Raw genomic sequence first — 230,686 nt, 5'->3', positions numbered from 1 at the left:
CAGCACGTCCCATACGGGGGGCGTTTTCGCGAAAATTGATGAATGCGGTATCGGCCATGGGAACCTTCTTTAACCGAGTTTGCGAATGTCAGTCAGGTGACCGGTGATTGCAGCAGCTGCTGCCATGGCCGGGCTGACGAGGTGGGTACGACCACCACGACCCTGACGGCCTTCGAAGTTACGGTTCGAAGTCGAAGCGCAACGCTCGCCCGGGGCCAGACGGTCCGGGTTCATTGCCAGACACATCGAGCAGCCCGGCTCGCGCCAGTCAAAGCCTGCTTCGATGAAGATTTCATGCAGGCCTTCTGCTTCGGCCTGTTCCTTGACCAGACCGGAACCCGGAACGATCATGGCATTGACCGACGGTGAAACCTTGCGGCCCTTGGCGACTTCGGCAACGGCACGCAGATCTTCGATACGACCGTTGGTGCACGAACCGATGAACACGCGGTCGATCTTGATTTCTTCGATCGGGGTGCCAGCCGTCAGACCCATATATTCGAGGGAACGGGCGATTGCCTTTTGCTTGCCGGCGTCCTTGCCGTCGCTTGGCGACGGAACAACACCGGTAACCGGTACGACGTCTTCCGGGCTGGTGCCCCAGGTAACCTGCGGGACGATGTCGGCGGCATCAATTTCGACAATCTTGTCGTAATGGGCACCTTCGTCAGACGGCAGGGTTTTCCAGTATTCAACAGCCTGTTCGAATGCGGCACCTTTGGGGGCCATCGGCCGGCCTTTGATATATTCAAAGGTTTTCTCGTCCGGTGCGATCAGGCCGGCACGGGCGCCACCTTCGATCGACATGTTACAGACGGTCATGCGGCCTTCGACCGACAACGAACGGATTGCCGAGCCGGCATATTCGATGACATAGCCGGTACCGCCAGCCGTACCGATGCGACCGATGATCGCAAGGGTGATGTCCTTGGCGGTAACGCCCGGATGCAGGTCGCCTTCAACCTTGACCAGCATGTTTTTGGCCGGTTTCTGAACCAGGGTCTGGGTTGCCAGAACATGTTCGACTTCGGACGTGCCAATACCGAATGCCAGGGCACCGAACGCGCCGTGGGTCGAGGTGTGGCTGTCACCACAAACCATGGTCACGCCAGGAAGGGTAAAGCCTTCTTCCGGGCCGACAATGTGAACGATACCCTGACGCAGGTCGTTCATCGGGAAATAATGAATGCCGGTTTCGCGCGCGTTCTGGTCAAGGGTTTCGACCTGAATGCGGCTGTCTTCTTCCTTGATGCCCTGGGACCGGTCAGACGTCGGAACGTTGTGGTCGGGCACAGCAAGGGTCAATTCGGGATGGCGCACTTTGCGGCCGGAATTGCGAAGACCTTCGAATGCCTGCGGGCTGGTAACTTCGTGGACGAGATGACGGTCAATATACAGCAGGCAGGTGCCATCATCCTGCGTATCGACCACATGACTTTCCCAAATCTTGTCAAAAAGGGTTTTAGGTTGACCCATCTCGACCTCCTCATAAAACATCGATCTTTTGAGCAGCAACAACCGCCCCGTCTGTGTGGCCCGGAATGTCTCGAAAAATACGCAAGGTGATCCTGCCCAAGGCAGCAGATCGGTTATGGCGTTTTCTCCGGCGCAACCGGCTTAATCCGGTTTGCGAAATTTTATTATCCAGAACCACGCGGGTTTGATTGTTTTTGCCGCGGGAGTGCCTTTATACACCGCGGCCTTTAAATCGCAAGGTGCGGTGCGCGTGTTTTACCGTCATTTGCATCCAGAAATAGAATCACGAAAATTACAGCATCCCAGAGTAGCCAAATCCTGTGAAATCGATATAGGTTATGGATAACTGATATAAAAAAAGCTGATCAAATAATGGTATGGTTTCTGCGGGTCTGGTCATATCAGGCAGAAATCGGGCGATTCGCTATGATGCAACTTTAAGATGCATTTTTGCATTTGTTTCGCCCCCGGTTGGCGCGAAGGTGTAATGCTGGCGTCAACGAAGGGGCAAAAGAAAACGGGCCCACCCGAAGGTGAGCCCGTCTTTTCGTCTGACATAGCCAAACGGCGGAGAATTACTTCTTCGCGCGTTCTGCTGCGGTCAGTTTACCTTTGTGGCCGGTGGTCTGCTCGGCGATACGTGCAGATTTACCGGTACGACCACGCAGGTAGTACAGTTTCGCGCGACGTACATCACCGCGGCGAACGACTTCGATTTTGTCGATGGCCGGGGAGTACGACTGGAAGATACGCTCAACGCCTTCGCCCGATGCGATTTTACGCACGGTGAAGGAAGAGTTGAGGCCGCGGTTCTTCTTGGCGATGCAAACGCCTTCGAACTGCTGGATACGCTCACGGGTACCTTCAACGACTTTCAGGTGTACACGAACGGTATCACCTGCGTCGAATTCCGGAACTTCGCGCTGCGCAACGATTTTGTCGAGCTGCTCATTCTCGAGCTGCTGGATGATGTTGGTCATGGTTTAACCCTCTTTGATGTTCCCGTTTGCGACATACTGGTCCCAAAGGTCCGGGCGTCGCTCACGAGTAATTTCTTCTGCCTGTGCATGCCGCCAGGCTTGTACCTTGGCATGATGTCCGGAAAGCAAGATCTCCGGCACGTCACGCCCGTTCCAATTGGCCGGGCGCGTGTAATGCGGATATTCAAGCAACCCGGTTTCAAAGCTTTCCTCGTCGACGGATTCGGTCTTGTTGACCGTTCCCTCGATGAGGCGAATGCACGATTCAATCAGGACCATGGCCGGCAGTTCGCCGCCCATGAGGATGTAATCGCCGATGCTGATCTCTTCGGCCTGGTGTTCATCAAGTACGCGCTGGTCGATACCTTCGTAACGACCGCACAACAGGATGGCACCCGGGCCCGCTGCCAGTTCGCGGCAACGTTTCTGGTTCAGCACTTTTCCCCGCGGGCTGAGATAAATCAGCGGCAATTGCGGTGCGTCGGCACGCAATTCACGCAGGGCAGCGTCGACAATATCCGGGCGCATGACCATGCCGGCCCCGCCCCCGAAAGGATTGTCGTCAACAGTGCGGTGGCGGTCGGTTGCATGATCGCGGATGTCTTTGACATCAAGCGACCAGATCCCGTTCTCAAGCGCCTTGCCAGCCAAAGACTGACCAAGCACACCCGGGAACATTTCCGGGAACAGGGTTGCAACTTTTGCCTGCCACACAGACATCGATCAGGCCTCCTTTCCGCTGCCGGTCGCGGTTTCCGCGCCTACTGCATCGGCAGTGACGGCATCAGAATCGCGGTCGGCCTGAGAGTCCTTGCGGGATTTGTTGGGACGGCGGCTGCGATTGCCGGGTCCGTCTTCATCCTGCAGGAGCCCCTCGGGCGGATTTACCACCAGCTTGCGTTCCGAAAGCACCACATCGGGAACCACTTCCTTGGTAAACGGAAGAACGACAACCTTGCCTCGGACTTCTTCAAGCGCGACTTCGATTACGTCGCCAGCGCCAAAATCAGCCACGCCCCGTACGGTCCCGAACAGCGATCCATCAACGTGGAAGGCCTTCAGACCGACAAGGTCGGCAAGATAGAATTCGTCTTCATCTTCCGTCTCGGGCAGTGCTGCCCGTGGTACATGAAGCTTGGTACCCCGCAGCCGTTCGGCGGCGTCCCGGTCGTCCACACCTTCGATCTTGGCGATCAGCTGGTCGCGGACATGTCCGACAGGAGACAGCTTGTATTTCACGCGTCCCTTGGCGTCGAACAACGGGCCGTAACCGACAAGGTTATCCGGGTCGACGGTATAGCTTTTGACGCGCACGGCACCACGCACCCCGTGCGGGGCGGTGATCATGCCGACGCAGACATAAGCTTCGTCGTTCTTGGATTTGCGGGTATCAGCCATTTCGGTTCACAAGTTTCCGGTATCTGATCAAAGCGTGCGTTCAGCGATTACTCGCCTGCAGCTTCTTCAGCAGGTGCTGCTGCTTCGGCAGCGGCTTCCGCAGCGGCGGCAGCAGCAGCTTCAGCTTTTTCAGCTTTCTCACGAAGACGTTCCTGGGCTTTCGCTTTCGGAGCCGACTTCTGCGGCTGTTCGGTCGGTTTGAACGCGTCAGCAAGGCCAGCCTTGCCAAGGAAACGTGCAACACGATCGGTCGGCTGTGCACCAACAGACAGCCAGTATTTGATGCGCTCTTCTTTGAAGGTCACGCGGTTGTCAGCATCCTTCGGGAGCATCGGATCATAGGTACCGACTTTCTCGATGAAGCTGCCGTCACGCGGAGCACGAACGTCAGCAACTACGATACGGTAGTACGGACGCTTCTTGGCACCGCCACGGGAAAGACGAATCTTGACAGCCATTCGGATAAGTTCCTTTCAGCTTGGGTTTGTAGTCTTCTAAATCAGGGCCCCGAGGGGCCTATTTGCTAGTCTTGTAGTCTGCGGTCTTGCGACCGTTTCGGTTCCTAAGAGGCATTCTTGAGAACCTGTTTAAGAACCTGGGGTCTGGCTATTTCTTTTTGCCAAATCCCGGGAATCCCGGAGGAAGGCCACCGCCGCCCCCCAATCCCGGCAGGCCGGGCGGCAAACCGCCCCCGGCACCGGGGAAACCTTTTGGCAGATTGCCGAGGTCGGGCATTTCGCCGCCCTCAAGCATTGCCGGATCCATTTTCGGCATGCCGCCAAACAGACCCTTTTTGCCCATCTTGCCCATCTTTTTGATCATGGTGGACATGGTCTGATATTGCTTGAGCAGCTTGTTCACGTCCTGAACCGTCAGGCCACAGCCCGCGGCAATACGCTTTTTGCGCGATGCCTTGATCAGGGCCGGGTTTTCACGTTCTTTGGGCGTCATCGACAGGATGATCGCTTCCTGATGGGTCAGAAGTTTCGGATCAAGCTTGGTCTGCGACATCTGTTTTTTCAGCGCGCCCATGCCCGGCAGCATCCCCATGATGCCGGAAAGATCACCCATCTTCTGAAGCTGCTTGAGCTGTGCGAGAAGGTCGTTCAGGTCAAACTGACCCTTGCGCAGCTTCTTCGCCATTTTCTCGGCGTCTTCGGCCTTGATCGTTTCAGCGGCTTTTTCAACCAGGCTGACAACGTCGCCCATGCCAAGAATACGGTTGGCGATACGATCGGGGTGGAAGGCTTCCATCTCGTCGATTTTTTCGCCGACACCGATCATCTTGATCGGGCAGCCGGTAATCTGACGCATCGAAAGGGCCGCACCGCCGCGCGCATCACCGTCAACACGGGTCAGAACGATACCGGTGATGCCGACCTTTTCGGCAAATTCCTTGGCCACATTGACCGAGTCCTGACCGGTCATCGCATCGGTGACCAGAAGGGTTTCGACCGGGTTGACCGCATCACGGACCTGGGCGACTTCGCTCATCAGTTCCATGTCGATATGCAGGCGGCCGGCGGTATCAAGGATGACGGCGTCATAGCCTTCCTTGCGGCCGGTATCCATGGCGCGTTTTGCAATCGAAACCGGCTTTTCGCCAAGAACGATCGGCAGAACACCCAGACCATTATCGTCGGCAAGGACCTTCAGCTGCTGCTGGGCGGCCGGACGATAGATATCGAGCGATGCCAGAAGAACTTTCTTGTTGCGCTTCTTGGTCAGGTGCAGCGCGATCTTGGCAGAACTGGTGGTCTTACCCGAACCCTGAAGACCAACCATCAGGATCGGCACCGGCGGGGTCGAGGCAAGATTGATGTCTTCGCCTTCGCCCAGCATGTTTTTCAGTTCGTCATGGACGATCTTGACAACCATCTGGCCCGGGGTGACCGAGCGCAGAACGTCCTGACCAACCGCACGTTCGGTGGCGTTGGTGATAAAGGTTTTGACGACCGGCAGCGCAACGTCAGCCTCAAGCAGGGCGACGCGTACTTCGCGCATGGCTTCCTTGACGTCGGATTCCTTCAGCGCGCCACGTTTGCGCAGCTTATCGAGAACTCCGCCAAGGCGATCGCTTAGTCCTTCAAACATTCCAAATCCCGTCTGTGTTGCCGATGTTTCCACCGCGTACGCACAAAAAACTAAAACCCAGTGCTCGAAAACTCGAGGACTGGGGGAGTCACCCCTTGGGCGACCTTTGGTGAGGAGGGTTTATTTGATCGGGGGTGGGGAGTCAAGCGCAATCGGGCGCAAAAGCGCGATGTTCTGCGCTTTTCGAGTCATTTCGAACCCAATCCCCGATTCTGATGGTGCCCGGGGGCATCCAACCGGATGTTCAAACCGCCGGGCTGACCGGATCAATCGCGTGATTGTCAATCAGGCGGGCCTTGCCAAGACGCGCAGCAACAAAGATTCGCGCCGGTCTGGTGACGGTTTGGCTGACCAGTTCAAGCGTTTGCGCATCGCGAACTTCAAGATAGTCGATCGGATTGAACCCGGCGGCCAGAATATCTTCGCGCCCCTTGGCCAAAAGTGGTCCAAGTTCGGCACCCTTGGCGGCCCTTGCGGTGATATCGGCGAGAACCCGGTTCAGAACCGGCGCGGTTTCGCGTTCCTGTGGCGACAGATACCGGTTGCGTGACGACATGGCCAGACCGTCTTCTTCGCGCAGGATCTTGGCCCCGATAATGTCGACCGGAATGTTGAGATCGGCACTGAAACGGCGAATGACCATCAGCTGTTGATAGTCCTTTTGGCCGAAAATCGCGCAATCGGGCAGTGCTTGAAGCAGCAATTTGGTGACGATCTGGGCCACCCCATCGAAATGCCCCGGGCGGGCCGCCCCGCACAAAACATTGGTCATTGCGCCATCGACACTGACCTTGGTGGCAAAGCCGTCGGGATACATTTCCTCGACCGAGGGGGCAAAACACAGTTCCACCCCGGCAGCATCAAGAAGTTTCTGATCATCGGGCAGAGTGCGGGGATAGGCGCCGAAATCCTCGTTCGGGCCGAACTGGGTCGGATTGACAAAGATCGATACGATCACGCGGTCGGCATGTTCACGGGCAAGACGGGTCAGGCTGATATGGCCGTCATGAAGCGCACCCATGGTCGGCACCAGGGCAACACGCAGGCCCTGCGCGCGCCAGTCGGCAACAGTCGCGCGCAAATCTGCGACGGTGTGAACAGTCGTAAGAGGCATCGTAATCGTCGTATCGAAATTTCAAGAAATCGCGGCGGTCAGAACCATCTGGCATCAGACCGCGCGCAAGTTACCTTTTTTGGTAACGCCAAAGCAATGTTCATCCGCCGGGAACTGACGGTTGCGCACTTCGCTTGCATACTGGCCGACCGCCTCGGAGACGGCATCGCCCAGATTGGCATAGCGTTTGACGAATTTTGGCGTGAAATCCGAAAACAGGCCAAGGATGTCCTCGGTGACGAGAACCTGGCCGTCACAGGCCACCGATGCACCGATCCCGATGGTCGGAATATCGATGGTTTCGGTGATGTGGCGGGCGACCGGTTCAACCGTTCCTTCGACCACGACGGAAAAGGCGCCGGCGTCGGCGACAGCACGGGCATCGGCCAGGACTTTTTCAGCAGCAGCTTCGCCGCGACCCTGACTTTTGAAACCGCCCATGGTGTTGACCTGTTGGGGCATCAGGCCGATATGGCCCATGACGGGCACGCCGCGCTGGGTCAGAAATTCGATGGTTTCGGCCAGTTCGGCCCCGCCTTCGAGCTTGACCGCGGCACAGCCGGTTTCGGCAAGAATATGCGATGCGGTCCGGAAAGCCTGTTCCTTGGATTCCTGATAGCTGCCAAATGGCAGATCAATCACGACACAGGCATTTTTCGAGCCGCGCATGACCGCCTTGCCGTGATTGACCATCATGTCGACGGTCACGGCAAGCGTGCTTTCCATGCCATAGACAACCATGCCCAATGAATCGCCGACCAGCAGAAGGTCGCAATGTTCATCGAGGCGCTGGGCCATTGGCGTTGTGTAAGCAGTCAGGCAGACAATCGGTTCGCCACCCTTGCGGGCGCGAAGCTGTGGGACGGAAACCCGGCCCATCTTTTTTGTGGTGGCACTCATGACGTTTCTCCCCCGGTTCGACCGGATTTGGCTGCCCGATCTGTGTCGGGCGTGCCGTCATGTTTACAATATGATGACGGTATTCGGGAAATATTTTTTCGCAATCGCGAAATAGGCAATTCGGCCAACAGGTTATCAATTGACCGAATTTACGCTTTTTCCTCGCATCATTTCAAAGACGCAGTCAGCATTACTGTGCAGTTGCACAAAAGAATTCAGAGGCCTTCGGCAAGGTCTTCGAGCATATCAAGCCCGACCGCTTCGATATGGCGGTTATCCTTAAGCGAAATCGTTGCTTCCTTGCGCAGTTGCGTCAGGGTGCGCGACACGGTTTCGATGGTCAGACCCAGATAATCGGCAATGTCGGACCGGCTCATCGGGACGTTGATGGTATCGGTATTTTCACCGCGATGTTCCTGTCGGCGGGCCAGCATCAACAGGAAGGATGCGACCTTTTCCTTGGCAGTCTTGCGGCCGAGCAACAGCATCTGGTCCTGTGCGGCGGCAAGTTCGTCCACCGCCATGCCCAGCATGCGTTTTTCAAGATGCGGGAACTGATCAAACAGCTTTTCGAGCTTCTGACGCGGGAAGCGACAGGCCGTGACCGGTTCGATTGCCTCGGCGGTGTAGCTGTAATTGGCGTTCAGGGCCAGTCCCAGAAAGTCGCCTGCAAACAGGAAACCGGTGATCTGACGGCGACCATCACCCAGCAATTTGTATAGTTTGACCGAGCCCGACGTGACGTTGAAGACATAGTCGGCTTCTTCGGCTTCGTGGAAGATGGTGCTGTGCGAATCAAACTGGACGTGAGTCAGCAGTTGGCGCAGCTGATCATGTTCAGCCCCGTGCAAAGACGAGCAGAAGGTCAAGTCCTTGATAGAACAGGCTTCGCAAAGTTGGGGGCGGACTGCCATCGCAGACTCCGATACTGGTGACCCGATACATTGAGTAGCGTTAATTTATGCGAACAGACAGGAGCGTTTCAAGTTATTCTAACTGTCATTGTGGTGGAATTTCTTGGATTTAGGCGCAAACTGGTCGTCATCATCGTCAAACAGGATGCGATTGGCGGCCCCTTCCATGTCGTCGAACTGTCCGGAACGCAGTGACCACAAAAAGGCACCAAGCCCCAAAAGACCCAGAAACAGCGCGATCGGGATCAGGAGAAGAAGGTTGCTCATGCCATTAGGCTCCTGCCTGTTGGGATGTGGGGCGCAGGGGCGCGATATCAAGGTTTGGCGATTGTCCGGATGTTTTGGCATGCAGGCGCAAGGCATTGGCAATAACAATCAGCGATGACGATGACATGGCGATGGCCGCAATCAGGGGGGTGACAAAGCCCGATACCGCAAGGGGAATCGTAATCAGGTTATAGGCAAAGGACAGGGCGAAGTTCTGACGCACCAGCCGGTCGGCCTTGCGGGCGACGTCGATGGCTTCGATGACGGCACCCAGCCTGTCACCCTGAAACACGATATCGGCCGCGTTTTGCGAAATCTCGGCAGCGGTTGCCGGTGACATTGATGCATGGGCACAGGCAAGAGCCGGCGCATCATTGATGCCATCGCCGACCATCAGATCAAACTTGCCGTCATCTGCACGTTTCTGGACAAAGCCGGCCTTGTCGGTCGGGGACATGCGCGCATGCCAGTCACGCAAGCCGATTGTTTCGGCAAGCTGGCGGACCGTGCTGCTGCGGTCCCCCGACAGCAATGTCATATCAAATCCACGCGCACGCAGGGTATCAACGACCGTGACCGCGTCACTGCGCGGTGTGTCGCGGAACACAAACCGGGTCGGTGATTTTCCCGGTTCTGCCAACCACAATTCCGGCCCGGTGACATCAGACGGCAAATCGGCGTTTTCCGCGATATCGCAAAATGTGCGACTGCCAAGCAAAATGGTGCCAAACGGTGTATGCGCCGTCAGGCCAAGGCCCGGCTGTTCGGTGACATTGGCCATGGCCGCAACATTGCCAGCCGCACGCACCAGGGCGCGGGACAATGGATGGTTGCTGTTGGCGGCAATGCGCGCGGCAAGTTCAAGCGTTTCGGCGTCGGTCTGGCTGACCAGTTCGGGTTTTCCGGTGGTGAGTGTTCCGGTTTTGTCAAAGATGATACCGGTAATTTTGGTCAGCCGTTCAAGTGCGGTTGCCGATTTGACAAGAATGCCGGCGCGTAACAACCGGCCGGTGGCAATGACCTGAACGACCGGAACCGCAAGCGCCAGCGCACAGGGGCAGGTAATGATCAGAACCGCAATCGCATTCATCAGCGCATCCTGCCAGGCAAGACCGCCCATCAGCCACCAGCCGACAAAAGTCGCCAGCGACAGGAAATGAACAACCGGGGCATAGGATTTGGCCACCCGGTCGGCAATCGCGACATATTTGGCCCGACCCTGTTCGGCATTTTCCATCAGCCGGACAATTTCCGATAACAGGGTATTGCCGCCGGTTGCCGTCACACGAATGCGCAAAGGCGCGGATATATTGGTCGTGCCGGCAAAGACTGTTTTGCCCGGGCGGGTCAGGACCGGGATGCTTTCGCCGGTGATGACGCTGGTATCAATGTCGGACTGGCCGTCGATGACTTCACCGTCAATGCCGATCCGTTCCCCCGCCGCCGTCAGAACGACCATGCCCGGTTCTGCCTTGTGCGGGGCGATCAGGCGACGGGTTCCGTCATCGTCAATGACGGTGATTGACCGGGCATTCAGCGACAAAAGATGTTCGGCCGCCGACCGTGCCTGCCCACGGGCCCGCCCGTCCAGATAACGACCGATCAGCAGGAAAAACAAAAGCGTGATCGCACTGTCGAAATAGGCATGCGGTTCGCTACGAATGGTTTGGGCAAGGCTCATGCCAAGGGCAAGGATCACACCAAGGCTGATCGGCACATCCATATTGACCCGCCGGTTGCGGATGGCACCCAGTGCGGAGCGATAAAACGGCATCCCGGCATAGGCAGCGGCAGGCAAAGCAATCAACGCCGATAACCAGTGAAACAGATCGCGGGTTGCCCCGCCCATGCCCTGAAAATACCCGGCCCACACAGAAACCGATAACAACATCACATTGCCGGCAGCAAATCCGGCCACGGCCAGACAGCGCAGCAATTCCTTGTTGCGCGACACGGTTGCCTGTTCAAGGGCGGCGGGATCAAACGGGATCAGGCGATAGCCCATCTGCAAAACCGGTGACAGGATGGCACCGATATCGGACGACGCACCCTGCCAGCTTAGACGCAGGCGGCGGGTCGTCATATTGACCCGGGCACGCGTCACGGCATCGTTGCGTTGCAAAAGAGTTTCGATCAACCAGACACAGGCCGCACAATGAATGCCATCAACCATCAGATTAAGATGGTGGGTGCCGGTGTCATCGGTGCTGGCCAGTTCGGTGAAATCAAGACTGCCAAGCGTTTCTTCATCCGGGCGCAGGGCACGGATTTTGGGATCGACCGCGCGGCGTTTGTAATAGGATGAAAGCCCCAATTCGCCCAGCAGCTCATACGCCCCGGCGCATCCCGCACAGCAAAAGTCAGGCCCCGCCGGTGACGAGGCAGTTACCGGTTCCTGGCAGTGACGGCAAAGGGCGGGCTGGGTCATGGATTGATGACGACGTTTTCAAGTGTTTGGTAATCATCACCCATGGCATGGGCGATGGTGCGGACCTGCCAGCGACCATATACCGGGAAAGATGCACTTGCGCGATATTCGCCCGGTGCAACTTCGGCCATCGGGATGGTCTGATCCATGTCGTCGCGGTCAGAACGGGTCAGAACGATCGACATTTTTGCACCACTGATCGGGTTGCTGTCCTTGTCACGGAACAGAACAGTGATAGTGCCCGACTGATTAATGACACCCCCGACCGTCAGTTTGCTGCGCCAGCCAAGTTCGGCCTGACGGGCCGCACCGGAAATTGCAGCATTGTAGTTGTTGCCTTCTTCAAAGGCGTGCTTGGTGACAAGGCCGTTCCAGCTGGTCATGGAAAAAGTGATCAGCGAAATATTGGCAATCAGCATGATGGCAAAACCGCCAACAAAGTACCAAGGGATCCAGCGATCCGATTTGCGCGGGCCGGTTTGATCAGAAGAAGGAGACGTCATATGCGTTGCCATTGCTTGTCTTTCCTGTGCCAAAGCGTTTTCACGATCAGCGGTCGGTCTTGGGACCGGCAAATACTGTATCATATGTTTCGGTGTTTCCGGTTTCCGTATCGGTCACCGTGAATTCGAACGGTGTTGCATCGCCATCAAGTGCCGACGGATCGGCGGCAATGAACACACGGAAACTGCCAACCCGGTCCGGCGCCACTTCAAGATCAAAGGTGCCTTTCTGGTTCGGGGTCTGACCGATGATCTGGAAATCCGAAATCGTCAGGCCGGAAACCGTCAGTTCATAGGTTTTTAGCGACTGTTCCTTGTTGAGCAGCTTGACCGTATAGCCATTGCGGACATCGCCATCAGACAGGGTCACAAATAGCGGGTTGCGGTCACGCAACACATTGAGTTCAAGGACCGAACGGTTCAAAAGACCGAACATCATCACCGATGCCACTACGGTGAGGATGGCCGCATAGAAAATGGTGCGGGGGCGAATGATGCGCACGCGGGTTGCCTTGCCCTGGGCGCGAAGCTGGGTGTTCTGGACCGAGTCAAACCGGACCAGATCACGCGGAAAGCCGACCTTGTCCATGATGTCGTTGCAGGCATCAATACACAGGCCACAGCCAATGCATTCCATCTGCAGGCCGTCGCGGATATCAATGCCGGTCGGGCAGACATTCACACAGGCACGGCAATCGATGCAGTGGCCGGTTTCGGGCACTTCGCCACGGGTCAGGTTTTTGCGTTTAAGCGGCCCGCGGGCTTCCCCACGCCATCCTTCATAGGTGACGATCAGGCTTTCATCATCCAGCATTGCCGACTGAAAACGCGGCCAGGGACACATATAGGTGCAGACCTGTTCGCGGGCCCAGCCAGCCAGAAGATAGGTCGAGAAAGTCAAGAACGCGATGGTGACATAAACAGCCAGCGTCGCATTGCCGGTAAAGACATCGACGATGACAGTCGGGGCATCGTTGAAATACAGAACAAACGCGCCACCGGTTGCCATGGCAATGGCAATCCAGGCCAGATGTGTCGCACCGATTTTCCAGAATTTTTCGAACGTCCATTTTGACTGATCAAGGCGGACACGCGCGTTGCGATCGCCCTGGATATAACGTTCGACCAGCATGAAAAGATCGGTCCAGACCGTCTGCGGGCAGCCATAACCACACCAGATACGCCCAAACAGCGAGGTTGCCAGAAACAGACCAATTGCCGCCATGATCAGGATGCCGGTGATGTAGTAGACTTCCTGGGGCCAGATTTCGATGAAGAAGAAATAGGCGCGGCCAAGATCCATGTCGATCAGAACAGCCTGATCGGGGGCGCTTGGTCCACGATCCCAGCGGATCCATGGCACCAGCCAGTAAATCGACAATAACGCGATCAGTGCGAACCATTTGAGGTTGCGGAACCGGCCGGAAACGCGTTTGGGATAGACCTTGTCACGCGTTTTATAAAGCGGTTGATCGTCATAGTCGCTGCCATCACTGACAAGCGGGCTGGCGGTGTGTTCGGCATCGGGATGCGGCAAGCTGGACATGGCCATTTTCGCTACCTGGTTAGTGCTCCCTACCGTGCTGATGGCGGTGGTTTTGCGGGAAACCGCCAGTCGGAGCAAACGGCCAAGCTGTCAGACAGAAAGTTCAATTTGTCAGCAGCTTTTCGGGGCAGGCTTTCATTATTCAAATCTGAGCCTGAAAATACGAAAGGTCCGCCTCAGTAACCATGATACATGTCAATTTACGACGTGAAGATCATGGGAAAACTGCGACGGACATCTCGTTTCGGACAAAGTGCCCGGAATAAAAAGGGCCGATGATAGATATCACCGGCCCTGGCAGTCTGTTTTACTGGCCGCCACCCAAAGAGTGGACATAGACCGTCAGCATCTTGATGGTTTCTTCGTCAAGACGGCCTTCCCATGCCGGCATCACGCCACGGCGCGAATTGGTCACGGTTTCGGTGATGGTGGCTTTGTCGCCGCCATACAGCCAGATCGCGTCTGTCAGGTTCGGCGCACCGAGTTCCTGAATGCCTTTGGCATTGTCACCATGGCAGGACGCACAGTTTTCTTCGAACACGATCGCACCACGATCAGCCGCGGCCTTGTCGGTTGCGCGGTCGGTGAAGTGCAGGACATATTGCACAACATCGTCGATCTGATCGCGTTCAAGCAAACCGTCACGGCCAAAGGCCGGCATGTCATTCATGCGGGTGTCTTCATTGGCATCCCAGCGGATCCCGACATGCAGGGTTTCGTTGATGGTTTCAAGTGTCCCACCCCAAAGCCATGCATCATCCTGAAGCGACGGGAAGCCCGGATTGCCCGATCCGCCCGTTCCGTGACACGGTGCGCAATTGTCGGCAAAGATCGCCTTGCCACCGGCCATCGAGAAGTTCAGAAGTTCCGGATCGCTGGTGACTTCCGTTACATCGAGTGCCGCAAGGCGTTCCATGAACGGAGCGCGTTCGGCAGCAACATTGTTCAGGGTTTCATGCAGCTGGGTACGGTTGGTCGTCCCGAACATCCCCTTGAGATAGTCATTGGCGGTCGGCCAGGACGGATAAACCACCCAGTAACCGATTGACCAGATAACGGTCACCCAAAAAACATAGACCCACCAGGACGGAAGCGGTGTGTTGAGCTCCTTGATACCGTCCCATTCATGGCCGGTGGTCTCGCGCCCGGATACCTGGTCTTTTTCGACATGTGTCGGCATTACTCTGTTCTCCCCTTAATCCTGATCCCGCAGCGGAATCCGGGCGTGTGCTTCCATGTCCCGATTGCGCTTTTTGCTTGGCCACATGACCCAGGCAATGATCGCGCTGAACAGAAGCATCAGCCACAGTCCCCACAGGGGGCGGAAAAAGTCAGCGAGTTGCGTAAAGAATTCCATGACGTTCCCCTTTGCCCTAGCGCAGGTTCATCTGCGGGTTATAGGTGGTGAAGTCGACCATCCGGCCCAGGACCTGCAGATACGCAATCAGCGCATCCATTTCGGTCAGTTCTTCCGGTTTGCCGTCAAAATCACCTGTTGCCGCATTCGGGTAACGAGCAAGGAAATCATCGTCATAGGCCGCATCCTCGCTGGCCTGCAGGTAAAGGTCTGCCTTGGCCGTCTCGATCATTTCGTCGGTATAGGGAACCCCGACCATACGAAGTGTTTCGAGATGGGCCTGTGCGTCATCGAAGTTCAGTTTGCGTTCAGCAAGGAACGGATAACCCGGCATGATTGATTCCGGCACGACAGAGCGCGGATCCTTCATGTGGGCCACATGCCAGTCATTGGAATATTTCCCGCCGACACGTGCCAGATCCGGACCGGTACGTTTCGATCCCCACTGGAACGGGTGGTCATACATCGATTCCGCGGCAAGGCTGTAATGGCCATACCGTTCGACCTCGTCACGGAACGGACGGATCTGCTGGGAATGGCAGTTATAGCAGCCTTCACGGATATAGATGTTGCGACCGGCCTGTTCGAGCGGCGAATAGGGACGTACCCCTTCGACCTTTTCGATGGTCTGTTCCATCGTGAACAGCGGCACGATTTCCACGATGCCACCAATGATGATGGTCAGGAAAATGCCAAGGATCAGAACGAAGACGTTCTTTTCAACGATATGGTGTTTTTTAAGAAGCATATCTCGTTCCCCCCTTATTCGGCTGCAACAGTGGCAGGTGTGCCGATCGGAGCTTCGTTACGCAGATCGCCCTTGATCGTCTTGTAGACGTTCCAGACCATCAGCAGCGAACCAAGAACAAACAGCAGGCCGCCGGTTGCGCGAATGATGTAGTAGGGATGCATCGCCTCAACGGTTTCGATGAAGGAATATTGCAGGAAGCCCAGTTCGTCATAGGCGCGCCACATCAGGCCCTGCATGATCCCCGAAACCCACATCGAGGTGATGTAAAGAACAATCCCGATGGTCGCCAACCAGAAGTGATGCGACACCAGACGCATCGAATACAGGCGTTCGCGATTCCACAGAACCGGGATCAGGAAGTAGATCGCACCGAACGATACGAAGGCAACCCAGCCAAGCGCACCGGAATGCACGTGACCAATGGTCCAGTCGGTATAGTGCGAAAGTCCGTTAACCGCCTTGATCGACATGACCGGTCCTTCGAAGGTCGACATGCCATAGAAACCGACAGCAGCAACCATGAAACGCAGGACCGGGTCGGTACGCAGCTTGTCCCAGGCACCCGAAAGCGTCATCAGACCGTTGATCATCCCGCCCCAGGACGGCATCCACAACATGATCGAGAAGGTCATGCCAAGGGTCTGCGCCCAATCAGGAAGCGCTGTGTAGTGCAGATGGTGCGGACCAGCCCAGATATAGAGGAAGATCAGCGCCCAGAAGTGAATGATCGACAGGCGATAGGAATAAACCGGACGTTCGGCCCGTTTCGGGATGAAGTAATACATCATGCCAAGGAAGCCGGCCGTCAGGAAGAAGCCAACCGCGTTATGGCCGTACCACCACTGGGTCAGGGCATCCTGAACACCAGAGAACATCGAATAGGACTTGGTGCCGGTCAGCGATACCGGAATGGCAAGGTTGTTGCCAAGATGGAGCATCGCGATCGTGACGATAAATGCCAGATAGAACCAGTTTGCCACATAGATGTGCGGTTCCTGACGTTTCAGCAGGGTACCGACAAACATCGCCAGATAGCAGACCCAAACCAGGGTAAGCCACAGATCAACAAACCATTCCGGTTCGGCATATTCGCGGCCCTGGGTGGTGCCGGTCACGTAACCGATCGCGGCCATCACGATGAAAAGCTGATACCCCCAGAATACAAATGCAGGCAACGCCGTGCCGCCATAAAGCGGGGTGCGGCAGGTGCGTTGAACCACATAGAAGGAAGTCGCCAGCAAAGCGTTACCGCCAAAGGCAAAGATAACTGCCGAGGTGTGCAATGGGCGCAGACGCCCAAAGTTCAGAAATTCATTGTCGAAATTGAGCGCCGGAAATGCGAGCTGCCAGGCGATGACATCACCCACCAGAAATCCGACGACTCCCCAAAATACGGTCGCGAGTGCGGCCCAGCGCACAACGTCCATATTATAATTAACAGCAACCGCAGGCGATGCTGTCTGTGCCATGCTCCCTTGGCCCATGCTTGACTCCCGTTCAAGGTGTTCGGGGCAACTGTCCAGACCCTCTCGGACAGTTTCATCCGTCCCCGTGAATAACCCGATCCGAGGAAGGGTCATTCACCTGCACTTGAAGCCCCACCCACAATGCATCCCGTTTGAAACAGGGACGCATTGAATCTGGCGAGGTTTCCCATTCAGTACAGCGAGTATGCGGGCACATGACCCAAAAGCCATTGATGTACGTCAATACAGGCGCGCAATACCCGCTGGAAATTCAATCATGGGATTCCATGTTGTCGCCGGACGGGGACCTCAAGTGTTGTGGCTGTTTATGCGCCCCAACGCATCCAAACGTGTTGATGCACATCAAGGTTGACCGGATTTATTTGCGGCATGATCGGGTAAATTCCAGAGGACGGTAATCATGTCAGAAGCCTATCAGGCACATCCCCTTACATCGCACACTGCGGATATGACGTATCCGCTGGTGCAGATGATGCAGGTCGATATGTCTTTTGATCGATGGCGTGCCTTTGTCGACCGGTATTGTTTGCCGGTTGGCGACACGGGGGCGGACTCTGGCCTGGCGGGGGCAACCGATGCCGACCAGCTTTTATGGCAACGCCAGCGTGGCATCATCGTTCTGTCCAACGAGCGCGGCTATATCCACGGTCTGTTTTCCTATTATGTGCGTGATGACATGACCGACGGGCTTGTCCTGCATGTCGATAATGTCATGGCGGTGGAAATCGTGGCGGGTGCCTATGTGTTTGATGCCATGCGCGATGCGATGAACCGGCTGGCGCGCGATCATAAATGCGCCAATGTGTATGTTTCGCTTGGCGAATGTGACGGGCGTTTGCGCGATTATTTCGCCAAGGCCGGTTTCGTGCCAAGCAAGGTCCGCTATTGCGCGCCGGCAACCCCGAAACTGTCAGCCTGACAGCATTTCCAAATCCGTAAAAACGCCTGCTTGCGCCGGGGCATATTCGTGCTACATCCGGGTAAGCGATATGTGGACGGGCCCCGGAAACAGGACTATAAGGCGGGTATGAACGGTATTCCTTTTGTCAAAATGCATGGTCTGGGAAATGATTTCGTTGTCTTTGACGGACGACGCGATCCCGCTGTGCTTGATCTTGATAACGCAACCGCTGCCCGGATTGCAGATCGCAAAACCGGTGTGGGGTGCGATCAGTTGATCGTGATCGAACCGGCCCGCGATGATCTTGCCGATGCCTTCATGCGCATCCGCAACAATGATGGCGGCGAGGTCGAGGCATGTGGCAATGCCACGCGCTGTGTTGCCAGCATCGTCATGGACGAGCTTGGCCGCAATGATGCGATCATTGAAACCGTGGTTGGCCTTCTTGATGCCAATGGTTTGGCCGATGGTCAGGTAACCGTGGATATGGGGCAGGTCCGGCTGGACTGGCGTGATATCCCGCTGTCAGAAGCGGTTGATACCAACCATATTCCATTGTCGCTTGGTCCGCTTTCGGACGCAGTCGGGGTCAATGTCGGCAATCCGCATGCGGTCTTTTTCGTCGATGACGCCGAAGCCGTCGATATCGAAAAATTCGGACCGATCCTTGAACATCACGAAATGTTTCCCGAACGCGCCAATATCGAAGTGTGCAGCATCATCGGCGAAAACCAGATCCGGATGCGTGTCTGGGAACGTGGTGTCGGTGTGACGCGTGCATGTGGCACCGGTGCCTGTGCGGTCGGCATTGCGGCGGCCCGTCGCGGACTGACCGGGCGCAAAACCGATGTCATTCTTGACGGGGGCAAGCTTACGATTGAATGGTTGCCCGATGACCATGTCCTGATGACCGGACCGGTCGCAACCAGTTTCCAGGGCTTCCTGCATTCATCCCTGTTGGGTGCGCACTGATCAGAAATATGTAACCGGCCCGCATGGTGATGTTGGCCGGTTATTTTTTTACAGGTACTTTTACGGACCCCTTCGGGCCTTGCGTCGATTGTCGTGATCGGGCAAAACAGGGCCCAACAGGATCAGGTCCGATCCATGTCGGGACGCCCGCCTCCCGTCTTTTGTGAAACTCAAAAGCAGGTTCAGATAATGGCTGACTTTAATACGCTTGACGGTGTCAATGTCGCTGGCAAGCGCGTATTGCTGCGCGCTGATCTTAACGTTCCGATGAAGGATGGTGTTGTTGGTGATACGACACGCATCGACCGTACCGTTCCGGGCCTGATCGAACTGGCTGATGCCGGTGCCAAACTGGTGGTCATCACCCATTTTGGCCGCCCGAAGGGCCAGCGCGTTGCGGAAATGTCGCTCAAACCGGTTGCCGATGCCCTTGCCAAACAGTTGGGCCGCCCGGTGAAATTTGCCGATGATTGCATCGGTGATGCGGCCGCAAGCGTGGTTAACAGCCTTGGAAACGGTGAAATCGCGCTTCTGGAAAACCTGCGTTACCACGCAGAAGAAGAAAAGAACGACCCGGCATTCGTGGCCGAGCTGGCCAAGCTTGGCGATGTTTACGTCAATGACGCGTTTTCCTGTGCGCACCGTGCCCATGCCTCGACCGAAGGTCTGGCGCGCGCACTTCCGGCTTATGCCGGCCGTTTGATGCAGGCTGAACTCGAAGCATTGGGCAATGCGCTTGAAGCCCCGAAACATCCGGTGATGGCAATTGTTGGCGGTGCCAAGATTTCGACTAAGCTTGATCTTCTGGGGAACCTTGTTGCCAAGGTTGACCAACTGGTGATCGGTGGCGGCATGGCCAATACGTTTTTGGCGGCCAAGGGTGTCAATGTTGGCAAATCGCTGTGCGAGCATGATCTTCTTGAAACCGCGCGCGAGATTTTCAAAAAAGCCGACGCTGCCAATTGTGAAATCGTTCTGCCGGTTGATGGTTTGGTTGCCAAGGAATTTGCCGCAAACGCACCGCATGATGTGTCTGACATCAATGACGTTGCCAGCGACGGCATGATCCTGGATGCCGGTCCTGAAACCATCGTCGATCTGAACAAGCGTCTGGAATCTTGCGAAACGCTGGTCTGGAACGGGCCGCTTGGTGCGTTTGAAATCACCCCGTTTGATACGGCGACGGTTTCGGTTGCCCAGCATGCGGCAAAACTGACCAAGGCAGGCAAACTTCTGTCGGTTGCCGGTGGTGGTGACACGGTTGCTGCCCTTCGCCATGCGGATTCCGATCAGGACTTTTCCTATGTCTCGACCGCGGGCGGTGCGTTCCTTGAATGGCTGGAAGGCAAAACCCTTCCGGGTGTTGCGGCCCTTCGCGCCAAGTAAGATTGCCGGTCAAGAATTCACGACAAACCCCGCCATCTGGCGGGGTTTTCTTTTGGGCAGCCTGAAATGGCTTTAGGTCTTTTCGGGATAGAAAATGATGCCGATGCTTTTGATCACGGGCGGGATTGACCGGACGACATGGGCCAGTCCGAGAACCAGAACCCCGTGGGATGTGCCGACATTGCCGGTCATGACATCATCAACCAGGGTATCGCCCGTATCGTTTAAGGCGGTGAATAGCAGGATAAATCCGACCGTCGCATCAACCCACTGATTGCGCACCCAGGTTTCAACCTTTTTAAGCAGCGGAAACATCACTTGACCTCTTTGACGTCGTTAAGTGAGGCCGCAAGCAATTGGCTTTGGCAAGCCGCTGCAAAATGTCCGAATATTTCGCAGCGGGCCTGTTTGCACAGTCCGGTTCGATGCGGCCGATGGTTCTTGTCTTGTCGGGGCATGAAATATGATGCGCGACCCTGGCAGGAAGGTCGAGCATGTTTGCACGATCCGGGGACTTATTGCTGATTGACGTCAGGCAGGCTGTTTTGTGCCGTGCTTTTCATGATCGCATCGCGATCTTTCAGAAAGCTGGCATAACCGTTTTCCATCATGGCACCGCCCAGTTCGATATAGACCGTGAACAGGCGCGATAAAGTATCGGCCTCGTCGGTATCAAGAATCGAAAGAAGCTCGCCCGAGCGCACCTGACCTGTTTCGAAGTGCTCCCAGGCATGTTCAAGCAGGATGCGCCCAAGGTAATCAAGATTTTCGAACTTGGCCTGACCGATGGCGTTGCGGATTTCGCCAAGCGTGATGTCGGCGGCAATCAGCATTTCGGACGGAATGGTGACAAGGCGGTCCGGGCCTTTGATATCTTCGGGAAGATCACGCAGGATGTGAATGATATAGCAGAAAATTGCCATATCGCGCGCGTGATAGATCGGCGGGTTGGTCAAGGGCGACGTATAGCCGATTTCCGGATCGTATCTGGCCGAAAGAAGATAGACAAAGATCGATGCGGGTGCGGCGGTTGCCCCTTCGCAATAGGCGATGAAATCATCCCATTCATCCATCGGTTCTTCGGCAACATCGCGATGCAGCGCATCGGCAAGGGCAACCCATGGTTCGGGCGAAAGATCGCTGCGTCCAAGGGTCAGACGCAATGCGTCATAGACATCACCGCTGAGCGGGCCGGTTTCCGGCAACGGGTTGTCAGCACCGGCTTTGGCGGAAATGATCTGGGCCTGCCACTGATTGATGGTTTCCAGAACGGTTTCACGCTGTGCATGACGTTCGGCATCGGGCAGTTCAAGAAAGCCGTCATCAACAATGTCGTCAATGACCCGCATCGAGGCATAGCTTGCCAGAAAGAAACGCTGGCGTTCCGGGGACAAACGCATGGCCGCACGGTAAAGATTGGCATTTTTGGCCGCAGCAAGTGCATTGCATGCCTCAAACGGGGCGCCAAGTACGGCCTTTGATGGGAGCGAATGGCTCATGCGTGTCTAAATGTCCCTGAATATCCCGGTGGATTATCTTTCCAAGAGTCATACAGGACTGCCCGTCCTGTGCAACAGGGATTTCCCGTGACAGCCCGGAAATGATCACACCGGGGACACACCAAATGATCAGAATTCGATCCGGTAGCTGGCGGTCAATCCCAGCATGGCGTCAATACCGTCAAGGATGCTTTGTTCCGGATGAGGTGGTGCCATATTGCGCGACACACTGCCATGCAACCCGATCCAGATATCTTCAAGCGGCATATAGGACAGAGACGCGGCAAGACCGGCATCGTGAAAGGCATTGTCACTGTCAGAGAACAAAACCTGGCTGCGCCGTTGATCGGGCGCATAGCCACCGGTCTGATAGTTCCCGATATTTTCCGATCGGGTTGAACCCAGTTCGACAAACGGCCCGACAGCAATGCCAAGTTCCGGCACCGGCGCATAGCCCAGGCCGATTTGCGCGCTAAGTGCGTTGGTGCGGGTATTTCGGTTGCTGTCGATTTCAAGCCAGAACTGACTGGCATTTTCGGGATATTGCGCATCCTGTAATGCAGGCCCGATCACGATGCTGTTTTGTGGGCGGCTGGAAAAATAGCGACCGATCCCGTTTGATCCGGCCGGCGGCAAAATGCCCGCGCCAAGATCCGTGCCAAAGGTCAGGCGGGAGGATGCCGGGACCTGTGTGCTGTCTGTCGACTGGGCGAAAACAGCCGAAAACAGACCCGAACCCGCAGTCATCGCGGTGGCCAGAAATGCAGTACAGATCGAGGTTTTAGCCAAATGCGGTTTCATCATCATGCCGCCTGTTCCCACAGGTGATCTAACGGTCACAGCAATCAGCGCACTGGTCTGGGGACCCCCATTACTGGAAGTCAGGCAAGTTTCGGTGTCGGTCCCATACCAACCATGTCGTGTCCGTGCCTCCACATTGACTGCGGCATTGTCACGGCGTGAACTTCATCAGGGGATTTTTTTAAAAGATGGCGTCAACAGACGGTTCGCGTGTGTTACGCGCACCACTGGCTTTAGCGCCCCAAAAAGTCCCTGATAGCGTTGATTTGTGCTTTGTCATTCAAATGGGGTGCATGTCCGCAGTTCGCCACTGCAAAAACCGGCATTTCGGGTTTTTTATTTTTCATTTTCTCGACAATCGCCTTGGGGATGAGGTCGGATTGTTCGCCGCTGATCAGCATGACCGGGCAAGGCAGGGCGTCAAAAACGTCCCAGGCATCAAAGGAATCAATATGTTCGGCAAAGATGCGCATGACTTCGGGGTCGTAATGCATCATGAAATTGCCGTTTGGCAGGCGCCGTACGGAACGGGACGCCAAAAACGCCCATGTTGCATCGTCGGCCACTCCGAACGGAGCATAAACCAGCCGAACCAGTTTTTCGACGTCATCAATGGTTTCAAATTCGGGTGATGCGCCGACATATGATTTGATACGCGCCACTGCGTCCGGATCAAGTTCGGGTCCAATATCGTTAAGAACCAGCTTTTCAATCCGTCCGGCAACTTCGGCGGTGGCATAAAGCCCGATCAGGCCCCCCATGGATGTTCCGATCCAGTCACAGGTTTCTATGCCGAAATGGTCGAGAAGTTCGAACATCTGCGCGACATAAAAGGGCACGGTATATTCACCGTCCGGGTCCTTGGCCCAGCCGGAAAAGCCGCGCCCGATCATGGTCGGACACAGAACATAGTACTGATCGGTGAAATGGGGGGCGACATGATCAAAATCATCAGCCAGCCTGGCCAGACCATGCATCATGATCAATGGCCGCCGGGACGGGTTGCCCCATGCCCGGACATGGACCTCGTACCCGCAGCATTTGACGAAATGTTCGCGAAATTCTGCCATGGTGCGGCTCCTTGTCAGGGAATGGTTCGGTGGGGTTAGCTTGGGCGTTTGCGCGCAACCATGAAAAGACGGTTGAACGGAAACAGCGTGCGGCCATCATCGCGGATCGGATAAACCTGATTAAGGCGTTCCTTGTATTTCGCGGTAAAGGTTGCGCGTGCCGCGTCATCAGGAAGGGCCGCCATCACCGGGCGCAGGATGGTCGAACTGGTCCAGTTATAAACCGCATCCGGCCCGTTCAGGACATGACAATATTGCGTCTGCCACAGATCGATCTCATCGCAAGACGGTGCGAGAACATCGAAATAATCACCCGGACGCATGATACGGGCTGCGTGCATGGCCTGTGCCACTTCCTTGCGCCACTCCATGCCGGCTTCGCCGATCAGCTGATGACTTGGCGCCAGGAAATTGTTGGGAACCTGAATGGCGATCATGCCGCCCGGACGGACAAAGTCCAGAAGGCGGGGAAACAGGGTCGAGTGATCTGGCACCCAATGCAAGGCCGCATTGGAAAACAGAAGATCGACCTGCTCGTCAGGTTGCCAGGTGGCAATATCGGCCTTTTGCCAGTCAATGTTTTCGGATCGTTTGCGCGCGGTGTCCAACATCTCGTCAGATGAATCAACGCCGACAATACGGGGACTGTCATCGTCGTCCGTTGCAAAGGCATCGGCAAGAATTGCGGTCACCGAACCGGGACCGCATCCCAGATCAACGATATGGCGCGGGGAAAAGCCGCTGGCTGCTTTTGGCAGGCGGCCAATCAGATCAATGGCAGGTCGCAGGCGTTCATTGCCAAACAGACCGTAACGGGCAGGATCCCAATGTGTATTGCTCATGGTTAATTCCTAGAGCCTTTTGGGGGAATTTAAAAGCATTGATGCCGGTTACGGCTGTATCAGGCACAGCGCGTGATCAGTGATCGGTTGCATCAAGCTGATCATAATACCCCTTGATCAGGTGGAACATGAACAGCACAGCACCGACAAACAGGGCCAAGCCGACAAAATAGGAATAACCGTCATGCGAGCCTGACGCATAGAACAGTCCGAAAAGACCGACCACAATGGTCAGAACACCAAAGATAAACCGATCCGTACCCATATTGGAGCTCCTCTAAGTCGTAGGTGTCTGATAATTCGTAAAATTTAGCGAAAAGAAAGCAGCGATCAAGCCGCGTTCTGGTCCTTTATGCCTTTTTCATTTTACGAATTCTTTGCGGTACATCACGAAATGCCTCGGCAAGTTGCAAATAAACGGGCCGTTTGAACGGCACGATCATGTCGGGCAGCGTCGCCAGATCGTTCCAGCGCCAGGCATCAAATTCCGGGTTGGGCACATCAATATTGATATGCTTGTCCTTGCCCGTGAATTGCATGGCAAACCATTTCTGCTTTTGGCCGCGATACTTGCCCTTGAACGCCTTGCCAATCAGATGGTCTGGCAGATCATAGGTCAGCCAGTCGGGCGTTTCGGCGATGATTTCAGCCTTGTCGGTGCCGATTTCTTCCTTGAGCTCGCGCAGGGCGGCTTCAATCGGGGTTTCGCCATCGTCAATGCCGCCTTGGGGCAATTGCCATGCGCCTTCAAATCCGAAACGGTTGCCGACCCAGACCAGGCCATCCTTGTTAAAAAGCGCAATACCGACACAGGGGCGATAGGGCAGGTCTTCGGCCCTTACCCTTGTGGTATCGGTTGAGTTCGTATCGGACGGGGATGCGGATTTGTCAGCCATGATTTCTCCTGGGTGATCGGGGCCGGGTGCGTTTGGCGTCCGGTCACTGACTTTCGATGGTGGCGGCGGGTTCGTCTGCGGTATTTTCAGCTGGATTGTTTTCGGCTTCCTGTGCCATGATTTCGCTTTCGCGCTGTTCGGCTTCGCGGCGTGCGGCTTCGGCTTCGGCGGCGGATTGCGGGGTGACCTGCATATTGGCAATCGCACTGACCGGTGCCAGTTCGACGCCCTGTCGTTTCAGGCGCAAAGCCCAGTTGCGCAGGCGCTGAATGGTGACCGGATAGGATTGGGCAAAGCCGACAGCAACACCATTGCGTTTGGCAAGCTGGACCAGATCGGCAAGTCTTGCATCAATCTGGCGGCGGCTGGGAACCTGATCGATCAGAATGTTGCCAACCGCGTTTGGCGTTCCGGCATTTGATGCCAGTTGCGCGCCATAGCTTGCCATGCCGCTGCGCGTACCTTCGAGATACATCAGGCCCGAACGCGATACGAATTCAATGATCGGGCGGATGGCGCTATCAAGGCTTCCGAATTTTGATCCTTCGTGGCTGACCAGTCCGGCATAGCCGGGGAACTGTGCGAGCAACCATTCAAGCCGCACAAGGTTTTCACCCTCTGACAGGGACGTCAAAAGCGCGCGCGGCCCCGGATCGGAAAGCGGGAAATCAGCCGGTTCCATCGGCAATTCAAGAAAGACTTCATGGCCCATTTCGCGGGCCTGTTCGGCAACGGTTTTGATGTCGCGGCTATAAGGGGAAATGCCCAACGAAATATTAAGCGGCAGATCATTGATCGCGGTTTCGGTGCGGGCTTCATTCAGGCCAACCCCGGTCAGAATGATCGCGACATAGGGTTGCCCGTCGGTTTTTTCAAAGGGCCGCTTATAGGCATCAAACGGTGTGGTACCATCATCGGCAATGCGCGGGACACGGCCGAAACTGCCTTCTTCATCCAGACCGGGCAGCGGGGCCTTGCGCAAGGGATCGGGTTCGATCGGATCGTCAATCGATCCTTCTTCGGCGATGATGGCGGCCAGTTCTTCGGGGCTTAGTTCGGTATCGGGGGCAACACCGTCAGCCTGATCGGCCGGCCCGACCAGATCGGAGACACCGGAAAGCTGATTGGTGATGTCTTCGGCGGATTGTGGAGTGCCATCGGGACCGACATCGCCATTATGCTGGGCGCGTTCGCGTTCCTGCATGTCGCGCACACCGCGCGCGATTTCTTCCTGAAGTTCGCGTTCAGACCCCGGGACAGCCACCAGGGCCTCGGGACTGCCAAGATGAAACAGCCGCCAGCCGGTTTCCGGATCAAGGATCGGGATCAGCGCAACCGCTGTCGCCCCGAAGGGCGACAGGAAGACCAGAATGATCAGAATTTTCGACAGCCAGCTGCGCCGTGATTTCGGCCGCTTGGGCAGACGCTTGATCTGAATTTCGATCGGAAGTTCGTTAAAAGGCAGGTCATCAAGATTGACTTCTTCAGCGTCAGTCATCCCGTCGCCAAGGTCGTCGGCCAGCGCGCCGGCCATGTCCTCGTCGAGATCGCCATCCTTCTTCTTTCGGAATGGCAAGGAATTTAGGATTTTCCTGAACACGAACAGCTAGTCTCTCACGATGTCCGGATGGTCCTTACCCTTTCGGGCGCGGACCAAACAGCGAAATGCCCCGGATCATGTCAAGCGCCCGCGAAAGCTGATAATCGTCGATCGCAAGTTGCTCGGCTTCATCCCGGCGGGAATTTGCATCCTTTTCTGCGTCTGTGGTCGCGGCGTCTTCATTGCGAAGCGCACCGTTCAGGGATGCCTCGGACCGGCGGGTATCGCTTTCGATACTTTCAACACGGGCCTGTGGCACGATGATGTCCGGAACGATGCCGACTTCCTGAATGGATTTGCCCGATGGCGTGTAATAACGTGCGGTGGTCAGGCGCAGTGCAACATTGCCCGGCATCGGAAGGATAGTCTGAACCGATCCCTTGCCAAAGCTGCGCGTGCCCATGATGACCGCACGGCGGTGATCCTGAAGGGCGCCGGCAACAATTTCGGATGCCGATGCCGAACCGTCATTGATCAGAACAACAATCGGCAGTCCTTCGGCCAGATCACCGGACCGCGCGTTATAGCGTTCGGTATTCTGGGTATCACGCGGGCGGGTCGAGACGATTTCGCCCTTGTCCAGGAAGGCATCGGATACCGAAATCGCCTGATCAAGCAGGCCACCCGGGTTGTTGCGCAGATCAATCACCAGACCCTTGATTTCCGGGCCGATCTGATCGCGCATGTCGCCAATCGCACGTTGCAGGCCGCTAAAGGTCTGTTCGTTGAATTTGGTGATGCGGATATAGCCGATATCATCCTTGGCTTCGGCGCGGACCGACTGGATCTTGATCACCGCACGGGTCAGGGTGACATCAAACGGAGCCTGTTCGCCCTTACGGATGATGGTCAGGACAATGTCGGTATTGACCTTGCCGCGCATCATTTCGACCGCATCATTAAGCGTCATGCCGCGAATGGCGGTGCCGTCGATATGGGTGATGAAGTCGCCCGGTTGCAGGCCGGCCTTTTCGGCGGGCGTGTCATAGATCGGTGCGATGACTTTGACAAAGCCGTCCTCCATCGTGACTTCGATGCCAAGACCGCCGAATTCGCCACGGGTATCGACCTGCATTTCCTCGAAATTATCCATGTTCAGATAAGAGGAATGCGGATCAAGTGACGTCAGCATGCCGTTGATGGCGGCTTCGATCAGCTGCTTGTCATCGACTTCTTCGACATATTTGGCTTTGACCTGTTCAAACACGTCACCAAACAGGTTCAAAAGACGATATGTCTCAGCCGAGGAGGTTGAAGATTGCGCCAGACTTGGGGACGCAAGGCCGAAAGTCATGCCGGTCGCGAGTGCGAGTACTGCCAATCGAGAGGTTTTCATCCACTTACCTTGCCGTTTTTCGAGGCCAGCCACGGAAGCGGATTGATCGCTTCTCCGTCCTGGCGCATCTCCAGATAGAGTTTAGGCGCTGTTTCACCCATAATACCAACAGGTTCGCCCGCCAACAGATATTGTCCTACCACACTGTCGAGCCGATCAAAACCGGCGATAAGACTATGGTATCCTTCGCCGTGTTCGATAATCAAGAGTCGGCCGTACCCGCGGAAGGGGCCTGCAAAGACAACTTTGCCATCAAAGGGCGAGACAACCTGCGCATTTGCGCGGGTGCTGATCTCAATTCCTTTGGATCTTGTGACGGTCAATCCGTCCGGACCACGCGATTTTTCCCCGAACAGTGTGACGACTTTGCCACTGGCAGGCATGCGCAAATGCCCATGCGCCAGGGTGATCGAACTGCCAACCGCGAATTCTTCGTCGCTTGTGCCATCCTGTTTCGGGGTGGCGGCGGCCGGTTCTTCCTTGCGGGCTGGCGGTTCGGGGGGCGTATTGCGGGCAATCGTGGTTGCGCCCAGCGTATCGGCATCGGGTTCGGTCCGGGTGGCGACATCAATTTCCGGGCGTGATCGCGGTGCAGGGAGACCTTCGGCCCGTTTGCGCAAGGTGCTCAGCAACTCGCCAAGTGATTTGGCCTCGTCAGCCAGCGCATTTACGGCCTTGGCGGCTTCGTGGGCTTCGGCCTCGGTTTCGGTGCGCAGGCGGCGCTTTTCACTCAGCAATGCGGCAAGCGATGTGCGTTCCTGTTGCAGCGCACGGGTGGCTTCGGCTACGTCCGCGCGTTGGGTGCGGATATCTTCGCGCAAACGTGCAATTTCATCGAGTTCCTTACGCAGGTCGCGGGCATGCTGTTCAACGCCGGGCAGTGCGGCCTTGAGCAATACCGCCGAACGCAAGGTATCCTGCGGCGATGTCGGAAGGGCAATGACCGCTTCGGGCGGGGTGGTCGAAAGACGCTGCAAGGCCATCAGGATGCGGGCATATTGACCGGCCTTGTCCTCAAGGCTGGTGGCCGCGACCTTTTCACGGGTTTCAAGCGATTGCAGCTGATCTTCAAGTTCGGTCAGGGTTGTCTCCAGACGCTGGGTACGGCGGGCAACCGAAATGGCTTCGGATTGCAGGGCCTGTTCCTCGGTCCAGAGTTCCCGCGATTTGCGCGACAGGAATTCTTCCTGTTTTTGCTGTTCGGACAGCTGGCTTTCAAGCTGATCAAGTTTCTTGTCAACTTTTTGAAGCGACTGGGCAAAAGAAGGCGCTGCCCCGCCTGCCAGACACAGCGCAAGCGCGGTCACGGCAGGCAGGGCGATCTCATAAGCTGACTTAGCTCGCAAGAAGCGCATCATTCTGTTTCAGGCCCTTAAGCAACGGTTTGCCAGTCATCTCGGCTGGCTGTGGCACGCCAAGGAGTTGCAGCAAAGTCGGTGCAACATCGGCAAGGCGCCCATTCTCCAATGTTACCCCTTCCGGACCGTTAACAAGAATGGTCGGCACCAGATTAAGGGTATGTGCAGTATGGGGTTCACCGGTTTCCGGATCGACCATGACCTCGCAATTGCCGTGGTCGGCGGTGACAAAGGCAACGCCGCCAACCGACTTGATCGCATCAATCACCTTGCCAAGGCAGGTATCAACGGCCTCGGCTGCTTTCATAGCAGCTGACAGAATGCCGCTATGCCCAACCATGTCGGGGTTGGCGAAGTTCAGGATGATCGCGTCATATTTTTCCGATTTGATGGCATCGACCAGTTTTTCGGTGACTTCGGGTGCGGACATTTCCGGCTGAAGGTCATAGGTCGCGACTTTGGGCGATGCGACCAGAATGCGGTCTTCACCTTCGAAAACCTGTTCTTCGCCGCCGTTAAAGAAGAACGACACATGCGGATATTTTTCGGTTTCGGCAATACGAAGCTGCTTCAGCCCGGCCTTGGAAACCACTTCGCCAAAGATGTTGGGAAGGGTTTGCGGCGGATAGATCGCATCCATGTATTTGGCGTGTTCGGACGAATATTCGACCATGCCGGCCTGAACGGCAAATTTCGGCGCGGTACCGCGATCAAACCCGTCAAATTCCGGCGCGCACAGGGCAGCAAGGATTTCGCGCGCACGGTCGGCACGGAAATTGGTCATCAGGATGCCATCGCCATCCTTGATCCCGTCAAAATCGCCAATCACAGTTGGCAGGACAAACTCGTCGGTGGTGTCATTCGCATAGGCATTGGCAATCGCGGCCTCCGCACTTTCGGCAGTGCGACCATCGGCATAGTTTTTGCCCTGAACCATGGTGAAATAGGCCTGGCTGACGCGTTCCCAACGGTTATCACGGTCCATGGCGTAATAACGCCCGGTCACGGTGACAATCTCGACATTGGCATCGCCGATCAGGGCGCGGAATTTCTCAAGGAATTTGGCAGCACTTTTCGGGGCGGTATCACGGCCATCAAGATAGGCGTGAATTTTGACCGGCACACCGGCGCCTGCGATGATTTTGGCAAGGGCGGCCATATGGGCCTGATGGGAATGCACGCCACCTTCGGACAGAAGACCGGCAATGTGGCAGACACCCTTGCTATCGCGCAGCGTTGCGATGATTTTCTTGACCGCATCGGTATCGGCGATGCTTCCGGTTTTGACGGCCTCGTCAATTTTGGGCAGTTCCTGCATGACGACACGACCGGCACCGAGGTTCATGTGACCGACTTCCGAATTGCCCATCTGGCCTTCGGGCAGGCCGACATCCAGACCACAAGCCTTGAGGAATCCGGTCGGATAATTGGCATAAAGCGCATCCCAGACAGGCGTATTGGCCAAGGCAACGGCGTTGTCCTTGGTTTCTTCGCGATACCCCCAGCCATCCAGAATACACAGCACCACAGGGCGCGGGCGCTTTACGGAATTCGATACAGTCACGTTCATAAACCCCACTGATAGAGATAAAGGCTGAATTACCCGTAAATATGGTGACTTACCGGGTAATTCGCCATCAATCCTGTTGCGCGGGCAGGGTGGGTCAACCGTTACTCACAACAGGCAAATGCGTAATTTCGGCAATTTAGCACGAATGTGGCCGCGAAACAGTACCCCGACCTGGAATTTTTTGCAGGTGCAAAGCTGCTTTTTGACAGGGGTATCAGACACAGATAATCTGCCCCCAACGGTGATCCTCAGAGACGGCAGAAATGGCGTCTCGCACCACGACGGGAGAGCCCGGTTACCCGCATAACCGGCGCCGAAGGAGCAATAGCCCCATAAAACTCTCAGGCAGATGGACCGTCGCGGATAGAGGCTCTGGAGAGAGAATTCGGCAAGCATACAGATCAAACATGTATGACCACCGGCTTCCACCGAAGGATGAAAACCTGTGGGTTGATGTTGTTTTCGACCCATGGGCGCACAATCTCAGGTCAAGGGACAGAGGGGGCAAGACACCGGTTCGTAAACGGCGCGATTTTCGCGCGTTCAAGAGCCGTGAAGGAGGCCCTTATGACCACCAATCCCGCCACCGGTCCCCGTTCGGGATCGCAGGACGGTTCTGTGCAAGACGTAAACCTTTCTGTTGTTGATCTTTATACCATCGGGATCGGACCATCGAGTTCGCATACCGTCGGACCAATGCGCGCCGGATACCGGTTTTGTCTTGAACTTGATGCCCGTAATCTTTTGACCAAGGCGGGCAGTGTTGTGGTCGATCTTTACGGATCGCTTGCCCTGACCGGCAAGGGGCACGCCACCGATACGGCCGTGATCATGGGGCTTTCGGGCCATCGACCGCGCAGTGTAGACCCCGATGATGTCGCGCCAACCGTGCAGGCCATCGACAGCAGTGCGCAATTGCAGCTTTATGGCAAGCATCCGGTTGATTTCAATCGTGAAACCAATCTGGTGTTTCACTTTACCGAAACCCTGCCACAGCATCCCAATGGCATGCGGATTACCGCATTTGACCGCGATGGCGTAAAAATTCACGAACAGGAATATTTTTCGGTCGGTGGCGGGTTCATCGTGTCTGGCGATGATCGCGGGGCGGAGTATTCCGGCGACAATATCACGTTGCCCCATCCGTTTTCATCGGCCGATGAATTGATGGCCATTTGCAAACGCGAAGGTGCATCGATTGCCGAAATCATGATGGCCAATGAACAAAGCTGGCGCAGCCCGGACGAAACATACGAATTTGTTGATCGTGTTCATCGCGCAATGATGGATTGCATTGATCGCGGGTGCAAAACCGATGGCATTTTGCCCGGCGGGCTGAATGTCAAACGCCGGGCATCAAAGCTTTATCATGAATTGACCGAAAAACCCGAAGCAGGCCTTCGCGACCCGCTGACCGTGATTGACTGGGTCAATCTTTATGCCCTTGCCGTGAACGAGGAAAATGCCGCCGGCGGACGTGTCGTGACCGCACCGACCAATGGTGCGGCTGGCGTCATTCCGGCCGTGCTTCGGTATTATGAACGGTTCGGATCGAATGTCAGTCAGACCAAAATTCGCGAATTTCTTCTGACCGCGGCGGCGATTGGGTCGATCTATAAAAAACGCGCATCCATCTCGGCGGCCGAAGTCGGTTGCCAGGGCGAGGTCGGTGTAGCCTGTTCAATGGCCGCAGGCGCGCTTTGTGCGGTTCTGGGCGGCACGCCCGAACAGGTTGAAAATGCCGCCGAAATCGGGATGGAGCACAATCTTGGCCTGACATGCGATCCGATTGGCGGTCTGGTGCAGGTCCCATGCATCGAACGCAACACAATGGGCGCGGTCAAGGCAATCAATGCCGCGCGTCTGGCAATGCGCGGTGACGGGCAGCATACCGTGTCGCTGGATCGTGTGATTGAAACCATGCGCCAGACGGGACTCGACATGCAAAGCAAGTACAAGGAAACCAGTCAGGGTGGCCTTGCCGTCAATGTCAACGTGGTTGAATGTTGATGTTACAACATTGATGAAACGCGATTTAAATCAACATCTTGGGTGATACAGTCATTTCACCGCCGGTTGGTGAAATGTGTTTCTTGCGACCTTTGGTTGGGGATCTGTTATGATCTGCGCGAGCAAACAAGGGGCAAAGACCCCACCAAAGGTTGGACCTAGACATGAGCAAAAAGCTGTTCCGCATTTACATCGCGGTCAGTCTGGATGGCTTCATTGCGCGCACCAATGGTGCGGTGGATTGGCTGGATGAATATGATCCGGCCGAATTCGGCTTTGATGATTTTCTGGACTCCGTAGGCACGCTGATCATTGGCAGAAACACCTTTGATCAGGTGATGGAATTTGGCGATTGGCCCTATGAGGCCCGCCGCACCATCGTTCTGACATCACGCGATATTCCGCAAGACCGTCCGGCCAATACCGAGGCCTATGGCGGCAGCATCATCGAACTTGTCGATCAGCTTCGCGACAGCCGCAATGGCGATGGCGATATCTGGGTTGTTGGCGGCGGAAGTGTGGTCACACAGTTCCTGTTTGGCGGTTTTGCCGATCAGCTGGATATCTTTACGATCCCGGAGGTTCTGGGGGACGGCATATCATTGTTCGGGCGTGACGCCGGTGGCATTAAACCACGGTTGCTGGCATCAGAACGCTATAATTCCGGCGTGGTGCGCAGCCAGTATGGATTGCATGATATCTGAACGAAAAACCGCGCCTTCATGGCGCGGTTTTGAGTTTTGCGGAATGACAGTTATCAACGCTTCATTGCGCCGAAAGCTTTTGTAGCTGTTCTGTGATTGTTTCGCGTACCTGCTTTAACGCTTTGATCGCGCTGGCCTGCCAATCACTATCGAGAACCATCTGCATGTTTTCCCTGTAGTGTTCAGTCACTTTAATCGGCTCGGGCGCAATTGCGGCATCTGTCGTGATGGTAATGTCGCTTCGATTGTGGACTGTGACCTGCCAGAAGCCGGGTTCGAACCACGACCAAAACTCGGCAATGTCGACTTTGACATCGGCAGCCTTATCGTAATTGGGGTCGACGGGTGTCAGGACGCGGTATCCGGCTGCCTGGAAGCCATTTTCCACGGTTTTGGCAATGGCATCGGCAACGGTTTTGCCTTCCGGAATCAGCACATCGCCCAATGCCATGCCGTATGTGTTGCGTTTGCGGGCATATGCGCGCGCCGTGATCGCATCGTCATCAATTTCGTCATTGGCAAGTGACGGGATATCAGGTCGCGGCGGATCAATTTCGAATTGCCGTTTGTCATTCACTTCCAGAATTCGGACTTCGACACCCTCCGTCGGGTTCTCGATGGTATCCGGCTCTTCGATTTGTACGACACTTCGCGATGTGGCACAGGCGCCAAGAAATGCGACACATCCCAGAACTGCAATAAGTTTAAGGTGGCGACGTTCCATCATAGATCTCCCCTGAAATTCAGAAATATCTGTATTCAAACGGGAAATCGGATGCAAACTTAAAGTGCATTTCTTGATTGAGCTTCTTGTTTAGATTTTAAATCTCGCCCAAGGCATCAAGCGATTCCGGAAGGATTTGGCCGCCGTCAACGACGATGGATTGCCCGGTGATATAGGCCGCTTCGTCCGAGGCAAAGAACAGGGCCGCATTGGCGATGTCTTCGACGCTGCCCAGACGTTTGAGCGGGATCGAACTGGCCATTGAGTCCAGATAGTCCTGACCAAGGTCGGCAAGGCCTTCGGTCATGATATTGCCCGGCATGACGGCATTGATCGTCGTGTTATAGCGCGACAGTTCCATTGCCGCGGTGCGGATAAAGCCAAGTTGTCCGGCCTTGGACGCTCCGTAATGCGACCAGCCGGGATAACCGGTTACGGGGCCTGTGATCGATGAGGTAATCACAACCCGTCCCTTGCCGGCTTTTTCGAAATAGGGGATGCAGGCTTTAACGCACAGAAAGCTGCTTTTGAGGTTGGTGGCCATGACCTGGTCCCAGTCATCTGCCGTCATATCGATCATTTTGACTTGCGGGAAAATTCCGGCATTGGCGCACAGGATATCAATGCCGCCAAACGTCTTGGCCGTATATTCCGCCATCCCGGCGACCTGATCCCAGTCCGACACATCACACAAAACCATATCGGCCGTCCCGCCAGCACCCGTGATTTCGCCAACTGCGATGGCCGCATCCTTTTCTGTGCGGGCCGCAATCATGACTTTGGCCCCCTGTTTGGCAAAGACGTTGGCGATGCCCTTGCCGATCCCTTTGGAGCCACCCGTGACGATGACAGTTTTTCCCGAAATTGAAGTCAGCATGGTGGATCCTTTCGTGAAGGTGCCAGTGTCCGATACCCCGGCGGGGATGGTGTGGCGCTACCCTGATTGTGCATTGCGTGTGTTTTCTTGATGATTGGGTGATTTTTTCCGTGATGCAACAAAAAATGTTGCAAGTTACACATTTTAAGGCGCACTATTCACAGAACACAGTTTCGGACGGCTTATCAGAAAGCCCGTCAATTCGACGAGAGCCTGCTGCCATGGCCGGTACGGACGACCAAAGGCCAGGGGGCGTCAAAGGCAGGGCGGTGACTTGAAGGGGCATGCCGGGACATGCCGGAACGCGAGGACGCGGTTAAGGGGGTGATGCCGGTGGTCGCGCCGTGGCTGGATGATGGTGCGTTAAAGATTGTTGGATCGGGCACAGGCCAACAGATGAGCCGGAGACCGGAATAGTGCAAAAGGGGAGGCTGCATTGGGCGGAATATATGATGACGAACTGATTGGCCGCCTGCGTGACGGTGCGATTTCGGTTCTGCCGGGGTGGGGCATGGGCGAGGATGCCGATGTCAGGCTTTTGACCGTGTCAGAGAATGCGACGTTTCTGGCGACAGACCCGAAAACCGGCGCACGGCTGATTTTGCGGGTTCATCGCCCCGGATATCATACACGGTCTGAAATCGAGTCTGAGCTGGCCTGGATCAATGCGCTTCGCGCTGCCGAGGTGGTCGATACACCAAAACCGCGCATGCGCAGTGACGGATCACTGGTTGCCGAGTTCGATCAGGAAGGGGTTGGTCGCCATGTTGTTGCTTTTGATTTCATGCAAGGCGATGAACCATCTGCGGATGATGCGCTGGTGGATGGTTTTTTCAAGCTGGGCGCGATCAGTGCGCGCCTGCACGGGCATGCGCGGCAATGGGCACGGTCGGTCAATTTTGTGCGCAAAAGCTGGACCTTTGACACGACCCTTGGCGCGACCCCGCATTGGGGGGACTGGCGTGCTGCACCGGGTCTTGACGGGGCCGGTTTGGCGGTGCTGACGCGCGTTTGCCAGCATCTGGATCAGAAGCTTGTGACGTTTGGTATGGGCAATGACCGGTTTGGTCTGATCCATGCCGATCTGCGACTGGCCAATCTTCTGGTCGATGGGGACCGGCTTGGCGTTATTGATTTTGATGACTGCGGATTTGGCTGGTTTGGCTATGACTTTGCCGCGGCCATCAGCTTTATCGAACTGGACCCGATTGTGCCGGCGCTTAAGGAAGCCTGGATAGAGGGATATCGCACGATTGCGCCGTTTTCCGATGCCGATTGTGCGATGCTCGACAGTTTTGTGATGCTCAGACGGTTGTTGCTGACGGCCTGGATTGCCAGCCATCCCGAAACGCCGACCGCCCGGGAAATGGGAACCGGTTTTACCGACGGCACCATTGCCATGGCGCAAAGCTATCTTGCGGCAGAGGGGGCGTAATGACCAAGGCGCGCCCCATTCTGGATATGAATGCCTTTGACAATCATGGCCCGCAGAAAAAAGACAGCCCCCAAAGCGATCTTTTGGGGCGCCGGTTGCGCAATGTCGGGGCGGCCTCAGTATTGTTTTATCGCGATCCGATCGAAATGGTGTCGGCATCGGGGTGCTGGATGACAGCGGCCGATGGCACCAATTATCTGGATTTTTATAACAATGTGCCGTCGGTCGGGCATTGCCATCCAAAAGTGGTCAGTGCCATGGCCAATCAGGCTGCCCGGCTGAATATCAACAGTCGTTATCTGCATCAGACAGTTGAAGCCTATCTAGATCGCCTTAAGGCGACATTTCCCGCCCATCTGGAAAACATTGTCCTGACCTGTAGCGGTAGCGAGGCCAACGATCTTGCCATCCGGATTGCGCAACGTGCGGCCAAGGCGCGTGGCATCATCGTGACGGAAAGTGCCTATCACGGGAATACGGCGGCTGTGACCGAGATATCGCCATCGGCAATCAAGCGTGGTGGTTTGCCCGATCATGTGATCGCCATCGCGCCACCGGGCAAGCATGCCTATGGCGACAATATTGCCGCCGGGTTTGCAGATGCGGTGCATTCGGCTGCGATCACCTTGAAGGAGCGCGGGCACGGGGTGGCGGCCCTGATTGTCGACAGCATCTTTTCAAGTGACGGGGTCTTTTCCAATCCCAAGGGGTTCTTGCGACTGGCTGTCGCGGTTATTCACCGTGCAGGCGGTGTGTTCATCGCCGATGAGGTCCAGCCCGGATTTGCCCGGACCGGGGACGCGTTTTGGGGATTTGAACGTCATGACGTCGCCCCTGATATTGTCAGTATGGGCAAACCGATGGGCAATGGTTTTCCGATGGCCGGGATCGCGGTAAGGCCCGAAATGCTGGCCGCATTTTGCGAGGATGTCGGCTATTTCAATACCTTTGCCGCAAGCCCGGTTGCCGCGGCCACGGGGCTTGCGGTGCTTGATGTCATCCGTGATGAAAATCTTCAGAACAATGCCGCGGTTTGCGGGGCCTATTTGCGCGAAGGGTTGCAGCATCTGGCCGAACTGGATGGCCGGATCAGTGATATACGCGGGGCGGGGCTGTTTTTGGGGGTGGATCTGTCCGAAGACGGTGACCCGACCCGACCAAGCGGTCAACTGGTGGCCGATGTCATCAATGCCATGCGCCGTCACCGGGTTTTGATCGGGGCGGCGGGAAAATACGGGCAAACCTTGAAAATTCGCCCGCCCCTGTGCCTGAAACGATCAGAAGTCGATTTCTTTATCGAGGCGCTTGGAAAATCCCTGCGTGCTTGTGGTTAGTCGGTTGGGGTGATCGGCCCTCAGCAATCAGCACTTGGCAGTCAGCCGGCCTTGATCAGGCAACCGGTATCGTGGATGGTCTCGCCAAGGGATCCGGGCGGTGTCTGATCACTGATCAGGATATCGACATTTCCCCAGTCGCAATAGCGCGCCGGGAAGGCCTGATTGAATTTGGTATGATCGGCAACGATCATGGACCGTGTCGCCCGTTCCATCATGACGGCATAGACTTCGGATGCTTCGATCAGGGCGTCGCTTGCACCATCTTCATCAAGGCCACTGGCGCCAAGGATCGCCCATTCCACCCGATAATTTTCAAGAAAACGGATGGTTTGCGCGCCATGCATCGCGCCTTCCTGGGCGTGATAAAGGCCCGGTGCCATGATGACCCGGATGGTCGGGTTGATGGCAAGAACCGTTGCCACCCCGAATGAATGGGTGATGACCGTCAGGTCATTCATGGTTACGGCCAACCGTTTGGCGACATGGACCGTGGTCGCACCCGATCCGATCATGATATGGCGGGTCCCGGCCAGTACAGGCATGGCGTGGCGGGCAATCAGTTCACGTTCGGCGATATGAAGTTTGTGGCGTTCATTAAGTCCCGGCTCGCTTGACTGGCGACGCACCGCCCCGCCATAGGTGCGGTTGATCAATCCCTGTTGGGTCAGTTCGTCAAAATCGCGCCGGATGGTTTCTGTCGACACGGAAAGACGGTCTGCCAGATCAATGATCCGCAGGGACGGTTCATGGTCAAGTTCACGCAGAATGCGTTGTTGTCGCAGGGATTTTTTGTTTGTCGCCATGGCGCGATGATAGTGCCGATACCGTCATCGCGCCAGCGTGTTGTATGGGGGGGGCGCCTTATTTCGCCGGGTCGATGTTGAATTTCCGACAATGGGCCTGATAGCTGTTGGCAAGTTCGTCGGCCCCGATCAGATTGCCGGCTTCGTCCTTGTAGGTCAGGTGATGATTGATGGCCTCACCCTGCCACAGCTTTTCAATCGCGGCCCGTTCCGGGGTGGTGTGGAACCGGGCAATGAAATCATTTATAGCGCATAACAGCGTATAGGAAGCCGGGTCGGCCGCGACGGCCGCGACATAGAAAAACGGATGGGGCAGGATCGGTTTGGGCAGGACTTCAAGCCGCCCGTGCCAGGGGCTTTGCGGGTTGCTTGATGCCCAGTGAAAGACCGGATGGTCGCCGGCAAAGGCATCAATCGCACCGGTGGCAACCGCATCATGAACCCGCGAAATATCGCCATAGGCAATCATGTTGGACAGTTTGGCAATGCCGCCGGGCTTGTTTTCATTATCGGCCCAGCGCAATCCGACATCTTCAAGAACCGCAAGGGCGGCCGGGTCATTGACCGTTCCAAGAACCTTGCCTTCGAGGTCGGCGATCGTATTGATCGATGTGTTTTCCGGACGCCGGATCAGTGAAAAGTTCAGATAGGTGTAGGTATCTGAAAACGCGACACCCTTGTAAAAGTCGCTCGGTGGCAATGCACACCAGACAACATCGGCGGGCGGCTGCCCGGCCTTTTTGCCGGCAAACAGCAATTCGGTCAGCAAATCCCAGGGATGTTCGACAAATTCGCAGGCAACACCGATCGATTTGGCAAAGGCGTGGGCATAGTCGATATCAATGCCGTGAAGCGGGCCGTTCTTTTGGGGGCGGAATGATGCGCCGACCAGTGCCGGATCAATCGCAATCCGGATTTTGCCGCGTGACTTGATATCGGCCAGCCGGTCATAGGCCGGGTCATCATGGATATGATTGCTGCGCAAAAACTGCGAAAGCTTGGCGCTGATCGCGGTTTCATCTGTGGTGCAGGCCGATAGGTTGCCAATTTCGCCGGTGGCCCAGGATACCTTGCTGCGGGTGCGTGCCGATGATTCCTTGCTGGCATCAAGCAGTTCAAAAACAACCTGATTGTGGCCGCTGATATGGTCAAGGCGCCCCGACATCGCAGCAAAACGATCCTTAAGCCCGCCAAGGGCTTCTTCGATTTCGCTGCCAAGACTGTCAAGGTCGCTTCCGATATTTGCCATGCTTTCGCGCAAGGACCGGGTTACGTCAGACAGGTCAATCAGATCAACCGCCTCGTTGGTGCGCTGCATGGTGCTTTGGGCCAGATTGCCGACTTCCTTTGCGACGACTGCAAAACCGCGCCCGTGTTCGCCTGCGCGCGCCGCCTCGATCGTCGCATTGAGCGCCAGAAGCTTGATGCCCTTGCCGATATCTTCGATCGCACTCAGCACCTTGGTTGCGCCTTCGGCCTTGGTTTCAAGGTCCTGGCTGATCTTTTCAAGGTCGCTTCGAATGGTATCGGTCTTGGATGAAACGGTGGTGCGGGTGGCATCCTGAACCGTGCTGGCGGTCGCGGTACTTTCGTCAATTTCGCGTTTGGTCTGATCAAGGCCGGTACGAAGGTTATTGGACCGGACATCAATTTCGCGCATCAGGCTGTCCTGACTTTCGCCCGCCGTATTGGCGAATGTCAAAAGATGTTCGATATAATCCAGTGCCGAAGATATCCCGCGCATCAGCGCGGCAAGATCATCCGCACTTGCCGTGGATCTTTCTTCCGTTCCTGCATCCTTTGCCAAGCCGGATGCATCATGTTGCTGGGGTGTCGAAACGTGATCATCTTGAATGATGCTGTCATCACGCGGTGCCAGAATGGTCTCTTCCATACTTCAAGCCTCACCACTACCCGTTGAATTGGGAATAATTATTTCTTTTAGGGAAACACTACCGTCGGGCGAGTTATGTTGCAAGGCAGCATATTATGAATTTGCGAAACAGGATCTGTGACGGTGGTGATCTGTTTTGGGGTTTTTGCGGGTTGATCACGGCATCGTCCGGACTGAACGCCCGACGATGCCGTGATCATATTGCCTTATGCGTCAATCCGGATGCCGTGTTTGCGGCAATGGGCGTGATAAAGCGTTTCAAGTTCGTCCGCGCCGATCAGATTGCCGGCTTCATCCTTGTAGGTCAGATGATGATTGATGGCCTGTCCCTGCCACAGCTTTTCAATGGCGGCCCGTTCCGGTGTGGGGCGGAAACCGGCGATGAATTCATTGATCGCGGCAAGCAGGTTATATGATGACGGATCGGCCGCGACCGCCGCGGTATAATAGTAAGGCAAGGGCAGAATACTGCCCGACAGAACTTCGATCCGACCGTGCCAGGGGCTTTCGGGGTTGTTGGCCGCCCAGTGGAAAATCGGCTGATCCACCGCAAAGGCATCAACGGCCCCGTCGGCCAGGGCATCATGCAGGCGGGTCTGGTCGCTATAGGCGATCAGGTTGGACAATCTGGCAATGCCGCCGGGCTTGTTTTCATTTCCCGCCCAGCGCAGGCCCTGTTCTTCAAGGACGGTAAAGGCCACCGGATCATTGATGATGCCAAGAACCTTGCCATCAAGATCGGCAAGGCGGTTGATGCTGCTATTGCCAGCTCGGCGACATAGCGCAAAATTCAGATAGGTATAAGTATCCGAATAGGCGACACCTTTGTAAAACTCACTCGGTGGCAGGGCGCTCCAGACCACATCGGCGGTGGGGCTGCCCGGTTTGGTGCCGACAAACAGAAGTTCGGTCAGCAAATCCCAAGGATGTTCAACAAATTCACATTCCACACCAAGCCATTTTGCCAGTGCGCGCGCATAGTCCGCATCCAGTCCGCGCAACGGATCCCCGGGTCTAAGGCGGAATGACAACCCGACAAAGGCCGGTTCGATGGCAATGCGGATTTTTCCGCGCGCCTTGATATCAGCCAGCCGGTCAAAGGTCGGGTCATCATGCAGGTGGTTGGTTTTCAAAAAGCCCGCAAGTTTCTGCTGGGCTGTTCCGGCATCGGCCAATGTGGTGGCCAGTGTCCTGGTATCGGTCCGCGCCCAGGTCACCTTGTTGCGGGTGCGGGCCGATGCATCCTTGCTGCCTGACAGCAATTCAAACACCACTTGGTTATGTTCGGAAATGTCCGAAAGCCGTTCGGACATATTGGCAAACCGTTCCTGAAGCGTGGCAAGGGATGCTTCGATCTCGCTGCCCAGACTGTCAAGGTCGCTGCCGATATTGGCCATGCTTTTGCGCAAAGACTGTGTGACTTCCGACAGGTCAATCAGATCGACCGCCTCGTTGGTGCGTTGCATGGTGCTTTGGGCCAGATTGCCGACTTCCTTGGCGACAACGGCAAAGCCCCGCCCGTGATCCCCGGCCCGGGCTGCTTCGATGGCAGCATTGAGTGCCAGAAGTTTGATGCCCTTGCCGATATCCTCGATCGCGCCCAGAACCTTGTTGGCGCCTTCGGCCTTGGTTTCAAGTTCCGCGCTGATGCGTTCAAGATCGGTGCGGATGGCGTCGGTCTTGCTGGCAACGGTTGATCGGGTGGTGTTTTGAACTTCGTGGGCAACGTCGGTGCTGTTGGCAATTTCACGGCGGGTTTCATCAAGCCCGGCCCGCAAATTGTTTGATCGCACGTCAATCTCGCGCATCAGACTGTCTTGGCTTTCGCCGGCCGTATTGGCAAATTCCAGAAGATGCTGAATGTAATCAAGGGCAGCTGAAATGCCGCGCATCAGATCCCGGACCTGTGCTTCGGATGCACCACCATTGCGCGCGCCATCGGCGGTCTGATCTGCCGAAAAGACGGTTTGTTCCATTTTCAAAGCCTCGCCACTACCCAAGAGTATTTTTGATATTGGGAATGTTTTTTTCTTGTGATGAAAATGTTAGCGGGAATGGCGATATGTTGCAAGGCAACATGCACGAAAAACGAGAGAAGCGATTTCTTCACTCGGTCATCCGTTGCGATCTGAACAAAAAGGTCGTCAGGACAGGGGGTGCAGTGCACCCGATATTTTATTCGCGGTGATAGGGATGATTGGTCTGGATGGCATGTGCGCGGAACAGCTGTTCGGCGATCAGTGCGCGCACCAGCATATGCGGCCAGGTCGCCTTGCCCAGTGACCATAGCGTATTGGCGCGGGATTTAAGGGCCGCGCCATGTCCGTCCGCCCCGCCAATGGCAAAGGCGATATTGCCGGCATACTGATCCATCCAGCCTTCGAGTTTTTGGGCAAACTCGATCGAACCATATTCCTTGCCGCGTTCATCAAGGGCAATCAGGAACGCGTTGTCGGGTATGGCGCCAAGCAGCAATTCTGCTTCGCGGTCTTTGAGCTGATTGGGGGGGAGTTTTTTCTTTTCTTCGACTTCGCGTACGGCAAAGGGCCAGCGCAGCCGGGCTGCATAATGGTCAAACAGATCTTTTTCGGGGCCAGCTTTCATCCGCCCGACCGCAGCAAGGGTAATTTGCATGTCTCAGATCCAGACCGTTATGCAGATATCTGTTCAGTGACGCCCGCAACGGGCAGGCGCCAAACAGCGCGGGCTGTTAATACAGCCGCGCTGCCTGCTGTTTCAGAGCCGGGTTTTCAACGCCCCACATCTCTTCGATGTTGTAGAAGGCGCGAACTTCCGGACGGAACAGATGAACGATGACATCGCCGGTATCAACCAGAACCCAGTCACCCTGTTCCTTGCCCTCTGCCTGGGCACGGCCCTGACCGGCATCCTTGATTGCTTCGACAATATGTTCTGCCATGGCTGCCACACGACGTGATGACGAGCCGGTTGCAATGATCATATGATCGGCAAGGGAGGTTTTATCGGTCAGATCAATGGTGACAAGGTCTTCTGCCTTGTCGTCTTCGAGCGATCTCTGGATCAGCGCAAGCATTTCGCCCGGCTTCAGAGTTTGTTTTGCGGTACCTATGGTCGCCACCTTAACTTTCCACGGGATGGTCGGATAACCCGAAACGCACCTCTCCGTGTTGCTTACACCTGCCATCTGCCTTCGGCGCGAATTGCGGTCGAAGAGGCCGGATGGCGCTTGATCGGCAGGTATACCCAGGCCGGAACATCAAGATCGGCCAGCAAACCCGCCCTGTCCATGGGAATACGCCAGCGTTCCATACGGCGCGCGGCGGTTCCGGACAATGCCTTGTTAGAATACCCCTCACGGTCGATAACCGCAATGGGAGCACGTAAAATCAACCTGTCCCACCATTTCCATTTATGGAACTGGGCCAGGTTGTCTGCTCCCATCAGCCAAACGAACCGTGTTTGGGTAAAACGACGTTGCAAGGCTGCAAGAGTGTCGGCCGTATAGCGGGTTCCAAGCTCGGTTTCAATTGCAGAAACAACAATGCGGGGATGCTTTGCCATCATCAGTGCAGAATCAAAGCGATCGGCAAGGTCGGCCATACCGGTTCTGGACTTGAGCGGGTTCTGCGGGGAAACCAGCCACCAAACCGCGTCCAATTGCAGGCGTTTCAACGCTTCGAGCGATATATGAAGGTGCCCTTCATGAGCGGGGTTGAACGACCCGCCCAGCAATCCGACGCGTTTTGGTGCGACATGCGATCTTGGCGCAGGGACGCTCATGGACGGGTCTGACCCTGACCGCGCACGATGTATTTATAGCTGGTCAGCTGTTCGACTCCGACCGGACCGCGTGCATGAAGCTTGCCGGTCGAAATGCCGATTTCTGCCCCCATGCCAAATTCGCCGCCATCGGCAAACTGGGTCGATGCATTGACAATCACGATCCCCGAATCAACCCCGTTGAGGAAGGTCGCGGTGGCGGTGGCGTTTTCGGCAATGATCGCATCGGTATGGTGCGAACCGTATGTGTTGATGTGATTGACGGCTTCGTCAACGCCCGAGACAACCTTGATCGAGACAATCGCATCAAGATATTCGGTGACCCAGTCATCCGCCGTTGCCGGTTTGATGCGGCCATCAATCGCCTGTGCGGTTTCATCACCGCGCAGCTCGCAGCCCTTGGCAACCAGCGCCTCGGCAATACGGGGCAACAGACGCCCGGCAACCGAACTGTCAATCAGGACGGTTTCGGTCGCACCACAGATACCCACACGGCGCATCTTGGCATTGACCACGATATCCACGGCCTTTTGCGGGTCGGCACTGGCATGGACATAGGTGTGGCACAGACCTTCAAGATGTTTGAACAGCGGAATGCGGCTTTCATCGGTAATGCGCGAAATAAGCGACTTGCCCCCGCGCGGAACGATGACATCGATATAGTCCGACAGTTTCAGCATTTCGCCAACCGCGGCACGATCGGTCACCGGGATCATCTGGATTGCATGTTCGGGCAGGCCAGCCTCGATGATGCCGGCTTTCATGCAATCAAAGATCGCACGCGACGAGTTGAAGCTTTCCGACCCGCCGCGCAGGATCGCGGCATTGCCTGATTTGATGCACATCGCACCGGCATCGGCGGTAACGTTCGGGCGGCTTTCATAAATGATGCCAATCACGCCAAGCGGTACCGAAACGCGTGCGATATCAAGCCCGTTATGTTCCGGGCTCCAGCGGGCCAGTTCACGACCAACGGGATCAGGAAGATCTGCGACCGCTTCGACACCCGATGCAATGCCTTCGATCCGGGCTTCGTCAAGGGCAAGACGGTCCAGAAGGGCAGCGGTAAGGCCCTTTGCACGGCCGGCTTCCATATCCTTGGCATTGGCTTCAAGAATGGCGGCGGCATTTTCGCGCAGCTTTGCGGCGGCGGTTTTCAGGGCGGCTACTTTTGGTTCTGACGGGACCTGTGCAAGTTCGAGTGCAGCGGTGCGGGCATTGATGCCCATTTCGCGCATAAGCGTCGCGATGTCCTGACTTTCGATACTGGCAAGCGCCGTCATGGTCCTGGTTCCGTTCCTAGAAAGCGGTTTGATCGCACCTGCGTCAAACCCGCCGTTTTGAGATTTTATCAACAAATTGGCAAAATAGACATCAAACCCGCAGTTCGCAATGATCTTAAGTGGATAAACGTCCATGCGTGCTTGCCAAAGCGGGCATTCCGGTCCATCTGTTTGGGACAGAATGAAAAGACATACCGTGCGCATCCCGCCATGCTGTCCGGTACCTGTTTGGGGATAAGAAATTGAAAAATATGGGTTCCGATCAGCCGACCGCGCGCGCGGAGTTTGGCGTTATCAAAACATTTCTGCCCTATTTGTGGCCACGCGGCGAAGTCGAACTTAAGGCGCGGGTTGTTCTGGCCTTGCTGTTTCTTGTCGGGGCCAAGGTCGCAAACGTTTACATTCCGGTATTATACAAATACGCGGTCGATGCGCTGGGCGGTGGGGAAAAGGCCGGTAATGCCGCACAATCGGCAGCGCAGTCGGGCGGGACGGATGGTACATCACTGATCGTTGTGCCGGTTGCGTTGATTGTCGGTTATGGCCTTGTGCGTATTCTGGTGGCGGCATTTGGCGAGATGCGCGATGCGATCTTTGCCAAGGTGGCCCAGCGGGCCATTCGCACATCGGCCCTTGGTGTTTTTGAACATCTTCATGGATTGTCGCTGCGCTTTCATCTGGATCGTCAGATGGGTGGGCTGTCACGTGCGATTGAACGCGGGGTCAAGGGCATTGAATTCCTGTTGTCCTTCATGCTGTTCAATATCCTGCCGACCCTGCTTGAAATCGTCATGGTCTCGGTGATCCTGTGGGCGCTTTATGATGTCTGGTTTGCGCTGATCACCTTTGTCACCATCGTTATCTATATCGTCTTTACGCTGGTGGTGACCGAATGGCGGATGAAGTTCCGCCGTGAAATGAACAAGCGCGACGATGAAGCCAATACCAAGGCGATCGACAGTCTGATCAATTACGAAACGGTCAAATATTTCAATAACGAAGCCCACGAATCAAAGCGGTATGACGCCGCATTGCGGGGCTATGAGATCGCAGCAGTCCAGTCACAGGTTTCGCTTTCCAAGCTTAATGTCGGGCAGGGTGCGATCATTGCGGTCGGTCTTGTTCTGAACATGTTGCTGGCAGCCCAGGGGGTCAAAGACGGCACCATGACGGTGGGCGACTTTGTGCTGGTGAATACCTATTTGCTGCAACTCTATATGCCGCTGAACTTCCTTGGCTTTGTCTATCGCCAGATCAAACAGTCGCTGACCGATATGGAACGCATGTTCTCGTTGCTTGATGTCGACAAGGAAGTCGAAGACAAGCCGGGCGCAAATGCACTTGCCTGCAAGGATGCAGCGATCCGGTTCGAGGATGTTCATTTTTCCTATAACCCGGATCGAAAAATTCTTAAGGGTGTCAGCTTTGAGGTGCCAGCGGGTAAAACCGTCGCCGTGGTCGGGCCAAGCGGGGCAGGGAAATCGACGCTGACCCGTCTGATGTTCCGGTTCTATGACGTATCGGGCGGGCGGATCACGATTGACGGTCAGGATATCCGCGATGTGACGCAAAATTCACTGCGTCAGGAAATCGGCATCGTGCCCCAGGACACCGTGCTGTTTAACGATACCATCGCCTATAACATTTCCTATGGCCGCCCGGGTGCCGCGCAGGAAGAAATCGAAAATGCTGCCAAACTTGCCAGCATTGACGGTTTTGTTGCCGGTCTTCCCGACGGGTTCAAAACCATGGTGGGTGAACGCGGTCTGAAACTTTCGGGTGGGGAAAAGCAACGCGTGTCGATTGCGCGCATGTTGCTCAAACGTCCGAAAATCATGATCTTTGACGAGGCAACATCGGCCCTTGATACCAGAACGGAAAAGGACATTCAGCAGGCCCTGCGTGATGTATCGCGCGGTCACACGACCCTTGTGATTGCGCACAGGCTTTCCACCGTGATCGATGCCGATGAAATCATTGTCCTGCGCGATGGGCAGGTGGCCGAACGTGGCCGCCATCAGGATTTGCTGGCACAGGACGGGCTGTATTCGGAAATGTGGGCCCAGCAACAGGAAATCCGCGAGGCCGAGGAAATCCTTGCACATGCGGGTGAAATCCCCGGCTAGGGCGGATATATCAGATTTTTCTCTGGAACAGTGTGGCGTTATCCCCAACTATCAGGATGACGCCACATCTGCTTTTGGGGGAAAGTCCGGTGCCGAAACTGACACGAAGCGAACTTCACGCGCAGCAGGATCAGCAATCCGCTCATCACCATCACCAGCATGATCACGCGCCGATGGACGAGGGCAGATATACCGGCGACACACGCAAAGAAGTCGACCGAATGCGGCGCAATCTTCTGGTCGGGCTTGGCATGTTGCCCCTGGCCGGTATGGTCTTGAACCCGTCCCGGCAGGCCTGGGCACTGTCAAACGAAGTCCGCATGCGTGAAGATGGTCGGTATCGATACATCACATCAAACGCCATTCCCGATCATGCCACCGGAAGTTTCCCGAACCGGCGCAACCCCAATGCGATCAAGGCGCAGGCCCTTGAATTCCGTTTGCCCCTGAACCCGGTTCGCACCGGGCGGTTCGCCCCGATTGATCGATTGTCATTCGGTGTTGCGGTAAACGGGGTTCCGTTTGATCCCTATACTGCGGAATTCTGGCAACGCAATCGCCAGTCCGGCTGGCGATACGAAGCAATTTCACCAACCCTTGATCTGGGGCTTGATCAAAACAATGCCCATGTGCAGCCCGATGGCACCTATCATTATCATGGTGTGCCCAAGGGCCTGATAAAAAGCTGGTCACCCGATCAGCATTCCATTCGCATCGGCTTTGCGGCCGACGGTTTCCCGATCTATGCGATGTTTGGCTATGCCGACCCCGATGATCCGGGATCACCGGTGGTAGCGTTGCGCAGTTCATGGCGGGTCAAAACCGGCACGCGTCCCGGTGGTCCGGGCGGGCCATATGACGGAACATATGGCGAGGATTTCGAATATGTGCCCGGTCTTGGTGACCTTGACGAGGCCAATGGCCGTGAAACCGTGACACCGGAATATCCGCAAGGAACCTATGCCTATTTCGTGACAGAGAGTTTCCCCTTCATCCCGCGCCTGTTGGCCGGTATTGGCGATCCCAGCTTCAACAAGGGGCCGGGTGGCATGCCGCCCGGTGGACCCGGTGGAAATGGACCAGGTGGCGGCCCCGGGGGTGGTTCAGGGGGTGGTCCGGGTGGTGGCCCAGGTGGTGCAGGCCCGGATGGTCGCCGTGGTCCTCCGCCGGGTGGCGGTTTCCCCGGACAGCGTCCAAAGTTCGGCCAGCCACCAAGGTGAAATCTTGCGCCGGTGACAGGTAGAGATAGACCGTTAAGTGGCGGCGGATAATGCTGTTTTGGATGTCAGGGCAGCGGACCAAAGACGTGGGTGGTATCGAGAAGCCACAATGCGGTGCTGATGGTGATGAATGACAGGGATGTCGCCATCATCAGTGACGCCGCGCACAATCCTTCATGGCCATAACGTTGGCCGAAAATCGGATAGATGCTGAGCATCGGGGAACAGGCAAAGGCAACGCAGGCGATCCGCAAAGTCGGATCCATATCCGGCAGAAGATAAACCAGAACAAAGACCAGAATCGGGTGCAGCAACAGCTTTGCGCTGACGATGCGTGCCATATCGACGCGAAGCCCCTTAAGCTTCAGCCCGACAAGGCCCCCGCCAATGACAAACAATGCAACCGGCCCCGACGCCGATGCCAGCATGTCAATCACCCGGACAATCGGGCCGGGCAATGTGACGCCCGATAACGAAATCACAAGTCCGATGGCAATGCCGATAATGATCGGGTTGCGCCCCAGATTGACAAACGCCTTGCCAAGTACCTGTACGCGGCTTTGCCCGTTATTTTGTGCACTGTCACCCAGCACCAGAACCAGCGGCATCATCACAAGGTTTTCAATCATGACACACAGCGCAAGTCCGATTGCCGCGGTCGGGCCAAGGATCTGGGAGACGACCGGATATCCGACAAAGCCGCTATTGCACATCGACATGCCAAGGCCTTGCAAGGTGGCGTTGGCCTGACTTTTGCCGGCAACTTTCAGGGCATAGAAATAGCCAAATGCAAACACCAGAAGCGAGCCGATCCCGTACGCCAGAAGATAGACTGGTTCGATAATCTCGGTCAGATCACGCTGCCCCAGTGCCCGGATCAACAGGCATGGCAACGCGAAATTCATTACAAATGCCCCCATGCCGCGCACAATGTTTTGCGGCACGATATTGCGATAGACTGCAAAATAGCCGATCGCGATGATCATGAAGATCGGTGACGTGATCGCCAGAATATCAAGCATGTGACTTACGGGCTTTCTGGTTGGCTGCGCACAGGAACATGCGCAAATGGCTGGCGCAGCACCATCTGATTGGAATGGCTGCGATTATCAGGTATCTCCGCATTGGTCGATCGGGTCAAGAAACGGAATGGTTTTGTCAATGAACCAAACAGTAATGGATTGGCATTGCGGGTGTCGTCGTGATGACTTTCGCGGGCTGGATCGGTTGATGTCGGCATCTTCGCGTGGGCGTCAGGCCGCAGAAATTCTGCAAAAATTCAGGGTCATGGACATCCTTTCGGATTTTGATCCGGTTGTTGCCGGGACTTTGCCGATCGGGATCGATACCACCAGTTCCGATATCGATATTCTGTGTCATGCATCCGATTTGGACCGGTTCAGGAAATTTGTCATGTCGCGATTGAATACGTTCGCGCAGTTTTCCTGTCATGATCGCGCGGCAACGGAAAATGTCGGGGCGGCGGTGGTTGTCCGGTTTGTCTGTGGCGGCTTTCCTGTCGAGATATTTGCAACAAACTGCCCGGTCATGTCGCAATTCGGATTTGTCCATATGCTGGTTGAAGCCCGGATATTGCATTTGATGGGGCCGGATTTCGCAAAAGGTGTTCAGACCCTGAAGATGGCCGGGGTCAAAACCGAACCGGCCTTTGCCCAATTGTTGGGACTGGACGGCGATCCCTATATCTTGCTGGCGGAAATGGCGGATATGACACCGGGCGAAATGCACAACCGGTTGATATCAACGGTTGGGAAATGATGCCCGGAACCAACCGCGTCAAACCGGTTGGTCTGGTGCAGGAAGGGCGCGATAAACAACGTTTTCAAACCCGTCTGCCTTGGCCTGATCCATGGCATTTGCCGCATGTTCAAGGATCCGGTTGGCCTTGAAATGCAGTTTGGTGTCGGGATCGGCCCAGGTGGCGCCGACACTGATGGTGATGCGCACTGGATCGCCTTCCATGTCGGTAAAGCGGCATTGTTCGCGCACCGTATCGCACAGCTTGAAGCCAAGGAAACTTGTCTGTTCCTGACGCACACCGGGCATCAGACAGGCAAAGCCGCATTCATCAACCCGCCCGACAACGTCGCGGTCACGCAACGATGATGTGATAACCGACGCAATTGCCTGAACGATCCGGTTGACGGTGTCCTTGCCATAGGTTTGCAGCAGTCTTTCGTGGTCATCGATTTCAAACCGATAGATCGCAAGACTGTCATGCTTGAGACGGGCATTGATCAATTCGCGGTGCAAGAATTCCTTCATCCCGACGTCATTCCAGGTCCGCGTCATCGGATCGATCAGCAATTCATGTTTGGCCGGATCAAGATCATCAAGAACCTGTTGCGGGGTTCTTGCACCATAGCGCAGGGCAATCGCGGTTTCCGCCCAATGGCCCAGATCTTCAAGAATCTGAAGGTCTTCCTCGCTGAAATGGCGGGTTTGGGTATCGACCACGCACAATGCGCCGATCTTGAAGCCATCCGGATTGGTCAGCGGCACACCGGCATAGGCACGTACATTGGGAATGCCGGTGACAAGCGGGCTGTCATGAAACCGTTCGTCATGTTCGGCATCCTCGACGACAAATGTCTTGTCACCCAGAATGGCATGACCACAGAACGAAATATCGCGCGGGGTTTCCGATGTCGGCTGATTGATGTTGGATTTGAAAAACTGGCGATCATTATCAAGAAGCGATATCGCCACGATTTCCGATCCGAAAATGCGTTGGGCAACACGGGTAATACGATCAAGTTCGGGGTCGGCATCACTGGTCAGAATGCCCATGCTTTCAAGCGACTTCTGACGGGCAGCTTCATTGTCTGGTAATTCAGCTTTTTTCATCTGATCTTCCCCCCGGTTGATCAATAACCTTTGATGTAAATTCTGTTTGCCCGATACCCGATGCCCGAATTCAATTCCTGTGCGGTTGCGACGGTCAGGCCACCGGTATCGTGACCTGATCCCCGATCGCCAGTTCGCCGCTTTCAATTACCCGGCACGTTACCCCGCCGCGCCAGTCGGGCGTCATAGCGTCCTTTAACCCCGGTGCGGCATCATCCATGCGGTGGCAGGGATCGGTTTCCCCGGTAATTTCAAATGTTACGCTGCCGATGACAAGTTTGCTGCCCTTTTCACGGGGCAGATCGATCCCGCGCACAAACAGGTTTGCCCGCCTTGTCGTCCAGGGCAGATCAGGTTTGCCGATTTCGTTGATGGCGGCGTTCCAGCCTTCCTCGGCCAGGATCGTGACCTGCCGACGGCGCAACTTGCCGCGATAATCGCCATCAACGCCAAGTTCGGTGCTGACCTGAACCTGATCCAGTGTCTCCATTGGCGCATGGGACTTTGATTTGCGGGCAATTCCGATCAGTGTGGCGTGCGCGGTCATGGCGGGGTTCCGTTGCAGGCATCAGGGCATGTTTTGGTGTGGATGGATTGGTGTCGTCAGGTGACCGGTCAGGTTTTCCACTGACCGGCAATTACCCAGCGACCGGCAAAGTTTTCAGGCACCAGAATGGTCTGGCGCGGTGATCCGCTTTGATCAAGGTCGGGATAATCGGTGGTATAATGCAAACCACGGCTTTCGCGACGCCACAGGGCCGATTGAATGATCAGCTTGGCCACCACTGACAGGTTGCGCAGTTCCAGAAGGTCATTGGTGACACGGAAATTGCCGTAATATTCGTCAATTTCCGACAACAGCAAATCAACACGGTGCTGGGCGCGCTGCACACGTTTGGTGGTGCGCACGATGCCGACAAAATCCCACATCACGTTGCGCAACTGTTCCCAGTTATGGGCAACAATGACTTCCTCGTCGGAATCGGTGATGCCGGTTTCATCCCAATCGGGGATCGGTTTGAAATGATCTTCGACCGGAAGCGCTTCGATAATGTCATTGGCCGCGGCCTCGCCAAAGACCAGACATTCCAGAAGCGAGTTGGATGCCAGACGGTTCGCACCATGAAGGCCGGTGCCCGCACATTCACCGATCGCATAAAGCCCGGTCAAGTCTGTGCGCCCGCGCAGATCGGTTAGAACCCCGCCACAGGTGTAATGGGCGGCCGGAACAACCGGGATCGGCTGTTTGGTCATGTCGATGCCATAACCAAGGCAGGTTTCATAAATCGTCGGGAAGTGTTCCTTGATGAAATCCTTGCCCTTGTGCGTGATGTCGAGATAGACGCAATCAGCACCCAGACGCTTCATTTCATGGTCAATGGCGCGTGCGACAATATCACGCGGGGCCAGTTCACCACGTTCGTCAAACCGGTCCATGAAACGTGTGCCGTCTGGCAACAGCAACTTGCCGCCTTCGCCGCGCACGGCCTCGGTGATCAGGAATGATTTGGCCTGCGGGTGATAAAGACAGGTCGGGTGGAACTGGCTGAATTCCATGTTCATCACACGGCAACCCGCACGCCATGCCATGGCGATACCATCCCCGGTCGATCCGTCCGGGTTGGATGTGAAACGGTAAACCTTGCTGGCACCACCGGTCGCCAGAACAACCGTGCGGGCATTGAATGATTTTACCTTGCCGGTTTCAAGATCAAGCGCATAGGCACCGATGCAACGCCGGCCTTCGCCGCCGAATTTGCGATCAGTGACCAGATCAATCGCCAGATAATTTTCAAAAATCTTGATGTTCGGATGATTGACCGCCTGGCTTTGCAGGGTGGTCTGAACCGCACGGCCGGTGGCGTCGGCGGCATGGACGATGCGCCGGTGGCTGTGCCCGCCTTCGCGGGTCAGATGGAATGGCTGACTGTTGTCACCATCAGGATCACGGGTCAACTGAATGCCAAGTTCGTCAAGCCAGGCAATCGCACGCGGCGCATTGGCGGCAACGAATTCAACGGTTTCACGTTTGCACAGATCAGCACCGGCAATCAGGGTATCGCGAACATGGTTTTCGATGCTGTCAGTCGCATCAAGAACCGCTGCGATCCCGCCCTGGGCCCAGTTTGTCGATCCGTCATCGATCTTGCCCTTGGACAGGACAGCGACCTTTACATGCGGGGCGAGTTTAAGTGCAGTGGACAGACCGGCAGCACCACTACCGATGACAAGCACATCATAATGGAAAGAATTTTCGGACATTTTATCCCATCACTTTCGGGCGGGGTCAGATGGCAGGGAATGGCGCGGTGGCGTCATCATCTGGCTCCGAACAGAAGCCGCAGAATAGGACTGCTTTTCATCAATCTCAAACATATTTGTCTGAAATGGTGTGATGAATACGGGGTGAACGGAAAGTCTGTGTCACAGTGCTTGCATTATCGGCACACCATGACAGATAAAAAAGGTACCATTCATCACCGATCGGGGGAGGTCGCGGTGAACAAACACTCAGCCGAAAAAACCGGCTATCACGGTGGGTGCCATTGCGGTGCCGTGCGCTATCAAATCAATGGACCGGTCGATGATACGGTCATGTGCCATTGCAATCTGTGTCGCAAACTGCACGGCCATGTCAGTTCCTATGCCCGGTTTGATCGCCATCATCTTGATCTGATCCGCGATGACGGGTTGCGCTGGTATCGTTTGTCGGAAAAAACCGATCGCGGTTTTTGCAAGGAATGCGGCACCGGTTTGTTCTGGCGACCGGTGCGCACCGATCATATGGCGGTGATGCCAGGGACCCTTGATGACAGCGCTAACATGACGACAGCCGGTCAGATTTTCTGTGCGGACAAGGGTGACTATTACCCGCTTGATCCCGCGATCAAACAGCTTGATCAATCCTGATCGGTAACGCCGGGCACCTTCATCCAGGTCAGTTCGTGCTTGTTGTTATACAAATGCACGACCTTTGATCCGGGAATATCGGCAAACTGGGTGATGGCGGAATAATCCGTATCGCCCTGCAATTTGATGGTGCAGATAAAGTTGGTCGCCATGCCGGTTTCCATCCACTGATTGACCAGTGTGAACAGGCGATCCGGATAACAAATCACGTCCGAGCACAGCCAGTCGATATGGCCGATTTCTTGCGGATTGAGGCCAAAGGCACTTTCCTGACGGAAATCAACGCGCGGCAAGTTGGCAATTTTGCTGTCCAGCCGCGCCTTGTCGATGGAAATGACATCGGTGCCAAATTCATGCAGAACCCAGGTCCATCCGCCCGGGCTTCCGCCCAGATCCATGGTGCGTTGTCCGGGCTGCGGATAGGCACCAAGCCGTGTGAAGGCTTCCCACAGTTTCAGGTACGCGCGGTTTGGCGGTGTGACCTTGTCTTCTTCAAATTCGACATCGCCGTTTTTCCAGGGGCTGGAACAATCCGCCGATGCGATGATCGTATCGGGATCAATCAGCGTCCATGAACCAAGCGGCGCGGTCGGGGCCGGTTCGCCAAATACCTGACGTTTTGCCGATACATGGGGCAGGTGCCCTTCGATCAGCTTGGCGCGGGAAAAATGATCAAACTTGAACAGGGCCCAGTTGCGCTGATTGAATTTCAGGATTTTGGCCGCACCCTTGATCGACGGGATGGCGATCCGGACCGGATTGCGCCAGACATTTTGCGCCCAGAAAACGCGGCGTTCCGGGCCGGGTGCGAACATCAACCGGTCATGGCGTTCAATGACATCGCCCAGTTCATTGAACAGCTGATCCTCAAACCCGACAGGGGCGAGGTAGCCGGTTGCATCCATGGGTTCAATAACGGCATCAATGCCGTCCGGGGTGTCGAATGTCTGTGTGTTTGTCATCATGGGCCTGCTTTTACGCCCATTTCAGCCAATAAAAAAGCAGGAAAGCTGCATAACAGCTTTCCTGCCGCGATGTGGCTAGTTGCCAAGGTGGCAACAGATCAAATCAGAATTTGTCGGCCTGAACCAGACCGTCAATCAGGATCACCTTGGTCGGGTCGCCCTTGATGCCGAAATCATTGTCATTGATCATGGCAAGTGCGCCGTCGCCCATGATGGCAAGACCTTCAAGCTTGTTCGGTGCTTCCGGGTAATCGGCACTGTCAAAGCGAAGGGTCTTGTTCACCGCAACCAGATCAATGGTCGACAGATCATTTTGCTGTTCAAGCGACGGGCTGGTGGACATGTCATCCCAGCGGCTTGCAAGGATGTTGGTCGCACCATCAAGCTTGATTTCATGAAGCTTGGTGGTCTTGTCGGTCCGTTCGAGAACCAGAAGACGGTCATTGCCAAGGGCAAGGACTTCGGAAATGCGCGGGGCATTTTGTTTCTTGGACGGATCGTTGCGGAAGGTCTGCGGATCATCAAGCTGATAGATATATTCGCCAGTCAGCTTCTGTGCGACACGGTCATAAACGAACAGACGGGTGTTCTTGGCCGCCTTGTAGGCATCTGCATTCGGATTGGCCAGCGGGTTCTGAACCATGAAATACAGCTTGGTTTCGTCTGGCGATACGGCCATGGATTCAATGCCGCGGTTGGTTTGGCGCGTCACCAGAATGGCCGGAAGACCGCCCGATACCTTATAGGCTGCATCATCGAAATCTTTTTCCGATCCGGCCGGAACGATACGTTCGATCACGGTGCCGTCTGCGGCAACATGCAAAACGGACGGACCGTTTTCTTCCCCAATCCAGTAGGTGCCATCAGACAGGCGAATGATGCCTTCGGCATCGATTGACGATACGGACTGTTCAAGCGGATTGCCGTTGGCATCAACCGGCTTTTCGGTTTTGGCAACGGTCAGCTTGTTGGTAAGGCCGGTCAGCGGAACGCCATTTTGATCCTTGATGGTGATGACATCCTTGATGTCAAAGCTGCCATCGTCATTGAGGAAAATGGTGTAGATTGACGGGGAATAATCCGGGGTCGGATAGATACGGACTTTCTTGCCTTTGCATACGACGTCTTCGGCAACGCCGAGGACGTCCTGAACGTCACCGCAAACAAAGTTCGGACCACGGTCGGAAACGGCATAGAACATGTTGGCCGGATCACCCGGACGACGATATGCACCGGAACCCAGACCAATGGTCAGGTCACGGGCCTTGCCGCCATCAACCATCACGGTCGAAAGATTGTTGATCGCGCTTTTGGTTTCAAAAACCCTGGCGTCCCCTGCCATGGCCGAGCTGGCAAGAAGCAAGGCTGCAAAGCCGGCAACGCCCGCTGCAAACGTCCGTTTCATGGAATAAATCCCCCACAGAAAAATCTGAAAAAAGTGCAAGAACCCACAGCTCAAGCCCGTAAATGTTCGAGCGAACTGTGTTCTTGTTCACATTAGAGATTCTCTGTGACAGTTTGTTTGCGCTTGCGCGTCGTTTTGATGAAACCAATCAACCGGTTAACGGATTTTCTATTTCCAGAAATCCTCGCGGCGGACCGTAAAGGTTTCCGATACGCTGGCATATTCCTGATAGCCAAGCCGGGCCAGCGGTTCAAACAGCGTGATATCGACCATGCCATCGCGAATAATGTCATCATCAATGTGCAAGCCGACCACAGTGCCGATCACCATCGCACAGGGCCGTTTATCGGGAAAGGCACTGGGCAGATCGACAATCTGATAGACCGTGCATTCCATATGGATCGGAACACCCTTGATCAGATGCGGTTTGACGCATTTGGCCGGAAGCTTTTCAAGTCCGGCATATTCAAATTCGTCTTCACCCGGCGGCAGTGGGGACGAGGAAAAATTCAGTTCCTTAAGCATCGCACGCGGGGCAACACCGACAACAAATTCGCCGGTATCACGGGCGTTTTGCAGACTGTCAATCGAACCACCTGACGAAAACATCACCATCGGCGGGGTGCCAAGCACCGCATTGAAAAACGAATAGGGCGCCAGGTTGGGACGCCCGTTCTTATCAAGGGTCGAAACCCAGCCGATCGGACGCGGTGCCACACAGGCCTTGAACGGATCATGGGGCAGGTTATGTGGCGTTTTTCCCGGTTCATAGAACATGGCGGCATCCGTTCAGCAGCAGGTTGTCTTCAAATCTGAACCGGACCAATTACTGGCCCGGCGCATATTCATGTTCACGCACATGATCCGGACGGTCGGCCAGATGCAGGCGGGTCTGGGACATCGGCGTTTCGGCAATGATTTTACCGCGCCGAATGACAAACAGGCGGTTGGCCCGCATCCGGATGGCTTCAATCGTATCGCGGGCTTGCAGGATAACGAAATCGGCATTGTTGCCAACCTCGATGCCATAACCTTCAAGGCCCAAAATCCTGGCCGGTTCCCTGGTCACGGCATCAAAGCAGGCCCGGATATCATCACGTGATGTCATCTGGGCAACATGAAGCCCCATCGATGCGACTTCAAGCATGTCACCCGACCCCATCGAATACCAGGGATCCATCACACAATCATGGCCGAACGCCACGGTCAGGCCCGCCTTGCGCAGTTCCGGCACACGGGTCATGCCACGGCGTTTGGGATAGGTATCATGGCGGCCCTGAAGGGTGATGTTGATCAACGGATTGGCAATGGCGGAAACTTCGGCCTCGGCCATCAGGGCAATCAGTTTGGACACATAGTAATTATCCATCGAATGCATCGATGTCAGATGCGATCCGGCAACGCGCCCCTGAAGCCCGAGGCGCTGGGTTTCATAAGCCAGCATTTCGATATGACGCGACAGCGGATCATCTGATTCATCGCAATGCATATCAACCATCAGGCCGCGATCGGCCGCCATTTCGCAAAGCTCCGCAATGCTTTGCGCACCGTCGGCCATCGTCCGTTCGAAATGCGGTATGCCGCCGACAACATCAACGCCCTTGTTCAGCGCGCGGATGGTGTTTTCCTTGGCGGTTTTGCTGCGCAGATAGCCATCCTGCGGGAAGGCAACCAGTTGCAGATCGATATAGGGTGCGACCTGTTTTTTAACTTCAAGCAACGCATCAACCGCAAGCAACCGGTCATCACAAACATCAACGTGACTGCGAATGGCAAGCAGACCCTTGGATACCGCAAGGTCGCAATATTTAAGGGCGCGTTCAATTACGGCTTCGGGTGTCAGAAGCGGTTTAAGTTCGCCCCAAAGTGCGATGCCTTCCAGCAGGGTGCCAGACTCATTCATGCGCGGCAGACCAAGCGACAGGGTGGCATCCATGTGGAAGTGACTGTCGACAAAAGGCGGACTGACCAGCATGCCGCCACAATCGATTTCCTTGGTCGCGGGGATGTTCAGGTTCTGGCCAATCTCGACAATCTTTCCATTGCTACAAGCGATATCAACGCCCGCCTGTCCATTGGCGATATTGGCATTTTTCAAAATCAGATCGGCTTGCATGGCGTCATCCTTGGTCTTGTGGTGGCGGTCAGAAACGGATTGTTGCGATTAACGCTGGCCCTTGAACCAGGGCACAAGAAGCGCCTTGGGATAATCGGCCTTACGGGCAACAACAATCAGGGCAATGATCGACAGGATATAGGGCATCATCAGGAAGACCTGCGATGGCAGGAATGCACCCACTTCGGTTTGCAGGCGGACCTGAAACGCATCAAAGGCCCCGAATAACAGGGCACCGATCAATGCCTTGCCCGGTCGCCAGCTTGCAAACACGGTCAGCGCAATGCAAACCCAGCCACGGCCATTGATCATGCCAAAGAAGAACGCATCAAAGGCTGACATGGTCAGAAACGCGCCGCCCAAAGCCATCAGGGACGAGCCGACAACAACCGCACCGATACGCAGGCCATAAACCGAAAGTCCCTGTGCCTCGACCGAGGACGGGTTATCACCGACCGCACGGATCGCAAGACCAAGTGGCGTGCGATACAGAACCCAGCCGGTAACAAACACCAGAACAAGCGCCAGCATCGTCATCGCGGTTTGTGAAAACAGCGCCTGACCGATGAATGGCAAGTCTGACAGGAACGGAATATCAAGCGGACGGAACGGTTCGATGCGCGGCGGTGATGACACATCGGGCAGGGCCGTGCGATAGGTGAAATAGGAAAGGCTGGTGGCAAGAAGGGTCACGCCAATACCAGATACATGCTGACTAAGGCCAAGCGGTACGGTCAGGATCGCATGGATCAGGCCAAAGAACGCCCCGGCCATTGCGGCAACAAGCACACCACCCCAAAGCCCGGCGCCAAGCCACACGGCCATCCATCCGGCCATGGCACCGGCGGTAAAGATGCCCTCGATACCAAGGTTAAGCACCCCGGCGCGTTCGCAAACAAGTGCACCCAGAACCCCAAAAATCAGCGGGGTTGCGATACGAATGGCGGCTTCCCAAAAGCTGGCAGCAAGAAGAATGTCGATGATTTCCATATCTGTTCTCCTTACCCGGCTGTCTTGCGATCAAAATGAACCGTAAATCGGGTCAAGAAGCCGCCAATCAAAACACAAAGCAACGCCATCGCCACAATCAGATCGGCCAGATAGCTTGAAACGCCAATCGCGCGGCTCATGGAATCTGCACCGACAAATACCGATGCCACAAACAGGGCCGATGCGATCACCCCGACCGGTGATAAACGCGCCAGCATGGCAACCACGATTCCTGCATAACCATATCCCGGTGACAGGTCGGTTGCGAGATATCCGCGCGTTCCGGCAACTTCGGCAACCCCGGCCAAACCGGCCAGACCACCCGAAAGTGCGGCAACAAGGATCATGGTTTTGGTGACCGAAATACCGGCGAATTTGGCGGCTGCGGCATTTTCGCCGACTGCACGAATTTCAAAGCCCCAAACAGTACGTTTGACAAAGACGGCCAGGGCAATGGCCGACACCAGTGCGATGATCAGGCCGAAATGAACACGCATCCGTTCGATCAGTGGCGGGAAAACCGCACTGTCGATAATCGGCTCGGATTGCGGCCAGCCCATCGACATCGGGTCTTTAAGCGCCCCTTCAAGCATCATCTGAACAAACAGAAGAACAATGAAGTTCAAAAGAAGCGTGGTAACGACTTCATCAACACCCAATCGGGTTTTCATCAAAGTCGGGCCGATCAGCATCAGGGCACCGGCAACCATACCGGCAATCATGACAACCGGGATCATGATCCAGCTTGGACCATCAATCACACCCGATCCGATGGCCACAGCAGCCATGGCCCCCATGTAAAGCTGGCCTTCGGCACCGATATTCCAAAGTTTTGCGCGGAATGCGATGGCTGCTGCCAGACCGGTCAGGATCAGGGGGGTCGCGCGGGTCAACATTTCGGAAATCGAAAAGACCGACCCGAATGCACCACTGATCATAAGGCCGTATGCCTTGATGATCGGGGCATCGGCCAGTGCAAGCGGAATGGCGGCCAGCAAAATGGCAATGGCAGCGGCAATGACCGGAACGCCATAGGTCAGAACAGGGCCGGGATTGGCGCGGGGTTCAAAGCGGATCATGCCGTTTCTCCCGAATGCGTGGTGGTCTTTTGGTTGGTCGGGGCATGATGGGCTTTCTTCTGGCCGGCCATCATCAATCCAAGTTCGGATCGATCAATGGTATCGGTCGCCATTGCCGGTGTGATGTGACCGGCATGGATGACGGCGATCTGATCGGAAATGGTCAGAAGTTCATCAAGGTCTTCTGAAATCAGGATCACGGCCGCCCCGTTTTGACGGGCTTCAAGCAAACGGCGGTGGACCTCGGATTGTGCGCCGACATCAAGGCCGCGGGACGGCTGATTGGCCAAAATCAGTTTCGGTGATTTTTCCAGAACGCGTGCCAGAATAAGTTTCTGGATATTACCGCCCGACAACAGTCGCGCCGGGGCATCCGGGCCGGGGCAACGCACATCATAATCGGTGATCGCGTGTTCGGCGCGTTTGCGGATCGCCTCAAAATCAAGGAAGCCGAATTTCTGATAACCGGCATTGCGGACATCTTCGATGGCGATATTTTCCGCCACCGTCATCGATCCGACCATGCCATCATGATGGCGGTCTTCGGGGATGCGGGCGATGCCGTTTTGCGCAAATTGATGGGCGTCGAATTTTTCGACCTTTTGGCCAAAAATCTCGACCGAACCGTGATCGGGTTTATCAAGGCCCGCGATCAATTGCGCAAGGGCGGCCTGACCGTTGCCAGACACACCGGCAATGCCGAGAATTTCGCCTTCATGGGCCGTGATGGAAACGCCATGCAGGGACCGTCTTGAATCACCGCGATCAATCGTGACGTCGGAAAGTTTAAGGACCGGTTGGCCCGGTTCGCGGGCGATACGGCGACTGACCGGAACTTCGCGCCCGACCATCAATTCGGCGATGGAACGATGATCGGCGTCACTTGTCAGCATTTCACCGACTTTCTTGCCGCCACGCAAAACCGCAATCCGGTGCGACACAGCCAGAACTTCGGCCAGTTTGTGGGCGATGATGATGACTGCCAGACCGTTCTGCGCCAGTTTGCGAAGAACGGCAAACAGGCTGTCGGCTTCTTGCGGGGTCAGAACCGCAGTCGGTTCATCCAGAACCAGAAGCCGGGCATCGCGATAAAGGGCCTTAAGGATTTCAACGCGTTGCTTTTCGCCAACGGTCAGTTTGTGAACCGGTTGATCCAGATCGACATTCAACCCCGATCCGGCCATCAATTCCGCCAGTTTGGCGCGTGCCTTGGTGCGGTCGCGGCGCAGGCGGAAAATCGGTTCGGTCCCCAGCACGATGTTATCAAGGCCGGTCAGGTTTTCGGCCAATGTGAAATGCTGATGAACCATGCCGATCCCGGCATCCAGAGCCGCCTGCGGGGCGCCCGGTTCAAGCTGTTCAAGGTTGCCGTCGCGCGCGGCAACCGTAACCGTGCCTTCATCCGCGACATAGTGACCGAACAAAATATTCATCAATGTGGTTTTGCCCGCGCCATTCTCGCCAAGCAGGGCAACAATTTCGCCCTTGTGGACCGTCAGGTCGATGGCGTCATTGGCAATCAGCGGGCCAAATCGTTTGGTGATGCCTGCCAGCGCAAGCAGCAGGTCTTGGGATGTTTGTTGTGATGTTTGCGCAGCAGATGACATCCGGGCATTCCGTTTTGTTTTTGCGTCACGCTGTGGGGCGAAAGGACGATGGTGCGTGACCGCAACACAAAGCGCAAGTTGATCAAACCGGCCGACTGTGTCCGGTATGCATCAAGCGCCTGAAAAGATGCGGTGACGTTCCCAAATTGTCGCAATCCCGAAATCGGGATCAAACAGATAAGGGGCAGTTCGGCTTCTACACCGAACTGCCCCTGAAATTTAAGGAAATCTTACATCGAAGATTTCGGTTCTTCGTCATTCACGTTAACGGTGAATGACCCGTCAAGGATTTCTGCCTGTTTGGCTTCGACCTTGGCGACCGTGCCTTCGGGAAGGAGGCTTGCGTCAAGAACGACACTGCCGCCACCATATTCCATATAGCTGAACTTGCCGTAATCTTCGGCTTTGAATTCACCGGCTTTGACGGCTTCGATGGCGTGGTCAATGGTTGCTTCCATGTGCCACAGTGCCGAACCAAGGATCGTGCCCGGATAATCAGCCGCAGTGTCGATCACGTTGCCAACGGCAAGAATGCCGCGTTCCTTGGCTGCATCCGAAACGCCGAAACGTTCTGCGTACATGACATCGGCACCCTTATCGATCATGGCAAAGGATGCTTCTTTTGCCTTGGGCGGGTCATACCAGCTGTTGATGAAGGTCACCATGAATTCGACATCCGGATTGACCGATTTTGCACCTTCCATGAAGGCATGCATCAGACGGTTGACTTCCGGGATGGCGAAACCGCCAACCATGCCGATTTTGTTCGATTTGGTTGCCGCACCGGCAGCCATACCGACCAGATAGCTCGGCTCGTGGATGAAGTTGTCAAACACCGAGAAATTGTCACCATCCGGGGCAAAGCTTGACCCCATCAGGAAGGCGGTGTCGGGATATTGTGCGGCAACCTTGCGTGCTGCGCGTTCAACGCCAAAGACTTCGCCAACGATCAGGTCAGAACCATTTTCGGCATATTCGCGCATGACGCGCTCATAGTCGGTGTTGGCGACGTTTTCGGAAAATTCATAGGAAATATCGCCACGTTCCTTGGCGGCGTTCAGCGCCTTGTGAATGCGCGAAACCCACTGCTGTTCGACCGGAACCGTATAGATTGCCGAAACTTTAAGCGGGTCGGCCTGTGCCGGTGTGCCAAAGCCAAAGGAAACCACCGCTACTGCTGCGGCCACGGCCGAAAGCAGTGCACGACGGGAAAGGCTGAAAGTGCCAGACTTCATTTTGTCCCCCTGAAGGTTATTGCCGTTATGCGAAGTTCAACTTTTATGCATAGATTGTGGGCAGATTGTATACACGATCAGAAATGAGGCAAAGCGTGTTCTGTCCGAACGGTCAGTTTTTGTGATTTAAACCGGCCATTTAGCGCGTCCGGGCGGGGAAATACGGCTTGGCGCGTGTATAAGTGATTGTTTCTTCACCTGAAAGGCGATGGAGGACTTTCCGGGCCGGCATTTCAGGATAAGCAGACTGTTTTGGATCTGCGGAGTCCGCCCGGTCTGACCGGGGATTTGACCCTGGCGCGGTGACGGGGATTGCCGGACTGAAATCTTCCGGTTTTTGGAGTAGACCGGTTAAGATTGTCTAAACAGGTGACGCACTTTCTAACACAATGCGAATCCTTGAAAAATTTCGGAGTCGGTTAACTCTTTCATTAACTATTTCGGTTGATGCTTTCCTCAAGATTTCGAGGGGAACCTAGAAGGCATCATGACTAAAAAAACAACTTTACCACTTGATCAGGTTCTAGTCGGCGATTGCATCGAACTGATGAACAGCCTGCCGGAAAAATCCGTTGATCTGATTTTTGCCGATCCGCCCTATAACCTTCAGCTTGGGGGGGATCTGCTGCGCCCGAACAATTCCAAGGTCGATGCAGTTGACGACCATTGGGATCAGTTCGACAGTTTCCGTCATTATGACGAATTCACCCGTGACTGGCTGACCGCCGCACGCCGGGTGTTGAAAGATACCGGTGCGATCTGGGTGATCGGCTCGTATCACAACATTTACCGCGTCGGTAACATGCTTCAGGATATCGGGTACTGGATCCTCAATGACATTGTCTGGCGCAAGACCAACCCGATGCCGAATTTCCGCGGCAAACGTTTCTGCAATGCGCATGAAACGCTTCTGTGGTGTTCCAAAAGCGAAGAACAAAAAGCCATCACCTTTAACTACGAAGCGATGAAGCAGCTTAATGAAGGCTTGCAGATGCGCTCTGACTGGTTGATGCCGATTTGCTCCGGCTCGGAACGTCTCAAGGATGAAAAGGGCAAAAAGGTCCATCCGACCCAGAAACCCGAAGCCCTGCTTCAGCGTGTTCTGATGGCAACCACCCGCCAGGGGGATGTGGTTCTTGACCCGTTCTTTGGCACGGGCACGACCGGTGCTGCTGCGCGCCGTCTGGGCCGTCACTTCATCGGGCTTGAGCGCGAAGAAACCTATGCGGAAGCCGCACGTGATCGCATCGCCAAGGTCCAGATGCTTGATGGTGACAGCCTGGAACTGACCGAATCGAAACGCGCCTTGCCGCGGATTCCGTTCGGTGCGGTCATCGAACGCGGTCTGTTGTCGCCGGGCGACAAAATCTATGACAACCGTGGAAATGTTGCGGCACTGGTACGTGCGGATGGCTCGATCAGCCATAAGGACAATGCCGGCTCGATCCATCAGATCGGCGCACATGTTCAGGGCGCACAGGCTTGTAATGGTTGGACTTATTGGCATTACAAATGTGACGGACGTCTGGTGTCGATCGACAATCTGCGCAGTCAGCTGCGCAAGGAAATGGGACAGGTCCCCGCCTGATCCTGATCGGATTTTCCGATTAAATCTTTGATGCCCAAAGCCGGTGCGATTGAAAAATTGCACCGGTTTTTGCTTTTTACGCGAAAACTTGCTATCAAATGAAGATCAGATGTTATCCGTAAGGATAGATGGAGACCGAAATGCAGGCAGGTGCCGTAGGTGGTGCAGGATATGCACCCAACCCGATCCAGATTCAGCAGGCAGCCGCCCCGATTTCTGAAACGGGTAGCAATGACCTGAATTCGCCGCAGACACAGCGGATCGAGCAAACAGCAGAAACGCAGACCTCGCAGCAGGCTGCACCGGCCCCGACCGGGGGACGTGGACAGGTGATCGATATTTACGCCTGATCGCGCCGTGCAAGGTTATAAAAAGAAAAAGGCCCGTGATGAAAATCACGGGCCTTTTCAATTGTAATCGTGGTCTGTCCGTTCCTGTGGATGTCTGAACCTCTATCGGTATTTCAGCGCATGGCGGACGATCTTTTTCATGATTGTCGGCAGGGCAAAGTCGGACAGGCCGTCAATCGTTGTCCAGCTGCCGTCCATTTCATCGGCCAGACCGGCGGGAATGGTGGTGGCCAGAACACTGACATTGAGATGGAAATGGGTAAATGTATGCCCGACCGTGCCATCAAGTTCCGACCAAGCGGCCTTAACCGGAGCCTCTGACAACATGACATCATCGGGGGCGTCAATCGCGCGCCAGTCACTGCCCGGGACTTCGTAAAGCCCGCCAAGCAATCCCTTTTCCGGGCGGCGGCGGATCAGGATGCGACCATCATCTTCGCGCCGGATCCAGAATGCATAGCCAACCCGGGTTGGTTTCGGCTCCTTTTTGCGTTTTTTGGGAAGATCGGCTGCAATACCTGCCTTGCGACCTTCACAATCGGCCTGCCACGGGCAGATGCCGCAGGCCGGGTTGCGCGGGGTGCAAACGGTTGCCCCCAAATCCATCAGCGCCTGGGCATAATCGCCAGGGCGGTTTGACGGGGTCAGGGCAGCGGACTTTTCCTTGATTTCCGGTTTGACGTCAGGAAGTGGTGTTTCAAGGGCAAACAGTCGCGAAATTACCCGTTCGATATTGCCATCCACGGGACTTGCATGGCGGTCAAAGGCAATGGCAGCAACCGCACAGGCGGTATAGGGACCAATACCGGGCAGTTTCAGCAACCCTTCCTCGGTATCGGGGAAAATACCGTCATATTCGGCTGCGACCACCTTGGCGCATTTGTGCAGATTGCGCGCCCGTGCATAATATCCAAGCCCTTGCCAGGCATGAAGAACATCATCAAGTTCGGCATTGGCCAGATCGGTCACGGTCGGCCAGCGTTTCAGAAACGCAGCAAAATATGGTCCGACGGTCTGGACCGTGGTTTGCTGCAACATGATTTCGCTAAGCCAGACGTGGTACGGGTTGGGTGTTTCGCCCGGCTCGGCACGCCAGGGCAAGGTGCGGTGATGGCGATCATACCATTCCAGCATGGTCTGACCGAGGCGGGATATATCGTCAGTGGTGAAATGCACGGCGGTCCCGTGTTATGTTGTGATTGGAATCTGCGAGTGACCCTACGAAAGAACCGGGCTTGAGCAAGCAAAAAGATATGGCTGTTACGAAAACATCTGCCGGTGCGGATCAGACTTCCGCGTCGGTTGCTGCAAAAAACGCGGTCAAGAAACGTCAGAACATCACCCCGATGGGCAGTTCCGAACGCCGGATGGGCTTGCGCAATGTCGCGCCGCTGGTCGGGAACCTGACCCGGCCGCTGGTTCGGAAACGCGGTTTTTTCCAGACGGAAATCATCCTGCATTGGGCCGAAATCGTCGGGCGGGACCTTGAACAATTCACCATGCCGGTGAAATATTCCCCGCCGCGCGGCGAAAATGCCGGTGGCGGAACGCTGGTGATCCGTGTCACCGGCCCGGTCGCGATCGAACTGCAACATCGCATGCCCCAGATCATTGACCGGGTGAATACCTATTTCGGGTATCGGGCGGTGGACCGCATCAAGATGATGCAGGGCGATATTTCCCGACCCGAACGCACGGTTCATGTGCCAACCAGTGTTCCCGAAGGCAATATCGCAAAAAACAACCAGGCCAGCATCGACAAGATCGAAGACCCGCATCTGCGTGAAGTTCTGACCCGGCTTGGTCGTCATATCGCCGGTGCGACGGGCGGGCTCAAACCCAAAACCGGCAAAAAGTAATCAACCCGGATTGTATATTTCCATAATGGGCGCGGGATGCTTTGCGTGCATGCCGACATGGTTGGGCGGTGTGCTGGATGGCGGGGCTGGCGTGTTGCAAATATCGAATCAGTTTCCTGAAATGAACGAACACGGTCTTGCCGCATTTTCACGCGACCTTGGCGACTCGTTGGTGCAATAGCCGTTTTGTGGCGTGTGTTGACTCCCGCGCTGCAACAGGCTTGTAATCACAAAACTTTGTTTTAACGGAGGTTTCCTTGCTAAAGGCGGTTAAGTTTCTTGCAGGTGCATTTCTGATTGCACTTGGTGTCGTTGGGACCCAGCAGGCACATGCAACAGAATGGAAAGAACATGTACTGGGTGATGAAAATGCCCCGGTAACCATGATTGAATATGCGTCTTTGACCTGCCCGCATTGTGCAGCCTTCCACAATGAGGTTCTGCCCGAGATCAAGGAAAAGCTGATTGATACCGGCAAGCTGAAGCTGGTTTTCCGCGACTATCCGCTTGATGCTGTTGCGTTGCGCGCAGCCGCCGTTGCCCAGTGTGCCGGTGATGATCGTTATTTCGGTGTTCTAAGCATGCTGTTCAAATCGCAGTTGAGCTGGGCGCGTTCGGAAGACCCGATCGAAGGCATCAAACAGGTCGTGCGTTTCGGGGGCATGAACAGCGACGCGGTTGATGCCTGCCTTGCCGATCAGGCAATGATCGATGCCATCGTTGCATCGCGCATGAAAGGCGAACAGGAATTCAACGTTTCTTCGACACCGAGCTTCATCCTTGATGGTGAAACCATTGCCGGTGCCCGTGAAGCAGAATTCTTCATCGAAAAAGTCGAAGATCTTATCGACTAAGCAAAACAATTTCGCCGGATACCGTATTGCGGTGTCCGGCAACAGGGGCAGAGGTCGGACCGGGGGACATGATTGGTCCAGTTTAAATCGCTACGGCTGACGGGGTTCAAATCCTTCGTCGATTCAACAGACTTGCTGGTTGAAGACGGGCTGACAGGTGTTGTCGGCCCGAATGGCTGTGGCAAATCCAATCTTGTTGAAGCACTGCGCTGGGTGATGGGTGAAACATCGGCCAAGCAGATGCGCGGCTCCGACATGTCCGACGTTATCTTCGGCGGGACATCGTCCCGTCCTGCGCGCAATGTGGCCGAAGTTTCCGTGACGCTCGATAACAGCGAACGCAAAGCTCCGGCCATGTTCAATGATTTCGATCTTCTTGAAGTGACCCGGCGCATCGAACGCGGCGGCGGATCGAATTACAAGGTCAATGGCAAGGATGTCCGCGCACGCGACGTGCAGTTGCTGTTTGCCGATGCCGCGACCGGTGCGCGATCAAATGCCATGGTGTCCCAGGGCAAGATCGGTGCGCTTATCGGGGCAAAACCGATCCAGCGGCGCCTGATCCTGGAAGAAGCAGCCGGCATCACCGGTCTTCATTCACGCCGCCACGAAGCCGAATTGCGTCTTAAGAACGCCGAACAGAATATGGAACGTCTTGAAGACGTTCTGGTGCAGCTTGATGGCCAGATTGCCAGTTTGCAAAAGCAGGCCCGTCAGGCCGAACGATATCGCAAACTGTCCGAAAGCATCCGCCAGACAGAGGCATTGCTGTTCCATATCCGCTGGACCGATGCACAGAAACGCCAGAATGATGCGCGTGAATTGCTGGTCGCGGGCGAAAGTGCGGTCCGTGATCTGACCTCGTCAGTGACCGAGGCGACAACGGTGCAGGCCCATATTGCCGCAAGTCTTCCCGATTTGCGCAAAAAGGAAGCCGATGCTGCTGCCGCCCTGCAACGACTTTTGATCGAACGCGAAGGCCTTGATAAAGACAAGGCACAGATCGAAACCCAGATGAGCCAGCTTCGTGCGCGCATTCAGCAAATTGACGCCGACCTTGCCCGCGAAGCCGAACTGGCAAGTGATGCCCAGGGCGCGCTTGAAAAGCTTAAACGTGAACGCGAAGAACTCAGCGAAGCCCAGGGCGGCGAAGATGACGAGCTTGACGAAGCCCGTGAAATTGCCGCTGAAAAGGCCATCCGTGTCGAAGAACTCGAAGGTGCGGTCGAAGCATTGACCAGCAAGGTCGCCGAGGAAGAAGCCCGTCTTAAATCCGTTCAGCAACGCCTGAGCGAACTTAATGCGCGCCGCAACCGTTTGACCGAACGCCATGACGAGGCAGTGGCAAAGCTTGATGATATCCGCATCGAGGCCGACTTTACCGAGGCCCTTGAAGAAGCAAACATGCATCTTGAAGAATGCGAAGAGCTTTGCGAACAGCGCAAGATGGCAGTCGAAGAAGCCGAAATGCGGCTGGCGGAAATGCGCGACCGCGAAGACAGTCTTAAAACGGCCGAAAGCGATGCACGTGATGCCCTGCGCGATGCCGAAAGCCGCAAGGCCCGCCTGATGGCGGAAATCGAAGCGCTGGAAAGTCTGCTTAAGGGCGGCGATGACGACAAATATTCTGGCGTGATCGAAGACATCACCGTGCAAAGCGGTCTTGAACTGGCGATGGCAGCGGCCCTTGGCGAAGATCTTGATGCGCCCGATGCCGCCGATGCGCCGATGCATTGGTCAGCGATTGATCCGGCAACCGATGATCCGGCCTTGCCCGATGGTGTGACCGCACTTGCCAAATTTGTCGAAGCCCCGGCACTTTTGAACCGCCGTCTTTGGCAGATCGGGATTGTTGACGATGATGCCACGGGTAACTTCCTGTCCAAGAATTTGAAAGTCGGGCAGCGGCTGGTGTCGCGCGAAGGGGCGCTTTGGCGTTGGGACGGGTATCGCATTCTGGCCGGGGCCGAATTGCCCGCAGCAGTGCGTTTGCGTCAACGCAACCGGCTTGAAGAATTGCGCGGCGAACTTGAAGAAGCCGATGCCGTGGTCGAAGCCTCACTTGAGCGTTCGGAAATTGCGACTGAAAATGTCGAACGGCTTGATGAAGAAATCGAAGCCGCCCGCACCGACGAACAGGAAGCCCATCGTGCAGTGCGCGAAGCCGAAGGAACGCTGTCGCGTGCACGTGAAGAAATCGCCAATATCAAACGCGACGCCAGCGCCATTGAAAGCCGCCTGCAAAACGCCGAAGAAGCCGAAAAGCGAGCCAAGCAGGACCTTGATGAAGTCATCGCCGAACAGGAAGAGCTGTCAGCACTGCCTGAAGAAAGCAGCGAAGGTCTGATGGAAATCAAGGCCGAGCTGATCGAACAGCGTGCCAATCTTTCCGATGCCCGTGCCGATCAGATGGAAGCGAGAAGCATGCTGGAACGCATGCAAAGTGCAATGTCGGGCCGGCGCAAGCGTCTTGAATTTGTTGAAAACGAAATTGCGACCTGGAACGAACGTGCGTCAGGCGCGGGGGAACGTGTTGCCGAATTGCGCGACCGTCAGGAAGAAGCCCGCATGGAGATCGAGGAGCTTGAACTCAAGCCCGAAGAGATCGAAGAACGCCGTGCGATCCTGTCGGACCGGATCGAACTGGCCGATCAGACCCGCAAGGACGCGGCCGACGAACTGCAAAAGGCCGAAAATGCCCAGCGCGAAGCCGACCATAATCTTAAGGAAGCTGAACAGAAACTGGCCGAAGCCCGAGAGGGCCGCGTGCGCTGTGAGGCATTGCTTGAACAGGCCGAACAACATCGCCGCGATTTGATCGAGCGTATCCGCGAACGCGTCAATGCAACGCCGGACCAGCTGGTTGAACTTGGCCAGATTGATCTGACCAAGGAACTCCCGGCCGAGGCCGATATCGAAGCCCGCCTGCAACGCCAGTCGCGCGAACGCGAAAATCTTGGGGCGGTGAACCTGCGTGCCGAAGTCGAACTGGCAGAATTGCAGGAACAGAAAGACACCATGGTGTCGGAACGCGATGATTTGATTGCTGCCATTGAAAAGTTGCGCAATGGTATCAATCAGCTCAATCGCGAAGCACGTGCACGTCTCAAGACGGCGTTTGACGAAGTCGACAAACATTTCCAGCAATTGTTTGTCCGCCTGTTTGGTGGCGGTGGTGCGCATCTGATGCTGACCGATGCCGACGATCCGCTTGAAGCCGGGCTTGAAATCATGGCATCCCCGCCGGGCAAGAAGCTTCAGCATCTGTCGCTGTTGTCTGGTGGTGAACAGGCCCTGACCGCGGTTGCCTTGCTGTTTGCAGTGTTCCTGACCAACCCGGCCCCGATCTGCGTGCTTGACGAAGTTGACGCACCGCTTGATGACGCCAACGTTGACCGTTTCTGCAAACTGCTCGAAGCAATTGGCCGTCATGCCAATACCCGCTTCCTGGTCATTACGCACCACCGTATGACCATGGCCCGCATGAACCGTCTGTTCGGGGTGACGATGGCCGAACGCGGGGTGTCATCACTGGTATCGGTCGATCTGCATCAGGCCGAAGTCTATTCGAAAAAAGAACAGACCGAGCTTGATTTCACGAGCTGATGATCGTGCCCGTGAACACCATCCAGTGATTAGATTATCGGAAATTAATGAACTGATAGGACCGTCAATGTTACACCGGCATTGAAATTCAATGACGGTGAATAGATTGATGTCCCAGAAAGTGCGCGAACTTTACGAACAGTTTCCCTATCCGCTGCGCGACCCGCAGGAGGAAAAAGACCGTTTGTTGATGCCGCCGCTTGATACCCTGTCGCGCGTCAATCATTACTGCTTTGGCGGGACAAAGGTGATTGATGCATCTTTCCGCGCCCTTGTTGCCGGGGGCGGAACGGGCGATGCGATGATCTGGCTTGCCGAACAGCTGCGCGACGTTGGTGGATCGGTGACCTATCTTGAGCCGTCCGAGGCAAGCACCCGGGTCGCACGCGCCCGTGCCGAGGCCCGCGGCCTTGAAAATGTCATCTATGTCAACGCGACCATTTCCGAATTTGCTGCCTCAAAACCCGACCGGTTTGACTACATCAATTGCGCCGGGGTTCTCCATCATCTTGAAGACCCAAAGGAAGGGCTTCGTGATCTGGCGTCGGTTCTGAAGCCCGATGGTGCGATGGGGGTGATGGTTTATGGCGAACATGGGCGTCTTGCCGTGACCGAATGGCGCAAAATGATCGAACCGCTTCTGAACAACAAGGACCTGTCCGAACAGCTTGCCATGACGTGCAAGCTGCTGGGCAATTTGCCCGAAGACAACATGTTGCTCAAGATGGGGGGCGGTCCGGGCTTTATCAAAGGTTTGCTTGAAAACGATCCCGAAATTGTCGATTTGCTGTTGCATCCTGTTGAATGTGCCTATGACGTGCACGGCGTCTATGACTTTGCCGCATCGGCTGATTTGCATGTTGCGGCCTTTACCGGATTTTTCGGTTTTGGTGGCACGGGAAAGGCGCATTATGCGATCGGCAATCTGGTGCGTGATCCGGCTTTGTTGCGCGAACTGTCGGCCATGCCGCTTCGTGATCAGCAGGCATTTTGCGAACGATACAGCGGTGCGATGCCGCTTCATGCTTTTTACCTGACCCGGGATGATCGCGCCCAGGCGGCTGAAATGCTGCCCGATGGGGATCTTGCGCCTTATTTCTTTGTCAAACCGACCCCGTCCTTCTTTGATGATCTTGTTGCCCTGGCCGGGCAGCCCGTTCTGATCGAAGATGGCAGCGGCAATGCCGTCGACCTGACAGGGGGACCTGATCTGGCGCGGCTTTTGGCGGTCTTTGACGGCAAGAACACGGTCGCCGATCTTGTCCGGATCTTGCGCGATGATATCCTTGATAAACAGCCGATCGATATGAATTCGATTGCCATCAACACGCTTGGCGCTGTGTGGGCACTGTTTCACAAGTTCGACTGGATGCTGGCCAGCAGGCCGGATGGTTGGCAAAAAGCTGAAAGTGAACGCCAGCTGACGGTTCGCAAGCAATAGGCACGCCGGTAGTGATTCCCGATTGCGATATGTTGGCGGCGTGAATCGACCAACCTGCGGTGCAATTGGTCGTCAAAACAGACGCCAAGGTCGTAAAATATCGACCAAAAAAGGTGAAAATCACCGGCCTGTGTGAAATTAGATCACATTGCAACCGGTTGTGCAGTTTCAGGCCAAACACATGATAACCAAGGGAAACTGCCGGTTGTAGCTGGCGTGATTGCCAAAGCCCGGGCAAATTCGTCTGCGACTATTGCCTAAGTGCAAAAGTGTTTTCCTTCACATAATTCAATATAACTTATTGTAATAAAAAGAATTATTGGCGTTTTGACCCTCCTTCGCAGGCGGGGTTTTACAGCTTGACAGCCCATGGGGTGCTAAGTATGTTGCCCGCGCATTTCCTTGCGACGTTTGCAAGGTTGCCAAAGCGGGGTTCACGACAATGAGCGATGACAAAGATCGCGCTTCATTAGAAGAGCTTGAAAGCAAGCTGGCAGCTGTAGCAGGCAAACGCGAAGAGAAGCACGGCCCGAACCGGGCGACTGGCAAACCATCCCAGGGGATGGCACTTGGCATGAGAATTTCGGCGGAAATGATCGCTGCTGTTCTTGTTGGCTTGCTGATTGGCTGGGCGCTGGATCGGGTGCTTGATACGACGCCTTGGCTGCTTGTTCTGTTTGTCTTTCTCGGGGCAGGTGCCGGAGGCTTGAACGCTTATCGTGTTGCCAAGGGCTATGACAGTGCTGTCGGACTTGGTCGTGCGATGAGGGAGCACAAGCAGGGGGACGGGAAATAATCCCGAAGCCTTATAATATTGAGCGAGGATTACGGTGGCTGGACCGCTAGAGCAGTTTGAAATCAAGCCCTTGGCCGAGCTTTCGCTTGGCGGCATTGATATTTCCTTCACCAACTCCGCACTTTGGATGGTATTCGCAGCCGTTCTCGTAACGTGCTTTATGACGCTGTCCATGCGTCGCGGTGCATTGGTCCCGGGTCGCTGGCAGGGTGCTGCCGAGGTGATGTACGAATTCGTCGCCAATATGCTCAAAGATAACGTCGGAAGCGCGGGTCGCAAGTACTTCCCGTTCATTTTCACGTTGTTCATGTTTGTCATGTTCGGGAACCTGCTTGGCATGATCCCGCACAGCTTTACTTTCACGAGCCACATCGCGGTTAACTTCGCGCTGGCTCTGGTGATCTTCATCGGTGTGACGATCATCGGCTTCATGCGTCATGGCACGCATTACCTTCGGATGTTCTTCCCTGAAGGTGCGCCGATTGCGACCGCGATCATTCTGGTCCCGATTGAAATCATCTCCTATTTCTCTCGTCCGTTCAGCCTGGCTATCCGACTGTTTGCAAACATGACCGTCGGCCACATCATGCTGAAAGTTATCGGTGGGTTCGTCGGCCTGATTGGCATTCTCGGCGTGCTTCCGTTTGCGCTGCTGACGGGGATTACTGTTCTGGAGTTCGGCATTGCTGCGCTTCAGGCTTATGTGTTCACAATTCTCACCTGCATCTATCTCCATGATGCAATCCACATGCACTGATGTATGTGGTTTGGTGTGATCTCTTCTGATTGCCTTTAAGAAATTCGAAAGGGTGAAGTTATGGAACTCGATGCTGCTAAGATGATCGGTGCTGGCCTGGCTGCTATTGGCATGATTGGTGCCGGTATTGGTGTTGGTAACATCTGGTCGAGCCTGATTGCGACTGTTGGCCGTAACCCGGCTGCAAAAGGCGACGTTGAACTGTATGGCTGGATCGGCTTTGCTGTTACCGAAGCTATTGCACTGTTCGCACTCGTCGTTGCGCTGATCGTTCTGTTCGTCTAATCGGCGCCTTTTGAGCGAATACACGGCCCGGCGAGGGACCCCCTCGCCGGTGTCGTTGAATTCGGGAGTAGGCTATGCCGCAGTTTGATATTGCGACGTTCTCTGCACAGATCTTCTGGCTGTTCGTCATTTTCGCCGTCTTGTATTTCCTGATGTCGAAAATCGCGCTGCCGAAAGTTGGTGAAGTGCTTGAGCGCCGTCAGAAAACCATCGAAGACAACCTTGGCAAGGCACGGGCGTTGAAAGACGAAACCGATGCCGCCATCGCGAAATACGAGGCTGCTTTGGCAGAAGCTCGTGATGCCGCCCAGGCAGACATTCGCGAAGCGTCGGAAAAGGCTGCTGCAGAGCAAGCCAAAAAAACCGAAGCACTGGTCAAGAAGCTGTCTAAAAAGACATCTGATGCCGAAAAGGCAATTGCGGATGCCAAAACGGACGCGCTGACCGGTGTTGCAGAAGCAGCTTCGGAAATCGCCCGCGAAGCAACCGAAAAACTTATCGGTGTCAAGGTTCAGGCCAAAACTGCCGACAAGGCTGTTTCGGCGATTGTAGGAGAGTAAGACAATGGCAACCCAAGAGGTTACTTTCCTTACCGATCCATACACCTGGACTACGCTTTCTTTCGTCCTGGTCGCCGGTTTTGGCGGTTTCAAGGCTGTTAAGGGCATCTCGAGCGCACTTGATAAACGTGCACAGAAGATCTCTGACGAGCTGGACGAAGCTCAGCGTCTTCGCGAAGAGGCCCAGGAGCTTCTGGCCAATTATCAGGCCAAACAGCGCGAAGCCCTGAAGGAAGCTGACGAGATCCGCGCGCATGCCAAGGCAGAAGCCGACCGTATGCTTGAAAGCGCCCAGGCTGAGCTCAAAGCGGCACTCAAACGCCGTGAACAGCAGGCTCTGGAACGTATCTCCAACCTTGAAAGCCAGGCCATTGCCGAAGTTCGTGCGCATGTCGCCGAAATCGCAGCAAAGGCAACCACCGCCCTTGTTACTGACAAGGTTTCCGGTGCCAAGGCAGACGAGTTGGTGAACAACGCGATTGCGGAAATCAAAGGTCGCCTGAACTAAGAGTTTCCGTTTTCGGAAATTGAAAACCCCGCAAGCATTGCTTGCGGGGTTTTTGTTTGTCCGGATGCCGGTGGCTGATCAAATCGCGGCACGGTATCGATGCGTCCAGGCTGGCAGGGGGCGGGGTTAAACGTTCAGGTGACCACGCCCTTAAAAGCGGTCGCGATCATGGGGACCATCAAAATCAAGATCAGGACCGACCGGCACCACCCCGGATGGGTTAACGGACGGGTGGCTTTGGTAATAGTGGTTCTTGATATGGTCGAAATGTACCGTCTGGCGGACGCCCGGATGCTGATAAAGCGCCTTGGTGTAATTCCAGAGATTGGGATATTCGTGCAGCATCTTGCGATTGCATTTGAAATGCCCGTGATAGACCGCATCAAACCGCAACAGGGTCGGGAACAGCCGCCAATCGGCTTCTGTCAGCTTCTCGCCCGCAAGGTAGGGCTGTTGGCCCAACCGGTCTTCAAGCCAGTCCAGCGTGTCAAAAAGGGTGGTGACGGCCTCTTCATAGGCCGACTGGCTGGTGGCAAAGCCCGATTTGTAAACCCCGTTATTCACATCGTGATAAACCCGGTCATTGACCGCATCAATTTCACTGCGCAGATCTTCGGGGTAATAATCGCCTTCCTTGGCGCCATGGCCATCAAACGCGGTATTGAGCATGCGGATGATTTCCGATGACTCGTTACTGACAATACGGCCCGATTTCTTATCCCACAGGACCGGCACGGTGACCTTGCCGGTGTAGTCGGGTTTGGCTGCGGTATAGACCTGATGAAGCAGCGCATGGTTGCCCAGATCATCGATGAAACCGTCTTCTGGTGAAAACTGCCAGCCGTCATCGCCCATATGCCAATGCACGACCGAGACCGAAATCATTCCTTCAAGGCCCTTGATCGCGCGAAAGATCAGGGTGCGATGTGCCCACGGGCAGGCATAGGAAACATAGAGATGATAACGCCCGGGCTCTGCGGGAAATTCTGCATCGGGATCGGCCGACAGCCAATTGCGGAAAGCTGAATCCTGCCGGTTGAATTTACCGTTGCGGTTCTTGGCAAGCAGGGACTCCGTTTGCCAGACGCCGTCTACCAGTTGGCCCATTTCTCTCTCCGATTTTTTGGTCTGCCGGTGACCGATCGGGTCATATCAGGCAGACCGGAAATTTTGCTGTTTCAGCTATTGTTGCCATTTCCGCGTTGAAGACAATCCGCTGTTGTGAGATTTATTTGTTTCCCAATACGCAACAGTCGGGTTGCGATACGATCAGGAGTATCATCATGTTGATCGGTAATCTGGACGGAATGACCGTTTTCGCCCGTGTCGTCGAAGAAAGCAGTTTTTCCGGTGCGGCGCGCAAGCTTGGCATGTCGAAATCTGCTGTCAGCAAGCATGTTACCAAGCTTGAAGACAGTCTTGGTATCAGGTTGCTCAATCGTACCACCCGTCGTCTTAGCCTGACCGATGCCGGATCAACTTTCTATCAGCATTGTGCACGCGTCGTCGAAGAAATCGAAACGGCTGAACATGCGCTGACTGATTTGCGCGGTACGCCGCGCGGCACTCTTCGTATTTCTGCTCCGCTGACATTTGGCCAGATGTATTTGCCGCAACTGGTGACCGAATTCATGGAAATGTATCCGGGGCTGCATGTGGATATTCATCTGGCCGACCATATGGTCGATCTGGTGGCCGAAGGGTTCGATATGGCGATCCGTATCACCCGGCTTAAGGATTCCAGCATGATCGCGCGCAAGCTTGCCGATTATACCGGGCATGTGGTTGCTGCACCGGCCTATCTTGAACAGTTTGGTGAACCCAAAACTCCCCAGGAACTGGCTGATCACAAGACCCTGGCCTATACCAACGTTGCTAGCCCGAATATCTGGGATTTCGAAGGGCCGGACGGCCCGGTTACGGTGCGGGTCAATCCGGTCATGTCGTGCAATAATGGTGAATTCACCTCGATCGCGGCCATTCGCGGGCTTGGCATTGCGCGTGAACCGGAATTCATTGTCGCCGAAGCACTAAGCGAAGGCCGCCTTGTCCGAATTCTCAAGGATTACGACCCGCTTAACAATGGCGGGATCTATGCCGTTTATCCGGAACGTCGCCATCTGCCCAGCAAGGTCCGTGTCTTTATCGATTTTCTGGTCGAGAAATTCCGCGGCGGCTTGTGCAATTTCCATCAGGCCGCCTGTCACGAATATAAACAGGGCCGCGGCCGTCAACGTCCCGCACCGTAACGAAGCTGGCCTGTTAACACCGGCAAGCACCGGATCAGAAGGCGTGCAACATGGCAATCATCTGTGCGTCGGGGGCAGGGCATTGCAATCAGTACGGTCCGTGACCCGGGGCCGGAAGGCACAGATCGACTGGTCACATTGCGATAGGTGATCGTGTGATCAGATATGGCGATCAGCGGCCTAGTTGCTTTCAGCCCGCCATCCCAACAGACAAATCCCCCCGATCAGAAGCGCAATCACAGGTAGCGGCAACAGATTGGTGATCCCGCCAATGACGGTTTTGTAGCTGTCGGTTTCAACAAATCCGGCCCAGTTGCTGCCATGCCGGACACGGTCATCGGGCACCTGGCGGAAATCCGGAAGGCCGTCTTCGATCCGGCCGATAAAGCCGTCATTCGCCGCGACAAGTTCGGCCAGAAGTTCCGGTGTTGAATTGGTGTTCTGGGTTTCAGGTGTCAGAACATCGCGGTCAACATGCAAGGCGGTTTGCCGCCGGTCATTGCGGTCGCGTACCCCCACCCGGATCAGACCGCGTTCGGCAATCGGAACCGTTGCATGCCATGACTGATCGGGAAGCTGTTCGAACCGGGCATTGATCTGTTCGCCGGTTTCCGGATTGATGACATTGGCCATTTCCGGTGCCGCACCGATTTTACGCCAGTTCAGAATAAGGCTTTCGCCATCCGGGCTACGCGTTGTGGTGACGGTGTTTTCATCAAGGGCGGGCTCCTTCATCAGCCAGTGGGACAGGCGGCGCAAAAGTTCGGCCACCGGTCCGCCCCCGTCATGCCCGCGCTGCCATAACCACATCTGATCGGTACTCAGCATCGCGACCCGGCCTTCTTCGACCCGTTGCAAGGTCAGAAGCGGCATTTCATCGGCCCCGGTTAAAAGGGTCATGGCATCGGGGTCCGACACCCGGGTTTCGATCTGACGATACCAGCGGCCCCATTTTGGGGGCGTGGTTGGCGATCCGGCAATCGCGGCAGTTACCGGATGCAACCGGCCGGCCGCATTGACGCGCGGGACAAAGGGTTGTTCAACGATCCGTCCGGTCGCCTCGGCAGGCATCAGCTTGTCAAGCGCTGTGCTTGAAAGGCCATCCGGGCCGATATATTCGGGGCCGGCAACAACAAGTGCCGCCCCGCCCCAACGGACATAATCCACCACCTTTTCAAGATAGTGGGGCGGTAAAACACCACGCATCTGATAGCGGTCAAAAATGATCAGATCAAATTGCCGCAGACGGACCTCAAACAAATCACGGATCGGAAACGGGATCAGGGCAAGTTCATTGATCGGGGTGTCATCGCCCTTTTCGGGGGGCCGCAAAATGGTGAAATGCACAAGATCAACACCGGGGTCCGCGCGCAATAGATTGCGCCATGCACGTTCCCCCGGATGGGGTTCGCCTGAGAGCAACAACACCCGCAACCGGTCACGCACGCCGGTGGTTTCAAGGATCAGGCGATTGTTGCTTTTGTCGGTTTCTTCGGGGGCATCTTCCATGCGCAATTCCGCCAGAACCGAACCGGCATGCGGTACCGGGATACTGACCCGGCTTTCTTCATTGGCCGGAAGAAGAATTTCGTCTTCGGTGCCGTCTTCCAGAAGCATCCGAACCGGAATTGCCGTTCCCGGCGGAAGGTCATGGTCAATGGCCTCGATCATGAACTCGGCCTGTTTGCCGACAATGCCGTAATCGGCACTTTGGCGAATGACCAGACGCCGGTCGCGTTCATCGCGCGCCCCGCTGATCAGGACATGCAACGGCGCGCCGAGATCAAGACGGGTCGGGACATCATGGACCTGGCCGTCGGTGATCATCATCACCCCGCCAAGACGTTCACGCGGAATTCCGCCCAAAAGCCGGTCGAGAACGGCAAACATCCGGGTGTCGGTTTCACCGCTGACTTCTTCGATGCGCAGTTCGACTGACGGGTCATCGGCGAAACGGTCCCTGATTTCGGCGATGGCGGCATCGGTTTGTGCCGCCCGGTTTGCGATGCGCTGACTGGCGGTTCTGTCGACCAGAACCAGGATAATGTCGCTAAGCTTTTCGCTTTCGCGGTCGGTAAATTGCGGTGCAAGCAATGCCAGCAACACCAGAACCATCACAACCGCCCGCCAAACCGTGCCGCGTAACCGCAACAGGGTAAACAGGATGATTGCCGCCAGGCACAGCAATGCAAGACCTTGCAGCAGGGTGACGTCAAGCAACGGTGCAATCTGGAAATTCTGCCATCCCTGTTTCATCGGCCAAGCCTTTCAAGTATGGCGGGCAGGTGCACTTGATCGCCCTTGTAACTGCCCGTCAGCGCATACATCACAAGATTGATGCCAAAACGCACGGCCAGTTCGCGCTGACGCGGGGCGATGTCTTCGGTGCGGATTTCATCGCGCCCTTCCGGGATCATCCAGGCCGATGCCCAGTCATTGCCCCCAAACAATACCGACGCCACCCCGTCCAGGCGTTGATTGGGCCGCGCATCTAGCCATAACGGGGCCGAAAACCGGCCATAGGCATGATCAAGCAAATAGAAACTGCGAAACAGAATATGGTCGCCCGGCGCCCGATCAAGAAGCGGAACTTCCAACCCGGCCAGCAAGCGCCGCAGACGGGCCGGCTGAACTTCGCGGTCGCGGCTATCGATCAGGATCATGCCACCATTATTCAGATAGCGGTTCAACCGTTCGCGCGCGCGTTCGGAAAACGCGGCCTGTCCGTCAACAAGCGGCCAATAGATCAGCGGATAGAAACTGAGCTCGTCGGTTTCCGGATCAACCCCGTCCACCGTGTTAAGGTCCGCGGCACTGCGCCGGCGCAAATATTCTGTAAGGCCGGTCATCCCCGCAAGGCTAAGCCGATCGACCGGCGCAACACCGGTCTTGAGATAGGCAAGCCGCGGTTGCAGGGCGGCTTCCTGAACCGATGCCGCATGACCGGTTCCGTTTGTTGCCAAAAGCATGGCGGTTGCAACACCGGAAATCCCGACGACCAGCAAGATGGTGGTAAATGCATTGCGTTTGCTGTTCCGGCGCAAGCTTAGATGATGAAGGGCAAGGAGGATCAACGCATCAACCAGCAACAGCAAAAGTGCCCCCAACAGGCACAATGCCGCAAGGTCGACCTGATCCTGACTTGTGATCTTGTGCGTGGTGACCCCGGATGGCCAAACCACGGTATCGGCGATATTGGTCAATGACGGGCCAAGGTTAAGCGCAACGGCCTGTCCGTTTTCCCCATAGATGCCCGGTGGATGACGAGGATTGGGTACTGGCAGTGGCGAACGCACCGGTAAAACCAGCGCATCAGGCTGATGGGTTTGCCCGAACCCGTCCAGAACCGACTGGGGCGGAAGGCTTGTGCTCAGCTCCGCATCGTTCCGGTTGCTCGGACTGGCAAGGGGCAGGATCTTTTGCCAAAGTTCAACAAAAAGCCCCGACATTGGAAGGTTCGACCAATCCGCCCATGGGGTTACATGAAACAGAACCACCCGGCCCGAATTGCGTGCCGCACTGGTGATCAACGGGGTTCCGTCTGTCAGGCGGGCCCATGTTTTGCCAAGGATATCGGGGTCCGGTTCGGCAAGAAGCTGACGGTTGACCGTGATGTCGCTTGGAATGGTGATGCCGTAAAACGGGCTGTTATCGGGGAAATCAAGCAGCCGTTTGGGTTTTTCCCATGACATCGACCCGCCAAAATCACGGTTGCCCAGCCGCAAGGTCACCGGAAGGAATTCATTGCCGATTTCAGTGGAACTGTCACCGGCAAAGCGCACCAGCATCCCCCCGTCATTGACCCAGCGTTCAAGGGTTTCAAACTGGCTGCCAAGACCCGAAATCGGCCCGGTTGCCACCAGAATATCGACCTTCTGTTCAAGCAACTGGCCAAGCGGGGCATATGTAACATCGGCATAGGGCGACAAGGCTCGATCAAGGAAGAAATACTGATCGGACAATACGCCGGGACTGTCGCCCGAACTGACAATCACACCAACCCGCCGTTGTTGCCATCGTGCCCCGGTCTGATACATGGTCGCGGCACTTTCAATGCCTTCGATGCCGACCGCCTGAATGGCGTTGGCGATGTCGCTTGGCAAAAAGATCGCAATGTCGCTTTGATCGGTATTCGCGGCAAGTTCCGCACTGTGGCGCAAAAGAACCGTTCCCCGATCCCCGCGCGCCAGAAGATTGACCACACGCGGGGTATCGCTGCGATCATGGGCGATGGTTGCAACCATTCCGGTGCGTGACCGGGTCAGGGCCCGAATGGCGATCCGGTCAGTGCGCGGCGGTGAAATGACGGTGATTGGCGCAACATCAAGAAGTTCCCTGGCAATGTCGGCTTTGCCCAGGCTGTTCATATTATCGGTCAGCCACAAAATACTGCCGATGGCATTGGTCATTTCAGGATTTTCGGAAATCAGGTCCGACAGGGCGGCATAATCGGAATTCCAAGGGCGCGGATGCAGCCGGTCAATCAGGTTTTCCGTTCCTTGTGACGATATCGGACCGACAATTTCCGGCAATTTCCAGGTGGATGCCCCGGCAGCCTCGGGGGCGGTTTGCGCCAGATAGACGGTCTGCAAATCAAACCGGGCCTGATTGGCAATCTGTTGCAGGGCGGTGCGGTATTGCGTCCAGTTCGCGGCACTTTCCCAGCCGTTATCGGCAATGATCAGAATGGCCCCGTCATTGGCGGTAAAGTCATTGCGGTTCATGACCGGGCGGGCGGCTGCAACAATCAGCAAGGTCAGAATGATACAGCGTAAAATGGTCTGCCAGATCGGTGCACGTTGAATGTCACGGCGTTGGCTTTTAAGGCCGCGCAACAGACGTGCGGCCGGGAAGATCACATTTTTGGGTGCGCGCGGGGCCGACCGGATCAAAAGCCAGACAATCGGCAAAACCATAAGGCCCGCCAGCATCGCCGGATGCAGGAATGTGATGGCCGCAAGGCTCATGACGTCTCCTGCTGGTTATGGCGATGCAGGGTCGGGCGTCCCCGGCCGTTTGACCCGCTTTGATTTTGCCGTTCGCTAAGATGCTGATACAGCGCAAGCAATGTCGGGCTTGCACTTTCCGATGTGACATGCCGGTCATAAAGCCAGTCATTGTGGCGTGCCGCATCGCGCACCGAGGCCCGCCATTTTTGTGCACGCTGTCTGAAGCCATCGGCGATGTCTTCGAAACGTTCGCTGCGATAGATCATCTGATCTTCGGTATCAAACAGATTGATCCGCCCGCGAAATGGCGGGGATATTTCGGCCGGATCAAGAATTTGGACCAAGGCACCGTCATTCTGGTATTGGCCCAGACGGCGGATCACATTGCCGGCTTTTTCCCCCTGATCGGAAAATTCCAGAAAATCACCAAGCAACAGGATCGAATGTTTGCGACCGACATGAATGCTTCCGCCCTGTTCGGCAATACTGTGCGGGGTTGCCAGCATCGCGTGGGCAAGTTTTTCAAGATGTTCGGCCGATGTGATGCGGGTGCGTTCACCATCAAATGTGCCAACGGTTTCGCCATTGCGAATCAGAAGATCTGCCAGTGCGATCGAAATGATCAGGGTACGTTCGGCTTTGCTGGGGATCTTGTCACTTGATGACCAGTACATGGATGGCGATAAAACTGGCCAGATCCAGTAATTGTGGCTGGCCTGCCATTCGGTCTGGCGGATAAAGGTATGATCGCTGCGTGCGGATCGCCGCCAGTCGATCTGGTTGGTCGGATCACCGGGGACATAGGGCCGGAATTGCCAGAAATCACTGCCCGGGCCGACTTTGCGATTGCCGTGCAGGCCGCTGCGCAAACTGATGGCAGTGCGACGCGACTCATCAATCAGCTGGGGCAGCCGGGCGGCAAGTGCACGTGCGGCAGCAACATGATCATGCACGGCAGTGACGGCCAATTATGGTTTCTCCTGCAAGTGGGCAAGCGCATCGGTAATCAGGCCCTTGGCGGTGAAGCCTTCGGCACGGGCCCCATAGGTCAGGCCAAATCGATGACGCAGGACCGGGACGGCCAGTTCTTCGATATCTTCAAGTGACGGTGCAAACCGGCCAAACAGCATCGCACGTGCCCGACATGCCAGCGAAAGCGCCTGTGCCGCACGGGTGCCCGGCCCCCAGGCGACATTGTCGCGAATATCGGCAATTGATGTGCTTTCGGGGCGGCATTCGCGACACAGCGCGATGATTGTATCCAGTACCCGGTCGGGCATCGGCAGACGACGGACAAAGTCCTGTGCCTCGACCAGATCGTCGGCCTGAAGAACCTGCCGCGGGCGGGTGGGATAGCGTCCGGTGGTTTCGGTCACGATTTTGCGTTCTTCATCCGCATTCGGATATCCCAGCCGGACTTCAAGCAGGAAACGGTCAAGTTGTGCTTCGGGCAGCGGATATGTGCCTTCCTGTTCAAGCGGGTTCTGGGTTGCGACCACGTGGAACGGTTCGGGAAGCTTGTGACTGTATCCGGCAACCGATACTTCGCGTTCCTGCATCGCCTGCAACAGGGCGGACTGGGTGCGGGGGCTGGCACGGTTGATTTCATCGGCCAGAAGCAACTGGCAAAATACCGGTCCCTTGATAAAGCGGAAGGCACGTTTGCCGTCGGCCCCTTCTTCAAGGACTTCGGAACCCAGAATATCGGCCGGCATCAAATCCGGGGTGAACTGAACACGTTTGTCCAGAAGCCCCAGAACTTTGCCCAATGTGTGGGCCAGCAATGATTTGCCAAGCCCCGGCGCACCGACCATCAGGACATGGCCACCTGATAAAATGCCGATAAGTGTTTGCTCTACGGCGTCATTCTGCCCAAATATAATGGATGAAACCATTTTGCGGGCTTCGGCCAGCCGCGCGACGCATTCGTCCAGGCGAGCGGCGTCGCGTTCCAGACTGCTATCTTGGGAAAAACCCATTTCTTCGGGGAAACGTGGCGCGTTTGTCATGATGCGAAACTTTGCTTCCTTTGTTGCAGCGTGGATGTCAGCAGATCGAAGAACGCAGATGGGATCACATAAACCTTACGGGAACACGTCTGGCTCGGGATCAACTGTACAGCATGACTGATAACCAACAAACCATCGATCTCGCCGAAAAATTGTGGTCGCGCCTGCGCGGGGGTAAACCCGGTAACGGCCGACATCCGCAAATCTGCGGCGATATTCCTATGTCTATAGGTCGGGATGGAACCTGGTTCTATCAAGGTGGTCCGATTGGTCGAATTGAACTGGTGAAACTTTTTTCATCTGTGTTGCAACGTGATGATGAAGGCGGCCATTGGCTGGTCACCCCGGCCGAAATGGCCCGGATCGACGTCGAAGATGTCGCCTTTATCGCGGTCGAGTTGCAAAATGACGGCAACGGCACCGATCAGGTCATCCGTTTTCGCACCAATATCGACCAATGGGTCGATCTGGATGCGGATCATCCGTTACGCGTTGAACATGATCCTGAAACCGGTGAGCCGTCGCCCTATATCGGGCTGGAACGCGGACTTGAAGCGCGCCTGAACCGCGCGGTATTTTATCAACTGGTTGAACTGGCTGATGAAATTAAAGATCCCGACAGTAATATGGTACGTATCGGTGTTTACAGTCATGGTCAGTTCTTCGAAATTGGCCGGATGGAGACGGTTGAATGAACCCGGATGATATCATAGCTGCCCTCAGGGCCCCACAGACCGACATTCTGCAACGGCGCGGTGATCATGCCGTGGATTATCCCGGATCGAAATCACGTGCGCGTGCCTTTGCCGAAGGCGAACTGGTGTCGCGCCCGGCTGCTGTTTTGGTGCCGCTGGTCAAACGCGATGCCGGTTTGCAGGTAATCCTGACCAGACGCACCGACCATCTTAGTGATCATGCAGGCCAGATCAGTTTTCCCGGCGGTCGTCAGGAACAGGAAGACGCAACTCTTGAAGAAACGGCCCTTCGCGAAACCGAAGAAGAAATTGGTTTGGCACGCCGCCATATCGATCTGATCGGTCGTATTGACGACTATTATACGGTGACCGGCTATCAGGTGACCCCGGTGATCGGGCTGGTGACGCCGCCTTTTGATCTGACACCGGATGATCACGAAGTGGCCGAAGTGTTCGAAGTACCCCTTGAATTCATCCTCAATCCCAGAAATCAGAAATTGCAGACCGTCACTTTTGAAGGCACGCGCCGACGGTATTTTGCAATCCCGTATCGGGAATATTACATCTGGGGGGCGACCGCCGGGATGCTGGTGAATTTCAGTGAAGTGATCCGTGCCAACGCACCAAGCGTGCAATTATAAGCCAAGCGACCAACGCCAAGTGTTCGGGACGAAATAACATGTTGCGACAAATCATCCAGATCGGCCTGCCATTGATCCTGCCCTTTGTGATTTACGGGCTGTGGCTGAAATGGGCGCGCGCAAAGGCCATCCGTGAAGGCCACGATATCATTCCGCCCTGGAACAAGGGCCCGTGGCTTTTGCTGTTCGGGGCCGGGGTCGCCTTGACGGCGGCGATTTTGATTTTCACCGCATTGGGGACTGGTGCGCCACCCGATTCCATTTATCATGCCCCGGTATTGCGCGACGGTGTTGTCGAACCCGGCTATTTCGAGCCGAAAAAATAACACCGTTCTGACAGACAACCGTCTGCCCTTATTTCAGATTACACTCCGTAAACGGTGAAAGCCCAAACGTGCGATGACGGCACTTGAACCAACCGGAAGATTGCAGCCATACGGGATCATGGTTGCCGATGATACTGCCCGCGTTTTTGACGCCATCGCCCAGCATGGCGGTCAGGCGCGCTATGTTGGCGGAATTGTCCGCGATGCGTTGCTCAAACGTGATTTGCATGACGTTGATATTGCCTGTGACCTTAAACCCGAAGAAACCGTGATCGCCCTTGAAAAGGTTGGCATCCGGGTTGTTCCGACCGGGCTCAAACATGGGACAGTCACCGCGATCACCGATGCCGGTTCCTATGAAATCACCACTTTGCGGGTCGATGTCGAAACCAATGGCCGCCACGCCGAGGTCGCCTTTACCGACAGCTGGTTTGCCGATGCCAAGCGGCGCGATTTTACCTTTAACGCCATCTACTGCGACCCGGACGGCACGGTTTATGACCCGTTTGACGGGGAAACCGATCTGCGCGAAGGGCGGGTACGCTTTATCGGCGTTGCCGAAAACCGCATCGCCGAGGATTATCTGCGTATTTTGCGGTTCTTCCGGTTTCAGGCATGGTTCGGGCGGCCCCCGATCGATCCGGTCGGGGCAGAAGCCTGTCGCAAGGGCGCGCAGGGACTGCTTGATATTTCGGCAGAACGCATCCGCGATGAATTGTTCAAACTGTTGCGCGCCAAAAGCCCGGCCGGTACGGTTGGCGACATGATCGGTTTTGGCATCTTGCCGACGATCTTGCCGCAACTTGCCCGCACCGACTGTTTGCGGATCATGCAATGGCTTGACAGTACGGCACTTGCTGTACCGACAATTCGTCCTGATCCGTTGCGCCGCTTGGCGTCCCTGTTTGTCACCGGCGACAATGGTGCGGATGACAATCTTGAAGCCGCCGAACAGCTTGCCCGCGCATTGCGTCTGTCCAACGAACAAACGGAACGGTTTGCCGCGATGGTTTCCCATGCGCCGCTGATTGATCCGAACATGTCGGTTGATGACATTCGCCGCGATCTTTATCGCATTGGGGCGGATGCATTTCGGGATGCGGTGTTGCTGGCTTGGAGTACGCGCGCATCCGTGCCGCCACGCTGTTCGCGCCAGGAAAACGAAGAATGGAAAAGCCTGATTGATGCGGCAACAAATTGGCAGCCGGTCAAATTGCCGATACAAGGGCGCGACATTCTTGCCGCCGGGCTCGCCCCGGCGGGACCCCGGATCGGCGACCTTTTGAAACAGGCCGAAAATTACTGGCTTGATCATGGTTTTGCGCCCGGTCCGGACGACTTGATGGCATATCTTGCCAGTCTTTCCAAAGCTGGCGAACAGGAGACGCAATGAGCACAGGCGCAATCGGACATCGCATTTGCTGTTTTGGAGACAGTCTGGTCAATGGTGTGCGCGACGGGGAAAAGGGCGGCTGGCCGATGCGTCTTGGCCGTCGCTTGCTTGACGAAGCCAAACGCGAAGTCACGATCTATAATCTTGGCATTCGTGCGGAAACCACCGATGGCCTTAAGGCACGCTGGAAGTTCGAGGCCGAGCTTCGCATGGTGCCCGAATTCCCGACAGTTCTGATGTTCAGCTTTGGCGTCAATGATGCCAACCATGCCGAAGATCGCGGCGAAGAAACCACGATGCGGGTTTCACCGGCGAAATCTGCGGGGAATGCTGCCGACATCATCGGTGCCGCAGCCGAGCTTGCCCCGACTTTGTGGATCGGTCCGCAGGCCGTGATCAATGGCAGCAAATCAAGCCAGGAAATCAATGAACGGCTTGAAGGTCTGAACCAGATTTATCTGGAAACCGCACGCGGGTTTGATGTGCCCTATCTTGATCTGTTCCAACGAACACTTGAAGACGAGACCTGGCAGCGTGCCCTGCGTCGCGGGGATGGCTATCACCCGGACAAGGCCGGTTATGACCGGCTTGCTGAAATGATCTGGGATTGGGATGGCTGGAAACGGGCCGTCGGACTGATCGAATAGGGCCCGATGGGCCAAGCCGGTCAGGCAAGAATATTGATATATTGACCACGTCCGGCCGCGTTGTTGGCGCTGGTGGAATTTGCCGAACCGCTTTTGCCGTAACCCGACGGATCGAACTGGTCGATATAGTTTTCAAGGACGGTGTCCTGTGCGCCTTCCTTGACGAACCGTTGCTGTTCGTTGCGGTCGCGCTCATAGGCCTGAACGGCACGGTCAATTTCCTGATCCGATGTCAAAGCCGCACGGCTTGTGCGTTCAACAGCCTGATTCTGTTGCTGAAGTTCCTGTTCGGACTGCTGGCGTTGTGCAATCGGACTGGTCGGACGGACCGGAATTGCCGTTTGCAGATCAGAGGATGAGGAAACGCTGACCATTGATGCGGAATGCTCGTTCGGGATCGTTGATGTTGTCTTCTTTGACCGGAATATTACCCATCAATCCGATAAATTGAAGCGTTAATTTGTAGTTGGATTGTAATGCCGACCGGGAATGTGGGCGGTTGGGGATTGCGGCTTATTTCCCGCTGACCGGAATGGGGGCGCAGGGGGCGTCATAAATGCCGCTGGCAAAGCGGTTTTCGCTGTTTTTCGCAATCGCCTTAAGCTTGGCGGCCTCGACCGAAATGTGATCAAGGGTGATGTCGGTGCGTTCCGGGGGAATGCGCACAAGGGCGGCACTGACACTCATAAGATCGAACCGGGTGACATTATTGTCGCGCCCCTTGCCGATCAGATATCCGCGATCCCGGGTTTCCTGGTCATAGAAACTTTTGATCTGGGCATCGAACATGGCCTGGGCGCGCTGGACGGCTTCGACCGCGACTTCGAAATCGATCGACTGGACATAGGCAAAGAAATCATCGCCGCCAATATGGCCGACAAACCAGTCATTCTGACTAAGCACCTTGCCCAGGATATCCTTGAACAAAAGGATCGCGCGGTCCCCTTGGCGGAATCCATAGCGGTCATTGAACGGTTTGAAATTGTCAAAATCGAAATAGACGGCAAATCGCCGTTTGCGCGGCTGCGACAGGGCATGGGCGGCATAGCGGTAAATCGCGCTGTTGCCGGGCAAACGGGTAAGCGGGTTTTCATCGCGCGCATTCAGGGTGTTGCGTTCATTGACCGCGCGCAACAGCGCACTTTGATCCAGCACACCGAGATAGCGGCCATTTTCCGTCAGGATCACACCATCAAGCGCATTGGTCGCAACAAAGGTTTCCAGAAGTTCTGACAGGCTGGTGCGAATGTCGGCAACCGGACAGCGGCGCAGAAACCGTTTGATATTGGCGCGATTGGCCGGGTTTTGCAGCAACTCGCGCCCGAACGGCGTATAGATGAAAGCCTTGAATTCGGAATCGCGCACAACCCCCATCGGTTCGCCATCCTGATTGACCACCGGAACCAGGGTGATATCGGGGTTCTGCTGAAAATAGGTCAGGATATCGACCGGGTTGATGTCACTGGGGATGGCTGGCGTATCAAGAAGATAGGACCGCACAACATCATCGTCGCGATCGGATTGGCGGCGGGTATCGGCTGCGATGTCGGCTGCGACCTGAACCAGATCGGTGCGTTCAGGAAGATCGGTCGATGGACGGGCGATAAAGAAGCCCTGCACCAGATCACAGCCAAGCCGCCGGCAGCACAGGAATTCTTCGCGGGTTTCAACGCCTTCGGCAACGACCTGGGCTGCGATCATATGGGCAAAGGCCGTGATCTGGGTGACAAACAGTTCCTTGCGCCGGTCGCGATCAATGCCGTCAATAAAGAACCGGTCGATCTTGATGATGTCCGGTTCGCATTCATAGAGCGCGCGCAACTGGGCAAAGCCGCTGCCGTAATCGTCAATGGCGATTTTGAAGCCCTGACTGCGATAGCGCACCAGAATATCCTTGAGATAGGCGGCATTGCTGATTTCGTGGCGTTCGGAAATCTCAAGAAAGATCGTATCGCGTTCAAGACCGGCATCGGCCAGAAGTGCAGCCGTCTGGCCGGGCTGGTAATCTTCGGTTTTTACGACGCGATTGTCGAAATTGTAAAACAGCTTCAGACGTTTTGCGTCAGGCATGCGCGCGAATTTCTGAATGGCCTTGGCGCGCAGCAGCATGTCGACACTGTGCAGGTTTCCGGTATCCCACGCGGTATCAAACAGGGCCTGAATGGATGGAAAACCGGCATCCTCCCAGCGGCGCAACAATGCCTCATATCCGAAAACATGACCCGTATGCGGGCTGACAATGGGCTGGAACGCAAAGTCGACTTTTTCAACGACCTGCTGCCAGTTGCGCAGCATGACCGGTTTGGTCTTGGGTCGATCCGATATCAATTCATCTTCTGCATCAAACGCCAATGCAGTTCCCCGATCTTCAAAAATGGCCTGAATTCCCGGATTGAAGGAGTCACATTAATATTTGATCATGCTCGTAGCTCAGGTTCGACAACAACTTGATGACAGTTAGATTACGAATATGTGACATCCGCAGAAAACGTCCGTTTTTTTGTCAAATAATCGACTTTTGCCTATGCAAAGGTATTAGACAAATCAGGTGATCTCGAACCCGGATCAGGTCGCATTGACGCGCGCAAGCGGATGATGTTCCTGCACCAGCCCGCGAAGCCGGGACTCGAGAACATGGGTGTAAATCTGTGTTGTCGAAATATCGGAATGGCCCAGCATCTTTTGCAGGGACCGCAAATCCGCCCCGTTGGCCAGAAGATGACTGGCAAAGGAATGGCGCAGCACGTGCGGCGAGACACGTGACGGCGCAATTCCGGCTTCGATCGCCAGATCCTTGATCATTTTCAGAAACATCTGACGGGTGAGATGCCCGGTTTTACCACGCGACGGAAATAAGTATGAGGATTGCCCCGGCCGGTCGGCATGGCCCGTTGATTTGTCTGATGGAATGAAGGCGTCGCGGACATCAAGATAATCGCGCAGCGCATCACGCGCCGGATCAGACAGCGGTACCAGCCGTTCCTTGCTGCCCTTGCCCCGGACAATCAGCATCCGTGGATCGCGGGCCGCAGCGGCATAAGGCAGTTCAACCAGTTCGGAAACACGCATGCCTGTCGCATACATCAGTTCCACCATCGCCAGAAGACGCTTGCCCTTGATGCCCGGATGATCAGACGCGGTGGCAATCAGGCGGTCGATTTCGTCAATCGACAGGAATTTGGGCAACGTTTGCCCCTGTTGCGGGCTTTCGATATTTGATGACGGATCGTCATTGCGATACCCGTCCGAATACAGGAATTTGTGAAACTGACGTACGGCCGACAGACGCCGTGCCTGTGTCCGCGGGGCAAGACCGGCCACGCCCAGTTGCGACATATAGCGCCGCACATCCGCATCACCCGCGCGGACCGGATCGGATTTTCCCGCCGACAGTGATGCTGCGTAATCTTCAAGATCACGGCGATAGGCATCAAGCGTGTGCGCACTGGCGCCACGCTCTGCTGCCATCATTTCAAGAAAGGCCGATATCAGCGAACTTGTCGGTGCCTTGGCCATGGCCGGGTTCCATTACTGATCAAATGACAGCAACAGTTCAGTCGCAAGATGCTGGGCATCACTATGCAGTCCGACCATTTCAAGGGCGGCAACCGTATCTGCCAGAACCTTGGGATCGGCATTCGGGGCATTGGCAATTTGCTGTGCCTGAATGGCCATGGCGACGGTTTTTGCCTTGTGCTGTGCGCTTGCCGACGCCGCCAGATTATGGGCCACCGCACTGCTGATCGTCAGGCGGTCCTCGGCATAGGGCGCGCTCAGAAGACTGTCCCAAAGCCCGGCGGGAACTTCGATCCCGAAGCCTTCAAACAGGGTGTAAACCAGTTCGGCATAGCGTTTTGCCGCGGCCTGATCACCGCGCGCGGCCTGCATTTCCTGCCATTCGACCATTCGCGCCCGATGACGGGCAAGGGCAGCAGCCCGATCGGTTGCCTTCTGAATGTCTTCGGGGGACGTCGAATTGGGCATCACGGTTGCCGATGCCATCGAGCTTACCGGTGCAACCGCCCCACCCAGACCAAAGCTTTGGGTGGTCATCTGCGGGTTGGACCCGGTGGCGTCAAGGCCGAATGGCGCGTTGTTTTCCGCTTGGGAAACCTGTTCCGATGCGGGGATGGCCCCGGTTTCTTCAAGGCCGGAAATGGCCAGAACCGGATAAAGCATGCTAAGCCGCGATGCGATGTCATTGCCCGGATTGGCACCATTTTTTGCCACCGAAAGCCAGTTGGCAGCACGTTCCAGGCTGTTTGCCGCCAAGGATGCCTTAAGTGCGGCGACCGCAAACCATGAAAAATCGCCATTGACCGGAATGTCTGCCAGCAATGGTGCGCTCAGTCGGGCGGCCTGCATGAAATCGCCTTCGATCTGGGCGGTGTCATAAAGCGCGGCAAGAATTTCGGCGCGTGCCGCAGGCACGTCACTTTGGGCCGCTGCCTGATAGAGTTTGGCATATTGCCGCGCCTGGATGCCTTCGGCGGCATCATCAAGGGCATTTTCAAGCGCACCGGCATCGAAACTGACCGAACCATAGATTTCGCCAAGTTTGGCCGCATCAATCAAACCGAGGCTTTCGGCCTTGCGCGCGGCTTCAAGGCGAACATCGGTCGGGGTGGCATCGGCATTGGCAATGCCGATGATGGCCGTCGGATTACCTGATTCAAGCTGGCTGGTCGGGATGGCCTGTTTGGCAATTGCCAGAAGTGCCAGATCGATCGGGCGCAATTCTTCAAGAAGGTCGGGTTTGACTGCCGTGCCACTTCGAATGGCCGCAACCAGCCCAAAGAAGGTGGCGTCCTTTTCCCCGTCCATTTCACGAACGAGATCGACCGAAAACGCAGCAGCGGTCGGATCATTGGCATAAAATGCGCACATCGCCGCCGCCTTGAGCCAGAACATCTGGTCATAGCTTGCGCTATAACTTTCAATCGCAGCGCAGGCTTCATCAAGGCGTGCCCCGATCATCAGGGCATTGACCTCGGCCTCAGCAAGCAATTCACCGCGCGCCCCTTGTGGCGTGGCGCGAACAAGTTCAATCGCCTCGTCAAGTGCGCCCATATTGATCAGTTTGGCGACGCGGGCATCAAGCAGGCTGATATCCCTTGAATCTTGTGGCAGTGCCGCCGCAGACAGCAACAGACGGACCTGAAGGTCGCGTGCGGCATGGGTTGCCGGTGTGGCAGGCAGGTCTGAAATCAGCTTGGCCGCGGATTTGCGGGTCGCCCCATTCCACATGTCAATGCCCAGTCCGCCGCGCGAACGGTCAAGGGTCCCGACCGCCTCGGCATCAACAGCACCAAGTGACAGTGATTGAACCGCGTTCGGATCGGACGGGAAGGGCGATGGTTGCGTCCCGGTTGCCGGGGCACCAAAACCGCCCTGGGATACCGTGCCACTGTCCGGGGAAGATACCGGATCAGAAGATCGTTGTTCTGCGTCCCGTTCTGCTTCCTGTTTGAGAAACAGCGGCACAGGGGCCGATGTCTGGGCATGCGCAGAAGAGGCGATAACACCCGTTCCCGTCATCATGGCCAGTAAACAGGTCTGTATCAGCAGGCGGGAACGCAACGTCATCTTAATTGAACCTCGAATTCGGGATGGTTTCTTCGATTTGGGTGGTCGGTGCCGGAATGTCCCAGGTAACAAGGAACGTCGCACCGCCAACAATCACAGCGATGACCAGCAACAGGATGATGCGCGATAAGATTCTCATTTTAATCCAGACTTCGAAGCGTTTAAGCAAATGACGCAGCTACCAGTATGGCCACGAAAATCAAAGATGCAAGAAACGGAAAGTAAGGGCCGATCATTTGTTCTCATGACCGCCTGACCAGCCTGCATCAAAGATATTTTCCCACCGGTTTTCTTCGCGCCGTGGCGTTATCAAACCACGTGGATGGCATTTCAATCCGGCAACTTCAAGGCAGTATAGGGCGCTGTTCCTCACAGAGGGTTAATAAACGCCCCGCAACATCATTAGCCAAAATGCGCGGTCAACATCTTCGATGTGACGAAGAATGCAAAATCGACGGATGTTTTTTGTCGTCGATCATGTGCGGTTTGCTTGCGTTCGGGGTTCAGCTGCCCTAAAGAATTGGGTAATTTGTATATCAACCGATTGAACTACAGGACTGCAAACCGAACATGGACAGCAACATTGCCGAGTCGGGTTTGCACGAAGACGTGATCGCCAAAATCCGTAACGGCCTTAAGGGCCGGACACTGGTTTTCATCGGGCTTATGGGGGCTGGAAAAAGCTGCATCGGCCGGATGGTTGCCAAGGAACTGAAACTGGATTTTGTCGATGCCGACCGCGAAATCGAAGAAGCCGCCGGCTGCTCGATTGCCGATATCTTCAAGCTGTATGGCGAAGAGGCATTTCGCGATGGTGAGGAACGTGTAATAGCCCGTTTGCTTGATGGCGAACCGATTGTGTTGGCAACCGGTGGCGGCGCGTTTATTCGCGAACGCACCCGCGACCTTATTCTTGAAAAATCCATATCTGTCTGGCTGCGTGCCGATCTTGAATTGCTGCTGCATCGAACAAGTGGCCGGACCCACCGTCCGTTGCTTAATAGCGGCGACCCGCGCGAGATTCTGGCGAACCTGATCGAAACGCGTTACCCGGTCTATGCCGGGGCAGACATTGTTTTTGACTGTGATGAATCTTCAAAGGAAGCCACCCGGGACGCCGTTCTCGAACTGTTGGCGAAATCCTTTGACGATGACGGTCAACTTATCAAGACAGGAACCTGAGAGTGAGCAATCACGACACCCTTCGCGTCGAACTTGGCGCGCGCAGCTATGATATCCTTGTTGGCAGCAACCTTTTGGCCGATACCGCCAAATATATCGCACCGTTCGTCAAAAAGGCCGGTGTCGTCGTGATCAGTGATGCCGTGGTGGCCAAACATCATCTGGCAACGGTTCTGACATCGCTTGACGGAGCAGGGATTGCGCATCGCGAGGTCATCGTGCCGTCGGGTGAAAAATCCAAAAGCTTTGCCGTGTTCGAAGATGTCGTCGAACAGATCCTGGCAATGGGGATTGAACGATCTACCCTGATTATCGCCCTTGGTGGCGGTGTTGTCGGTGATCTTGCCGGTTATGTTGCCGCATCACTGCTGCGCGGGCTTGATTTCGTCCAGATCCCGACGACCCTTCTGTCGCAGGTCGACAGTTCGGTTGGTGGCAAAACCGGGATCAATTCCAAATCGGGCAAGAACCTTGTTGGGGCGTTTCATCAACCGCGTCTGGTGCTGGCTGATACGGCGGTGCTTGACAGCCTTCCGGCACGCGAACTTCGTTCGGGCTATGCCGAGGTGGTCAAATACGGTCTGATTGATGATCCGGAATTTTTCACCTGGCTTGAAGAAAACGGTCAGGTGGTTCTGTCGACGGACGGCCCCGAACGCCGTCAGGCCGTGATCAAAAGCTGTGCGGCAAAAGCACGGATCGTTTCCGAAGACGAACGCGAAGGCGGCAAACGCGCGCTTTTGAACCTTGGCCACACATTCGGTCATGCCTTCGAAGCCGAAACCGGGTATGGCGAAAAGCTTCTGCATGGCGAAGCCGTTGCCATGGGCATGGTGATTGCCCATGACGTGTGCGGTGCAATGGGCTTGGCCCCGGCCGGTGAAAAGGACCGGATCGTTTCCCATCTGAAATCGGTCGGGCTTCCGGTTGCAGCGTCCGAAGTTACCGGCATGCATTGGGATATCGACAAGGTGATCGGTCACATGTCGCGTGACAAAAAGGTCCGCGATGGAGAAATCACCTTTGTCATGACCCGCGGTATCGGCAAGGCATTCACTTCCAAGGCAATGGATGTCGAGAAAATGCGTGCCGCGATTACCCGTTCCTGCCGCCGCTAACAAAAACGATCCCGACGGGCTTGTCGCCTTTTTCGGGCGAAAGGGCGTCGGGATTGCTTTTTTGCAATTTGTGATGTCGTTAACTTGTTTAACGACAATTGACCTTATAGGTGAACACAGGACAAAGTAGTCCGGCTGAGATCACCCTTTGGAGACGACCCTGAATGACAATCACGATTATCGTGATTTTTTTCCTGCTGATGTTATCGGCATTCTTTTCTGGCTCGGAAACCGCGCTGACGGCTGCGTCACGTCCTGTGATGCATCACAAGGAACAGGATGGTGATCAGCGTGCAGGGATCGTTAACAGACTGCGCCAGTATCAGGAACGTCTGATCGGGGCGATCCTGCTGGGCAACAATATGGTCAATATTCTGGCCTCGGCCCTGGCGACGTCGGTGATGATCGAACTGTTCGGGGAAAACGGCGTTGTTTATGCGACCGCCGTGATGACCGCCCTTGTTCTGATCTTTTCGGAAATCCTGCCAAAGACCTATGCCTTGCAACATGCCGATACCATGGCCTTGCGGGTTGCGCGCCCGATGAGCATCCTTGTTGTGATCTTTGCCCCGGTCACCCAAAGCATTCAGGTGATCGTGCAGGCAACCTTGCGCCTGTTTGGCAGTGGCGAAGGTCCGGGACTGGACAGCGAACGCGAATTGCGTGGCGCGATCGAACTGCATGCCGATGACGTTGTGGTCGGAAACCACCATGCCGAACGCACCATGTTGCATGGCGTGCTTGATCTGGAAGATGTCGGTGTCTGGGAAATCATGGTTCATCGTCGCAAGGTGCAGATGATCGATATCACCCGCCCGATGGAAGAAATTCTGGATACGGTCCTGGCAAGTCCGCACACCCGTATTCCGATCTATGAAGAAGACCCGGACAATATCGTTGGTGTTCTTCATGCCCGCGAGGTTCTTAAGGCGATTGTCCGCGGTGCAAAGCCCGCCAATGCATCAGATGTGCGCGCACTAAGTGCCGAACCATGGTTCATTCCGGATTCAACAACCCTTGCTGACCAGCTCAAGGCCTTCAAGGAGCGGCACGAACATTTTGCCATCGTCGTTGACGAATACGGTGCGTTCGAAGGGGTTGTGTCGCTTGAAGATATTCTTGAAGAAATCGTCGGCGACATTGCCGATGAAACCGATGTCGAGGTTGTCGGTGTCCTGCCGCAGGCAGACGGGTCGGTGATTGTGCGTGGTGATGTCACGATCCGTGACCTGAACCGACGGTTTGGCTGGCGTTTGCCAGACGAAGAAGCCGCAACGGTTGCCGGTCTTTTGCTGTATGAAACCCGGCGCATTCCCGATGTCGGTCAGCAGTTCCGGTTCCACGGGTTCGAATTCGAAGTTCTGCGCCGTATCCGCAACCAGATCACCCGCGTTCGCATGAACGAAGTCACCGATCTGGCCGCCGAGGATCAGGAATAAAACCGCCAAAACGGCATCGCCAACCGGTGATGCCGTTTGATCCTTTGTCGCGCAAAATGTTTTAAGTTTCTCCACTTATGGGTTAAAATCTTGGTTCAAGGTCTTGACCCAAAGGATTGCAGGGCCACTTGCAAATGAGGGCCCCGTTGCATTGCAATGACTTGCGATGCAGAACCAGATGATCCGATCGGGTTTGGGCATGTGGCAACAGCAATCTGCAGAGAGAGATGAATGGATACGAAAATCGTTCCAGGTGTGGTCAAGGAGCAATCGCTCGCGACACTCAATCCCGCCGATTCCGTGATGGATGCCGTGAACCTTATGACCGAACGCAAGATCGGGGCCGTGATCATTGTTGATAATCAGGCCAAACTTGCCGGAATTTTCACAGAACGCGATCTGGTGAACCGTGTGGTAGGCAAGGGGCTTGATGCGGCCAATGTGCCACTTTCCAAGGTCATGACAGCCGATCCCGATACCCTTGGTCCCAACGATACGGCAATGAATGCACTCGATCTGATGAGTGCGCGGCGATATCGTCACTTGCCCGTTGTTGACGGGGACAAGGTCATTGGCATGGTGTCGATCCGCGATCTGTTTAACGTGGTGAAGGCCCAGCTCGAAGAAGATGTTCGTGAACGCGAAAAGTTCATTTTCGGGTCCGATTACGGCGTTGCCTGACGATTGTTTCCCATCACAGTTGCATCGGATCGCACCGTAATTCGCCGATCCGGCATGGCGGATTTCGGGGTGCGCATTGCCCCGAAACCGCGCGGATGTCGCACTGCGACACGCTTTGTTGCTTGACAGCGCATAGGGGAATGTCTTTACGTTTACGTAAAGGAGAGAGTTCCCATGCCATTGTCCCGCCCCGCAGATCGAGACCATATTCATACCCGCACCGTCACCTGTCAGGGGTTTCGCCGCAAGGATGGCCTGTGGGATATCGAAGGTCACATTACCGATATCAAAACCTATGCCTTTACCAATGATGATCGCGGCGAAATTCCGCCCGGCGAACCGGTACATGGCATGTGGATCCGCGTGACAATTGGTGATGATCTGGTGATCCGTGCCGTCGAAGCCGTCACCGATTACGCGCCGTTCCATGGCTGCGATGCAATCACCCCGAATTACGAAAATCTGGTTGGTTTGAAACTTGGTCCGGGGTTGCGCAAACAGATCCGCGATCGGGTTGGTGGCGTGCATGGCTGTACCCATCTCAATGAACTGATGGGACCGGTGGCAACCACCGCCTTTCAGACCGTGTTCCCGATCCTGGCCCGGGAGTCACTTGAAGCCAAAAAACAGGACGCCCCATCAGCTGACGGGGCATCAAAACCGGCCCGCCGGATGCCGTTGATCAATACCTGTCATGGATGGCGCAGTGACGGTGCCGCGGTCAAACGCATCGCCCCGGAATTCTATACGGGCGACAAATAACTACCGGGAACTGGTGGTAACAAGCATCGACCTCGTCCCGGGAAATGGCCCGATCTTGCAAGTTCCGTCGATGGGCCCAATATCAACAAAATCGGTCCGTCACGTGTTTTTGCGGGTTACTCATGACAATCCTACGGCGTGCTGGAATAACCAAAAACAACAATAAGGGAAGAAACGGTCTGCTGCGCGATGCGGCCCGCCACACGCTGGGCGCGGGTCTGGTCGCGATGGCAGCACTTGGTATTGCTGCCCCGGCGGTTTTGGCCAACGATATTGTGTCACGCCCGGTCGAGGTCGCCCAACCTGACAATGACAGTCAGGACAATTTCCTGATCCTGCAAACCAACCTTCATCCCCCGTATCAGGAACTTCGTAACGGGACGCTTGGCGGTTATTCCGTTTCGGTGCTTGATTGCGCCTTTGATCATATCGGTGTCGGTTATGGTCTGGCTGTCGCACCGCGCCAGCGCAACCGGGAAATGGTACGCAACGGGCAGGCCGATGGCTTCTTTTTGGCGCGTATCAGTGAATTCATGGATGAATATGCGGTGGCGTCAAACCCGCTGGCATTGGAAAAGTGGGTGTGGGTATCGCCATCGCGCCGCACGGCCGAACCGGTCAGTGCCAATGTGCCCAAACCCGGCGGGTTCGAAACAATTGGTGCCATTCTTGGATCAAACGAAGCCGAATGGCTGGCCGAGCAGGGATATGGCGACCTTGTCCGTGTGCCATCGATTGCATCCCTGGTTGGACAGGTCGCAGCCGGACGGGTTGATTACGCGCTTGTCGACAAGCACAGTTTTGAAATTGCGCGCAATGAACTTGGCATCGGTGCAGAACAGTTTCAGGTTCAGTTTGAACGCTATGCGCCACTGGTTGTCTATTTCTCGAAACGGTATGTGGCGGAATTCCCCGACCTTGTGACCCGTCTGAATACGGTGCTGGAATTTTGCGAAACCAGTCCGATGCATCTTGAACCCTGGGAACGCGATGCGATTGAACGGGTTCAGTTGCCGATGGTACGACAATTGGCAAAATCCCCGGATCTGATCCGCAATGTGCGCGGGGCGCTTGGCCCCGGGCGGTTGCCCGCTGATCAGCGCCGTCTGATTGACGAAGAATGGTCAACCATGGGAAGGCTTGGTCAGCCAAGTAACAGGGCGCGTGAAATATTGGGCAACAGTTTGTCGGAATTCCTGCGCGCCTTTCAATTGGCAAGCGGGAAACAGGTCGCCGAGGCCTTTGTTTTTGATATCTATGGCCAGACGATCGGCATGAACCGGTTGACGTCGGACTATGATCAGTCCGATGAACCGCAATATCAAATGGCGCAAAGCATCAATCGCGAACATGCCCTGATTGATGATATCCGCTTTGATGCATCGACCCGTACTTTCCTGTCGCAGATCACCGTGCCTGTTCTGGATCCGGAAAACGGTCAGACACTGGCAGTGCTGACCGTTGGATTGGATGTTTCGGCGGCCTTGCGTCCCGAAAGCTGATCCCATTTACCGGGGTATCGGGGCCTTACTTTGGCGCCGGGTCGGTGATGTCGATGGTGATCTTGCTATACCAGTCGGCGGCTTCCTGCATTTCGGTTTCGTCAAGATCCTGGGCAATCGGGGTCATGACATCATGCGTCCGTTTGCCCGTCCGGAATGCCTTAAGCTGCGTTTCGATATAGATGTTGGTTTCCCCGGCCAGATTGGGCGCATCATCAAGCTCGGAAATACCGTTTACACCATGACACCCGACACACAGTTCCGGCGCGTCGTCTTCGGACGTACCAGCGGGCAGGGTGGCATTGATCGTGAAATGATTGAACCACAGGGCGACCTTGCCGATCTGATCATCGGATAATCCGCGTGCGACCACCGTCATCATTTCATGTTCGCGGCTGCCGGTTTTGAATGCCTGAAGCTGACTGATCAGATAATCGACCGGTTCGCCGCCAATATGCGGGGCAATCGGAATACGGGCCTTGCCATCCAGTCCGTGACAGGTGCGGCACATGCCCGCAACCTTGCGCCCGTCCTGAAGGTCTGTGGATGCGTCCTGGGCCATCAAGGTCCCGGCGGGCAAAAGCCCGCCGAGAAGTGCGATCATCACAATACGCATCAATTGCCCTCATACCAGATGCGATACAGCGCACCGGCCAGATCATCGGAAACAATGATCGAACCGTCACGCAACTGGGCAACATCGACCGGACGACCAAGATATTCTTCATTCTCGTCGATCCAGCCTTCGGCGAATGGTTCGGTGCTGGCGTTTCCTTCGGCATCAATGAAGGTCACCATCACGCGTGCACCGACCGGTGTCGTGCGGTTCCAGGACCCGTGCTGGGCCGAGAAAATCGCATTCTTGTATTTGGCCGGGAACATCTTGCCCGTATAGAACGTCATGCCAAGATCCGCGGCATGGGCCACGGTTTCAACCGCGGGCATCACCACGTCATAGGGCACTTCCTGACCAGCATATTCATTGGTGCGAACATCGCCACCGCCATACCACGGATGACCGAAATGCTGACCGGCGGCCGTCTGACGGTTGATTTCACCGGGCGGGATATCATCACCCATGCCGTCAACCTGGTTGTCGGTCCACCACAGTTCACCGGTTTCCGGGTGGAAGTCATGACCGACAGAGTTCCGCACCCCATAGGTATAAACTTCGCGCCCTGATCCATCGGCATTGATGCGGATGATGCCGCCAATCCCGACTTCGCGATACAGATCAAGCTTGTCGGCGGGCGCAACGTTGAAGGGCTGCCCCAACGAGATATAAAGTTTGCCATCCGGGCCGATTTTGCAGACGCGTGCCGTGTGGTTATAGCTTTCCTCGGATGGCGGGATCAGGTCGCCCTGTTTGACAACATTAAAGGCCGCGACATCCGGGCTTTCATAAAAGAACTCGGCCGCCGGGAAGGTCAGCACGCGGTTCTGTTCGGCGATATAAAGCATCCCGTCGGGCGAGAAGCACGGACCGTTCGGAATGCTGAAACGAAGCGACGGGGCAAAGTCCTTGACCTCGTCGGCGACCCTGTCCTTGTTGCGGTCAGTGACGGACCAGACCTTGTCCTTGCGCGTGCCGACGAATGTCACGACACCTTGCGGGCCAACGGCAATATGGCGTGCATCTGGCACGATGGCATAAAGGCCGATTTTGAAACCGGCTGGAAGCTTGATGCGTTCAAGCGTCCTTTTGATGCCTTCTGCGTAATCGCCGCCCTGTTCGATGACGGTGAATTCAGTGGTGCCGGTGGATTGGAAGTTTGAAAGTTTTTCGAGATTGTCCGGTGCAGGTGCCTGGGCATATGCAGATCCGGAAATGGCAAGCGCAATACTCGCCATCAGCAGGCGTTTAGTCATTACGTAGTCCTCCCGATTGAAACAGATGCCATTGGCGGGCATCCGTGCCGGTCCGGCAATGCTTGCGGACCGGCTTGTGTCACAAGCATTGCGCCTAATCGGGGTGAACGTCTAGGTTGATTTCACGATACGGAATTGTATTTAATTGGTTCTATTGGCAAGCGCCGCCTTGTATTCATCGGGCGTCATGGTTTTCAGGGCCAGCGCATGCACGCGTTCCTTAAGCAGGGTGTCAAGCGCGCCATAAACCAGGCGTTGACGATTGACACGGTTCTGACCTTCGAATTTTTCAGACACCACCAGGACCGAAAAATGGGACTCGCCGCGCGGATCGGCACCGGAATGACCGGCATGTTTGGAGGAGTCGTCGATGATCTGTAACTCGACCGGGCTGAAATGTTCGGTCAGAATGTCACGGATCTGATTGGCTACCTGCATGATAAGGGCCTCTGTTTTCTGCGGATGTTTGCAATCGGGTGCAAAATTTGAACTGTGTGACAGGTTCTGGCACGCAATGGCAGTTTTTCAAGCCTTTTATCGCATTTAATCGATCCGTATGATATTGCGTGCATCGATTTTCAGAACATATAGACCCAGATGAACCGAGGACACCGCAACAAGCGCAAGACGCTGTATCACAATGAACCGATCCTGCCCGATTGTGATTGGCCGGGCTGTGACGGCCATGGTGAATTTCGCGCGCCCAAGGATCGCAAGCTGCGTGACTATTACAAGTTCTGCCTTGATCACGTGCGCGAATACAACAAATCCTGGAACTATTATGAAGGCATGAAAGCCGAGGATATCGAAAACGACGTGCGTCGCGATACCCACTGGCAGCGCCCGACCTGGAAGTTCGGACATATTCGCGGTTCCAAAAAGCCGTTCAATTTCAAATTCAAGGACGGGTTCGGCTTCTTCAACGAAGACGGTGACCAGACCCATCATGGTCCGGGCGGCGATGCCCGCGCCGAACAGCGTCGCAAAAGCGAAGATGCCCAGCGCCGTGCAGGTGCCCTTGGCATGCCCAGCGAACAGCAACAGGCGATGGCGACCCTTGATCTTGGCTGGCCGTTCACCCGGGACGAGCTCAAGGCCAAATACAAGGCACTGTCCAAAAAATACCATCCCGACGCCAATGGCGGTGACAAGGTGGCCGAGGAACGCTTTAAAAAGATCAGCGCGGCCTATAGTTCGCTTATGAGCTATATCCGCGATCTTGAGGCCCGCGTGACCCTGTAAGCGGGCCGGTTCCGCTGCAATAATTCCAAAAAATCTGGTCAATCTGGTTGCGGTTTGCGTATCGGGGATGTCTTATCGAGCAAACCTTTTGCGGTAATAGAGATTTTTTGCGCATCTTCCCTTTGAGTGATGCGCCTAAACCGCTATTAATGAGCAAGTTTAACGAAACGACCGCGTCACCAGCGTCGGTCCGAGAAATGCGCGAGTACTTATGAGCCAAGGTTACGAAGCGACGGGTGCGGCGGCAGAACATCCGCTTGATGCCCCAGATACCACCATTTCCGTGCGCGAAACGTTCGGGATTGATGTTGATATGGAAGTCCCGGCATTCAGCCAGGGCAGCGAACATGTACCGGTCGCTGATCCGACCTATCGTTTTGACCGCGACACCACGCTGGCCATTCTTGCGGGCTTTGCCCACAACCGCCGTGTGATGATCCAGGGGTATCACGGTACGGGCAAATCGACCCATATCGAACAGGTGGCATCGCGTCTGAACTGGCCGTGTGTGCGCGTCAACCTTGACAGTCACATCAGCCGTATCGATCTGATCGGCAAGGACGCAATCGTTCTGCGGGATGGCAAACAGATCACCGAATTCCGCGAAGGCATTCTGCCCTGGGCGCTCAAACGCCCGGTCGCGATGGTGTTTGATGAATATGATGCCGGTCGTCCGGACGTCATGTTCGTGATCCAGCGTGTTCTGGAAGTCGATGGCAAGCTGACCCTTCTTGATCAGAACAAGGTCATCCACCCGCATTCGCATTTCCGCCTGTTTGCAACGTCAAACACGGTTGGTCTTGGCGATACCACCGGCCTGTATCACGGCACCCAGCAGATCAACCAGGCCCAGATGGACCGTTGGTCGATTGTCGCCACACTGAACTATCTGTCGGTTGCCGATGAAACCAACATCGTTGCTGCCAAGGTTCCGGCGTTTGATACTGCCGAAGGCCGCCAGAAGATCGAAGCAATGGTGGCTCTTGCCAACCTGACCCGTCAGGGATTTGTGTCTGGCGATATTTCGACTGTCATGAGCCCGCGTACCGTGATTACGCTGGCCGAAAACGCCAAGATCTTTGGTGATATTTCCTATGCGTTCCGGGTGACGTTCCTTAATCGTTGCGACGAGGTCGAACGCCCGATCCTGGCGGAATATTATCAGCGTTGCTTTGGCGAAGAGCTGCCTGAAGAAGCCATCAATGTGATGGTGCGCTAAGGCGTGTCCTTAAAGCAGATTGGCGAGCTGGTCCCACAAGCGAGTAGTAAGATGAAGAATGATGAGGCTCTTTCCGGGTTCTTGCGCGGCACGGCGGCGACATTTCGCGCGCTTGCCGGGCGCAATGATCTGGAAGTCGGCTTTGTCAAAGGCGGGCGTCCGGGCGGATATGGCGAACATGTCCGTTTGCCCATGCCCAAACAGGCATTGCCCAAGGACGAAGTCGCAGACCTGCGCGGCATTGCCGATGGCTGGGCGCTTAAAATGCGCCACCATGACGTTGCCCTGCATGCCAAACGCATGCCGGAAACAGCCGAGGCTCAGGCTGTTTACGATGCGCTTGAAACAGCACGGGTCGAGGCCGTGGGATCACGCTATTTCCCCGGGGTGCGGAAAAACCTGCGTGACCATGCCGAACAGGATTGCCACGCCAAGAACTTTCATCGCCTGACATCGCGGGACGACGCACCGTTTGCCGATGCGATCGGCATGCTGGCCCGAGAGATTTTTACCGGCGAACGCGCACCGGAAAGTGCCCGTCCGCTGATTGATCTGTGGCGGACCCATATCGAAGAAAACGCCGGGGCTGATCTTTCGGACCTGCGTGATGTTCTTGATGATCAGGAAGCTTTTGCCCGCGGCATGCGCCGTTTGCTTGATCATTTGTCGCTGGAAGACGACCTTGATGACGCCCCGCCCGAACAGGAAGGCGAGGACGACGAAAACAAGGAAGGCGAAAACGACCCGGAACAGGAAGAGATGGAAAGTCAGGGCGGTCAGCAGGGCCAGAATGACGATTCCGAACCCGATGGCAGTGACCAGCAACAGGAAGCCGGGTCCGAAGATGCCGAAGCCGGCGAAGGCGATATCGACGATCAGCAGCTTGAAGCCATGTCGCAGGAAGAAAAGCCTGCCGGACCGGGCGAACAGCCGGAATTTGATGGTCGGAACGAACCGGTCGAACGCGGCTATGAGCCCTTCACGCGCGAATATGACGAAGTCGTAACCGCCGATGACCTGTGCGAAAACCTTGAATTGTCGCGGTTGCGCGCAATGCTTGATAAGCAGCTTGCCAACCTTCAGAACGTGGTGTCGCGCCTTGCCAACCGGTTGCAGCGCCGCCTGATGGCACAGCAGAACCGTGGCTGGGACTTCGATCTGGAAGAAGGCATTCTTGATGCGGCCAAGCTTGCCCGTATCGTGGCAACTCCGTCGACGTCACTGTCGTTCAAGCAGGAGCAGGATACCGATTTCCGCGATACGGTCGTGACCCTTCTGATCGACAATTCCGGCTCCATGCGGGGGCGTCCGATCACGATTGCCGCCCTGTCGGCCGATATTCTGGCACGCACGCTGGAACGCTGCGGTGTGAAAGTCGAAATTCTCGGTTTCACCACCCGTCAGTGGAAAGGTGGTCAGTCACGCGAACGCTGGGTCGATAGTGGCAAACCCCCCAAACCGGGACGCCTGAATGATCTGCGCCACATCATCTACAAGGCGGCCGATACGCCGTGGCGTCGGGCACGCAAAAACCTTGGTCTGATGTTGCGCGAAGGGCTGCTTAAGGAAAATATCGACGGCGAAGCACTGCTTTGGGCCCATGAACGTTTGCTTGGTCGTTCCGAGCAACGCCGGATTCTGATGGTGATTTCCGATGGTGCGCCGGTCGATGATTCGACGCTTTCGGTCAATTCCGGAAATTATCTGGAACGGCATTTGCGCGAAGTGATCGAATGGATCGAAACCAGATCACCGGTCGAACTTCTGGCGATTGGTATCGGCCATGACGTGACACGCTATTACCGGCGTGCCGTGACGATCAATGATCCCGAAGAACTTGGCGGTACAATGCTTGCCGAGCTTTCGGACCTGTTTGATGAACAGGGTGCGCGTCAACCCAAACGCCCGATGCGCCATGTGCCCGCCGATGGCGGCCAGGCACGCGACCGCGCTGCGGGTGACCGCGACCGCTGGTAAGGGCAGGGTGCGCAAAGGATGACGGCGATCACCCGATTTGCACCAAGCCCGACCGGATATCTGCATCTTGGCCATGCGGCATCCGCGCTGTTTTCAATGAAACAGGCCGGGCCGCATGGCCGTTTTCTTTTGCGGATCGAAGATATCGATCAAACCCGGTGCCGCCCGGAATATCTGCATGCGATTTTCGAAGACCTAGCCTGGCTTGGCCTTCGATGGGAAGAACCGGTGCGTGTTCAATCAGAACATTTCGCCGATTACCAGGCGGTGCTGGATCGCCTGACGGAAATGGGGTTGCTGTATCCTTGTTTCTGTACCCGCAAGGACATTCAGGCCGAAATCGAACGGATCGGCAATGCACCGCACGGGCCCGATGGGGCGCTTTATCCCGGGACATGTCGCCATTGTTCCGTCCAGGAACGTTCAGACAGGATTGCGGCCGGGGAAAGCTTTGCCCTGCGACTGGATATGGATGGCGCGATCAAACGTGTCGGGCGCGAACTGGTGTGGTTTGACCGCGCCGTCGGGCGACAGATCGCGACCCCGGAAATCTTTGGCGATGTGGTTCTGGCGCGTAAGGATACACCAACCAGCTATCATGTTTCCGTGACCCATGATGATCATCTTCAGGGGATCAGTCTTGTCACCCGCGGGCAGGATTTGTTCTTTGCCAGCCATCTGCACCGTTTGTTGCAGGAACTTCTGGGCTATGACGTTCCGGAATATCACCACCACGGGCTTCTGACCGGTCCTGATGGCAAACGATTTGCCAAACGCGACAAGTCAAAGACCCTGCGATCAATGCGCGAAGATGGCATGAGCCCCGATGATGTTCGGCTGTTGGCGGATCAGTTCTGATCGCTTTGCGATGTCGATGTGGTTTCAAGCAAGTCCGGGCGATCGGCAAACCAGTTGCGGATGAAATCGATCATCAGCCGGTTCTTGATCGGCAGATTCCCCTGATAGGGATAAACAAGATAGATCGGTCGCAAAGGTGACCGATAACTTTCAAGGGCTGTTTCGATCCGGCCGGCGCGAATTTCAGGCATGGCGACATATCGAGGCAAACGCGCAACGCCCAGTCCCTGAACCGTGGCATTGCGGATCAGCGGATAATGGTTCAGGCGCAAATTGCCTTCGGCCGTGATGGATGTTGGTCCGTCATCGGAAAAGAAAACCCATTTGCGGTCCTTGTAATACTGAAAATTGACCAGACAGTTGTGATGGGCAAGATCGGCCGGCGTTTGCGGTTTGGGATGGGCTTGCCAGTATTCGGGGCTGGCACAGATCAATTCGGAAAGTTGACCAAGCGGAATGGCGACCTGATCGGGATCATCAGTCAGGCCGGCGCGAATGGCGATATCGATATGGGCTGATTGCAGGTCACGGAACGTGTTTTCCAGTTCCATTTCGATCTGGATACGTGGGTGGGCCTGTTGAAAGGCCACGATGATGTCTTGCAAAAACATCTCGCCAAACGACACGGGAACCGTGATGCGCACGGTGCCGACCGGCTCCCCGCGCAGGGCTTCGACCGCCTCGAACGCGGCATCGGCGCTTTGGGTGATCGTTTCGCAATATTCCAGAAAGGTCACACCGATTTCGGTCAGTTCCAGTTTCCGGGTCGACCGAAACAGCAATTGCGCGCCAAGAACATCTTCAAGCCGTTTGACATGTTGGCTGATCAGGCCCTTGGACACGCCGGTGGCGCGGGCGGCATCGGTGAAACTGCCCTGTTTTATAACCGCAGCAAAGCTGCGCATTTCGCTGAGATAATCTTTCATTGTTTAAAATACTAAACGAATGGTTCGGGATTATCCAGATTATCGCGCCAACTGTTCTGTGAAATCATCCAGTCATTGCAGTTTTCATCTAAGGAGGATGACATGAAGGTTCTTTTGATCGGCGCATCTGGGATTATTGGCAAAGGTGTTGATGCCGAATTGTCGCCGCGTCACGAAATCATCCGCGCGTCACGCAACAGCGGTGATGTGAATGTAGACCTGAAAGACAAGGCTTCCATTCGCGCGATGTTTGAAAAGGTCGGAACGGTGGATGCGGTGGTTTCAACCACCGGCAAGGTCCATTTTGGCGATTTCGCCGACATGGACGAAGACAAATACCGCATCGGGATTGATGACAAACTGTTCGGGCAGATCAATCTGATCCTGATCGGGCGGGACTATGTTGCGGACCGGGCATCCTTTACGCTGACCACCGGCATTCTGGCCAAGGATCCGATCGAGTTTGGCAGTTCGGCCTCCATGGTGAATGGCGCAATCGAAGGGTTTGTGAAGTCGGCGGCCATTGAAATGAAGCCGGGACATCGAATCAACGCGGTCAGCCCGGGCGTTATCACCGAGGCGATGGAAGGCTACGCCCCCTATTTCCGTGGCCATGATCCGGTGCCTGCTGCCCGTGCGGCTCTTGGCTATGCCAAATCGGTCGAAGGTCTTCAGACCGGTCAGGTGTTTGAAATATTTTGATTTTCTGATGTGATCGAACGGGATCGGGGATTGAAGCCCCTGATCCCGTTCTTTTGATGGCCAAATCAGGGGGGTGGATTTATCCGATCTTTGTTGTTGTCGATATTCTCGTTGTCGTTGAATAGTACCTATCTATAGGATTGTAAGTTCAAGCGACGATGTCAGAGGCAACCAGACCAGATGGAAAAATGTGCCGGTTTGGTCAAAAAGATCGCAAGCCGATTTGTTGATCCCCAAATTGCACTACAAGCCGGTGACGAGATCACCGGCAAGGTCCGCCGTGACCTGCTGGATCTGGCCTATCGCAACAACTGGGCAAATATCATTGTCAATCTTGCCGCAGCAGGCGGCCTTGTGATCATTCTGGGGTTGCTGGGGGATCTGGTTGCGATCACCGTTTGGTGGTCTGTAATCCTTGCTGTTTTATGTGCTGTTCGTCTGTGGGGCGGGTATCTTTATCATCGTGAACGCGCAAAGGTCGCGGAACTCGATGCCGATGCCTTTCATATCTGGCAGCGGCGATATGCGCTTGGTGTCCTGTCGGCCGCCATCTTGTGGGCTGTGATCGGTATTATTGAAATTCCGATCGTGCGCGGCGAAAGCCAGTTCATGACATTGATCATGTTTGCCGGTCTGGCGGGCGGTGCCACGGGGATTTTGGCGCCGATATTCTTGGTCGGGCGGCTCTATCTGACGGCACTTCTGTTTCCGCCGGTAATCATTTTTACGGTCATGGCCGATGCCAACTATGTTCTTGCCATCATGACCATCATCTTTTTGATGGTGATGCTGGTTACGCATCGGAACAATCACGTTGTCCTGTTCCGGTCACTGGTGCTGAAACATCGAAATGACGGTCTGGTCGAAGATTTGCGCCAGAAAAACCGCATCATGGAAAACTGGAATGCGACGCTTGAAGCGCGGGTCGAAGAACGGACCGAGGAACTCAGAAATCTGGTCGAACATGACGCCCTGACCGGCATTCTGAACCGCGATGGCATTGCGGCCTGGTTCAATCAGAAACGCCAATCATTTGATGACCTTGATTACGCGGTTCTGTTCATCGATCTTGATCGCTTCAAACAGATCAATGACGGGCTTAGTCATGCCATCGGCGACGAGGTCCTGCGTATTGTCAGTGACCGTCTGAAGGCTTATGTCGATGATCAGCACGCGGTGGGACGCTGGGGCGGGGATGAATTCCTGATGGTGCTTGCAGCTCCGCATGATGAACTGCATGGGCTGGTTGAAAATACGATTGAGAAGGCGCGTGCTTCAATCAGTCAGCCCATCATGATCTGTGGGCATTCGCTTCATGTCGGGTTCAGCACCGGTGTGGCGTTTGCTGCGGCCAAAAACCCGGGAATTTCCGAACTGATCCATTGGGCCGACCTTGCCGCGGCCGAGGTCAAGCGATCCGGGCGTGGCAGTGTGCGCAACTATGACAAAACACTTCTGACCGAACAGGAACGCCGCCTTGCCATCAATCAGGCCCTTCGTCGTGCCCTTGGCATTGGTGAGTTCTATCTTGAATATCAGCCGGTCATTGATGCCGATGATGGCCAGATCGTCTCTTACGAGGCATTGCTGCGCTGGAACAGCAATGAGCTTGGCCTTGTGCCGCCCGACGAATTCATTCCGATTGCCGAAGAAAGTGCCTTGATCGTTGAAATTGGCGAATGGTGCTTGCGGACAGCCTGTCGGGAAATATGTGCTGCAACGGACGGGGATGACGAAACAAAGATCGCTGTCAATGTCTCGATCCGTCAGCTTGTGGCACCCGGATTTACCGAAATGGTGGCGCAAATCCTGAGTGAAACGGGAATGGTACCAACGCGGCTTATTCTCGAAGTTACCGAATCAATCTTTGAAGAACGCCAGCGATCGATGATTTCCCGGGTAATTGATGATCTGTTCGATATGGGGATCGGCATTCACATCGACGATTTCGGGACCGGATATTCATCCTTGTCGCGTCTGCATCAAATTCAGATCGACGCGGTCAAGATCGACAAATCCTTTATCCTTGAAATGGACGAGAATGCCCGTGTGGTGATCGAAGGCGCGATCCTGATTGCGCATCGTTTCGGTTTGCAGGTGATTGCCGAAGGTGTGGAAACCGACCAGCAGCGAAACCTTCTGCAATCATTGGGGGTTGATGCCTATCAGGGGTATTTCTTTGCCCGTCCGGGCGCGCTTCCCTGTCTGGATTGCCATTGGCAGGTCGAAGATACCCCGCCGCTGAAATCCCTTTCCGACCGTTAGGGCGCGGCTGATATCACGGGTGCCCTGAGTGCGGGCATAAAGTCTCTGTGTGCATAAAAAAAACGGCCTGTCACATCATGTGATCGGCCGTTTTTGTGCTGTTCTGTCTTGGGGGCAGATCAGCGACTGAAATCAATCAGCACCAGGAAGCAAACCGGAACAAGTGCCAGGGCGACATAAATCCAGAAGGAAGCGACAGGCACGCCGAAATGGGCCAGAACGTACCCGGCAAGATAAAGAACCAGGCCTGCGACCGCGACCAGCAGAATGCCCAGAAGGGGCAGTGATACTTTGCTATCTGTTTTCATGTTCCGTCATGCTCCCCAAACGGATTTCTTAACTCATGGTGCTGAAGCTACCATTCTTTGCAGCTTTGCGTTTTGATCCGTGTCAATAAGCTGTCCATATCGACCATTGATCCGCCAGTGGGGTCGTTTGGGGTCGTTTGAGGCCGTTGCGGACAGAATGTGGAATCGAAGCTGTGTGCGGGCGTTGAAAACACGATTCTGGCTGGTATCGGTTGCGGGCCGTCGGGGAATCGGTTGATTTGTGCCTGGAATATGGGGCGATTGCTGCTTTTTGTCGCCTTTGATATTGTCGCGCCGGTTTGAAAAGACGCAGATTCCGTGCGGTTGAGTTGGGTAAAAACCGACCCAAACCACGGATTATCGTCAAATCCGCTCGGATAAGCGTTTTTGTGGCGGTTTTCGGTTGATGAAGGCTTGACGACATTGGTCATAGGCAGTATTAACCCGCTTCCAAGCGCGGGCCTGCATGTTCAGGCCAAGCGTCCTTTTGCGAATTTATAGACCAGGAGATCAGGTCATGGCACGTCGCTGCCCGGTATCCGGCAAAGGCGTTTTGGTCGGCATGAATGTGAGCCACGCCCACAATCGTACCAAACGTCGTTTCCTCCCGAACCTGCAGCCGACCTCGCTGCTTAGTGAGTCGCTCGGTCGTTCGGTGCGTCTGCGTCTGACCACCAATGCTGTCCGCACCATCGAAAAACGTGGTGGTCTGGATGCATATCTGCTCAGCACTGCAAATGCAAAGCTGCCGGCAGATTTGGTGAAAATCAAACGCCAGGTCGCCAAAGCTGTTGAAGCAAAAGCTGCCTAATTCAGGCTTCTGCTTTACAGACAGATTTTACGAGGGCTCGCTTCTGGCGGGCCTTTCGTTTTTCTGATCGCTGGCTTGTCAAACGGCCACGGAACAAGCTGTACCATCGCCGGTGGTGCAGCTTTTTTTGTGCCGCGCACAAGCATGGTTCCCGCGCTGTTCTGGGGCGATGGTGCGGCATGACATCGATAAAACGCGACTCGGCGGAACACGAGCTTTGCGCTTTTGCTAAATTGGTCTATACTTTGCTCTATCAGTGGTTTACGTCGCCGCGTCGCCCGGTTTGGTGAAACGTCATGATATGTTCATCACCAGCGATTCCCGAACCTGCTAAATAAGGCAAGCGACTCGGTAAACACGGTGGAGCGGATGATATGCATTTATCGCCCAATGCGTGTCCGGCACTTGTTCTTAACGCCGACTTCCGGCCGTTGAGCTACTTCCCGCTGTCTCTTTGGTCCTGGCAGGATACGCTCAAGGCGGTCTTTCTTGAACGCGTCGATGTTCTTTCCGAATATGACCGCGAAGTACGTTCCCCATCCTTTAAAATGAAGCTGCCCAGCGTCATATCGCTCAAGGAATATGTCCCGCTTAAAAGCAGCCCGGCTTTCACCCGGTTCAACGTGTTCCTGCGCGATGAATTTTCGTGCCAGTATTGCGGTGATCGTCTGCCGACAAACGAGCTGACCTTTGATCACGTGATCCCGCGGGCGCGGGGCGGGCGTACAAACTGGGAAAACATCGTCACGGCCTGTTCTGACTGCAACCTGTTCAAGGGCAGCCGATCGGTCCGCGAGGCGGGCCTGCGACTGCGCAGGACGCCGGGACAGCCCACCATGCACGAACTCCAGTCAACAGGACGCCGCTTCCCGCCAAACTATCTTCACGAAAGCTGGCGGGATTTTTTGTACTGGGATACGGAACTGGAATACGACTTCTAGGCAGCCCGTTTCAGCCTGTAAAAGCGCCACGAAAAAAGCCGACGGCGATATCACCGTCGGCTTTGCTGTTACAGAGCTACTCCGTGATGAGAGAGCTCAGACGATCAGAAGTCGGCCGTCAGAGAGAAGGTTGCAGTTAGCGGCTTGCCCACGGTCATATAGCTCCACTGGGTGCTGGCCGTTTCCCAATAGTCATTATCGGTCAGGTTTTCGATATTGGCGCGGAAGGTGACCGGATAATCATAAAGCTCGGTTACGTAACGCGCGCTCATGTCAAATCGCGTCCAGGACGGAATTTCGACCGTGTTGCCAGTATTGACGTATTGCGAGGCAGTATGGATCAGACGTCCACCGACTGTTGCACCGTTAAGGAATGGCAGGTCATATTCTGCACCCAGAGTTGCCTGATATTCCGGTACACCCGGTGCGGTGTTGCCATCGTTGGTGCCGTTCTGGGTTTTGGTCAGTTCGGCATCAACAAAGGTGATGCCACCCAGAATGCGCGTGCCAATAACCGGTTCACCGAATGCCGTCAGTTCAAGGCCACGGTTACGCTGTTCGCCATCGGTTGTGTAAACGTTGCTGGAATTAAGAAAGGCAGAAGGCTTTTCAGCCTGGAACAGAGCAATGCTACCGCCAAAGGTGCCAAAGTCAAACTTTGCACCGACTTCCATCTGTTCGGTCTTGAACGGAGCAAGTGTTTCGCCACGGTTGGTCGCCGACGCATTGGTGACGGTTTCACCCTTCGCCAGACCTTCGATATAGTTGGCATAGACTGAAATTTGATCGGTGACGTTGCCAACGATGCCTGCCATTGGCGAGTTGGCCGAAGAATCGTAATTGGAATTTTTTGCACCGGTTGAAATGTCATAACCACGCGATTTGACATTTTGACGACGTACACCGCCGGTGAGGTGGATTTTATCATCCATGAAGCTCAGGGTATCGGCGATGAAGTAGCTGGTCAGGATTGTGTGGGCATTCAGCTTGGCGTCCCCGGCGTCACCAAAGGCCACGGTTGATGGGCCGCTGTTATAGATATTGCCAGCCACGTTGGAACCCGAGTTGTAGTTCTGACGCGCTTCCTGCCACATCGCTGTGGTTCCGGCATTGATCTCGTGCTTGACCGGGCCGGTTTCGAATTCCTGACGGATACCGGCAACACCGCTGACATCGTCACGTTCATAAACAGTAGCAAGGCTGCCAAAGTTGCCGGAGCCATCCCTACCGGTCAGGGTGACAGACGAATAATCGCCGATCTCATCTGAATTATGCGCGCCAATCGCGGTGTAAAGCATGGTGCTGTCGGTGGCGTCATATTCAAAACGAAGCTGTGCAAATTTGTCTTCGAGATCGCTATAGGTACCGTCTGCAGCAAAGTTGTGCGAGCCGGACGGTGCGCTTGGAAGAGACGTCAGCGATCCTGCTGCAACTGTCGGGCGCCCTTCTTCAACACGGAGCTTGTTGATCGCGGCATCAAAGGTGATCCGTGTGTCATTGCCGCGATAATCAAGGGCGATGGAACCTAGTGACGTTTCGCGATCTTCATCCTCGATGGACGCTTCCCCGACCCGGTGCATGACGTTTGTGCGCACCCCGAACTGATCTTCGGAACCAAAGCGACGGCCAAAATCAAAATGTCCGCCGACTTCGCTGGTGGCGCCATAGCTGCCGGTGAAGCTGGTCACCGGATTATCACCGGCACGTTTCGGGACAAGGTTGATGTTGCCACCCAAGCCACCGGAAGAAGGTGCCATGCCATTCAAGAAGCCCGAGGCGCCTTTGATCACCTCGACGCGGTCGAACATTTCAAGGGCAACCGACTGACGCGGTGCTGTGCCGTAAAGCCCGTCAATTGAGACGTCATCGGCCGTCAGGTCAAAACCGCGAATGGTGAAACGATTGGCAAAGGTGCCAAACCCGTTGGTGTTAATTACCGACGGATCGTTATCCATCACGTCGGAAATGTCGCGTGCCTGCTGGTTTTTGATCAGTTCGCTGGTGTAGCCGGTCGCTGCAATCGGTGTGTCCATGGTGTCTTTGTTGCCAAAGGCACCAAGGCGCGTCCCGGTGGCAACCTGTCCACCGGCATAAACCGGCGGGGTTGGGTCACCGGCCTCGACTGTGGCTTCGCCTTCGATGATCACTGCTTTAGTGGTTTCGCCTTCGCTTGCTGTCGCATCATCTGCGGACTGCGCCAGTGCAAAATGAGGGGCGGCAAAAACCAGCGCAAGCGCCGTGCCGAGCAAAAGGGTCGAAGACAGTTTCTGTCCTGTAAAACGCATTGTGGATTCCCTGTATAGGTTGTCTTTGCGACGACCAGCAGGGCGGGAACCGGCGGGTCATCTTTCATGATGAGAATTCGATACCACGCGCGCGGGTGTGGAATATTGAACCGGATTTCGGTGGATTGAACGGAATTTGGCAAAAATTAGGCAAGTTGTTCCTTGCGCCAGGCGCCAGGGGTTGTGCCAACGATTTTGCGAAATACCCGGGTCAGGTGTGCCTGATCAGCGAAACCGAGACCGACGGCGACGGATGCCAACGGTGTGTCACCCTTTTTCAAAAGGTTTTTTGCCCGCTCGACCCGGGCTTTCATCTGCCATTGCTGGGGTGGCATGCCGGTGGATTCCCGGAAGGCCGAGCAGAAATAGGATTGTGACAACCCGGTCAGTTGCGCCAATTCATCAAGGCGGATCGTGCGACCGCAATTCTGTTCAATATAGTCAACAGTCTTGCGCAACTGATAAGGGGCAAGCTTGCCGCGTTTGCGTTGGGGCTCTTCAGTCTGAATCGGTGTTAGAAGAGCTGATACCAATGCTGTTATCAGACCCTCGCCATAGATTTGCGGACTTGGCTGACCGTTCTCGAGTTCTTCGGCCAGAAGTCGAACCAGTGCATTGATCCGCGGATCGCAAAAACCGATGCGCGGTGTTTCAAGCGCGATCCGGTCAAATGCATTGCCGATACTTTGTTCAAGCGCATTGACATCAAGATGAATATCAAGATGGCGTAGCCGGCACTTTCCAAGCACTTCAGAAGATACTTCCATCCCGGCCGGGACATAGGACAGGCATCCTTGTCCACGGTGACCACGCTGTATTGTATCGCTTGATGCCCGAACTTCGACATTTCCGTCGCCAATGCAGTCGAGAATGGCAACAAGCCTTGGCGCACGCGAAACATAGGTGCCACCGGCCTCCTGTTCGCATTCGACATGCCACAAATCCGTGATGGCCGCGTTCCAGCGACGGAAACGCAAATCATCAAGGAGTGAAATACCTTCGATCCTGCTGGTCATTTGCGGATGGAACGTCATGTCGGGCAATCCTGGGTCGGTCCTTTGATCTGCGAGTGGTCCATGATGTCTGATGGCGATTCTGCATAGGGAATCGCTGCGCAAATATAACCGGGAATTTCGTGCAAACAATAACAATTCTCATTATCAAATAAAGAATCGTTCATTTTGTGGTCAAATGATCGCGTTATGCGGGTTTGCGATCAAAAACAAACCCGCCCAGGATGTGGGCGGGTTCAAGCGGTGTTTATGAGGGCGGTTCAATACCGCCAGTTTCAATACCGGCGGTCTGATGTGATTTCGGACTAAGCTATGTGGTTACTTTTTCATCCAGCGCGACGGTGCGATCAGGCAAAATACCGTCAGGGCTGCTGAAAAGAACACATTGACCGTTGGCATGGTGATGCCAAACAGGGTCCAGTCGATCTTGTCACAGCGAATGATCGGCTGGGCGAGAAGCTGCGCTTTGAGCTCGGCAAGGGAGCTTGCACCACTTTGCACGCCACCACACATGGCCGGGCCCTGCCACCACAGTTCCTGTACCCCGACATGGTAAATCGCAATGCCGGTACCGACCGCAAAGGTCAGCCCGCAAAGATAGACGATGGCACGTGCTGCCTTGGGAAAGCGGATCAGAAGGAGCGCCAGAACAGAAAGCCCGATCACGATATAGAACGGCTTGCGTTGATAAAGGCACAGGATGCAGGGCAGCAATTTCTGCACATATTGGGCATATAGGGCAAAGCCGATGCTTCCGACGGACACCAGAAACAGAATAATCGGCGCAAAGGCCGGCATGTAGTGCGGGCGAAGAAATTTTAACATCAGTAGATCCGAATCCCGTCTTCCTTGAAATGTCTTCATCGAACTAGCCGTGCGGAATCAGTTTGATTGCGGCAAATCCACCAACAAGAACCACGATAAATATGGTGAAAACGAGGCCCAGACGTTTTTCGATGAAATCGCGGATCGCCGGGCCGAATTTCCAGATCAATGCCGCAATGACAAAGAACCGCAAACCGCGCGCGGCAATCGATGCCACGGTAAAGACCAGCGGATCAAGGGCGGTTACGCCAGACAGGATCGTAATCACCTTATAGGGGAATGGTGTGACCCCGGCGATAAATACAGCCCAGGCCCCCCAGTCATTATAATAGTCCCGGAACTGGTCGAACTTGGCACCATAGCCATAAAGCTCAAGCACCGGGCGCCCGACCGTTTCAAACAGAAAATACCCGATGCCATAACCGATCACGCCACCAAGGACGGACCCGACAAGGCAAATCAGCGCATAGCGCCACGCCCGGGTCGGGGCGGCAATGATCATGGGGATCAAAAGGATGTCCGGCGGGATCGGAAAAACCGAACTTTCAATGACGGCAATAAAAAACAATGCCCATCCGGCATGGCGATGGCTGGCCAGATTCATGGTCCAATCATAAAGACTGCGGATCACGGCAAATGCGCCTTATCTTGTTTGACGATCGTTTGACGGGTGGCGCTTGGCCTTGAAACTTGGCGCGATCAAAGCGCATTTTCCCGATGATCGCAATGACGCAGTTCGGGATCGCAAAATCAGTAACATTTTTGCACAAAGCCCCATTGACCCCGCGAAATTTACAGCTATTATCCCGCCCGTCGATGGACGGTGCGCAACAGCACCTGTATTGCCTGCCCCTGTGGCGGAATTGGTAGACGCGGCAGACTCAAAATCTGTTTCACCTAGTGAGTGGGAGTTCGATTCTCCCCGGGGGCACCATCGCTTTATCTCAAAATTTAGAATGACAAAGATTGCCAGTTTGGTGAGACAGGCCGATCGGCTGCGTGTTTTGCCGGAGCGGTAACCGATCATTTTACACTCTGGGTGGATCGGATTCCGCTCCAGTCTCTTCATTTTGTCTAGGTTTTTCACCACTTTTGATTGGCATTATAATTGCTGTTCTCTGAATCCTTATCAACTTAGGGAGGAAGAAATGCAAAAAGCAAAAATGCTTGTCTCTGCATCCATGATGCTTGGTCTTATCGGCGCAATCGGTACCGCTTCGGCTGATGACCGGTTCACATCACCGTTTGGACCTGATGATCAAATCGGGGCTGCGAACTATCTGACTTCGGAAATAACACTTGCAGCCAGCAAGCTGATTTCCGAAGGCAAGGTCTATTCACTGGGGATGGAAGTCTCACGTGATACGCCGGCCTTTGCACCACGTGGTGTCGCTGTGACGGTTTTCTCGCCCGGACAAAGCGGTAACAAAACAATCGGCAGCAATGCGGGAACCTATAACGATGACATGTTCACCGGCTGGCTCGGTGTCGGGACACAGATTGATGGTCTGGGTCATCTGGGTGATCATCATACCTATTATAATAATAACCACGCCGAAGACATGGTTGCAGCCACCGGCCTGACCAAGCTTGGCATTGAAAACGTGCCGCCAATGGCAACGCGTGGAGTCTTGCTGGACGTTGCTGCGATCAAGGGGACTGATCGTCTTGAAGGCGGCTATGTCATCACCCTTGAGGACATCATGGCGGCTCAAAAAGCGGCCGGTACCGAAATTCGCAAGGGAGATGTGGTTCTGATCCATACCGGATGGCTTGATTTGGTCGGGAAGGACAATGAGCTTTACGGAACGACCGAACCGGGCCTTGGTCTGGAAGCAGCGGAATGGTTGGCAAATCAGGGTGTTGTCGCCGTTGGTGCCGATACATGGGGGCTTGAAGCTGTTCCCCATGAAGATCCCAGTGCTTTCTTCCCGGTCCATGTGAAGCTTCTGGCAGAAAACGGTGTCTATATTCTTGAAAATATCGTCACGAGGGACCTGGCCGCAGACCGGGCACACGAGTTCCTGTTCGTTCTCGGGCAGGCCAAGCTCAAGGGCGCTGTACAGATGATCATCAACCCGGTTGCCATTCGCTAAGCCGGTCTGATCATTTTGATAACTTTAGAACCGGCGGCCAAGCGACCAAACAGGCCGCCGGTTCTTGTGCCACGATACAAACCGAAGTTTGCAGACGGGCAAATTAATAAACGCTGCGATAAATCGCCTCGATCTCCTTGGCGGTCATGTCGCGCGGATTGCTGTCGATCAGGCGATGGATTTTTGTAAAGACCTCCTCGGCCATTTCCGGCAGGGACTCTTCGGTGACGCCAAGATCGCGCAGGCGGATTTCAAGGCCGCTGGCCGGGACCATTTCTTCAATCCGTTTGACGAACGCCTCGGCGGCGGCGTCTTCGCTGTCGAAATCGACCCCTTCGATCAGGCACGGGGCGAGTTCGGCATACAGCTTTTTCGCGGCTGGCAGGTTAAAGCGGATCACCTGCGCCATGACTAGCGCATTGGCATGACCATGCGGGATGTGAAAACGCGCACCCAGCGGATAGGCCAAGCCATGAATGGCGGCAACCGATGCATTGGCAAACGCCATCCCGGCAATCAGCGATCCCTGCAACATGGCAGCGCGTGCTTCCTTGTCACCCGGATTTTCAATCACCTTCATCAGGTTCTTGCCAAGCAGCGAAAGGGCGGTGACCGCCATGCCATCGGCAATCGGGTTTTTACGTGTGCGGCTGGTATAGCCTTCGATCGCATGGACCATGGCATCAAGGCCGGTGGCCGCTGTGACCTTTTGCGGCAGGCCATAGGTCAGTTCCGCATCAAGAAGGGCGATATCGGGCATCAGTTGCGGGGTGTAGACAACCTGTTTGAGGTGGTCGTTATCGGTAATCACCGACACCCATGTAACTTCCGATCCGGTCCCGGCGGTGGTCGGGATCTGGATCAACGGCAGGCGATCACCGGTTGCCTTGTCCACCCCATAGATCTCTTCGATCGTTTGATCGCTGTTGGCGAGCAATGCAACCAGCTTCGCACTATCAAGCGAGCTGCCGCCGCCAAGACCGATTACGCCATCCGCCTTCCAGTCACGTGCCCCCGCAATGGCGGCTTCGACGATTTTCTGGGGCGGGTCGGCTTCGACGTCAGAAAAGACCTGAACCGCGATACCGACGGCCTCAAGCGCATCTTGCGCCTTTTGCGCAAAGCCCAGTTTGACGATGCCGGGATCGCAGACAATGGTGACACGGCTGGCGCCGAGTTCCTTCATCAGGCTGCCGGTCCTGGCAATGCCACCAGCTTCGCAGACGATGCGCGGCGCGCTTCGGAACATGAAACTCATGATATGTCTCCTTATCCGGGATCAGTTGGCATTCCAGGCGAGACCGCCGAGGCACATATATTTAATCTCGACGAAATCATCGACGCCGTATTTTGACCCTTCGCGGCCGATGCCGGATTCCTTGACCCCGCCAAACGGTGCTGATTCGGTCGAAATGATGCCTTCGTTGATGCCGACGATGCCGTATTCAAGCGCCTCGCCAACCCGCCAGATGCGGCCGATATCACGGGCATAGAAATAGGCCGCCAGACCAAATGGCGTGTCATTGGCCATCCGAATGGCGTCTTCTTCACTGCTGAATTTGAACAGCGGTGCAACCGGACCAAAGATTTCCTCGGAGAAAATCCGCATATCCGACGTAACCCCGGTCAGAATGGTCGGGGTAAAGAAGTTGCTGTCGGGCTTGGCCCGATCACCACCCAGAACAGCCCTTGCCCCACGAGAAACCGCGTCTTCGACCAGTGCTTCGACCTTTTCGATTGCCTTGGCATTGATCAGCGGACCTTGGGTAACTCCTTCTTCGGTGCCCAAACCGACACGCAGTTTACCAACGGCCTCGGCCAGTTTGGCGGCAAAGACGTCATAGACACCTTCCTGAACCAGAATGCGGTTGGCACAGACGCAGGTCTGCCCGGCATTGCGGTATTTCGAGGCAATTGCGCCTGCAACCGCCGCATCCAGATCTGCATCGTCAAAGACAATAAACGGCGCGTTACCGCCAAGCTCCAGGCTGACTTTTTTGACGGTATCAGAACATTGACGCATCAAAAGTTTGCCGACCTGCGTGGAGCCGGTGAAGGACAGTTTGCGCACGATCGGGTTGGCAGTCAGTTCACCACCGATTTCAGCACCATGTGATGCGGTGACGATATTGACTACGCCATCGGGGAACCCGGCGCGTTTGGCCAGTTCGACCAGTGCAAGCGCGGTCAGCGGGGTATCTTCTGCCGGTTTGATGACGACCGTGCAACCCGCGGCAAGGGCCGGGGCGCATTTGCGCGTGATCATGGCCATCGGAAAGTTCCATGGCGTGATCGCGGCAACAACACCGATTGGCTGTTTGACGGTGATGATGCGTTTGTCCGCCCCATGTGACGGGATAACATCGCCATAGATGCGCTTGCCTTCTTCGGCAAACCATTCAAGGAAGGACGCACCATAGGCGACTTCGCCGGATGCCTCTGCCAGGGGTTTGCCCTGTTCGCGGGTCATCAGCAATGCAAGGTCGGCCTGGGCCGCCATGCAGAGATCAAACCATTTGCGCAGCACATTTGTGCGTTCCTTGGCGGTTTTGGCCCGCCACGCCGGAAGGGCGGCATTGGCGGCATCAATCGCACGGCGGGTTTCGGCGGCACCCATATCGGGCACATCGGCAAGATGTTCGCCGGTGGCCGGGTCAACAACCGCAAAGGTCTTGCCGCTGTCGGATGCGACCCATTGGCCGTCGATATGCCCCTGGGTTTGCCAAAGGCCAGTATCATTTAGCTGGATGGTCATGGTGGCTATTCCTTTTCGTTACAGCACGGCGGCATAGATCGCGCGTGCGGCGTCGAACGTCATTTCACGCGGATTGTTGATCAAAAGGCGTTCCACCTTCATCGCATCGGTTGCCAGCATGTCGAGATCGCTTTCCGCCACGCCGACTTCGCGCAAGGTGCGGCTGAACGGCATGCGTTCGACCATGTCGGTCATGAAAGTAATGAAGCGATCACAGGCAGCATCGTCATTTGCGAACTTTTCATCCGGCAGAATGGCGCGGGCGAGTTCGGCGTATTGAGATACGGCCGCATCCCGGTTGAATTTCAAAACTTCGATCAGGACCAGCGCATTACTGTGTCCATGCGGAACATGGAAATGCCCGCCTAGAGGATAGGCAAGGGCATGAACAGCCGCCACCGGGGCATTGGCAAAGGCCATTCCGGCCAGCATGGACCCCTGAAGCATGGCTTCACGCGCTTCGCGTGACGGGGTGGCAGAAACCGCATCATCGATATGGGCGGTCATCAGCTGCATCGCGCGGATGGCAAGTCCGTCCGACAGGGCGTTTTTCTTGTGCTTGGTGGTGTAGGCCTCGATGGCGTGCACCATTGCGTCGATGCCGGTCATGCCCGTGATCGAGGCCGGAAGGCCCATGGTCAGTTTGGCATCAAGCAGTGCAACATCGGGATAAAGCAGGCTGGACACGACACCCTTTTTCTCGTGCGTCGGTGTGGTGACAATCGAAATCGGGGTGACTTCCGAACCGGTGCCAGCCGTGGTCGGCACCTGAATAAGCGGCAGGCGCGGACCCGTCGCCAGACCGATGCCATAGATCTCGTCAAGTTTCTGATCCTTGCCACACAGAAGGGCGACCAGTTTTGCGGTATCAAGCGATGAACCGCCACCCAGGCCGATGACGATATCGGCCTTGAAGTCACGGGCACCTTTGACCGCGGCAAGAATGCTTTCCTCGGGCGGGTCTGCCTGAACATCAGTCCAGAGCAGGGTTTCAATCCCGGCTTCTTTAAGTGCTGCGTAAGGGGCGTCGATCAGACCAACCTTCTGCAAGCCCGGATCGGACAGGAGAACGGCGCGTTTCGCGCCGAACTCCTTGCACAGGGTGCCGAGTTGCAAGGCACCGTCGAACTCGCAAATGACGCGAGGGGTTGTTTCAAACACAAAGTCTGACATGGGGAACCTCGTCTTTTGACTTGTTTGTTGTGGTGGCTGTCATTGGGATCAGGCGGTTTCCTGTTCAGCCTTGGAAACGGTGCCACGTTCGATGCGATAACTGCCCGCCACCAAATCGGCAGAGTGGGTGTCATCGGACTCAGAAATCAGGACACAAAGGCCACTGCTGCCGAGATCGGAAATGACTTCCGACAAACGGCGTGACAGCACCGGTGCGACCCCTTCGAACGGTTCATCAAGCAACAGAAGATTACGACCGGGCATCAATGCACGCCCGAGCGAGACCAGTTTCTGCTGACCACCGGAAAGTTGAAGCGCACGGCGATCCCGGAACTGGGCGATTTCGGGCAGCAGGTCATAGACCCATTTCAACCGTTCCGCAGCGTCTGCAATACCGTTGGTCCAGGCCGGAAGAAGAATGTTTTCCTCGACCGTCAGTGACGGGATCAGACGGCGATCTTCGGGCATATAGCTGATGCCGGTTTTGGCACGGGCGAAATCAGGCTGCTTGCGCAGGTCCTGACCATCAAAGGTGATGGTGCCCTGATCTGCATCCAGAAGGCCCATGATGGCGCGCATCAGGGTGGTCTTGCCCGCCCCGTTATGGCCGATCAGGCCAAACATCTTGCCGGACGGTACTGAAAGCGAGACATCACGCAGGATCGGAATATTGCCGATCGAAACATCGAGATTGCGAATTTCCAGGGTCATGATGCGCCATTCCCTTGTTTGATGGTGGGACGATGGCCGGTCACAAGATCGCGGACCTGCTGATCGGCGAGAACTGCCGCAGGTTCGCCATCGGCAATGATTTCGCCGCTATAGAACGCCAGAACGCGCGAGACATAGCGTTCGACCACATCCATGTCATGTTCGACAAACAGAACGGTAACGCCATGCTGACGCACGGCGTTCATGACCGTATCCATCAGGCCGGTTTTTTCATCCATGCTGACGCCGCTGGTTGGCTCATCAAGCAACAGCATCTGTGGATTGCCGATCAATGCCATAGCGATATCAACCAGTTTACGCGCCCCCTGCGGGACGGCGGTCACCATTGAATCGCGATAGTTTGCGACACCGAATTCCTTGAGGATTTCCTCAGCCCTTGCGATGCGTGCATCGCTGCGAAGGGGGCTCAGGAAACTCGGTCGGGCGCTTTCGGCCGCAGCCAGCGCAACAATCAGATTGTCGAGCACGGTCATTTCGGGGAACAGCTGAGCGACCTGGAAAGAACGTGCCATTCCAGCACGTGTGATGGCACGCGGAGAATGCCCCATGATCGACTTGCCATTAAACAGGATCTCGCCCCGGGTCGGCTTGAGATAACCCGTCACCATGTTGATGAAGGTCGTCTTGCCGGCTCCGTTGGAGCCGATCACACCAACGACTTCACCCTTGTTGATCTGAACGTTCAAATCCTTTGCGGCGATGACCGCGCCGAATTCCTTGTTCAGCGAACGTGTTTCAAGAATGCAGGTCATGCCCGTTCTCCTGTTTTTTCACGGCTGACCAGGCTCCACAGCCCTTTGGGCAGGAAGATAATGACCGCAAGCAGCGTGAAACCGAGGATCATCTGCCAGGTATGAGGTACGAATTCGATGGCGTATGTCCGCACGAACGAGAAGACGATGGCGGCAATAAATGGTGCAGCCACGTGGCCCAAACCACCCAAAAGCGCGATGAAGACAAATTCGCCCGACGTGGTCCAATAGGCCATCTCCGGATCAACGTGGCCGGTCGCCAGGGCCGTCAGACCGCCACCAAGGGCCGATACCGCCGCCGCAGCAACATAGTTGCCATAAAGCAACCAGCGCGGTGACAGACCGAGATATTCAACACGGACTTCATTTTCGCGAACAGCTTCGCAAATGACGCCAATGCCTGCCTTGGTGTAACGATGGATCAGAACTGCAACGATCAGACCGGCAATGACAGTCATGGTAAAGACGGTGTGCTGGCTGCCAGCACCGGCTTCGGGAGCCCAGCCGAACAGGGTCCAGTCATGAACGTTAAAGCCGTCCGTACTTCCCAGTTCCTGGCTTTTGACAAGGATGCCAAACAGGATCATCGAAAATGCCAGCGACAGCATGGCAAAAAAGATTTCGCGATAGCGCGTTAGTAACAGACCCAACAGCATTGCGATGATAATCGCGACAAACATGCCAAGTGACAGGGCGGCAATCGCATCATGAATGCCAAAGAACTGGCCGCCCATGCCGACAGTATAGCCGCCGATGCAATAGAAAAGCCCCTGGCCGAAGGATACAAGGCCGGAACGCATCTGCATGACGACACCCTGCACGACAAGTGCCTTGGCCAGTGCGATGGTCAAAAGGAAGATCAGCCAACCCGGCGAAACGAAGCCGAACAGAACGCAGCCAAGTGCGATCAGCCCGAGCGAGATTTCAGTTTTATCAAGACGCATGTCAGATTTTCCTCGCCAAAGTACGGCCAAACAGGCCTTCGGGACGGAACGCCAGAACCAGCGACATCACGCCATAAATGACGAACAGTTCGAATTCAGGAGCGTAGTGAACAGCGGCCGCACGACTCAGTCCGACCAGAAGGGCGCCGACTGCAGCACCACCAATGCTGCCAAGGCCGCCAATCACCACCACAGCAAAGGCCAGAACAATCACTTCAATACCTATGCCCGGTACTACCGAGATCGCAGGTGCGGTCAATGCACCGGCAAGTGCGCCCAGCGTGGTGCCCAGAACAAAGGTGATGGTGAACATCAGCTTCACGTTTACGCCCATGGCAACCGCGATTTCGCGGTCATGGATCACCGCACGCAGGACTTTGCCCTGGTTGGTGCGTTCAAGCCATGCCCACAGGCCAAGCCCAAGAAGTGCGGATACTCCGACCAGGGCGACGTCGTAATTTGAAACCTTAAGCAAACCGAGCGAAGTGCGCCCAAGTTCGGAATAAGGCTGGTATGCGAAATACGGGCTGACACCCCAGACGATTTTCATACCGTCTTCAAGGATCAGAAGAAGGGCATAGGTAATGATCACCATCAGGATTTCGTCGCGGCCATACATGAGGCGCAGCAATCCGCGTTCGATAATCACACCGACAATCAGGCCGGCAACCAGCGCGGCACCAACAAGCATCAAATAACTGACCCATGCCGGGCCGATGCCGTTGTTGAAATACCAGCCAACCAGTGACGCTGCTGAATAGGCGCCGATGGCATAAAAGCTGCCATGCGCCATGTTCAGGATGCGCATCACCCCGTAAATCACGGTCAGGCCGGCAGCCACAAGAAACAGCCACGATGCATAGATCGAGCCATCAATCAGGACGGCAAGAAGACTTGTCATCACAAATATCCAGTGTGCAGGGAAAGGGGCGGACATCCCAAGGGAAAAGGGATGCCCGCTGGATCAGGAAGCTCAGTGAAACAGAGCGTGCAGCTTAGTTACACTTCGCGCCCGGGAAGCCGTCTGCGATCCAGTCCGCAGCCGCAACACCTTCGGGCGGAGTTACGCATTCGCCATCAAACGAAACAGCGTTCTTGATTGATGCAACGCCGTCTTCGTAGTGATATTCACCATAGGTAATACCCTGCATGGCCTGATGGCCATTGCCGCGCGCCATCTCAACCGTACCTGAAACCGATTCAAAGGTTGCACCTTTCATCGCAGCAGAAAGTTGCTCTGCTGACGGGATTTCTTTGTCGGCGACACCGGCGTTCTCGGCGGCATATTTCAGACCAAGGATCGCCTGTGCCATCTTGGTTGCCGGATAGACAGGCTCAATGTCATAGGCGTTTTGATAGACACCCTTGAACCAGGTGTTCAGTTCGTTATCCGGGGCAAACTGGCCGAACGGGCCACGAGCACCGATGATCATGCCGTTCGGGGCCTGATCTTTGTAGGTGGCAAACGATGCTTCTCCGCAAGTCAGAAGACCGGTTGCATCTTCAAGCAGGCCACGGGCATTTGCCTGAAGAACCAGTGCTTCCATGTCGCCACCCCAGAAGGAGCTGTGAACGATTTCCGGGCGCTTCACGGACAGGGCAGAGATTTCAGCGCCGTACTGGCCCTGATAGATTTTCGGGAACTGTTCTTCGACGATTTCGGCTTCGGGCAGGAGCGCAGATGCGGCCGCGGTGAAGTCAGCCCAGCTGTCCTGACCCCACGAATAGTTCTGCTGGATGCCGGCAAGACGGGTAACGTCCGGGCGGGTCGCGGCCAGATAACGAACTGCGCCGATATTATCGACCGATGCGTCAAGACCGGTCCGGAACATGTATTGTGCATCCGGGTTATCGGCAAACAGACGGGGAGTACCGCAATCATATGCGATGGTGAAGGTTTTCAGTTCTTCGGCAACTGGTGCGATTGCCAGGCAGTCGCCCGACGAAACATAGCCAATGACAGCATCGACTTTTTGCCGCTGAACAAGGTTGCGGTATTCTTCAACCTGCTTGGTCGCACCGCCAGCCTCGTCGATGATGACGGCTTCGATTTCGGCGCCATTGATACCGATCTTGTCGTAAGGTGCAGGCAGGTTGCCCTTGTTCAGTTCTTCAACAAGAACCTTGGCGGCATTAGCCGACGGAACGCCGAACGGGCCAGCTGCCGGACCGGACAGGAAGGTCACGATCCCGACGCGGAATTTGCCGTTTTCAGCGGCCGATGCAGAACCGGCTGCGCCTGCTGCAAGGGCAAGCGCTGCGACGCCCGATACAAGATGTTTGCTGAATTTTGATTTATTGTTCTTCACTATTTCCTCCCTTGGGAAAGGTCATGGAGTTGGCGGTGGAACTGCCTCCGACCCGCCTGCCACGGCATCGCGGCGACGTTTGACCATCTCTTTGGATGGCTTGAGGTCTTCGGCATCGTAGATCGCCCAATTCCCGACCATCAGTTTCGATGGCGGAAAGTCTTCGTTGTGGACGACCGTGCCCACGGCTTGCGCCTGGACAATCTGGTGAGTTTCGGGGTCGATGTAGGATGCAAATCCCGGCGGATCTTCGGGCAGGGCCAACTGCAATCCTTCAAGGGCGGTAATCAGCGCGCGGTCATCGTCAACACCACCAGCCTTTTCGATGGCACGTGCAATGGCAATGATCCCGGTATAGGCGCCTTCGGCCGCATAAGTCGGATAACGCCCGGTCATGTCGTGAAACTGTTTTACGAACCGCTTGTTCCGGCCCGTTTCGGGCCAGTTATTGTGATGGCGAGCCGAAAGGATCAATCCCGGATAGGGCTGATCACCAAGGGCCATCATCACATCGTAATTGGCGCCTGTGTCGAAATTGGCCAGACGGGTGGTTTCAAAGAACCGGGTTGAGGCTGCCTGTTTGATAAAGGCGATGAAATCCCCGCCCCAAAGGGCGGTTACGACCACGTCGGCTTTTGCTGATTGCAGGGCATTGATGTAGATCGAATAGTCCGGCTCATAGAGCTTTGGCCACAGGTCGCCGACGGTTTCATATTCGACACCCAATTCATCAAGGGCAAGTTGCAGGTCCGTCCAGGAAACATGGCCGTAATCATAATCCGGTCCGACAAAGGCAAGACGTTTCCACCCGGTTTCCTTTTGCAGATCACGTAAATAACGGGCACCGGCTGCCATCGATGTCCAGCTGTCATTGGTGACGCGGAAGTAATAATCGTGGCCTGCCTCGATGCTTAGCCGTGATGATGCATGATCGGTCCCGACCATGATGATTTTTTCAGTCCGGGCCAGGTCGCTTACGGCGTGGGCAACACCAGATGACACTATGCCGCAGAAGAATTTGGCATTGTCATTGGTGATAAAATCCTGCGCCAGACGAACCGCGTAGGATGCCTTTGATCGCGGATCATCTGCGATGACGCGAAGATTGGGTACATCAAGGCCGGATTTGGCTTCGGCTTCAAGGTCCTGAAGTGCGATTTTGATTCCGGAAATACTGTCGCGGCCATATGTGGCCGACCGTCCGGTCATTGGGTACAAACAGCCGATTACAGCATCTGCGTTCTGTGCAGATGCGCCCAGCTCAAAACGTTCTGCCTGCGCGGTGTTGGCCGCAAACAGTACTAACGTGGCAACAATAATGGTGATGCACCCGGAAACCGGGTGTTTGAGCATCTCCATGACTTTCCTCCCTGCGAATGGTTGTTCCATTCGCGTTTGTACCTTTGTCTCGCTATTCCGCAAAGGCTGTGCCAGTTGCGAAATTTCGGCGCAAAGTCAGGAAAGCCGCGCGATTGACCGTTTTGGGCCAAAATCATGGAGCGGTCTTGAGCGCGAATTTGAGCGTTAGGCGCTCAAACAGTAAAACACCCTTGAGCGGAAACCGCTCAAGGGTGCGTCGAAAATGCTTCGGGTTGGGGATAAGTTATTGCAGGCCCAGCCTTTGTAGTCGGCGTTTCAGGGCATGACGTGAAATACCAAGTATTTCTGCCGCACGGCCTTTGTGACCGTCGGCCTGATCAAGCGCATCTTGGACCAGATGACGCTCGGTGTTGTCCATGCGGTCCTGCAATCGCGCATTACCATCCGAAACTCCGGCATGCAGATCATCCGGGTTATCATCCGTAGCGTGGAATTCGGCCGGCAACAGGTCCGGCGAAATCTGTTTGGACGGATAAAGAATGGTCAATCGCTCAATCAGGTTTTTGAGCTCTCGAACATTGCCACGCCAGCGATGATGGCGTAACAGTTCAAGGGTCGCATGGTCAAAGTGGATCGGATGGCACCCTTCGGCTTTGGCCTGATGATCTGCGAAATGATCGACCAAACTGATAATGTCCTCGCCGCGGTGGCGTAGGGCGGGAATATCAATGGTGATGACGTTCAGTCGGTAAAACAGGTCTTCACGGAAATTTCCCTGACGGACTTCTTCCGCAAGGTCGCGGTTGGTCGCGGCAATCACCCGCACATCAGCCGATGCGGAATGCTCGCTTCCTACCGGGCGATAGTCTCCGTTTTCAAGGAAGTGCAGAAACTTCGCCTGTAGGGCCAGGGGCAATTCGCCGATTTCATCGAGAAACAGACTGCCGCCGTCAGCAAGCCGGACAAGGCCGGTACGTTTCTGATGCGCTCCGGTGTAGGATCCCTTTTCCGCACCAAACAATTCGCTTTCAATCAGCTGTTCTGGCAGCGCTGCACAGTTGACTTCGATAAAGGCGTTTGAAGCGCGCGGGCTTTCGCCGTGAATGGCGCGGGCAACCAGCGCCTTGCCAGTCCCGGACTCCCCTTGCAGCAGGATACGGCTGGCACTGCTTTGTGCAACGCGGCCGATTGTCGTGCGCAATTCGCGCATCGGCGCACATTCACCGATCAGTCCGTTGGTCGGGACATTGCGCTTGCGGTGGTAATCAAGCTCAAGTGCAGTGCGGTTTTGATCAAGGGTAGTGTTGATCGTATGGATCAACTCATCGAGTTCAAACGGCTTGCTTAGGTAATCAGCTGCCCCGAGTTTGACGGCTTTCACCGCCGCACGGGTATCGCCATGAGCCGAAATCATGATGACGGGCACGTCGATATCAAGTTTGCGGATGCTATCAAGCACCTCCATTCCATCCGCACCGGGCAGGCGCAGATCAAGCAGGATGATATCGAATTTGTTTGCACGGACTTGCAGAAACGCATCTTCTCCGGAATGGACGCCGGTGACATCCATGCCTTCGGTACGAAGCGCAAAGCTTAGTGATCGGACGAATGATTCTTCATCATCAACGATCAGAATCCTGATCTTGCGAGGCATTTTTCGATGTTTCCTCCTTTGAAGTTTCCGGTTTCGTTGCCGGGAACTTCAATGTGATTGTCGTGCCCTCTTGCGGGGCACTTTCAATATTGATGGTACCGTTATTTGACTCGACCAGTTGTTGGCTGATTGTCAGGCCAAGTCCGGTTCCTTTGCTTTTCATGGTAAAAAATGGCTGCACAACGTCAAGTAAATGCTCTTTGGGGATGCCGGCACCATCGTCGGTGATGCGTATTTCTACCTGGTCCTTGTGGCGTTCTGCTCGCAGGCTAACCGTGCCGTCGGGCTGGCATGCCTGAATGGCGTTGATCCCGATATTAAGCAGGATCTGTAACATCTGATCCGGGTCGACAAAGATCGTCAGACGGGAATCGCCACTGGTATAAAATCGGACATGGGCCTCTTCGGCGACCGGGATCAGTACCCGCGATGATTGGCGGAACAAATCACGTATTTCTGTTACCTGGGGGCATGCTTCCCCCGGTCGGCCATAGGCCAGAAGGTCATTCACCACGCGTGACAGGCGATCAATCTGATGACCCATATCATCCAGAAGCGTCTTGCGCTCTCCATCAGGTTCCTTGCGAACAAGGGCTTGAACAGTGGTTTTCATGGTGGCCAGAGGATTGCGGACTTCATGGGCAACGCCGGTGGCAAACTGGCCCAGAACGGCAAGCTTTTCAGCCCGCACCGTACGATCAATCAGGTCTTTAAGTTGCCAGGCCATGGTGTTGAAGGCCTTGGCGACTGTGCTGATTTCATCGCGCCGGCGACCTTCGGGCAGACGATAATAGAGATCACCCGACGCAATACTATGTGCCCCCTGAACAAGCGTATCGACCCGTCGACGCAGGCTGCGTGACAAGGCAAAAAAGATTGCCAGTATAACCACAATGATTACGGCCGCAGTCACCGCGAGCCAGAAACGCGTTTCGTCAATAGGTTGCAGGATAGTGCCCGGTCTAACACTCATCACAAGGTTCCAGCCCGGAAGGATGCTTGGACCTTCGATCAGCTCGCCATTGACTTCGGTGGGGCGTCCGGTTGCATCAAGAACAATGCCACCCGGCGTGCGCAAAAGCGGATCAATCACGCCCGATACCCCGGCACTTGCCAACAGTTCGGTCAGTGATGCCAGACGGACATGCAGGCCGACAGAGGTGTTCTGCCCCAAACCGGTATCACGGATGTGGGCCCGCATCAAAATCCAGCCGGAATTTCCATTCTCAGGCAATTTGGGACCGATGAATTCAATGCCTTCATGTTCGACCCGCGGAAGGCCGGAAATATCCCAGCCGTTTTTGGACCAGTATGGTGGACCCGATGCAGCTTGCCCGGCGACCAGTCGATCAAGATTATCGTACCAGTCAAAAAACAGGACACCATAAAGGTCGGGAGAATCCGCCTCGACCCGAAGCAGGGTCAGAGCTTCTTCGGCCTGTGGAGAGTTTGGAGCCTCAATGAATGCGGGCATGGCTGGATGGTTTGACAATGTTACCAGCTGATAGATGCGCGTATCGAGAAAAGCGGAGAGCTTGTTTGACGTAGCCGCGACCTGCGCGCTAAGTCTCTCCCCTGTAAGCCGGTCAATCAGTTCGTTGGAAAAACGTTGGTAGAACAGGCTGAGGGCAAGTAGTGCGCATACAACAACGCCTACCGATAACAATGTATATCGGCCCACAAGGCTCAGTCGTTGGTTTCGTGACCAATGAAAACCGGACACAAACGGGCTCCCTTACGCTGAATACTCAACGTTTATATTTTATGATGACAGTTCTGACGTAAATGGTGCATGGCAGCAAGTCAAAGCTAGTTGTGTTTGACTCTAAAGCCGGCCAGCATACGAAAAACGCCCGCGGCGTGCCGGGGCGTTTTTGTTTGGATGTGTGCGTGATCAGAACACGACGCTTGGCAGCCAGCGCGCCAGTGATGGCCACAGCCAGATGACGAAGATTCCAAAAACCTGAAGTGCGATAAATGGCACGACACCCTTGTAAATCTGACCGGTGGTGATTTCCGGCGGGGCGGCACTGCGCAGGTAAAAGAGCGAGAAGCCAAACGGCGGGGTCAGGAATGATGTCTGAAGGTTGATGGCAATCAGGATCGCCAGCCACACCGGATCATGGCCCATCATGATCAAGCCCGGCGCAATCAGCGGCAACAGGATCACCGTGATTTCAACGAAATCAAGGAAGAAACCAAGGATAAAGATCAGTGCCATGCAAAACAGCAATGCTCCTGTCGGTCCACCTGGCATGGCTTCAAGGATTTCGGCCACATGGTCCTCACCCCCCAGTCCGATAAACACCAGCGAGAACATGCTGGCAGTCAGAATGGTGGCAAAGATCATCGATGTTACCGTCATGGTCGATGTCAGGGCCGATTTCAGGATATCTGCCTTCCACGCCTGACGCAGACAGGCAAAGATCGCAGCAATGCCAATGATTGCCAGCACCACATAAGCCCCGCCCAGCATATAATCGACACCGGTAAGGTCACTGCGCTGGAAACGCACCGGGGCAATCCCCGCCATCACGGCAAGAACCAGAAGCGATATCGTCCCGGCAAGCACCAGTGTGCGATTGGCCCCCTGACGGGCGCCGGCCATCAGGATCGCGCCAATTGCGCCCACCGATGCGGCCTCGGTCGGGGTGGCAACCCCGCCAAGGATCGCGCCCAGAACCGCAATGATCAAAAGGATCGGCGGCAAAACAGCGCGGAAAACCTCGCCGATATCGGGGCGGCCATCATCGCTTTGCACGGGCGGCATGTCATCGGGGCGAAACACCCCGCGCAGCAGGATATAAAGGATGTAAATCGCTACCAGCGTCAGTCCTGGCACCAGCGCACCGGCAAAAATCTGACCAACCGAAATGGTTTCGATGGTGAATTTGCCCTGTTCATACTGGGCCTGCTGATAGGCCGATGACATGACGTCAGACAGAATGATCAAAAGCGTCGAAGGCGGGATAATCTGGCCCAGCGTCCCGGCCGTACAGACAAGCCCAGATGCCAGTTTCGGATTGTATCCCGTGCGCAACATGGTCGGAAGTGCGATCATGCCCATGGCAATCACTGTCGCGCCGACAATCCCGGTCGATGCCGCAAGCAACGCGCCAACCAGAACGACCGAAATGCCAAGTCCGCCGCGCAGCTGACCAAACAGACGGCCCATGGTATGAAGCAGATCTTCGGCAATGCGTGACCGTTCAAGGATCACACCCATGACGACAAACAGCGGAATGGCGATCAGAACATCATTGGTCAACGTCCCGAATACCCGCTGCCCGAATGCGCCCATCAGCCCGATATTCATCGCATCGGTAGCCCAGCCGATATAACCGAAAATGATCGCCACACCGGCGATCGAAAACGAAACGGGGAAACCTAAAAGGATGCAGCCCATCAGGGCGGCGAACATCAAAAGATCAAGATATTCCATCAGCTTTGCGCACCCTGATCGTCAACACCATCGCGCAGGGCAATGATCTGCCTGAGCAAACAGGCAACCGACTGAATAATCAAAAGAATACAAAATGCGGGGATCAGGGATTTCAAAAGCCACACGGCCGGAATGCCGCCCACCGAAATCGCCCCTTCCATCATCGAGATCGAATTGATCACGGATGGCCATGTCCAGTATAGCAGCGCCATCATCGACGGAATGGCAAGAATGGTATAGCCGAATGCGTCAATGCGGGCCTTGGTGCGGTTTTCGGCCCCGGCATAGAAAATATCGACCCGCACATGCCCGTCGACCAAAAGCGTGTATCCCGCGCCAAGCATGAAAAGCCCGGCATGCAGGTACAGAACACTTTCATTCAGTGCAATTGAACTGAAACCGAAAACATAGCGCAGCAAAACCACGGCAAATTGCAAAAGAACCATGATCAGCGCAAACCAGCGCACTGTCATCCCGGTCCAGTGATTGATCAGATCAAGCCGATCAGCAAGGCGTTGCATCACATCCCCCCGGATACGAAAAGAACCGGCGCAAGGATCGGTATCCTTGCGCCGGGTATCATGTTTATCAGAAGCCGAGCACCTTGGCGCGTGCATTCATCTGACCGTTATCGGCATAGGTCATATAACCACCGATCAGATCACGATATGCGACAAAGCTTTCGGTGACCTTGCGGGTCAGGGCATCGTCGCTTTCGCGCAGTTCGGCAATGACTTCCGCACCGGCCTTGCCCATGGCTTCAACCACATCATCGGGAAGCATGCGGACATTGACGTCCTGTTCTGCCACCAGTTTCTGCAACGCCATGGCGTGCTTGGTCTCGTACTCGGTCCAGACTTCGTTATAAAGACTGTCACAGGCAAACTTGACCACGGCCTTCAAATCGTCAGGAAGGTCGGCATATGCCTTGGCATTGACCGCGCATTCCTCGGCCGAAGACGGCTCGCCGACACCCGGCCAGTAATAGTTCTTGGCCACCTGATAGAAGCCAAGGGCGCTGTCGCTCCACGGACCGATGAATTCACCGGCATCAAGCGCACCGCTTTGCAGCGCCTGGAACATGTCGCGCCCCCCCATGGCCTGAACGGCCATGCCCAGTTTCGAGCACATTTCAGACGCCAGACCGGTGGTCCGGAATTTGAGACCCTTAAGGTCGTCAACCGATTTGATTTCATTACGGAACCAGCCAGCCCATTGCGGACCGGAGTTGCCGCACAGGAACGGCTTCAGACCGAACTGGCCATAGATTTCATCATAGAGTTCCTGACCGCCACCATGGGTCAGCCAGCCAACCTGCTCGTCTGCACGCAGACCAAAGGGCTGCGAACCGAACAGAAGGATGCCTTTGGATTTCGAACCCCAATAGGCCGGAACCGCGTGATAGATATCAGCCGTGCCTTCGGCAACCGCATCAAACACGCCATTGCCCGGTACAAGTTCACCGGCAGCATGCAGTTTGACTTCGATCCGGCCGCCCGAAAGGGTGGTGATACGATCGGCCAGTTTCTGGGCTGCAACCCCCGGCCCGGGCAGGTTTTTCGGCCATGCGGTGACCATGTTCCACTGGCGCTTGTCCTGTGCGATTGCCGGGGTGGCAAAGGTTGCCGCCGCCGCTGCACCAACGCCGGCAACACCGGCCGTCAGAAATTCACGTCTTTTCATGTTAAGGAGCCTCCTTGATTGAACCCTGAAAGGTTTTGAAGGGGCAATCGTCATTGCCCCCGCATTAAGGTTTTTGATTACTTGCCGAGAATACCGGGCAGGTTCAGCCCGTGTTCCCGTGCGCAATCCAGTGCAATGTCATATCCCGCATCGGCGTGACGCATCACACCGGTTGCCGGATCGTTCCAAAGGACGCGTTCAACCCTGCGTGCGGCATCTTCCGTGCCGTCACAGCAAATCACCATGCCGGAATGCTGCGAGAAGCCCATTCCGACACCGCCGCCATGATGCAACGAGACCCAGGTGGCCCCCGATGCGGTATTAAGCAGCGCATTAAGCAACGGCCAGTCACTGACCGCATCCGAGCCATCTTTCATGGCTTCGGTTTCGCGGTTCGGACTTGCGACCGATCCGCTGTCAAGATGGTCGCGACCGATCACCACCGGGGCTTTCAGTTCACCATTCTTGACCATCTCGTTAAATGCCAGACCCAGACGATGGCGCTGACCCAGCCCGACCCAGCAGATACGTGCCGGAAGGCCCTGGAAGGAAATGCGATCACGCGCCATATCCAGCCAGTTATGAAGGTGTTTGTCGTCGGGGATCAGTTCCTTGACCTTCTGGTCGGTCTTGTAAATGTCTTCAGGATCACCCGAAAGGGCCGCCCAGCGGAACGGGCCGATGCCCTTGCAGAATAGCGGGCGGATATAGGCCGGAACAAAGCCCGGGAAGGCAAAGGCGTTTTCCAAGCCTTCTTCGAGCGCCATCTGGCGGATATTGTTGCCGTAATCCACGGTCGGAATACCGGCTTCGTGGAAGGCAACCATGGCTTCGACCTGAACGCGCATCGATGCGCGGGCGGCCTTGGCAACCGCCTTGGGATCGGAATCCTGTTTTTCGCGCCATTCGGCAACGGTCCAGCCTTGTGGCAGATACCCATGAACCGGGTCATGGGCCGATGTCTGATCGGTGACGATATCGGGGCGAATGCCACGTTTGACCAGTTCCGGGAAGACGTCGGCCGCATTGCCGATCAGGGCAACCGATTTTGCCTCGCCCGCCTTGGTCCAGCGGTCGATCATTTCAAGCGCTTCGTCAAGGGAATGGGTCTTTTCATCGACATAGCGGGTACGCAGACGGAAATCGGCACGCGTTTCATCGCATTCAACCGCAAGACAGCACGCACCGGCCATCACCGCTGCCAGCGGCTGTGCGCCACCCATGCCGCCAAGACCGCCGGTCAGGATCCATTTGCCCTTAAGGTTGCCGTCATAATGCTGACGACCGGCCTCGACAAAGGTTTCATAGGTGCCCTGAACAATGCCCTGTGACCCGATATAGATCCACGAACCGGCCGTCATCTGGCCATACATCGCCAGACCTTTTTTATCGAGTTCGTTGAAGTGATCCCAGTTTGCCCAATGCGGCACAAGGTTGGAGTTGGCAATCAGAACGCGCGGCGCATCCTTGTGGGTGCGAAAAACGCCAACCGGTTTGCCCGACTGCACCAAAAGGGTCTGGTCGTCTTCAAGTTCCTTGAGGCTGGCAACAATCTGATCGAAATCCTTCCAGGTGCGCGCCGCACGGCCAATGCCGCCATACACCACCAGTTCGTGCGGATTTTCGGCAACGTCGGGATGCAGATTGTTCATCAGCATGCGCATCGGCGCTTCGGTCAGCCAGCTTTTGGCGGTGATGTCGGTTCCGGTTGCCGGATAGATATCACGCTGGTTGTGACGCAGATTGTTGGTCATGACTTGCCTCTTAGTGATGGGGCCAAATCGGCCAGTGTCTTTAGAATGTCGGTAAGATGCGTGCGCAGTTTTGCCGCACGGCTTTGGTCATAGGCCCAGGGTGCTTCCTCGGCCGAAAGGTATGTCGACTGTGCCAGTTCCATCTGGATGGCGTGCTGATTGATGTCGGGGCGACCGTAATGGCGGGTGGTCCAGCCACCTTTGAAACGCCCGTTCAAAACGGTGCTATATCCCTCGGTCTGCGAACAGATTTCGGACGTCAGGGTCTCAATTATCGGATCACAGGTTGTGCCCAGATTGGTGCCGATATTGAAATCGGGCAGGGTGCCGTCAAACAGGAACGGGATGTTTGACCGGATCGAATGGCAATCATACAGGATCGCCACACCATGTTTGGCGCGCACCCGTTCAAGTTCGGCTGCCAGTGCCGCGTGATAGGGGGCGTGGAAATTGGCCGCACGGGCGGCAATATCGGCCTCGGTCGGGGCAATATCCCAGATGTTTTCCCCATCAAAATCGGTCAGCGGCACCAGGGTCGTGGTGTTCTGACCGGGATAAAGACTGACGCCTTCGGGATCGCGGTTGGCATCAATCACATAACGATGAAAGGTTGCACGAACCGTCGTGACATTATCGATCAGTCCGTCATACAGCGTGTGGATATGCCAGTCGGTATCGGCAAGCTCGCGCCCGCGATCATTCAGTTTGGCGGCAATATCATCGGGAACATGGGTGCCGGTATGGGGCAGTCCCAGAACAATGGGGCCATCGCCGCGTTTGATTTCAACGGGATTGGTCATGTTATGCACCTTCCCCGACTACGAAACCGGACAGTTTGGCTGCGGCAACCAGCGCGCCCCCGGTCACAAGGTCGGCCGCCTTGGCAAGATCAGGCGCCATATAGCGGTCTTCCTTGACGGTCGGGATATCCTTGCGCACGGTTTTAAGGACGTTCTGAAGCCCGGCACTGGTTTTAAGCGGGGCTCGGAATTCAACACCCTGTGCGGCACAGATCAGTTCAACACCAAGGATATAGGAAAGATTGGCATTCATCTTTGCCAGACGGCGTGCGCCGTGGGCGGCCATTGATACATGGTCTTCCTGATTGGCACTGGTCGGTGTGCTGTCGGTTGAGCACGGATTGGCAAGATGCTTGTTTTCACTCATCAGGGCGGCTGTTGTGACCTCGGCAATCATCAGACCGGAATTCAGGCCCGGCTCCGGGGTCAGAAACGGCGGCAGATCGTGCGAAAGCGTCGGATCAACCATCAGGGCCACGCGACGCTGGGCAATTGCGCCGATCTCGGCAACGGCAAGGGCGATCTGATCGGCGGCAAAGGCTACCGGTTCGGCGTGGAAGTTCCCACCTGAAACAATGCGCCCGTCTTCTTTCAGAACCAGCGGATTATCGGTAACCGCATTGGCTTCGATTTCAAGCGTCTGCCCGGCAAAGCGCAGCAGATCCATGGCGGCACCGGTGACTTGTGGCTGGCAACGGATGCAATAGGGGTCCTGAACACGGGTATCGCCTTCGCGGTGGCTTTCGCGGATTTCCGAACCTTCCATCAGATCGCGCATCGCACGCGCCACATTGATCTGACCCGGATGACCGCGAAGGGTATGGATTTCATCAACCAGCGGGGCGGTCGAGCCCATGATCGCATCGGTCGAAAGTGACGCGGTGACGATGGAACTCGCGGCATTGCGCCATGCCGAAAACAGCCCGACCAATGCACAGGCGGTTGAAAACTGTGTCCCGTTGATCAGGGCAAGGCCTTCTTTCGCACCCAGAACAACCGGGTTCAGACCGGCCTTGGCAAGGGCTTCGGCACCGGGCATGGTTTGGCCATCATAGACCGCTTCGCCCGCACCGATCATGACAGCTGCCATATGGGCCAGCGGGGCCAGATCCCCCGATGCGCCGACCGATCCTTGCGACGGGACAACCGGGGTCACACCGCCTGCCAGCATGCCTTCGATCAGTTCGATCAGGTCCCAGCGCACACCCGATGCACCACGCCCAAGTGACAGCAATTTCAACGCCATCATCAAGCGCGTGGTGGCGATATCAAGCGGCTCACCCACGCCGCAGCAATGGCTCAGGATCAGGTTGCGCTGAAGGGTTTCGGTATCTTTGGCGGCAATCTTGACCGATGCCAGTTTGCCAAACCCGGTATTGACCCCGTAAACCGCATCCTCGCCTTCGGCAGCGGCACGGACCATGTCGCTGGCGGCCTCGACACCGGCCTTTGCCGACGGATCAAGTTTGACGGCAATCTGGTTGCGCCAGATATTTTCAAGATCGGCAAGCGTTGCTGCGGCGGGCGTCAGGGTTACGGTCATTTTGCATCCTTGTCGAATACAGGTTGTGGGGCGTTTCGTTTGTCTTATTCGGCTTTGCGGGCGACGGTCTCGCCGCCGAAAATTCGTTCAAACAGCGGGTTGAACCCGATGCGATAGGAAAGCTCGGCCGGGTGTTCGATATCCCAGATCGCAAGATCGGCACGAAGACCCGCCTTGATCTGTCCGGTATCGGAAAGGCCAAGTGCGGTTGCGGCATGTTTGGTCGCACCGCAAAGTGCCTCTTCCGGGGTCAGGCGGAACAGGGTGCAGGTCATGTTCATGGTCAGAAGGATCGACATCAACGGCGATGTGCCCGGATTGCAGTCGGTGGCAACTGCCATCGGCACGCCGTGTTTGCGAAATTCGGCAATCGGCGGCAACCGGGTTTCATGCAAGGTGTAAAATGCACCGGGCAACAGGACGGCGACCGATCCCGATTTTGCCATCGCCCTGGCGTCGTCTTCGTTGGCATATTCAACATGGTCGATTGAAATCGCACCATATTCGGCGGCCAGTCTGGTGCCACCGATATTGGAAAGCTGTTCGGCATGGAGCTTGACCGGAATGCCAAGTTCGCGGGCAACCTCAAATACGCGTTTGATCTGATCGGTGTTAAAGGCAATGCCTTCGCAGAACCCGTCAACCGCATCAACCAGTCCTTCTGCATGGGCGGCGCGCAGGGCGGGGATGCATACCTCGTCAATATAGCGAACGGGTTCGCCCTTGAATTCGGCCGGGGTCGCATGGGCGCCAAGGAAGGTGGTTTTGATCCGGACCGGACGCAATGCTGCGATTTTGCGGGCCGCACGCAGCATGGTGAGTTCGGTGTCACGATCAAGGCCATAGCCCGATTTGACTTCGATAACCGATACCCCCTCGGCCAGCAGTGCATCAACCCGTGGCAAGGCGGTTTTTACAAGCTGGTCCACATCGGCCTGGCGGGTGGCGGTGACGGTTGAAACAATACCGCCGCCAGCGCGCGCGATTTCTTCGTAGCTGGCACCTTCAAGGCGCATTTCAAATTCAACCGCGCGGTTGCCGCCATAAACCACATGGGTATGGCAATCAATCAGGGCCGGGGTAATCAGGCGGCCTTCAAGGTCGCGGGATGCTTGCTCAAGATATTTGGCGGGGACTTCATCATTGCTGCCGACCCAGTCGATCAAGCCGTCCTGAATGGCAATCGCACCACATTCAATCAGTCCGTAGCGATTATCGTCCGTGATTGTGACGACTTTTGCATTTCTGAGCAGCATGCGAAGGATCACCCCTTGATAAGTCCGTTATTAACGATAATATGTCTGCACATAATATTTCTGTCAAGACGGGTATGGATTATGACGCTTCTTTGGGCAAATCAGGCACTTACCAGTAATGGCTGGGCGCAGGACGTCGCGGTAGAGGTCGATCAATCGGGCAAAATCAGCAATATTAAAGCCGATTCACCCGAACTGGCATCGACCGCCGATCATCGCGTCGGGGTTTTGTTGCCCGCTGTCGCCAACCTTCATAGCCATGCCTTTCAACGCTCGATGGCGGGCCTGACCGAAAAACGCGGGCCGGACCCGCGCGATACCTTCTGGACGTGGCGACAATTGATGTTCCGCTTCCTTGACCAGCTAACGCCTGATCATGTCGAAGCGATTGCAGCCTTTGTGCAGATGGAGATGCTGGAGGCCGGTTACGCCAATAATACTGAATTCCATTATCTGCATCACCGTCCGGGCGGGTATTTGTATGATAATATCGGCGAGATGGCCGAACGCATTGCCGCTGCTGCAAATCTTACCGGTATCGGTCTGACGCTTTTGCCGGTTCACTATCAATTCGGGGGCTGTGACAAGCGCCCGCTGGGACCGGGACAGATCCGGTTTGGCAACGATCCCGAACAGTTCGCCAAATTGTATGAGGAATCGGTTCGCGCGGTCGCAAACCTGCCCGCCGACACCCGTGTCGGTGTGGCCCCCCATTCCCTGCGCGCGGTCGGCCGTGAAGACCTGATTGCGACCACCAAGCTGTCCAAGGATGGCCCGATCCATATGCATCTGGCCGAACAGGTGGCCGAGGTCGAAGAAGTCGAAGCATCCTGGGGCAAGCGCCCGGTCGAGTGGCTTCTGGAAAATGCTGATGTGAATGAAAACTGGTGCCTGATCCATTGCACCCAGATGCAGGAACATGAAACCCTTGGCCTGGCAAAGGCCGGTGCTGTGGCGGGGCTTTGCCCGATCACTGAAAGCAGCCTTGGCGACGGTATCTTTGACGGTGTGCGGTATCTGGGTGCCGGCGGCGCGATTGGGGTCGGATCGGATTCCAATATCCGGATTTCGCTTTCGGAAGAATTGCGGACACTCGATTACAGTCAGCGCCTGCGCGACAAATCCCGTGCGGCCCTGGCAACACCGGAAAAATCCACCGGACGGCGTTTGTATGATGCGGTGGCACAGGGCGGCGCACGTGCCGCCGGGCGCGATTGCGGACGGATCGAGATTGGAGCACTGGCCGATCTGATGGCGCTGGATGGCTCGGCTGTTGACCTGATCGGCCGGAAAGGCGATACGATCCTCGATACATATATCTTTGCCGGAGATGATCGCATGGTGCGTGATGTCTGGTCGGCCGGTCGCCATGTCGTGACCGAAGGCCGCCACATCGCCCATGACACGATCACCAGCCGGTATCGCAAGGTGATGGAACAACTCAAGGAAGTGGTGTGAGCGCTTCGGAACAGACAAACTGGCAATCGGTCCATGATGAGGTTTTGCGCCGCATCCATACACGCGAATGGAAGCCCGGCGATCAGATCCCCAAGGAAGTCGAACTTGCCGAACAGCTGGGTTGCGCGCGTGCCACGGTGAACCGTGCATTGCGCGAACTGGCCGCCGAAGGATTCCTTGATCGCAGGCGCAAGGCAGGCACACGGGTTGCCACCCATCCGGTCCGCCGAGCAAAGCTTGATATTCCGGTCATCCGTCTTGAGATCGAAGGCCGTGGACAGAAATACGGCTATGGGCTGCTTCTGAGTGAACGCCGCACACCGACCCCGGAAATCTGTGCCAATCTTGGCGTCAGTGCCAAAAGCGACATGCTCCATATTTCGTCGCTGCATCTGGCCGATGGCAAACCCTATATGTTCGAAGAACGCTGGGTATCGATCGACACCGTTCCGGAAATCGTCGATGCCGATCTGTCAAAGATCAGTGCCAATGAATGGCTGGTCCTGCATGCCCCGTACACCAAGGGGGATATATCATTTTCCGCCGTGCTGGCATCCGAACTAGAAGCAAAGATTTTGCGCACCCATGCCGGCGCGCCCCTGTTTCTGATGGAACGGACCACCTGGGAAAATGACGCCGGGATCACGTCAGCCAGACTGCTTTTTGCGCCGGGCTACCGGATGCATTCGGCCATCTGATTTGCCGCAAATGCCGGTATCAGTTTCCTTGGCGTTGCCATTGGTACAACGACCCGCTTGATTTCCGACAATGGCAAAGCGTTGCAGGTCGGGTGCGTGACAATCGTCATGTGTCAGGTGCGCTGATCGAGATGCCATCGGTCCGTAAAATACCGGGGCACTGAAATAGTGCCAAGTTGCCGGATCACTGGCGGTTTCCTTGGCTTGGATGGTGGCTTTGTGCACCCGGTTGGCGAGTGATACAGGGCGCGTTCAGCAGACAGAAAATCTGAAAATCCGGATCGATTAATCAGCATTGCCCGATATTGGCGATTTGACAGCCCTGCATATTCCGCGTAAATGCAAACAATTCGCAATCTCTTTTGATCGCGATGTTTGACTGGTTTGTGGAATGGTTGCGACCCTGTGCGATAACGAACTTCTGACCGTGTTCATTGCCCGTCGGCATGAACTGGTGAAGTATGCGCGCGCAATTGTCGGTGATCAGGCCTTGGCCGAAGACATCGTGCAGGATGCCTATTTTCGGCTCGAACGCGCCCAGCAGGTCAAACTCGATGCCAAGCTGGACGAGCCGGTTGGTTATATTTTCCGCATTGTCCGCAATCTTGCCATTGATGGCCGTCGCCGGATCGGTCGTGAAAATGCCCTGATCCACGGGGACGGCACAGCATCAGCGGAAATGGTCGCCGAAGACACCCCCGATCCCGAAGAAAAGGCAATTGCACGCGGTGAATTGCGTCTTCTGGAAAAGGCATTGGCCGAGTTGCCGGAAAAATCGCGCATCGCACTTGAGATGCATCGTTTTGGCGGCTGCAAATATGCGGAAATCGCCCAACGCCTTGATGTTTCTATCGGAACTGCGCATTCGCTTGTTGTTGATGCAATCGAGCACTGCAAACTGTTTCTGGCAAAAGGGAGATAGACGAGGAAAATCTGTCGGAAAATTTGAAAATCCGACAGGTGCCATTCGTTTATTGGACAGGAGAGAAATAAAAATGTGCCAGGACATGAAAGATACCCGCAAACAGCACCCAAAAGGTGCCTTGTGTCCTGTTGACACATGGAGAGACACAACGCCATGACGGAATTGACCCATCCCGGTTCTGCAAGTGAATGGATCGCCCGCCTGTCCGAGGATCCGGACAACGCGACCTTGCGCCGTGAACATGATGAATGGCTGGAAGCCAGTGCGCAAAACCGTGCTGACTGGGATGAGACCCTGCGCGTCTGGCAGATGCTTGAAATGACAGTACCGGTCCATAGCGCGGAATGGGAACTGCATCAGCAGGACAAAACCCCGCAACAGGACAGAATTTCACCCGCGCGTCAGTTGCGCCCGGCAGATCACGCCGGTGCCGTCAGCAGGGATAGGGTGGCCCGGATCAGCCCAGCATCACCGGAGCGCGCGCGGCGGTCATTTGCGCGGGCACGTACGTTAATCGGCATGTCGGTTGCGGCATTGGCGGCCTGTTTGCTGGTGGTGCTGATGCCCGGCTGGCTGACACAGTTTGAAGCGGATTATGCGACCGCAACCCACGAAACCGGGATTTATACCCTGCCCGATGGATCAAGACTGCATCTTGGGCCGGAAAGTGCGGTGGCATTTGATTTTTCAACGGATCGTCAGGTGACCTTGCTTGACGGCGAGGCGTTCTTTGAGGTTGTCCCGATGACGGAACGCCCGTTTACGGTGCAGGCACAAGGTATTAGGACCACGGTTCTGGGAACCGCGTTCAATGTGCGCAGTAGCGACTATGGTGTTGATGTTGCCGTCGAACATGGGCGTGTGCGCGTTGATGGTGACGCGCTGGGGGACGGGGCTGAATTGCTGGCCGGGGATGTTGCCCATATTGGCCCTGCCGGCGATGTCACGCGGCAATCGCTGTCGCCGGCACTGGTCGGGGCATGGCGAAACGGTCAGTTGATCGCCAAGGATCGCGCCTTTGCCGAAATGGTTGAAACGGTTGACCGCTACTATGATGGATGGGTGGTGATTTCGGATGCCGATTTGGCGCAAAAGCCGCTGACCGGGATTTATGATCTGCAAAATCCGAAGGCCGCCCTGCAGGTCATGGCCGATGCCCAGGGGGCAGAAATTCGCGAAATTTCGCCGTGGCTGATGGTGATTTCCCGCCGATAAAACAGGGGTTTGCGCGTTTTTTTCGTAAAAAGACGAAAATAAATTTGAAAATCGAGAACGCCCGCATCGTTGCTTGGTTAGATGGTGAATTTAAGTCGCATTTGCATTTCACCGGAATGTAAAACATACCAAGCGGAGAATATTGATGATGGGGGTTCAGTTGTCGGTCGTTAAGGGGAACTGGCGAAATCGCCTTGCGGTGACGACCGCGCTGTCAATGCTGGCACTTCAGGGGATGGCCACAGAGGCAAAAGCATCCGGCCTGCCAGCGACGGAGAAAAATCAGGAAATTGCAAACCAGGAAATCGCACAGGCCGACGCCGTTCGCAGCTTTGACATCGAACGTCAATTGCTTGCCGATGCGCTGGCACTGTTCGGCCAGCAGGCCGGTGTCCAGGTTTCTGCAAATGGTGATCTGGTACGCGGTGTGCAAACGCCGGGTGTTTCGGGGGATCTGCGCACCGAAGATGCGTTGCAGCGTCTTCTGGCCGGAACCGGGCTTTCCTATCGGATCGGATCGAACGGGGCGATCACAATCGTCAGTACCGCACAAGGTGATGCGGATGGTGCGACGTCGCTCAGCCCGATCCTGGTTGAGGCAAACACCCATACCGATGATCACATTGGTGCGGCAGACCGCGCACAGTCGATCTATGTCACGCCCGAGGATTTTGAACGCCGCAATCCCCAAGACGTCAAGGACGTGTTTGCCGGCCAGTCCGCCGTGTCGGTTGGGGGATCGGTGCCGTTGAACCAGAAACTTTATGTCAATGCGATCGAGGAAACCAATCTTGCCATCAGCATTGATGGTGCGCGTCAGAACAACAAGGTTTTCCACCACAGCGGTACCAACCTGATTGACCCAAGTCTTCTTAAGGCCGCACGTGTTGATCCCGGCGTTGCCCCGGCAGATGCCGGACCGGCGGCACTTGGTGGTGCGATTGTCTATGAGACCGTCGATGTTGCCGATGTACTGGAACCGGGTCGTTCGCTTGGCGGGTTTGCAAAGGCCAGCTACGACACCAATGGTGAAACCTTTACCAACGATCTGGCGTCCTATGGCCGTGCCGGCGGTTTTGAGCTTCTTGGCTATTTCAAATGGGCTAAGGGCGATGATTACGAGGCAGGTAACGGCGATCAGGTTCCCGGTACCGAAGCCGATATGCGATCCGGGCTGATCAAGTCGGCCTATGAAGCACAAAGCGGTCATCGGTTTGAATTTTCCGGTGAACAGGTACGCGACCGTGCACGTCGTCCTTACCGTGCGAACATGACGGATCTGACCAACCGCAATCAGCCAGACGAGCTCGGCTATGATATGCGCCGGCGCAACTTTACCTTCAATTACGGGCAAAACGGTGCAGATGGTCTTTGGGATCCCAGGGCGGTTCTTGCCTATAGCGAGACCTATCTTTACGCGCCGCTGACCGAACAGGGTCGTGGAACCACCGGCAGTTTTTCCGGCAAGTTTGAAAATGATTTCAACCTGTCGGAACGCGATACGATTACGACCGGTGTCGATTTCTATCACGACACTGCCGAATATGATGGCCCGACGTCAGACCGCGAGGAAGAGGCAACCAATTTCGGTGGATATGCCCAGGCTCGTCTTCAGCCGCTTGATCCGCTGCGTCTGTCCTTTGGTTTGCGCGGCGACAGCCAGAAATTTGTCGGTCTTGACGGCACCGAAATTGAAAATGAAGGGCTGAGCGGCAATGTCGCCGCAGCGGTTGATGTCACCGAGTTCCTGACCATCAATGCCGGTTATTCCAATGTCTGGGGCGGTATTGCACTGGCGGAAAACTATGTGATGAACCCGGCCTGGGATTACAGCAAGGGCGTCAAACCGGTCCGTGCGGAAAACTACACCACCGGATTTGAAGTTCAGCACGAAGGGTTTTCGTTCAATGCCGGCATTTTCCGCAGCACATTTGACAATGCGCGTGATCCGGGGTGGAGCACCGGACCGTCGGTGGTCGTTGATTTCGAAACCCGGGGCTATAACCTTGGTGCCGGATATAACTGGGGTCCGGGCTTTGCGCGGGTAACCTATACCGACAGTGAAATCACCCTGAATGGCAGCCCGGCGGATTCAGATGGCACACAGTATCTTGGTGCGCCGCTGGGTCGGGTCATTGCCCTTGAAGCAGCCCATATGATCGAAGGCATTAACCTGACCATCGGGGGCACGATTGATGCGGCGTTGAAAAACACCGATACCGCCGATGCCGGTGGCACAGCCCAGGAAGCCTATGAAGTTGTCGGGCTTTATGCCGAATACAAGCCCGAAGCGGCCGATTACCTGACACTCCGGATCGAAGCCAACAACATTTTTGATGAAGAATATGCTGATCGCGGAAGCTATGGGCAGGACTTCACCAATGTGGTTCCGCTTTATGAGCCGGGTCGTTCGTTCCTGCTGATGGCAAAAGCACAGTTCTGATCTTGCCAAAAGATAACCGGTCTTGCCGGGGCAGCGTTTGCTGCCCCGGATTTTGCTATTTCAAGGGTGGGTCATGACAGTTGTTCTGAAATCCTTATCTGTTCTGTTCTTCTTGATCGTGGCGATGACGACTGCGCGCGCCGAAACGATCGAGGTCACCGATCTTGCCGGGCGCAAGGTCAGTATCGAATTGCCGGTCACGCGCCTGGTAATCAGCGAGGGACGCTATATTCCGTTGCTGGCATTGTTGCGCCCCGATGATCCGGTTGCCGGGATTGTCGGCATGATGACACCGCTGAGCTGGACCCATCCCGGACTTGAAACACAGCTTTATGAACGCTTTCCGCGGGCTGCTGATATTCCGCTGTTCGGGGGGCGCAACGAAGACAGCATTTCGGTGGAAAAGATCATTGATCTTGCCCCGGAACTTGCGATTTTCGGCCTGAATGATCATGGGCCCGGTGCAAAGAATGCCGAACTGATTGATCAGCTGACCGCAGCGGGAACGAAGATCGTTTTCATCGATTTTCGGGCCGACCCGCTGCATAACACATTGCCGTCGGTCAAATTGCTGGGACAGCTTTTGGGCGCGGAAAAGCGAGCCGCGGAATATAGCGCATTCTATCAGCAACGCTTTGACCTGATCAAACAGCGTGTCGCCACGGCCAAAACCCGGCCGACCGTATTCTTGCAAGCCCATCCGGGGCGGTATGAATGCTGCTGGGGGATGGCTGACGGGATGCTTGGTCCGTTTGTCGGGATTGCAGGCGGGCTTAATATTGCCGATGCGGTTGCCCCCGGACCCACAGCACAACATACAGCCGAGTTTCTTCTGGTTGAAAACCCCGATGTGTGGATCGGGACGGCGTCGGGCATCTATGAGGAATTCATTGCCGGTGCAGAACCGGTCGCACTTGGCCCGGGCATGACGCGCGAAACGGCGTCTGAAAGTTTGACGCGCTATTTGTCCGCACCGGAATTTGCCGCCCTTGATGCGGTTCGAAACGGCCGGGCACACAGCATATGGCACAATTTCTATAATTCTCCGTTCAATATCGTCGCACTCGAAGCCTTTGCCAAATGGATCCATCCCGATCTTTTTGCCGATATCGATCCGGTCGATACCTTGACCGAAATCTATGAAAAGTGGTTGCCATTCGAATTGAACGGCGTTTACAGCGCAACGGTTGATCATCAGAAATGAGTGTCGGGGAAACGTCGCTTTATCAGCGTTTCGGAACCATTCAGCAACGGCGGGTTCTGACGGTAACGGGACTTGCAATCGGGCTTGTGGCCATGCTTGCGCTTGATCTTTGGGCGGGCCCGGCGGGGCTTGGCTTTGGCGATATCGTGACCGGGCTTTTCTGGCCCGATCAGCTTGATCTGAGGCCGCGTATCATTTTGTGGGATGTGCGCCTGCCCGATGCGTTGATTGCACTTGCGGTCGGGGCGGCCCTTGGACTGGCGGGGATTGAAACCCAGACCATTCTCGATAACCCGCTGGCCAGTCCGTTCACGCTTGGTGTGTCATCTGCTGCGGTATTGGGCGCAAGTCTTGCGATTGTTGTGGTTCCGGTCGTGCCATTGGTGGGTGAGACAGCGGTTCTTCCGGTGATGGCGATGGTCTTTGCGCTTGGATCGGGGGCCTTGATCCTGATGATTGTGCGATGGGCGAACGGGGCACGTGAAACGGTGGTTCTGTTCGGGATTGCGCTGGTGTTTCTGTGCAATGCGCTAACGGCGGGTTTGCAATATCTGGCCAGTGCAGAAGCGATTGCACAGATCGTTTTCTGGACCATCGGCAACCTTACGCGGGCGGGTTGGATTGAGGTCGGGCTTGTCAGTGCGTGTTTTGTGTGTGTCCTGCCATTTTCATTGCGCCATGTCTGGGTGATGACATTGTTGCGCGGTGGTGAGGCGCACGCACGCAGCATGGGGATCAATGTCGGTCGATTGCGCATGTGGGTGATTTTGCGGGTGTCGGTACTGGCGGCGTTCGCGGTTTGTTTTGTGGGTGCAATCGGTTTTATCGGCTTGGTCGGGCCCCATATTGCGCGACTGTTGCTGGGCGAAGATCACCGGATGCTGGTGCCTGGTTCGGCATTGTGCGGGGCCTTGATCCTGTCATGTGCGTCATTCCTGTCAAAGGCGCTGATCCCCGGTGTGATCATTCCGGTCGGCATTCTGACAGCGGTTGTCGGGGTTCCGGTGTTTCTTGGTCTTTTATCCGGGCGGAGGCATCGGGCATGACGGTATTTGGCGCAACCGGTATCACTGCAAAATATGGTCAGGTCACGGTTCTTGACCAGGTTGATCTTCCGACCCTGAATGATAACGAGGTTCTTGGCCTTCTGGGGCCGAACGCGTCGGGGAAATCGACCCTGATGCGTTGTCTTTCCGGGGAAAAAAGCACGACCGGGCACATTACGATTGATGGGCGAACCCGTGCCGACATGGGCCATGACGGATGGCATCACAGGTTGGCAAGCATGCCGCAATCGCCGCCAAACCCGTCGGCGCTTTTGCCGACCGAACTGATGTGGAGCACGGCACGCGCGCTTGATCTTGATGTTTCGGACCGCGAACTGGCCGATCAGATCGAAGGCATTTTTGCCCGGCTCGGGCTTTCGGAATTCGCGTTGTCGCCTTTGCATACCTTGTCCGGCGGTAAGCGGCAGCTGGTTGGATTGGCGCTTGCGCTGATGCGTGATCCGGATGTCTTGTTGCTTGATGAACCGACATCGGCACTTGATCTGCACTGGCGGATGGTGGTGCTTGATCTGGTGCGTGAACGGCTTTCGGATCGGGGCGGCGTGGTTGTTGCAGCGTTGCATGATCTTGATCTTGCGGCGCGCTATTGCGACCAGATCGTGCTGTTGCATGGTGGAAAGATCATTGCATCTGGCGATCCGCAACATGTCCTGACGCCTGCGAACCTGGCACGGGTTTACCGTGTGGAAACACGCGTGACCCTTGATTGCGACGGACGACCGCTGGTGCAGGTCATCAGGCCGCTTCGGGATGGTGAAGCGGCCTGATCGGATTGGCTTTTTCGGGTTTTATGCCCGTTTAAGGGTGCTGTCGCCGCCGGTCGTCAGGGACTGTGCATCATGCAGGCGGCGATAGGCCCCGTCTTTGGCCAGAAGGGCATCATGGCTACCCTGTTCGGCGATGCCGTCTTGGGTGATGACAACGATGCGATTGGCATTGCGGATGGTGGCAAGGCGATGGGCAATGACCAGGGTCGTGCGCCCCTGTGCCAGTTCATCAAGCGATTGCTGGATGGCGCGTTCGGTTTCGGTATCAAGGGCCGAAGTTGCTTCGTCCAGGATCAGGATCGGCGGGTTTTTAAGGAAAATCCGCGCAATCGCAACGCGCTGTTTCTGACCGCCGGAAAGCTTGACCCCGCGTTCACCAATCACGGTATCAATCCCGTCGGGCAGGGTCGCAATCAGATCATCAAGACGGGCCCGGCGTGCCGCATCGACGATTTCATCATCGCTGGCGGTCAGGCGGCCATAGGCGATATTTTCGCGCAGGGTTCCGGCAAACAGGAAGACATCCTGTTGTACGATGCCGATCTGTTGACGCAGGGATTTCATGGTGATGTCACGGATATCGCAGCCATCAATCATGATGCGGCCACCAGTGACATCGTAAAAGCGCGGCACCAGCGAACATAGGGTGGTTTTCCCCGCCCCGGACGGGCCGACAAAGGCCACGGTTTCACCGGCTTCGATCGCGATATTGATATTGTTGAGGATGGTGCGATCGGGGCTATAGCCGAAATCGACATTTTCAAACACCAGATTGCCCCGCAAAACGATATCATCACGCGCGGTCGGCCGGTCGATAATGTCGGGCTCGGTTGCCATCAATTCCTGATAATTGCGGAAACCGGCAATGCCCTTGGGATAGGTTTCAACAACGGCCGCGATCTTTTCAAGCGGCTGATAAAACACATTGACCAGCAGCAGGAACCCGACAAAACCGCCGATGCTCAGCCCGCCGGTCACGACGTAATAGGTCCCGGCCAGCAGGATCACCACCTGAACAATGCGCATGCCCAGATAATTGATGGCAAGGCTGATCGCCATGATGGCATAGGCCTGAAGTTTGACTGTGCGGTATTGTTCGTTGTCCTTGTGGAACAGGGCGCGTTCATGTTCTTCGTTGGCAAAGGCACGCACAACGCGAACACCGCCAACATTTTCCTCGATCCGGGCGTTGAAGGCGCGCACCCGGCCAAACTGGCTTTGCCAGTTGCGGGTCATATCGCCGCCAAACCGCACCACCAGCCACATGATCAATGGGGCAATGGTCATGGCAATCAGTGCAAGTGGCACATGCACCATGAACATCAGGATCAGCGCACCGATAAAGGTCATTACCGCGACAAATAGGTCCTCGGGGCCGTGATGGGCGACTTCACCGATTTCTTCGAGATCCTTGGTCACGCGGGCAACCAGATGGCCGGTTTTCTGGTTGTCATAGAACCGGAAAGACAGCTTTTGCAGATGATCAAAGGCACGCCGGCGCATTTCCGTTTCAATCGTAATGCCCAGCACATGCCCCCAATAGGTGACAACCGCCATCAGACCGGTATTGATGACATAGACAATCAGCAAGCCGATCGCGGCAAGAACAATCAGAACCCAGTCCTGTTTGGGCAGCAACACATCGACGAAACCGGCAACCGCGACCGGAAAACCAAGCGCAAGGACGCCCGACAGAACCGCGCAGCCGAAATCAAGCATGAACAGGCGTTTATGGGGCAGGTAATAGGAAAAGAATTCTTTGATCATCAAGGGGATTCCAAGGAAAAAGTGGTCCCTTCTTCATATAGGAATGCTTCGCATTTTCATAGTTAAACTGTGCGAAACCCTGATGATCGTGCAATGGCCGGGATTCCTGAAATTACCGCCTGCCATCACCGGGACAGCAGGCGGTCATCAGATGTGTGGTGCGGCGGGTTTGGTGCTATTTCAACGCAACATAGGTTTGCCGATCAAGGGTCGCGATGCGCGCAGCACACGGGCAACCGGCCAGATCCCCGATCATGGCTTGAAGATCCCCGCCAAGGGTTTCAAGCAGATCCCGGGTGCGCTCGGGATGGGGCATGATATGCAGTTCGATATTGATGGCGGGCTGATCGGCAAGGCCGTAAACCGGGATCAGCGCCAATTGACAGGCGTTCGGGGCAACATTCAGCCGCTGGCAAAGGACATCGCGAAATTCGGGCAATGATCCGTGCAGTTCGGCCTGATTTTCGGTCCAGACGCTGTGATCGACATAAAGCTTGGCATTGGGCATGGGATTACCGGCGGTTTGAACATAGGGAATGGTTGAACGGTTTGGGTGGCATTGCGGTGCGGGGCTAATACAAAATCTGGATTTCCGGATCGATGACGACTTCAAGAAGCCGCGGACCGCTTTGCGCCATGAAGGACGCAAACCGGGCATCAAACTCATCAGATGACGTTACGCGTTCGGCGGGGCACCCCATGCCGCGTGCAAGTTCGACAAAATCAAGTCCCCGAAGTTCGATCCCCGGCACATCGCGCACCTGCAAGACCTTGCTAAAGGATCGCATCGCGCCATAGCCCCCGTTATTAAGGATAATCACCGCAAGATCCTGATCATGCTGAACTGCGGTCCAAAGGGCTTGGGGCGAATACATGAATGATCCATCGCCAATCAGGCAGATGACCTTTTGATCGAGTTGGGCAAGTCCGAAGCCGACCGCACCAGGCAGGCCATAACCAAGCCCGCCGCTGGCCATGGTAAAGAAGCGGTTCCAGGTCGCAATGCGGACATGATCCTGCAAGGCAGGGCGCACTGACGGGGTTTCTTCAAACAGAACCGTATTGTCGGTCATTTCCTGACCAAGGCGATGCAGGAAATAATCAGGCGAAATATGCGTGCCGCGATCCGGAACAACCGGTTTCGGGCGGGCAATAGGTTCGCTGTGTGCCGGGCGGGCATCAACCAGATCAGCCAGCATCGGCAACCCGAATGCAAGACTTCCGACGATGCTGGTACCAAGCGGGGCCGAAGATGCGGCATCGGGATCAGTGGTCAGATGAATGATCGTGGTGCCACTGTCGAGCAGATCGGACGAGCCGGGCACATGATAGGTAAAGACCGGTGCCCCGACAGCAATCACCAGATCATATTTGGTCAGCGTACCCGAAACCTTGGCCGGGGCGGCGGGCAGGAACCCGGCAAACAGATCGTGATGTTCGGGGAATGTAACCCGTGCAGCAAAGGGGGCGGCATAGACCGGGGCCTGAAGACGTTCGACCAGACGAACCAGCGCATCACCCGCACCTTCTTCGTCGACTTCAGCGCCAACCACAAAGGCAATCGATTTTGCAGATGAAATGGCATTGGCCGCATCGGAAATCATGCGCGGATCAGGGGCGGTCACCGACGATATCTGGCGCGGGACAAGCGGTTTGCACCGCACGTTCCAGTCATCGGCAGGAACCGAAACAAAGGTCGGACCATAAGGGCGCTGCATCGCAATCCGGTAGGCATGGGCAATGGCGGCAGGCACGTCTTCGGCCCGGGCGGGTTCGACGCTGTATTTCACATAGGGTTTTGGAAAATCGGCGGCATTGCTGGCACCAAGAAACGGCTGATTGGGAAGCAGTTCACGCGATTGCTGACCGGCAATGATCACCATCGGCGCCCGGTTGCGATAGGCCGTATAGACATTGCCAAGTGCATGCCCAAGACCGGCGGCCGAATGGACATTGACAAAGGCCGCCTTGCCGGTGGCACGCGCATAGCCGTCAGCCATGCCAACAACCGATGCTTCATGCAGGCCCAGCACATAGCGAATATCCTCCGGCCAGCGATCGAGCATGGCCAGTTCGGTTGATCCCGGATTGCCAAAAAACGTATCGACCCCGACAGAACGGAAGAAATCGAACGTTGCTTCGCGAACGGTTGTCCAGTCACCGGATTTTCGGGCGTTAAGTGAAGATGGCATGCGTTGGCATCCTTGGCTGCGATAAGGTGGCGAAAAGGGGCCGGTTGCCCATACGGATCGGCAACCGGCAAACTGGATCGATCGGGTCAGATCAAGACGTGCCTGACCCGATCAGAAGCATGGCGATAAGGCCCGGTCAGGTCAGAACGGATAATGCTGATGGGGATCTTCGATGGTGATCCAGCGCAGTTCGGTGAACTGTTCCATGCCCTGCAAACTGCCGAACTTGCCATAGCCCGATGCCTTCACCCCGCCAAATGGCATCTGGGCTTCGTCCGCAACCGTCGGGCCATTGATATGGCAGATACCCGATTCAATGGCATCTGCGACACGCATCGCCCGGGTGATATCCGACCCGAACACCGATGCCGACAAACCATAGGCATTGTCATTGGCCAGTTCGATGGCGTGATCGGCATCGCGGGCACGCAGCACCGCGACAACCGGACCGAAACTTTCATCCCGGTAGATGTCCATATCCGGTGTGACCTTGTCGACAATGGTTGCCGGCATGATGGTGCTGTTTTCAGGAACGCCGCCCGATGCAATGACAGCCCCCTTGCCCTTCGCATCATCAACCAGATGACGCACCCGATCGATGATGTCGCGATCAACGACTGATCCCAGAATGACATCCTGCTTGGTGGCATCCCCGCAGGTCAGGGATTTGGCCTTTTGGGCGAAGCGGCGGACAAATTCATCCGCAATACTGTCATCGACAATGATGCGTTCGGTCGACATGCAGATTTGCCCCTGATTAAGGAAGGCCCCGAATGCGGCGGCATTAACCGCGGCATCAAGATCGGCATCTTCAAGAACAATCAGCGGTGCCTTGCCACCCAGTTCAAGCAACACGGGTTTAAGATGCTTGCCGGCCTGTTCGGCAATGATGCGCCCGACCCGGGTCGATCCGGTGAAATTGATCCGTTTGACATCGGGATGGGCAATCAGGGCCGAGACAACTTCGGGCGCGTCATCGGCGGAATGGGTAATGACATTAAGCACCCCCTTGGGCAGGCCGCCGCGCTGGAAAACTTCGGCAATCAGGCGGTGGGTATGCGGGCAGCGTTCGGATGCCTTGAGCACCACGGTATTGCCACAGGCAATCGCCATGACAACCGCACGCACCGCCAGAATAATCGGCGCGTTCCAGGGTGCCATGCCCACCAGTACGCCAACCGGGCGGCGCACCGACATGGCAAGCGATCCCGGCTTGTCGGTCGGAATGACTTCACCCTTGAGCTGGGTGGTCATGGCGGCAGCTTCGCGGATCATGCCCGAGGCAACTTTGACATTGAAGCCAAGCCAGACCTTGGTCGCGCCGGTTTCCTGTGCGGCGATCTGCATGAAGTCGGCAACCGCTGCCTGAAATTCTTCGGCAACCTTAAGCAGGATGGCGCGCCGTTCTGACGGGCCGGTTTTCGACCAGGTCTTGAACGCATCGGCCGCGGCCTTGACTGCAAGGTCGACATCGCCACTTTTGGCTGCGGGCGCGGTTGTCACGACCTCGCCGGTGACGGGGTTCTTGCGATCAAACATTTCATTGTTGATTGATTGGGTCGGGCTGCCCCCGATAAGCATGTCGATATTCATTGCGATTTCCTTCCCTGTGCTGCGCAAATTCGGTGTTGCAGCGTTTTATGATGGTTGTTGTGCCGGGTGTTTCATGCGGTGCGCCATCCCGATCAGGTTTCGGGCACCAGAATGAAGTCAAATTTCGATACCCATTTTGTGGTGCCATCCGGGTTGGGTTCGAACGGGGCAACAAGGGTTTCCTTGACGCCAAATACCGTGTCGGATGACAGATACGGGTCGTCTCCGACAAAGGTGTGAGTCACCAGTTTCTGATATCCCGGTGCGGTAACCAGAAAATGGGTATGGGCCGGGCGAAACGGATGGCGTCCAAGGGCAGCCAACATCTTGCCAACCGGGCCGTCATCGGGGATCGGGTAGCTGACCGGTTTGATACCGATAAAGCTGTATGCGCCGTCCGAACCGGTGACGAAGATGCCGCGATTGTTCCATTTGGGCTGACTGTCAGGTTGCTGGACGTCGTAATAGCCATCGGCATTGTCCGACCAGACATCAATTTTAGCCCCTTTGACCGGATTGCCATTCAGATCAAGAACCCGGCCGGTAAACAGGCAGGGTTCGCCTTTGCCATCAAGCGAGATGCTGTCGCCCATCTGGCGGACCGGCGCGTCCTTGACGTGGAAGGGACCAAAAACAGTGTTTTCGGTGGCACCGTCCGGGCGCCGGTTATTGATCGCATCGACCAGCATCGAGACACCCAGAACGTCGCTTAGTAGAATGTATTCCTGGCGTTCGGTACTACAGATCTGACCGGTTTTGGTCAGAAACGCGATGGCGCTGTTCCATTCGTCTTCGGTCAGTTCGACTTCCTTGACGAAGGCGTGCAAATGTTTGACCAGTGCGGTCATGATGGTTTTCAGACGCGGGTCAATGTCATCGCCCATCCGGGCATTGACGGTCTGGGCTGAATTTTCTTCGGTGAAAAAACCGGTCATGATGTGACTCCCGTTTCTGGACGAACCCCGTCATAGGCATTTTGCAGCAGGGCCCGAATGGCCCGGCGTTCGATTGCGACAGGATTCCAGTAGGGATTTTGCACAGCCAGATCAGCAACCCGGTCCAGATCACGCTCGGCAACGCCAAGGGACTTCAAATCCGTCGGTGCGCCAAGTTTTCCGGCAAAATCAAAAAGCCCGCCGCCAGCGGAATCGCTGCCAAGAATGGCAGCAAGCGGGGCGAGTTTTTCAGGTGCAGCGGCTTCGTTATAGGCGGTGGCATGCGGAAGTATGATCGCATGGGTCGCCGCGTGCGGTAAGTTCAGGGTACCGCCAAGAGTGTGACAAAGTTTGTGATGCAAGGCCATGCCAACCTGTGCCAGCACCGCCCCGCATGTCCAGGCCCCGAACAGGGTGTCTTCACGGGCATCCAGATCATCAGGCGATGACACCACCACCGGAAGACCGGTGACAAAGGCCCGCAAACCCGAAAGCGCAAGTTCACTTGAAAGGCGATTGGCATCGCGGGCGTAAAGGGCTTCGACCGCATGCGCCATGGCGTTCAGACCGCTTGTGACCGACATCGGAACCGGCAGGCTGCGCACAAGTTCCGCGTCATAAAGGATGGCTTCGGGCTGGACGCGTTCGGATTTCAGCGTCGATTTGACCCCGTTTTCGGTCTGCCCCAGAACCGGGGTTGCTTCGGACCCGGCATAGGTGGTGGGCAACACGATTTGTGGCAGATCGGTGTGATAGGCAATCGCCTTGCCCAGTCCGATCGTCGATCCGCCACCAATGGCAATCACGCAATCTGCATTGGATTTCTTGACCGTTTCCAGCGCATCCCGGGTGATATCAACCGGCGTGTGCATGGTGGCGCGGGTATAAAGACCGGCTGCACGACCGGCAAGCGTGTCAATAAGGGCTTCGCCCTGATCAACCTGTTCCGGAGTGGTCAGAACCAGTGGCCGTTTTGCCTTGATCGCATCAAGTTCGGGGCCAAGGTCGGAACGCCCGCCCTTTTGGAAACGGACCTGGACGGCGGTGCCTTGGCGGTCAAAGCCCACATTGAAAATCGACATGGATCACACCGCCTTTTTCTGGAAACCGGCGACATTGCGATACCCGGCTGCGACCTGTTCGAGTTCTTCGGGCGTGATCAGGTCTTCGATCCGGTCATCAGGGCCGGTGACACGCGATGCCGCGATATCAAGAACCCGTTCGGGGCCGCCCTGACGGTTACTGAGAACGACATTGGCCGTGGCGGGACGACGGTTGTTTTCATAGGCCAAAAGTCCGTCGGGACTGTTTTGCTGCCCCAGACATTCGGCCAGCATATGGGCATCAAGAATGGCCTGGCTGGCCCCATTGGCGCCGATCGGATACATCGGATGGGCCGCATCCCCCAAAAGGGTCACCCGCCCATCGGTCCAGAAATCCAGCGGGTCGCGATCAACCATCGGGAATTCGGTGACGATGTCGGTTGCTTCCATGATGGCGGCGCAATTCATGTCGCCCATCTGGAATTCGCGAAACGGCGTGATGTAATCAATTGTCGCACCACGGGTCCAGTCGGCATCGTCAATGTGGCGCGGGCTGCTGTGGCGCAGTTCCGCCACCCAGTTTGTCAGTGCCTTGCCCTGTTTGCGCAGTTTTTCACTGATCGGGTAGGTGACGAATTTCACATCGTGATCCCCGGCAATCACCATGGTTTTGCCATCGCCGATCATGTCCATTTCAACAGCACCGCGGAACATCATGGTGCCTTCATATTTCAGCGGGCCTTCGTCGGGATGCATTTGCTGGCGGATTTGGGAACGCAGTCCTTCTGCGCCGATCAGGAAATCGGCGGCAAATTCCGATCCGTCCTGAAACAGGACGGTCACCCCGTCATCATTTTGACGATAACCGGTCACCGGGTTGCCGGTCTGAACCGATCCGGGGCCGACACGGTTATGGACTTCGGACAGCAACAGAAACTGCAAGGCGCCGCGATGGATTGAATATTGGGGGGCGGGGAAGCCTGCTTCGACGCAACGCGGGTCGGACTGGATCACATGCCCGAATTTGGTGCGATATTCGATGCATCGGGTGCGAATGCCGGTGAAGTCAAGTTTGTCACCCAAGCCAAGATCATGCAGCAATTTCGACGAATGGGGCATGACATTGATGCCAACCCCCAGCGGTTTGATTTCCTTTACCGCTTCGAAAACTTTCACATCGAAGCCCTTGCGATGTAGATAAAGTGCCGCCGTCAGGCCGCCAATGCCAGCGCCCGCAATTGCAATGGTTGTCATGGATGTTCTCCCGAGTTAGCTTGGTATGCCTTGTTTTTCTGACGAAAGAGTGCAAAGTCTTCCGTGCGCCATGTTGTGGTGATTGTTCCGCGACACGCGGTTTCGAACAAGCCACGCAACGGATTTAAAATTTCAATATTTCAACATTTGGATGGCCGATGACCCAGACGCATCTTGATCGGGAACGCTATGTTTTGGGAGACCCGTCCGATCATGTCGGCTTTTTGAATTGCGAACGTATTGTCGAGCGCAGCCATATTCACGGCTGGTCGGTCGAGCCGCATTATCACGAAGGTCTGGCCCAGATGTTTGTGTTTGGCGACGGACGGGTGAAGGGGCAAATTGATTACCTGTCACGCGATATCGTCGGGCCGGCCATTGTGTGGTTGCCCGCACTTTGCAGTCATGCCTTTGACTATCAGGTTGGCATGAATGGCTGGGTGATCACGGTTCCGACCATTGATGTGATGCGGATTGGCAAACATAACGGCTGGTGCCAGAACTGGATCGGGCGGCCGCAACTGGTTGTCGGGGCGTTGCATCGTGATCTTTTGACCGAGACACTAGGACTGGTTCAGCAGGTTGAAAAGGAACATAAAAAACTGGGCGAGGAGCGCAATGTCGCACTCGAATCCCTGTTCATGTTGTTGCTGATTTCGCTTAATCGCGGATTGTCGGCCAACCCCGATTTTAATGATCAGTCATCGGGCCGCCAACAGCAACTGGTCAACCGGTTCCAGACCCTGCTTGAACAGCACGAAACCGACAAGTTTTCGGTGGCGGACTATGCCGGCATGTTGTCGGTTACCACCACCCATCTGAGCCGCACGGTCAAGACGGTTACCGGTAAAACAGCCGGGGAAATGATCAGTGACCGCCTGTTGCTGGCTGCCAAGCGCAAGCTGGTTTTTTCCGATCTGCCGATTTCCGAGATCGCCTATATGCTTGAATTTTCAAGCCCGTCCTATTTCACCCGGTTCTTTTCCGCCCAGGCCGGTGAAACACCGCGCCAGTTCAGAACCCGGATGCGTGAAAGTTCCTGACCGCCTTGTCGGATGGCTGGTTAACTGGGGGCAAACGGGTTTGGATGGCGGGTGTTGGCGGGGGGAGGCAGGATAGAGGGTTCTGCGCCAGAGACGCCGGCGCCAGAAGGTCAAGTGCGCCAGATCATTGGGTCACGCAGGATGCTGTATCCGTGCCGATGGCCCAAACAGGTTTGGGGGTGCTGCTATCCGTTTTTGGGGCGCGTGCTGGCGCGTTTGATCAGTTGCGCACCAACCAGCACCTTGACCGCAGGGGGCATGGTGTCGGCATTGATCAGCTCATCAAGTACGGTGATCGCCATGCTGCCGATTTTGCGTTTGGACACATCAATGGTGGTCAATGGCGGGTCGAGTGTGATGCTCATGGGAAGGTTGTCAAAACCGATCACCGATACATCTTCGGGCACCTTGTAGCCTTTTTCCTTCAGCGCCTTGGTAAAGCCATAGGCCATGATGTCATTGGCACAAAAATAGGCCTCGGCGATGTCATTGCCCAGGGCATCAACGCTGTCTTCATAGGCCGATGACAGGGTCGATCCGATCGACAACACATGTTCAGGGGCCACCGGCAGGCCAAGGGTTGCCATGTTGCTGATAAAGGCGTCCTTGCGCAGGGCAAAGTTCCGGGTCTGGGTTTCACTGCCGACATAGCCAATTTTAGTAAAACCAAGACTTTTTAGGTGCTCAAGAACGGTGTAAACCGCGTCGCCATTGTTCATATCGACAAAATTGGCTTCGACCAGATCATAGAAAGTATCAATAAAAACAATCGGTAAGTGCAGATCCTGGATTTTCTGAATGTCTTCGCGGCTTAATTCCGTGCCCAGGACGATGACAGCGGTCGCATCCGAGGTCGCGAGAATGTCGGTAATGTCGTCTGCGGTAACATTCTCGTAGCTCAGGACCTGTAATTTGTAGCCCCGACTCGTCGCTTCTTGCGACATGCCATCAATGTAATCGGAAATGAAGTGGCTGTGGTCGCGGTTAACCGTATGACCGTGCTTGGCAATCTTGAGAAACTTGATGGTTTTCTGGGTTGTTGCGCGTTTTTTCGGTGTGCGCGGTGTGTAGTTCAGGGATGACACGACCTCAAGAACCCGCGAACGGGTGGTTCCGGAAATTTCGCCTTTTCCATTCAGCACGAGCGACACGGTAGACGGCGAAACGCCTGCACGTTCGGCAATCTCTTTGATCGTGGTTTTATTGTTTTTTTTCATATGGTTGTCCCCGGGGTCCCGTCCCTGAATTTTTCTTGTTTAGTTTGTTTAATAAACATTCTGCACGGCGCAATGCAACCTTGCACTGAGTATTTTAGTGAAAGTGCCTGCTTGCCAACATAAAAATGAGTTGGTAGTTTTAGTCAACAAAACAAAAAATTTACTAAACGCATAAGGGAGGATTTATGCGTACCAAAGACGGGCATTTCACTGTCCTGGTGGCACTTATTGTGGTGCTCATGACAGCTGGCGCCATTGTATCTGGTGGGAACTATCTCTCATTGTTTAACTTGCAGTCGATGGCCGGTCAGGTGCCGGAAATCGGGTTGCTGGCGATCGGTGTCATGCTGGCAATGTCGGTGGGCAATGGCGGTATCGAACTTTCGGGTATTGCGCTTGCCAATCTGTCCGGCGTTGCTGCGGCAACGCTTGTTGCCGGTCACTTTTCGGCATCAAGCGACCCGGGCATGTTTTCGCTGTTCTTCATTCTGGTTGCGCTGGCGGTCGGGCTGCTGGGCGGTTTGCTGAATGGATTGCTGATCGCGTATCTGAAAATCACGGCGATCCTTTGCACCCTTGGTACGCAGATGTTCTTTATCGGACTGGCGGTGGTTCTGTCCGACGGGCGGTCGGTGCGTGTTGGTGCGCCGGGCCCGCTTTATGAAATCGGCAACGGGTTCCTGTTTGAAATCCCGATCAGCTTTCTTCTGTTTATCGCGGTTGCCGGTCTGATCGGTTTTGTTCTGCGCTATACGCCGTTCGGTCTGTGGCTGATGCTTAACGGATCGAACCCCAAGGCGTCCGAATATGCAGGTTTTCCGCAGAACAAGGTGATTATCGCGACCTATACCGTCAGCGGCGTTCTGTCATCGCTGGCCGGTATCATCATCGCGGCACGAACCATCAATGTGAAATGGGACTACGGCACATCCTATCTTCTGGTGGCCATCCTGATTGCCGTCATGGCCGGGGTGCGTCCGGAAGGCGGATATGGACGTGTTGTCTGTGTGGTCCTGTCTGCCATCGCCCTTCAGATGATGTCGAGCATGCTCAACTTCATGGGGCTTTCCAACTTTGTCCGCGATTTTGCCTGGGGTGCCTTGCTTCTTGGCTTCCTGGCCATCGGACGGTTCCGTCTGACGGACTTTTTCAGTCCGCAATTTCGCGCGGTCACGGCATCTGTGCAACGCCCTCAAGCACGGAAATAAAAACAAGGAACGAGGGCACTGTCTGCCTAATAGAATTTTCCAATTCGGGAGGAAAACAATGAAAATTTCGACACTTTTGAAAAGCTCTGCCTTTGCGGTCGCTGCCCTGTCCATGGTCGGCGTTGCCGCACCGGCATCGGCACAGGATGGCAAGGCCATCACAACGGTTGTTAAAATCAGCGGCATTCCGTGGTTTGACCGTATGGAAACCGGCGTGAACAAATTCGCCGAACAGAACCCGGAAATGGACATTCGCCAGGTCGGTCCGGCAACTGCGGATTCCGCACAGCAGCTTCAGATCGTTCAGGATCTGGTGGCAACCGGTGTGGATGCGCTGGCGGTTGTGCCGATGGATCCGGATATTCTTGAAGGTATCCTGGGCCGTGCGATGGATCGTGGCACGATCATCGTCACCCACGAAGCCGACAACCAGGCCAACACCCACGCCGATATCGAGGCCTTTGACAATGCCGATTACGGTGCGGCACTGAACGAACGTCTGGCCCAGTGCATGGGCGGTGAAGGCAAATGGACCACCTTTGTCGGTTCGCTGGGCAGCCGTACCCACATGCAGTGGGTTGGTGCCGGTGAAGAAAATGCCAAGAAATATCCGGGCATGGAACTGGTCGATCCGAACAACGAATCGTTCGATGATGCCAACGGCACCTATGAAAAGGCCAAGGAAATCCTGCGCAAACACCCCGATATCAAAGGGTTCCAGACTTCGGCTGGTAACGATGTTCTGGGTGTAGGTCGTGCAATCGAAGAAGCAGGTCTGGCTGGCAAGGTTTGCCTGGTCGGTACCGGTCTTCCGAACCCGTCGGCAGCGTATCTGGATTCCGGTGCCATCACCGCGATCGGTTTCTGGGATCCGCAGAAAGCCGGCATGGCGATGAATGCGGTCGCGAAATTCATGCTCGAAGGCAAGGAAATCACCGACGGTATGGATCTTGGTGTTGAAGGCTATGAAAGCGTCACCGTCAAACCGGGTGCCGGCAAGGGTCTTCTGATTGTTGGTAACGGCATGGTGCTGGCCGACAAGGACACCTACAAGGACTACCTTTTCTAAGATCACCTGATGCCAGTGGTCCGGCGCAACGCACAATGCGCCGGACTGCATGGCTATGCCTGACAGAAACGTCAGCAGAAAGGGAATAACTGGTGACCAAGCAAGATCCGCAAAATCGCTGCTTCCTTGAGCTGCGAAACATCCACAAACGGTTTGGCGGTGTGCATGCCCTCAGAGGGGTGGACATGTCGCTTCAGGCTGGTGAGGTCTATCACCTGCTTGGTGAAAACGGATGTGGCAAAAGTACCGTAATCAAGATCATGGCTGGTGCGCATCCGCCCAGCGAAGGACAGATCATTCTTGATGGCGAGGTTCATGATGAACTGACGCCGATCCAGTCACTCGATTTCGGGATCGAGACGGTTTATCAGGACCTGTCGCTGATCCCCAATCTGACCGTGATGGAAAATGTTGCGCTTGGCGAGCAGCTTGTCGAAGGCCATGGTCGCCTTTTGCGCACGCTTGACCGCGCACGTTTGAAAGAAACCGCAACCAAGGCCCTGTCGCAGGTCGGGCTGAATGTTACGGCGGAATTGTTGTCGACCATTGTGTCTGACCTTCCGCTTGCCATTCGTCAGCTTGTGGCGATTGCGCGCGCCATCGCGTGCGAAGCGCGCCTTGTGATCATGGATGAACCGACCACGTCGCTGACCCGGCGCGAGGTCGAAAACCTGATTGATGTGGTGTCAAAACTGCGGTCGCGAAATGTGGCCGTGCTGTTCGTTACCCACAAACTCGAAGAATGTTACCGGATCGGTGGCCATGCCATCGTCTTCCGTGACGGCCAATGCGTTGCCCAGGGGCCGATCAACAATTACAGCCGCACGGATCTTGCCGAACTGATGACCGGACGCAAGATCAGTGAAAAACGTTATCGCACCGGGGCGCCATCGGCCGAAACCCTGATGGTGCTTGACCGTCTTGAAGTGCCCGGGCGTTTTCGCGATGTCAGCTTCAAACTGCATAAGGGCGAGGTTCTTGGCATTACCGGGCTTTCGGATTCCGGCAGGAACGAACTGGCACTTGCGATTGCCGGGATCAAACCGGCGGCCGGTGGTTCGATTTCGGTCAATGGCAAGCCGGTGCGCATCCATAGTGCGTCGGAATCAATTGATGCCGGGATCGGCTATGTCCCCGAAGACCGCCTGTCGGAAGGTCTGTTTCTTGACAAGTCGATCTATCAGAATGAAATCGCGCTGATCCTGCGCAAACTTGCCAGCAAGTTCGGCATTCTCGACATGAAAAAGGGCAAGGAAATTGCCCGCGACATTTCCGAAAAGATGCGCCTGAATACCGCCGATATCGAATTGCCGGTATCGGCACTTTCGGGTGGTAACCAGCAGCGCGTTCTGATTGGCCGCTGGCTGAGCATCGATCCGGAAATTCTGGTGCTGCACGGGCCGACGGTCGGTGTTGATGTCGGATCAAAGGATGCGATTTACCAGACCATCCAGAAAATGGCCGAACAGGGCATCGGACTTGTCATCGTCAGTGATGACCTTCCCGAACTTTTGCAGAATTGCGACCGCATTCTTGTGATGAGTGCCGGTGAAATCGTCGCCGATTTGAACGGCGCGGGCGCAAATGAAGACGAGATCTACCAGGCGATGCTTGGTTCAGTACAGGAAGGTGCAGCATGAGTGCGGCTGGAACCTCGCATAATCAGGCCGCGGCAAATGCCGGGCCGGGCGGCGGATTGAGCGGTCTGATCGCCAAACGACCGGAATTTGTCACCCTTGTTTTGCTGATGGCGATCTGTATCGCCGTGACAATTGCCAATCCGGCATTTTTGCAGCCCTCCACCCTGATTGATATCGGGCGGGCAAGTGTCGTGACCGGGCTGTTTGCGCTGGGCGTGTTTGTCATTCTTGCGGCGGGCGGGATTGATGTTTCCTTTACCGCCATTGCTGCATTGACGATGTATTCGATCACGCTTCTGGTTCAGAAATATGCGCCGGATCTGTCGATTGTTGTGGTGTTTGCCATCGCGATTGCCGGCGGTGTGTTTCTGGGCGTTGTGAACGGTTTTCTGGTTTATACGCTGCGCGTGCCATCGCTGATTGTGACCATCGGGACGCAGTATTTCTTCCGGGGCGGGTTGCTGGCCTTTATCGGGACAACCTGGATCATGGAACTGCCCGGGGAGATGGCGACATTCGGTCGTTTGTCGCTTCTGGAATTTGAAACCGCGAATGGCGCGATTGTCAGTCTTCCGGTTTATTTCCTGATCCTGCCGGTGGTTGCGGTTCTGACCTGGTGGATCATGCGGCGTACCCTGATGGGGCGGGCGATCTTTTCGCTGGGCGGCAATCCGGAAGTGACCGCACGTCTGGGTTACAACGTCAAAATCGTTCACCTGTTTGTTTTTGGATATGCCGGTGCATTGGCCGGTCTGGCGGGGATTGTCCATATCACCGCGAACCGGCTTGCCAACCCGTTTGATCTTGTCGGGACCGAGATTTCCGTGATCGCAGCCGTGGTACTTGGCGGGGCGCGGATCACCGGGGGAACCGGGTCGGTTATCGGCACCATGCTGGGTGTTTTGCTGGTGGTTGTTGTCGACAACGTTCTGGTGATGGTCGGCATTCCCAGCACCTGGCAGCGTGTGTTTGTCGGCGCGTTCATCCTGCTTGCCGCGGCCTTCTTTGTCACCCGACAGCGCAAATTCAAACCTGCGAAATAAAAGAGAAAATCATGAAAAAGTTTTTGAATGATCCCAAGAATTTCGTCGATGAGATGCTTGAGGGTATCTATCTCGCCAACAGTGACGTCACCTATGTCAATGATGACAAACGATGCTATGTGAAGGCATCTCCGAAACCGGGCAAGGTCGGTATTGCGACCGGTGGCGGTTCGGGTCACCTTCCGCTGTTTCTGGGCTATGTTGGCGAAGGCATGCTTGATGGTGCGGCCGTAGGCGGCGTGTTCCAGTCGCCCAGTGCCGAGCAGATGCTCGAAGTCACCAAATATATCGATCAGGGTGCGGGTGTTCTTTATATCTATGGCAACTATACTGGCGACATCATCAATTTCGATATGGCGACCGAACTGGCCGACATGGAAGACATCAAGGTTCTTTCGGTGGTCGGCAATGACGATGTTGCATCATCCGTGGTTGGCGAAGAACACAAGCGCCGTGGCGTTGCCGGGATCTTCTTCCTGTATAAGGCCGCCGGTGCCGCATCCGAAGAAGGCATGTCGCTTGAAGAAGTCGCCCGCGTTGCCGAAAAGGCAAAGGACCGAACGCGCACCATCGGTGTCGCGTTAAGCAGTTGCGTGATCCCGGAAATCGGCAAGCCGTCCTTTGAAATCGGTGCCGATGAAATGGAAATCGGCATGGGTATCCACGGCGAAAACGGCATCAGCCGCAAAAAGCTGACCGCTGCCGACCCGCTGGTTGACGAGATGATGGACAAGATCTTTGCCGAACAGGATTACAAGGCTGGTGACGGCGTTGCCATCCTGGTCAACGGCCTTGGCGGCACCCCGCTTGAAGAACTTTATATCCTGTTCCGTCGCGTCCATCAGCTGATGAGCGAACGCAAGGTCAACGTAAAGCATGTCTGGATCGGCGAGTTCGCGACATCAATGGAAATGGCCGGGGCATCTGTTTCGGTGCTGCATCTTGATGACGAACTTGATCGTCTGATGGCGGCCAAGGCCGACACCCCGTTCTTCAAACATTTTGCCAAGTAAGCCGAGGCCAAGATGGACAAGATTACCAGCGGTGACATCACCGCATTGTTCGAAGCCCTGCACGCGACGTTCCGTGACAAACGCGATGAACTGATCGCCCTTGATGCCAAGGTCGGTGACAGCGATCTGGGCATTACGATGAATGCCGCCTTCGAAGCAGCAGCGGCAACGGTCGCCGCCCAGACCGATACACCGATGGGCAAACAGTTCATGCTGGCCGGTGCGGCAATGGCAAAGGCCGCACCGTCAACCATGGGGACGCTGACCGCGACCGGGTTCATGCGCGGTGGCAAGGCGCTTGGCGATGCCGATGCAATCGGTGCAACCGAGATGGCCGCATTCTGGCGGGCCTATGCCGATGGCATTGCCGAACGCGGCAAGGCCAAGCTGGGGGACAAGACGGTTCTCGATGTTCTGGTGCCGATTGCCGAAAGCCTCGAAGCATCGGTTGCAGCGGGATTGTCACTGGCAGAATCCACAAGCAAGGCATCCAGCGATGCCAAGGCCGCGCTTGAGGCGACCAAGAACCTTGTCGCGCAACATGGCAAGGCCGCCGCCTTTGCCGAAAAAAGCAAAGGTCTTCAGGATGCCGGCAGCACGGTCGCGGCCCTTTTGATCGAAACGGTTGCAGAATTTTGCAACCGCTGATGCGGCGGCATGCGGTTCAGATTGGCCTCTCCCTCTGATCTGGTCGCATGCCGTGCCATCAAAAGTTTTCGTCTTTGATAAATGCAGGAACCCACCATGGAATACAGAACCCTTGGCCGATCCGGCTTGAAAGTCTCAGCCATTTCAATGGGCACATTCACCTTTGGCGGGCAGGGGCCGTTTGCCATGGTCGGCAAGCAGGGCGTGCCCGAAGCACGGCGTCTTGTCGATTGCTGCATTGATCACGGCGTGAATGTTTTTGATACCGCCAACATGTATTCGACCGGCCTGTCCGAACAGATTCTTGGCGAAGTTCTTGACGGGCGGCGTGATCAGGTTCTGGTGACGTCAAAGGCGCGCATGCGCATTGGCGACGGCCCCAATGACGAAGGTGTCAGCCGTTATCACCTGATCCGTGAATGCGAAAAGTCGCTGCGCAATCTCAGAACCGATCATATCGATATCTATTACATGCATGAATGGGATGGTGTCACACCGGTCGAAGAAAAGATGGCGGCCCTTGATACCCTCGTGACACAGGGCAAGGTGCGCTATGTCGGCTGTTCGAACTATTCGGGTTGGCACATCATGAAATCGTTGCAGGCATCCGAACGCGACCGTCGCGTCCGGTTCGTCACGCAGCAAATCCATTACACCCTTGAAGCCCGCGAAGCGGAATATGAATTGCTTCCGGTTTCGGTCGATCAGGGGTTAGGTGTTCTGGTCTGGAGCCCGTTGGCGGCCGGTTTGCTGAGCGGTAAACACACCCGCCAAAATCCTGTTGCAAAAGGGTCAAGGCAAGAGGCGGGCTGGACCGAACCACCCATCCGGGATCAAGGACGTTTGTGGGATATAGTTGACGTCCTGATCTCGGTGGGTGAAAAACACGGCGTTGAAGCCGCACAGGTCGCACTGGCCTGGTTGCTGACGCGCCCGGCGGTATCTTCGCTGGTTGTCGGTGGCAGTTCCGAACAGCAATTCATCAACAATTTCCGCGCGATTGACCTTAAACTTGATGAAGATGACCTGACCCGTCTGGACAAGGTCAGCCAGCCGCCTTTGATCTATCCCTACTGGCATCAGGGCCAGTTTGCCCGCGACAGATTCAGCGACGGCGACTGGGCCCTGCATAACCGGGCAGGCGACTAAACCGCCCCGAATTTCCCAATGCGCACATGATGAAACACCGTGACCGGTTGATATCGGTCACGGTGTTTTTTTTGTCTGTGTCGGGTCTGGTTGGTCCGTCAAACGGACCGACCTATTTCAGGTATTTGTTGAACCAGTCGATGGTGCGTTGCCATGCCAGTTCGGCGGCTTCCTTGTCGTAGCGCGGTGTGGAATCATTGTGGAAACCATGATTGGCGCCGGGATAGATATAGGCCTCATATACCTTGTTATTGGCTTTCAGGGCTTCTTCATAGGCCGGCCAGCCGGCATTGATCCGTTCATCAAGTTCGCCATATTGCAAAAGGATCGGTGCCTGAATGCGCGGAACATCGGCGGCATCAGCCTGACGGCCATAGAACGGGACAGCAGCACCAAGATCGGGATACGCAACCGCAGCCGCATTGGCGACCCCGCCACCATAGCAAAAACCGGTAATGCCGGTTTTCCCGGTGGTGGCTTCGTGGGCGGTCAGGAATTCAATGGCCGCAAAGAAGTCATTCATCAGTTTGGTCGGATCGACGGTACGTTGCAATTCGCGACCCTTGTCATCATTGCCGGGATAACCGCCAACCGATGTCAGACCGTCCGGGGCAAGGGCGATAAAGCCCGCCTTGGCGACCCGGCGTGCGACATCTTCGATATAGGGGTTAAGCCCGCGGTTTTCGTGGACAACCACAACACCGGGAACCTTGCCCGTGACATTGGCCGGTTTGACCAGATAGGCGCGGACCTCGCCATGGCCATTGGGGGACGGATAGGTGATATATTCGGCAACAATGTCGGGATCGGTGAAATCAACCTGATGGGCCATTGCGTAATTCGGGCTCATGGCATTAAGGATGGCCAGTGCCGTCATGCCGCCAACCGCATAGCGGCCCGCACGATCAAGAAATTCGCGCCGGTCAATCATTCCATGCGCGTAAAAATCATATAGTTCAAGCAGTTCCGGCGAAAAGTCCTTGGCAGTCAGACGTTCCATCATGCGCTCCTGTCCTGAGTGACACGGGGATTGGGGGGCTGGTGGTGACGGTAACAAAGACAAATCAGATCAACGCACGTCGCAGCAGGGGGCGCTGTTTTGCGTCCTGGCCCCTGCGTGCGAATGATTGTCATCTATCCTGATTTTTTCACAAGTCACAAACGCGCTATCACGGTCAAAAAGTAACCGTGGTCACATCAAGATCCCGATCCGTCCGGGCAAGGGGCGGCAGATATCGTTCGCGATGATGCTATGATGGAAGAACCCGGATCGGATCACCATTGATCCAGGCCAGCACCGCCTCAATCGTCTGGCCATAAAACACATCCCAGGTATGGCGGGTGACATAGCCCAGATGCGGGGTCAGCAACAGCTTGTCGCATTTGCGCAGCGGATGGGCAGCCGGTAGCGGTTCCTGATCATAGACATCAATACCTGCGCCGGCGATTTCGCCCTGGTTGACGGCATCAATCAGGGCAGCGTCATCGACAATCGGCCCGCGTGATGTGTTGATCAGAAATGCGGTTTTCTTCATCTGCCGGAATTCTTCGATGCCGATCAGGCCGCGCGTGCGGTCTGAAAGACGCTGATGGATGGTGACGAAATCGGCATCGCGCAACAGGGCTTCCTTGCTGGGTTTGTATTCAACACCGACTTCCTGACAGCGTTCCGGTGTCAGGTTGGTGCTCCATGCGGTGATGTGCATGTCAAAGGCCTGGGCGATTTTGGCGATTTGCGCCCCAAGCCGGCCAAGGCCGATAATACCCAATGTCGATCCGGCAAGATCCTGACCCAGCCCGATCTGCCAGCCGCCACTGCGCATCGAGGCATTTTCACCCACAATATTGCGTGCAAGTCCCAGCATAAGGGCAAATGCCAGTTCCGGTGTCGCGGTTGATGGTGATTCCGTCCCGCAGACCGTAATCCCGCATTCATGGGCGGTTGCCACATCAATTGCCGCATTGCGTTTGCCCGACGTGACGATCAGTTTCAGATTGGGCAGGCTGCGGATCAGGTCGCCGGAAATCGGTGTGCGTTCGCGCATGACACACAGGATATCAAACGGCATCAACCGGTCACGCAACGCATTCTTGTCGGTGATGGTGTCATGAAAGACCGTAATCTCGCCATGTGCCTTGACAGCAGACCAGTCAGCCGATTGCAGGGCAAGTTTTTGGTAGTCGTCAAGAATGGCAATACGCATGGTCGGGTGTCCTGTATGGGATAAGGTCAAATCATTTATATTCTGGCGAAAATCAGCGATGTATTGATGCCGCCAAAGGCGAAATTGTTGCTCATCAGATATTCGGCGGAAATGGTACGCGGTTCGGAGCGGATATAATCAAGATCGGCACATTCCGGGTCGGGCGAAACAAGATTTGCGGTCGGCACAAAGGTTTCGTCCCGCATCATTTCCAGGCCAAGCCATGCTTCGATCGCACCGCACGCCCCCAGCGTATGGCCGAAATGCCCCTTAAGGGTATGGATCGGAATGGCACGGTCAAATACGGCACGGGTTGCCTTGCTTTCGGCAAGGTCACCATGATCGGTCGCGGTGCCGTGACCATTGACGATATCGATATCGGCCGGCGACAGTAGCGCATCTTCAAGTGATTTGCGCAGGGCAATTTCCATCTTGTCGGCTTGTGGCTGGGTGATATGTGCGCCGTCGGAGTTTGAGGCAAATCCGACAATTTCGCCAAAGATGGTCGCACCACGGGCAACTGCATGTTCGTATTCTTCAAGGATCAGGGTTCCGGCACCTTCGCCAATTACCAGACCATCTCGGTTCTGGTCATACGGGCGCGGGGTAATGTCGGGCTGATCATTATTGTCGCTGGTGGCAAACAGGGTGTCGAACACCGCAACCATGGTCGGACAGAGTTCTTCTGCCCCACCGGCAATCATGACATCCTGCATGCCGTATTTGATGGCTTCATAGGCATAACCGATGCCCATGCTGCCCGATGTACAGGCGGTCGATGTCGGGATGATGCGCCCGCAAATGCCATACAGAACCCCGATATTGACCGCTGATGTGTGGCTCATCATCTGGATATAGCTGGTGGCGGTGATGGCGTTGCTGTCACCGGTTTCCATCAACCGGGTGAAACCCAGGACCGGCGGGGTGCTGCCAAATGACGACCCATAGGCAATCCCAAGGCGTCCGCCCTGCAAAATTGACTTTTCATCGCGAAGACCGGCGATTTCAAGCGCCTTGTCCGTGGCCGCAACCGACATCTGGGCAACGCGGCCCATGCTTCGCAACTGTTTGCGGGTAAATTTGCCTTTAAGGTTAAAGCCTTCTACCGGGCCGGCAAGCCGGGTACGAAGATCATATTTCCCGTCCCATTCATCCATGCGCCGGATGCCGGTTTCCCCGGCATTCATGCGTGCAGAAATGGTTTGCCAGTCATCACCAAGTGCGGTGATCCCGGCCATGCCGGTTACAACAACCCGTCTGGTCATAGCATCCCCCCGTTCACACTGATGACCTGGCGGGTGATATAGGATGCATCGTCACTGCACAGGAACGCCACAGCGGCGGCGATTTCGTCTGCCGTGCCGTAACGGCGCATCGGGATCATTGCCTTGACCTCGTCTTCCGGCAGGTCTTCGGTCATCCGGGTTTCGATGACGCCCGGTGCCACGGCATTGACCGTGATCTTGCGTTTGGCCAATTCAAGCGCCAGTGATTTCACCGCGCCGATAATCCCGGCCTTGGAGGCGGCATAATTGACCTGTCCGCGATTGCCCGCCAGTCCGGCAATTGACGTCAATGCGACAATGCGCCCGCCTTTGCGGCGCTGGATAATCGGCATGATCACGGGTTTGATCACATTGTAAAACCCGTCCAGATTGGTGTGCAGAACACTGTCCCAATCATCATCTTCAAGGGCCGGAAATGCGGCATCGCGCGTCAGTCCCGCATTCAGGACAACCCCGTATGGTGCGCCATGTTGCGCAATATCGTCTTCGATGGCGGTGCGTGTCGCATCACGATTGGCGATATCAAAACTGATCAGACGCCCGCTGCGTCCCGCGGCCATAACATCATCAAGAACCGATTGCGCACCATCGCGGTCCGAATTGTAATGCACGATGATGTCAAATCCGTCACGGGCAAGGCGTCTTGCAGTGGCGGCACCAATGCCCTTGCTGGCACCGGTTACCAGAATGGTCTGTGTCATGGCTGTGTCGTTTCTTGGTTGGTGGTCGTCATGGTGTCTTCGGGCTGATCCGGGGCAGATGCCGGCTGGAAGACATTGATCTGGGCGTTGACCAGAACGGTTTCACCGTTTCTGACCTCGCCTTCGAAGACGCCCATCTGGTCATCTTCGAAAATGTTTTTAACAAAGATATCAAGGCAACTGCCCGCAGCAAAGCCGTCGCAGGCCAAGGTCATCTTGCGTGTCCCCAACAAATAGCCGATGCGCGGCGGCGTGGTCGGGTCGGCCTGTTTGCCGCGCCAGCCACTATAGGCGGCGACGGCCTGGGCAATATATTCAATGCCGACATAGGCTGGAACCCCGATGCCGTCTTCGAAGAACATGCTGTTTTTATGAATGCGAACACGGGCATGCAGCCGGTCAGGGTCGGCAGAACATACTTCATCAATCAGCAGCATCGGGGCTGCGTGCAGGACAAGTTCGTCAACCGGTGGCATCAAGGACGGGGTGTTATGTGCAGTCATGATGACGGACCAATACGGTTAAATCCCCGCCCCAGAATGACGGATACATTGCTGCCGCCAAAGGCGAAGGAGTTGCTCATCATTGCAGATTGTTCAGCCGGTGCAAGTCGTTGGCCGACAGTTTTGACAAGATTGATTTTCGGGATGTCCGGGTCGGCTACGCCGTCCCAGATATGACGGGGCAGCGGGGGGCCGTTTTCCATTTCGGTCAGGGACAGCCAAAGAATGGCGGCCTCAATCGCGCCTGCGGCACCAAGTGTATGACCGGTCATGGGTTTGGTCGAACTGACGGCAATGTCATGATCAAAAACCTGATGAATCGCGCGTGCTTCCATGCTGTCATTAAGCGGGGTCGCTGTGCCATGCATATTGACATAGGACACCGCCGCCGGGGACAGACCCGCCTGATCCAGGGCGGCCCGCATGGCCGCGGTCGCACCGATGCCATCGGGATGGGGGGCGTTGGGATGATGGGCATCGGATGTTTCCCCAACACCGAGCACCGAAATATCCCCCCGGTCCGGGCGCATGACAAACAGGGCCGCACCTTCGCCGATATTGATGCCGTCACGATTGATGCTCAGTGGATTGCAAATCCCCGTTGCAACCGAGCTTAGCGAATGAAAACCCCGAACAGTCAGACGGCACAGGCTGTCCACACCCCCGACCAGTACGGCATCGCAAAACCCGGCATTCATCAGGCGTATTGCCGCGGCAAAGGCCTTGGCACTTGAAGAACAGGCTGTTGAAATCACATAGGCCTGATTTTGCAGACCAAGGGCATCGCGCAGGAAGTCTGCCGGTGATCCGATTTCCTGATGTTCATAGCGGAAGGTGTCCGACCATTTCCCGGTCGCAAGTTTTTCACGATATCCCGACGTGCCTTCTTCGATCCCCGATGTGCTGGTGCCCAGAATGATCGCCACCCGATCCTTGCCGAATGTTGCGATGACATCGGAAATTTCATCGGTGATCTGGTTGGCCGCCGTCCATAACAGGCGATTGTTGCGCGTATCATAGTGGCCAAGATGGTCGGGCAGGGCATCGGGCGGGCTTGTGACGGTGCCAAGGATGGTGCTGGCATCGACCAGATAATCGTCATGCAGGATCATGTCGGCGGGGCGGTCGCCAAACAGGGTTTCTGATGATTGTGCCTTGCCCGATCCCAGTGCCGATACAACACCAAGGGCCGACAGAAAGGCGGGTTTTCCGGTCGCTGTCATGGTGCCATCCGCTGTGAATTGATGGTTAGTGTGTATCCATGGCGCGCGTTATGCAATGTTGCCGTTCCCTGCCAGGGATCGGTTGCGGGACGTGTGACCGTGATCAGGGCATTTTGGGTATGATCGGAATGGATGATCCTGCCTGACGGGGTCTGTTGGATCGTCATGCCGGGGCCAAGTGCATTTTTAACATCGTCAAGCGGCCAGTATGTGACAAACATGTCAGCCAGCAGACGGCGCGCATCAATCCGGTCGGGCAACCAGTCAGCGCGTGTGACATTCAGTGCGCTTTCCGTCCAGTCGATATCAAGGGCACGCCGTCCCAAACCGTCAAGCACCGTAACCATGACGTGGTTGGTGGTGATGGCAATGCGGGCGATAAAGGTTGTGCGTTCCTTTGTTTCAGCCGCTTCCGGATCGGTCCAGGTTGCGCTGACCTGTTGGGCAATATTGATCGGGTCGGCAGCCTTCCATGGATTGGCAGGCAGGGTCAGGAAAACATCGTTTTCACCATCGGGCACCACCAGATCACGGACAGACGCATTTACCGGATCGCCATCCGGGCGATCGGCAAATTGCGGGCTGCAGGCACCGAGCATTGCGGCAACCATGATGGTCAGGACGGATCGCATAGGTCGTGCAACATCTTAAGGTAATGATCGGTTTTGTTTACAAGCGGATTGTCGAGATTCCAGGCGTATCCGGCAAGGATCGAAACAACCATGCGCTTGACCTTGGTGTCTTCGGTCGGCTGATTGAAAATGATGGTCTGAAGTCGCCCGTCATACCACGCGTCGACATAGGAACGAAAGGTCGCAACACCACGTTCAAGCGGAATGGCATAATCGTTTTGCCAATCGACATTCTTGGCATTGTGACGATTGATCAGAACGTTGGCCGCCATTTCGGCCGACTGCATGGCGATGGTGACACCCGATGAAAATACCGGATCAAGGAAGCCCGCCGAATTGCCAAGCAACGCATATCCGTCGCCGAACAGCTGATCGGACTGGGCGCTGTATCCGGCAATCGCATTAAGCGGACGGATCGGTCTGGCATCGGCAAGGATGGTTCCAAGGCGGGTATCGGCAATCAGTTGATCAAAGATCGCCTGTTCATCCATTGATGACCATCGGGGATCCTGATCGGGGAAAATCACGCCGACCGATGATGTGCCGTCCGAAAACGGAATCAGCCAGTACCAGACTTCCTGATGGGTCGGGTGAACCGTGATCAGGATTTTGTTCCGGTCGTGATCGGTTGGCGACATGTTGTCTTGAACATGGGTAAACAGTGCCCGCCGTTCGATGGATTGGCCGGATCGCGCAATGCCCAGCATCCGGGGCAGGACGCGTCCATATCCGCTGGCATCAAGGACAAATGACGCGCGCAGTTTGCCGGTTTCGCCACGGTCATTCTGAAATGTCAGTTGGCAATCGCCATCGGTCAGGCTGGCTTCGGTAACCTTGTGCGCGAACCGGATATCAATGCCCGCGGCAATGGCGGTATCGGTCAGGATTTTGTCAAATCGCGCGCGCTGGACCTGGAATGTGGTGCCCCAGCCTGATGGTTCGAAATTCTTGCGAAAATCGATGGACTGATACAGCGGGCCACGTTCGAAAACCGCACCGTTCTTGAACTGAAACCCGGCCTTTTGAACCGCATCAAGAAGGCCCGCGCGTTCAAGGATGTTCATGCAGTTGGGCAACAGGCTTTCGCCAATGACAAAGCGCGGAAATGTCTGTGCCTCAAGCACGGTGACATGCATGCCCGCATCATGAAGCAATTTTGCCGCCACGGCCCCGGCCGGTCCGGCGCCGATGATCGCAATGTCGCAATCGTGCATTATTGGTGTCCCCTGGATTGCGGGTGGGTGGTGCGCTGGTCGTTGCCTTTATGCCCGGCGCACATCCAGTATGACAGCACCCACGCCGATATCAGCCCGATCGAAATGATGGTGCCGATGGCATTGACCACCGGAACCGAACTTGTCGCCAGAAGCCCGAATGCCAGAACGCTACTGATCAGTGACAGGAACACGGCAAACCGGGTTGAATCCTGTGTGCCGTGTTGGCGGCTTTCGGATGTAAAGATCGCGTAATCCGCGCCAATGGCAAACACCAGAAACAGCGCCATAATGGCAAAGAAATTGATCGTCACACCAAGCACAAAGGCCCCGCTTACAGCACAAAGGATGGCAATCAGCGGTGCGGCCACGACATGCAGCCCGTCAGGAAACCCGTATCGCAACACCGCAACCAGTCCCGCAACAAGCAGCGACACACCAAGCGCGATGCTGGCCCAGACACGGTATCGGGCAAACTGACCGGTGATGGTTTCGCGCGGATTGATCAGGCGGGCCTGCCCGATATGCGATATCGCATCGCGCACCGCATCGACGTCCTTTACCGCACTAAGGCGGATGATAGCGGTTTCACCGCGTTGCAGGCCGGATAATCCGGGAATGGCTGCAAGAATTTCCGGGGCGGGTTCAAGCGGGGTTTGGGTGTCTTGTGGGCTGGAAATGTCCACCGGAATGACGGCCTGTAATTGCGGGCCGAATGGTTCAATCAATTGCGATGTGATCAGGGCGCGGTTGGCGTTCTGGCGGCTGATGGACGGTATGACATCGGACAGGCCAAACAGACTGCCGATACGTCCATCGGCAATCAGCGGACGCAATGCATCGCGGACGGCTTCGCCGGTTTCAAGGCGGTCCTGAATGTTATCGCCATCCACCCGGATGAACTGCGGGTTCCCGACCATGCCAAGGGTCTCGCCAATCATCCGTGCATCGGCAATCAGGGCGTCATCCCCATGGCCAAGGGCGGCGATATCATCATTGGCGGGCAGATAAAATGCCGCCCCAATCAACGCAACAGCCGCCAGAACCAGCATGACATGACGCAGTCCGTTCGATGGCCGAACAGCCAAAAGAACAGCATCGATTTTCTGATAGATCAGTCTGATGGCGGCGCGGTCGCGGATATTGCGGGCCGGCAGGCATGGCAAAATGGTCACCACGGTGACATAGGCGGCAATCAGACCGGCAATCGAATAAACCGATATTTGCGCAAGCAGGATCGTCGGTGTGAAGGCCAATGCGGAAAATCCGCAAACCGTGGTCAAAAGACCCAGTCGAAGCCCCGGCCGAACATGCGAAAGCCGTGTGTCATCCGTTCCGTCTGATCCGGGCAAAACCAGATAATGCAGTGCATAGTCGATGGAAATTCCGATCAGGCTGGCGCCAAAAACCAGCGCAATGGCATGGATGCTGTCAAAGATCAGAACAAGGGCGGTGATACCGGCAAGAAGACCGCTTCCGACGGTCAACAAGGCTGCCAGGATCGGAAGTGGCGACATGAATACCCAAACCACCATTGCAATCACCCCGAATGTCGCAATCATGGCAATGCGCTGGACGTCTGATTTTGCGTGGGTTGCCTCGGACACGGCGAAGAAAATTTGCCCGGTTTTGGCAATCAGAAGGTTGTCATCCGATGCCGTCGCAGCGGCAATCAGGTCATTGGCATGTTTGACCCAGTCGGTTTCAAATCCGCTTGTCCTGACATGCGGGGCAAGGGTGATGATGATTGGCGTTCCATACCGGTCACCTTTGTGCACAAGGCCGCTTTGCCCGATCTTGTCACCGAGTTCAGCCAGAAACGCTGGCAGCAATGAAAACGGATCACTGGCAAGCGATTGCGCAGAGACCATGGATGACGGCGCATAGAGCGATTGGACCGCGCGCCTGTAAATGCGTTGCCCGTCACCATTGGTCAGCATGTCACGGTCTTTTTGCGATAACAGCCCCCCGGCATGATCAAGATAAAACCCATAAAGGGATCTTGCATCGCCGGTTTCAAACCCGGGGACACTGACCGATGCGGTGCCGTCCATGTCGCGGAAGTCTTGGGCAAGGGTGCGGCTTGCTTTTTCAAGCTGGTCGCGGTCGGGATGGGACATCATGATGATGACCTGATTGGCATCACGCCGCAAAAGATCCCGGACAATATTGATGTCGCTTGACCGATCCTGTTGGTCGGCATCCCCGTCATGATGTTCGCGCCCGATAAGGGACAGGATATCACCGTCAATCTTGGCGTTTTGGGCATTGATCTGCCAGAAGGTCAGAACCCCCATAACGATCAGGCACAAAACCCATATGACGGCGCGTACATTCATTATTGTACCTGCCCGGCCAAAAGGGCTGCGATGTCATCAGGAAGTGGCAGGGACGCAGCCGTCTGGTGTGACAGGGTGATTTCGTCATGATCGCCGGTGGGTTTGTCAATCCGGACATGATCGACAAAATCACGGCCTGATGCGGTAATGTGCGCGATCTGATCGGCAATCGGGCGCCCGGCAATCGGGGTCAGTTCGATCTGCCAGGTGCTGGCACTGTCGCCGTCAGTTGCATCATCGGTTTCAGCGTTATTTTCGACGCCCTTCTCAACATCCATTTCAGCAGACCGTTCAGTAACTGTGAAATGTTGGGAAAGTGCATCCCAGTTACCGGAAAGAACGGCTGAAATCAGGGTGATGAACTGATTGAATTGCGCACCATTGGCGATGGTTTCACGGCTTCCGTCATCCCCGATACGGGTGATGCCGCGATCGGTCATGACAGTCACGTCGGGAAACGGTTCACGGTTTTGCCAGACCAGCCCGTCGCCTGGCGACAGGGTAAAGGCCCCCTTTGAAACCAGTGGCTGTTCAAACCCGGCAAGATACCGATCAAGGCGAAATGCACCGGCAAGATACTGATCATCACCGATCTGTTGCAGTTTGGCGGCGGGCAGCGCGGCATCCGCGCGGGCCGATGCCACATGGCCTGTCATCGCCAAAAACACGATCAGGGCAATGTGCAAAATGATCTGCTTTGATGCGGGCAGGAACGTCTTCATTTTCGGACTTCCAGCTTGTCGATCAGACATTGCGGGCTGGCAAACAGCATTTCGCCCGTGGCCTTTTCAACGGCAACCTGAATGGTAAAGCCCTTGGTCAGTTTTTCACCGCTATCAGCATCGCTGATCAGATAGTCGATCTTGAGACGGTTTTCATATTCCTTGAGCGTGGCGGTGATTTTGATTTTTTGTCCGAACCGGCAGGGGCGGACATATTTCACCCGCATGTCGACGATCGGCCACAGATAGCCGCTTTCATCCATTTGCGGATAATTATAGTCAATCCGGTCAAGAAGCGCGCAGCGGGCATTTTCGAAAAACTGCACGTAATTGCCGTGCCAGACCACATTCATCGGATCAAGATGATAGAACTGGATGGTTTCGGTGACGGATGCGCTGATCATGCGATATCCCCGTCATAAAGCGTCCAGTCTCGGTTCTGGATGCGCGAAATCACCAGACGCAAGGTGGCTTCAAGCGGCTTGTCTTCGTCGATGAAATCGATGTCCTGTTTCAGGTGATCAAGGAACGCCACCAGATCCGGGCCAAGCTGCTTTTGCGTGATTTCGCCCGATTTTTCGCGCAGGCGGATGGCCTGAAGGGCGGCGATCAGGTTGGCGGCGACCACCTGTTCGGTCAATTGCAGCACGCGCAGGCAATCTCGCGCGGCAATCGTGCCCATGCTGACCTTGTCCTGGTTATGGCATTCGGTGGAACGCGAAAAGACGCTGGCGGGCATGGTTTGTTTCAATGCTTCGGCCGTCCAGGCAGATGCACCAATCTGAACAGCCTTAAGACCGTGATTGATTGACGCGCGTTCCGCATTCGATCCCGACAGGTTGGACGGCAAACCATGATTGAATTTGGTATCAACCAGAAGCGCCATCTGGCGATCCATCAGATCGGCAAGATTGGCAACCAGCGTTTTCATGCCATCGGCAACAAAGGCAACATGCCCGCCATAGAAATGCCCACCATGCAGGATGGTGTTTTCCCCGACATCAAGAAGCGGATTGTCATTGGCGCTATTGAGTTCGATTTCCAGCGTTTTGCGGAATGTCGGCATCATATCGGCCAGCACACCAATCACATGGGGCGCACAGCGTAATGAATACCGGTCCTGCAAGCGGGCCGGTTCGAAATCATCGCCAAGATGGCCAAGGTCCCCTTCGATCCATGCCGCGATTTGCGCCTGTCCCGGGTGGGGTTTGGCGGCAAAAAGCCGTTTGTCAAAATGCGCCGGATTGCCAAGCAAGCCGATGCTGGCCATTGCGGTAATGCGGCTGGTCAGTTTGCAAAGATATTGCGCCCGGACAAAGGCCTGACACATCAATGCGGTCATCACCGCCGTACCGTTCATGATGGCCAGGGCTTCTTTCGGGCGCAGGACAAGCGGGGGAAGCCCCGCCTGTTCAAGGGCGTCGCGCGCGGTGGTTCTGGTACCGCGATAAAGCACGTCACGTTCCCCGATCAGTGCGGCGGCGACATAGGAAAGCGGGGTCAGATCGCCTGATGCACCGACCGATCCTTCTTCGGGGATCAGCGGCGTGATGTCATGGGCCAGAAGCCCGGTCAGTTGATCAAGCAGATCTACACTTACCGCGGAATAGCCGCTGCAAAGTGATGCCAGCCTTACGGCAAGAACGGCGCGTGCCTGATCCGCGGGCAGGATATTGCCAAGTCCGCAACCGTGAAAACGGCTAAGATGCAGGGGAAGCTCGGCCACCAGTTCTGGGGGCACACGGCGTGAAACGGAATCGCCATATCCGGTTGTCACCCCATAGATATGACCATGTTCGCGCAGTTCCTGATCAAGGAAATCGGCCCCCTTCTGGATGCGGGCGCGAAATTCGCTGCTTCCGGACAGGACGGGGCGGGCGCGTTGCTCGGACAGGGCAATCACATCTTCGATCGTCAGATCGTTTTCGCCAAAAATGATGTTGATGTGATTATTGGTCATTATCAGCCTTTTTCTTCGCCCAGAAGTCATAGAAATTGAACCATTGCAGCGGTTCGTTAACAACAATCTTTTCAAGCCATTGCGCATAGGCACCGGCATATTTCGTGATCGCGGCCTGCCGGTTGGCGCGTGGCAGGATCATCTGATCGGCCAGTTTGTGCCAGGCAATCCGGAATGTCTTGCCCGATCGCCATGCCGCTGCCACATAAACCGGACATTGCAGCAAATAGGCCAGAATGAACGGGCCTTGTGGTAATTGAGCATCTTCGCCCAGAAATGGCGTCAGCACAGTCTTGTCGCGCGCGCCAATCGCAATGCGATCAGCCGCAATCACCACCCATTCGCCGCGATCAACCCGTTCGCGCAACATGATGGCGGTGTCCGGGCCGATGTCGGTTACTTCAATCAGGTCGACCTGGCTTTCAGGGGCAAATTTCCGAAGAACCCGGCCAAACCGGGCCGCGTTTTTTTGATGAAGCAAAACATTGACGCGAAAGTCGCGGTCGCGGCTGGCGATCGCGCGAACCAGTTCCATATTGCCGAAATGCGACACCAGCAGCACGACCGCCTGATCGCGCGGAAGATAGTCAAACAGGCTTTCTGCATCATCAGGAAGGTCAAGATTGCCTTCGCCCAGCTTGCCGCACCATGCGGCAATCTTGTCGAGTGCACTTTCCCCGAACCGCAAGAAATGCCGGAAAGCATTCATTCTGGTCGGGGTGATATTGGCACCGGCCTTTTGGGCGCGGATCAGAAAATCATGCGATGCCCGGCGCGCATTTTTTCCGGTCAGATAGAAATAGAAGATGATGGGCATCATCACAGCCAGACAGAACCGGCGACCGAAATAACGGTACACGGCCCCCAGAAAACGCATGCCCAAATACATGCCGCGTTCGTCGATTTCCGACCAGTGTTCGGACGAGACGGGCGGGCTGTCAAACGCAATATCGCGCTGTCGCGGGGCAAAGGTCGCCCCGCGCCGGAGATAACCGGGCAGTCGCCAGATCATGCCAAAGACCAGACGCGTATGCATCGCACTGATCAGGACATTGTCTTTCCACATCCGGAAATTCGATATGTTGCCGTCGGGATAGGTCACCTTTGTCGGGATGTGGATCACCGGAACACCCCGCCAGTAAAGCCGCACCATCAGTTCGGTGTCGAAATCCATCTTTTTGCCAAGACCTTCGCTGCGCCAGACGGCAAGACTTTGCGCAAGTGGATAAACGCGAAAGCCGCACATGCTGTCGCGGATGGCAAAGGACAATGTTTCGATCCAGACCCAGAAATGGGTGACCCAGCGCCCGATTTTGCGGCCGGTCGGGATGCTGTCATCATAAACCGGAAGCCCGGTGACAAGTGCATCCGGTGCATTTCGCGCAGCGCGCAGCATTTCGGGAATACGATCAAGATCATGCTGACCATCGGCATCGATCTGAATGGCGTGGGTGAACCCGGCCTGATGGGCCAGTTTCATGCCGGTCATGACAGCAACACCCTTGCCGCCATTGTGCGCAAGACGATGGCACAATACGCCATGATCGGGATCATGAAGGTTTGCGACTACCTGACGGGTTTGCGCGTTCGATCCGTCATCAATGATGAAAACGCTCAGATCAAAGGATCGCGCCTTGGCGACGACATCAGCCAGAACGGTGTGGTGATTATAGGTCGGGATCAGCGCACAGATTTTCACGCGATCTTTTCCCCTTCGTCCTTTGCCCCGTCATCTTGCGGTACTCGCAATTTCAGTGTTCCCGAACTGTGCAGATCGTCCTGATCGGAACGGTAGCTGAATTTAAGGCGATGGGCAGACGCATCGAAATCAAGTTCAAGCCGGATCACGTCGGATGGCGTGATGGGTTTGCGGAATTTCAGCTGGCTGACTTCGGCAACATTGCGCGACGATCCAAAAACCGATGCCCCGAACAGGGCGGCCCAATGCAGCTGAATAACGCCGGGTAAGATCGGCTGCCCGGGAAAATGCCCCTTGAAACAGGTCATGTCGCCGTCAAGTTTAAGCGTCAGTGATACGGCATCGCGTTCTTGATTGCGCACATGTTCGGTGACCTCGGGCAAGGCATTGCCATTGTCATCAAACAGGGCACGCAACAGATGAAGCGGCTTTTTGCCCTGGCTGTCGGTGGGCAGGCGATCGACAAACCGCCAGCGTTGCGGCAAGGCGGCGTCTTCTTCGAATTTTGAAAGTTCGCGGCGTAACAGCCGCCCCATGCGAAAACGGCCACGCTTTTCCAGTTCAGCCTTTCCATCCGGTGTCAGGACGGCAACGACGGCAAGCCGCGGATCATCTTCGCGTGCCAGCAAGGCAACCGCATCCTTGATCAGTTCATTACGGCGCAGATGTTCTTCGACCGCGCCAAGCGACACCCGCTTGCCACCGATCTTGACGACACGATCCGCACGCCCCTTAAGGACAAAGCAGTTCTTTTCCCGGTCAAGCATCGCGCGGTCTTCGGTCTGATACCAGTCGTTCCCCGCAATATGGGGCGCGCGGACCCGCAAACATCCGGCATCGTTCAGCCCGGTTTCAAGTTGTGGCAATGGGTGCCAGGGGGCGTTTTCTTGATGCTGTTGGCGCCAAGCAATGCCGCCGGTTTCCGTGCTGCCATAAATCTCGGTCGGGCAGACGCCAAGCATGGCCGTGGCCGACTGTGCTGCTGCGAAATCAAGCGGTCCACCGGAACTCAGCACCAATGCCGGGCGCGGGGCGGTGGCCAGATCAGGATGCAGGTTTTTAAGCTGTGCCGGGCTTGCGACCAGCATATCCCCGGTCTGCATTTCGCCAAGGACCATGTCCCAGAACTGGGCCTGCTGGGTGCAGGTGATCTGTTTGGTCATGACCGGCCAGATCACCCGAAAGATCAGACCGTAAATATGTTGATGGGATACAAGACCGATGATGCGGGCATCATCGCCCATAAGCGGCCGCCAAAGGGGCGACTGGATTGTGATTTCGTCTTCGATCTGGGCCAGGGTTTTGATCACCGGTTTCGGTGTGCCGCTCGATCCGGACGTAAAGAAGATCGCCTGGCATGATGTTGCAGGCGGAATGCCGGGTGTTGCCCGGACGGGCTTGGCGTTCGCGGCGATCAGCAACTGCTGTATTCTGGCATCATCAAGGTGGGTATCGAACTGTTGGCCGATTTCATCAAGATACCCGCTTTTGTCGGTTGCCGGCAGGATCGCGGTTGAACCGGCCCGCCAGACGGCGGCCAGCGCGATCATGAACAGGCGTGTCGACTGGCAATAAATTGAAATGCGTTTGCCCGCATCAAGCTGTGTGGTCAGGCGGTCAATATCTGCATTGATCGCCCCAACCGAAAGCGTGGTGTCATTTTCAAAACACAGTCCGGTATGGGCATTTTGCGGATTGCCGAGATTTGTGAAAAAAACGCTCATGCGTTCTCCTGACCGGTGCTGTCTTGTGTTTTGCGATCATGACGGGCACGCAGAATACGGCGCACCGGCCATTCGCCGACGAACAGGACCGCAATCAGCACATAGGATATCAGCCCGTTATAAAGGGTCCATGTCTCGATACTGGCATAAAGGGCCGTCCAGGCCGCAATGCTGCCATTTGCAATAAAAAAGCCGACCCAGACCGCTGTCAGTATGCGTGTATAGCCGATGGCATAATCGTCAAGTTCGGGGGCGCGCAACCGCGCAAAGCGTTCAATCATCGGACGTCCGACAAAAAGAGACACCCCGAACAACGCCGCAAGCGTTGCAGAAACAATGACCGGATAAAACCGGATTGCCACCAGTTCGCTGGCGATACCCGCACAGGCAAGGATCGCTGCAACCAACAGAAAGGTGATTGCCTGCACGCGCTTGCCACTGCCAAGAAACAGCGCCGCACGCAGCAACACAGCCGCAATCAGCACAATCAGAATCAGGCGCGGTGAAAAGACCGATAATCCGAAATAGACCAGTACCGGATAGGCAATACCCAGCATCGCAAGCAGTATGGCACCAATGCGATTAGGAACTGACCAGGTCATGAATTTTCTCGACCACGTCATCGACGGTTCGGACCGATTTGAATTCAGTTGCCGGGATTTTCTTGCCGGTCAGTTCCTGGAATTTCACAATCAGATCAACCGCATCAATGCTGTCGAGATCAAGGTCATCCATCAAATGGGCATCCGGGGAAATGTCTTCGGCCGGAACTTCGAACAACTCGACCAGATAGGCGTGCAACTGGTTATAGATTTCTTCGCGACTATGCATGTTTACGCCCCTTTCTCTGACTGGATGAAGGTCGCCAGATTGCGTACAGAGGCAAAATGCGTTTTGACGTTTTCGTCTTTGGCATCAATGCGCACATCGTATTTTTTCTGAAGCGCGACGCCAAGTTCCAGGGCATCGATGGAATCAAGGCCCAGCCCATCAACAAACAGGGCTTCGGTGCTGTCGATATCGTCGACCTGCACATCTTCAAGATTAAGGGTCTCGATGATGAAGGCTTTAAGTTCTGTTTCCAGCGAAGTCATGTTTCAATCTGCTCAAGATATATTCTTTGATGAACCGGGTCAGCGCGCGCGATTGCTTCGCCCGCGGCAACCCGGGATCATGTATGTCGTTAAATAAGATGGGGGGATCAACTTCCAGCCGGAATTGGATTTTGGACGGCGGAATACGATACCACGGGACCCCTTTTTTCAACGTATCGTGATTACAGTGTACAACCACAGGAATCAAGTCGGCTTGTGTCTCTATCGCGATGTTTGCAGCCCCGCGCTGAAGCTTGCCGAGCTTGCATTTCGGCGGGGTCCGGGTGCCTTCGGGAAAGATCATGATATTCGCCCCGGCGGCCAGATGATGACGGGCTTGAACAATCAAGTTTTCCGGATTGTCGTCATTGCGGATGAAACCTGCTGCGCGCACCACCCCGAACAGGAACGGGTTGCGAAACAGCTCGTGCTTGACCACGCACTGGCATCTGTCCATCCGTGACAGGATCATCACCACATCAAGCAGGGTCGGGTGATTGGCAATGATCAGTGCGCCGCGCGCAGTGCGCAAACGATCAACATTATGTGCTTCTACACCGGCGACCCCGGTGATATCGAGCATCCAGGTAAACAGCCGAAATCCGCGGCAAATGACAAATTGCGCGTATTTGCGGCGTCTGGCGCGGTTTTGCAGAACCACCATCATGGCCGGAAAAATCGTAAGTGCCATCAACAGCCCGCCAAGCCCGAAACTGCAAAAGGCAAATCCGGTGGCAAATAACCGCCAGTACCAGTTAATCCCACGGGCCTGACGGGACGGGGTTTTGCTGGTATTGCTGGGCTTGTCCGGGTGCGTGTCGCGCGTCGGTCTGGCGCCCGTCACCGTTTGTTCGGGCGCTTGCGTGCGGGGATGATCCGGGGCGTCGGGGTGCTGGGCCAGGGCGGGTTTAGTCATGGCGTGTGATGGTCCAGGCGCTTGATTTTCCGGTAATACGAATATCGTTCTGACGTGACGATAAAAGATCAACCAGTGCCTTGCCATGGTCAATGGCGCTTGCGGGCGAAAGCGTGCTGCGTTCGTCTGTGGTCAGGTTTTTGAAACGATACAGCTCGCCATCATGATCGCTATTGCGATCGCCATTTTGCGGATCAAAACGGATGGCAAGTGCCATGCCCTGATCGGACTGTGTAGTTTGATCATTATAGATTTCCGGCAAGGGAAGATCGACAAAACACAGAATGACCGGCCGTGCATCTGATGCAAGTTGCGCAAGTGTTTCGGTCAGTGCGGCAATCAGGCTGTCATCCCCGGCGGAAATGGCCGTATGGCTTTCGGTGATCGACCAGTTGATGGATGCCACCCCGATAAACGCATTATGGACCGACATGCTGAAATCGGCGGGGGAAACGGCATCATCGGTAGCAACCTGATGAAGGAGTTTGACCGTGCGGTCGATATTGCCGTGGCGCGAACAGAAAACGATGCGCGGATTTTCGGTGGTCTGGAGTGTGTGGGACAGCACCTCGGCGGCGGCGCGACCAAACAGGTCCAGTCGCCGCCGCCAGGCTGGTTTGATGCTGCGCGCCAGTTGGCCGGGATCCGATGGTTCGGTTGTGATCCGGGGATCCCCGTCACCCTTTGTGGTCAGGGTGGCCTGACCATCGGTATTTTCCCAAAAAGCCCAGCAGGGCAGGCAGGCGCAAAGCAGCGTCATCTGAAGTCCTAGTTGGCAAGTGCGGCGCGGGCAGAGACCGCACGCAGGATATCCTGTCTCAGGTTGTTGACCCAACGGTTATAGTTCCGGTGAATCTGGGTGCCATTATAGTTCAGATTGGTGCTGTCGACATAAATGATCGAATAGTTCTTTTTATCAAAGGCGATGGCAACTTCTGCGCTATGCGAACGCGGTGCGTAGGTTGCCTTGAGATGTCCCTCGCCTTCGCGCTGAACAATCCAGTCGCGTGCAGATGCGGCTTCGATGATGGTTGCTTCAATTTCTTCCATGCTGAGCTTTTCGACATCGCTCGGGAAGGGCTGGTTCGAAAAGTTCTGAACAGTTGCCGTGCAGGCACTGAGTGCCGCAAAAACGATGGCAACTGCTGCAAGTTTCAAGCTACGCATTTTGATCTGCCTTGATTCTTTGGTGAAAACGAATTCAATTGATCGCAGTCATGATTGGCCGGAAAGCATGATTTTTCATTGCTTCTGACCGTGCTCGTGTGACCAGAGTTCAGCAATAATGGATTGTGCTGGTGGCGACAAGTACCACTTTTGGGATCGACCGTTTGCCGGGAATGAAGCATTGTTCAGCTTTGGATGAAGGGATTGTTTACGCGATCCGCACCCATGGGGCCGAGTTGCCGACTGCCCGGTCGTCACGCCGGGAAATGTCGGCGCTCGCACATGAATTGCTGGGGCTTCTTGCCAGAAAAGTCATTTCCGAAAGTGCTGATTTGCCCCGTGCCGGGATACAGGATGCGGGGCCGCATGATGACATTGGTCATGATCTCGGCGACGGACAGGGACTTGTTTTCAAGGATGCCGATGGGCGACCCTGGGTTCGGGGGATTGATCGGGATGGGGCAAATCTATCGGCCTCGATCAGCCATTCCCGGCACGTGATTGCGGTCGCGCTGGCGACACGTCCGGGCATTTCGGTCGGTATCGACATTGAATATAAGGACGCCCGCCGGCCGGTTGCCGACATGGCAGAGCAATTGTTGCTGCCGCGATCAACCAGCCTTGATGATTTCTATCATGCTTGGTGCCGCTATGAAGCGGTTTTCAAAGCCACGGGAATTACCGACCCGCAGGCACAAAAAAGGGTGTCGCCAATCGTGGAGCATGTACCGAAACTGCCAGCGGGTTTTGCAGGCCACCTTGTCGTGACGGCGTTCTGAAGGATCGCGATATCGCGCGGCTAACCATCCAGAAACACATCAGTTGGCGCGCTGTCTTGCATGGTCACGTGTTCAGCATAGGCCGGTTGTCCTGCATGGCGAAATGGCGTGCCTTGGGTATGTCCAAGCCATGACTGCGGGTGTATCTGTGCGGCTGGTTGGTGATCCCGACGGTTTGGTTTGTCATGCCGGGGTGTCATGCCGTCGTGGAAAGAACTGGTTTGGCCCTGTTCCGATGCGGTCAAAGCTGGTCCCAAGAGCCGTAAGTTTCGTGCATGGAGTCGCCATTTCGTGATTTTTTGCGGCTGCGTCCCAAGGTGCAGGTCGCTGGTTTCATGGGATTTTTATGACATTTTTGATTTTTGATCGTCATCGAATTGGCAGAAAATAAGATTTTTATGAAAAAAATCGCCATGACGGGTTGCGCTTAGACTATTTTGAGACATTTTCCGCTTTAGAAAATGTGGTCTCTACATTAAAGCTCACATTTTAGTGACCGCTGGTCACTATTGTCGCGTGCATGTATTCTGTGCTATGCAGGTGATAGGGGTAATGGGGATTCGTTTGGTGCATTATATGCGCCATTGGAAGAAATGGGTTTGTGCATGTCTGACCGGATAATCAAGGCACAGGGTACCGGCCAAGATAAGGATGATGATGCCCCGGCGGAATCATCGGAAATGACAAACCATCCGGATATGGAATTGGATCAGGATATGGACGCCAATTATTGTTTTGCGGATATCTATCTACGCAACGCCCCCCGCTATCTTGAAGGCTTTCTTGGTTCTGTGCAGGAACCGGTTCATGGTGAACTGCGCGATGCAAACAAGGGTCTTCTGGCCTTTGAGGACGGGGTTTGTGAAATCTCTGCCAGCTCATCTTTCCTGACTGTCGCGATGTCGGCTTCCGACGGTAAGGGCCTTGATCAGATCCGCGGTTATTTCGAAGAAAAATTGCGGAGCCTGTCCGATCAGCAAGTGATCGAATTTGACTGGCGTAAACATTGACCATTGGTCATTAATATTTGATCTGGCCGGTCTTTGACTGTCAGATACGCCCGCAAAAGCGGACCCCATCCAGGCACAAGGACAGATCCTGTCTTTGTGCCTGATGTCGTTTCGGGGACGGGTTTATGGCCTCGGATTCGGGTTTGGGTTTGGTGGGTTAGCTCATGACGAACCGGTCGCGCGCTGCGCGGACAACACGCGTGATATATTCCGCGACCGACGCAACGCTGCGCGTATCCTTGGTGTCAGGGTGCTGAAGCATCCAGTAATTGCGGGTAAAGCGGATTTCAGGCAGCAAACGCACAAGATCAGGCACGCCATCGGTGGCATAATCATGCAGGATGCCGATGCCATGTCCGTTGCGCACGGCTTCCATCTGGGCGACCACGCTGCCGCATTCAAAGCGACGTTTCATCAATTTGCCAAGCCGGGCAGCATAATCAAGCGCACGGCTGTAAATCAGGTCTTCGATATGGGTGACAAACAGCCGGTCTGACAGGTCGGCCTCCGTCCGAACATCCCCGTAACGTTCGATATAATCCCGGCTGGCATAGACGCTGAGCGTATAGTCGGTCAGCTTCTTGATCACCAGCCGTCCCTGTTTGGGGCGATCAAGGGTGATGGCGATGTCGGCTTCTCGTTGTGACAGGGAAAATGTGCGTGGCAGCGGCACAATCTGGATCACCAGATCCGGGTGATTCGCCGCAAAGTGAGCCAACTCACTTGCCAAAAAATAGTTCCCCAATCCATCGGGTACACCAACCCGGACCGTGCCGCTGATGACTTCGGACTGGTTCGAAACAGCGGTCCCGGCCCGCAGAAAGGCAGATTCAGCGGCCTCCGCCGCGGCCATCAATTCGCGCCCCGCGGTGGTCAATTCCGATCCGGTGGTGCGCCGGTCAATCAGCTTGGTGCCAAGTTCCTGTTCAAGGGCGGTCAGTTGCCGTCCGACCGTTGCATGGTTCAGGCCAAGCTGGCGTGCAGCGGCCAGGATTTGACCCTGCCTGGCGACGGCAAGGAAAATGCGGAAGCGATCCCAATCCATTACGGTGAATGACCTCTGATGACTTTAATTTTTGCATATCGAATTTGCAGGAATGATAATTGATGTGCATTGCAGTGCATAGTCATAATGGGTCCAGTTTGCCGGTGATGAAATCAGGCAATCCGAAATCAGGTTTAGTCGGGAGGAACCCCATGTCGACCCAGATCACCCATTACATCAATGGCAAGCGCGTCGCCGGTAAATCCGGTCGTTCTGCTGCTGTCTTTAATCCGGCAACCGGCGCACAAAGCGGCACGGTTGATCTTGCATCCAAATCCGAAGTGCGTGCGGCTGTTGAATCGGCTGCGGCTGTTCGTGATGAATGGGCCAACACCACACCACTTCGCCGTTCGCGTATCCTCAACAAGTTTCTTGGCATTCTTGAAGACCGTTCCGAAGAGCTGGCCGCGGCAATCACCGCAGAACATGGCAAGGTTCTGTCCGATGCGCTGGGCGAAGTCACCCGCGGGATCGAGGTTGTCGAATTTGCAACCGGCGCGCCGCAATTGCTCAAGGGTGAGTTCACCGAAAATGTCGGTACCAAGGTCGACAGCCATTCGGTGCGTCAGCCGTTGGGGATCGTTGCCGGTATCACGCCGTTCAACTTCCCGGCCATGGTGCCGATGTGGATGTTCCCGGTTGCACTTGCATGCGGTAACTGCTTTATCCTCAAACCGTCCGAACGTGATCCGTCTGCATCCCTTTTGCTGGCTGAATGGCTGACCGAGGCCGGTCTTCCTGATGGCGTATTCAACGTTGTTCAGGGCGACAAGGAAGCGGTTGATGCGCTTCTGTTTGATCCGGACGTCACCGCGATCAGCTTTGTCGGGTCGACCCCGATTGCCAAATACATCTATGAAACCGCAACCGCGCAGGGCAAACGTTGTCAGGCGCTTGGCGGTGCGAAAAACCACATGATCATTATGCCGGATGCCGACATGGATCAGGCGGTCGATGCCCTGATGGGGGCTGCATACGGGTCGGCTGGCGAACGTTGCATGGCCATTTCGGTTGCCGTGCCGGTTGGCAAGGCAACGGCAGATACCCTGATTGAAAAGCTGGTACCGCGTATCAATGAACTGCGCGTTGCACCGGGGACCGATCCGGCGGCTGAAATGGGGCCGCTGGTAACGGCAGCCCATCGTGACAAGGTGGTCGGCTATATCAACAAGGGTGTCGAAGAAGGTGCAAAGCTGGTCGTTGATGGCCGCGATATCAAGCTTCAGGGCTATGAAGAAGGCTACTTTGTCGGGGGCACCTTGTTTGATGACGTCACCCCGGATATGAGCATCTACAAGGAAGAAATCTTTGGCCCGGTTCTGTCGGTTGTTCGCGCCGATGATTACGAAACCGCTGCCAACCTTGTCGATAGCCACGAATATGGCAACGGTACTGCGATCTTTACCCGTGATGGCGATACGGCGCGTGAATTTGCCGCACGTACCCAGACCGGTATGGTCGGCATTAACGTTCCAATCCCGGTTCCGATGGCGTTCCATTCGTTTGGCGGCTGGAAAGCATCGCTGTTTGGCGATCATCACATGCATGGTCCCGAAGGTGTGCGTTTCTACACTAAACTGAAAACCATCACTTCGCGCTGGCCGACCGGCATTCGCAAGGGTGCGGAATTCGTCATGCCGACGATGAAATAACTTTTGCCCTTCTGGCAAAAAGAAAGGCGCGCAGGGGGTACTTTGCGCGCCTTCAGTTTTTGTGGAATACGGGGAGCCATAATCCACAGGGTGAACCGGATGGACGTCAGGATGCTCTAGTGCGTGATCGCCTGGGTCAGGGTAACGATATTGAAACCCTGTCGGGCGAAAATTCTGGTTTGCTGTTCGATGCTGTCACGTTTGGCGTCGGGGTCGTGATCAAGGCTGATGCAGCCAATCGGGATCAGGGTGGCATCGCGCCGGGCAAGCGTCAGGATATTTTCGGCAATGTGGTCTTCGTGAAAGACGATATCGGCGGTTTCAATCGCGCGTGCGATGCCGTGCGGAAGATCAAAGGCAGTATCGGCATGGATTTCGGCATTCATGATCTGCCCGCCGGGGACGGTTGCGCTGCTGCCATCGGGAACGAACTGGCGCAGGGCATGGTCAATATCGCTGTCGCGTGCGGTGCCGGTCGGGGATTCTTGCAGTCCGCGCTGGAAAAAATGGGTCCAGAACCGCTGGCGTGACACATTGTCATGAAGGTGATCGGCGACCTTTTGTCGGGCATCGCGGGCAATACGGGCCAGTTGTGCCATGGATGCCGGAAGGACGGTTTCAAGGCGCTGCCGGATGATGCGCGCAAGGGCCGGGGCGCAGGCACCGGTTGATATCGTGATCATTACCGGTGCGCGATCAAGGATTGCCGGCACGATGAAATCGCAATGCGCGGTCTTGTCGACCACATTCAAAAGGATGTTGCGCCGTCTGGTCGCGGCCTGCACCCGTGCGGTCAAATACGGATCATCGGAGGCATCAAATACCATGACCGCCCGGTTGATCATGGTGTCGACGAAGGGCGCGCTTTCCCAAACGATCCGCCCTTCGTCCACCATCACGGCAATGTCGTCGCAGATTTCATGTGCGACGACCGTGATCTTTGCCTGACTGCGCACAAGCAGGCGCAGCTTGCCAAGCGCGACTTCGCCGCCGCCCAGCACCAATACCTTTTTGCCGGTCACGTGTATGAAGGCCGGAAAATAGGTGAAGTTTTCAGATGTCGCAGCATGGGCAGCAACATCTGGCGTAAGCCCGCGATTATTCTGCGGCGCGCGGTAATGCGTCATCGAGAATCTCCTTTATTTCCGGCAGGCACGAACCGCACCCGGTCCCGGCCTGAAGCAAACGGCCAATATCGGCGGCGGTTACGGCATTCTGATCAGAAATGGCACGGCTGATGGCCGCCAGCCCGACCGAGAAACATGAACAGATCAGGCGATCATTGATTGCGCCCGCATCGGGCATCCGCCCGGCCAGAAGGGCATTGCGTTCCAGGGGTGCGACCTGATCGGTTGCCAGCAGGTTTGAAACCCAATCCCGGCCAAGGGCCGGGCGGTCCGGACCGATGAAAAGGGCGCCGGTAACGCGATCACCGTTCAATCGGGCATAACGATGAACGCCCTTTTTGCTGTCGCTATATTCAATGACCTGTTCGTCATCCTCATTAGCCGCAATCGGCAAAAGGGACTTGAATATCATCGGTTCGGACCCGGCGATTTCATAAATCATGCTGCCCGGTCCGGTCGCCGCCACCCAATAGGGCAGGCTGCCAAGGTCAACCGGGGTACTTGAAAACAGCAATCCCTGCCATTTCGGGACAAATGGTTCGAGGGCAACGGGGATATGTTTGCTTTCGGGCTGGCCGGAATGGGGATCAACATTGGGGGGCAAAAGCCGACCGATCCCGCCTGCTGCCGAAAAGATATCGTTCCAGTGCATCGGAATGAAAACCTGTCCGGGCATTTGCGCATCTGTGACCAGAACCCGCATCAGGGACGCACCATGGCTGCTTTTGATCCGGGCAATGCCACCATCCGAAAGCCCGAATTTGGCGGCGTCCTTTGGATGGATTTCAAGCAGCGGTTCCGGACGATGGGCCGAAAGACGTGCCGCTGTTCCGGTGCGCGTCATGGTGTGCCATTGATCGCGGTAGCGGCCGCTATTGGCAGTCAGCGGGAAGTCGCGACTGGTTCGGGATTGCGGCGCAATATGCGCAACAGCCAGCATTTTGGCCCGACCGCTTGATGTGGTGAATATGCCATCACCATAAAGTCGTTGGGAACCGCTGGTCGGTTGATGTTTGCGAGAAGCCGGCCACTGAAACGGTTCCATCGCGTCATAGGCCGATTTCCTGGCCTTATGCCAGATGCCGATATCAAAGGCCCGCATGCCGTCATTTTCAAATTCCGAAAGGGCGGCATGTTCGGCAAAGATATCGGCGGGATCCTTGTATTTGAAAGCCTTGCCATATCCCATGGCACGCGCGACTTCGGTCATGATCCACCAGTCGGGCTTGGCATTGCCCTGGGCCTCGCGGAACGGGCGTTGGCGCGATATGCGCCGTTCGGAATTGGTGACGGTGCCCGATTTTTCTGCCCATCCGGTGGCGGGCAATTTGATATGGGCATGGCGCAATGTGTCGGTGTCATTGACGACATCGGATGCAATCACCAGCGGGCAACGTGACAGGGCAAGGCGCACGCGATCCGCATCCGGAAGGCTGACTGCCGGGTTGGTTGCCATGATCCAGACGGCCTTGATTTCGCCGGTTTCAATGGCGCGGAACATGTCGACTGCCTTGTATCCTTCGCCCGGTTCAAGGGCATCGGATTTCCAGAACCGTCTGACGCGATCAATATCGACCGGGTCATTGGGGTTCATATGGGCGGCAAGCTGATTGGCAAGGCCGCCAACTTCGCGTCCGCCCATGGCATTGGGTTGGCCAGTGACGGAAAACGGGCTTGAACCCGGTTTTCCGACACGACCGGTTGCCAGATGGCAATTAAGGATCGCATTGACCTTGTCCGATCCGCTAGATGACTGATTAACGCCTTGTGAAAAGACCGTGACGGTACGATCAAAGGCCGCGAACCAGTTAAACAACGTTTCCAGGTTTCCCAGACCTGAGCCGGTTTCATCGGCGCTGTCTTGTTGGTCGAGCCCGCATTTTTGTGCGGTTGTCTCGATATCCGGGCAGTCGGCACGGGCCTCTGCCACGGCTTGTTCGTAGCCGCTGACATGGCGGGCGACGTAACGAAGATCGGTATTGCCGGTCTGGTCAAGCCAGGCCAGCAAACCGTTAAACAGGGCAACGTCGCTGCCCGGTTTGATGGCAAGGTGCAAATCGGCAATATCGCAACTTGCCGTCCGTCTTGGATCAATCACGACAATCTTTGTGCCGTGCTTTTCCCTGGCCGCACGCAGGCGCTGATTAAGCACCGGGTGGCACCATGCCAGATTTGACCCGGTCAGAATGACCAGATCGGCGATTTCAAGATCTTCGTAACATCCGGGCACCACATCGGCCCCAAAGGCACGCTTGTGTCCGACCACGGTCGATGCCATGCAAAGACGTGAATTGGTATCGATATGGGGTGACCCGATGAAGCCCTTGATCAGTTTGTTGGCGACATAATAATCCTCGGTCAGGAGCTGACCGGAGACGTAAAAGGCCACCGATTTCGGGCCATGTTTTTCAATGGTATCGCGCAGGCGATTGGCGGTCTCGGCAATGGCGGTTTTCCAGCCGACCTGTTTGCCATCGACTTCGGGTTCAAGCAGGCGAAAATCGCGTTTGGTCTCGGCCATGATGGTATCGATCAACGCCGCCCCCTTGGAGCAGATGCGCCCAAGGTTTGCGGGGTGGTCGGGATCGCCGCCGACAGCCCATCCGTCACGGGTTGGCGAAATGATCAGGCCACAGCCAACACCGCAATAGGGGCAGGTTGTTTTGACCTCATCCCGCATGGCGCAATCCAGCTTGCAGTTCGGTCAGACCAACCCGCACCATGCCGTCAATGACCTTGCATTCGACCTTGGCGGCACAGCCGTCATCGGGGCCCTGTGCCTCGCCGGTTTCAAGCGAAAACACCATGTTATGAAGCGGGCAGGTGACGAAATGGCCATGCACGATGCCTTGTGCCAGGGGGCCTTGCTTGTGCGGGCAGCGATCAAGCAGGGCAAAGATCTGATCATCAAGGGTTCTGAAAATCGCGATGCGATCGGTTTGGGTTTGCAGGGTGCGCGCGCCTTGCTGCGGGATATTGGCAGCGGGTCCGACTTCTACCCATGTCAGATTGTTCGTCATCTGTCTTACTCCGCTGCGACCATCGATAGGGGTTTGAATTCGTGGGCGTCGACGCCCTCGGATGCGCGTTCGGCCCATGGGTCTTTCTGGGCGGTTTGCTGACTGATCATGAAGCGATCAAACAGGGCCTTGCGATTTTCGGCATCATCAACAACGCGTTCCTGAACATGTTTCAGGCCAACGCGTTCGATCCACGGTGCGGTGCGTTCAAGATAACGGGCTTCTTCGCGGTAAAGCTGGATGAAGGCACCGCAATATTCCTTGACCTCTTCATCGGTTGTGACCTTGCACAGAAGTTCGGTCGCGCGGACATGGATGCCGCCATTGCCCCCAACATGCAAATCCCAGCCGCCATCGGTTGCCACCACGCCGAAATCCTTGATGGTGGCTTCGGCACAGTTGCGCGGACAGCCCGATACGGCCATTTTGAACTTGTGGGGCATCCAGGACCCCCAGGTCATTTTTTCAAGTTCGACCCCCATGCTCATCGACATCTGGGTGCCGAAGCGACACCATTCCTGTCCGACGCATGTTTTGACGGTGCGAAGCGACTTGCCATAGGCATGACCCGATACCATGCCTGCGGCATTAAGGTCGGCCCAAACCGCCGGAAGGTCTTCCTTTTTCACACCCAAAAGATCAATGCGCTGACCGCCGGTAACCTTGACCGTCGGGATGTCGAATTTATCGGCGACATCGGCAATCGCGCGCAGTTCGCGCGGGTTGGTCAGGCCACCCCACATGCGCGGCACCACGGAATAGGTGCCGTCTTTCTGGATGTTGGCGTGTACGCGTTCATTGATGAAACGTGATGCACCATGATCGACATATTCCCCCGGCCATGCAGCCAGAAGGTAATAGTTCAATGCCGGGCGGCAAACATGGCACCCATCGGATGATTTCCATTCCAGTTCCTGCATGATGGCGGGCATGGATTTAAGGCCCTTGGCAATGATCAGGCGGCGCACGCTGTCATGATCATGATCGGTGCAGGTGCAGATCGGCTTGACCGTTGCGGCCTGATAATCACCGCCAAGAGTTGCGGCAAGCAGGTTTTCAACCAGTCCCGCACATGATCCGCAGGACGCGGACGCCTTGGTGTGGCCTTTGACTTCATCAAGGGTCGTCAGGCCCTTTTCGGTGATGGCAGCAACGATGGAACCTTTGCAAACGCCGTTACAGCCACAAATTTCTGCGTCATCTGGCAGGGCTGCAACGGCGTCAAGAGGGTTTCCGGCAGATCCCCCGGCAAACGCCTGACCAAAGGCAAGGGTGTCACGCAGTTCCGTAACATCCTGTCCATCCTTCATCAGCTGGAAATACCAGCCGCCATCGGTGGTGTCGCCGTAAAGAACCGCGCCCTTGATCTTGCCGTCTTCAAGAACGATGCGTTTGTAAACGCCCCGTCCGGCATCGCGGAACACGATTTCCTCGGTATTGCCGCCACCTGAAAAATCGCCGGCGGAAAAGACATCAACACCCGTGACCTTAAGTTTGGTCGAGGTGACCGACCCGGCGTAGCCATCGGTCGCAATCTCGGTCAAATGATCGGCACAGGATTTCGCCATTTCAAACAGCGGTGCGACAAGGCCATAACACTGGCCGCGATGCTGTACGCATTCGCCAACCGCAAAGATCGCCGGGTCACTGGTGGTCATGACATCGTCAACGACAATGCCACGTTCGACTGCGATGCCGGTGTCTGCGGCAAGGCGCCCGTTGGGGCGAATGCCAACAGCCATGACCACCAGATCAGCCGGGATCATGCGCCCGTCCTTAAGGCGCACGCCGGTTACGGTTTCTGTTCCGACGATTTCGGCGGTGTCGGCCTCGGTAATTACCGCGATGCCGCGCCGTTCAAGTTCCTGTGCCAAAAGGTAACCCGCCGACGGATCAAGCTGGCGTTCCATGACGTGCCCTGCCAGATGCAAAACCGTCACATCCATGCCGCGTGCCTGAAGGCCGACCGCGGCTTCAAGACCCAAAAGCCCGCCGCCAATCACAACGGCCGGGCCGCCCTTGGCCGCAGCACCCAGCATGACGTCAACATCATCGACATCGCGGAAGGTAACAACACCAGAAAGCTTGTGACCGGGAACCGGAATGATGATCGGGTCCGAACCGGTGGCCAGCAACAGGCGGTCATATTCGGTTTCCGTGCCGCTTTTGGAAATGACGACCTTACGGATACGGTCAATTTCAACAACTGGGTCGCCGGAATAAAGATGGATGTTGTTTTCGCGATACCATTCCGGGGTGTTGATGACGATTTCGTCAAAATTCTTTTCGCCCGACAGCAGGGGCGAAAGCATGATGCGGTTATAGTTCACGCGCGGTTCGGCACCGAAAACCGTGATGTCGTATTTGTCCGGTGCGCGGTTCAGGATTTCTTCGACCGTTCTCATGCCGGCCATGCCGTTGCCAATGACAACCAGGCGGGATTTTGCGGCTTTTATGTTTGCAGGGACGTGGTTCATTTGTCTCTGGCTCCTCGTCGCGGGATGCGAAGTTGGCACAAAAAAAAACGCCCGATGCGGCCTGCTCTTTTAAAAGGCATTTCGCAACGGACGTCGTTATCCGGTGAACCCGTCTTTGGATTCTTTATATATGCAATCGGCTTTTCGGCCGGAGCCGCAGGCGACACTGCCCGCGCTCATACCCCGATATATTCAAGTCCCGTGCCAGAATGGAAAACGGTGAAAATTATCTTGCAACCGTCTGTAATTTAACGGGGATTACAATCCGGATGGTTGAGTTGTGATGCGGGGAATAATCGGTTTTGATTAAAAAATAAACAGCGCAAAATCGACAAGATTAAAAAATGTGCAAAATTGCGAAATTTGGCAAAATCCAAAATCGCTGTTTGCAGGCGCGTTCGTCCAAAACCATTGGATTCCAGCAATTTGCAAATTTTATCCCGCATCGCGAAAAAACTGGCGCGCTGTTTGCAGCATGTCATCCCGTGTGAGCAGCTTTGACGAAAGCAGGCCCAACGACGGGTGGCTCACAGTTCTTCGTCCAACGGCGGACGATCAGACGTTTGGAACAGCAGCGCGATGGACGCGCAGCCTTTCCGATACGAATGACGGGTCGCCTGCGGAATCCATCAGATGAAGCAAGAGGCCCATGGGGAAAAACCGTCGGTCGTACACAGCATCTCGCAAGCTCTGCGCGACCTAAACGAAGGGCTTCACATTATGGAAATCAAGAACAAGGCTACACGCATAAATCTTTTCAGTCTCAAGACTGTTCAGATGCGGACTTTTCACCTGACCTGGCTTTCATTCTTCCTGTGCTTCTTTGGCTGGTTCGGGATCGCGCCGTTGATGCCGCTGGTACGCGATGATCTCGGACTTACCAAAAGCGAAATCGGCAGCACCATCATCGCATCGGTTGCCATCACGGTTCTGGTACGGCTTCTGATCGGCCCGCTTTGCGACAAGATCGGCCCGCGCAAGACCTATACCGGGCTTCTGGTTCTGGGGTCGCTTCCGGTCATGCTGATCGGTCTTGCCGACAGCTATGAAACTTTCCTTTTGGCGCGTCTTGCCATCGGGGCGATCGGGGCATCCTTTGTGATTACCCAGTATCATACATCCATGATGTTTGCCCCCAATGTCGTCGGCACGGCAAATGCCACGACGGCCGGCTGGGGTAACCTTGGCGGTGGTGTCACCCAAATGGTCATGCCGCTGATCCTTGCCATGGTGCTTGGGTTCGGGGTTGCGGAAACCATGGGCTGGCGTCTGGCGATGGTGTTCCCGGGGGCGATCATGCTGGTGGTTGCTGTTCTTTACTGGGTCTTCACCACGGATTGCCCGGAAGGCAACTATGACGAGATGCGCAAAAGCGGCGCGCTCAAACCCGAAGATGATACAGCCGGTGCTGCCAAGGGTATGATGGCCGCGGTTTCCGATTATCGCGTTTGGGCATTGTTCCTGGTCTATGCTGCCTGCTTTGGTGTTGAGCTGACCATCAACAACATTGCGGCGATCTATTTCTTCGACAAGTTTGAACTGTCGCTGGCAACGGCGGGCATGATTGCCGGTCTGTTCGGTCTGATGAACATCTTTGCCCGCACGCTGGGCGGTGTGTTTTCCGATAAATTTGCCGCCAAGGGTGGTCTTTCGGGCCGCGTCAAATTTCTGTTCATGGCGCTGTTCATCGAAGGTGTCGCACTTGTTGCCTTCTCCCAGATGGAAGCACTGGCTGTTGCGGTTGCCGTGATGATCGTCTTCTCGCTGTTTGTGCAGATGTCCGAAGGTGCGACTTTCGGGATCGTGCCGTTTGTCAATCGCAAGGCACTGGGGTCGGTTGCCGGTATCGTTGGTGCCGGTGGCAATGCCGGTGCGGTTGCGGCGGGCTTCCTGTTCAAGTCCGAAGAACTTACCTATCAGGAAGGGCTTCTGTATCTGGGCTGTGCCGTGATCGTTTGCTCGTTCGCGGCCCTGGCAGTGCGGTTCTCTGCCGCGACCCAGGCCGAGGAAAAAGCACGGTTTGAAAGCGCACAGGCCGAACGCCTTGCTGCGTCATCACCGGCACAGGCAGTACCGGCGGAATAAGGTTTCCGCCAATCAGATCTTTTCGGGATGCGGTGGATATCGCATCCCGGACATCAATCCGGATCCGAAAACGGGACGGAAATTAAAAACAAAAGAGAGACGCGACCACCCGGGTTGTCAGGGAGTTAGAGTTAATTTTGGTAAAGCTGGAAGAATATAACATTCTGGTAATTGACGAGAATCCCGATCGCGCAGCCATTGTCGAACGTGGCCTGGTCGAAAGCGGATATGCCCGCGTCGCCCGTATCGGGACGTCACATAATCTGGTCGAACGCATTCAGGCGCTGGCGCCTGATATCATCATTATTGATCTGGAAAACCCGGACCGTGACACGCTTGAACAGATGTTTCAGGTGTCGCGCGCCATTGCACGCCCGATCGCGATGTTTGTTGATCAAAGCGATGCCTCAATGATCCAGGAAGCCGTATCGGCCGGGGTCAGTGCCTATGTGGTGGACGGCCTGCGACAGGACCGCATTCGTCCCATCGTCGAAATGGCGATATCGCGCTTCAATGTTTTTGATCAGCTCAGACGCGAACGCGACGAGGCGCAGGCAAAACTCAATGAACGCAAACTGATCGAACGGGCCAAAGGCATCCTGATGAAGGAAAAGGGCCTGTCCGAAGAAGATTCTTATGCGCTGCTGCGCAAGAACGCCATGAAACAGAATCGCAAGATTTACGAGATCGCCCAAAGCGTCATCACGGCGTTTCAGTTGGAGTTTTGAGGAATGGCTGAAAAGGTTCGTCTTGGTTTTGTCCCGCTTGTTGATTGCGCCATACCGGTTGTCGCGCGCGCGATGGGCTTTGCCGAGCAGGAAAATATTGATCTGGAACTGGTCCGTGAAATGTCATGGGCGGCCATTCGCGACAAGCTGTCCTATGGCGTGTTCGAAGCAGCCCATCTTCTGGCAGGCATCCCGATTGCGGCCCGTCTTGGCCTTGGCGGGGTCCCGGTTCAGCATATTGTCGTGCCGATGGCATTGGGGCGCGGCGGAAATGCGATCACGGTTTCAACCAGACTGTATCAGCGCATGCTTGAAGCCGACCCGGCGGCAATGCATGGCCCGCGCGGACTTTCGGGCCGCGCCCTCAAAAAGGTGATTGATGAAGATCGGGCTGCGGGTCGGCCGGTCATGTCTTTTGCGACGGTATTTCCGTTCTCCAGCCATAATTACGAGCTGCGCTACTGGATGGCGGCGGCCGGGATTGATCCGGACCGGGACGTGAATATCGGTGTGATTGCCCCGCCGCGCATGTTTGACAGTCTGCGCAATGGCTGGGTCGATGGTTATTGCGTGGGTGAGCCCTGGAACCAGCGCGCGGTATTTCATGGCGATGGCGTGATTGTCGCGCTTAAGGATGATATCTGGCCGCGCAGCCCGGAAAAGGTTCTGGGCATTCGCGAAGACTGGGTGAATTCCAGCCCGGAAACGGTATCGGGTCTTGTCCGGGCCCTTGTGCGGGCCGCCGAATGGGCCGATCAGCCGGGCAATCGTTCCGAATTGGCGCAAATGTTGTCCGAAGAATCCAATGTCGGCGCGCCCTATGAAATTCTTAAGGCGTCGCTGGGCGGGCGGCCGGTTCTGCGCCCGGGCGAAGCCCCGACCGATATCCCCGATCGTCATGTGTTTTATCGCTATACCGCCACTTTCCCGTGGCTGTCGCAGGGAAGCTGGGTTGGCACACAGATGAAACGCTGGGGACAGGTGCCTGCAGATTCCGATCTTAATTCCGTGGTGCGCCAGGTTTATCGTCCCGATCTGTATCGGGCGGCGGTGGCTGATCTTGATGTCGCAGTGCCCAAACATGACTGGCGGGTCGAAGGCGCAAATGATGCCGATGACCGGTCCTTTGTCGGGCCGGACAGTTTCCTTGATAATACGGTTTTTGATCCGGAAAAGGTCAGCTGATCGGCGCTATCGGGAAGACGGGCTCGGGATCAGGTGCCAAAACTGTCCGTGCGGAAAACGCCCGGGCGGACCGCATCGATGGCCTCCATGATCTGGCCGGGAATGAATACCCGGAAAGTGGCGCCCTGACCTGGCGGGCTTTCGGCCCATATTTTTCCCTGGCAATGTTCGACAACATGGCGGGCAATCGCCAGTCCAAGGCCCGACCCGGATGGTTTTGGCTGATCATCGGCATATTTGCCGCTGCGCGAAAACTTGTCGAAGATGGTTTCAAGTTCGGTCTGGGCAACCCCGCGGCCATTATCGGTAATCGATACCAGATATCCGCCATCCATGGCCTCACCGCGTACCGTGACGCTGGGATGGTCGGGATCGGCAAATTTGGCGGCATTGGACAAAAGATTGATAAACACCTGTGTCAGGCGGTCGCGATCAACATGCAGCAATACCGACTGACGTGAAAACTCGGTCGTGAGCTGCACGGCGCGACTGTCAAACAGTCCCTTGACCGCTTCGACACTTTCATCAAGCACGGTACGCGGATCGACATCAACTGCGCGCCAGTCTGAATGTCCGGCTTCAAGTCGGGCCAGATCAAGATGGTCATCAATCAGGCGGGTCAGGCGTTCGCTTTCGCGGACAATGATCGACAGGAAATGTTCGACCTTGTCATGTTCAAGGTTGGGAGTATCGACCAGAATTTCCGAAAATGACCGGATCGATGTCAAAGGTGTCCGGAATTCATGGCTGACCATGGTCAGGAATTCATCCTTAAGCCGGTCAAGCTCCTTGAGCCGGTCATTGGCGGCCCGCAATTCGGCGGCGGCTTTTTCCAGTTCATGGGATTTTTGTTCAAGCCGCTGGGAATATTCGATCACATGTGATGTTTCTTCAAGGATCTCAAGGACTTCTTCAAGACTGACCATTTCGCCCTTGGCAACCGATGACACCATCACGCGCGCCGATGCTGCCCCGATGGACCCGGCAAGCAATCGTTCGGTAAAGGCAATCATGTCGGCATCTGCTTCGCCTTTGCCGCGCCAGGATGTTTCTTTTTCCCAGCCGAATTCGCGGAACGAATGAAAGGCGCGTTCGCGTCCCAGAAACCGTTCAACCAGTTCATACAGATCATCAATCGATGCTGATGATCGCCAGATCACCGTATCCTGGCCTTTGCGCGAAAAGGCATCGACAAACAGGGTCGCCTGAATACGTTCAAGTGCGCTTGGCTGGGTGAACAGGCTGATCAGCACGTAAAAGGCGGTATTAAGTGAAATCGACCAGATCAGCGCATGGGTCAGCGGGGCAAATCCGGTCAGGCCCAGCAGGTTTTCGGGGCGCAGCCACGGATGTCCGAATGCGCCGTTCTGGATCAGGGCCGGGTCCATCCAGCCACTATCGGCAAGGGATGGCAGCAACAGGGTATATCCCCAAAGCGCAAAGCCGACGACAAGCCCGACCTGTGCGCCGGTTTTGGTGCCGCCTTTCCAGTAAAGGCCACCAATCATGATCGGAATGAATTGTGCGGTGGCGGCAAAGGAAATCAGTCCGATTTCAGCCAGTGCATCGGTGGCCCCCGCCGACCGGTAATAGGCAAAGCCCAGAAACACCACGACAACAATCGATGCGCGGCGGATGAAAATCAAAAGTCCGGTCAGATCATCGCGTTCGGTCAGGCGCAGTGGCTTGATGCGCAAAAGTGCGGGGACAATCAGGTCATTACAAACCATGGTCGACAATGCGATGGTGGCAACAATCACCATGCTTGTGCTGGCCGAAAGTCCGCCGACATAGGCCAGCAGTGCCAGCATCGACTGGTTTTCAAACAATGGCACGGAAATGACGAAAAAGTCCGGATCCGCCCAGGCGGGCAGGGCGCCAAGCCCGGCAAGGGCGATGGGCAACACAAACAGGTTCATCAACAACAGATAAAGCGGAAAGGCCCAGCTGGCCGTGGCAAGATGGCGTTCATCGACATTTTCAACAATGATCACCTGAAACTGGCGGGGCAGGCACAGGATTGCCGCCATCGACAGCATCATAAGCGTCAGCCAACGCGGCGCACTGTCTTCGCGCAAAAGCAGCAATTGCGCTGTATCGGGATTGGCCGCGGCCTGTGCAAACAAATCACCGATCCCGCCATACATCACAAAGCAGACAAAAATGCCGACCGCCAGAAGGGCGAACATCTTGACCAGACTTTCAAAGGCGATGGCGGCAACCATGCCTTCGTGATGTTCATCGGCATCAATGAAACGCGTGCCAAACAGAATGCCAAACAGCGCCAGGCCAAGGGCCGCCCAGAAACCGCTATCGGAAAAGATCGAGAGACTGTGTTGCGCGGTTTCGACCATGCCATGGTCCCAGACGGTCAAAACCGTATAGCTGGTTGCAATCGCCTTGAGCTGAAGCGCGATATAGGGCGTGGTGCCAACAACCGCGATCAGGGTGACAAGCACGGAAAGCTGGGTGCTTTTGCCGTAACGCGATGAAATGAAGTCGGCGATGGAGGTGATGCGATGTGCCTTGGAAATGCGCAGCATCTTGCGCAACAAAAACCACCAGCCCAGGAAAATCACCGTCGGACCAAGATAGATCGTCAGATATTCCAGCCCGTTGCGCGCCGCCGTTCCGACCGCGCCATAAAATGTCCAGGATGTGCAGTAAACCGCAATCGACAGGGTATAGACCGTCGGGTTCCGGACCCAGGAATGGCCATCGCGGGCCCGTTTGTCGCCCCACCAGGCAATGGTGTAAAGCAGCCCGACATAAAACAGCGAAACGAAAATCACCAGTTCCGAGGACAGCATTTTTTATCGCCCCTCGGATTGTGCCGCGTTGCGCAAGGCCCGCGTCAACAGCGCGCAAAATATGATCAGAATTCCCCAGCCGGCAAAGAAATAGACAAACAGGATCGGCACCCCGAATACCATGCCATCAAGGGAAAACATCCCGACAAGTGGCGGTATCCAGAGAAACAGGGCGACCAGCATCAGGGCAAGCGCACGTTCTGTCAGTCTGCGGGGTGGCGTGATAGGAATGTCTCCTGATTGTCGGTCGGAAAACGGTCTTTTTGCGGTGTTTTCAGTTATCTGCCCGTTCAAGCAGGGCGCGCACCCGCGACACCACATCGCGGGTCGAAAACGGCTTGGTGACAAAATCGTCAACGCCAAGTTCCAGCCCCTTGCGTCGATCGACTTCGCGGGTCTTGGCCGTCAGCATCATGATCGGGATCAGTTTGGTATTGGCATCGCTGCGCACCGCGCGCACGACTTCGAACCCGTCACAGCCGGGCATCATGACATCAAGCAAAACCATGTCTGGCGCATCGCGGGCGATCATGGAAATCGCGGTCTGACCATCGGTGGCCACGCGCACGTCATAGCCTTCCTTTTCCATAAGAAAGCTTAGGGATTCGACAATGGTTTCCTCATCTTCAGCAATCAGGACCTTTGGTCTCTCATTCAAGGACATTCTCCCCGATTTTTCTGATTCTTATGATGGTAATCCTATCTGTTAATTTAAGGAATTATAATGCTACTTTGGGTGGGGGCAAATCTGGCGGGTTTGTGCGGTTGCCAGCCGGGAAAATGCCGGTGAAAACAACCCGCGGTTCCGACCGTGCGCGCCATTACGCCCGACTGGACCGGCCATCGGCGGTGTCAGACATTTCATAGGCGCGCTGTGCGCAATCTTCACGCGGGCACTGGCGACAGGCAATGCCGACCGGAACGGCGGATTCCGGACGTTCAAGCGGCAAGGCATCGGCATAGATCACCTCATTGGCAAATGCCGTGTCGCAGCCGATCATGACCGAATGAACCGATTGCGGCGTGCCATAGCCACCAGCCCCGGTGCGCAAGGCCCGGGCCACAAACAGATATTCGCTGTTGTCAGGCAGGCGCACGAATTGCGAAATTACCCGTTCCGGCGCCAGATATGCCTCATGCACGGCCCATCGCGGGCAGGCGCCGCCATATCGCGGCAATTGCAGACCGGATGCCGAAAACCGTTTGGAAATATTGCCGGCAATGTCGGTGCGGATCAGGTGAAAAGGCACACCTTCTGCACCGGGGCGACGCAATGTGGTCAACCGGTGACAGATTTGCTCCCAGCTTGCCGCATAGCGTTGCTGAAGCAATTCGATATCGTGGCGCAGGTCGTGCGCATCGGCCAGAAACGCATCATAGGGCAGGATAAGTGCCGCCGCGCAATAGGATATCAACGCCTCATAGGCGCGCATGCGTCCGGCATCGCTGCTGATATTGGCGGTGGCAAGAACCGCATTGACCGTGTCGCCAGCTTCAAGTTTGCAGATGGTGCGGGCGGCCTGAAACCGCGCCGATGTGATCGGAAGCGCGCGCGAAATGCGCAGCGTTTTTTGTTCTGTGTCCCAGTGATATCCGTTGGTGGCGAAGTCTTCGGATGGCAGGCGTTCGACCCGGATATTATGCGCACTTTCAAGGTAATTGATCAGATCGGTCAGATAAAGCCCGCCATCGGGATCGATCTCGGGGCGCAGCCTGGCGGCACTGTCTTCGAGGGCGGGAAAGTAGTTGGCATTGTCATAAAGCAGATCATCGACTTCTTCGGCCGGGTTGTTGGCCGGGCGCCCGGCATTTCCGCGTTCAAGAAAGTTGAAAATTTCGGTCGCGGATTCCGCCAGCCGATGGGATTCCTTGACCAGTGTCGCGTTGAACCGGGCGCGCTGTTGCGGTGACAGGTTGTCATAATCATCAAAAATCTCGGCAACTGTGCGGATCGATGTGATGCGCGTCAGGATCGAATGGCTGGCCTCGGTCAGGAACGGATCGTGGCTCAGGCGTTCGGACAGGGCGTCGACCTCGTCAAGGCCGCTGCGATAGGCACGGTACAGGGCAAGAAACGCGCTGATCATTCCCGGTGCTGCTGCAATCATCGCGGGGAATTCGCGGCTTTCGATCGGGGTGTTGTAAAAAACCGGATCGGATGCGGCTTCGCTCAGATCTGCAAGCAGTCGGCCTTCTTCTGATCCCGACAAGGTGTGGGGATGGATGTCCAGAACGGCTGCGATCCGCATCAGCAACCCGCCGCCGATCGACCGGCGGTTATGTTCAATCAGGTTCAGATAGCTCGGCGAAATCCCGGCGGCTTTTGCCAGGGCATTTTGCGTCATGCCGATATCTTTGCGGCGGCCGCGAATGCGGTGTCCGATGGGGGCCTGGCGGGACATGTGGCGACCTCAATCTTGACAAAATTTACAAATTTTCATCTCTCTCGCCAATATATTTACAAAAAAATCGTTATATATCAACTCAGTGTTGATTCATTTTCAGAACGTGGCCATTGTTTTGACAGGTCGTGAAAAAAACCAACCAGAAAACAGACCTCAGATTTCTCTGAAACAGATCCCAAGACATTGGGGAGGAAAACCATGTCGGAGACTAAAAATACCCGAAATGTAACTCGTCGTACGATCCTGAAGGGGACAGCTGCGACGACCGGTGCGGCGCTGATCGGTGGCACGTTCCCGATGCATTTCATCAAGAATGCCCACGCCCAGACTTTCCGTGGCGATCCGGGTAGTTCAGGCAGTGTGAAACTCGGCTTCAACGTACCGCAGACCGGTCCGTATGCCGACGAAGGCGCTGACGAATTGCGTGCCTATCAGCTTGCGGTCAAGCACCTGAATGGTGAAGGTGACGGCGGCATGCTCAACACCATCAAGCCGCTTGAACTCAAAGGAAACGGTATTCTCGGCAAGAAGGTCGAGTTCGTGACCGGCGATACCCAGACCAAGTCCGATGCCGCACGTGCATCTGCCAAGCGCATGATCGAAAAAGACAATGTCGCAATGGTTACCGGTGGTTCGTCATCGGGTGTTGCGATTGCCGTTCAGGGTCTTTGCCAGGAAATGGGCGTCATCTTCATGGCGGGTCTTACCCACTCCAACGACACCACGGGCAAGGACAGAAAGCGTTATGGCTTCCGCCACTTCTTCAACGCTTATATGTCCGGTCAGGCAATTGCGCCGGTGCTCAAGGATGAATATGGCACCGATCGCCGCGCCTATCACCTGACGGCGGATTATACCTGGGGCTGGACCCAGGAAGAATCGATCAAGGCCGCGACCGAGAATATCGGTTGGGAAACCGTCAACACCGTCCGGACCCCGGTTGGTGCGGGTGACTTCTCGCAGTATATCACGCCGGTTCTGAATTCGGGTGCGGATGTGCTGATCCTGAACCACTATGGCAAGGACATGGTCAACTCCCTGACCCAGGCGGTTCAGTTCGGTCTGCGTGACAAACAGGTCAATGGCAAGAACTTCGAAATCGTTGTTCCGCTGTATTCGCGCCTGATGGCACAGGGTGCCGGTGATGCTGCCAAGGGCATTCTGGGGACCACCAACTGGCACTGGTCGCTGACCGATCCGGGTTCGCAGGCCTTTGTCAAATCCTTCGGTCAGGAATACGGCTTCCCGCCGTCCCAGGCTGCACACACCTGCTATGTCCAGACGCTGCTTTATGCAAACGCCTGTGAAATGGCCGGTACGTTCGCACCCTGGGAAGTCATCAAGCAGCTCGAAGGGTTCGAGTTCGATGGCGCGGGCAATGGCCCGACCCTGTACCGTGCGGAAGATCACCAGTGCTTCAAGGATGTTCTTGTGGTGCGTGGTAAACAGGAACCGCAGTCCAACTTTGACCTTCTTGAAGTCGTCAAACAGGTACCGCGTTCGCAGGTTGAGTATCCGGCCGACATGTTCGGTGGGGAGCTTGGCCCGTATCAGGTCTGATACAGCCCAAGTGATGCAAGCAGGGCCGGCCATTTCCCAGTGGTCGGCCCATTTTGCCCCTCAAGATGTCCCAACGGTCTTTTCATTAAGTCCTTTACGAATACGCGGCGGATAACTGATGGACGCTATATTTCTTCAAATTCTCAACGGTCTGGACAAGGGCGGGGCCTATGCGCTGATTGCACTTGGCCTGACTTTGGTGTTCGGCACGCTTGGCGTGGTGAACTTTGCCCATGGCGCCATTTTCATGATGGGCGCCTTTTGTGCTGTTACGCTCGAAAAAATCCTGACCCTGTCTGTGCGGGTCAAGGATGAGTCCGTGACCTTCTTTGATGCCTATAAGGAAACCCCTTATCTCGAAGTCTGGTTCGGTGAAACCGGCAAGGCGATCATTGACTGGTCCGTGCCGCTTTCGATCATACTGGCGATACCCGTGATGCTGTTGATCGGTATTGTGATGGAACGCAGTCTGATCCGGTATTTCTACAAGCGTCCGCACGCCGAACAGATCCTTGTGACCTTTGGTCTGGCCATTGTGTTGCAGGAACTGGTCAAATCCTTCTTCGGGGCCAACCCGATCCCGCAAGGTGCCCCTGATATTGTGGCGGGTTCTGCGGCAATCGGCGCGGTTTTCGGATTGGGTGAGTCGGTTGTCTATCCGTGGTGGCGTCTGATTTATCTGGCCTTCTCGCTTCTGACCATCGGGCTTGTCTTTTCGTTCCTGCATTTTACCACCTATGGGATGGTGGTGCGTGCGGGCATGGCAGACCGCGAAACGGTCGAACTTCTTGGCATCAATATCGAACGGCGATTTACGATTGTATTTGGCATCGCGGCGGTGGTCGCCGGTCTTGCCGGGGTGATGTACACGCCTGTCCTGCCACCGGATTATCATCTGGGCATGGACTTCCTTGTGCTGTCATTTGTTGTGGTGGTTGTCGGGGGTATGGGCTCCTTGCCCGGTGCGGTGCTTGCAGGTTTCCTGCTGGGCATTCTGCAATCCTTCTCGTCCATGACCGAGGTGAAAGACATCTTCCCGGGCATTGACCAGATCATCATTTACCTTGTTGCCGTCGTCATTCTGCTGACCCGCCCGCGTGGTCTGATGGGTCGTCGGGGCGTGATGGAGAGCTAAAATGACAAACACAAAAATCGTCTCCCCCAAGCAGGACCTTCTTTACATGGCGATCCTGTCGGTGGTGGTCCTGACCATGCCGATCTGGTTGCAGCCATTTGGTGCGGCCTATCCCGATCTGATGCAGAAATTCATGATCTTTGGCATTTTTGCCATCGGCTATAACATTCTGTTCGGGTTGACCGGTTATCTGTCATTCGGGCATGCGGCCTTTCTAGGGGTGGGGTCCTACACCGCTGTCTGGTCGTTCAAGCTGCTGTCGATGAATGTCATTCCGGCTTTGATCTTTGGCACCATCCTGTCGGGTCTGTTTGCGCTTGCCATCGGGTTTGTCAGCTTGCGCCGGTCGGGGATTTACTTCTCGATCCTGACGCTGGCCTTTGCGCAGATGTCCTATAACCTGGCCTATTCGGTGCTGACCCCGATCACCAATGGTGAAACCGGTCTGCAATTGACCCAGGGTGATGCGCGCGTTCTCGACCGGATGGCCGGGATCGAAGCCGACGCGTCGCTTCCGACCCCGAACCTGTTCGGGATCGAAGGGATCGGCTATTCGGGCTTTTATATCTGTGCGGCCCTGATGCTGATTTCGTTCTTTATCTATCTGCGCATTTTCCGTTCGCCCTTCGGGCTTAAACTGCGCGCGATCAAATCCAACCAGAACCGCATGGGCTATACCGGGTACAATACCCGACCCTATCTGATGACGGCCTTTGTCATTTCGGGGATGTATGCCGGGCTTGCCGGGTCGCTTCTGGCGGTGACCGATCCGCTTGCCGGTGCGGAACGCATGCAGTGGACGGCCTCGGGCGAGGTGGTTCTGATCACCATTCTTGGCGGTGTCGGCACCCTGATCGGTCCGCTGCTTGGTGCGGGTATCATCAAGTATTTCGAAAACATCTTTTCGGCCTTTAACGAGACGGTGCTTCTGAATGCCTTTTCGTTCCTGCCGGACTGGCTGGCGCATCCGGTTGCGGCTGTGGTCGGGTTGTTCGTTGGCGAAGGCTGGCACCTGACCCTTGGTCTGGTCTTCATGCTGATCGTGATCTTCCTGCCTGGTGGCATCATGGAAGGGATCAGCCGTCTTGCACGACTGGTCACCAACCGCAACAAGGCCGAACCGAAATCCGGCGCACATGAAAACAAAGAAAAAGAACAAGCATCGGCGGGGGAGGTCTGATCAATGTCTGAATACATTCTTGATGTAACCGATGTAGACAAGAATTTTGGCGGTTTGCGTGCGCTTTCCGACATCAATCTTCGGGTCAAGGAAGGCACGGTTCACGCCATTATCGGACCGAACGGTGCCGGGAAATCGACCTTGCTGAACGTGATTGTCGGGCGTCTTGCCCCCAATCGCGGGCGGGTTCTGCTTGGCGATCAGGTTTTGACCGGCAAGCAGCCCCACGAAATCAACCAGCTTGGTGTGGCGCGTGTGTTCCAGACCCCGGAAATTTTCCCGGAACTCTCGCTTTTGCAAAACGTGATGGTTCCCGCCTTTGCCAAGCGCGATGGCGAGTTCAAGCTGGGCTTCCTCAAAAGCCTGTTTGCCGAAAACGAGATCCGCGAACATGCCGAACATCTGCTGGAAGATGTCGGGCTGATTTCGCAAAAGGACAATGTCGCGGGATCGATGTCGCGCGGTGACAAACGGCGTCTCGAACTGGCCATGTGTCTGGGACAGCATCCCAAGCTGTTCCTGCTTGATGAGCCGACGGCGGGCATGTCGCGTCATGATACCAACCGCACGATTGATCTGCTCAAACGGATCAAGGAACGCGGCATGACCAAAGTGATCATTGAACATGACATGCATGTTGTCTTCAGTCTGGCTGATCGCATCAGTGTGCTGGCACAGGGGGCGATCATTTGCGAAGGCACGCCCGAAGAAGTCCGCAATGATCCCAGAGTTAAAGAAGCCTATCTCGGAGGGGAAGCAGTATGAACGCGCTGCCAAAACAGGAACCTGTCCGCAAACAGGGCGGGGACCCGGCCTTTTTCTCGGTCTATGACCTGCATGCCTATTATGGTGAAAGCTATATCGTCCAGGGGGTGTCCTTTGACATCCGCGAAGGCGAAATTCTGGCTCTTCTTGGCCGAAACGGGGCGGGGAAAACATCGACCCTGCGTGCGCTGGCCCGCATGTCCGACCCGGAAGTCAAACATGGGGAAATCTGGCTTGATCATCAGCCATTGCACACCATGAAGGCGTGGCAGGCCGCCCGTCTCGGATTGCAGCTTGTCCCCGAAGACCGCCGGATCATTCCGGGCATGACGGTTCAGCAAAATCTTGAGCTGGCCCAGATTGCCGAACCGATCGGCTGGTCGGTCGAACGCATCTATGAGCTGTTCCCGCGCCTTGGCGAAAGGGCGGAACAGGAAGCCATCACGCTTTCGGGTGGTGAACAGCAGATGCTGGCGATCGGGCGGGCTTTGGCACGCGATATCAAGATATTGCTGCTTGATGAACCGTACGAAGGTCTGGCACCGGTGATTGTTCAGGAAATCGAAAAGACGCTTCAAAACGTCAAGAAACTGGGCATCACCACCATCATCGTTGAACAGAATGCGATCGCGGCCCTGAAACTTGCCGATCGCGCCATCATCATGGATAGCGGCGAAATCGTCTTTGACGGGACCGCCCAGGCTGTTCTTGATGATGCGGAATTGCGTGACCAGTATCTGGCCATCTGATTTCCGAAAAATAGGGGGGGGTGTCGCCGAGGCTTTGTTGTAAGGGGGGCTTCGGGACAGGTAAGGCCGCGCCAGCAGGTGCGGCCTTTGCCATTTTGATCCTAAAGATCGGGGCTGACGGCCAGCCCTTCGAAATCCTTTAACACGTTTAAAACAATCGATGTTTTGACATGTTGCACGGAATCATGGGGCAGCAGCACCTCGTTGACGAAATGCGACAGTGCAGCCAGGTCTTTGGTCGCGACTTTCAGGTGATAGTCCATTTCCCCGGTCAGGGAAAAGGCTTCAAGGACTTCGGGCAAATCGGCCAGAAGACGGGCAAACCGTTTGGCATTGTCGCGGTTATGGGTGGCAAGGGTCACCGAAATCACCACCAGCAACCCCAGACCCATCTTCTGACGGTCGATATCGGCACGATATCCGCGAATGACCTTGTCTTCTTCAAGCCGGGCACGACGGCGCGAACATTGCGACGGCGACAGCCCGATCCGTTCTGACAGATCGTTGTTGGTCAGGCGTCCGTCCCGCTGCAATTCCGCAAGCAGTTTAAGGTCAAGTCGGTCAAGTTGCATGTTATCCGCGTCCATTTACATAATCATGCATGATGTGTGTATTCGATGGCGGAAATCAACCCAAAATGCATGCACGTTGCATGCGGTTTGGCGCACGATTGGGACATAACAAGAATTCGAACAGTTCCAGAAATTCGAATGTTTCAATCAAAGGAGACTTCCGATGGGTCCGTTCCCGCATGATGCCCCCCGTGCCACCATCAGTGATGATAACCCTGCCGGAACCGACGGGTTCGAATTTGTCGAATTCGCCCATGAGGATGCCGAAAAACTCGAAACCCTGTTTACCCGCATGGGCTATTGCCCGGTGGCCAAACACAAGACCAAAAACATCACCGTCTGGCGTCAGGGCGATATCAATTACATCCTTAATGCCGAACCAGGCTCGCATGGGATGACGTTCGTTGAAAAACACGGCCCCTGCGCACCGTCGATGGCATGGCGTGTGGTTGATGCCAAACATGCCTTTGATCATGCGGTGTCCAAGGGGGCGGAACCGTATCTGGACGATGACAAGACCATTGATGTCCCGGCGATTGTCGGGATTGGCGGATCGCTTTTGTATTTCATCGATAAATATGGCGATACCGGATCGGCCTATGACGCGGAATTTGACTGGCTGGGCGAACGCGATCCCAAGCCCGAAGGTGTCGGTTTCTATTATCTCGACCATCTGACCCATAACGTCTATCGCGGCAATATGGATAAATGGTGGGACTTCTATCGCGATCTGTTCGGGTTCAAGCAAATCCACTTCTTTGACATTGCCGGTAAAATCACCGGTCTGGTCAGCCGTGCGATCACATCGCCCTGCGGCAAAATCCGCATTCCGCTGAATGAATCGACTGACGATAAAAGCCAGATCGAAGAATATCTTCGCAAATACAAAGGCGAAGGCATTCAGCATATCGCGGTCGGTACGGATGGTATCTATGACGCCACCGACAAGCTTGCGGCCAATGATCTGAAATTCATGCCCGGTCCGCCGGAAACCTATTACGAGAAATCCCATGACCGTGTGAATGGCCATGACGAACCGATCGAACGGATGAAAAAGCATGGCATCCTGATCGACGGCGAAGGGGTCGTTGATGGCGGCATGACCAAGATCCTGCTTCAGATTTTCTCAAAAACCGTGATCGGACCGATCTTCTTTGAATTTATCCAGCGCAAAGGCGACGAAGGCTTTGGCGAGGGCAATTTCCGTGCTCTGTTTGAAAGCATCGAAGAAGACCAGATCCGCCGTGGCGTTTTGAAAGTTGATGCTGCGGAATAGGTCCGCCAACCCCATATCCAGTTCAGGGTCGTGTGTTGCGCGGCCCTGACGGTTTGTTGTTATCGCAGTTGGATTGACCGCCATGCTTGATAAACCGACCCGTGATCCGGCCAGTCCGGCCGTGGATCAAGCCGATCTGAAATATATGCCCGGTTTCGGCAATGATTTCGAAACCGAAAGCCTGCCCGGTGCCCTGCCACAGGGGCAAAACAGCCCGCAAAAATGCGCCTATGGGCTTTATGCCGAACAGCTTTCCGGTTCGCCCTTTACCGCGCCGCGCGGCACCAATGAACGGTCCTGGCTGTATCGCATCCGGCCCAGTGTCAAACATAATGGCCGCTTTACCGTCCTTGATCACCCGCATTGGAAAACCGCCCCGTGCCTGAATGATCACAGTCTTGCCCTTGGTCAATTGCGCTGGGATCCGGTGCCGATGCCAAAAGACGCAACCGATTTCATTTCGGGCATGCGCACCATCACGACGGCGGGCGATGCGATGTCGCAATCGGGCATGGCAAGCCATGTCTATGTCTGCAACGCTGATATGGTTGATGACTATTTCTTTGATGCTGATGGTGAACTTCTGATCGTGCCGGAATCCGGCACGCTTCGGATATTTACCGAACTTGGCATCATGGATGTTGGCCCGCTTGAGATCGCCCTGATCCCGCGCGGCATGATGTTCAAGGTCAGCATCCTTGATGCCGGGATTGATGGCGGGGCGCGCGGCTATGTCTGTGAAAATTACGGTGCGAAATTCACGCTGCCCGACCGCGGGCCGATCGGGGCGAACTGTTTGGCCAATCCGCGTGATTTCAAAACACCCGTTGCCGCCTATGAGGATAAGGAAACCCCGTGTCGGGTGCGGGTAAAATGGTGTGGGCAGTTTCACGAAACGTCGATTGGTCATTCGCCACTCGACGTGGTGGCCTGGCACGGCAATTACACACCGTTCAAATATGATCTTCGGACATTCTCGCCGGTTGGCGCGATCCTGTTTGATCATCCCGATCCGTCGATCTTTACGGTTCTGACCGCGCCCTCGGGCGAGGAAGGCACGGCAAATGTCGATTTCGTGATTTTCCCGCCGCGCTGGATGGTGGCCGAACATACATTCCGCCCGCCATGGTATCACCGCAACATCATGTCGGAATTCATGGGCCTGATTTGCGGGCAATATGATGCCAAGGAAAAGGGATTTGTTCCGGGCGGCATGAGTTTGCACAACATGATGTTGGCCCATGGCCCCGATGCATTCGGCTTTGACAAGGCATCAAATGCCGAACTTGGCCCGCAGAAACTTGATGGCACCATGGCGTTTATGTTCGAAACCCGCTTTCCACAGCAATTGACCAAATTCGCCGCCGAACTTGAAACCCTTCAGGATGATTATCTTGATTGCTGGTCCGGGCTTGAACGCAAATTTGATGGCACCCCCGAAGGCCGGAAATAAAGGCAAAACGATAAGATGAAACTTGCATCCCTTAAAAACGGCACCCGTGATGGTCAGCTGGTTCTGGTAACCCGTGATCTGGAATCCTATGTCGATGCCAGCGCGATAGCACCAACCCTTCAGGCCGCCCTTGATAACTGGGCGGTGATCGCACCGCGTTTGCGCGAACTTTCCGATGAAATCGAAGCCGGTTCCACGATTGCCAGGCGCGTCACGCTTGATATGGCAGACCTTCATTCCCCATTGCCGCGCGCCTATCAGTGGGCGGACGGATCGGCCTATGTCAATCACGTGGAACTGGTGCGCAAGGCCCGCGGGGCCGAAATGCCGCAAAGCTTCTGGACCGATCCGCTGATGTATCAGGGCGGGTCTGACAGTTTCCTTGGTCCGCGCGACGATATCCTGATGGCCGATACCGCCTGGGGCATCGATATGGAAGGCGAGATTGCGGTCATCACCGATGACGTTCCGATGGGCGCAAGCCTTGATCAGGCCCGTTCTGCCATTCGGCTGATCATGCTGGTCAATGACGTATCGCTGCGCGGTCTTATTCCCGGCGAACTGGCCAAGGGGTTCGGGTTTTTCCAGTCCAAACCGTCTTCTGCATTTTCGCCGGTTGCGGTAACGCCAGATGAACTGGGTGATGCTTGGGATGGGGCGAAGCTTCATCTGCCGCTTCTTGTTGATCTTAATGGCAAGCCGTTTGGACGGGCAAATGCCGGGATCGACATGACATTTGATTTTGCCCAGCTTATTGCCCATGCTGCACGCACACGCCCGCTGGCGGCAGGCACTGTTATCGGGTCAGGGACGGTATCAAACAAACTTGATGGCGGACCAGGCAAGCCGGTCGATCAAGGTGGGGCTGGGTATTCCTGTATTGCTGAAATCCGCATGATCGAAACGATTGAAACCGGTGCGGCGATAACCCCGTTCCTGCAATTTGGCGACCGGGTCAAAATTGAAATGCTTGATGATCATGGCCGGTCAGTCTTTGGTGCGATTGATCAGGCCGTTCGTCAATACAAGCCATAAGGACCGAATATGGGCGAAGTCGTCCTGTATGATTACTGGCGATCATCGGCAAGTTACCGGGTGCGGATTGCGTTGGGGCTGATGAATATTCCCTATCGGACGGTGCCGATTGATCTTCTGGCCGGGATTCACAAGGTCCCGGACTATCTCAAACGCAATCCCCAGGGGCTGGTGCCAGCCCTTGAGATTGACGGGATCATGATGACCCAGTCGGTATCAATCATCGAATATCTTGATGAAACAAGGCCGGGGCAGGGATTGCTTCCATCCGAAACCCTTGCCCGGCAACGCGTGCGCGCCCTGACACATGTTATTGCCATGGATATTCATCCCATCTGCAATCTGGGTGTGGTGCGTCATGTCATGGATTTGGCATCCGCCAGTGGCGAAGACGCGGACACGTTCCGGCATGACTGGATGGAGAAATATATCGGCGGTGGCCTGGCCGCGTTCGAGGCCATGCTGGCAACGCGCATGGATGAAGGCGGCGATGGCAACAAGACGGACGGTGGCAAATTTTGCCATGGCAATCGCCCGTCCATGGCCGATATCTGCCTGATCCCGCAGCTTTACAACGCGCGCCGCTGGAATGTGAGTCTTTCTCGCTTTCCGCGGATCAGGGCGATCGAACAAAGCTGTCTCGCCATTGATGCCTTTGCCAATGCTCATCCCGACAGGTGCCCGCGCTAATGACGCGGGTGCTTAAATCCTGTCGGTTCTGGGCTTAAACCCCGATTGCCATGCCGTCGCTGCGCGGATCATGGGCACCGTCAACAAAGCCGTCATCGTCAATGCGAATGATCCCGGCCTGACCGGCAAGCGCGCTTTGGGCTTCAATCGCGCGCAGGATGTGACCACGCTTTGACAGCGTATCAAACACGTCATCGCCGGCATCGACTTCCAGTTTCAGGCTGTCATTGCTGTCGGAAAATGTCTTGCCCAGAAGGAAGCGTGGCTTGGCAAGGGCGTCGGCTGGTGACAGGGCGAAATCAAGAACACGGGTCAGCAACATCGCCAATGTTTGCGGCTGTCCATCCGCCCCCTGGGTCCCATACAGCAGATGCGGTTTGCCGTTCCTAAGGGCCAGTCCGGGATTAAGCGTATAGAACGGGCGTTTGCCAGGTTTGAAGCAGTTCGGGTGGTCCGGATTGGTGGTAAATGCCGCCCCCCGGTTCTGCCAGACAATGCCGGTATCACCGGCAACCACCCCGCTGCCCCAATCGAAATACGTACTTTGCAGAACGCTTGCGCAATTGCCCTGCGCGTCCCTGGCGGCAAGGAAAACCGTATCGCCATGTCGGAACGGATGGGGCCAGTCCATCGCGGTTTCAGTCGGAACGGACATGGCTGCGCCTGCCAGATTTGCGGGATCAAGCATTGTGGTAAAGTCGGTTTGGGCGAAATCGGGATCACCGATCTGATCGCGTTCTAGAAAGGCCTGCTTGATGGCCTCGACCACCAGATGGAAATGATCGGCATTGCCTTCGGCCCAGTTTTTGGTTCCCAGTTCGCGCAAAACACCCATGGTCATCAGCGTTGCCAACCCTTGCGTCGGGGCAGGCGGGGCAAACAGGGTGACATCACCATAATCAAGGGAAACCGCATCAACCGTGCGGGTGCGGGTTTTGGCAAGATCCGCCTTGGTGATTGGTGATCCGACCGCGGAAAGCCCGGCAACAATGCGATCCGATAGGGTGCCTTCGTAAAAATCGCGCGCGCCGTTTTGCGCGATCAGTTTCAGGCTTTCGGCCAGTTGCGGCTGATAAAACATCTCGCCCGCTACCGGCATTTTGCCGTTGGGGGCAAAGATATCGATAAAGCCCGGCCAGTTGGCAATGTCATCTTTGCGGAAATCAAGCCAGAAGCATTGTGATGTACTGATCGGAAAGCCGTTTTCGGCAAGATCAATGGCGGGCGCAATCAGATCGGAAAGCGTCTTTTTGCCGTCCCAATGACGTGCCGAATGATCCAGCGCATGTTGCCAGGAATCCACCGTGCAGGCGGTGGTCAGGGTTGAACCCGGACCGCGCAGGGGGATCGGTTTACCCGCATCGGCAAAGCTGCCCGGATTTTGAACGGCCTGCCCGATGCCCAAAAAGGATTGTACCTTGCCCGATCCGTCCGACACCATCCAGACCGCATCCCCGCCAATGCCGCAGAAATGCGGGTATGTTACCGCTAACATTGCCGCTGTTGCGACCACGGCCTCGATCGCGGTGCCCCCATCGCGCAGGACTTTTGCCCCGGCTTCGCTGGCTGCCGTACTTGGGCTTGTGATCATGGCGCGATGGCGGTGGATGGATGCAGGATCGGACATGGTCGGATTTCTTTCTGCGATTTCAAATGATGGGGCGGGATCAGGCAACGTTCGGATCAGCTGTGGCGAAATTGCATGCAATCAATTATACAAACGCAAACAGTTTATTGTATGCATCAGGAAACGTGGCGGGCAGGCATGAAGGCATCTGACAAGGTTAAACACCGCACGGACATGATCAGTTCGGCATTGCGTTCGGCAATCCTGGAACGCGTTTTGATGCCTGGCATGAAATTGCCCGAGGATTCCCTTGGCGAACGTTTCGGAGTCAGTCGCACGCTTATTCGTCAATCCCTTGAACGACTTGCCGCCGAAGGCCTGGTTGAACTTCGCCGCAACAAGGGCGCCATGGTCGCCAAGCCCAGCCTTGAAGAAGCGCGCGATCTGTTTGAATTGCGCACCCAGATCGAAGACCTTGTGATCAGCCGGGTGATCAAGAATATGAGCCCGGAACTTCTGGCCGAGCTCGAAGCCCATCTGGCCAAGGAAGTCGCCGCCGAACATGCGTCCGAGCCGATTTCGATCCGGCTGGCGACCGAGTTCCATATCCTGCTGGCCAAGCTTTCGGGAAGCCCGGTTTTGCTGCGCTATGTCGAGGAAATCGGATATCGCTGTGGTTTGACGCTGTCGCTGTATGCAAGGCCCCATTCGACCGATTGCGGCATTCAGGAACATCGGCAAATCATCGAAGCCCTGAAAACCGGGGATGAGGAAACCGCGCGCAAATTGATGCGGCATCACCTGACCGCCGTGGCCGACCGTGCATTGTTCACGACCGAAGAAGGCGGGCCGCTTTTGTATCTGGATGCGCTTGAACCCTATGCCAAAAAGGTGCGTGACGGCGGGGCCTGATGCAACAGTACGTTCGCGGACATAACCGCCCGCCCGCAAGAACAGGCGGTCAGTTCCGCAAACGTGAGCATGGATCGGTACGCCGCATCGCCTGATATGCATCGGGGATCAGGCCTTGATGCCTTTGCGGATCAGAATGCGTTCGGCACTTTCATTCCAGACATCCATTTTGACGATCTTGCCGTTTTCAATCACGAAACGGTCGACATAACGATTGCCTTCAAACGGCGTTCCGTCGGGCCATTCGCCATAAAGCCAGCCGGTGCTGTAAACCACGGTCTGGCCGTTGGTATTGGCGACATCAAACTGACCGAACTTCTTTTTCACCCATTTATAGCGTGCGGCATTAAAGGCCGTGGTGCCCGACGGATGGTCGTATTTCTGACCATCGGTAAAGGTGATCACGACATCATCAGACATGAAAGTCGCCGCCAGTTCGGGGTCGGGCTTCATGGATGCATCAAGAAAATCGCGCACGGTCCGGGCTTCGGGCGGCAGTGTATCAAGCACATTTACCGCAGTCTGATCGGTCATCTGGAATTCCTCATTCACTGCAATTGATCTGTGATCAGCATAATACGCAGGCAGAAAATTTGCATGCACTAATTTTATGCAATAATTGCATGCAATTTGCGTATACATGAGGCAAATGCGCTTCGTTAATTGACCTGAATTCTCGTAAGTATCTGAAATTTATCAATTCTGATTCTTGGCACGGACCTTGCTGCAGTGCGGTGGTTGTTCGGCGCGTATCGTGAAACTGCGACGACCGAATGCGACCGGAATACGAAAGTCACATAATCAGGGAGTCTCACATGCCTATTTCTTCGCCTATTCCGAAACTGACGCGCCGTGCCGCCCTTTTGGGGGCTGCTGCTGCGATGATGTTCGCTGCCACCTTGCCCATCCATAACGCCCGTGCAGAAGACACCGTGAAGCTTGGCCTTGTTGCCGCGCTGAGTGGCCAGTCGGCCAAATCCGGCGAAGCAATCACGCGCGGCATTACCCTTGCGATTGACAAGATCAATGCCGAGGGCGGCGTTCTTGGCAAGCCGCTTGAACTTGTATCGCGCGACGATGAAAGCAACCCGGGCAAAGGTCTGGTCGCGGCCCGCGAACTGGCACAGCGCGAAGGCGTTGCTGCGATCATTGGCGGTCTTGATACGCCGGTATCCTTTGCCATTGTCCCGTATGCCAATCAGCAGAAAATTCCGTTCATCGGCCCGTGGGCTGCTGGTACCGGCATCACCAAAAACGGTGCCGAAGAAAACTATGTGTTTCGCGTTTCGGCCGTTGATGAATATGTCGACGAAGCAATCACCGAATATCTGATCGCAAATTACGGTGCCAAAAAGCCGGGCATGATCCTGATCAACAACCCGTGGGGGGAGTCCAACGAGAAGGGCTTGCTCAAGGCGCTGGAAAAACGTGGCATGACCCATGCCGGGATCGAAAAGTTTGAATCAAACGACGTCGATGTTGTCCCGCAGCTGACCCGCCTTAAGGAAAATGGTGCTGACTCCCTGTTCGTGGTTGCCAACGTTGCCCCGACCGCACAGGTGATCAAGTCGCTTGATCGTATGGGTTGGGATGTTCCGATTTCCTCGCATTGGGGCCCGGCTGGTGGTCGCTTTACCGAACTGGCGGGCAAATCCGGTGAGAAGGTCCATTTCATCCAGACCTATCTGTTTACCGATGCAACCAGCCCGATGTTCGTCAAGCTTCAGGAAAAATTCCCGGAAATCAAAACCCTTGCCGATGTGACCCCGGCGACCGGTATTGCCAATGCCTATGACGCGACCCTTCTGATCGCAGCGGCCATCGAAAAGGCCGGTTCGACCGACGGTCCGGCCATCCGCGAAGCGATGTACGAGATTTCGGGCGTCGAAGGCATGATCAAAACCTATGACAAGCCGTTCACCCCGGATGATCAGGATGCGCTTGGTCCGGAAGACTACACCTTTGCGCATTTCGTCGAAGGCGAAATCATTCCGATTAAATAAGCCACTTTTTACCCCTGTGCGCGGCGGACCCACCCTGCATCGCACAGGGCTTTATTCCTTTTTGAATGATGCGCTTTGGCGCAGGACATAAACAGGCGACTGGCAATGACATTATTAATCGCAGCCCTGATTACCGGGATCGGTCTGGGCAGTATGTACGGACTGATCGCACTTGGTTTTCAGATCACCTATTCGGTGTCCTCAAAGGTCAATTTCGCCCAAGGATCGATGGTGATGCTGGGTGCGGTATTGGGCTTTGTTTTCTGTGAACAATATGGCTTGCCTGTCATTGTCGGCTATCCGCTTGCCATTCTGTGCTGCGGGCTTGGCGGTATTCTGGTCGAGTTTTTCCTTGTCCGTCCCTTTGCCATTCGCAACTCCGAAGCCTGGCTGATGGCGACGGTCGCCGGCGGTATTTTGCTTGATAACGCCGTGCTTTTTACCTTTGGCAATGAACCGCGCACGTTGCCATCCGCCCTTGTCGGTGAAACCTGGAATATCTTTGGGACGGGCGTTTATCCGCAACAAATCCTGATCCCGATTGCGGCCATCGGTGTGGCCCTGGCCCTTCATGCCCTGTTCCGCCATACCCGGCAGGGTCGTGCGCTTTTGGCGGTGGTGCAAAACCTTCAGGCCGCAAAGCTGATGGGGATTAACACCACCGTAATGGTCACGGGTTCCTTTGCCATTTCATCGATGCTTGCCGGTTGTGCCGGGCTTCTGATCGCGCCGCTATTTTCGGTGCATTCGGATATGGGAACGCTTTTCGGGCTTAAGGCCTTTGCCGTTGCCATTCTGGGCGGCATGACATCGGCTTATAGCGTGATGTTGGCAGGCTTTATCTATGGCCTGGTTGAGGCCGCTGTGACCACCTATCTCGGATCGTCTTATACCTTCATCGTCGTGTTCGCGCTTGTGATCGCGGTTCTGACCATCAAACCAAGCGGCCTGTTTGGTCGTGCAGCGATCAAGAAGGTCTGATGATGAAACGCGATATGAAATTTAAAAGTCCGATGCCCAAACTGAACAAACCTGTCGCCCTTGATGCTGCGATCATCCTTGCTGTGCTTGGCGGTTTGATCGGTGTTTCAATCACCGGCGGCTATACGCAGTTCATCATTGGTCTTGTCGCGATCACAACGATTTTGTGTGTGGGGCTGAACGTTCTTTATGGTTTGACTGGTCTGGTGTCACTGGGGCAGGTCGGGTTCTTTGCCATCGGGGCCTATGCCAGTGCGATCCTGACGTTGGCGGGCTTGAATTTCTGGCTGTCGCTTTTGGCGTCATCGGTGATTGCCGGGCTTGCCGGGTGTTTACTGGCCCTTTCGGCGGTGCGGATGGCGGGGCCGTTCCTTGCCATGGTGACCATTGCCTTTGCCTTTATTGTCGAACATGGCGCGATTGAATGGCGTGCCCTGACCGGTGGGCAGAACGGTTTGATGGGGTTCCCGATGCCCGAACTGTTTGGCTATATGCTAAGCGAAACCGATCTTGTGATGCTGTGCGTTATTCTGGGCGGGGTCGCGTTGCTGGCATTCCGTCGTCTGGCGACAAGTGGCTGGGGCATGGCGATGACATCGATGCGCGATGCCGAAATTGCGGCCAGTTCGCTGGGCTATAATGCCTTTGTCGTCAAGGCGACCGGCTTTGCCATTGCGGCGGCGATGGCGGGTCTTGCCGGGGCGCTGTTTGCGCCGCTTATGATGTTTATTGCACCCAGCAACTTCCCGCTTAGTCAATCGATCCTGTATCTGTTTGCGGTCATTCTGGGTGGGGCCGGTACGGTTCTGGGGCCACTGGTCGGCGCCACGGTTTCGGTGATGCTACCCGAAATGCTGGCCGATTTTGCCGAATATCGGTTGCTGATTTTTGGCGCACTTCTGATCGTCGTTCTGTTGATCGCGCCGCGCGGTATTGTCGGGGTGATCGAACGGTTCATCCCGCTTAAAAAACGCACGGTCAATGCCACCCCGGCGGCCGAGATCGAGGCAGGGCTTAAAGCCTATGCCAAGTCGGACGGGTTGGTGGTTGATGATATCTCGATTGCCTTTGGCGGGGTGAAGGCGGTCAATTCCGTATCCTTCACCGCCAAGCCGGGGCAGGTGACGTCGATCATTGGTCCGAACGGGGCGGGCAAGACCACGCTTTTGAACATCATCAGCGGGTTTTACAAACCGACCGAGGGTGCGGTTCGCATCGGTGATCAGGACATTGCCGGAAAACCGACCGACTTTGCAGCCCGCAACGGGATCGCGCGCACCTATCAGGCGACCCGGCTTTTTGAAAATATGTCGGTTGTCGATAACGTTATTGCCGGTCTTCCGGTTGGTCGTTTTGGCAAGCCGTTCAAGGCGATTGCATCAGATGACAACCGCAATCATGCCGCCGGACTTTTGGCATTTTGCGGTTATCAGGGCGATATCGATGCCCGTGCCGGTGACTTGCCGCATGTGGATCGCCGTCTTGTCGAAATTGCCCGGTCACTTGCGACCAGGCCCGGTGTTCTTTTGCTTGATGAACCGGCTGCCGGATTGATGCATGCCGATAAGGTCGCACTTTCCAAACTGCTGCGCCAACTGGCCGATGCCGGGATCGCGGTTGTTCTGGTCGAACATGACATGGAAATGGTCATGGGCATTTCCGATCAGATTTTGGCGGTGGATGCCGGAACCCCGATCATTTTCGGAAGCCCGCAGGCAGTGCAAAGCAACCCGCAAGTCATTGCTGCCTATCTTGGCGATGGCAAGATGAAGGCGCGCCCACGACCCATTCCGTTCGAAGCCGGGGACTCCCCGGTGATTGAAACCCTGCGCCTGACGGCGGGATATGGGGCGGCCCCGGTTCTGCAATCGGTTGATATCAAAGTCCGTCAGGGCGAGATGGTCGCACTGCTTGGCGCCAATGGTGCGGGCAAGTCGACCTTCCTGACAGCCCTTGCGGGTCTGTTGCGTCCGGTAAAGGGGCAGATTGTTCTTAATAACGAATATATCCATGCCCTTGCCCCGCATCAGATCGTTGAACAGGGATTGATCCTTGTACCCGAAGGGCGTCAGGTTTTCCCGGAATTGACGGTGCGTGAAAACATCGAACTGGGGGCCTATAAACAACCCAAACCGGTCAGTGCGGATGAACTTGAAGCCATCCTGAAACGCTTCCCGCGGTTGCGTGATCGCATCAACAGTCCGGCAGGGTTGCTGTCGGGTGGTGAACAGCAAATGATGGCAATTGCGCGCGGTCTGGTCGCCAAGCCGAAGGCGCTGTTGCTTGATGAACCGTCCCTTGGTCTGGCACCGGCGATGGTCGAAGAACTTTATGCCATTCTGGGCGAGCTTCGCGATGATGGTGTGACCATCCTTCTGGTCGATCAGATGGCGACCATGGCGCTTTCGGTGGCGGATTATGCCTATGTCCTTGAACAGGGACAGGTGGTGGCCGAGGGCCCCGCATCGGATTTGCGT

207 protein-coding genes, 1 tRNA gene and 1 riboswitch (2 of these 209 only partly in view) are annotated in these 230,686 nt (G+C 55.6%); of the genes, 79 read left to right on the top strand and 129 right to left on the bottom strand.

The window, feature by feature from the left end; translation table 11 throughout:
- From M9H61_RS11400 to ccoN, 18 genes are all read right to left on the bottom strand, one after another.
- On the bottom strand, positions 1-58 hold the beginning of the coding sequence (locus M9H61_RS11400) for a hypothetical protein (protein ID WP_068519852.1). Its footprint begins 131 nt before the window's first position; the window shows 58 of its 189 coding nt (coding positions 1-58); the start codon lies at positions 56-58; its stop codon lies beyond the left edge, outside the window.
- Between the two features lie 11 nt (positions 59-69).
- Positions 70-1,476, bottom strand: coding sequence for a 3-isopropylmalate dehydratase large subunit (gene leuC, locus M9H61_RS11395; protein ID WP_101247351.1), 1,407 nt, complete (start codon positions 1,474-1,476; stop codon positions 70-72).
- 575 nt (positions 1,477-2,051) lie between these two features.
- Complete coding sequence (gene rplS, locus M9H61_RS11390; protein ID WP_068519851.1) at positions 2,052-2,456, bottom strand: 50S ribosomal protein L19; 405 nt, start codon at positions 2,454-2,456, stop codon at positions 2,052-2,054.
- 3 nt (positions 2,457-2,459) lie between these two features.
- Entirely contained in the window at positions 2,460-3,176 is a 717-nt protein-coding gene (gene trmD, locus M9H61_RS11385) for a tRNA (guanosine(37)-N1)-methyltransferase TrmD (RefSeq protein ID WP_068519850.1), read from the bottom strand.
- A gap of 3 nt (positions 3,177-3,179) precedes the next feature.
- Positions 3,180-3,854 carry a ribosome maturation factor RimM gene (rimM, locus tag M9H61_RS11380; RefSeq protein ID WP_068519849.1) on the bottom strand — a complete coding sequence of 225 codons (675 nt, stop codon included), beginning with the start codon at positions 3,852-3,854 and terminating at the stop codon, positions 3,180-3,182.
- A 47-nt stretch (positions 3,855-3,901) separates the two neighbouring features.
- Positions 3,902-4,312, bottom strand: a complete 411-nt coding sequence (gene rpsP / locus M9H61_RS11375) for a 30S ribosomal protein S16 (RefSeq protein ID WP_068519848.1) — start codon at positions 4,310-4,312, stop codon at positions 3,902-3,904.
- Positions 4,313-4,460: 148 nt separating this feature from the next.
- Positions 4,461-5,948, bottom strand: a complete 1,488-nt coding sequence (gene ffh / locus M9H61_RS11370; RefSeq protein ID WP_101247350.1) for a signal recognition particle protein — start codon at positions 5,946-5,948, stop codon at positions 4,461-4,463.
- A gap of 244 nt (positions 5,949-6,192) precedes the next feature.
- Positions 6,193-7,062 carry a pantoate--beta-alanine ligase gene (gene panC, locus M9H61_RS11365; protein ID WP_068519846.1) on the bottom strand — a complete coding sequence of 290 codons (870 nt, stop codon included), beginning with the start codon at positions 7,060-7,062 and terminating at the stop codon, positions 6,193-6,195.
- Between the two features lie 54 nt (positions 7,063-7,116).
- Positions 7,117-7,962: a 3-methyl-2-oxobutanoate hydroxymethyltransferase gene (gene panB, locus M9H61_RS11360; protein ID WP_068519845.1), complete on the bottom strand. Its 846-nt coding sequence runs from the start codon at positions 7,960-7,962 to the stop codon at positions 7,117-7,119.
- A gap of 215 nt (positions 7,963-8,177) precedes the next feature.
- Positions 8,178-8,876 (bottom strand): cyclic nucleotide-binding domain-containing protein, encoded by a 699-nt coding sequence (locus M9H61_RS11355; RefSeq protein WP_068519844.1) that lies wholly within the window; start codon positions 8,874-8,876, stop codon positions 8,178-8,180.
- A 78-nt stretch (positions 8,877-8,954) separates the two neighbouring features.
- Positions 8,955-9,143 carry a cbb3-type cytochrome oxidase assembly protein CcoS gene (gene ccoS / locus M9H61_RS11350; RefSeq protein WP_068519843.1) on the bottom strand — a complete coding sequence of 63 codons (189 nt, stop codon included), beginning with the start codon at positions 9,141-9,143 and terminating at the stop codon, positions 8,955-8,957.
- 4 nt (positions 9,144-9,147) lie between these two features.
- On the bottom strand, positions 9,148-11,571 hold the full coding sequence (locus tag M9H61_RS11345; RefSeq protein WP_250280499.1) for a heavy metal translocating P-type ATPase metal-binding domain-containing protein: 2,424 nt from the start codon (positions 11,569-11,571) through the stop codon (positions 9,148-9,150).
- The gene (locus M9H61_RS11340) at positions 11,568-12,074 is read right to left on the bottom strand and encodes a FixH family protein (protein ID WP_250280498.1); all 507 of its coding nucleotides are present in this window, start codon (positions 12,072-12,074) and stop codon (positions 11,568-11,570) included. Before M9H61_RS11340 ends, M9H61_RS11345 begins: the two co-directional genes overlap by 4 nt.
- Positions 12,075-12,120: 46 nt before the next feature.
- Positions 12,121-13,620 carry a cytochrome c oxidase accessory protein CcoG gene (ccoG, locus tag M9H61_RS11335; RefSeq protein WP_231856784.1) on the bottom strand — a complete coding sequence of 500 codons (1,500 nt, stop codon included), beginning with the start codon at positions 13,618-13,620 and terminating at the stop codon, positions 12,121-12,123.
- Positions 13,621-13,927: 307 nt separating this feature from the next.
- Complete coding sequence (ccoP, locus tag M9H61_RS11330; protein ID WP_250280496.1) at positions 13,928-14,800, bottom strand: cytochrome-c oxidase, cbb3-type subunit III; 873 nt, start codon at positions 14,798-14,800, stop codon at positions 13,928-13,930.
- 15 nt (positions 14,801-14,815) lie between these two features.
- Complete coding sequence (locus M9H61_RS11325; RefSeq protein WP_101247242.1) at positions 14,816-14,977, bottom strand: cbb3-type cytochrome c oxidase subunit 3; 162 nt, start codon at positions 14,975-14,977, stop codon at positions 14,816-14,818.
- A 16-nt stretch (positions 14,978-14,993) separates the two neighbouring features.
- Complete coding sequence (ccoO, locus tag M9H61_RS11320; protein ID WP_068519838.1) at positions 14,994-15,725, bottom strand: cytochrome-c oxidase, cbb3-type subunit II; 732 nt, start codon at positions 15,723-15,725, stop codon at positions 14,994-14,996.
- Positions 15,726-15,739: 14 nt separating this feature from the next.
- Entirely contained in the window at positions 15,740-17,197 is a 1,458-nt protein-coding gene (gene ccoN / locus M9H61_RS11315; RefSeq protein ID WP_068519837.1) for a cytochrome-c oxidase, cbb3-type subunit I, read from the bottom strand.
- 418 nt (positions 17,198-17,615) lie between these two features.
- Here ccoN and M9H61_RS11310 point away from each other — a divergent pair, with 418 nt between their 5' ends.
- The 3 genes from M9H61_RS11310 (at position 17,616) to pgk (ending at position 20,474) form a co-directional block, all read left to right on the top strand.
- Positions 17,616-18,134 (top strand): hypothetical protein, encoded by a 519-nt coding sequence (locus M9H61_RS11310; protein ID WP_068519836.1) that lies wholly within the window; start codon positions 17,616-17,618, stop codon positions 18,132-18,134.
- Between the two features lie 108 nt (positions 18,135-18,242).
- The gene (gene dapF, locus M9H61_RS11305) at positions 18,243-19,088 is read left to right on the top strand and encodes a diaminopimelate epimerase (RefSeq protein ID WP_250280494.1); all 846 of its coding nucleotides are present in this window, start codon (positions 18,243-18,245) and stop codon (positions 19,086-19,088) included.
- 189 nt (positions 19,089-19,277) lie between these two features.
- Positions 19,278-20,474 (top strand): phosphoglycerate kinase, encoded by a 1,197-nt coding sequence (gene pgk / locus M9H61_RS11300; protein ID WP_250280492.1) that lies wholly within the window; start codon positions 19,278-19,280, stop codon positions 20,472-20,474.
- A 72-nt stretch (positions 20,475-20,546) separates the two neighbouring features.
- Here pgk and M9H61_RS11295 read toward each other — a convergent pair whose 3' ends face one another.
- The 11 genes from M9H61_RS11295 to gpmI form a co-directional block, all read right to left on the bottom strand.
- Positions 20,547-20,789 carry a hypothetical protein gene (locus tag M9H61_RS11295; protein WP_114113164.1) on the bottom strand — a complete coding sequence of 81 codons (243 nt, stop codon included), beginning with the start codon at positions 20,787-20,789 and terminating at the stop codon, positions 20,547-20,549.
- Between the two features lie 200 nt (positions 20,790-20,989).
- Positions 20,990-21,973 (bottom strand): squalene/phytoene synthase family protein, encoded by a 984-nt coding sequence (locus M9H61_RS11290; protein ID WP_250280491.1) that lies wholly within the window; start codon positions 21,971-21,973, stop codon positions 20,990-20,992.
- 129 nt (positions 21,974-22,102) lie between these two features.
- On the bottom strand, positions 22,103-22,780 hold the full coding sequence (locus M9H61_RS11285; RefSeq protein WP_250280489.1) for a hypothetical protein: 678 nt from the start codon (positions 22,778-22,780) through the stop codon (positions 22,103-22,105).
- A gap of 227 nt (positions 22,781-23,007) precedes the next feature.
- Entirely contained in the window at positions 23,008-23,844 is an 837-nt protein-coding gene (locus M9H61_RS11280) for an alpha/beta fold hydrolase (RefSeq protein ID WP_250280487.1), read from the bottom strand.
- Positions 23,845-23,879: 35 nt separating this feature from the next.
- Entirely contained in the window at positions 23,880-24,686 is an 807-nt protein-coding gene (locus M9H61_RS11275) for a methyltransferase domain-containing protein (RefSeq protein WP_250280486.1), read from the bottom strand.
- A 76-nt stretch (positions 24,687-24,762) separates the two neighbouring features.
- The gene (locus M9H61_RS11270) at positions 24,763-24,951 is read right to left on the bottom strand and encodes a hypothetical protein (protein WP_101247235.1); all 189 of its coding nucleotides are present in this window, start codon (positions 24,949-24,951) and stop codon (positions 24,763-24,765) included.
- Between the two features lie 85 nt (positions 24,952-25,036).
- Positions 25,037-25,582 carry an RNA pyrophosphohydrolase gene (locus M9H61_RS11265; protein WP_250280483.1) on the bottom strand — a complete coding sequence of 182 codons (546 nt, stop codon included), beginning with the start codon at positions 25,580-25,582 and terminating at the stop codon, positions 25,037-25,039.
- Between the two features lie 43 nt (positions 25,583-25,625).
- The gene (locus M9H61_RS11260; protein ID WP_114113159.1) at positions 25,626-27,158 is read right to left on the bottom strand and encodes a divergent polysaccharide deacetylase family protein; all 1,533 of its coding nucleotides are present in this window, start codon (positions 27,156-27,158) and stop codon (positions 25,626-25,628) included.
- A gap of 58 nt (positions 27,159-27,216) precedes the next feature.
- Positions 27,217-28,518, bottom strand: coding sequence for a S41 family peptidase (locus tag M9H61_RS11255; protein ID WP_068519826.1), 1,302 nt, complete (start codon positions 28,516-28,518; stop codon positions 27,217-27,219).
- The gene (locus tag M9H61_RS11250) at positions 28,515-29,876 is read right to left on the bottom strand and encodes a murein hydrolase activator EnvC (RefSeq protein WP_101247232.1); all 1,362 of its coding nucleotides are present in this window, start codon (positions 29,874-29,876) and stop codon (positions 28,515-28,517) included. The genes M9H61_RS11255 and M9H61_RS11250 overlap by 4 nt, the downstream gene beginning before the upstream one ends.
- A complete protein-coding gene (gene gpmI / locus M9H61_RS11245; RefSeq protein ID WP_250280482.1) occupies positions 29,854-31,446 on the bottom strand; it encodes a 2,3-bisphosphoglycerate-independent phosphoglycerate mutase in 1,593 nt (530 codons plus the stop codon). Before gpmI ends, M9H61_RS11250 begins: the two co-directional genes overlap by 23 nt.
- Positions 31,447-31,718: 272 nt before the next feature.
- Positions 31,719-31,813: riboswitch (glycine riboswitch) on the top strand.
- 200 nt (positions 31,814-32,013) lie between these two features.
- On the opposite strand from gpmI, the gene M9H61_RS11240 reads away from it, so the two are divergent.
- On the top strand, positions 32,014-33,456 hold the full coding sequence (locus M9H61_RS11240) for an L-serine ammonia-lyase (RefSeq protein ID WP_101247230.1): 1,443 nt from the start codon (positions 32,014-32,016) through the stop codon (positions 33,454-33,456).
- Positions 33,457-33,620: 164 nt separating this feature from the next.
- Positions 33,621-34,160, top strand: coding sequence for a dihydrofolate reductase family protein (locus M9H61_RS11235; protein ID WP_250280479.1), 540 nt, complete (start codon positions 33,621-33,623; stop codon positions 34,158-34,160).
- Between the two features lie 61 nt (positions 34,161-34,221).
- On the opposite strand, the gene M9H61_RS11230 is transcribed toward M9H61_RS11235, so the two are convergent.
- Both M9H61_RS11230 and fabG (M9H61_RS11225) read right to left on the bottom strand, forming a co-directional pair.
- Positions 34,222-34,884 (bottom strand): hypothetical protein, encoded by a 663-nt coding sequence (locus M9H61_RS11230; RefSeq protein WP_250280477.1) that lies wholly within the window; start codon positions 34,882-34,884, stop codon positions 34,222-34,224.
- A 97-nt stretch (positions 34,885-34,981) separates the two neighbouring features.
- Positions 34,982-35,761: a 3-oxoacyl-ACP reductase FabG gene (gene fabG / locus M9H61_RS11225; RefSeq protein WP_250280475.1), complete on the bottom strand. Its 780-nt coding sequence runs from the start codon at positions 35,759-35,761 to the stop codon at positions 34,982-34,984.
- Between the two features lie 436 nt (positions 35,762-36,197).
- Here fabG (M9H61_RS11225) and M9H61_RS11220 point away from each other — a divergent pair, with 436 nt between their 5' ends.
- Positions 36,198-37,196 carry a phosphotransferase enzyme family protein gene (locus M9H61_RS11220; protein WP_250280473.1) on the top strand — a complete coding sequence of 333 codons (999 nt, stop codon included), beginning with the start codon at positions 36,198-36,200 and terminating at the stop codon, positions 37,194-37,196.
- On the top strand, positions 37,196-38,530 hold the full coding sequence (locus M9H61_RS11215) for an aspartate aminotransferase family protein (RefSeq protein ID WP_250280471.1): 1,335 nt from the start codon (positions 37,196-37,198) through the stop codon (positions 38,528-38,530). Before M9H61_RS11220 ends, M9H61_RS11215 begins: the two co-directional genes overlap by 1 nt.
- 41 nt (positions 38,531-38,571) lie before the next feature.
- Here M9H61_RS11215 and M9H61_RS11210 read toward each other — a convergent pair whose 3' ends face one another.
- The 7 genes from M9H61_RS11210 to M9H61_RS11180 all read right to left on the bottom strand — a co-directional run bounded on the left by M9H61_RS11210 (position 38,572) and on the right by M9H61_RS11180 (position 46,275).
- Positions 38,572-39,336, bottom strand: coding sequence for a DeoR/GlpR family DNA-binding transcription regulator (locus tag M9H61_RS11210; RefSeq protein ID WP_250280469.1), 765 nt, complete (start codon positions 39,334-39,336; stop codon positions 38,572-38,574).
- A 58-nt stretch (positions 39,337-39,394) separates the two neighbouring features.
- Positions 39,395-41,230 (bottom strand): methyl-accepting chemotaxis protein, encoded by a 1,836-nt coding sequence (locus M9H61_RS11205; protein ID WP_250280467.1) that lies wholly within the window; start codon positions 41,228-41,230, stop codon positions 39,395-39,397.
- 206 nt (positions 41,231-41,436) lie between these two features.
- On the bottom strand, positions 41,437-43,206 hold the full coding sequence (locus tag M9H61_RS11200; RefSeq protein WP_250280465.1) for a methyl-accepting chemotaxis protein: 1,770 nt from the start codon (positions 43,204-43,206) through the stop codon (positions 41,437-41,439).
- 199 nt (positions 43,207-43,405) lie between these two features.
- Positions 43,406-43,864 (bottom strand): 23S rRNA (pseudouridine(1915)-N(3))-methyltransferase RlmH, encoded by a 459-nt coding sequence (gene rlmH / locus M9H61_RS11195; protein ID WP_068519813.1) that lies wholly within the window; start codon positions 43,862-43,864, stop codon positions 43,406-43,408.
- A gap of 76 nt (positions 43,865-43,940) precedes the next feature.
- Positions 43,941-44,330: a ribosome silencing factor gene (gene rsfS / locus M9H61_RS11190; protein WP_228196103.1), complete on the bottom strand. Its 390-nt coding sequence runs from the start codon at positions 44,328-44,330 to the stop codon at positions 43,941-43,943.
- 53 nt (positions 44,331-44,383) lie between these two features.
- On the bottom strand, positions 44,384-44,992 hold the full coding sequence (locus M9H61_RS11185; RefSeq protein WP_068519811.1) for a nicotinate-nucleotide adenylyltransferase: 609 nt from the start codon (positions 44,990-44,992) through the stop codon (positions 44,384-44,386).
- Positions 44,989-46,275, bottom strand: coding sequence for a glutamate-5-semialdehyde dehydrogenase (locus tag M9H61_RS11180; RefSeq protein WP_250280463.1), 1,287 nt, complete (start codon positions 46,273-46,275; stop codon positions 44,989-44,991). Before M9H61_RS11180 ends, M9H61_RS11185 begins: the two co-directional genes overlap by 4 nt.
- A 251-nt stretch (positions 46,276-46,526) precedes the next feature.
- Between M9H61_RS11180 and M9H61_RS11175 the strand changes: the two genes are divergently transcribed.
- Positions 46,527-48,401, top strand: coding sequence for an ABC transporter ATP-binding protein/permease (locus M9H61_RS11175; RefSeq protein ID WP_250285045.1), 1,875 nt, complete (start codon positions 46,527-46,529; stop codon positions 48,399-48,401).
- 89 nt (positions 48,402-48,490) lie between these two features.
- Positions 48,491-49,621 (top strand): YHYH protein, encoded by a 1,131-nt coding sequence (locus M9H61_RS11170; RefSeq protein ID WP_250280461.1) that lies wholly within the window; start codon positions 48,491-48,493, stop codon positions 49,619-49,621.
- A gap of 65 nt (positions 49,622-49,686) precedes the next feature.
- Here M9H61_RS11170 and M9H61_RS11165 read toward each other — a convergent pair whose 3' ends face one another.
- A complete protein-coding gene (locus M9H61_RS11165) occupies positions 49,687-50,643 on the bottom strand; it encodes an AEC family transporter (RefSeq protein ID WP_068519808.1) in 957 nt (318 codons plus the stop codon).
- Between the two features lie 139 nt (positions 50,644-50,782).
- Between M9H61_RS11165 and M9H61_RS11160 the strand changes: the two genes are divergently transcribed.
- On the top strand, positions 50,783-51,400 hold the full coding sequence (locus tag M9H61_RS11160) for a DUF4269 domain-containing protein (RefSeq protein ID WP_250280460.1): 618 nt from the start codon (positions 50,783-50,785) through the stop codon (positions 51,398-51,400).
- Positions 51,401-51,418: 18 nt separating this feature from the next.
- On the opposite strand, the gene M9H61_RS11155 is transcribed toward M9H61_RS11160, so the two are convergent.
- From M9H61_RS11155 to nadB, 3 genes are all read right to left on the bottom strand, one after another.
- Entirely contained in the window at positions 51,419-52,489 is a 1,071-nt protein-coding gene (locus M9H61_RS11155; protein WP_228196107.1) for a sensor domain-containing diguanylate cyclase, read from the bottom strand.
- A gap of 94 nt (positions 52,490-52,583) precedes the next feature.
- Entirely contained in the window at positions 52,584-53,036 is a 453-nt protein-coding gene (locus M9H61_RS11150) for an MOSC domain-containing protein (protein ID WP_250280459.1), read from the bottom strand.
- 68 nt (positions 53,037-53,104) lie between these two features.
- Positions 53,105-54,751, bottom strand: a complete 1,647-nt coding sequence (gene nadB / locus M9H61_RS11145; RefSeq protein ID WP_101247220.1) for an L-aspartate oxidase — start codon at positions 54,749-54,751, stop codon at positions 53,105-53,107.
- 237 nt (positions 54,752-54,988) lie between these two features.
- On the opposite strand from nadB, the gene M9H61_RS11140 reads away from it, so the two are divergent.
- A complete protein-coding gene (locus tag M9H61_RS11140; RefSeq protein WP_231856783.1) occupies positions 54,989-55,399 on the top strand; it encodes a GFA family protein in 411 nt (136 codons plus the stop codon).
- Here M9H61_RS11140 and M9H61_RS11135 read toward each other — a convergent pair.
- The 8 genes from M9H61_RS11135 to M9H61_RS11100 all read right to left on the bottom strand — a co-directional run bounded on the left by M9H61_RS11135 (position 55,390) and on the right by M9H61_RS11100 (position 64,796).
- Entirely contained in the window at positions 55,390-56,361 is a 972-nt protein-coding gene (locus tag M9H61_RS11135; protein ID WP_250280458.1) for an SAM-dependent methyltransferase, read from the bottom strand. The two genes, M9H61_RS11140 and M9H61_RS11135, sit on opposite strands and share 10 nt — an antisense overlap.
- A 106-nt stretch (positions 56,362-56,467) precedes the next feature.
- Positions 56,468-57,769: an esterase-like activity of phytase family protein gene (locus tag M9H61_RS11130; protein WP_250280454.1), complete on the bottom strand. Its 1,302-nt coding sequence runs from the start codon at positions 57,767-57,769 to the stop codon at positions 56,468-56,470.
- Between the two features lie 168 nt (positions 57,770-57,937).
- Positions 57,938-58,546, bottom strand: a complete 609-nt coding sequence (locus tag M9H61_RS11125; protein WP_068519801.1) for a flavin reductase family protein — start codon at positions 58,544-58,546, stop codon at positions 57,938-57,940.
- Positions 58,547-58,595: 49 nt separating this feature from the next.
- Complete coding sequence (locus M9H61_RS11120) at positions 58,596-59,885, bottom strand: amidohydrolase family protein (RefSeq protein WP_250280452.1); 1,290 nt, start codon at positions 59,883-59,885, stop codon at positions 58,596-58,598.
- A 48-nt stretch (positions 59,886-59,933) separates the two neighbouring features.
- On the bottom strand, positions 59,934-60,875 hold the full coding sequence (locus M9H61_RS11115) for an ABC transporter permease (protein WP_250280450.1): 942 nt from the start codon (positions 60,873-60,875) through the stop codon (positions 59,934-59,936).
- Positions 60,876-60,886: 11 nt separating this feature from the next.
- Complete coding sequence (locus M9H61_RS11110; RefSeq protein WP_114113141.1) at positions 60,887-61,954, bottom strand: ABC transporter permease; 1,068 nt, start codon at positions 61,952-61,954, stop codon at positions 60,887-60,889.
- Positions 61,951-63,561 carry an ABC transporter ATP-binding protein gene (locus tag M9H61_RS11105; protein WP_250280449.1) on the bottom strand — a complete coding sequence of 537 codons (1,611 nt, stop codon included), beginning with the start codon at positions 63,559-63,561 and terminating at the stop codon, positions 61,951-61,953. Before M9H61_RS11105 ends, M9H61_RS11110 begins: the two co-directional genes overlap by 4 nt.
- 230 nt (positions 63,562-63,791) lie before the next feature.
- Positions 63,792-64,796, bottom strand: coding sequence for a BMP family protein (locus tag M9H61_RS11100; RefSeq protein ID WP_250280447.1), 1,005 nt, complete (start codon positions 64,794-64,796; stop codon positions 63,792-63,794).
- A 487-nt stretch (positions 64,797-65,283) separates the two neighbouring features.
- Between M9H61_RS11100 and M9H61_RS11095 the strand changes: the two genes are divergently transcribed.
- Positions 65,284-66,384 carry a site-specific DNA-methyltransferase gene (locus tag M9H61_RS11095; protein ID WP_114113140.1) on the top strand — a complete coding sequence of 367 codons (1,101 nt, stop codon included), beginning with the start codon at positions 65,284-65,286 and terminating at the stop codon, positions 66,382-66,384.
- Positions 66,385-66,524: 140 nt separating this feature from the next.
- Complete coding sequence (locus M9H61_RS11090) at positions 66,525-66,734, top strand: hypothetical protein (protein ID WP_228196116.1); 210 nt, start codon at positions 66,525-66,527, stop codon at positions 66,732-66,734.
- Between the two features lie 102 nt (positions 66,735-66,836).
- Here M9H61_RS11090 and mutY read toward each other — a convergent pair whose 3' ends face one another.
- Entirely contained in the window at positions 66,837-67,910 is a 1,074-nt protein-coding gene (mutY, locus tag M9H61_RS11085; RefSeq protein WP_250280446.1) for an A/G-specific adenine glycosylase, read from the bottom strand.
- Between the two features lie 77 nt (positions 67,911-67,987).
- Here mutY and M9H61_RS11080 point away from each other — a divergent pair, with 77 nt between their 5' ends.
- The 9 genes from M9H61_RS11080 to M9H61_RS11040 all read left to right on the top strand — a co-directional run bounded on the left by M9H61_RS11080 (position 67,988) and on the right by M9H61_RS11040 (position 77,400).
- Positions 67,988-68,593, top strand: coding sequence for a DUF721 domain-containing protein (locus M9H61_RS11080; protein WP_250280445.1), 606 nt, complete (start codon positions 67,988-67,990; stop codon positions 68,591-68,593).
- A gap of 257 nt (positions 68,594-68,850) precedes the next feature.
- Positions 68,851-69,447 carry a thioredoxin domain-containing protein gene (locus M9H61_RS11075; RefSeq protein ID WP_068519791.1) on the top strand — a complete coding sequence of 199 codons (597 nt, stop codon included), beginning with the start codon at positions 68,851-68,853 and terminating at the stop codon, positions 69,445-69,447.
- A 72-nt stretch (positions 69,448-69,519) separates the two neighbouring features.
- Positions 69,520-73,053 carry a chromosome segregation protein SMC gene (gene smc, locus M9H61_RS11070; RefSeq protein ID WP_250280442.1) on the top strand — a complete coding sequence of 1,178 codons (3,534 nt, stop codon included), beginning with the start codon at positions 69,520-69,522 and terminating at the stop codon, positions 73,051-73,053.
- Between the two features lie 109 nt (positions 73,054-73,162).
- On the top strand, positions 73,163-74,494 hold the full coding sequence (locus M9H61_RS11065; protein ID WP_250280440.1) for a bifunctional 2-polyprenyl-6-hydroxyphenol methylase/3-demethylubiquinol 3-O-methyltransferase UbiG: 1,332 nt from the start codon (positions 73,163-73,165) through the stop codon (positions 74,492-74,494).
- 442 nt (positions 74,495-74,936) lie between these two features.
- Positions 74,937-75,290, top strand: a complete 354-nt coding sequence (locus tag M9H61_RS11060) for an AtpZ/AtpI family protein (RefSeq protein ID WP_068519788.1) — start codon at positions 74,937-74,939, stop codon at positions 75,288-75,290.
- A 34-nt stretch (positions 75,291-75,324) separates the two neighbouring features.
- Positions 75,325-76,047, top strand: a complete 723-nt coding sequence (locus tag M9H61_RS11055; protein ID WP_068519787.1) for a F0F1 ATP synthase subunit A — start codon at positions 75,325-75,327, stop codon at positions 76,045-76,047.
- 60 nt (positions 76,048-76,107) lie between these two features.
- On the top strand, positions 76,108-76,332 hold the full coding sequence (locus M9H61_RS11050; protein WP_033068123.1) for an ATP synthase subunit C family protein: 225 nt from the start codon (positions 76,108-76,110) through the stop codon (positions 76,330-76,332).
- 74 nt (positions 76,333-76,406) lie between these two features.
- Entirely contained in the window at positions 76,407-76,892 is a 486-nt protein-coding gene (locus tag M9H61_RS11045; protein ID WP_101247207.1) for a hypothetical protein, read from the top strand.
- 4 nt (positions 76,893-76,896) lie between these two features.
- Positions 76,897-77,400: a F0F1 ATP synthase subunit B gene (locus M9H61_RS11040; protein ID WP_068519785.1), complete on the top strand. Its 504-nt coding sequence runs from the start codon at positions 76,897-76,899 to the stop codon at positions 77,398-77,400.
- 150 nt (positions 77,401-77,550) lie between these two features.
- Here M9H61_RS11040 and M9H61_RS11035 read toward each other — a convergent pair whose 3' ends face one another.
- Positions 77,551-78,507, bottom strand: coding sequence for a glutathione S-transferase family protein (locus M9H61_RS11035; RefSeq protein ID WP_250280438.1), 957 nt, complete (start codon positions 78,505-78,507; stop codon positions 77,551-77,553).
- Between the two features lie 176 nt (positions 78,508-78,683).
- Between M9H61_RS11035 and M9H61_RS11030 the strand changes: the two genes are divergently transcribed.
- Positions 78,684-79,649 carry a LysR family transcriptional regulator gene (locus M9H61_RS11030; RefSeq protein ID WP_068519783.1) on the top strand — a complete coding sequence of 322 codons (966 nt, stop codon included), beginning with the start codon at positions 78,684-78,686 and terminating at the stop codon, positions 79,647-79,649.
- 180 nt (positions 79,650-79,829) lie between these two features.
- Here M9H61_RS11030 and M9H61_RS11025 read toward each other — a convergent pair whose 3' ends face one another.
- From M9H61_RS11025 to M9H61_RS11010, 4 genes are read right to left on the bottom strand one after another with little or no spacing between them, the layout of a single operon-like run.
- A complete protein-coding gene (locus M9H61_RS11025) occupies positions 79,830-81,905 on the bottom strand; it encodes a hypothetical protein (RefSeq protein WP_250280436.1) in 2,076 nt (691 codons plus the stop codon).
- The gene (locus tag M9H61_RS11020) at positions 81,902-84,616 is read right to left on the bottom strand and encodes a DUF4159 domain-containing protein (RefSeq protein WP_250280434.1); all 2,715 of its coding nucleotides are present in this window, start codon (positions 84,614-84,616) and stop codon (positions 81,902-81,904) included. Before M9H61_RS11020 ends, M9H61_RS11025 begins: the two co-directional genes overlap by 4 nt.
- Positions 84,613-85,566 (bottom strand): DUF58 domain-containing protein, encoded by a 954-nt coding sequence (locus M9H61_RS11015; RefSeq protein WP_250280432.1) that lies wholly within the window; start codon positions 85,564-85,566, stop codon positions 84,613-84,615. The genes M9H61_RS11020 and M9H61_RS11015 overlap by 4 nt, the downstream gene beginning before the upstream one ends.
- On the bottom strand, positions 85,567-86,607 hold the full coding sequence (locus M9H61_RS11010; RefSeq protein ID WP_068519779.1) for a MoxR family ATPase: 1,041 nt from the start codon (positions 86,605-86,607) through the stop codon (positions 85,567-85,569).
- Between the two features lie 11 nt (positions 86,608-86,618).
- On the opposite strand from M9H61_RS11010, the gene M9H61_RS11005 reads away from it, so the two are divergent.
- The 5 genes from M9H61_RS11005 (at position 86,619) to M9H61_RS10985 (ending at position 90,309) form a co-directional block, all read left to right on the top strand.
- Entirely contained in the window at positions 86,619-87,302 is a 684-nt protein-coding gene (locus tag M9H61_RS11005) for a DUF1285 domain-containing protein (RefSeq protein WP_228196122.1), read from the top strand.
- Complete coding sequence (locus M9H61_RS11000) at positions 87,299-87,943, top strand: CoA pyrophosphatase (RefSeq protein ID WP_068519777.1); 645 nt, start codon at positions 87,299-87,301, stop codon at positions 87,941-87,943. Before M9H61_RS11005 ends, M9H61_RS11000 begins: the two co-directional genes overlap by 4 nt.
- A gap of 38 nt (positions 87,944-87,981) precedes the next feature.
- Positions 87,982-88,269 carry a hypothetical protein gene (locus M9H61_RS10995; RefSeq protein ID WP_068519776.1) on the top strand — a complete coding sequence of 96 codons (288 nt, stop codon included), beginning with the start codon at positions 87,982-87,984 and terminating at the stop codon, positions 88,267-88,269.
- A 73-nt stretch (positions 88,270-88,342) separates the two neighbouring features.
- Positions 88,343-89,662, top strand: a complete 1,320-nt coding sequence (locus M9H61_RS10990) for a CCA tRNA nucleotidyltransferase (RefSeq protein WP_250280431.1) — start codon at positions 88,343-88,345, stop codon at positions 89,660-89,662.
- The gene (locus tag M9H61_RS10985) at positions 89,659-90,309 is read left to right on the top strand and encodes a GDSL-type esterase/lipase family protein (RefSeq protein WP_114113130.1); all 651 of its coding nucleotides are present in this window, start codon (positions 89,659-89,661) and stop codon (positions 90,307-90,309) included. Before M9H61_RS10990 ends, M9H61_RS10985 begins: the two co-directional genes overlap by 4 nt.
- A gap of 20 nt (positions 90,310-90,329) precedes the next feature.
- Here the strand turns inward: M9H61_RS10985 and M9H61_RS10980 are convergent, their stop codons facing one another.
- From M9H61_RS10980 to M9H61_RS10960, 5 genes are all read right to left on the bottom strand, one after another.
- Positions 90,330-90,683, bottom strand: a complete 354-nt coding sequence (locus M9H61_RS10980) for a hypothetical protein (RefSeq protein WP_206928215.1) — start codon at positions 90,681-90,683, stop codon at positions 90,330-90,332.
- A 139-nt stretch (positions 90,684-90,822) separates the two neighbouring features.
- Positions 90,823-92,661, bottom strand: coding sequence for a GGDEF domain-containing protein (locus tag M9H61_RS10975; protein WP_101247198.1), 1,839 nt, complete (start codon positions 92,659-92,661; stop codon positions 90,823-90,825).
- Between the two features lie 213 nt (positions 92,662-92,874).
- Complete coding sequence (locus tag M9H61_RS10970) at positions 92,875-93,825, bottom strand: site-specific tyrosine recombinase XerD (protein WP_250280430.1); 951 nt, start codon at positions 93,823-93,825, stop codon at positions 92,875-92,877.
- Positions 93,826-93,837: 12 nt separating this feature from the next.
- Complete coding sequence (locus M9H61_RS10965) at positions 93,838-95,895, bottom strand: antifreeze glycopeptide (protein ID WP_250280429.1); 2,058 nt, start codon at positions 95,893-95,895, stop codon at positions 93,838-93,840.
- A 1-nt stretch (position 95,896) separates the two neighbouring features.
- Positions 95,897-96,034, bottom strand: coding sequence for a hypothetical protein (locus M9H61_RS10960; RefSeq protein WP_170310220.1), 138 nt, complete (start codon positions 96,032-96,034; stop codon positions 95,897-95,899).
- A 431-nt stretch (positions 96,035-96,465) separates the two neighbouring features.
- Here M9H61_RS10960 and M9H61_RS10955 point away from each other — a divergent pair, with 431 nt between their 5' ends.
- The 6 genes from M9H61_RS10955 (at position 96,466) to M9H61_RS10930 (ending at position 102,579) form a co-directional block, all read left to right on the top strand.
- On the top strand, positions 96,466-97,077 hold the full coding sequence (locus M9H61_RS10955) for a shikimate kinase (RefSeq protein ID WP_068519769.1): 612 nt from the start codon (positions 96,466-96,468) through the stop codon (positions 97,075-97,077).
- A 2-nt stretch (positions 97,078-97,079) separates the two neighbouring features.
- On the top strand, positions 97,080-98,195 hold the full coding sequence (gene aroB, locus M9H61_RS10950) for a 3-dehydroquinate synthase (protein WP_250280428.1): 1,116 nt from the start codon (positions 97,080-97,082) through the stop codon (positions 98,193-98,195).
- Positions 98,196-98,359: 164 nt separating this feature from the next.
- On the top strand, positions 98,360-99,634 hold the full coding sequence (locus M9H61_RS10945; RefSeq protein WP_068519767.1) for an HlyC/CorC family transporter: 1,275 nt from the start codon (positions 98,360-98,362) through the stop codon (positions 99,632-99,634).
- A gap of 231 nt (positions 99,635-99,865) precedes the next feature.
- Complete coding sequence (locus M9H61_RS10940; RefSeq protein WP_068519766.1) at positions 99,866-100,315, top strand: CBS domain-containing protein; 450 nt, start codon at positions 99,866-99,868, stop codon at positions 100,313-100,315.
- Positions 100,316-100,489: 174 nt separating this feature from the next.
- Complete coding sequence (locus M9H61_RS10935) at positions 100,490-101,077, top strand: DUF2889 domain-containing protein (RefSeq protein ID WP_250280427.1); 588 nt, start codon at positions 100,490-100,492, stop codon at positions 101,075-101,077.
- A gap of 122 nt (positions 101,078-101,199) precedes the next feature.
- Positions 101,200-102,579 (top strand): hypothetical protein, encoded by a 1,380-nt coding sequence (locus M9H61_RS10930; RefSeq protein ID WP_250280426.1) that lies wholly within the window; start codon positions 101,200-101,202, stop codon positions 102,577-102,579.
- A gap of 25 nt (positions 102,580-102,604) precedes the next feature.
- On the opposite strand, the gene M9H61_RS10925 is transcribed toward M9H61_RS10930, so the two are convergent.
- From M9H61_RS10925 to M9H61_RS10915, 3 genes are all read right to left on the bottom strand, one after another.
- Complete coding sequence (locus M9H61_RS10925) at positions 102,605-103,195, bottom strand: cytochrome c (RefSeq protein ID WP_068519763.1); 591 nt, start codon at positions 103,193-103,195, stop codon at positions 102,605-102,607.
- A complete protein-coding gene (locus tag M9H61_RS10920) occupies positions 103,195-104,448 on the bottom strand; it encodes a sorbosone dehydrogenase family protein (protein ID WP_250280425.1) in 1,254 nt (417 codons plus the stop codon). The genes M9H61_RS10925 and M9H61_RS10920 overlap by 1 nt, the downstream gene beginning before the upstream one ends.
- Positions 104,449-104,589: 141 nt before the next feature.
- Complete coding sequence (locus tag M9H61_RS10915; RefSeq protein WP_068519761.1) at positions 104,590-104,886, bottom strand: BolA family transcriptional regulator; 297 nt, start codon at positions 104,884-104,886, stop codon at positions 104,590-104,592.
- Positions 104,887-105,045: 159 nt separating this feature from the next.
- On the opposite strand from M9H61_RS10915, the gene M9H61_RS10910 reads away from it, so the two are divergent.
- From M9H61_RS10910 to gluQRS, 4 genes are all read left to right on the top strand, one after another.
- Positions 105,046-105,690: a J domain-containing protein gene (locus tag M9H61_RS10910; RefSeq protein ID WP_250280424.1), complete on the top strand. Its 645-nt coding sequence runs from the start codon at positions 105,046-105,048 to the stop codon at positions 105,688-105,690.
- Between the two features lie 211 nt (positions 105,691-105,901).
- A complete protein-coding gene (gene cobS / locus M9H61_RS10905; RefSeq protein WP_068519759.1) occupies positions 105,902-106,909 on the top strand; it encodes a cobaltochelatase subunit CobS in 1,008 nt (335 codons plus the stop codon).
- 51 nt (positions 106,910-106,960) lie between these two features.
- The gene (gene cobT, locus M9H61_RS10900; RefSeq protein WP_068519758.1) at positions 106,961-108,886 is read left to right on the top strand and encodes a cobaltochelatase subunit CobT; all 1,926 of its coding nucleotides are present in this window, start codon (positions 106,961-106,963) and stop codon (positions 108,884-108,886) included.
- An 18-nt stretch (positions 108,887-108,904) separates the two neighbouring features.
- Positions 108,905-109,744: a tRNA glutamyl-Q(34) synthetase GluQRS gene (gluQRS, locus tag M9H61_RS10895; protein WP_250280423.1), complete on the top strand. Its 840-nt coding sequence runs from the start codon at positions 108,905-108,907 to the stop codon at positions 109,742-109,744.
- Here gluQRS and M9H61_RS10890 read toward each other — a convergent pair.
- Positions 109,735-110,670 carry a LysR family transcriptional regulator gene (locus tag M9H61_RS10890; RefSeq protein ID WP_250280422.1) on the bottom strand — a complete coding sequence of 312 codons (936 nt, stop codon included), beginning with the start codon at positions 110,668-110,670 and terminating at the stop codon, positions 109,735-109,737. The genes gluQRS and M9H61_RS10890 overlap by 10 nt on opposite strands.
- 102 nt (positions 110,671-110,772) lie before the next feature.
- On the opposite strand from M9H61_RS10890, the gene M9H61_RS10885 reads away from it, so the two are divergent.
- Both M9H61_RS10885 and M9H61_RS10880 read left to right on the top strand, forming a co-directional pair.
- Positions 110,773-111,372: a short chain dehydrogenase gene (locus M9H61_RS10885; RefSeq protein WP_250280421.1), complete on the top strand. Its 600-nt coding sequence runs from the start codon at positions 110,773-110,775 to the stop codon at positions 111,370-111,372.
- A 180-nt stretch (positions 111,373-111,552) separates the two neighbouring features.
- A complete protein-coding gene (locus M9H61_RS10880; RefSeq protein ID WP_250280419.1) occupies positions 111,553-113,637 on the top strand; it encodes a bifunctional diguanylate cyclase/phosphodiesterase in 2,085 nt (694 codons plus the stop codon).
- Positions 113,638-113,756: 119 nt separating this feature from the next.
- On the opposite strand, the gene M9H61_RS10875 is transcribed toward M9H61_RS10880, so the two are convergent.
- Both M9H61_RS10875 and M9H61_RS10870 read right to left on the bottom strand, forming a co-directional pair.
- Positions 113,757-113,945 (bottom strand): hypothetical protein, encoded by a 189-nt coding sequence (locus M9H61_RS10875; protein WP_068519754.1) that lies wholly within the window; start codon positions 113,943-113,945, stop codon positions 113,757-113,759.
- A 47-nt stretch (positions 113,946-113,992) separates the two neighbouring features.
- On the bottom strand, positions 113,993-114,376 hold the full coding sequence (locus M9H61_RS10870) for a hypothetical protein (RefSeq protein ID WP_250280418.1): 384 nt from the start codon (positions 114,374-114,376) through the stop codon (positions 113,993-113,995).
- Between the two features lie 86 nt (positions 114,377-114,462).
- Between M9H61_RS10870 and rpmB the strand changes: the two genes are divergently transcribed.
- Positions 114,463-114,756: a 50S ribosomal protein L28 gene (gene rpmB, locus M9H61_RS10865; protein ID WP_008889909.1), complete on the top strand. Its 294-nt coding sequence runs from the start codon at positions 114,463-114,465 to the stop codon at positions 114,754-114,756.
- 374 nt (positions 114,757-115,130) lie between these two features.
- Complete coding sequence (locus M9H61_RS10860) at positions 115,131-115,697, top strand: HNH endonuclease (protein WP_068519752.1); 567 nt, start codon at positions 115,131-115,133, stop codon at positions 115,695-115,697.
- Between the two features lie 104 nt (positions 115,698-115,801).
- Here M9H61_RS10860 and M9H61_RS10855 read toward each other — a convergent pair whose 3' ends face one another.
- The 4 genes from M9H61_RS10855 to M9H61_RS10840 all read right to left on the bottom strand — a co-directional run bounded on the left by M9H61_RS10855 (position 115,802) and on the right by M9H61_RS10840 (position 120,451).
- Entirely contained in the window at positions 115,802-117,982 is a 2,181-nt protein-coding gene (locus M9H61_RS10855) for a TonB-dependent siderophore receptor (protein ID WP_250280417.1), read from the bottom strand.
- 146 nt (positions 117,983-118,128) lie between these two features.
- Complete coding sequence (locus M9H61_RS10850) at positions 118,129-119,016, bottom strand: AraC family transcriptional regulator (protein ID WP_250280416.1); 888 nt, start codon at positions 119,014-119,016, stop codon at positions 118,129-118,131.
- 297 nt (positions 119,017-119,313) lie between these two features.
- On the bottom strand, positions 119,314-119,820 hold the full coding sequence (locus M9H61_RS10845; protein ID WP_250280415.1) for a disulfide bond formation protein B: 507 nt from the start codon (positions 119,818-119,820) through the stop codon (positions 119,314-119,316).
- Between the two features lie 43 nt (positions 119,821-119,863).
- Complete coding sequence (locus M9H61_RS10840) at positions 119,864-120,451, bottom strand: YqaA family protein (protein WP_068519748.1); 588 nt, start codon at positions 120,449-120,451, stop codon at positions 119,864-119,866.
- A gap of 217 nt (positions 120,452-120,668) precedes the next feature.
- On the opposite strand from M9H61_RS10840, the gene M9H61_RS10835 reads away from it, so the two are divergent.
- Together M9H61_RS10835 and M9H61_RS10830 are read left to right on the top strand one after the other, a co-directional pair.
- A tRNA-Leu gene (locus M9H61_RS10835) sits at positions 120,669-120,754 on the top strand.
- A gap of 214 nt (positions 120,755-120,968) precedes the next feature.
- A complete protein-coding gene (locus M9H61_RS10830; protein ID WP_082817770.1) occupies positions 120,969-121,916 on the top strand; it encodes a cyclase family protein in 948 nt (315 codons plus the stop codon).
- A gap of 103 nt (positions 121,917-122,019) precedes the next feature.
- Here M9H61_RS10830 and M9H61_RS10825 read toward each other — a convergent pair whose 3' ends face one another.
- From M9H61_RS10825 to hutI, 18 genes are all read right to left on the bottom strand, one after another.
- On the bottom strand, positions 122,020-123,174 hold the full coding sequence (locus M9H61_RS10825) for an iron-containing alcohol dehydrogenase (RefSeq protein ID WP_250280414.1): 1,155 nt from the start codon (positions 123,172-123,174) through the stop codon (positions 122,020-122,022).
- 21 nt (positions 123,175-123,195) lie between these two features.
- Entirely contained in the window at positions 123,196-124,671 is a 1,476-nt protein-coding gene (locus M9H61_RS10820; RefSeq protein WP_250280413.1) for an NAD-dependent succinate-semialdehyde dehydrogenase, read from the bottom strand.
- A gap of 18 nt (positions 124,672-124,689) precedes the next feature.
- Positions 124,690-125,844, bottom strand: coding sequence for an iron-containing alcohol dehydrogenase (locus M9H61_RS10815; protein WP_250280412.1), 1,155 nt, complete (start codon positions 125,842-125,844; stop codon positions 124,690-124,692).
- A 48-nt stretch (positions 125,845-125,892) separates the two neighbouring features.
- Positions 125,893-126,555, bottom strand: a complete 663-nt coding sequence (locus M9H61_RS10810) for an ABC transporter ATP-binding protein (protein WP_068518370.1) — start codon at positions 126,553-126,555, stop codon at positions 125,893-125,895.
- Positions 126,552-127,328 (bottom strand): ABC transporter ATP-binding protein, encoded by a 777-nt coding sequence (locus M9H61_RS10805; RefSeq protein WP_114113099.1) that lies wholly within the window; start codon positions 127,326-127,328, stop codon positions 126,552-126,554. The genes M9H61_RS10810 and M9H61_RS10805 overlap by 4 nt, the downstream gene beginning before the upstream one ends.
- Entirely contained in the window at positions 127,325-128,272 is a 948-nt protein-coding gene (locus M9H61_RS10800) for a branched-chain amino acid ABC transporter permease (RefSeq protein ID WP_250280411.1), read from the bottom strand. The genes M9H61_RS10805 and M9H61_RS10800 overlap by 4 nt, the downstream gene beginning before the upstream one ends.
- Position 128,273: 1 nt before the next feature.
- Positions 128,274-129,173 carry a branched-chain amino acid ABC transporter permease gene (locus M9H61_RS10795; RefSeq protein WP_068518373.1) on the bottom strand — a complete coding sequence of 300 codons (900 nt, stop codon included), beginning with the start codon at positions 129,171-129,173 and terminating at the stop codon, positions 128,274-128,276.
- Positions 129,174-129,267: 94 nt separating this feature from the next.
- Entirely contained in the window at positions 129,268-130,581 is a 1,314-nt protein-coding gene (locus M9H61_RS10790; protein WP_068518374.1) for an ABC transporter substrate-binding protein, read from the bottom strand.
- A gap of 21 nt (positions 130,582-130,602) precedes the next feature.
- Positions 130,603-131,940, bottom strand: a complete 1,338-nt coding sequence (locus tag M9H61_RS10785) for an ABC transporter substrate-binding protein (protein WP_250280410.1) — start codon at positions 131,938-131,940, stop codon at positions 130,603-130,605.
- Between the two features lie 244 nt (positions 131,941-132,184).
- Positions 132,185-133,555 (bottom strand): sigma-54 dependent transcriptional regulator, encoded by a 1,371-nt coding sequence (locus tag M9H61_RS10780; RefSeq protein WP_250280409.1) that lies wholly within the window; start codon positions 133,553-133,555, stop codon positions 132,185-132,187.
- A complete protein-coding gene (locus M9H61_RS10775) occupies positions 133,524-135,029 on the bottom strand; it encodes a PAS domain-containing sensor histidine kinase (protein WP_250280408.1) in 1,506 nt (501 codons plus the stop codon). Before M9H61_RS10775 ends, M9H61_RS10780 begins: the two co-directional genes overlap by 32 nt.
- Positions 135,030-135,449: 420 nt before the next feature.
- Positions 135,450-136,997 carry a TRAP transporter large permease subunit gene (locus tag M9H61_RS10770; protein WP_250280407.1) on the bottom strand — a complete coding sequence of 516 codons (1,548 nt, stop codon included), beginning with the start codon at positions 136,995-136,997 and terminating at the stop codon, positions 135,450-135,452.
- On the bottom strand, positions 136,997-137,518 hold the full coding sequence (locus M9H61_RS10765; protein ID WP_101247174.1) for a TRAP transporter small permease subunit: 522 nt from the start codon (positions 137,516-137,518) through the stop codon (positions 136,997-136,999). The genes M9H61_RS10770 and M9H61_RS10765 overlap by 1 nt, the downstream gene beginning before the upstream one ends.
- Before the next feature lie 67 nt (positions 137,519-137,585).
- Complete coding sequence (locus M9H61_RS10760; RefSeq protein ID WP_250280406.1) at positions 137,586-138,680, bottom strand: TRAP transporter substrate-binding protein; 1,095 nt, start codon at positions 138,678-138,680, stop codon at positions 137,586-137,588.
- A 77-nt stretch (positions 138,681-138,757) separates the two neighbouring features.
- A complete protein-coding gene (gene hutU, locus M9H61_RS10755; RefSeq protein ID WP_250280405.1) occupies positions 138,758-140,434 on the bottom strand; it encodes a urocanate hydratase in 1,677 nt (558 codons plus the stop codon).
- The gene (gene hutG / locus M9H61_RS10750; protein WP_250280403.1) at positions 140,431-141,234 is read right to left on the bottom strand and encodes an N-formylglutamate deformylase; all 804 of its coding nucleotides are present in this window, start codon (positions 141,232-141,234) and stop codon (positions 140,431-140,433) included. Before hutG ends, hutU begins: the two co-directional genes overlap by 4 nt.
- 1 nt (position 141,235) lies before the next feature.
- Positions 141,236-142,777 (bottom strand): histidine ammonia-lyase, encoded by a 1,542-nt coding sequence (hutH, locus tag M9H61_RS10745; RefSeq protein ID WP_250280401.1) that lies wholly within the window; start codon positions 142,775-142,777, stop codon positions 141,236-141,238.
- Between the two features lie 44 nt (positions 142,778-142,821).
- Complete coding sequence (hutI, locus tag M9H61_RS10740) at positions 142,822-144,033, bottom strand: imidazolonepropionase (protein WP_250280400.1); 1,212 nt, start codon at positions 144,031-144,033, stop codon at positions 142,822-142,824.
- A gap of 81 nt (positions 144,034-144,114) precedes the next feature.
- On the opposite strand from hutI, the gene M9H61_RS10735 reads away from it, so the two are divergent.
- The 8 genes from M9H61_RS10735 (at position 144,115) to M9H61_RS10700 (ending at position 153,810) form a co-directional block, all read left to right on the top strand.
- Positions 144,115-145,491 (top strand): formimidoylglutamate deiminase, encoded by a 1,377-nt coding sequence (locus M9H61_RS10735; RefSeq protein ID WP_250280399.1) that lies wholly within the window; start codon positions 144,115-144,117, stop codon positions 145,489-145,491.
- Positions 145,488-146,189, top strand: coding sequence for a GntR family transcriptional regulator (locus M9H61_RS10730; RefSeq protein WP_250280398.1), 702 nt, complete (start codon positions 145,488-145,490; stop codon positions 146,187-146,189). The genes M9H61_RS10735 and M9H61_RS10730 overlap by 4 nt, the downstream gene beginning before the upstream one ends.
- A 391-nt stretch (positions 146,190-146,580) precedes the next feature.
- Positions 146,581-147,111, top strand: a complete 531-nt coding sequence (locus M9H61_RS10725) for a sigma-70 family RNA polymerase sigma factor (protein ID WP_068518387.1) — start codon at positions 146,581-146,583, stop codon at positions 147,109-147,111.
- A 156-nt stretch (positions 147,112-147,267) separates the two neighbouring features.
- The gene (locus M9H61_RS10720) at positions 147,268-148,329 is read left to right on the top strand and encodes a FecR family protein (protein ID WP_250280397.1); all 1,062 of its coding nucleotides are present in this window, start codon (positions 147,268-147,270) and stop codon (positions 148,327-148,329) included.
- Between the two features lie 145 nt (positions 148,330-148,474).
- Positions 148,475-150,772, top strand: a complete 2,298-nt coding sequence (locus tag M9H61_RS10715; RefSeq protein WP_250280396.1) for a TonB-dependent receptor — start codon at positions 148,475-148,477, stop codon at positions 150,770-150,772.
- Positions 150,773-150,845: 73 nt separating this feature from the next.
- Positions 150,846-151,976: an ABC transporter substrate-binding protein gene (locus tag M9H61_RS10710; RefSeq protein ID WP_114113082.1), complete on the top strand. Its 1,131-nt coding sequence runs from the start codon at positions 150,846-150,848 to the stop codon at positions 151,974-151,976.
- A complete protein-coding gene (locus tag M9H61_RS10705; RefSeq protein ID WP_250280395.1) occupies positions 151,973-153,022 on the top strand; it encodes an iron ABC transporter permease in 1,050 nt (349 codons plus the stop codon). Before M9H61_RS10710 ends, M9H61_RS10705 begins: the two co-directional genes overlap by 4 nt.
- Positions 153,019-153,810: an ABC transporter ATP-binding protein gene (locus M9H61_RS10700; RefSeq protein WP_250280394.1), complete on the top strand. Its 792-nt coding sequence runs from the start codon at positions 153,019-153,021 to the stop codon at positions 153,808-153,810. Before M9H61_RS10705 ends, M9H61_RS10700 begins: the two co-directional genes overlap by 4 nt.
- Before the next feature lie 21 nt (positions 153,811-153,831).
- On the opposite strand, the gene M9H61_RS10695 is transcribed toward M9H61_RS10700, so the two are convergent.
- From M9H61_RS10695 to M9H61_RS10665, 7 genes are all read right to left on the bottom strand, one after another.
- Positions 153,832-155,577 carry an ABC transporter ATP-binding protein gene (locus M9H61_RS10695; RefSeq protein ID WP_250280393.1) on the bottom strand — a complete coding sequence of 582 codons (1,746 nt, stop codon included), beginning with the start codon at positions 155,575-155,577 and terminating at the stop codon, positions 153,832-153,834.
- Between the two features lie 175 nt (positions 155,578-155,752).
- Entirely contained in the window at positions 155,753-156,085 is a 333-nt protein-coding gene (locus M9H61_RS10690) for a hypothetical protein (RefSeq protein WP_250280392.1), read from the bottom strand.
- A gap of 64 nt (positions 156,086-156,149) precedes the next feature.
- The gene (gene mdlC / locus M9H61_RS10685) at positions 156,150-157,769 is read right to left on the bottom strand and encodes a benzoylformate decarboxylase (protein WP_250280391.1); all 1,620 of its coding nucleotides are present in this window, start codon (positions 157,767-157,769) and stop codon (positions 156,150-156,152) included.
- Positions 157,770-157,910: 141 nt separating this feature from the next.
- A complete protein-coding gene (locus M9H61_RS10680; protein WP_250280390.1) occupies positions 157,911-159,362 on the bottom strand; it encodes an aldehyde dehydrogenase in 1,452 nt (483 codons plus the stop codon).
- 92 nt (positions 159,363-159,454) lie between these two features.
- A complete protein-coding gene (locus M9H61_RS10675; RefSeq protein ID WP_250280389.1) occupies positions 159,455-160,297 on the bottom strand; it encodes an intradiol ring-cleavage dioxygenase in 843 nt (280 codons plus the stop codon).
- Positions 160,294-161,379 carry a maleylacetate reductase gene (locus M9H61_RS10670; RefSeq protein ID WP_250280388.1) on the bottom strand — a complete coding sequence of 362 codons (1,086 nt, stop codon included), beginning with the start codon at positions 161,377-161,379 and terminating at the stop codon, positions 160,294-160,296. The genes M9H61_RS10675 and M9H61_RS10670 overlap by 4 nt, the downstream gene beginning before the upstream one ends.
- A gap of 3 nt (positions 161,380-161,382) precedes the next feature.
- Positions 161,383-162,594, bottom strand: coding sequence for an FAD-dependent monooxygenase (locus M9H61_RS10665; RefSeq protein ID WP_250280387.1), 1,212 nt, complete (start codon positions 162,592-162,594; stop codon positions 161,383-161,385).
- Between the two features lie 158 nt (positions 162,595-162,752).
- Here M9H61_RS10665 and M9H61_RS10660 point away from each other — a divergent pair, with 158 nt between their 5' ends.
- Complete coding sequence (locus M9H61_RS10660; RefSeq protein WP_114113072.1) at positions 162,753-163,637, top strand: AraC family transcriptional regulator; 885 nt, start codon at positions 162,753-162,755, stop codon at positions 163,635-163,637.
- A gap of 185 nt (positions 163,638-163,822) precedes the next feature.
- Here M9H61_RS10660 and M9H61_RS10655 read toward each other — a convergent pair whose 3' ends face one another.
- Entirely contained in the window at positions 163,823-164,854 is a 1,032-nt protein-coding gene (locus tag M9H61_RS10655; protein ID WP_206928177.1) for a LacI family DNA-binding transcriptional regulator, read from the bottom strand.
- A gap of 185 nt (positions 164,855-165,039) precedes the next feature.
- Here M9H61_RS10655 and M9H61_RS10650 point away from each other — a divergent pair, with 185 nt between their 5' ends.
- The 7 genes from M9H61_RS10650 (at position 165,040) to M9H61_RS10620 (ending at position 172,624) form a co-directional block, all read left to right on the top strand.
- Positions 165,040-166,062, top strand: a complete 1,023-nt coding sequence (locus tag M9H61_RS10650) for an ABC transporter permease (RefSeq protein WP_101247152.1) — start codon at positions 165,040-165,042, stop codon at positions 166,060-166,062.
- 58 nt (positions 166,063-166,120) lie between these two features.
- A complete protein-coding gene (locus M9H61_RS10645) occupies positions 166,121-167,131 on the top strand; it encodes a substrate-binding domain-containing protein (protein WP_068518402.1) in 1,011 nt (336 codons plus the stop codon).
- Positions 167,132-167,223: 92 nt separating this feature from the next.
- On the top strand, positions 167,224-168,771 hold the full coding sequence (locus tag M9H61_RS10640; RefSeq protein WP_170310216.1) for a sugar ABC transporter ATP-binding protein: 1,548 nt from the start codon (positions 167,224-167,226) through the stop codon (positions 168,769-168,771).
- Positions 168,768-169,814 carry an ABC transporter permease gene (locus M9H61_RS10635; protein ID WP_082817772.1) on the top strand — a complete coding sequence of 349 codons (1,047 nt, stop codon included), beginning with the start codon at positions 168,768-168,770 and terminating at the stop codon, positions 169,812-169,814. The genes M9H61_RS10640 and M9H61_RS10635 overlap by 4 nt, the downstream gene beginning before the upstream one ends.
- Before the next feature lie 11 nt (positions 169,815-169,825).
- Entirely contained in the window at positions 169,826-170,827 is a 1,002-nt protein-coding gene (locus M9H61_RS10630) for a dihydroxyacetone kinase subunit DhaK (RefSeq protein WP_068518404.1), read from the top strand.
- Positions 170,828-170,839: 12 nt separating this feature from the next.
- A complete protein-coding gene (locus tag M9H61_RS10625) occupies positions 170,840-171,475 on the top strand; it encodes a DAK2 domain-containing protein (RefSeq protein ID WP_206928173.1) in 636 nt (211 codons plus the stop codon).
- 96 nt (positions 171,476-171,571) lie between these two features.
- Complete coding sequence (locus M9H61_RS10620; protein WP_068518409.1) at positions 171,572-172,624, top strand: aldo/keto reductase; 1,053 nt, start codon at positions 171,572-171,574, stop codon at positions 172,622-172,624.
- Positions 172,625-172,736: 112 nt separating this feature from the next.
- Here M9H61_RS10620 and yghX read toward each other — a convergent pair whose 3' ends face one another.
- From yghX to M9H61_RS10520, 20 genes are all read right to left on the bottom strand, one after another.
- Entirely contained in the window at positions 172,737-173,624 is an 888-nt protein-coding gene (yghX, locus tag M9H61_RS10615) for a YghX family hydrolase (protein WP_068518410.1), read from the bottom strand.
- A gap of 250 nt (positions 173,625-173,874) precedes the next feature.
- Positions 173,875-174,828, bottom strand: coding sequence for a D-2-hydroxyacid dehydrogenase family protein (locus M9H61_RS10610; RefSeq protein ID WP_250280386.1), 954 nt, complete (start codon positions 174,826-174,828; stop codon positions 173,875-173,877).
- A 35-nt stretch (positions 174,829-174,863) separates the two neighbouring features.
- The gene (locus M9H61_RS10605) at positions 174,864-176,093 is read right to left on the bottom strand and encodes a beta-ketoacyl-ACP synthase (RefSeq protein WP_250280385.1); all 1,230 of its coding nucleotides are present in this window, start codon (positions 176,091-176,093) and stop codon (positions 174,864-174,866) included.
- The gene (fabG, locus tag M9H61_RS10600; RefSeq protein ID WP_068517007.1) at positions 176,090-176,815 is read right to left on the bottom strand and encodes a 3-oxoacyl-ACP reductase FabG; all 726 of its coding nucleotides are present in this window, start codon (positions 176,813-176,815) and stop codon (positions 176,090-176,092) included. The genes M9H61_RS10605 and fabG (M9H61_RS10600) overlap by 4 nt, the downstream gene beginning before the upstream one ends.
- A complete protein-coding gene (locus M9H61_RS10595; protein ID WP_250280384.1) occupies positions 176,812-177,318 on the bottom strand; it encodes a hotdog family protein in 507 nt (168 codons plus the stop codon). Before M9H61_RS10595 ends, fabG (M9H61_RS10600) begins: the two co-directional genes overlap by 4 nt.
- Positions 177,315-178,541, bottom strand: a complete 1,227-nt coding sequence (locus tag M9H61_RS10590) for a beta-ketoacyl-ACP synthase (RefSeq protein WP_250280383.1) — start codon at positions 178,539-178,541, stop codon at positions 177,315-177,317. Before M9H61_RS10590 ends, M9H61_RS10595 begins: the two co-directional genes overlap by 4 nt.
- Positions 178,538-179,173 (bottom strand): DUF3261 domain-containing protein, encoded by a 636-nt coding sequence (locus tag M9H61_RS10585; RefSeq protein ID WP_250280381.1) that lies wholly within the window; start codon positions 179,171-179,173, stop codon positions 178,538-178,540. The genes M9H61_RS10590 and M9H61_RS10585 overlap by 4 nt, the downstream gene beginning before the upstream one ends.
- A complete protein-coding gene (locus tag M9H61_RS10580; protein ID WP_250280380.1) occupies positions 179,158-180,387 on the bottom strand; it encodes an NAD(P)/FAD-dependent oxidoreductase in 1,230 nt (409 codons plus the stop codon). Before M9H61_RS10580 ends, M9H61_RS10585 begins: the two co-directional genes overlap by 16 nt.
- On the bottom strand, positions 180,387-182,726 hold the full coding sequence (locus M9H61_RS10575; protein ID WP_250280378.1) for an MMPL family transporter: 2,340 nt from the start codon (positions 182,724-182,726) through the stop codon (positions 180,387-180,389). Before M9H61_RS10575 ends, M9H61_RS10580 begins: the two co-directional genes overlap by 1 nt.
- Positions 182,726-183,448 carry a hypothetical protein gene (locus M9H61_RS10570; protein WP_250280377.1) on the bottom strand — a complete coding sequence of 241 codons (723 nt, stop codon included), beginning with the start codon at positions 183,446-183,448 and terminating at the stop codon, positions 182,726-182,728. The genes M9H61_RS10575 and M9H61_RS10570 overlap by 1 nt, the downstream gene beginning before the upstream one ends.
- Positions 183,445-183,852 carry a thioesterase family protein gene (locus M9H61_RS10565; protein WP_250280375.1) on the bottom strand — a complete coding sequence of 136 codons (408 nt, stop codon included), beginning with the start codon at positions 183,850-183,852 and terminating at the stop codon, positions 183,445-183,447. Before M9H61_RS10565 ends, M9H61_RS10570 begins: the two co-directional genes overlap by 4 nt.
- The gene (gene hutH / locus M9H61_RS10560; RefSeq protein ID WP_250280374.1) at positions 183,849-185,408 is read right to left on the bottom strand and encodes a histidine ammonia-lyase; all 1,560 of its coding nucleotides are present in this window, start codon (positions 185,406-185,408) and stop codon (positions 183,849-183,851) included. Before hutH (M9H61_RS10560) ends, M9H61_RS10565 begins: the two co-directional genes overlap by 4 nt.
- Positions 185,398-187,107: a glycosyltransferase gene (locus tag M9H61_RS10555; protein ID WP_250280373.1), complete on the bottom strand. Its 1,710-nt coding sequence runs from the start codon at positions 187,105-187,107 to the stop codon at positions 185,398-185,400. The genes hutH (M9H61_RS10560) and M9H61_RS10555 overlap by 11 nt, the downstream gene beginning before the upstream one ends.
- Complete coding sequence (locus M9H61_RS10550; RefSeq protein WP_250280372.1) at positions 187,104-188,831, bottom strand: AMP-binding protein; 1,728 nt, start codon at positions 188,829-188,831, stop codon at positions 187,104-187,106. The genes M9H61_RS10555 and M9H61_RS10550 overlap by 4 nt, the downstream gene beginning before the upstream one ends.
- Complete coding sequence (locus M9H61_RS10545; protein ID WP_250280371.1) at positions 188,828-189,433, bottom strand: hypothetical protein; 606 nt, start codon at positions 189,431-189,433, stop codon at positions 188,828-188,830. The genes M9H61_RS10550 and M9H61_RS10545 overlap by 4 nt, the downstream gene beginning before the upstream one ends.
- The gene (locus M9H61_RS10540; RefSeq protein WP_250284994.1) at positions 189,414-189,662 is read right to left on the bottom strand and encodes an acyl carrier protein; all 249 of its coding nucleotides are present in this window, start codon (positions 189,660-189,662) and stop codon (positions 189,414-189,416) included. The genes M9H61_RS10545 and M9H61_RS10540 overlap by 20 nt, the downstream gene beginning before the upstream one ends.
- A gap of 2 nt (positions 189,663-189,664) precedes the next feature.
- Entirely contained in the window at positions 189,665-189,925 is a 261-nt protein-coding gene (locus M9H61_RS10535) for a phosphopantetheine-binding protein (RefSeq protein ID WP_068516994.1), read from the bottom strand.
- Positions 189,900-190,928 carry a 1-acyl-sn-glycerol-3-phosphate acyltransferase gene (locus M9H61_RS10530; protein ID WP_250284993.1) on the bottom strand — a complete coding sequence of 343 codons (1,029 nt, stop codon included), beginning with the start codon at positions 190,926-190,928 and terminating at the stop codon, positions 189,900-189,902. The genes M9H61_RS10535 and M9H61_RS10530 overlap by 26 nt, the downstream gene beginning before the upstream one ends.
- A complete protein-coding gene (locus M9H61_RS10525) occupies positions 190,834-191,601 on the bottom strand; it encodes a beta-ketoacyl synthase chain length factor (RefSeq protein WP_250284991.1) in 768 nt (255 codons plus the stop codon). The genes M9H61_RS10530 and M9H61_RS10525 overlap by 95 nt, the downstream gene beginning before the upstream one ends.
- 8 nt (positions 191,602-191,609) lie before the next feature.
- Complete coding sequence (locus tag M9H61_RS10520) at positions 191,610-192,008, bottom strand: hypothetical protein (RefSeq protein ID WP_250284989.1); 399 nt, start codon at positions 192,006-192,008, stop codon at positions 191,610-191,612.
- Between the two features lie 191 nt (positions 192,009-192,199).
- Between M9H61_RS10520 and M9H61_RS10515 the strand changes: the two genes are divergently transcribed.
- The gene (locus M9H61_RS10515) at positions 192,200-192,787 is read left to right on the top strand and encodes a 4'-phosphopantetheinyl transferase superfamily protein (RefSeq protein ID WP_250284987.1); all 588 of its coding nucleotides are present in this window, start codon (positions 192,200-192,202) and stop codon (positions 192,785-192,787) included.
- A gap of 605 nt (positions 192,788-193,392) precedes the next feature.
- Positions 193,393-193,797: a DUF2218 domain-containing protein gene (locus tag M9H61_RS10510; RefSeq protein ID WP_068516989.1), complete on the top strand. Its 405-nt coding sequence runs from the start codon at positions 193,393-193,395 to the stop codon at positions 193,795-193,797.
- A 157-nt stretch (positions 193,798-193,954) separates the two neighbouring features.
- Here M9H61_RS10510 and M9H61_RS10505 read toward each other — a convergent pair whose 3' ends face one another.
- The gene (locus M9H61_RS10505; protein ID WP_206928156.1) at positions 193,955-194,842 is read right to left on the bottom strand and encodes a LysR family transcriptional regulator; all 888 of its coding nucleotides are present in this window, start codon (positions 194,840-194,842) and stop codon (positions 193,955-193,957) included.
- A 152-nt stretch (positions 194,843-194,994) separates the two neighbouring features.
- Between M9H61_RS10505 and M9H61_RS10500 the strand changes: the two genes are divergently transcribed.
- On the top strand, positions 194,995-196,494 hold the full coding sequence (locus tag M9H61_RS10500) for a CoA-acylating methylmalonate-semialdehyde dehydrogenase (RefSeq protein WP_114113052.1): 1,500 nt from the start codon (positions 194,995-194,997) through the stop codon (positions 196,492-196,494).
- A 116-nt stretch (positions 196,495-196,610) separates the two neighbouring features.
- Here M9H61_RS10500 and M9H61_RS10495 read toward each other — a convergent pair whose 3' ends face one another.
- From M9H61_RS10495 to nirB, 4 genes are read right to left on the bottom strand one after another with little or no spacing between them, the layout of a single operon-like run.
- Complete coding sequence (locus M9H61_RS10495) at positions 196,611-197,621, bottom strand: siroheme synthase (RefSeq protein ID WP_250284986.1); 1,011 nt, start codon at positions 197,619-197,621, stop codon at positions 196,611-196,613.
- Positions 197,593-200,301 carry a nitrate reductase gene (locus M9H61_RS10490; protein ID WP_250284984.1) on the bottom strand — a complete coding sequence of 903 codons (2,709 nt, stop codon included), beginning with the start codon at positions 200,299-200,301 and terminating at the stop codon, positions 197,593-197,595. The genes M9H61_RS10495 and M9H61_RS10490 overlap by 29 nt, the downstream gene beginning before the upstream one ends.
- Positions 200,291-200,641: a nitrite reductase small subunit NirD gene (gene nirD, locus M9H61_RS10485; RefSeq protein WP_068516984.1), complete on the bottom strand. Its 351-nt coding sequence runs from the start codon at positions 200,639-200,641 to the stop codon at positions 200,291-200,293. The genes M9H61_RS10490 and nirD overlap by 11 nt, the downstream gene beginning before the upstream one ends.
- Before the next feature lie 5 nt (positions 200,642-200,646).
- Positions 200,647-203,118 (bottom strand): nitrite reductase large subunit NirB, encoded by a 2,472-nt coding sequence (gene nirB / locus M9H61_RS10480; protein WP_250284982.1) that lies wholly within the window; start codon positions 203,116-203,118, stop codon positions 200,647-200,649.
- Positions 203,119-203,895: 777 nt separating this feature from the next.
- On the opposite strand from nirB, the gene M9H61_RS10475 reads away from it, so the two are divergent.
- From M9H61_RS10475 to M9H61_RS10465, 3 genes are all read left to right on the top strand, one after another.
- Positions 203,896-205,203 carry a NarK family nitrate/nitrite MFS transporter gene (locus M9H61_RS10475; RefSeq protein ID WP_250284980.1) on the top strand — a complete coding sequence of 436 codons (1,308 nt, stop codon included), beginning with the start codon at positions 203,896-203,898 and terminating at the stop codon, positions 205,201-205,203.
- A gap of 137 nt (positions 205,204-205,340) precedes the next feature.
- Positions 205,341-205,931 carry an ANTAR domain-containing response regulator gene (locus M9H61_RS10470; protein ID WP_068516981.1) on the top strand — a complete coding sequence of 197 codons (591 nt, stop codon included), beginning with the start codon at positions 205,341-205,343 and terminating at the stop codon, positions 205,929-205,931.
- 3 nt (positions 205,932-205,934) lie between these two features.
- Entirely contained in the window at positions 205,935-207,116 is a 1,182-nt protein-coding gene (locus tag M9H61_RS10465; protein WP_068516980.1) for a CmpA/NrtA family ABC transporter substrate-binding protein, read from the top strand.
- Positions 207,117-207,145: 29 nt separating this feature from the next.
- On the opposite strand, the gene M9H61_RS10460 is transcribed toward M9H61_RS10465, so the two are convergent.
- The 4 genes from M9H61_RS10460 to M9H61_RS10445 form a co-directional block, all read right to left on the bottom strand.
- On the bottom strand, positions 207,146-209,926 hold the full coding sequence (locus tag M9H61_RS10460) for a sensor histidine kinase (RefSeq protein ID WP_250284978.1): 2,781 nt from the start codon (positions 209,924-209,926) through the stop codon (positions 207,146-207,148).
- 3 nt (positions 209,927-209,929) lie between these two features.
- A complete protein-coding gene (locus tag M9H61_RS10455) occupies positions 209,930-210,109 on the bottom strand; it encodes a hypothetical protein (protein ID WP_250284977.1) in 180 nt (59 codons plus the stop codon).
- Between the two features lie 91 nt (positions 210,110-210,200).
- Positions 210,201-210,584, bottom strand: coding sequence for a response regulator transcription factor (locus M9H61_RS10450; RefSeq protein WP_369813515.1), 384 nt, complete (start codon positions 210,582-210,584; stop codon positions 210,201-210,203).
- Positions 210,585-210,747: 163 nt separating this feature from the next.
- A complete protein-coding gene (locus M9H61_RS10445) occupies positions 210,748-212,328 on the bottom strand; it encodes a helix-turn-helix domain-containing protein (RefSeq protein ID WP_068516976.1) in 1,581 nt (526 codons plus the stop codon).
- 201 nt (positions 212,329-212,529) lie between these two features.
- On the opposite strand from M9H61_RS10445, the gene M9H61_RS10440 reads away from it, so the two are divergent.
- The 5 genes from M9H61_RS10440 (at position 212,530) to M9H61_RS10420 (ending at position 217,720) form a co-directional block, all read left to right on the top strand.
- Entirely contained in the window at positions 212,530-213,891 is a 1,362-nt protein-coding gene (locus tag M9H61_RS10440; RefSeq protein ID WP_114113046.1) for an ABC transporter substrate-binding protein, read from the top strand.
- Between the two features lie 118 nt (positions 213,892-214,009).
- Positions 214,010-215,026, top strand: coding sequence for a branched-chain amino acid ABC transporter permease (locus M9H61_RS10435; protein WP_068516975.1), 1,017 nt, complete (start codon positions 214,010-214,012; stop codon positions 215,024-215,026).
- 1 nt (position 215,027) lies between these two features.
- Positions 215,028-216,206: a branched-chain amino acid ABC transporter permease gene (locus tag M9H61_RS10430; protein WP_068516974.1), complete on the top strand. Its 1,179-nt coding sequence runs from the start codon at positions 215,028-215,030 to the stop codon at positions 216,204-216,206.
- 3 nt (positions 216,207-216,209) lie between these two features.
- The gene (locus M9H61_RS10425; protein WP_101247124.1) at positions 216,210-216,971 is read left to right on the top strand and encodes an ABC transporter ATP-binding protein; all 762 of its coding nucleotides are present in this window, start codon (positions 216,210-216,212) and stop codon (positions 216,969-216,971) included.
- Positions 216,968-217,720, top strand: coding sequence for an ABC transporter ATP-binding protein (locus tag M9H61_RS10420; RefSeq protein ID WP_068516972.1), 753 nt, complete (start codon positions 216,968-216,970; stop codon positions 217,718-217,720). Before M9H61_RS10425 ends, M9H61_RS10420 begins: the two co-directional genes overlap by 4 nt.
- A 101-nt stretch (positions 217,721-217,821) precedes the next feature.
- Here M9H61_RS10420 and M9H61_RS10415 read toward each other — a convergent pair whose 3' ends face one another.
- The gene (locus M9H61_RS10415) at positions 217,822-218,307 is read right to left on the bottom strand and encodes an Lrp/AsnC family transcriptional regulator (protein ID WP_250284975.1); all 486 of its coding nucleotides are present in this window, start codon (positions 218,305-218,307) and stop codon (positions 217,822-217,824) included.
- Positions 218,308-218,455: 148 nt separating this feature from the next.
- Between M9H61_RS10415 and hppD the strand changes: the two genes are divergently transcribed.
- From hppD to maiA, 4 genes are all read left to right on the top strand, one after another.
- Positions 218,456-219,568, top strand: coding sequence for a 4-hydroxyphenylpyruvate dioxygenase (hppD, locus tag M9H61_RS10410; protein WP_250284973.1), 1,113 nt, complete (start codon positions 218,456-218,458; stop codon positions 219,566-219,568).
- 82 nt (positions 219,569-219,650) lie between these two features.
- Complete coding sequence (gene hmgA, locus M9H61_RS10405) at positions 219,651-221,021, top strand: homogentisate 1,2-dioxygenase (RefSeq protein ID WP_250284972.1); 1,371 nt, start codon at positions 219,651-219,653, stop codon at positions 221,019-221,021.
- A 15-nt stretch (positions 221,022-221,036) separates the two neighbouring features.
- On the top strand, positions 221,037-222,056 hold the full coding sequence (locus M9H61_RS10400; protein WP_250284964.1) for a fumarylacetoacetate hydrolase family protein: 1,020 nt from the start codon (positions 221,037-221,039) through the stop codon (positions 222,054-222,056).
- A 9-nt stretch (positions 222,057-222,065) separates the two neighbouring features.
- Positions 222,066-222,746 carry a maleylacetoacetate isomerase gene (maiA, locus tag M9H61_RS10395; protein WP_250284963.1) on the top strand — a complete coding sequence of 227 codons (681 nt, stop codon included), beginning with the start codon at positions 222,066-222,068 and terminating at the stop codon, positions 222,744-222,746.
- Between the two features lie 34 nt (positions 222,747-222,780).
- On the opposite strand, the gene M9H61_RS10390 is transcribed toward maiA, so the two are convergent.
- Positions 222,781-224,373, bottom strand: coding sequence for a gamma-glutamyltransferase family protein (locus M9H61_RS10390; RefSeq protein ID WP_250284960.1), 1,593 nt, complete (start codon positions 224,371-224,373; stop codon positions 222,781-222,783).
- Positions 224,374-224,511: 138 nt separating this feature from the next.
- Here M9H61_RS10390 and M9H61_RS10385 point away from each other — a divergent pair, with 138 nt between their 5' ends.
- A complete protein-coding gene (locus M9H61_RS10385; RefSeq protein ID WP_101247119.1) occupies positions 224,512-225,225 on the top strand; it encodes a GntR family transcriptional regulator in 714 nt (237 codons plus the stop codon).
- A 108-nt stretch (positions 225,226-225,333) separates the two neighbouring features.
- Here M9H61_RS10385 and M9H61_RS10380 read toward each other — a convergent pair whose 3' ends face one another.
- The gene (locus M9H61_RS10380; protein WP_114113039.1) at positions 225,334-225,759 is read right to left on the bottom strand and encodes a nuclear transport factor 2 family protein; all 426 of its coding nucleotides are present in this window, start codon (positions 225,757-225,759) and stop codon (positions 225,334-225,336) included.
- A gap of 281 nt (positions 225,760-226,040) precedes the next feature.
- Between M9H61_RS10380 and M9H61_RS10375 the strand changes: the two genes are divergently transcribed.
- From M9H61_RS10375 to M9H61_RS10365, 3 genes are all read left to right on the top strand, one after another.
- Positions 226,041-227,228, top strand: a complete 1,188-nt coding sequence (locus M9H61_RS10375; RefSeq protein WP_170310213.1) for an ABC transporter substrate-binding protein — start codon at positions 226,041-226,043, stop codon at positions 227,226-227,228.
- Positions 227,229-227,333: 105 nt separating this feature from the next.
- The gene (locus M9H61_RS10370; RefSeq protein WP_250284957.1) at positions 227,334-228,209 is read left to right on the top strand and encodes a branched-chain amino acid ABC transporter permease; all 876 of its coding nucleotides are present in this window, start codon (positions 227,334-227,336) and stop codon (positions 228,207-228,209) included.
- Between the two features lie 14 nt (positions 228,210-228,223).
- Positions 228,224-230,686: the 5' portion of a branched-chain amino acid ABC transporter ATP-binding protein/permease gene (locus M9H61_RS10365; protein WP_250284956.1), read on the top strand. 87 nt of this gene lie beyond the right edge of the window; 2,463 of the gene's 2,550 nt are visible here — the first part of the coding sequence; the start codon lies at positions 228,224-228,226; its stop codon lies beyond the right edge, outside the window.

Source organism: Thalassospira sp. GO-4 (assembly GCF_023588965.1).
GTDB lineage: Bacteria > Pseudomonadota > Alphaproteobacteria > Rhodospirillales > Thalassospiraceae > Thalassospira > Thalassospira povalilytica.
Note: the sequence above shows the minus strand (reverse complement) of the source record. Positions and strands in the feature narration are given on the sequence as shown.

Coding starts and splice junctions, on each gene's coding strand:
- M9H61_RS10825 (WP_250280414.1), bottom strand. CDS start 123,174: ATGAGTTTCATGTTCCGAAGCGCGCCGCGCATCGTCTGCGAAGCTGGT.
- M9H61_RS10420 (WP_068516972.1), top strand. CDS start 216,968: ATGAACGCGCTGCCAAAACAGGAACCTGTCCGCAAACAGGGCGGGGAC.
- M9H61_RS11160 (WP_250280460.1), top strand. CDS start 50,783: ATGAACCAAACAGTAATGGATTGGCATTGCGGGTGTCGTCGTGATGAC.
- M9H61_RS11235 (WP_250280479.1), top strand. CDS start 33,621: ATGAGCAAAAAGCTGTTCCGCATTTACATCGCGGTCAGTCTGGATGGC.
- M9H61_RS11040 (WP_068519785.1), top strand. CDS start 76,897: ATGGCAACCCAAGAGGTTACTTTCCTTACCGATCCATACACCTGGACT.
- cobS (WP_068519759.1), top strand. CDS start 105,902: ATGAGCCAAGGTTACGAAGCGACGGGTGCGGCGGCAGAACATCCGCTT.
- M9H61_RS10850 (WP_250280416.1), bottom strand. CDS start 119,016: ATGACGTTCCATCCGCAAATGACCAGCAGGATCGAAGGTATTTCACTC.
- rlmH (WP_068519813.1), bottom strand. CDS start 43,864: ATGCAAATTACCCTTGCTGCGGTCGGGCGGATGAAAGCTGGCCCCGAA.
- M9H61_RS11110 (WP_114113141.1), bottom strand. CDS start 61,954: ATGATCCGCTTTGAACCCCGCGCCAATCCCGGCCCTGTTCTGACCTAT.
- M9H61_RS10765 (WP_101247174.1), bottom strand. CDS start 137,518: ATGCAACGCCTTGCTGATCGGCTTGATCTGATCAATCACTGGACCGGG.
- M9H61_RS10630 (WP_068518404.1), top strand. CDS start 169,826: ATGAAAAAGTTTTTGAATGATCCCAAGAATTTCGTCGATGAGATGCTT.
- M9H61_RS10535 (WP_068516994.1), bottom strand. CDS start 189,925: ATGACTTCGCTGGAAACAGAACTTAAAGCCTTCATCATCGAGACCCTT.
- gluQRS (WP_250280423.1), top strand. CDS start 108,905: ATGACGGCGATCACCCGATTTGCACCAAGCCCGACCGGATATCTGCAT.
- M9H61_RS10855 (WP_250280417.1), bottom strand. CDS start 117,982: ATGCGTTTTACAGGACAGAAACTGTCTTCGACCCTTTTGCTCGGCACG.
- M9H61_RS11270 (WP_101247235.1), bottom strand. CDS start 24,951: ATGGGTACGGATCGGTTTATCTTTGGTGTTCTGACCATTGTGGTCGGT.
- M9H61_RS10870 (WP_250280418.1), bottom strand. CDS start 114,376: ATGACCAATGTCGTCAAGCCTTCATCAACCGAAAACCGCCACAAAAAC.
- M9H61_RS11155 (WP_228196107.1), bottom strand. CDS start 52,489: ATGAAAAAAGCTGAATTACCAGACAATGAAGCTGCCCGTCAGAAGTCG.
- M9H61_RS11265 (WP_250280483.1), bottom strand. CDS start 25,582: ATGGCTGACAAATCCGCATCCCCGTCCGATACGAACTCAACCGATACC.
- M9H61_RS10570 (WP_250280377.1), bottom strand. CDS start 183,448: ATGAAGACGTTCCTGCCCGCATCAAAGCAGATCATTTTGCACATTGCC.
- M9H61_RS10540 (WP_250284994.1), bottom strand. CDS start 189,662: ATGCATAGTCGCGAAGAAATCTATAACCAGTTGCACGCCTATCTGGTC.
- M9H61_RS10715 (WP_250280396.1), top strand. CDS start 148,475: ATGATGGGGGTTCAGTTGTCGGTCGTTAAGGGGAACTGGCGAAATCGC.
- M9H61_RS11175 (WP_250285045.1), top strand. CDS start 46,527: ATGGGTTCCGATCAGCCGACCGCGCGCGCGGAGTTTGGCGTTATCAAA.
- M9H61_RS10945 (WP_068519767.1), top strand. CDS start 98,360: ATGACAATCACGATTATCGTGATTTTTTTCCTGCTGATGTTATCGGCA.
- M9H61_RS11060 (WP_068519788.1), top strand. CDS start 74,937: ATGAGCGATGACAAAGATCGCGCTTCATTAGAAGAGCTTGAAAGCAAG.
- M9H61_RS10655 (WP_206928177.1), bottom strand. CDS start 164,854: ATGAAAAAAAACAATAAAACCACGATCAAAGAGATTGCCGAACGTGCA.
- M9H61_RS10490 (WP_250284984.1), bottom strand. CDS start 200,301: ATGCGGGATGAGGTCAAAACAACCTGCCCCTATTGCGGTGTTGGCTGT.
- M9H61_RS11250 (WP_101247232.1), bottom strand. CDS start 29,876: ATGATGCGCTTCTTGCGAGCTAAGTCAGCTTATGAGATCGCCCTGCCT.
- M9H61_RS10930 (WP_250280426.1), top strand. CDS start 101,200: ATGACAATCCTACGGCGTGCTGGAATAACCAAAAACAACAATAAGGGA.
- M9H61_RS11035 (WP_250280438.1), bottom strand. CDS start 78,507: ATGGGCCAACTGGTAGACGGCGTCTGGCAAACGGAGTCCCTGCTTGCC.
- M9H61_RS11340 (WP_250280498.1), bottom strand. CDS start 12,074: ATGACGTCTCCTTCTTCTGATCAAACCGGCCCGCGCAAATCGGATCGC.
- M9H61_RS11025 (WP_250280436.1), bottom strand. CDS start 81,905: ATGAAACAGGGATGGCAGAATTTCCAGATTGCACCGTTGCTTGACGTC.
- M9H61_RS10920 (WP_250280425.1), bottom strand. CDS start 104,448: ATGACTAAACGCCTGCTGATGGCGAGTATTGCGCTTGCCATTTCCGGA.
- M9H61_RS10995 (WP_068519776.1), top strand. CDS start 87,982: ATGTTGCGACAAATCATCCAGATCGGCCTGCCATTGATCCTGCCCTTT.
- M9H61_RS11095 (WP_114113140.1), top strand. CDS start 65,284: ATGACTAAAAAAACAACTTTACCACTTGATCAGGTTCTAGTCGGCGAT.
- M9H61_RS11185 (WP_068519811.1), bottom strand. CDS start 44,992: ATGAGCGTCCCTGCGCCAAGATCGCATGTCGCACCAAAACGCGTCGGA.
- M9H61_RS10785 (WP_250280410.1), bottom strand. CDS start 131,940: ATGGAGATGCTCAAACACCCGGTTTCCGGGTGCATCACCATTATTGTT.
- rplS (WP_068519851.1), bottom strand. CDS start 2,456: ATGACCAACATCATCCAGCAGCTCGAGAATGAGCAGCTCGACAAAATC.
- M9H61_RS10565 (WP_250280375.1), bottom strand. CDS start 183,852: ATGATCAGCGCATCCGTCACCGAAACCATCCAGTTCTATCATCTTGAT.
- M9H61_RS10760 (WP_250280406.1), bottom strand. CDS start 138,680: ATGAAAAGACGTGAATTTCTGACGGCCGGTGTTGCCGGCGTTGGTGCA.
- gpmI (WP_250280482.1), bottom strand. CDS start 31,446: ATGAACGTGACTGTATCGAATTCCGTAAAGCGCCCGCGCCCTGTGGTG.
- M9H61_RS10425 (WP_101247124.1), top strand. CDS start 216,210: ATGTCTGAATACATTCTTGATGTAACCGATGTAGACAAGAATTTTGGC.
- M9H61_RS10690 (WP_250280392.1), bottom strand. CDS start 156,085: ATGCCCAATGCCAAGCTTTATGTCGATCACAGCGTCTGGACCGAAAAT.
- M9H61_RS10430 (WP_068516974.1), top strand. CDS start 215,028: ATGACAAACACAAAAATCGTCTCCCCCAAGCAGGACCTTCTTTACATG.
- hppD (WP_250284973.1), top strand. CDS start 218,456: ATGGGTCCGTTCCCGCATGATGCCCCCCGTGCCACCATCAGTGATGAT.
- M9H61_RS10875 (WP_068519754.1), bottom strand. CDS start 113,945: ATGAAAACAGATAGCAAAGTATCACTGCCCCTTCTGGGCATTCTGCTG.
- M9H61_RS10620 (WP_068518409.1), top strand. CDS start 171,572: ATGGAATACAGAACCCTTGGCCGATCCGGCTTGAAAGTCTCAGCCATT.
- M9H61_RS11000 (WP_068519777.1), top strand. CDS start 87,299: ATGAACCCGGATGATATCATAGCTGCCCTCAGGGCCCCACAGACCGAC.
- leuC (WP_101247351.1), bottom strand. CDS start 1,476: ATGGGTCAACCTAAAACCCTTTTTGACAAGATTTGGGAAAGTCATGTG.
- M9H61_RS10775 (WP_250280408.1), bottom strand. CDS start 135,029: ATGCCCGCATTCATTGAGGCTCCAAACTCTCCACAGGCCGAAGAAGCT.
- M9H61_RS11090 (WP_228196116.1), top strand. CDS start 66,525: ATGCAGGCAGGTGCCGTAGGTGGTGCAGGATATGCACCCAACCCGATC.
- M9H61_RS10520 (WP_250284989.1), bottom strand. CDS start 192,008: ATGCGTAGCTTGAAACTTGCAGCAGTTGCCATCGTTTTTGCGGCACTC.
- M9H61_RS11125 (WP_068519801.1), bottom strand. CDS start 58,546: ATGTTCTATGAACCGGGAAAAACGCCACATAACCTGCCCCATGATCCG.
- M9H61_RS10770 (WP_250280407.1), bottom strand. CDS start 136,997: ATGGAATATCTTGATCTTTTGATGTTCGCCGCCCTGATGGGCTGCATC.
- M9H61_RS10390 (WP_250284960.1), bottom strand. CDS start 224,373: ATGTCCGATCCTGCATCCATCCACCGCCATCGCGCCATGATCACAAGC.
- M9H61_RS11165 (WP_068519808.1), bottom strand. CDS start 50,643: ATGCTTGATATTCTGGCGATCACGTCACCGATCTTCATGATCATCGCG.
- M9H61_RS10890 (WP_250280422.1), bottom strand. CDS start 110,670: ATGAAAGATTATCTCAGCGAAATGCGCAGCTTTGCTGCGGTTATAAAA.
- dapF (WP_250280494.1), top strand. CDS start 18,243: ATGAACGGTATTCCTTTTGTCAAAATGCATGGTCTGGGAAATGATTTC.
- M9H61_RS11080 (WP_250280445.1), top strand. CDS start 67,988: ATGGCTGTTACGAAAACATCTGCCGGTGCGGATCAGACTTCCGCGTCG.
- M9H61_RS11200 (WP_250280465.1), bottom strand. CDS start 43,206: ATGGAACAAACCGTCTTTTCGGCAGATCAGACCGCCGATGGCGCGCGC.
- M9H61_RS11135 (WP_250280458.1), bottom strand. CDS start 56,361: ATGACAAACACACAGACATTCGACACCCCGGACGGCATTGATGCCGTT.
- pgk (WP_250280492.1), top strand. CDS start 19,278: ATGGCTGACTTTAATACGCTTGACGGTGTCAATGTCGCTGGCAAGCGC.
- M9H61_RS10695 (WP_250280393.1), bottom strand. CDS start 155,577: ATGATCAAAGAATTCTTTTCCTATTACCTGCCCCATAAACGCCTGTTC.
- M9H61_RS10415 (WP_250284975.1), bottom strand. CDS start 218,307: ATGGACGCGGATAACATGCAACTTGACCGACTTGACCTTAAACTGCTT.
- M9H61_RS10795 (WP_068518373.1), bottom strand. CDS start 129,173: ATGACAAGTCTTCTTGCCGTCCTGATTGATGGCTCGATCTATGCATCG.
- M9H61_RS10860 (WP_068519752.1), top strand. CDS start 115,131: ATGCATTTATCGCCCAATGCGTGTCCGGCACTTGTTCTTAACGCCGAC.
- M9H61_RS10990 (WP_250280431.1), top strand. CDS start 88,343: ATGACGGCACTTGAACCAACCGGAAGATTGCAGCCATACGGGATCATG.
- M9H61_RS11230 (WP_250280477.1), bottom strand. CDS start 34,884: ATGGAACGTCGCCACCTTAAACTTATTGCAGTTCTGGGATGTGTCGCA.
- M9H61_RS10935 (WP_250280427.1), top strand. CDS start 100,490: ATGCCATTGTCCCGCCCCGCAGATCGAGACCATATTCATACCCGCACC.
- M9H61_RS10460 (WP_250284978.1), bottom strand. CDS start 209,926: ATGCTGTCCTCGGAACTGGTGATTTTCGTTTCGCTGTTTTATGTCGGG.
- panC (WP_068519846.1), bottom strand. CDS start 7,062: ATGCCTCTTACGACTGTTCACACCGTCGCAGATTTGCGCGCGACTGTT.
- M9H61_RS10720 (WP_250280397.1), top strand. CDS start 147,268: ATGACGGAATTGACCCATCCCGGTTCTGCAAGTGAATGGATCGCCCGC.
- M9H61_RS10445 (WP_068516976.1), bottom strand. CDS start 212,328: ATGTCCCGCCAGGCCCCCATCGGACACCGCATTCGCGGCCGCCGCAAA.
- M9H61_RS11295 (WP_114113164.1), bottom strand. CDS start 20,789: ATGTTTCCGCTGCTTAAAAAGGTTGAAACCTGGGTGCGCAATCAGTGG.
- M9H61_RS10955 (WP_068519769.1), top strand. CDS start 96,466: ATGGACAGCAACATTGCCGAGTCGGGTTTGCACGAAGACGTGATCGCC.
- M9H61_RS11285 (WP_250280489.1), bottom strand. CDS start 22,780: ATGATGATGAAACCGCATTTGGCTAAAACCTCGATCTGTACTGCATTT.
- M9H61_RS10805 (WP_114113099.1), bottom strand. CDS start 127,328: ATGACCTGCATTCTTGAAACACGTTCGCTGAACAAGGAATTCGGCGCG.
- M9H61_RS10705 (WP_250280395.1), top strand. CDS start 151,973: ATGAGTGTCGGGGAAACGTCGCTTTATCAGCGTTTCGGAACCATTCAG.
- M9H61_RS10830 (WP_082817770.1), top strand. CDS start 120,969: ATGCAAAAAGCAAAAATGCTTGTCTCTGCATCCATGATGCTTGGTCTT.
- M9H61_RS11065 (WP_250280440.1), top strand. CDS start 73,163: ATGTCCCAGAAAGTGCGCGAACTTTACGAACAGTTTCCCTATCCGCTG.
- M9H61_RS10435 (WP_068516975.1), top strand. CDS start 214,010: ATGGACGCTATATTTCTTCAAATTCTCAACGGTCTGGACAAGGGCGGG.
- ccoP (WP_250280496.1), bottom strand. CDS start 14,800: ATGCCGACACATGTCGAAAAAGACCAGGTATCCGGGCGCGAGACCACC.
- M9H61_RS10575 (WP_250280378.1), bottom strand. CDS start 182,726: ATGAATGTACGCGCCGTCATATGGGTTTTGTGCCTGATCGTTATGGGG.
- M9H61_RS11150 (WP_250280459.1), bottom strand. CDS start 53,036: ATGACCGCGCACGCCACACTGATCGGAATTGCCCGCAAATCAAAGTCC.
- M9H61_RS10495 (WP_250284986.1), bottom strand. CDS start 197,621: ATGACGCATTACCGCGCGCCGCAGAATAATCGCGGGCTTACGCCAGAT.
- ccoG (WP_231856784.1), bottom strand. CDS start 13,620: ATGTCCAGCTTGCCGCATCCCGATGCCGAACACACCGCCAGCCCGCTT.
- nirD (WP_068516984.1), bottom strand. CDS start 200,641: ATGACGAACAATCTGACATGGGTAGAAGTCGGACCCGCTGCCAATATC.
- M9H61_RS11290 (WP_250280491.1), bottom strand. CDS start 21,973: ATGAGCCATTCGCTCCCATCAAAGGCCGTACTTGGCGCCCCGTTTGAG.
- M9H61_RS10645 (WP_068518402.1), top strand. CDS start 166,121: ATGAAAATTTCGACACTTTTGAAAAGCTCTGCCTTTGCGGTCGCTGCC.
- M9H61_RS10605 (WP_250280385.1), bottom strand. CDS start 176,093: ATGACCAGACGGGTTGTTGTAACCGGCATGGCCGGGATCACCGCACTT.
- M9H61_RS10800 (WP_250280411.1), bottom strand. CDS start 128,272: ATGCGTCTTGATAAAACTGAAATCTCGCTCGGGCTGATCGCACTTGGC.
- M9H61_RS10375 (WP_170310213.1), top strand. CDS start 226,041: ATGCCTATTTCTTCGCCTATTCCGAAACTGACGCGCCGTGCCGCCCTT.
- nadB (WP_101247220.1), bottom strand. CDS start 54,751: ATGTCCGAAAATTCTTTCCATTATGATGTGCTTGTCATCGGTAGTGGT.
- hutH (WP_250280374.1), bottom strand. CDS start 185,408: ATGACCAATAATCACATCAACATCATTTTTGGCGAAAACGATCTGACG.
- M9H61_RS10590 (WP_250280383.1), bottom strand. CDS start 178,541: ATGACAGCGACCGGAAAACCCGCCTTTCTGTCGGCCCTTGGTGTTGTA.
- M9H61_RS10510 (WP_068516989.1), top strand. CDS start 193,393: ATGTCTGACCGGATAATCAAGGCACAGGGTACCGGCCAAGATAAGGAT.
- M9H61_RS10625 (WP_206928173.1), top strand. CDS start 170,840: ATGGACAAGATTACCAGCGGTGACATCACCGCATTGTTCGAAGCCCTG.
- M9H61_RS10585 (WP_250280381.1), bottom strand. CDS start 179,173: ATGCGATCCGTCCTGACCATCATGGTTGCCGCAATGCTCGGTGCCTGC.
- M9H61_RS10710 (WP_114113082.1), top strand. CDS start 150,846: ATGACAGTTGTTCTGAAATCCTTATCTGTTCTGTTCTTCTTGATCGTG.
- M9H61_RS10550 (WP_250280372.1), bottom strand. CDS start 188,831: ATGAGCGTTTTTTTCACAAATCTCGGCAATCCGCAAAATGCCCATACC.
- M9H61_RS11215 (WP_250280471.1), top strand. CDS start 37,196: ATGACCAAGGCGCGCCCCATTCTGGATATGAATGCCTTTGACAATCAT.
- M9H61_RS10910 (WP_250280424.1), top strand. CDS start 105,046: ATGAACCGAGGACACCGCAACAAGCGCAAGACGCTGTATCACAATGAA.
- M9H61_RS11325 (WP_101247242.1), bottom strand. CDS start 14,977: ATGGAATTCTTTACGCAACTCGCTGACTTTTTCCGCCCCCTGTGGGGA.
- M9H61_RS10780 (WP_250280409.1), bottom strand. CDS start 133,555: ATGCCTCGCAAGATCAGGATTCTGATCGTTGATGATGAAGAATCATTC.
- M9H61_RS10985 (WP_114113130.1), top strand. CDS start 89,659: ATGAGCACAGGCGCAATCGGACATCGCATTTGCTGTTTTGGAGACAGT.
- M9H61_RS11045 (WP_101247207.1), top strand. CDS start 76,407: ATGCCGCAGTTTGATATTGCGACGTTCTCTGCACAGATCTTCTGGCTG.
- hutG (WP_250280403.1), bottom strand. CDS start 141,234: ATGACCAATCCCGTTGAAATCAAACGCGGCGATGGCCCCATTGTTCTG.
- M9H61_RS11050 (WP_033068123.1), top strand. CDS start 76,108: ATGGAACTCGATGCTGCTAAGATGATCGGTGCTGGCCTGGCTGCTATT.
- hutI (WP_250280400.1), bottom strand. CDS start 144,033: ATGCTGCTCAGAAATGCAAAAGTCGTCACAATCACGGACGATAATCGC.
- M9H61_RS11180 (WP_250280463.1), bottom strand. CDS start 46,275: ATGACGGCGCTTGCCAGTATCGAAAGTCAGGACATCGCGACGCTTATG.
- M9H61_RS10725 (WP_068518387.1), top strand. CDS start 146,581: ATGGTTGCGACCCTGTGCGATAACGAACTTCTGACCGTGTTCATTGCC.
- rimM (WP_068519849.1), bottom strand. CDS start 3,854: ATGGCTGATACCCGCAAATCCAAGAACGACGAAGCTTATGTCTGCGTC.
- M9H61_RS11115 (WP_250280450.1), bottom strand. CDS start 60,875: ATGGAAATCATCGACATTCTTCTTGCTGCCAGCTTTTGGGAAGCCGCC.
- M9H61_RS10635 (WP_082817772.1), top strand. CDS start 168,768: ATGAGTGCGGCTGGAACCTCGCATAATCAGGCCGCGGCAAATGCCGGG.
- M9H61_RS10965 (WP_250280429.1), bottom strand. CDS start 95,895: ATGACGTTGCGTTCCCGCCTGCTGATACAGACCTGTTTACTGGCCATG.
- trmD (WP_068519850.1), bottom strand. CDS start 3,176: ATGTCTGTGTGGCAGGCAAAAGTTGCAACCCTGTTCCCGGAAATGTTC.
- M9H61_RS11105 (WP_250280449.1), bottom strand. CDS start 63,561: ATGTCATCTGCTGCGCAAACATCACAACAAACATCCCAAGACCTGCTG.
- M9H61_RS10440 (WP_114113046.1), top strand. CDS start 212,530: ATGTCGGAGACTAAAAATACCCGAAATGTAACTCGTCGTACGATCCTG.
- M9H61_RS11275 (WP_250280486.1), bottom strand. CDS start 24,686: ATGAGCAATACACATTGGGATCCTGCCCGTTACGGTCTGTTTGGCAAT.
- M9H61_RS10380 (WP_114113039.1), bottom strand. CDS start 225,759: ATGACCGATCAGACTGCGGTAAATGTGCTTGATACACTGCCGCCCGAA.
- M9H61_RS10400 (WP_250284964.1), top strand. CDS start 221,037: ATGAAACTTGCATCCCTTAAAAACGGCACCCGTGATGGTCAGCTGGTT.
- maiA (WP_250284963.1), top strand. CDS start 222,066: ATGGGCGAAGTCGTCCTGTATGATTACTGGCGATCATCGGCAAGTTAC.
- M9H61_RS11345 (WP_250280499.1), bottom strand. CDS start 11,571: ATGACCCAGCCCGCCCTTTGCCGTCACTGCCAGGAACCGGTAACTGCC.
- M9H61_RS10660 (WP_114113072.1), top strand. CDS start 162,753: ATGACCCAGACGCATCTTGATCGGGAACGCTATGTTTTGGGAGACCCG.
- hmgA (WP_250284972.1), top strand. CDS start 219,651: ATGCTTGATAAACCGACCCGTGATCCGGCCAGTCCGGCCGTGGATCAA.
- nirB (WP_250284982.1), bottom strand. CDS start 203,118: ATGAACCACGTCCCTGCAAACATAAAAGCCGCAAAATCCCGCCTGGTT.
- M9H61_RS11240 (WP_101247230.1), top strand. CDS start 32,014: ATGACCACCAATCCCGCCACCGGTCCCCGTTCGGGATCGCAGGACGGT.
- M9H61_RS10970 (WP_250280430.1), bottom strand. CDS start 93,825: ATGGCCAAGGCACCGACAAGTTCGCTGATATCGGCCTTTCTTGAAATG.
- M9H61_RS10500 (WP_114113052.1), top strand. CDS start 194,995: ATGTCGACCCAGATCACCCATTACATCAATGGCAAGCGCGTCGCCGGT.
- M9H61_RS11100 (WP_250280447.1), bottom strand. CDS start 64,796: ATGAAGTCTGGCACTTTCAGCCTTTCCCGTCGTGCACTGCTTTCGGCC.
- M9H61_RS10530 (WP_250284993.1), bottom strand. CDS start 190,928: ATGGCAAGGCACTGGTTGATCTTTTATCGTCACGTCAGAACGATATTC.
- M9H61_RS10880 (WP_250280419.1), top strand. CDS start 111,553: ATGGAAAAATGTGCCGGTTTGGTCAAAAAGATCGCAAGCCGATTTGTT.
- M9H61_RS10845 (WP_250280415.1), bottom strand. CDS start 119,820: ATGTTAAAATTTCTTCGCCCGCACTACATGCCGGCCTTTGCGCCGATT.
- M9H61_RS10610 (WP_250280386.1), bottom strand. CDS start 174,828: ATGCGTATTGCCATTCTTGACGACTACCAAAAACTTGCCCTGCAATCG.
- hutH (WP_250280401.1), bottom strand. CDS start 142,777: ATGACCGTAACCCTGACGCCCGCCGCAGCAACGCTTGCCGATCTTGAA.
- M9H61_RS10665 (WP_250280387.1), bottom strand. CDS start 162,594: ATGACAACCATTGCAATTGCGGGCGCTGGCATTGGCGGCCTGACGGCG.
- M9H61_RS10675 (WP_250280389.1), bottom strand. CDS start 160,297: ATGACCGGTTTTTTCACCGAAGAAAATTCAGCCCAGACCGTCAATGCC.
- M9H61_RS10670 (WP_250280388.1), bottom strand. CDS start 161,379: ATGTCGATTTTCAATGTGGGCTTTGACCGCCAAGGCACCGCCGTCCAG.
- M9H61_RS10810 (WP_068518370.1), bottom strand. CDS start 126,555: ATGACCCTGGAAATTCGCAATCTCGATGTTTCGATCGGCAATATTCCG.
- M9H61_RS10980 (WP_206928215.1), bottom strand. CDS start 90,683: ATGGTCAGCGTTTCCTCATCCTCTGATCTGCAAACGGCAATTCCGGTC.
- M9H61_RS11020 (WP_250280434.1), bottom strand. CDS start 84,616: ATGAGCCTTGCGGCCATCACATTCCTGCATCCGGCGATGCTGGCGGGC.
- hutU (WP_250280405.1), bottom strand. CDS start 140,434: ATGACCAACAATCTGCGTCACAACCAGCGTGATATCTATCCGGCAACC.
- M9H61_RS10650 (WP_101247152.1), top strand. CDS start 165,040: ATGCGTACCAAAGACGGGCATTTCACTGTCCTGGTGGCACTTATTGTG.
- ccoN (WP_068519837.1), bottom strand. CDS start 17,197: ATGGCACAGACAGCATCGCCTGCGGTTGCTGTTAATTATAATATGGAC.
- fabG (WP_068517007.1), bottom strand. CDS start 176,815: ATGACACAGACCATTCTGGTAACCGGTGCCAGCAAGGGCATTGGTGCC.
- M9H61_RS10595 (WP_250280384.1), bottom strand. CDS start 177,318: ATGACTGCACATAACACCCCGTCCTTGATGCCACCGGTTGACGAACTT.
- M9H61_RS10820 (WP_250280413.1), bottom strand. CDS start 124,671: ATGACCATCCAGCTAAATGATACTGGCCTTTGGCAAACCCAGGGGCAT.
- ccoS (WP_068519843.1), bottom strand. CDS start 9,143: ATGAGCAACCTTCTTCTCCTGATCCCGATCGCGCTGTTTCTGGGTCTT.
- M9H61_RS10505 (WP_206928156.1), bottom strand. CDS start 194,842: ATGGATTGGGATCGCTTCCGCATTTTCCTTGCCGTCGCCAGGCAGGGT.
- M9H61_RS10465 (WP_068516980.1), top strand. CDS start 205,935: ATGGCTGAAAAGGTTCGTCTTGGTTTTGTCCCGCTTGTTGATTGCGCC.
- M9H61_RS10455 (WP_250284977.1), bottom strand. CDS start 210,109: ATGCTGGTCGCCCTGTTTCTCTGGATACCGCCACTTGTCGGGATGTTT.
- rpmB (WP_008889909.1), top strand. CDS start 114,463: ATGGCACGTCGCTGCCCGGTATCCGGCAAAGGCGTTTTGGTCGGCATG.
- M9H61_RS10370 (WP_250284957.1), top strand. CDS start 227,334: ATGACATTATTAATCGCAGCCCTGATTACCGGGATCGGTCTGGGCAGT.
- M9H61_RS11280 (WP_250280487.1), bottom strand. CDS start 23,844: ATGGCAGAATTTCGCGAACATTTCGTCAAATGCTGCGGGTACGAGGTC.
- M9H61_RS11030 (WP_068519783.1), top strand. CDS start 78,684: ATGTTGATCGGTAATCTGGACGGAATGACCGTTTTCGCCCGTGTCGTC.
- yghX (WP_068518410.1), bottom strand. CDS start 173,624: ATGGAACGTCTGACTGCCAAGGACTTTTCGCCGGAACTGCTTGAACTA.
- M9H61_RS11255 (WP_068519826.1), bottom strand. CDS start 28,518: ATGAAAACCTCTCGATTGGCAGTACTCGCACTCGCGACCGGCATGACT.
- M9H61_RS10545 (WP_250280371.1), bottom strand. CDS start 189,433: ATGACCTGGTCAGTTCCTAATCGCATTGGTGCCATACTGCTTGCGATG.
- M9H61_RS10680 (WP_250280390.1), bottom strand. CDS start 159,362: ATGAATATCGACATGCTTATCGGGGGCAGCCCGACCCAATCAATCAAC.
- M9H61_RS10385 (WP_101247119.1), top strand. CDS start 224,512: ATGAAGGCATCTGACAAGGTTAAACACCGCACGGACATGATCAGTTCG.
- M9H61_RS10925 (WP_068519763.1), bottom strand. CDS start 103,195: ATGCGTATTGTGATGATCGCACTTCTCGGCGGGCTTTTGCCCGCCGGG.
- M9H61_RS10960 (WP_170310220.1), bottom strand. CDS start 96,034: ATGAGAATCTTATCGCGCATCATCCTGTTGCTGGTCATCGCTGTGATT.
- M9H61_RS11210 (WP_250280469.1), bottom strand. CDS start 39,336: ATGGCGACAAACAAAAAATCCCTGCGACAACAACGCATTCTGCGTGAA.
- fabG (WP_250280475.1), bottom strand. CDS start 35,761: ATGCTGACTTCAATTTCGGGAAAAACTGTCATCGTCACGGGTGGCTCC.
- M9H61_RS11010 (WP_068519779.1), bottom strand. CDS start 86,607: ATGACAAACGCGCCACGTTTCCCCGAAGAAATGGGTTTTTCCCAAGAT.
- M9H61_RS10940 (WP_068519766.1), top strand. CDS start 99,866: ATGGATACGAAAATCGTTCCAGGTGTGGTCAAGGAGCAATCGCTCGCG.
- M9H61_RS11310 (WP_068519836.1), top strand. CDS start 17,616: ATGTCAGAAGCCTATCAGGCACATCCCCTTACATCGCACACTGCGGAT.
- M9H61_RS10815 (WP_250280412.1), bottom strand. CDS start 125,844: ATGTCAGACTTTGTGTTTGAAACAACCCCTCGCGTCATTTGCGAGTTC.
- cobT (WP_068519758.1), top strand. CDS start 106,961: ATGAAGAATGATGAGGCTCTTTCCGGGTTCTTGCGCGGCACGGCGGCG.
- ffh (WP_101247350.1), bottom strand. CDS start 5,948: ATGTTTGAAGGACTAAGCGATCGCCTTGGCGGAGTTCTCGATAAGCTG.
- mdlC (WP_250280391.1), bottom strand. CDS start 157,769: ATGCCATCTTCACTTAACGCCCGAAAATCCGGTGACTGGACAACCGTT.
- rpsP (WP_068519848.1), bottom strand. CDS start 4,312: ATGGCTGTCAAGATTCGTCTTTCCCGTGGCGGTGCCAAGAAGCGTCCG.
- M9H61_RS11355 (WP_068519844.1), bottom strand. CDS start 8,876: ATGGCAGTCCGCCCCCAACTTTGCGAAGCCTGTTCTATCAAGGACTTG.
- panB (WP_068519845.1), bottom strand. CDS start 7,962: ATGAGTGCCACCACAAAAAAGATGGGCCGGGTTTCCGTCCCACAGCTT.
- M9H61_RS11205 (WP_250280467.1), bottom strand. CDS start 41,230: ATGGAAGAGACCATTCTGGCACCGCGTGATGACAGCATCATTCAAGAT.
- M9H61_RS10885 (WP_250280421.1), top strand. CDS start 110,773: ATGAAGGTTCTTTTGATCGGCGCATCTGGGATTATTGGCAAAGGTGTT.
- ccoO (WP_068519838.1), bottom strand. CDS start 15,725: ATGCTTCTTAAAAAACACCATATCGTTGAAAAGAACGTCTTCGTTCTG.
- M9H61_RS10700 (WP_250280394.1), top strand. CDS start 153,019: ATGACGGTATTTGGCGCAACCGGTATCACTGCAAAATATGGTCAGGTC.
- M9H61_RS10475 (WP_250284980.1), top strand. CDS start 203,896: ATGCGGACTTTTCACCTGACCTGGCTTTCATTCTTCCTGTGCTTCTTT.
- M9H61_RS11120 (WP_250280452.1), bottom strand. CDS start 59,885: ATGCAAGCCGATCTGATTTTGAAAAATGCCAATATCGCCAATGGACAG.
- M9H61_RS10525 (WP_250284991.1), bottom strand. CDS start 191,601: ATGACGCTGCTTTGCGCCTGCCTGCCCTGCTGGGCTTTTTGGGAAAAT.
- M9H61_RS10580 (WP_250280380.1), bottom strand. CDS start 180,387: ATGCACGATTGCGACATTGCGATCATCGGCGCCGGACCGGCCGGGGCC.
- M9H61_RS10915 (WP_068519761.1), bottom strand. CDS start 104,886: ATGCAGGTAGCCAATCAGATCCGTGACATTCTGACCGAACATTTCAGC.
- M9H61_RS10735 (WP_250280399.1), top strand. CDS start 144,115: ATGACGCTTCTTTGGGCAAATCAGGCACTTACCAGTAATGGCTGGGCG.
- M9H61_RS11130 (WP_250280454.1), bottom strand. CDS start 57,769: ATGAAACGGACGTTTGCAGCGGGCGTTGCCGGCTTTGCAGCCTTGCTT.